This window comes from Oleomonas cavernae (genome assembly GCF_003590945.1).
Lineage (GTDB): Bacteria > Pseudomonadota > Alphaproteobacteria > Zavarziniales > Zavarziniaceae > Zavarzinia > Zavarzinia cavernae.
In genome coordinates this window covers 319127-549178 of the sequence record NZ_QYUK01000011.1, presented here as the reverse complement: position 1 = coordinate 549178, position 230052 = coordinate 319127, and the positions used below count along the sequence as shown (strand labels likewise).

The 230052-nt window shown below is 66.7% G+C and carries 205 protein-coding genes and 14 pseudogenes (1 of these 219 running past the window's edge); 90 read left to right on the top strand and 129 right to left on the bottom strand.

Annotated features, from left to right (window positions below; all coding sequences use genetic code 11):
* Window positions 1-477 precede the first annotated feature (477 nt).
* Both ahpC and ahpF read left to right on the top strand, forming a co-directional pair.
* A complete protein-coding gene (gene ahpC, locus D3874_RS06075; RefSeq protein ID WP_119777288.1) occupies window positions 478-1041 on the top strand; it encodes an alkyl hydroperoxide reductase subunit C in 564 nt (187 codons plus the stop codon).
* 88 nt (window positions 1042-1129) lie between these two features.
* On the top strand, window positions 1130-2704 hold the full coding sequence (gene ahpF / locus D3874_RS06070; RefSeq protein WP_119777287.1) for an alkyl hydroperoxide reductase subunit F: 1575 nt from the start codon (window positions 1130-1132) through the stop codon (window positions 2702-2704).
* 176 nt (window positions 2705-2880) lie between these two features.
* Here the strand turns inward: ahpF and D3874_RS06065 are convergent, their stop codons facing one another.
* The 6 genes and pseudogenes from D3874_RS06065 to miaA form a co-directional block, all read right to left on the bottom strand.
* Window positions 2881-4719 (bottom strand): beta strand repeat-containing protein, encoded by a 1839-nt coding sequence (locus D3874_RS06065; protein WP_408899982.1) that lies wholly within the window; start codon window positions 4717-4719, stop codon window positions 2881-2883.
* On the bottom strand, window positions 4686-4832 hold the full coding sequence (locus D3874_RS28425) for a hypothetical protein (protein ID WP_158595864.1): 147 nt from the start codon (window positions 4830-4832) through the stop codon (window positions 4686-4688). The genes D3874_RS06065 and D3874_RS28425 overlap by 34 nt, the downstream gene beginning before the upstream one ends.
* A 157-nt stretch (window positions 4833-4989) precedes the next feature.
* Window positions 4990-6008, bottom strand: a pseudogene (ilvC, locus tag D3874_RS06060) (ketol-acid reductoisomerase).
* Between the two features lie 30 nt (window positions 6009-6038).
* Window positions 6039-6533, bottom strand: coding sequence for an acetolactate synthase small subunit (ilvN, locus tag D3874_RS06055; protein WP_119782163.1), 495 nt, complete (start codon window positions 6531-6533; stop codon window positions 6039-6041).
* A gap of 194 nt (window positions 6534-6727) precedes the next feature.
* On the bottom strand, window positions 6728-8488 hold the full coding sequence (locus D3874_RS06050) for an acetolactate synthase 3 large subunit (RefSeq protein WP_119777285.1): 1761 nt from the start codon (window positions 8486-8488) through the stop codon (window positions 6728-6730).
* 117 nt (window positions 8489-8605) lie between these two features.
* Complete coding sequence (miaA, locus tag D3874_RS06045; protein ID WP_119777284.1) at window positions 8606-9529, bottom strand: tRNA (adenosine(37)-N6)-dimethylallyltransferase MiaA; 924 nt, start codon at window positions 9527-9529, stop codon at window positions 8606-8608.
* A 182-nt stretch (window positions 9530-9711) separates the two neighbouring features.
* Between miaA and D3874_RS06040 the strand changes: the two genes are divergently transcribed.
* A complete protein-coding gene (locus D3874_RS06040) occupies window positions 9712-10965 on the top strand; it encodes an SAM-dependent methyltransferase (RefSeq protein WP_119777283.1) in 1254 nt (417 codons plus the stop codon).
* 84 nt (window positions 10966-11049) lie between these two features.
* On the top strand, window positions 11050-11949 hold the full coding sequence (gene serB, locus D3874_RS06035) for a phosphoserine phosphatase SerB (RefSeq protein WP_119777282.1): 900 nt from the start codon (window positions 11050-11052) through the stop codon (window positions 11947-11949).
* Between the two features lie 13 nt (window positions 11950-11962).
* Here serB and D3874_RS06030 read toward each other — a convergent pair whose 3' ends face one another.
* The 13 genes and pseudogenes from D3874_RS06030 to dapA form a co-directional block, all read right to left on the bottom strand.
* Window positions 11963-13249 carry an alpha/beta hydrolase family protein gene (locus D3874_RS06030; protein ID WP_119777281.1) on the bottom strand — a complete coding sequence of 429 codons (1287 nt, stop codon included), beginning with the start codon at window positions 13247-13249 and terminating at the stop codon, window positions 11963-11965.
* On the bottom strand, window positions 13246-13902 hold the full coding sequence (locus D3874_RS06025) for a TetR/AcrR family transcriptional regulator (RefSeq protein WP_119777280.1): 657 nt from the start codon (window positions 13900-13902) through the stop codon (window positions 13246-13248). Before D3874_RS06025 ends, D3874_RS06030 begins: the two co-directional genes overlap by 4 nt.
* Before the next feature lie 152 nt (window positions 13903-14054).
* Window positions 14055-14837: a calcium-binding protein gene (locus tag D3874_RS06020; RefSeq protein WP_119777279.1), complete on the bottom strand. Its 783-nt coding sequence runs from the start codon at window positions 14835-14837 to the stop codon at window positions 14055-14057.
* Window positions 14838-14882: 45 nt separating this feature from the next.
* A pseudogene (locus D3874_RS31900) lies at window positions 14883-14933 on the bottom strand (hypothetical protein); the annotation flags it as partial.
* 254 nt (window positions 14934-15187) lie between these two features.
* A pseudogene (locus D3874_RS31895) lies at window positions 15188-16282 on the bottom strand (calcium-binding protein); the annotation flags it as partial.
* Window positions 16283-16485: 203 nt separating this feature from the next.
* Window positions 16486-17106: an integrin alpha gene (locus tag D3874_RS06010; protein ID WP_158595862.1), complete on the bottom strand. Its 621-nt coding sequence runs from the start codon at window positions 17104-17106 to the stop codon at window positions 16486-16488.
* 158 nt (window positions 17107-17264) lie between these two features.
* A complete protein-coding gene (locus tag D3874_RS06005; RefSeq protein ID WP_147385545.1) occupies window positions 17265-17495 on the bottom strand; it encodes a hypothetical protein in 231 nt (76 codons plus the stop codon).
* A gap of 122 nt (window positions 17496-17617) precedes the next feature.
* Window positions 17618-18550 (bottom strand): fatty acid desaturase, encoded by a 933-nt coding sequence (locus tag D3874_RS06000; RefSeq protein ID WP_158595861.1) that lies wholly within the window; start codon window positions 18548-18550, stop codon window positions 17618-17620.
* A gap of 171 nt (window positions 18551-18721) precedes the next feature.
* On the bottom strand, window positions 18722-19363 hold the full coding sequence (locus D3874_RS05995) for a TetR/AcrR family transcriptional regulator (protein WP_158595860.1): 642 nt from the start codon (window positions 19361-19363) through the stop codon (window positions 18722-18724).
* A gap of 276 nt (window positions 19364-19639) precedes the next feature.
* Window positions 19640-19993 carry a hypothetical protein gene (locus tag D3874_RS27865; RefSeq protein ID WP_147385544.1) on the bottom strand — a complete coding sequence of 118 codons (354 nt, stop codon included), beginning with the start codon at window positions 19991-19993 and terminating at the stop codon, window positions 19640-19642.
* Between the two features lie 17 nt (window positions 19994-20010).
* Window positions 20011-20679 carry a sulfite oxidase-like oxidoreductase gene (locus D3874_RS05990; RefSeq protein ID WP_119777273.1) on the bottom strand — a complete coding sequence of 223 codons (669 nt, stop codon included), beginning with the start codon at window positions 20677-20679 and terminating at the stop codon, window positions 20011-20013.
* Window positions 20676-21161: an SsrA-binding protein SmpB gene (gene smpB / locus D3874_RS05985; protein WP_119777272.1), complete on the bottom strand. Its 486-nt coding sequence runs from the start codon at window positions 21159-21161 to the stop codon at window positions 20676-20678. Before smpB ends, D3874_RS05990 begins: the two co-directional genes overlap by 4 nt.
* Window positions 21162-21168: 7 nt before the next feature.
* A complete protein-coding gene (dapA, locus tag D3874_RS05980; RefSeq protein ID WP_119777271.1) occupies window positions 21169-22062 on the bottom strand; it encodes a 4-hydroxy-tetrahydrodipicolinate synthase in 894 nt (297 codons plus the stop codon).
* Window positions 22063-22199: 137 nt separating this feature from the next.
* Between dapA and D3874_RS05975 the strand changes: the two genes are divergently transcribed.
* From D3874_RS05975 to D3874_RS05940, 8 genes are all read left to right on the top strand, one after another.
* Window positions 22200-22466: a hypothetical protein gene (locus D3874_RS05975; protein ID WP_119777270.1), complete on the top strand. Its 267-nt coding sequence runs from the start codon at window positions 22200-22202 to the stop codon at window positions 22464-22466.
* On the top strand, window positions 22463-22777 hold the full coding sequence (locus D3874_RS05970; protein WP_119777269.1) for a type II toxin-antitoxin system RelE/ParE family toxin: 315 nt from the start codon (window positions 22463-22465) through the stop codon (window positions 22775-22777). The genes D3874_RS05975 and D3874_RS05970 overlap by 4 nt, the downstream gene beginning before the upstream one ends.
* Before the next feature lie 103 nt (window positions 22778-22880).
* Window positions 22881-24083, top strand: coding sequence for an efflux RND transporter periplasmic adaptor subunit (locus D3874_RS05965; protein ID WP_119777268.1), 1203 nt, complete (start codon window positions 22881-22883; stop codon window positions 24081-24083).
* Entirely contained in the window at window positions 24080-27238 is a 3159-nt protein-coding gene (locus tag D3874_RS05960; protein WP_119777267.1) for an efflux RND transporter permease subunit, read from the top strand. The genes D3874_RS05965 and D3874_RS05960 overlap by 4 nt, the downstream gene beginning before the upstream one ends.
* Window positions 27239-27335: 97 nt before the next feature.
* The gene (locus D3874_RS05955; RefSeq protein WP_158595859.1) at window positions 27336-29387 is read left to right on the top strand and encodes a lytic transglycosylase domain-containing protein; all 2052 of its coding nucleotides are present in this window, start codon (window positions 27336-27338) and stop codon (window positions 29385-29387) included.
* 30 nt (window positions 29388-29417) lie between these two features.
* Complete coding sequence (locus tag D3874_RS05950) at window positions 29418-30278, top strand: alpha/beta fold hydrolase (RefSeq protein ID WP_158595858.1); 861 nt, start codon at window positions 29418-29420, stop codon at window positions 30276-30278.
* A gap of 3 nt (window positions 30279-30281) precedes the next feature.
* Window positions 30282-31085, top strand: coding sequence for a hypothetical protein (locus D3874_RS05945; protein WP_119777264.1), 804 nt, complete (start codon window positions 30282-30284; stop codon window positions 31083-31085).
* On the top strand, window positions 31082-31849 hold the full coding sequence (locus tag D3874_RS05940; RefSeq protein WP_119777263.1) for a hypothetical protein: 768 nt from the start codon (window positions 31082-31084) through the stop codon (window positions 31847-31849). The genes D3874_RS05945 and D3874_RS05940 overlap by 4 nt, the downstream gene beginning before the upstream one ends.
* 181 nt (window positions 31850-32030) lie before the next feature.
* On the opposite strand, the pseudogene metH reads toward D3874_RS05940, so the two are convergent.
* The 3 genes and pseudogenes from metH to D3874_RS05925 all read right to left on the bottom strand — a co-directional run bounded on the left by metH (window position 32031) and on the right by D3874_RS05925 (window position 37397).
* Window positions 32031-35519: pseudogene (gene metH, locus D3874_RS31890) on the bottom strand (methionine synthase).
* Between the two features lie 11 nt (window positions 35520-35530).
* Window positions 35531-36412, bottom strand: coding sequence for a methylenetetrahydrofolate reductase [NAD(P)H] (metF, locus tag D3874_RS05930; RefSeq protein ID WP_119777262.1), 882 nt, complete (start codon window positions 36410-36412; stop codon window positions 35531-35533).
* 13 nt (window positions 36413-36425) lie between these two features.
* Window positions 36426-37397, bottom strand: coding sequence for an ArsR/SmtB family transcription factor (locus D3874_RS05925; protein ID WP_119777261.1), 972 nt, complete (start codon window positions 37395-37397; stop codon window positions 36426-36428).
* Window positions 37398-37675: 278 nt separating this feature from the next.
* On the opposite strand from D3874_RS05925, the gene D3874_RS05920 reads away from it, so the two are divergent.
* The 3 genes and pseudogenes from D3874_RS05920 to D3874_RS31885 all read left to right on the top strand — a co-directional run bounded on the left by D3874_RS05920 (window position 37676) and on the right by D3874_RS31885 (window position 40814).
* Entirely contained in the window at window positions 37676-38500 is an 825-nt protein-coding gene (locus D3874_RS05920) for an MlaA family lipoprotein (protein WP_119777260.1), read from the top strand.
* Window positions 38501-38662: 162 nt separating this feature from the next.
* On the top strand, window positions 38663-39238 hold the full coding sequence (locus tag D3874_RS05915; protein WP_158595857.1) for an MlaC/ttg2D family ABC transporter substrate-binding protein: 576 nt from the start codon (window positions 38663-38665) through the stop codon (window positions 39236-39238).
* A 164-nt stretch (window positions 39239-39402) separates the two neighbouring features.
* Window positions 39403-40814, top strand: a pseudogene (locus D3874_RS31885) (MFS transporter).
* On the opposite strand, the gene D3874_RS05900 reads toward D3874_RS31885, so the two are convergent.
* Both D3874_RS05900 and rpsD read right to left on the bottom strand, forming a co-directional pair.
* Window positions 40735-41622 (bottom strand): protein-methionine-sulfoxide reductase heme-binding subunit MsrQ, encoded by an 888-nt coding sequence (locus tag D3874_RS05900; RefSeq protein ID WP_408899961.1) that lies wholly within the window; start codon window positions 41620-41622, stop codon window positions 40735-40737. The pseudogene D3874_RS31885 and the gene D3874_RS05900 sit on opposite strands and share 80 nt — an antisense overlap.
* 103 nt (window positions 41623-41725) lie before the next feature.
* A complete protein-coding gene (gene rpsD / locus D3874_RS05895; protein WP_119777256.1) occupies window positions 41726-42343 on the bottom strand; it encodes a 30S ribosomal protein S4 in 618 nt (205 codons plus the stop codon).
* A 201-nt stretch (window positions 42344-42544) separates the two neighbouring features.
* On the opposite strand from rpsD, the gene D3874_RS05890 reads away from it, so the two are divergent.
* Together D3874_RS05890 and D3874_RS05885 are read left to right on the top strand one after the other, a co-directional pair.
* Window positions 42545-43486, top strand: coding sequence for a Gfo/Idh/MocA family protein (locus D3874_RS05890; protein WP_119777255.1), 942 nt, complete (start codon window positions 42545-42547; stop codon window positions 43484-43486).
* Window positions 43487-43575: 89 nt separating this feature from the next.
* Complete coding sequence (locus D3874_RS05885; RefSeq protein WP_119777254.1) at window positions 43576-44049, top strand: L,D-transpeptidase family protein; 474 nt, start codon at window positions 43576-43578, stop codon at window positions 44047-44049.
* A gap of 182 nt (window positions 44050-44231) precedes the next feature.
* On the opposite strand, the gene D3874_RS05880 is transcribed toward D3874_RS05885, so the two are convergent.
* Window positions 44232-48110 (bottom strand): beta strand repeat-containing protein, encoded by a 3879-nt coding sequence (locus D3874_RS05880; protein ID WP_147385541.1) that lies wholly within the window; start codon window positions 48108-48110, stop codon window positions 44232-44234.
* 294 nt (window positions 48111-48404) lie between these two features.
* On the opposite strand from D3874_RS05880, the gene D3874_RS05875 reads away from it, so the two are divergent.
* The 3 genes from D3874_RS05875 (at window position 48405) to D3874_RS05865 (ending at window position 50111) form a co-directional block, all read left to right on the top strand.
* On the top strand, window positions 48405-48863 hold the full coding sequence (locus D3874_RS05875) for an Lrp/AsnC family transcriptional regulator (protein WP_119777252.1): 459 nt from the start codon (window positions 48405-48407) through the stop codon (window positions 48861-48863).
* Between the two features lie 85 nt (window positions 48864-48948).
* A complete protein-coding gene (locus D3874_RS05870; protein ID WP_119777251.1) occupies window positions 48949-49314 on the top strand; it encodes a DUF4345 family protein in 366 nt (121 codons plus the stop codon).
* Window positions 49311-50111: a helix-turn-helix domain-containing protein gene (locus tag D3874_RS05865; RefSeq protein ID WP_119777250.1), complete on the top strand. Its 801-nt coding sequence runs from the start codon at window positions 49311-49313 to the stop codon at window positions 50109-50111. The genes D3874_RS05870 and D3874_RS05865 overlap by 4 nt, the downstream gene beginning before the upstream one ends.
* Before the next feature lie 148 nt (window positions 50112-50259).
* Here the strand turns inward: D3874_RS05865 and D3874_RS05860 are convergent, their stop codons facing one another.
* The 7 genes from D3874_RS05860 to D3874_RS05835 all read right to left on the bottom strand — a co-directional run bounded on the left by D3874_RS05860 (window position 50260) and on the right by D3874_RS05835 (window position 58876).
* Window positions 50260-51114, bottom strand: a complete 855-nt coding sequence (locus tag D3874_RS05860; RefSeq protein WP_233559854.1) for an RNA methyltransferase — start codon at window positions 51112-51114, stop codon at window positions 50260-50262.
* On the bottom strand, window positions 51111-52778 hold the full coding sequence (gene cimA, locus D3874_RS05855) for a citramalate synthase (RefSeq protein WP_119782159.1): 1668 nt from the start codon (window positions 52776-52778) through the stop codon (window positions 51111-51113). Before cimA ends, D3874_RS05860 begins: the two co-directional genes overlap by 4 nt.
* A complete protein-coding gene (cysS, locus tag D3874_RS05850; RefSeq protein WP_456306440.1) occupies window positions 52775-54181 on the bottom strand; it encodes a cysteine--tRNA ligase in 1407 nt (468 codons plus the stop codon). Before cysS ends, cimA begins: the two co-directional genes overlap by 4 nt.
* A gap of 78 nt (window positions 54182-54259) precedes the next feature.
* Window positions 54260-55393 carry a GGDEF domain-containing protein gene (locus D3874_RS05845; protein ID WP_119777248.1) on the bottom strand — a complete coding sequence of 378 codons (1134 nt, stop codon included), beginning with the start codon at window positions 55391-55393 and terminating at the stop codon, window positions 54260-54262.
* A 111-nt stretch (window positions 55394-55504) separates the two neighbouring features.
* A complete protein-coding gene (gene gltX / locus D3874_RS05840) occupies window positions 55505-56836 on the bottom strand; it encodes a glutamate--tRNA ligase (protein ID WP_456306439.1) in 1332 nt (443 codons plus the stop codon).
* A 13-nt stretch (window positions 56837-56849) separates the two neighbouring features.
* On the bottom strand, window positions 56850-57026 hold the full coding sequence (locus tag D3874_RS28420; RefSeq protein WP_158595855.1) for a type II toxin-antitoxin system Phd/YefM family antitoxin: 177 nt from the start codon (window positions 57024-57026) through the stop codon (window positions 56850-56852).
* A 188-nt stretch (window positions 57027-57214) separates the two neighbouring features.
* Window positions 57215-58876 carry an NAD+ synthase gene (locus D3874_RS05835; RefSeq protein WP_119777246.1) on the bottom strand — a complete coding sequence of 554 codons (1662 nt, stop codon included), beginning with the start codon at window positions 58874-58876 and terminating at the stop codon, window positions 57215-57217.
* Between the two features lie 102 nt (window positions 58877-58978).
* Between D3874_RS05835 and D3874_RS05830 the strand changes: the two genes are divergently transcribed.
* The gene (locus D3874_RS05830; protein WP_119777245.1) at window positions 58979-59992 is read left to right on the top strand and encodes an NADP-dependent oxidoreductase; all 1014 of its coding nucleotides are present in this window, start codon (window positions 58979-58981) and stop codon (window positions 59990-59992) included.
* Between the two features lie 11 nt (window positions 59993-60003).
* Window positions 60004-61005, top strand: a complete 1002-nt coding sequence (locus D3874_RS05825) for an NADP-dependent oxidoreductase (protein ID WP_119777244.1) — start codon at window positions 60004-60006, stop codon at window positions 61003-61005.
* 138 nt (window positions 61006-61143) lie between these two features.
* Here the strand turns inward: D3874_RS05825 and D3874_RS05820 are convergent, their stop codons facing one another.
* Window positions 61144-62652, bottom strand: a complete 1509-nt coding sequence (locus D3874_RS05820) for an MDR family MFS transporter (RefSeq protein ID WP_119782157.1) — start codon at window positions 62650-62652, stop codon at window positions 61144-61146.
* Between D3874_RS05820 and D3874_RS28415 the strand changes: the two genes are divergently transcribed.
* From D3874_RS28415 to D3874_RS05810, 3 genes are read left to right on the top strand one after another with little or no spacing between them, the layout of a single operon-like run.
* Complete coding sequence (locus D3874_RS28415; protein ID WP_158595854.1) at window positions 62651-62821, top strand: hypothetical protein; 171 nt, start codon at window positions 62651-62653, stop codon at window positions 62819-62821. The two genes, D3874_RS05820 and D3874_RS28415, sit on opposite strands and share 2 nt — an antisense overlap.
* Window positions 62808-63581, top strand: coding sequence for an acetoacetate decarboxylase (locus D3874_RS05815; RefSeq protein WP_119777243.1), 774 nt, complete (start codon window positions 62808-62810; stop codon window positions 63579-63581). Before D3874_RS28415 ends, D3874_RS05815 begins: the two co-directional genes overlap by 14 nt.
* Window positions 63582-63586: 5 nt before the next feature.
* On the top strand, window positions 63587-64747 hold the full coding sequence (locus D3874_RS05810; RefSeq protein WP_119777242.1) for a patatin-like phospholipase family protein: 1161 nt from the start codon (window positions 63587-63589) through the stop codon (window positions 64745-64747).
* Between the two features lie 150 nt (window positions 64748-64897).
* Here D3874_RS05810 and D3874_RS05805 read toward each other — a convergent pair whose 3' ends face one another.
* Window positions 64898-66043 carry a beta/alpha barrel domain-containing protein gene (locus D3874_RS05805; protein WP_119777241.1) on the bottom strand — a complete coding sequence of 382 codons (1146 nt, stop codon included), beginning with the start codon at window positions 66041-66043 and terminating at the stop codon, window positions 64898-64900.
* Window positions 66044-66167: 124 nt separating this feature from the next.
* On the opposite strand from D3874_RS05805, the gene D3874_RS05800 reads away from it, so the two are divergent.
* Window positions 66168-66428 carry a CopG family ribbon-helix-helix protein gene (locus D3874_RS05800; protein WP_119777240.1) on the top strand — a complete coding sequence of 87 codons (261 nt, stop codon included), beginning with the start codon at window positions 66168-66170 and terminating at the stop codon, window positions 66426-66428.
* A complete protein-coding gene (locus D3874_RS05795; RefSeq protein WP_119777239.1) occupies window positions 66425-66736 on the top strand; it encodes a type II toxin-antitoxin system RelE/ParE family toxin in 312 nt (103 codons plus the stop codon). Before D3874_RS05800 ends, D3874_RS05795 begins: the two co-directional genes overlap by 4 nt.
* Window positions 66737-66778: 42 nt before the next feature.
* Here D3874_RS05795 and D3874_RS05790 read toward each other — a convergent pair whose 3' ends face one another.
* A complete protein-coding gene (locus D3874_RS05790) occupies window positions 66779-67906 on the bottom strand; it encodes an acyl-CoA dehydrogenase family protein (RefSeq protein ID WP_119777238.1) in 1128 nt (375 codons plus the stop codon).
* A 14-nt stretch (window positions 67907-67920) separates the two neighbouring features.
* On the bottom strand, window positions 67921-69114 hold the full coding sequence (locus D3874_RS05785; protein ID WP_119777237.1) for an acyl-CoA dehydrogenase family protein: 1194 nt from the start codon (window positions 69112-69114) through the stop codon (window positions 67921-67923).
* A 185-nt stretch (window positions 69115-69299) separates the two neighbouring features.
* On the opposite strand from D3874_RS05785, the gene D3874_RS05780 reads away from it, so the two are divergent.
* The gene (locus D3874_RS05780; protein ID WP_119777236.1) at window positions 69300-69509 is read left to right on the top strand and encodes a DUF1289 domain-containing protein; all 210 of its coding nucleotides are present in this window, start codon (window positions 69300-69302) and stop codon (window positions 69507-69509) included.
* 172 nt (window positions 69510-69681) lie between these two features.
* On the opposite strand, the gene cobA is transcribed toward D3874_RS05780, so the two are convergent.
* The 14 genes and pseudogenes from cobA to D3874_RS05720 all read right to left on the bottom strand — a co-directional run bounded on the left by cobA (window position 69682) and on the right by D3874_RS05720 (window position 80865).
* Entirely contained in the window at window positions 69682-70509 is an 828-nt protein-coding gene (cobA, locus tag D3874_RS05775) for a uroporphyrinogen-III C-methyltransferase (protein ID WP_119777235.1), read from the bottom strand.
* Window positions 70510-70601: 92 nt separating this feature from the next.
* Window positions 70602-71369 (bottom strand): SDR family NAD(P)-dependent oxidoreductase, encoded by a 768-nt coding sequence (locus tag D3874_RS05770; RefSeq protein ID WP_119777234.1) that lies wholly within the window; start codon window positions 71367-71369, stop codon window positions 70602-70604.
* Window positions 71370-71456: 87 nt separating this feature from the next.
* A complete protein-coding gene (locus tag D3874_RS30055) occupies window positions 71457-71780 on the bottom strand; it encodes a calcium-binding protein (protein ID WP_233559853.1) in 324 nt (107 codons plus the stop codon).
* 21 nt (window positions 71781-71801) lie between these two features.
* Window positions 71802-72110: pseudogene (locus D3874_RS31880) on the bottom strand (calcium-binding protein); the annotation flags it as partial.
* A gap of 233 nt (window positions 72111-72343) precedes the next feature.
* Window positions 72344-74014: pseudogene (locus D3874_RS31105) on the bottom strand (proprotein convertase P-domain-containing protein); the annotation flags it as partial.
* The gene (locus D3874_RS31100) at window positions 74011-74835 is read right to left on the bottom strand and encodes a S8 family serine peptidase (protein ID WP_158595852.1); all 825 of its coding nucleotides are present in this window, start codon (window positions 74833-74835) and stop codon (window positions 74011-74013) included. The pseudogene D3874_RS31105 and the gene D3874_RS31100, both read right to left, overlap by 4 nt.
* A gap of 131 nt (window positions 74836-74966) precedes the next feature.
* A complete protein-coding gene (locus D3874_RS05750) occupies window positions 74967-75443 on the bottom strand; it encodes a PhnE/PtxC family ABC transporter permease (RefSeq protein ID WP_233559852.1) in 477 nt (158 codons plus the stop codon).
* A 25-nt stretch (window positions 75444-75468) separates the two neighbouring features.
* Window positions 75469-75798 carry a hypothetical protein gene (locus D3874_RS29110; RefSeq protein WP_199699334.1) on the bottom strand — a complete coding sequence of 110 codons (330 nt, stop codon included), beginning with the start codon at window positions 75796-75798 and terminating at the stop codon, window positions 75469-75471.
* A 64-nt stretch (window positions 75799-75862) separates the two neighbouring features.
* Window positions 75863-76864, bottom strand: coding sequence for a phosphonate ABC transporter substrate-binding protein (phnD, locus tag D3874_RS05745; protein WP_119777231.1), 1002 nt, complete (start codon window positions 76862-76864; stop codon window positions 75863-75865).
* Window positions 76865-76911: 47 nt separating this feature from the next.
* Complete coding sequence (gene phnC / locus D3874_RS05740) at window positions 76912-77763, bottom strand: phosphonate ABC transporter ATP-binding protein (protein ID WP_119777230.1); 852 nt, start codon at window positions 77761-77763, stop codon at window positions 76912-76914.
* 80 nt (window positions 77764-77843) lie between these two features.
* On the bottom strand, window positions 77844-78770 hold the full coding sequence (locus D3874_RS05735) for a DMT family transporter (RefSeq protein ID WP_119777229.1): 927 nt from the start codon (window positions 78768-78770) through the stop codon (window positions 77844-77846).
* 101 nt (window positions 78771-78871) lie between these two features.
* Window positions 78872-79258: an alpha/beta hydrolase fold domain-containing protein gene (locus D3874_RS31095; protein WP_119777228.1), complete on the bottom strand. Its 387-nt coding sequence runs from the start codon at window positions 79256-79258 to the stop codon at window positions 78872-78874.
* Complete coding sequence (locus D3874_RS31090; RefSeq protein ID WP_119777227.1) at window positions 79237-79836, bottom strand: alpha/beta hydrolase fold domain-containing protein; 600 nt, start codon at window positions 79834-79836, stop codon at window positions 79237-79239. The genes D3874_RS31095 and D3874_RS31090 overlap by 22 nt, the downstream gene beginning before the upstream one ends.
* Window positions 79837-79920: 84 nt before the next feature.
* The gene (locus D3874_RS05720; protein WP_199698957.1) at window positions 79921-80865 is read right to left on the bottom strand and encodes an SDR family NAD(P)-dependent oxidoreductase; all 945 of its coding nucleotides are present in this window, start codon (window positions 80863-80865) and stop codon (window positions 79921-79923) included.
* Between the two features lie 112 nt (window positions 80866-80977).
* On the opposite strand from D3874_RS05720, the gene D3874_RS05715 reads away from it, so the two are divergent.
* A complete protein-coding gene (locus tag D3874_RS05715; RefSeq protein WP_119777225.1) occupies window positions 80978-81664 on the top strand; it encodes a TetR/AcrR family transcriptional regulator C-terminal domain-containing protein in 687 nt (228 codons plus the stop codon).
* Here the strand turns inward: D3874_RS05715 and D3874_RS05710 are convergent.
* From D3874_RS05710 to phnG, 8 genes and pseudogenes are all read right to left on the bottom strand, one after another.
* Window positions 81645-82334, bottom strand: coding sequence for a DUF1045 domain-containing protein (locus tag D3874_RS05710; protein ID WP_119777224.1), 690 nt, complete (start codon window positions 82332-82334; stop codon window positions 81645-81647). The two genes, D3874_RS05715 and D3874_RS05710, sit on opposite strands and share 20 nt — an antisense overlap.
* Window positions 82335-82341: 7 nt before the next feature.
* Window positions 82342-83478, bottom strand: a complete 1137-nt coding sequence (locus tag D3874_RS05705; protein ID WP_119777223.1) for an alpha-D-ribose 1-methylphosphonate 5-triphosphate diphosphatase — start codon at window positions 83476-83478, stop codon at window positions 82342-82344.
* Window positions 83475-84167, bottom strand: a complete 693-nt coding sequence (gene phnL / locus D3874_RS05700; RefSeq protein ID WP_119777222.1) for a phosphonate C-P lyase system protein PhnL — start codon at window positions 84165-84167, stop codon at window positions 83475-83477. Before phnL ends, D3874_RS05705 begins: the two co-directional genes overlap by 4 nt.
* 3 nt (window positions 84168-84170) lie before the next feature.
* A complete protein-coding gene (gene phnK, locus D3874_RS05695; RefSeq protein WP_119777221.1) occupies window positions 84171-84947 on the bottom strand; it encodes a phosphonate C-P lyase system protein PhnK in 777 nt (258 codons plus the stop codon).
* Entirely contained in the window at window positions 84944-85897 is a 954-nt protein-coding gene (locus D3874_RS29105) for an alpha-D-ribose 1-methylphosphonate 5-phosphate C-P-lyase PhnJ (RefSeq protein WP_199698956.1), read from the bottom strand. Before D3874_RS29105 ends, phnK begins: the two co-directional genes overlap by 4 nt.
* Before the next feature lie 91 nt (window positions 85898-85988).
* A pseudogene (locus D3874_RS29100) lies at window positions 85989-86990 on the bottom strand (carbon-phosphorus lyase complex subunit PhnI); the annotation flags it as partial.
* Between the two features lie 13 nt (window positions 86991-87003).
* The gene (gene phnH, locus D3874_RS05680; RefSeq protein WP_119777218.1) at window positions 87004-87609 is read right to left on the bottom strand and encodes a phosphonate C-P lyase system protein PhnH; all 606 of its coding nucleotides are present in this window, start codon (window positions 87607-87609) and stop codon (window positions 87004-87006) included.
* Window positions 87602-88063, bottom strand: a complete 462-nt coding sequence (gene phnG, locus D3874_RS05675; protein ID WP_119777217.1) for a phosphonate C-P lyase system protein PhnG — start codon at window positions 88061-88063, stop codon at window positions 87602-87604. The genes phnH and phnG overlap by 8 nt, the downstream gene beginning before the upstream one ends.
* 101 nt (window positions 88064-88164) lie before the next feature.
* On the opposite strand from phnG, the gene phnF reads away from it, so the two are divergent.
* Together phnF and D3874_RS05665 are read left to right on the top strand one after the other, a co-directional pair.
* On the top strand, window positions 88165-88896 hold the full coding sequence (phnF, locus tag D3874_RS05670; RefSeq protein ID WP_158595851.1) for a phosphonate metabolism transcriptional regulator PhnF: 732 nt from the start codon (window positions 88165-88167) through the stop codon (window positions 88894-88896).
* A 162-nt stretch (window positions 88897-89058) separates the two neighbouring features.
* The gene (locus D3874_RS05665; protein WP_119777215.1) at window positions 89059-90222 is read left to right on the top strand and encodes an alpha-D-ribose 1-methylphosphonate 5-triphosphate diphosphatase; all 1164 of its coding nucleotides are present in this window, start codon (window positions 89059-89061) and stop codon (window positions 90220-90222) included.
* 153 nt (window positions 90223-90375) lie between these two features.
* On the opposite strand, the gene D3874_RS05660 is transcribed toward D3874_RS05665, so the two are convergent.
* On the bottom strand, window positions 90376-91116 hold the full coding sequence (locus D3874_RS05660; RefSeq protein WP_119777214.1) for a PhoH family protein: 741 nt from the start codon (window positions 91114-91116) through the stop codon (window positions 90376-90378).
* A gap of 300 nt (window positions 91117-91416) precedes the next feature.
* Here D3874_RS05660 and D3874_RS31875 point away from each other — a divergent pair.
* From D3874_RS31875 to grxD, 4 genes and pseudogenes are all read left to right on the top strand, one after another.
* A pseudogene (locus D3874_RS31875) lies at window positions 91417-93851 on the top strand (penicillin acylase family protein).
* A 397-nt stretch (window positions 93852-94248) separates the two neighbouring features.
* Window positions 94249-94410 carry a hypothetical protein gene (locus D3874_RS28410; protein ID WP_158595849.1) on the top strand — a complete coding sequence of 54 codons (162 nt, stop codon included), beginning with the start codon at window positions 94249-94251 and terminating at the stop codon, window positions 94408-94410.
* A gap of 6 nt (window positions 94411-94416) precedes the next feature.
* Complete coding sequence (locus D3874_RS05650; RefSeq protein ID WP_119777212.1) at window positions 94417-94911, top strand: DinB family protein; 495 nt, start codon at window positions 94417-94419, stop codon at window positions 94909-94911.
* A 152-nt stretch (window positions 94912-95063) separates the two neighbouring features.
* Window positions 95064-95402, top strand: a complete 339-nt coding sequence (grxD, locus tag D3874_RS05645) for a Grx4 family monothiol glutaredoxin (RefSeq protein WP_119782153.1) — start codon at window positions 95064-95066, stop codon at window positions 95400-95402.
* Between the two features lie 180 nt (window positions 95403-95582).
* Here the strand turns inward: grxD and D3874_RS05640 are convergent.
* The 27 genes and pseudogenes from D3874_RS05640 to D3874_RS31505 all read right to left on the bottom strand — a co-directional run.
* Window positions 95583-96710: pseudogene (locus D3874_RS05640) on the bottom strand (acyl-CoA dehydrogenase family protein); the annotation flags it as partial.
* A 59-nt stretch (window positions 96711-96769) separates the two neighbouring features.
* A complete protein-coding gene (locus D3874_RS05635) occupies window positions 96770-98731 on the bottom strand; it encodes a putative nucleotide-diphospho-sugar transferase (RefSeq protein WP_119777211.1) in 1962 nt (653 codons plus the stop codon).
* A 195-nt stretch (window positions 98732-98926) separates the two neighbouring features.
* Window positions 98927-99397 carry a MarR family winged helix-turn-helix transcriptional regulator gene (locus D3874_RS05630; protein WP_119777210.1) on the bottom strand — a complete coding sequence of 157 codons (471 nt, stop codon included), beginning with the start codon at window positions 99395-99397 and terminating at the stop codon, window positions 98927-98929.
* A gap of 9 nt (window positions 99398-99406) precedes the next feature.
* Window positions 99407-101476, bottom strand: coding sequence for an NAD-dependent DNA ligase LigA (gene ligA / locus D3874_RS05625; protein WP_456306438.1), 2070 nt, complete (start codon window positions 101474-101476; stop codon window positions 99407-99409).
* 5 nt (window positions 101477-101481) lie between these two features.
* Window positions 101482-103149, bottom strand: a complete 1668-nt coding sequence (gene recN, locus D3874_RS05620; RefSeq protein WP_119777208.1) for a DNA repair protein RecN — start codon at window positions 103147-103149, stop codon at window positions 101482-101484.
* Between the two features lie 35 nt (window positions 103150-103184).
* Window positions 103185-104021, bottom strand: a complete 837-nt coding sequence (locus tag D3874_RS05615) for an outer membrane protein assembly factor BamD (protein WP_456306437.1) — start codon at window positions 104019-104021, stop codon at window positions 103185-103187.
* Between the two features lie 146 nt (window positions 104022-104167).
* Window positions 104168-106126, bottom strand: coding sequence for an autotransporter domain-containing protein (locus D3874_RS05610; RefSeq protein ID WP_158595848.1), 1959 nt, complete (start codon window positions 106124-106126; stop codon window positions 104168-104170).
* Window positions 106127-106295: 169 nt separating this feature from the next.
* Window positions 106296-107231: a UDP-3-O-acyl-N-acetylglucosamine deacetylase gene (lpxC, locus tag D3874_RS05605; RefSeq protein ID WP_233559851.1), complete on the bottom strand. Its 936-nt coding sequence runs from the start codon at window positions 107229-107231 to the stop codon at window positions 106296-106298.
* Window positions 107232-107412: 181 nt separating this feature from the next.
* Window positions 107413-109161 (bottom strand): cell division protein FtsZ, encoded by a 1749-nt coding sequence (gene ftsZ, locus D3874_RS05600; protein WP_119777205.1) that lies wholly within the window; start codon window positions 109159-109161, stop codon window positions 107413-107415.
* 47 nt (window positions 109162-109208) lie between these two features.
* Window positions 109209-110462, bottom strand: coding sequence for a cell division protein FtsA (ftsA, locus tag D3874_RS05595; protein WP_338016687.1), 1254 nt, complete (start codon window positions 110460-110462; stop codon window positions 109209-109211).
* A 22-nt stretch (window positions 110463-110484) separates the two neighbouring features.
* Window positions 110485-111222 (bottom strand): cell division protein FtsQ/DivIB, encoded by a 738-nt coding sequence (locus tag D3874_RS05590; protein WP_158595847.1) that lies wholly within the window; start codon window positions 111220-111222, stop codon window positions 110485-110487.
* Window positions 111219-111404, bottom strand: coding sequence for a hypothetical protein (locus D3874_RS28405; RefSeq protein WP_158595846.1), 186 nt, complete (start codon window positions 111402-111404; stop codon window positions 111219-111221). Before D3874_RS28405 ends, D3874_RS05590 begins: the two co-directional genes overlap by 4 nt.
* A complete protein-coding gene (locus D3874_RS05585) occupies window positions 111392-112315 on the bottom strand; it encodes a D-alanine--D-alanine ligase (RefSeq protein ID WP_119777203.1) in 924 nt (307 codons plus the stop codon). The genes D3874_RS28405 and D3874_RS05585 overlap by 13 nt, the downstream gene beginning before the upstream one ends.
* Window positions 112312-113256, bottom strand: coding sequence for a UDP-N-acetylmuramate dehydrogenase (gene murB, locus D3874_RS05580; protein WP_456306396.1), 945 nt, complete (start codon window positions 113254-113256; stop codon window positions 112312-112314). The genes D3874_RS05585 and murB overlap by 4 nt, the downstream gene beginning before the upstream one ends.
* Window positions 113253-114692 carry a UDP-N-acetylmuramate--L-alanine ligase gene (gene murC / locus D3874_RS05575; protein WP_119777202.1) on the bottom strand — a complete coding sequence of 480 codons (1440 nt, stop codon included), beginning with the start codon at window positions 114690-114692 and terminating at the stop codon, window positions 113253-113255. Before murC ends, murB begins: the two co-directional genes overlap by 4 nt.
* Window positions 114689-115828: an undecaprenyldiphospho-muramoylpentapeptide beta-N-acetylglucosaminyltransferase gene (murG, locus tag D3874_RS05570; protein WP_119777201.1), complete on the bottom strand. Its 1140-nt coding sequence runs from the start codon at window positions 115826-115828 to the stop codon at window positions 114689-114691. The genes murC and murG overlap by 4 nt, the downstream gene beginning before the upstream one ends.
* On the bottom strand, window positions 115825-116970 hold the full coding sequence (gene ftsW / locus D3874_RS05565; protein ID WP_119777200.1) for a putative lipid II flippase FtsW: 1146 nt from the start codon (window positions 116968-116970) through the stop codon (window positions 115825-115827). Before ftsW ends, murG begins: the two co-directional genes overlap by 4 nt.
* A complete protein-coding gene (gene murD, locus D3874_RS05560) occupies window positions 116967-118346 on the bottom strand; it encodes a UDP-N-acetylmuramoyl-L-alanine--D-glutamate ligase (protein ID WP_119777199.1) in 1380 nt (459 codons plus the stop codon). Before murD ends, ftsW begins: the two co-directional genes overlap by 4 nt.
* Before the next feature lie 7 nt (window positions 118347-118353).
* Window positions 118354-119442 (bottom strand): phospho-N-acetylmuramoyl-pentapeptide-transferase, encoded by a 1089-nt coding sequence (mraY, locus tag D3874_RS05555; RefSeq protein WP_119777198.1) that lies wholly within the window; start codon window positions 119440-119442, stop codon window positions 118354-118356.
* A 26-nt stretch (window positions 119443-119468) separates the two neighbouring features.
* The gene (locus D3874_RS05550; RefSeq protein WP_119777197.1) at window positions 119469-120878 is read right to left on the bottom strand and encodes a UDP-N-acetylmuramoylalanyl-D-glutamyl-2,6-diaminopimelate--D-alanyl-D-alanine ligase; all 1410 of its coding nucleotides are present in this window, start codon (window positions 120876-120878) and stop codon (window positions 119469-119471) included.
* Window positions 120875-122341, bottom strand: coding sequence for a UDP-N-acetylmuramoyl-L-alanyl-D-glutamate--2,6-diaminopimelate ligase (locus D3874_RS05545; RefSeq protein ID WP_119777196.1), 1467 nt, complete (start codon window positions 122339-122341; stop codon window positions 120875-120877). Before D3874_RS05545 ends, D3874_RS05550 begins: the two co-directional genes overlap by 4 nt.
* 9 nt (window positions 122342-122350) lie before the next feature.
* Window positions 122351-124120, bottom strand: coding sequence for a peptidoglycan D,D-transpeptidase FtsI family protein (locus D3874_RS05540; protein WP_119777195.1), 1770 nt, complete (start codon window positions 124118-124120; stop codon window positions 122351-122353).
* Window positions 124117-124815, bottom strand: a complete 699-nt coding sequence (gene ftsL, locus D3874_RS29095; RefSeq protein WP_199698955.1) for a cell division protein FtsL — start codon at window positions 124813-124815, stop codon at window positions 124117-124119. Before ftsL ends, D3874_RS05540 begins: the two co-directional genes overlap by 4 nt.
* The gene (rsmH, locus tag D3874_RS05530) at window positions 124812-125792 is read right to left on the bottom strand and encodes a 16S rRNA (cytosine(1402)-N(4))-methyltransferase RsmH (RefSeq protein WP_119777194.1); all 981 of its coding nucleotides are present in this window, start codon (window positions 125790-125792) and stop codon (window positions 124812-124814) included. Before rsmH ends, ftsL begins: the two co-directional genes overlap by 4 nt.
* On the bottom strand, window positions 125789-126268 hold the full coding sequence (locus D3874_RS05525) for a division/cell wall cluster transcriptional repressor MraZ (protein WP_119777193.1): 480 nt from the start codon (window positions 126266-126268) through the stop codon (window positions 125789-125791). The genes rsmH and D3874_RS05525 overlap by 4 nt, the downstream gene beginning before the upstream one ends.
* Window positions 126269-126545: 277 nt before the next feature.
* A complete protein-coding gene (locus D3874_RS31510; protein WP_338016686.1) occupies window positions 126546-126989 on the bottom strand; it encodes a beta/alpha barrel domain-containing protein in 444 nt (147 codons plus the stop codon).
* The gene (locus D3874_RS31505; protein WP_338016685.1) at window positions 126986-127651 is read right to left on the bottom strand and encodes an oxidoreductase; all 666 of its coding nucleotides are present in this window, start codon (window positions 127649-127651) and stop codon (window positions 126986-126988) included. The genes D3874_RS31510 and D3874_RS31505 overlap by 4 nt, the downstream gene beginning before the upstream one ends.
* 204 nt (window positions 127652-127855) lie before the next feature.
* Here D3874_RS31505 and D3874_RS05515 point away from each other — a divergent pair, with 204 nt between their 5' ends.
* Window positions 127856-128713 carry an alpha/beta fold hydrolase gene (locus D3874_RS05515; RefSeq protein ID WP_119777192.1) on the top strand — a complete coding sequence of 286 codons (858 nt, stop codon included), beginning with the start codon at window positions 127856-127858 and terminating at the stop codon, window positions 128711-128713.
* Between the two features lie 42 nt (window positions 128714-128755).
* Here the strand turns inward: D3874_RS05515 and D3874_RS05510 are convergent, their stop codons facing one another.
* From D3874_RS05510 to D3874_RS05480, 8 genes are all read right to left on the bottom strand, one after another.
* Window positions 128756-129658 (bottom strand): peptidylprolyl isomerase, encoded by a 903-nt coding sequence (locus D3874_RS05510; RefSeq protein ID WP_119777191.1) that lies wholly within the window; start codon window positions 129656-129658, stop codon window positions 128756-128758.
* A complete protein-coding gene (locus D3874_RS05505; protein WP_119777190.1) occupies window positions 129655-130275 on the bottom strand; it encodes a hypothetical protein in 621 nt (206 codons plus the stop codon). The genes D3874_RS05510 and D3874_RS05505 overlap by 4 nt, the downstream gene beginning before the upstream one ends.
* 2 nt (window positions 130276-130277) lie before the next feature.
* Entirely contained in the window at window positions 130278-132029 is a 1752-nt protein-coding gene (locus D3874_RS05500; RefSeq protein ID WP_119777189.1) for a putative porin, read from the bottom strand.
* Between the two features lie 70 nt (window positions 132030-132099).
* On the bottom strand, window positions 132100-132558 hold the full coding sequence (locus D3874_RS05495) for a hypothetical protein (RefSeq protein WP_119777188.1): 459 nt from the start codon (window positions 132556-132558) through the stop codon (window positions 132100-132102).
* Between the two features lie 246 nt (window positions 132559-132804).
* Window positions 132805-133212 carry an ExbD/TolR family protein gene (locus tag D3874_RS05490; RefSeq protein WP_119782147.1) on the bottom strand — a complete coding sequence of 136 codons (408 nt, stop codon included), beginning with the start codon at window positions 133210-133212 and terminating at the stop codon, window positions 132805-132807.
* Between the two features lie 5 nt (window positions 133213-133217).
* Window positions 133218-133490 carry a MotA/TolQ/ExbB proton channel family protein gene (locus D3874_RS29090; protein WP_199698954.1) on the bottom strand — a complete coding sequence of 91 codons (273 nt, stop codon included), beginning with the start codon at window positions 133488-133490 and terminating at the stop codon, window positions 133218-133220.
* Window positions 133487-135163, bottom strand: a complete 1677-nt coding sequence (locus D3874_RS05485; protein ID WP_199698953.1) for a DUF2341 domain-containing protein — start codon at window positions 135161-135163, stop codon at window positions 133487-133489. The genes D3874_RS29090 and D3874_RS05485 overlap by 4 nt, the downstream gene beginning before the upstream one ends.
* A gap of 56 nt (window positions 135164-135219) precedes the next feature.
* Window positions 135220-136863 carry a ShlB/FhaC/HecB family hemolysin secretion/activation protein gene (locus tag D3874_RS05480; protein ID WP_119777187.1) on the bottom strand — a complete coding sequence of 548 codons (1644 nt, stop codon included), beginning with the start codon at window positions 136861-136863 and terminating at the stop codon, window positions 135220-135222.
* A 740-nt stretch (window positions 136864-137603) separates the two neighbouring features.
* Between D3874_RS05480 and D3874_RS05475 the strand changes: the two genes are divergently transcribed.
* A complete protein-coding gene (locus D3874_RS05475) occupies window positions 137604-138977 on the top strand; it encodes a substrate-binding domain-containing protein (RefSeq protein ID WP_158595845.1) in 1374 nt (457 codons plus the stop codon).
* A gap of 71 nt (window positions 138978-139048) precedes the next feature.
* Here the strand turns inward: D3874_RS05475 and D3874_RS05470 are convergent, their stop codons facing one another.
* From D3874_RS05470 to D3874_RS05445, 7 genes and pseudogenes are all read right to left on the bottom strand, one after another.
* Window positions 139049-139606 (bottom strand): helix-turn-helix domain-containing protein, encoded by a 558-nt coding sequence (locus D3874_RS05470; RefSeq protein ID WP_147385538.1) that lies wholly within the window; start codon window positions 139604-139606, stop codon window positions 139049-139051.
* A gap of 80 nt (window positions 139607-139686) precedes the next feature.
* Window positions 139687-139989, bottom strand: a complete 303-nt coding sequence (locus tag D3874_RS05465) for a hypothetical protein (RefSeq protein ID WP_119777184.1) — start codon at window positions 139987-139989, stop codon at window positions 139687-139689.
* A 50-nt stretch (window positions 139990-140039) separates the two neighbouring features.
* The gene (locus D3874_RS30030) at window positions 140040-140291 is read right to left on the bottom strand and encodes a hypothetical protein (protein WP_119777183.1); all 252 of its coding nucleotides are present in this window, start codon (window positions 140289-140291) and stop codon (window positions 140040-140042) included.
* Window positions 140292-140326: 35 nt separating this feature from the next.
* Window positions 140327-140776: pseudogene (locus D3874_RS31870) on the bottom strand (filamentous haemagglutinin family protein); the annotation flags it as partial.
* Window positions 140727-147896, bottom strand: a complete 7170-nt coding sequence (locus D3874_RS05455) for a beta strand repeat-containing protein (RefSeq protein ID WP_119777182.1) — start codon at window positions 147894-147896, stop codon at window positions 140727-140729. The gene D3874_RS05455 and the pseudogene D3874_RS31870, both read right to left, overlap by 50 nt.
* On the bottom strand, window positions 147785-151543 hold the full coding sequence (locus D3874_RS05450) for a hypothetical protein (RefSeq protein WP_119777181.1): 3759 nt from the start codon (window positions 151541-151543) through the stop codon (window positions 147785-147787). The genes D3874_RS05455 and D3874_RS05450 overlap by 112 nt, the downstream gene beginning before the upstream one ends.
* Window positions 151540-153093, bottom strand: coding sequence for a two-partner secretion domain-containing protein (locus D3874_RS05445; RefSeq protein ID WP_147385537.1), 1554 nt, complete (start codon window positions 153091-153093; stop codon window positions 151540-151542). The genes D3874_RS05450 and D3874_RS05445 overlap by 4 nt, the downstream gene beginning before the upstream one ends.
* Window positions 153094-153396: 303 nt before the next feature.
* Between D3874_RS05445 and D3874_RS31500 the strand changes: the two are divergent.
* From D3874_RS31500 to D3874_RS05285, 36 genes and pseudogenes are all read left to right on the top strand, one after another.
* Window positions 153397-153918, top strand: a pseudogene (locus tag D3874_RS31500) (GAF domain-containing protein); the annotation flags it as partial.
* A 220-nt stretch (window positions 153919-154138) separates the two neighbouring features.
* The gene (nifA, locus tag D3874_RS30020; RefSeq protein WP_233559850.1) at window positions 154139-155176 is read left to right on the top strand and encodes a nif-specific transcriptional activator NifA; all 1038 of its coding nucleotides are present in this window, start codon (window positions 154139-154141) and stop codon (window positions 155174-155176) included.
* Window positions 155177-155349: 173 nt separating this feature from the next.
* On the top strand, window positions 155350-156087 hold the full coding sequence (gene nifB / locus D3874_RS32370; protein ID WP_456306395.1) for a nitrogenase cofactor biosynthesis protein NifB: 738 nt from the start codon (window positions 155350-155352) through the stop codon (window positions 156085-156087).
* A 5-nt stretch (window positions 156088-156092) separates the two neighbouring features.
* A complete protein-coding gene (locus D3874_RS32365) occupies window positions 156093-156827 on the top strand; it encodes a NifB/NifX family molybdenum-iron cluster-binding protein (RefSeq protein WP_456306394.1) in 735 nt (244 codons plus the stop codon).
* A 29-nt stretch (window positions 156828-156856) separates the two neighbouring features.
* A complete protein-coding gene (locus tag D3874_RS05430; protein WP_119777179.1) occupies window positions 156857-157051 on the top strand; it encodes a 4Fe-4S dicluster domain-containing protein in 195 nt (64 codons plus the stop codon).
* Between the two features lie 21 nt (window positions 157052-157072).
* Window positions 157073-157822, top strand: coding sequence for a 4Fe4S-binding leucine-rich repeat protein (locus D3874_RS05425; protein ID WP_233559849.1), 750 nt, complete (start codon window positions 157073-157075; stop codon window positions 157820-157822).
* Window positions 157823-157825: 3 nt separating this feature from the next.
* Entirely contained in the window at window positions 157826-158119 is a 294-nt protein-coding gene (locus tag D3874_RS05420) for a nitrogen fixation protein NifZ (RefSeq protein WP_119777177.1), read from the top strand.
* Window positions 158116-158328: a putative nitrogen fixation protein NifT gene (gene nifT, locus D3874_RS05415; RefSeq protein WP_119777176.1), complete on the top strand. Its 213-nt coding sequence runs from the start codon at window positions 158116-158118 to the stop codon at window positions 158326-158328. Before D3874_RS05420 ends, nifT begins: the two co-directional genes overlap by 4 nt.
* 3 nt (window positions 158329-158331) lie before the next feature.
* Window positions 158332-158673 carry a hypothetical protein gene (locus tag D3874_RS30015; RefSeq protein ID WP_233559848.1) on the top strand — a complete coding sequence of 114 codons (342 nt, stop codon included), beginning with the start codon at window positions 158332-158334 and terminating at the stop codon, window positions 158671-158673.
* A gap of 26 nt (window positions 158674-158699) precedes the next feature.
* The gene (locus tag D3874_RS30010) at window positions 158700-159185 is read left to right on the top strand and encodes an SIR2 family NAD-dependent protein deacylase (protein ID WP_233559847.1); all 486 of its coding nucleotides are present in this window, start codon (window positions 158700-158702) and stop codon (window positions 159183-159185) included.
* A 402-nt stretch (window positions 159186-159587) separates the two neighbouring features.
* The gene (gene nifH, locus D3874_RS05405) at window positions 159588-160487 is read left to right on the top strand and encodes a nitrogenase iron protein (protein WP_119777175.1); all 900 of its coding nucleotides are present in this window, start codon (window positions 159588-159590) and stop codon (window positions 160485-160487) included.
* A gap of 64 nt (window positions 160488-160551) precedes the next feature.
* Complete coding sequence (nifD, locus tag D3874_RS05400; protein WP_119777174.1) at window positions 160552-162024, top strand: nitrogenase molybdenum-iron protein alpha chain; 1473 nt, start codon at window positions 160552-160554, stop codon at window positions 162022-162024.
* Between the two features lie 68 nt (window positions 162025-162092).
* Window positions 162093-163631: a nitrogenase molybdenum-iron protein subunit beta gene (nifK, locus tag D3874_RS05395; protein WP_119782145.1), complete on the top strand. Its 1539-nt coding sequence runs from the start codon at window positions 162093-162095 to the stop codon at window positions 163629-163631.
* Window positions 163632-163707: 76 nt separating this feature from the next.
* Window positions 163708-165135, top strand: coding sequence for a nitrogenase iron-molybdenum cofactor biosynthesis protein NifE (nifE, locus tag D3874_RS05390; protein WP_119777173.1), 1428 nt, complete (start codon window positions 163708-163710; stop codon window positions 165133-165135).
* Window positions 165136-165146: 11 nt separating this feature from the next.
* Complete coding sequence (nifN, locus tag D3874_RS05385) at window positions 165147-166544, top strand: nitrogenase iron-molybdenum cofactor biosynthesis protein NifN (RefSeq protein WP_119777172.1); 1398 nt, start codon at window positions 165147-165149, stop codon at window positions 166542-166544.
* The gene (gene nifX / locus D3874_RS05380) at window positions 166522-167001 is read left to right on the top strand and encodes a nitrogen fixation protein NifX (RefSeq protein ID WP_119777171.1); all 480 of its coding nucleotides are present in this window, start codon (window positions 166522-166524) and stop codon (window positions 166999-167001) included. The genes nifN and nifX overlap by 23 nt, the downstream gene beginning before the upstream one ends.
* Before the next feature lie 2 nt (window positions 167002-167003).
* Window positions 167004-167471, top strand: a complete 468-nt coding sequence (locus D3874_RS05375) for a NifX-associated nitrogen fixation protein (protein ID WP_119777170.1) — start codon at window positions 167004-167006, stop codon at window positions 167469-167471.
* Window positions 167472-167482: 11 nt separating this feature from the next.
* Window positions 167483-167683, top strand: coding sequence for a CCE_0567 family metalloprotein (locus D3874_RS05370; RefSeq protein WP_119777169.1), 201 nt, complete (start codon window positions 167483-167485; stop codon window positions 167681-167683).
* 13 nt (window positions 167684-167696) lie between these two features.
* On the top strand, window positions 167697-167972 hold the full coding sequence (fdxB, locus tag D3874_RS05365) for a ferredoxin III, nif-specific (protein WP_119777168.1): 276 nt from the start codon (window positions 167697-167699) through the stop codon (window positions 167970-167972).
* Between the two features lie 10 nt (window positions 167973-167982).
* On the top strand, window positions 167983-168606 hold the full coding sequence (locus D3874_RS05360; protein WP_119777167.1) for a nitrogen fixation protein NifQ: 624 nt from the start codon (window positions 167983-167985) through the stop codon (window positions 168604-168606).
* A 157-nt stretch (window positions 168607-168763) separates the two neighbouring features.
* A complete protein-coding gene (locus D3874_RS05355) occupies window positions 168764-169084 on the top strand; it encodes a HesB/IscA family protein (RefSeq protein ID WP_119782143.1) in 321 nt (106 codons plus the stop codon).
* Between the two features lie 11 nt (window positions 169085-169095).
* Window positions 169096-170022 carry a Fe-S cluster assembly protein NifU gene (gene nifU / locus D3874_RS05350; protein WP_119777166.1) on the top strand — a complete coding sequence of 309 codons (927 nt, stop codon included), beginning with the start codon at window positions 169096-169098 and terminating at the stop codon, window positions 170020-170022.
* A 20-nt stretch (window positions 170023-170042) separates the two neighbouring features.
* Entirely contained in the window at window positions 170043-171257 is a 1215-nt protein-coding gene (nifS, locus tag D3874_RS05345) for a cysteine desulfurase NifS (RefSeq protein WP_119782142.1), read from the top strand.
* 115 nt (window positions 171258-171372) lie between these two features.
* The gene (locus D3874_RS05340) at window positions 171373-172434 is read left to right on the top strand and encodes a homocitrate synthase/isopropylmalate synthase family protein (RefSeq protein ID WP_338016747.1); all 1062 of its coding nucleotides are present in this window, start codon (window positions 171373-171375) and stop codon (window positions 172432-172434) included.
* Window positions 172434-173165 (top strand): serine O-acetyltransferase, encoded by a 732-nt coding sequence (gene cysE / locus D3874_RS05335; protein WP_119777165.1) that lies wholly within the window; start codon window positions 172434-172436, stop codon window positions 173163-173165. The genes D3874_RS05340 and cysE overlap by 1 nt, the downstream gene beginning before the upstream one ends.
* Window positions 173162-173419: a nitrogenase-stabilizing/protective protein NifW gene (locus tag D3874_RS05330; protein ID WP_233559846.1), complete on the top strand. Its 258-nt coding sequence runs from the start codon at window positions 173162-173164 to the stop codon at window positions 173417-173419. The genes cysE and D3874_RS05330 overlap by 4 nt, the downstream gene beginning before the upstream one ends.
* Window positions 173420-173608: 189 nt before the next feature.
* Complete coding sequence (locus D3874_RS05325) at window positions 173609-174463, top strand: electron transfer flavoprotein subunit beta/FixA family protein (RefSeq protein WP_119777164.1); 855 nt, start codon at window positions 173609-173611, stop codon at window positions 174461-174463.
* 13 nt (window positions 174464-174476) lie between these two features.
* Complete coding sequence (locus D3874_RS05320; protein WP_119777163.1) at window positions 174477-175574, top strand: electron transfer flavoprotein subunit alpha/FixB family protein; 1098 nt, start codon at window positions 174477-174479, stop codon at window positions 175572-175574.
* Between the two features lie 13 nt (window positions 175575-175587).
* A complete protein-coding gene (locus D3874_RS05315; protein ID WP_233559845.1) occupies window positions 175588-176490 on the top strand; it encodes an FAD-dependent oxidoreductase in 903 nt (300 codons plus the stop codon).
* A 23-nt stretch (window positions 176491-176513) separates the two neighbouring features.
* Window positions 176514-176894, top strand: a complete 381-nt coding sequence (locus D3874_RS30005) for a hypothetical protein (protein ID WP_233559844.1) — start codon at window positions 176514-176516, stop codon at window positions 176892-176894.
* Window positions 176891-177181, top strand: coding sequence for a ferredoxin family protein (locus tag D3874_RS05310; RefSeq protein ID WP_119777162.1), 291 nt, complete (start codon window positions 176891-176893; stop codon window positions 177179-177181). Before D3874_RS30005 ends, D3874_RS05310 begins: the two co-directional genes overlap by 4 nt.
* A gap of 102 nt (window positions 177182-177283) precedes the next feature.
* Entirely contained in the window at window positions 177284-178096 is an 813-nt protein-coding gene (locus tag D3874_RS05305) for an emopamil-binding family protein (RefSeq protein ID WP_119777161.1), read from the top strand.
* A gap of 121 nt (window positions 178097-178217) precedes the next feature.
* A complete protein-coding gene (locus D3874_RS05300; protein ID WP_119777160.1) occupies window positions 178218-179882 on the top strand; it encodes a cytochrome P450 in 1665 nt (554 codons plus the stop codon).
* On the top strand, window positions 179879-180898 hold the full coding sequence (locus D3874_RS05295) for an NAD-dependent epimerase/dehydratase family protein (RefSeq protein ID WP_119777159.1): 1020 nt from the start codon (window positions 179879-179881) through the stop codon (window positions 180896-180898). The genes D3874_RS05300 and D3874_RS05295 overlap by 4 nt, the downstream gene beginning before the upstream one ends.
* Window positions 180899-180923: 25 nt before the next feature.
* Entirely contained in the window at window positions 180924-181559 is a 636-nt protein-coding gene (locus D3874_RS05290; RefSeq protein WP_119777158.1) for a nuclear transport factor 2 family protein, read from the top strand.
* 3 nt (window positions 181560-181562) lie between these two features.
* The gene (locus D3874_RS05285; RefSeq protein ID WP_119777157.1) at window positions 181563-182351 is read left to right on the top strand and encodes a hypothetical protein; all 789 of its coding nucleotides are present in this window, start codon (window positions 181563-181565) and stop codon (window positions 182349-182351) included.
* A 14-nt stretch (window positions 182352-182365) separates the two neighbouring features.
* Here D3874_RS05285 and D3874_RS29080 read toward each other — a convergent pair whose 3' ends face one another.
* From D3874_RS29080 to D3874_RS05260, 6 genes and pseudogenes are all read right to left on the bottom strand, one after another.
* Window positions 182366-182509: a hypothetical protein gene (locus tag D3874_RS29080; protein WP_199698951.1), complete on the bottom strand. Its 144-nt coding sequence runs from the start codon at window positions 182507-182509 to the stop codon at window positions 182366-182368.
* Between the two features lie 38 nt (window positions 182510-182547).
* A pseudogene (locus tag D3874_RS05280) lies at window positions 182548-183360 on the bottom strand (NAD-dependent epimerase/dehydratase family protein); the annotation flags it as partial.
* 45 nt (window positions 183361-183405) lie between these two features.
* Window positions 183406-184080: a sterol desaturase family protein gene (locus D3874_RS05275; protein WP_119777155.1), complete on the bottom strand. Its 675-nt coding sequence runs from the start codon at window positions 184078-184080 to the stop codon at window positions 183406-183408.
* A gap of 23 nt (window positions 184081-184103) precedes the next feature.
* Window positions 184104-184298 carry a hypothetical protein gene (locus D3874_RS30000; protein WP_233559843.1) on the bottom strand — a complete coding sequence of 65 codons (195 nt, stop codon included), beginning with the start codon at window positions 184296-184298 and terminating at the stop codon, window positions 184104-184106.
* Window positions 184299-184310: 12 nt separating this feature from the next.
* Window positions 184311-185683 (bottom strand): annotated as a pseudogene (locus tag D3874_RS05265) (aldehyde dehydrogenase family protein); the annotation flags it as partial.
* Window positions 185680-187275: a GMC family oxidoreductase gene (locus D3874_RS05260; RefSeq protein ID WP_119777149.1), complete on the bottom strand. Its 1596-nt coding sequence runs from the start codon at window positions 187273-187275 to the stop codon at window positions 185680-185682. The pseudogene D3874_RS05265 and the gene D3874_RS05260, both read right to left, overlap by 4 nt.
* 149 nt (window positions 187276-187424) lie before the next feature.
* Here D3874_RS05260 and D3874_RS05255 point away from each other — a divergent pair, with 149 nt between their 5' ends.
* The 6 genes from D3874_RS05255 to D3874_RS05230 all read left to right on the top strand — a co-directional run bounded on the left by D3874_RS05255 (window position 187425) and on the right by D3874_RS05230 (window position 194770).
* Window positions 187425-188192 carry a TetR/AcrR family transcriptional regulator gene (locus D3874_RS05255; RefSeq protein WP_119777147.1) on the top strand — a complete coding sequence of 256 codons (768 nt, stop codon included), beginning with the start codon at window positions 187425-187427 and terminating at the stop codon, window positions 188190-188192.
* Entirely contained in the window at window positions 188192-188974 is a 783-nt protein-coding gene (locus D3874_RS05250; protein ID WP_119777140.1) for an SDR family NAD(P)-dependent oxidoreductase, read from the top strand. Before D3874_RS05255 ends, D3874_RS05250 begins: the two co-directional genes overlap by 1 nt.
* Before the next feature lie 14 nt (window positions 188975-188988).
* Complete coding sequence (locus D3874_RS05245; RefSeq protein WP_119777139.1) at window positions 188989-189765, top strand: ferredoxin--NADP reductase; 777 nt, start codon at window positions 188989-188991, stop codon at window positions 189763-189765.
* Between the two features lie 305 nt (window positions 189766-190070).
* Window positions 190071-191264, top strand: coding sequence for an acyl-CoA dehydrogenase family protein (locus tag D3874_RS05240; RefSeq protein WP_119782138.1), 1194 nt, complete (start codon window positions 190071-190073; stop codon window positions 191262-191264).
* Window positions 191265-191325: 61 nt separating this feature from the next.
* Window positions 191326-193359, top strand: a complete 2034-nt coding sequence (locus D3874_RS05235; protein ID WP_119777138.1) for a DUF1302 domain-containing protein — start codon at window positions 191326-191328, stop codon at window positions 193357-193359.
* A gap of 31 nt (window positions 193360-193390) precedes the next feature.
* Window positions 193391-194770, top strand: a complete 1380-nt coding sequence (locus tag D3874_RS05230; protein WP_119777137.1) for a DUF1329 domain-containing protein — start codon at window positions 193391-193393, stop codon at window positions 194768-194770.
* A gap of 13 nt (window positions 194771-194783) precedes the next feature.
* On the opposite strand, the gene D3874_RS05225 is transcribed toward D3874_RS05230, so the two are convergent.
* A complete protein-coding gene (locus D3874_RS05225) occupies window positions 194784-195386 on the bottom strand; it encodes a TetR/AcrR family transcriptional regulator (RefSeq protein WP_119777136.1) in 603 nt (200 codons plus the stop codon).
* 269 nt (window positions 195387-195655) lie between these two features.
* Between D3874_RS05225 and D3874_RS05220 the strand changes: the two genes are divergently transcribed.
* Complete coding sequence (locus D3874_RS05220; RefSeq protein ID WP_147385536.1) at window positions 195656-195955, top strand: glutathione S-transferase N-terminal domain-containing protein; 300 nt, start codon at window positions 195656-195658, stop codon at window positions 195953-195955.
* Window positions 195931-196644 carry a glutathione S-transferase family protein gene (locus D3874_RS31085; RefSeq protein WP_408899981.1) on the top strand — a complete coding sequence of 238 codons (714 nt, stop codon included), beginning with the start codon at window positions 195931-195933 and terminating at the stop codon, window positions 196642-196644. The genes D3874_RS05220 and D3874_RS31085 overlap by 25 nt, the downstream gene beginning before the upstream one ends.
* A 328-nt stretch (window positions 196645-196972) precedes the next feature.
* Here the strand turns inward: D3874_RS31085 and D3874_RS05210 are convergent, their stop codons facing one another.
* From D3874_RS05210 to D3874_RS05195, 4 genes are all read right to left on the bottom strand, one after another.
* Window positions 196973-198331, bottom strand: coding sequence for a DUF1329 domain-containing protein (locus D3874_RS05210; protein WP_199698949.1), 1359 nt, complete (start codon window positions 198329-198331; stop codon window positions 196973-196975).
* 18 nt (window positions 198332-198349) lie between these two features.
* A complete protein-coding gene (locus D3874_RS05205; RefSeq protein ID WP_119777133.1) occupies window positions 198350-200122 on the bottom strand; it encodes a DUF1302 domain-containing protein in 1773 nt (590 codons plus the stop codon).
* A 205-nt stretch (window positions 200123-200327) separates the two neighbouring features.
* Window positions 200328-200798 (bottom strand): helix-turn-helix domain-containing protein, encoded by a 471-nt coding sequence (locus tag D3874_RS05200; protein WP_158595844.1) that lies wholly within the window; start codon window positions 200796-200798, stop codon window positions 200328-200330.
* 8 nt (window positions 200799-200806) lie between these two features.
* On the bottom strand, window positions 200807-201373 hold the full coding sequence (locus tag D3874_RS05195) for an AraC family transcriptional regulator ligand-binding domain-containing protein (RefSeq protein WP_119777131.1): 567 nt from the start codon (window positions 201371-201373) through the stop codon (window positions 200807-200809).
* A 173-nt stretch (window positions 201374-201546) separates the two neighbouring features.
* Between D3874_RS05195 and D3874_RS05190 the strand changes: the two genes are divergently transcribed.
* Genes D3874_RS05190 through D3874_RS05180 form a run of 3 tightly spaced genes read left to right on the top strand, consistent with a single transcriptional unit; the run spans window position 201547 to window position 204174 of the window.
* A complete protein-coding gene (locus tag D3874_RS05190) occupies window positions 201547-203265 on the top strand; it encodes a MalT transcriptional regulator family protein (RefSeq protein WP_147385535.1) in 1719 nt (572 codons plus the stop codon).
* Window positions 203262-203753: a hypothetical protein gene (locus tag D3874_RS28400; RefSeq protein WP_119777129.1), complete on the top strand. Its 492-nt coding sequence runs from the start codon at window positions 203262-203264 to the stop codon at window positions 203751-203753. The genes D3874_RS05190 and D3874_RS28400 overlap by 4 nt, the downstream gene beginning before the upstream one ends.
* A 7-nt stretch (window positions 203754-203760) precedes the next feature.
* The gene (locus D3874_RS05180) at window positions 203761-204174 is read left to right on the top strand and encodes a helix-turn-helix transcriptional regulator (protein WP_147385534.1); all 414 of its coding nucleotides are present in this window, start codon (window positions 203761-203763) and stop codon (window positions 204172-204174) included.
* A gap of 3 nt (window positions 204175-204177) precedes the next feature.
* On the opposite strand, the gene D3874_RS05175 is transcribed toward D3874_RS05180, so the two are convergent.
* From D3874_RS05175 to D3874_RS05145, 8 genes are all read right to left on the bottom strand, one after another.
* Window positions 204178-204948, bottom strand: a complete 771-nt coding sequence (locus D3874_RS05175; protein ID WP_158595843.1) for an enoyl-CoA hydratase/isomerase family protein — start codon at window positions 204946-204948, stop codon at window positions 204178-204180.
* Window positions 204949-204988: 40 nt separating this feature from the next.
* Entirely contained in the window at window positions 204989-206518 is a 1530-nt protein-coding gene (locus D3874_RS05170) for an AMP-binding protein (RefSeq protein WP_119777126.1), read from the bottom strand.
* A gap of 32 nt (window positions 206519-206550) precedes the next feature.
* Window positions 206551-208704 carry a 3-hydroxyacyl-CoA dehydrogenase NAD-binding domain-containing protein gene (locus tag D3874_RS05165; protein WP_119777125.1) on the bottom strand — a complete coding sequence of 718 codons (2154 nt, stop codon included), beginning with the start codon at window positions 208702-208704 and terminating at the stop codon, window positions 206551-206553.
* Between the two features lie 16 nt (window positions 208705-208720).
* Window positions 208721-209929: an acetyl-CoA C-acetyltransferase gene (locus tag D3874_RS05160; RefSeq protein ID WP_119777124.1), complete on the bottom strand. Its 1209-nt coding sequence runs from the start codon at window positions 209927-209929 to the stop codon at window positions 208721-208723.
* 91 nt (window positions 209930-210020) lie between these two features.
* A complete protein-coding gene (locus D3874_RS29075; RefSeq protein WP_199698948.1) occupies window positions 210021-210452 on the bottom strand; it encodes an acyl-CoA dehydrogenase family protein in 432 nt (143 codons plus the stop codon).
* Window positions 210449-211168 (bottom strand): acyl-CoA dehydrogenase family protein, encoded by a 720-nt coding sequence (locus D3874_RS29070; RefSeq protein ID WP_199698947.1) that lies wholly within the window; start codon window positions 211166-211168, stop codon window positions 210449-210451. Before D3874_RS29070 ends, D3874_RS29075 begins: the two co-directional genes overlap by 4 nt.
* 127 nt (window positions 211169-211295) lie before the next feature.
* The gene (locus tag D3874_RS05150; RefSeq protein ID WP_199698946.1) at window positions 211296-211790 is read right to left on the bottom strand and encodes an aromatic-ring-hydroxylating dioxygenase subunit beta; all 495 of its coding nucleotides are present in this window, start codon (window positions 211788-211790) and stop codon (window positions 211296-211298) included.
* Window positions 211787-213073: an aromatic ring-hydroxylating oxygenase subunit alpha gene (locus D3874_RS05145; RefSeq protein WP_119777123.1), complete on the bottom strand. Its 1287-nt coding sequence runs from the start codon at window positions 213071-213073 to the stop codon at window positions 211787-211789. The genes D3874_RS05150 and D3874_RS05145 overlap by 4 nt, the downstream gene beginning before the upstream one ends.
* A gap of 247 nt (window positions 213074-213320) precedes the next feature.
* Between D3874_RS05145 and D3874_RS05140 the strand changes: the two genes are divergently transcribed.
* Window positions 213321-213914: a TetR/AcrR family transcriptional regulator gene (locus D3874_RS05140; RefSeq protein ID WP_119777122.1), complete on the top strand. Its 594-nt coding sequence runs from the start codon at window positions 213321-213323 to the stop codon at window positions 213912-213914.
* Window positions 213915-214003: 89 nt separating this feature from the next.
* A complete protein-coding gene (locus tag D3874_RS05135) occupies window positions 214004-214780 on the top strand; it encodes an enoyl-CoA hydratase-related protein (RefSeq protein ID WP_233559842.1) in 777 nt (258 codons plus the stop codon).
* 7 nt (window positions 214781-214787) lie between these two features.
* Here D3874_RS05135 and D3874_RS29990 read toward each other — a convergent pair whose 3' ends face one another.
* From D3874_RS29990 to D3874_RS05100, 8 genes are read right to left on the bottom strand one after another with little or no spacing between them, the layout of a single operon-like run.
* Entirely contained in the window at window positions 214788-215198 is a 411-nt protein-coding gene (locus D3874_RS29990; RefSeq protein WP_233559841.1) for a 3-hydroxyacyl-CoA dehydrogenase family protein, read from the bottom strand.
* Complete coding sequence (locus D3874_RS05130) at window positions 215162-216304, bottom strand: 3-hydroxyacyl-CoA dehydrogenase NAD-binding domain-containing protein (protein ID WP_233559840.1); 1143 nt, start codon at window positions 216302-216304, stop codon at window positions 215162-215164. The genes D3874_RS29990 and D3874_RS05130 overlap by 37 nt, the downstream gene beginning before the upstream one ends.
* Window positions 216305-216314: 10 nt before the next feature.
* On the bottom strand, window positions 216315-217094 hold the full coding sequence (locus tag D3874_RS05125; protein WP_119777120.1) for an enoyl-CoA hydratase/isomerase family protein: 780 nt from the start codon (window positions 217092-217094) through the stop codon (window positions 216315-216317).
* A 3-nt stretch (window positions 217095-217097) separates the two neighbouring features.
* Window positions 217098-218300, bottom strand: a complete 1203-nt coding sequence (locus tag D3874_RS05120; RefSeq protein WP_119777119.1) for an acetyl-CoA acetyltransferase — start codon at window positions 218298-218300, stop codon at window positions 217098-217100.
* A 3-nt stretch (window positions 218301-218303) separates the two neighbouring features.
* Window positions 218304-219791: a 3-oxoacyl-[acyl-carrier-protein] synthase III C-terminal domain-containing protein gene (locus tag D3874_RS05115; RefSeq protein ID WP_119777118.1), complete on the bottom strand. Its 1488-nt coding sequence runs from the start codon at window positions 219789-219791 to the stop codon at window positions 218304-218306.
* A 2-nt stretch (window positions 219792-219793) separates the two neighbouring features.
* Window positions 219794-220711, bottom strand: a complete 918-nt coding sequence (locus tag D3874_RS05110) for an alpha/beta hydrolase (RefSeq protein WP_119777117.1) — start codon at window positions 220709-220711, stop codon at window positions 219794-219796.
* 6 nt (window positions 220712-220717) lie between these two features.
* A complete protein-coding gene (locus D3874_RS05105) occupies window positions 220718-221452 on the bottom strand; it encodes an SDR family NAD(P)-dependent oxidoreductase (RefSeq protein ID WP_119777116.1) in 735 nt (244 codons plus the stop codon).
* Window position 221453: 1 nt separating this feature from the next.
* The gene (locus D3874_RS05100; protein ID WP_119777115.1) at window positions 221454-222284 is read right to left on the bottom strand and encodes an enoyl-CoA hydratase/isomerase family protein; all 831 of its coding nucleotides are present in this window, start codon (window positions 222282-222284) and stop codon (window positions 221454-221456) included.
* A 239-nt stretch (window positions 222285-222523) separates the two neighbouring features.
* Between D3874_RS05100 and D3874_RS05095 the strand changes: the two genes are divergently transcribed.
* Together D3874_RS05095 and D3874_RS05090 are read left to right on the top strand one after the other, a co-directional pair.
* A complete protein-coding gene (locus D3874_RS05095) occupies window positions 222524-223855 on the top strand; it encodes a phytoene desaturase family protein (protein WP_119777114.1) in 1332 nt (443 codons plus the stop codon).
* Between the two features lie 43 nt (window positions 223856-223898).
* On the top strand, window positions 223899-225455 hold the full coding sequence (locus D3874_RS05090) for an acyl-CoA dehydrogenase family protein (RefSeq protein ID WP_119777113.1): 1557 nt from the start codon (window positions 223899-223901) through the stop codon (window positions 225453-225455).
* A 453-nt stretch (window positions 225456-225908) separates the two neighbouring features.
* Here D3874_RS05090 and D3874_RS28395 read toward each other — a convergent pair whose 3' ends face one another.
* A complete protein-coding gene (locus D3874_RS28395) occupies window positions 225909-226052 on the bottom strand; it encodes a hypothetical protein (RefSeq protein WP_158595842.1) in 144 nt (47 codons plus the stop codon).
* Window positions 226053-226775: 723 nt separating this feature from the next.
* Between D3874_RS28395 and D3874_RS29985 the strand changes: the two genes are divergently transcribed.
* Both D3874_RS29985 and D3874_RS31080 read left to right on the top strand, forming a co-directional pair.
* Entirely contained in the window at window positions 226776-227525 is a 750-nt protein-coding gene (locus D3874_RS29985; RefSeq protein ID WP_158595841.1) for a hypothetical protein, read from the top strand.
* Window positions 227438-230052: the beginning of a cadherin domain-containing protein gene (locus D3874_RS31080; RefSeq protein ID WP_408899980.1), read on the top strand. The gene runs 8104 nt beyond the window's last position; the window shows 2615 of its 10719 coding nt (coding positions 1-2615); the start codon lies at window positions 227438-227440; the stop codon falls past the right edge of the window. The genes D3874_RS29985 and D3874_RS31080 overlap by 88 nt, the downstream gene beginning before the upstream one ends.

The window sequence follows — 230052 nt, the reverse complement described above, 5'->3', positions numbered from 1 at the left end:
CATGGGAGGCCACTTCCTTCGGATGGTTTTTCTTCCATCCTCACCACCCTAACTCGTCATGGCCGGGCGAAGTCCCGGCCATCCACGTCGCTAAGCTGCCTATGCCGTCAACAGATGTGGCTCGGCCCGACGTGGATGACCGGGACAAACCCGGTCATGACAATTGAGAGTGGTGCGCATATGCCTTGAAACAGCTCGATTTCCTTAACCGGATAGCCGTGCGAAGCAGGCGGGGATGACGGATCGATGTGTCGGCTTTTCGGAAAACTGATTCGGCGCGGCTGTGTCTTCAGCCTGCCGATGATCGTTTTCCCTGATCGCCCGATCGCAATTTAGTTTCTGCGATAACCTTGAATTATTCTAATGAGCATGTCATTTCCTTCAGGCAATCAGGCGGTTAGGGGCAGCGCGTAACGGGCTCTCCGGCCGGAACGCGATGGTTCGTCTGCGTTGCTTTAACTCGAGAAGGAAGTCGACATGTCGCTTATCAATACGCAAGTGAAGCCGTTCAAGGCCCAGGCCTATCACAACGGCAAGTTCGTCGAAGTGACCGAGGCTGCCCTGAAGGGAAAATGGTCGGTCTTCGTGTTCTACCCGGCCGATTTCACCTTCGTCTGCCCGACCGAGCTGGGCGACCTGGCCGACAACTACGCCGAATTCCAGAAGCTGGGCGTCGAGATCTATTCGGTTTCGACCGACACCCACTTCACCCACAAGGCCTGGCACGACACCTCGGACACGATCGGCAAGATCACCTACCCGATGCTGGCCGACCCGACGCTGGCGCTCTCGCGCGCCTTCGAAGTCCTGATCGAGGAAGAAGGCCTCGCCTACCGCGGCACCTTCGTCATCGATCCCGAGGGCAAGATCAAGATCGTCGAGGTCAATGACAACGGCATCGGCCGCGACGCCAAGGAACTGCTGCGCAAGGTGAAGGCCGCCCAGTATGTCGCCGCCCACCCGGGCGAAGTCTGCCCCGCCAAGTGGACCCCCGGCGAGGCCACGCTGCGGCCCTCGCTCTCCCTCGTCGGCAAGATCTGATCCACCGACTTGTGTCTCAAGGTGCCCGGGGTTCGCCCCGGGTGCCGCCCTGTAGCCGTGCGTAGCACAGAAAGCTTAAGGTGTTGTCATGTTGGACGCCGATCTCAAGGCCCAGTTGAAGGGCTATATGGAACGTGCCACGTCGCCGATCGAGATCGTGGCCGCCCTCGACGACACACAGACCTCCAAGCAGATCAAATCCCTGCTGGAAGACATTCTCGATGTATCGCCTTTGGTCTCGCTGCGCGAAGACAACGCGGCCTCCTCACGCCAGCCGTCGTTCTCGCTGAACCGCCCTGACGGGTCGGTCGGGATCCGCTTTGCCGGCCTGCCCATGGGCCATGAATTCACCTCGCTGGTCCTGGCCCTGCTCCAGGTCGGCGGCTATCCGCCCAAGGTGGATGCCGACACGACCTTGCAGATCAAGGCGCTGAACGGCGACTACAGCTTCCGCACCTATATCTCGCTGACCTGTCAGAACTGCCCCGAGGTGGTGCAGGCGCTGAACCTGATGGCGGTGTTGAACCCACGCATCCGCCACGAGATGGTCGACGGCGCCCTGTTCCAGGACGAGGTCGAACAGCTCAAGATCATGGCCGTGCCCACCGTCTACCTGAACGGCGAGGTCTTCGGCCAGGGCCGCATGGAAGTGGGCGATATCCTGGCCAAGCTGGACACGGGCGCCGGGACGCGCGCCGCCGCCCGGATCGACGCCAAGGCGCCGTTCGACGTGCTGATCGTCGGCGGCGGGCCGGCCGGCGCCTCGGCCGCGATCTATGCCGCGCGCAAGGGCATCCGCACCGGCGTCGTCTCGGAACGCTTCGGCGGCCAGGTGCTGGACACCATGGGCATCGAAAACTTCATCTCGGTCAAGGAGACCGAGGGCCCGCGCCTGGTCGCCGGGCTCGAGGAACATGTGAAGTCCTACGACGTCGACATCATGAATCTGCAGCGGGCCAAGTCGCTGACCCGCGGCGACCTGGTGGAGATCGAACTGGAGAGCGGCGCCAGGCTGCGCACCAAGACCGTGATCCTGGCGACCGGTGCGCGCTGGCGCGAGATGGGCGTGCCCGGCGAGGCCGAGTACCGGACCAAGGGCGTGGCCTATTGCCCGCATTGCGACGGCCCCCTGTTCAAGGGCAAGCGGGTGGCGGTGATCGGCGGCGGCAATTCGGGCGTCGAGGCGGCGATCGACCTGGCCGGCATCGTCTCCCACGTCACCTTGTTCGAGTTCCTGGACGTGCTGCGCGCCGATGCGGTGCTGGTCGCCAAGCTGAAAAGCCTGCCCAACGTCACCATCGTCATGGAGGCGCAGACGACGCAGGTGCTGGGCGACGGCAGCAAGGTCACCGGCCTCGCCTACAAGGACCGCAGGAGCGGCGAGAGCCACACCGTCGACCTGGAAGGCATCTTCGTGCAGATCGGCCTGGTGCCCAACACGGAATGGCTGAAGGGCGGCCCGGTGGCATTGACCCCGCGGGGCGAGATCGTGGTCGATGCCAAGGGCCAGACCTCCGTCCCCGGTGTCTTCGCCGCGGGCGACGTGACGACGGTACCCTACAAGCAGATCGTCATCGCCATGGGCGAAGGCTCCAAGGCGGCACTTTCCGCCTTCGACCACCTGATCCGCCTGCCGGTGTTCGAGGCCCAGGCGGCGGAATAGGTAAGTAACTGACGGCGGCTCCCCCAACAAGCTACCCCTAGTCGTCATGGCCGGGCGAAGTCCCACGGCTGTCCACGTCGGCAAGCTGCCCAATCCTTCAACGGACTTGACTCGTCCCGACGTGGATGACCGGGACAAGCCCGGTCATGACGAGGGTAGGGTTTTGAATCGACCTCTTACGCGAAGATGAAATCGCTGCTGTCGATCGTCGCGGCGGCGACACCGAGCAGGGCGACGATCGAATTCGAGCCCAGGTCGATAAGGGTATTGCCGTTGCCGTCGTTGGCAATCGAGAGAATATCGCCGATATCGTTGAAGCCGAAGGCACTGACATCGATCACGTCTTCGCCATTGGTGAAATCGGCGATCGCATCGGCACCGCTGCCGCCTTCCGAGCGCGGCGCAAAGACGAAGGTATCGTTGCCGGCGCCGCCGATCGCATAGTCGCCGATCTCGCCGCCGATGATGATGTCGTCACCGCCCCTGCCGTCGATCGTGTCGCTGCCCAGGCCCCCGGTGAGGATATTGGCGGCGCCATTGCCGTTCAGCGAATTGACGCCGTCGTTGCCGGTGCCGTTGATGGCATCGGCGCCCGCCAGCGAGAGGTTTTCGAAATTGGCGCCCAGGGTGAAGGTAATGCTGCTGAGCACATGGTCGTCGCCTTCGCCGGCAAGCTCCGTAACGACATCGCCCACGCTGTCGACAACATAGACGTCGTTGTTGGTGCCGCCGGTCATCTTGTCGGCGCCGGCCTGGCCGTCGAGGTAATCGCTGCCATCGCCGCCGGTGAGCGTATCGTTGCCGTCGCCGGCGAAGATCGTGTTCTGGCCGCTGTTGCCGGTGATCACATTGGCGAGGTTGTTGCCCGACCCGTTGAGGTCGGCATTGCCCGTGAAGGTCATGTTCTCGACGCCGGCGTTCAGGTTGTAGCCGACGCTGGTCAGCACGATGTCGGTGCCACTGCCGCCGGTCTCGTCGGCCACGTCGGCGTTGGTCTCGACGATGTAGGTGTCGTTGCCTGCACCACCCAGCATGGTGTCGGACCCGGCCCCGCCGTCCAGCGTGTCGTTACCGCCCAGCCCGCTCAACGTGTTGTTGCCGCCATTGCCGGTGATCAGGTTGGCAACGCTGTTACCCGTGCCGGCGCTGTTGCCCGCCCCCAGCAGGGTCAGGTTCTCGAGCCCGCTGCCCAGGGTAAAGGCGCCCAGCGTCGACTGCACCGTATCGGCCGTGCCGCTGCCGCCCGTCTCGTCCACCGCGTCGCCGGCATGGTCGACCAGATAGGTATCGTTGCCGGTTCCACCCTGCATGGTATCGGCGCCGGTGCCACCGTCCAGCGTGTCGGTACCAGCACCGCCGATCAGCGTGTCGTTGCCGCCCAGGCCGTAGAGCAGGTTGGCCCCCGCCCCGCCGGTCAAGCTGTTGGCCAGGGTATTGCCCGTGCCATTCACCGCCTGGCTGGTGGTGATCACCAGGTTCTCGAAACCGCCGGCCAAAGTGAAAGTGACCGAACTGCGTACCGTGTCGGTGCCATCGCCGCCCGCCTCGCTGATCGAGTCGGCGGTCGAATCGATGAAATAGGTGTCGTCGCCGGTACCGCCGCGCATATCGTCATCGCCGGTGCCGCCGTCCAGGCTGTCGTTGCCGGCCCCACCTAGCAGCGTGTCGTTGCCGCTGTCCCCCGACAGCGTGTCGCCGTCGTCGCCGCCATCCAGGGTATCGTCGCCGCCACCGCCCGACAGGGTGTCGATCCCGGCGAGGCCGTAGAGCCGATTGGCAACCGTGTTGCCCAGCATGTCGTTGGCAAGCGCGTTGCCGGTACCGGTCAGGGTACCGCTGCCGACCATGCGCAGGTTTTCAATCCCGGCCGAGAGCGCGAAGGTGGCCGAGGTTTCGACCACATCGAGGCCGTCGCCACCGGTCTCGTCGGCCACGTCGCCCAGATTGTCGACCTTGTACAGGTCGCTGCCCGCGCCGCCGGTCATGGTATCGGCGCCGCGGCCGCCGGTGAGGATGTCGTTCCCCCCAGGCCGGCCAGCGTGTCGTTGCCATTGAAGCCGAAGATGTCATCAGCCGACGCCGTTCCGTTGAGCGTGTCGGCCCCATTGGTGCCATTGATTGTCGCCATGTCGTCCCCCGTGCATCCCCGGTGCACGGCGGGACGATACGCCCATTTCCGCTAGGCGTATGTGGCCGCCGTCACCGATCCGACGGCATCGACGGGATTGCAAAAGAAAAACGGCCGCCCTTTCGGGGCGGCCGTTTAACCGGGAGGCCGGAAAGGCTCAGTTGCGGGCCTTGTCGACCAGCTTGTTCTTGGCGATCCAGGGCATCATGCCGCGCAGGGTGGCGCCGACCTCCTCGATCGGGTGCTTGGCCTGGTTGGCGCGCGTGGCCTTGAAGGACGGGGTGCCGGCCTGGTTTTCCAGCATCCAGTCGCGCACGAAGCGGCCCGACTGGATATCGTCGAGGACGCGCTTCATTTCCTTCTTGGTCTCGTCGGTCACGATGCGCGGGCCGACGGTGTAGTCGCCGTATTCCGCGGTGTTCGAGATCGAGTAGCGCATGTTGGCGATGCCGCCCTCGTAGATCAGGTCGACGATCAGCTTCACTTCGTGCAGGCACTCGAAATAGGCCATCTCGGGCGCGTAACCCGCCTCGACCAGGGTCTCGAAGCCGGCCTTGATCAGCGCGGTCAGGCCGCCGCACAGGACGGTCTGCTCGCCGAACAGGTCGGTCTCGCACTCTTCCTTGAAGCTGGTCTCGATGATGCCGGAACGCCCGCCGCCGATGGCCGAGGCATAGGACAGGGCGATTTCCAGGGCGTTACCCGAGGCGTTCTGGTGCACCGCCACCAGGCAGGGCACGCCGCCGCCCTTCTGGAACTCCGAGCGCACGGTGTGGCCGGGGCCCTTGGGGCGATCATGAAGACGTCGAGGTCGGGGCGCGCCTCGATCAGCTTGAAATGGATGTTCAGGCCATGGGCGAAGACGAGCGCCGCGCCCTGCTTCATGTTGGCTTCCAGGTCGTCCTTGTAGAGCTTGGCCTGCAGTTCGTCGGGGGTCAGGATCATGACCACGTCGGCCCAGGCGGCAGCTTCCGCCGGGGTCATGACCTTCAGGCCCTCGCCCTGCGCCTTCTTGGCGGTGGCGGAACCAGCCCGCAGGGCGACGGCCACGTCCTTCACGCCGCTGTCGCGCAGGTTCAGGGCATGGGCATGGCCCTGGCTGCCGTAGCCGACGATGACGACCTTCTTGCCCTTGATCAGGTTCACGTCGGCATCGCGATCGTAATAGACGCGCATGTTATTGTCCTTTTGGTCTGGATATCAGGATCAGAGAGAGCCGGTGCCGCGCTGGATCGCGACGACGCCGGTACGGGAGAGCTCGGCGAGGCCAAGCCCCCGCATGAGGTCGATGAAGGCATCGATCTTGGAGGTCGAACCGGTGACCTCGAAGACGAAGGACTGGGCCGTACTGTCAAGCACGCGGGCACGGAAGGCATCGGCCAGGCGCAGGGCCTCCACCCGCTTGTCGCCGGTCGAGACCACCTTGACCAGGGCCAGCTCGCGTTCCAGCGAGGGGCCGTCGACGGTCAGGTCGGCGACCTTGTGGATGGGCACCAGGCGGTCGAGCTGGGCCTTGATCTGCTCGATCACCATGGCGGTGCCCGAGGTCACGACCGTGATGCGCGAGAGATTGCGGCTGTCCTCGACCTTGGCGACGGTCAGGCTGTCGATGTTGTAGCCCCGGCCGGAGAACAGGCCGATGACGCGGGCGAGAACGCCGGCTTCATTGTCGACCAGAACGGCGATGGTATGGCTGCGGATCGGTTCCACTTCGCCCTCTTTTGCCCCGCGATGGCGGGGCTTATAGCTGGAAACTTGCGGGTTGGGAAATCTGTTTGCCACATAGCGTCATCCCGGCCGCAGCGTAAGCGGAGAGCCGGGATCTTTCGCCGGACGAAGCACAGAGGCCAACGCCGCCAAGATCCCGGCTCAAGGCCGGGATGACGATAAATGGGCTATACGAGCGCCATGCCCTCGACCGAGACATCCCGGTGGCTGTCGTCTTCCGGCCCCAGGATCATCTGGTTATGGGCGGCCCCCGACGGCACCATGGGGTAGCAGTTCTCGGTCTTGTCGACCCGGCAATCGACGATCACCGGGCGTTTGACCGCGATCATCTCCTTGATCGTGTCGTCCACCTCGCCCGGCTTCTCGCAGCGCAGGCCCACGGCGCCGAAGGCCTCGGCCAGCTTCACGAAATCGGGCAGCGAGTGCATGTAGGACTCGGAATAGCGGTTGCCGTGGAGCAGTTCCTGCCACTGGCGCACCATGCCCATGTACTCGTTGTTCAGGATGAAGATCTTCACCGGCAGGCGGTGCTGAACCGCCGTCGACATTTCCTGGATATTCATCAGGATCGAGGCTTCGCCGGCGATGTCGATGACCAGGGCTTCCGGGTGCGCCATCTGCACGCCGATCGCCGCCGGCAGGCCATAGCCCATGGTGCCCAGGCCGCCCGAGGTCATCCAGCGGTTGGGCTCCTCGAAGCCATAGAACTGGGCCGCCCACATCTGGTGCTGGCCGACCTCGGTCGTGATGTAGGTATTCGGGCTCTTGGTCAGGGCGTGCAGGCGCTGGATCGCGTATTGCGGCTTGATGATCTCGTTCGAGGGCTTGTAGCGCAGGCTGTCGCGCGCGCGCCATTCCGCGATTTGCTTCCACCAGCCGTCCAGGGCCTGCTTGTTGGGCCGCAGCACCTTGGACTTCCAGACCTTGATCATGTCTTCGAGGACATGGGCGCAGTCGCCGATGATCGGCAGGTCGACGCGCACGTTCTTGTTGATCGACGACGGGTCGATGTCGATGTGGATCTTCTTGGAATTGGGCGAGAAGGCGTTGATCCGGCCGGTGATGCGGTCGTCGAAGCGGGCACCGATGCAGACCATCAGGTCGCAGTCGTGCATCGCATTGTTCGCCTCGAAGGTGCCGTGCATGCCCAGCATGCCCAGCCACTGCTTATCCGACGAGGGATAGGCGCCCAGGCCCATCAGGGTCGAGGTGATGGGATAGCCGGTGATGCGGACCAGTTCGCGCAGCAATTGCGAGGCGACCGGGCCTGAATTGATGACGCCGCCGCCGGTATAGAAGATCGGCTTTTCCGCCGCCGCGATCATCTCGACCGCCTGGCGGATCTTGTTGAGGTCGCCCTTCACCTGCGGGCGATAGGATTTGTGCTGGACATGGGCGGGCGGGGTGTAGATGCCCGAGGTCAACTGGATGTCCTTGGGCAGGTCGATGACGACCGGACCGGGACGGCCAGAACGCGCGACATAGAACGCCTCGTGGACGACCCGGGCCAGGTCCTTGATGTCCTTCACCAGCCAGTTGTGCTTGGTGCAGGGCCGGGTGATGCCGACCGTGTCCGCTTCCTGGAAGGCGTCGTTGCCGATCAGGTGGGTGGCGACCTGGCCGGTGATGCAGACGATCGGAATCGAATCCATCAAGGCGTCGGTCAGGCCGGTGACGGCATTGGTGGCGCCGGGGCCCGACGTGACCAGCAGCACGCCGACCTTGCCGGTCGAGCGGGCATAGCCCTCGGCCGAATGGGCAGCACCACCTTCCTGGCGGACCAGGACGTGCTTGATGTCTTCCTGCTGGTACAGGGCGTCATAGATCGGCAGTACCGCGCCGCCCGGATAGCCGAAAATGGTGTCCACGCCCTGATCAACCAGCGCCTTGAGAAGAATCTCCGCTCCGGTCATCATGTTCTGCGACATCACACTCACCCTGTATCCGGGCCGCGCCGACGAGGGGCGACCGACAACAATAGAAAACCGCGCCAACGGGGGGCGCGGAGCCGGCAACCTAATCGTTCAAGATTGCGCCGTCAACCCTCATTGGCGCATTTTTTGTTCAAGCTCGGCAAAAATTCTTACCGTTTCTTGCGCGCCCCACGGCGGCCAATCGCCCATCCGGCCCCGCACCCAGGTCATCTGGCGCTTGGCATACTGCCGCGTTTCGATCTCGGCCCGCTCCAGCGCGGTGGCCAGGTCGATCTGGCCGGAACCCAGGGCGGCAAAGGCTTTGAGCCCGATCGCCTTGCTCGCCGGCAGGGTGGGGTCGAGGTCCAGGGCCATGAAGGCCTGCGCCTCCTCCACCGCCCCGGTCCGCGCCATGATCTCCAGCCGGCTGCGAATTCTGGGTAGCAGGGTTGCGCGCTCGGGCGCCACCACCAAACGGACGACCGTGCCGAGGTCGGCGGGCGGCGCCGTCGTCGGATCGGCCTGCCAGGCCGAGAGCGGCCGGCCGGTGCCCTGGATCACTTCCAGCCCGCGCAGGATGCGCTGGCCGTCGCCCGGCTCCAGCCGCGCCGCCAGGTCAGGGTCGAGGCGCGCCAGTTCGGCATGCAGGGCCGGCGCCCCGTCCCTGGCCAGCCAGGCCATCAGGTCGCCACGGATCTTGGGCGGAATTTGCGGGATATCGGCCAGGCCATCGGTCAGGGCATGGAAATAGAGCCCGGTGCCACCGACCACGATCGCCACCTGCCCGGCTGCATGGGCGGCCTTGATTTCGCCTTGCGCCAGCATTGCCCAGCGTGCCGCCGAACAGGGATCGTCGGGCGGCAGCACGCCGTAGAGGCGATGGCGCGCGCGCGCCTGCGCTGCCGCATCGGGGCGGGCGGTGATGATGTGCAGGCCTGAATAGACCTGCATCGAATCCGCGTTGATCACGGTGCCGCCCAGGCGCTCGGCCAGGTCCAGCGCGATCCCTGACTTGCCGCTTGCGGTCGGGCCGGCGATCAGAACGGTGACGCCCACGAAAATCCTCCAGAACCAGTAGCCGCGATGAACCACGCCCGGTGGTGCTCGGCAACCCCGCCGATTGACTGTGACCCGGCTTTGGCGGACCTTGGCCGGTGGTCGTCGGGGGGCGCTTGCGGGGGCGAGCGGCACAGGATTATGAACATCAAGGCGCCGTTACCGGCCAAGGCCGGTGCGATGTGAGTGCGGCGTTCGCGGCGATGCTGCGCCGGCTGATCGCGACGGGAAACCTCGATCTCGTCGATGCGACGGGAAAGAGGGAGCGTTTCGGCGACGGCCAGGGCGAGCCGATCTGTTTGAGACTCGTCGATGCGGCCGCCGGCCGGGCGATTGCCGCCGACCCGGCGCTGAAGCTGGGCGAGATGTATATGGAGGGGCGCCTGCTGGTCGAGGCGGGCAATATCTTCGACCTGCTGTCGCTGCTCAAGCGCAACGGCGTGCGCAACGCGGCGACCCCGATGCTGAAGGCGAAGGCCCTGCTACGGCTGGTTGCCTATCAGGTGAACGCCCGCCTGCCGCTCAATCGCAACCGGCGCAACGTCGCCCATCACTACGATCTCGATGCCCGGCTGTTCGACCTCTTCCTCGATCACGACTGGCAGTATTCCTGCGCCTATTTCGAGCCGCGCGGCATCAGCCTCGACGAGGCGCAGCTTGCCAAGAAGCGCCACATCACGGCCAAGCTTCTGCTCCAACCAGGACAGCGGGTGCTGGACGTCGGCTCCGGCTGGGGCGGGCTGGGCCTGTACCTGGCCGAGAGTTCAGGCGTCGACGTCACCGGCATCACGCTGAGCGAGGAGCAACTGGCGGTTTCGCGCGCCCGCGTCGCCGAGCGTGGGCTGGCCGACCGCGTGCGCTTCGCGCTGACCGACTACCTCGATCTCGACGGCAGCTATGACCGCATCGTCTCGGTCGGCATGTTCGAACATGTCGGCATCGCCAACTACGACAAGTTCTTCGGCAAGATGGCGAAGGTCCTGACCAAGGAAGGCGTCATGGTGCTGCACTACATAGGCCGGGTGAAGCCGGCCTATGCTGTCAGTCCCTGGATCGAGAAATACATTTTCCCGGGCGGCTATATGCCGGCGCTGTCCGAAGTGCTGCCGGCGGTGGAGAAGGCCGGGATGCTGGTCAAGGACATCGAAATCTGGCCGATGCACTACGCCTGGACGCTGCGCGCCTGGCGCGAACGTTTCATGGCGCGCCGGGACGAGGCGGTGCGCCTCTATGACGAGCGTTTCTGCCGCATGTGGGAATTCTATCTCGCCGCCAGCGAAGCCAGCTTCCGCCACGACCGGCTGCCGGTCGTCCAGTTGCAACTGGCCCGCCACCAGGATGCCGTCCCCTTTGCCCGCGACTATATCGCCGAGGCGGAGGCTAAGCTGAAGGCCTTCGAGGCGGGGCGCCCGCCGCTGGCACCGGTGCGCTTCTAGCCCGCGCCGACTTGCCGCTTGCGGTCGGGCGGGCGATCGGTACGGTGGCGCCCACGAAAATCCTCCGAGCAGCAAGTCCCCGCGATGACCAACGTCCTGACCGTGATCGGCAACCCCGCCGCCGCCCTGCTCCACCCCCAGGCGCTTGCCGATCTTGCCCTGGCCCTGGAACATGCCGGCGCGCAGGTCGACGAGCCGCAGTGGCTGTCGCCGGGCGAAGCGGCGGATATCCAGTTCGACGGCCTGGGATTTGCGGCGGCGGAAGGCATCACCGACATCTCGCTGGCCGGCCTCGCCGTCGACCGGCTGGCCCAGGCCGTGGACGACCGGGCCAAGCGCCTGCTGATCGCCGACATGGACTCGACCATGATCACGGTCGAATGCATCGACGAACTGGCCGATTTCGCCGGCCTGAAGGCGGAAATCTCGGCCGTGACCGAACGGGCGATGCGGGGCGAACTGGATTTCGAAACCGCCCTGCGCGAGCGGGTGGGCAAGCTCGCCGGCCTACCGGAAGCGACCCTCCAGACCTGTTATGACGAGCGGGTACGCTTCACCGCCGGTGCCCGGCAATTGGTACAGACGATGCGCGCCCATGGCGCCTACTGCGCCCTGGTCTCCGGCGGTTTCACCTTCTTCACCGGCCGCGTCGCCGCCCACCTGGGTTTCGACGAGAACCGCGCCAATGTGCTGGAGGTGGCAGGCGGCGGCCTGACCGGCAAGGTGGTGCCGCCGATCGTGGGGGCCGCCGCCAAGCTTGAATCGCTCCAGGCCCTGACCGCCCGGCTGAACCTGTCACCGCAGGAGACGCTCGCGGTGGGCGACGGCGCCAACGACCTGCCGATGATCGAGGCCGCGGGCCTGGGCGTCGCCTTTCACGCCAAGCCCAAGGTCGCGGCGGCGGCCCGTGCCCGCGTCAACCACGGTGACCTGACCGCCCTGCTGTTTTTCCAGGGCTACCGCCGCGACCAGTTCGTGGACTAGGCCTCCCCCGCGGTCAGCTCGCGACCACGGGGAACTTCTGCAGCAGCCAGTCGAAGAAGGTCGCGTGCCAGAGCGTTTGGGCGCCGAGTTGGCAATGCTCCGCCCCGCCCGAGTCCCGGTCGTAGATCACGCTGGTGACGCTGCGGGCCTGGGTGAGCGCCTTCTCGAACTGCCCGACCTGCGCGACGGGCACGAAGTGATCGTCGGCCCCGGCCAGGATCAGGACATCCGCCTTGATCCGCGATGCGACGGGTTCCAGCGTATAGGCGGCAAAAGCGTCGAGGGTCTCCAGCGGCCCTTTGGTGCCGAGCACCCACATCCCGTTTTCCACGGCCCATTTGAAGCCGGGGTTCATCGTCGTCTTCAGGTCGATCAGCGCTTCGACCGGTCCGTCGAAACCGTTGCGGCGCAACCACTGGGCAAAGCCCGGCAGCTTGGCACGGGCCGTCACACCCACATCAAAGAAGACGTCGAAGGCCACGACGCCGTCGAAGCGGTCGTCGAAGGCGGCGGCGCGCGGCGCCAGATAGCCGCCCAGGCTCACGCCGACCAACACCATCTTGGGCGGCCGGGGATGGGCGGCGAGGAAGGCGTCGATCACGGCGCCGGTCGGCTTTTCCCATTCATGGGTGAAGACGAGGCCCTGATCGCGCAGGACCGATCCCTGCCCCGGCCCCTCGTAGGCAAGCACCGAATAGCCGCGCTCGTAGGCCGCGGCGGCCAGCATGAAATAAAGCTCCTCGAGGGTCGAGTCGTAACCGCCGCCGATCACGATCAGGGGCCGCTGCTCGGCCCCCGCCGGGCCCGGGAAGTAAAGGGCGTTCAGGTGCTTGTCGCCGTAGGGTGCCTTGATCCGCTCGTAGGTGACGCCAAGGGTATCGATCCCTTCGTAGAAGGCGTCGACGTTCTTCTTCCAGGACGGCGGGCGGCGCGGGTCATCGGGGGCTAGCAGGAATTCCGCCGTCCGGTAGTAGTTGTGGGCGCGCAGCAAGGCACGGCCGCGGCTGACCGGGTCGCGGGTTGCCCGGCCCATGGCGGCGACCCGGTCGCCGGTGTGCTCCCAGGCGGCGAACCAGCTATCGGCGTCGCCCGCCGTGATGTGCTTCACCGTTTCCAGGACTTCCGCGGTATCCGCCCCGTCGAACGGAATGTCGCTCAAGGCCCGCAGGGTCTGGAAGTGGTAGGTCTGGTCGGCGAAGAAGCGGCCTTGGCCGATATCGGCCGGTCGCGTCAGGTACCAGCCGGCGCCCAGCGCCAGCACACCGGCCAGGCCGATCAGGATCTTGCGTCTGCGTGTCATGGGGTTTCCTCCTCGTTGTCGTTGTTGCGCATGGCGTTTGGCCCCTCGCCCAGCGCGGCCAGGGTCGCGGCGACCAACTGGCGCAGATGAGCTTCCGCCTCGTCGACCGAGACGGTGTGGCCGGCGATGAAGGTCTCGGCGATCCAGAAAGTGGCGAGCGAGCCGAAGAATTGCCCGGCGGCGAAGTCCGGTGTGACGGGTCGCGATGCCGGCGGCGCTCCCTGGGCGAACAGGCGGGCGAGCCGCCGTGCCCGGCTCTCGATCAGCGCCTGCAAACCCTTGCCCGGTTCCGACAGCGCCGGCGGATGGCGGATCGACTCCCGCAGGAGCACAGCGGTCAGGGGGGCGTTCTCCCGCAGGGCCTGCAAGAAATGCCGCCCGACCTGGCCCAGCATCTCGGCCAGGGACCGCGGACCCGGCCCCAGGTCGAGGTCCACCTGCGCAGCGCCATACCCCCGTTCGGCCAGGATCGCCGCGAAGATCGCCTCCTTGCCGGGGAAGTAGTGATAGAGCGTGCCCTCGTTCAGGCCCACCGCCCGGGCGATATCCCGGACGGACGTCCCATCGAAGCCGCGCTCGGCAAAGAGATGCAGCGCCGCCTGCAGGATTTCACCCCGGCGGTCGGAAGGAAGGGGGCCGGCTTTTCTTGCCATTCAATTCCCAATCAAACGTTTGTTTGATAACTAGACCTGAATATCCCCGCGGTCAATGGCAAAAGACCGCGGGGTCAAAAAGGCTTGGGCGATGGCCCCCGCCGAGGCCGGGCTATAGCCGCGATCAGTTCGTGGGCTGATGCGGCAGCCGGTCAGACGAAGTCGAAGTTCGCGACGACAAGGTCGGCCAGGATGACGTTCTGCAGGGTGATCTTATTCAGGCCGTCATAGGCGATCACGACATCGGCGTTCGCTTGCGTGGCATGAGCCATCGCATCGGCGAAATCGGCGAAGATGTCGGTGTCGAACTCGAGGACATCGTACAGATACTCGCCCGCCTTGAAGTCGGTGATCGTATCCTTGCCGAAGCCGAGCGCGCCGTAGACGAAAATGTCGCTGCTGCCGCTGCCGGCGACCGGATTGCCGGTCAGGATATCGGCGCCACCCCGACCCTCGAAAATATCGACGCCCGTGGTGCCGATCATCTCGTTGTTCAGGTCGTTGCCGATCGCCCAGCCGAAGGGCGCATTGGCCAGGATGATGTTCTCGATCGTGTCGGGCAGGGTGAAAGCGCCTGCCGCGGTCAGAATGATCGTATCATTGCCGCCGCCGTCGCTCTCGTCGATCACGTCAGTGAAACGGTCGACCACATAGGTGTCGTTGCCAAGCCCGCCCCGCATGGCATCGATGCCGGTGCCGCCATCCAGCGTGTCGTTGCCCTTGCCGCCGATCAGCAGGTCGTCACCGCCAAGGCCCGACAGCACATTGGCCCCGGTGCCCCCGGTCAGCGTGTTGGCCAGGGTATTGCCCGTGCCGTCCACCGCCTGGCCCGAAGTGATCGTCAGCTTTTCGAGCCCAGAGCCCAGGGTGAAAGAAACCGAGGTTCGCACCTCGTCGACGCCGCCGCCGTTGGCTTCGCTGGCGATATCGCCCACCGCATCGACGATGTAGATGTCGTTGCCCAGGCCACCGCGGAGACTGTCATCGCCGGTGCCGCCATCCAGCAGGTCCGCCCCGTCGGCGCCCAGCAACTTGTCCGCGCCGGCCTTGCCCAGCAGCGTGTCGTCGCCCCGAGGCCGAACAGGTTGTTGGCGGCGCCATTGCCGGCCAGCGTATTGGCGAGCGCATTGCCGGTTCCCGACAGCGCCGCCGTGCCGCGCAGCAGCAGCCCCTCGACCTGCGTGCCCAGGGTGTAGTTGAACGTGGTCTCCACCGTGTCGAAGCCGGCCCCCGCGGCTTCGTCGACGATATCGCCCGCATGGTCGACGACGTAGGTATCGTCGCCCAGGCCGCCTCGCAAGGTATCGGCACCGCGCCCGCCGTTGAGCCGGTCGTCCCCATCCCCGCCCGCAATGACATTGGCGAGCGTATTGCCGGTGGCCGCGAAATCGCCCGTGCCGGTGAAGCTGAGATCCTCCACGTCGGCGCCAAGGACAAAGCCGAGGAGCGACACCAGCACCGCGTCATGGCCGGCGTTCCGCGTCTCGACCACCGTATCGCCGGCATTATCCACGACATAGATATCGTCGCCCGCACGGCCCGCCATGTGGTCGGTGCCCAGGCCGCCATCGATGCGATTGCCGCCGTCGTTGCCGCTGAGGTCGTCGGCCCCAGCCCCGCCGATGATGTTCTCGATGCTGATGAGCGTATCGTTGCCGAGGGTGTGACCGGTGGAGGTTCCGGCCAGCAGATCGACCGTGGCACTGTTGGCGTTGGCACCGAAGCTGACCGTGTCGTTGCCATCGCCGCCGTCGAGGACATCGCCGCCGGCACCGCCGATCAGCAGGTCGTCGCCACCCACCCCCTCGAGGTGGTCCTTGCCGCCCGCGCCGTTCAGGATGTCCGCAAGCGCGCTGCCGACATGGAACTCGTCCGCCGCCGTGCCCAGCCAGTCCTGGGCGTCGCCCGCATGGCCGAAGACGACATGAGTGGCGCCGGTGAGATAGTCCGGATCATAGGGGCTGGCGGCATCGGGCGTGCCGATGGCCAGGTCATCGAAGCCGTCGCCATTGAGGTCGCCGGCGGCGTGGATGTTCCAGCCGTCGGTATCAAAGCCCGTGCCGCCGAGCCGGAACCCGTTGTTGCCATCGAGCGTGCCGACGTCGAGGCTGGCGGGCACGGAGCCGGCGCGACCGAAGACGACGTAATAGTCACCGATGATCAGGTCGCCCAGCGTATCGCCATTGATATCGCCCGCCGCGATGCCGGTGGTACCGCCGCCCGTGACGCGGAAGCCGTTGCTGCCGTCGACCGCGGTCGGATCGATCACCGACGGGCCGCCCGACGGGCCGAAGACGATGTAGACGCCGGCACTGCCGCCCGTCGTCACGCCGACGGCGATGTCGTCCAGCCCGTCCCCGTTGACGTCGCCGGCAGCCACAGCGCTCGATACGGCGACGCCTGCCGCATCCAGCTTGAAACCGCCGGTACCGTCCAGCGCGGTGACATCGACAGCACCATCGAAGCCATCCGCACGGCCGAATACGACATAGGCATTGCCCGCCCCGCTCCGCACCAGCAGATCGCCGATGCCGTCACCGTTGACGTCGCCCGCCACGGCAGTGGCGGCGAAGCTGTTCCCGGTCAACAGGACGCCGGCCGTCGTGTCGACGTCGGCGGGATTGAGATCGTTGGAAAGCCATCGGCGCTGCCGAAAAGCACAACAGCCGGCGCGACCACGACATCGTCAAAACCGTCGCCGTTCACGTCGCCCGCCGCGGAAAAGCCCGCGAAAGACGACGAGGCCTCGACCGCCCAGTAAGTCTCGTGGCCGAACACGATGTACGAGCGCGGGCTGGACTCCCAGTGGTAATCGCCGGCGGCCACATCGATGTAGTAGAAGCTGCCGCTTCCCTCGACGACCAGATCGGCGAAGCCGTCGCCGTTGATATCGCCCAGGCCCTCGATCCGCCTTCCGAAGTCTTCCTGATAGCGTCCTGCCAGCCCCGGGGTGCTGTACTGGAAGAGCGGGAAAGGGCCTGCGCTGCCCAGAAAATCGGTCACCGTGCCGATATCATACTGGCTCCACCCCTCCCCTCGGGGCGAGCCGATCGCCAGATCGTCGAATCCGTCGCCGTTGAGATCGCCCACCCCGGCGATGGTCGAGCCGCTGCCGCCGTTGTCGTAGGTCGTCCAGACAATCAGACGGGTGCCATTGCTGCCGTCGAGGCTGGAAAGTTCGAAGACGGCCGGGAAAGCTGGCATTTTCGCACCCCAATTCGCGGTGACACACCAGCTACGAATTGGCGCTCGATGTGTGGCAGACGCCAAAGTAGGATGCCCTGCCGCCATCACCTTTGCGTTGGATCAACGACCTCGCCGGCGTTGACCGCCCCGCTGTTCTTCCGGGGCTATAGCCGCGATCAGTTCGTGGCGTAACGCAGAAGCTCCGGCGCCCAGTGGGCGGCGGCGAAGGTGACGACCTCCTGCGGTTGGCCGTCCAGCGCATCGCCCGGCATCAGTTGATAGTGCCGCCGGCCCAGATATTCGTCGTGATCGGCCATCCGCAGGACGCGATCGATACGCACACGGATGGCACCCGCCGCCAGGATCCGCATCTCGCTGACCTGGGAGACAATCTTGCTGCTGCTCATCATGCACCCCTGTTTCAAGAACCGAGATGCATCATGGTTAACAGGCAAGGATTAAGGAATCCCTGCGCGTTTCTCTCGTCACCCGGCCATCTCGAGGGATCAAACAGGCAACGCCTGCCATCTCATTCCTTCGCCTTTCTCCAGGGGCCGACGCCAAGCCCCTCGATGCGACAGCCCTCCTCGATCAGGACGGGACGCAGGGCACGGTAGAGGCGGGCATAGTTATAGAACGGCACGCTGGGCCACAGGTGATGCATCAGGTGCAGGTTCTGCTGCAGGGTCAGGAACGTGCCGCCCGCCCACAGGCTGATGCGGGTATTGCCGTAACGGTCAGTGCGGTCGAACGGATGGTGCGGCAACCACTGGAAGAAAATGTTCAGAAACAGGATGCCGACCTTGGTCGGGATGAACCACAGGAACAGCCAGTAAAGGAAATGGCCCGTGGCCAGCGATGCCACAAGCAGCGCCAGCGTCACCGCCGTAACGGCCGAAATCTGGATGACGTCCCTTTGGCTGAACACCCCGCGCAGGCGATCATAGGGGCCTGGGTAGATCAGTCTCATCAGCCCCATGGGAACGAGGCCCAGGGTGCTCTGGACAACCCACTTTCCAAGCAGCTGGACCAGGGTGCCCTTGACGAAGATGTCCGGATCCCGCTCGGTGTTGGTGTAGGAATGATGCAGGACATGGGTGCGCAGCAGCGCCGGCCAGCCGACCCCCAAGCCCAGCGAGCCGACCCAACCCACCACCGTGTTGACCCACGCCCACTTCGGCACGCCGGCGACCACGTTGCCGTGGACACTCTCATGCACCAGCGTGTAGTGGGCGTATGAAACGACGGACAGGATCGCCGCGCAGGCCCACAGCGGCGCGCGGCCGCCCAGGCCCAAGGCGACGATCGTGGCAAAGGTCGCCGGCAGGATCAGTGCCAGCACAAGGGTCGGCCAAGCCACGATGGGCGAGAGCGCCTTGGCGATCTGTTTCTCCTTCGCCCGGGAGATGCCGGAGACGGAACGCGCAGATGCCGCGGGCGGAGATCCGGAATCCGGTGCCATGGGGATGTTTCCTCCTCGTTGGGCAATCATGTCGATGGTTGTTGCTCTGTCGCCCATAAACATACATATACGAATGTATCTTATAGGGTAAGGGCAAAATGCTTCCCGCGGAGCAGGCTTGCGATCGGCAAGGGCATGGCACACCGACGGGTCACGCGGCGGGTTGCCGGCTCAGGGCTTGTTGAGCATCTCCCCGGCCAGGCGGCCAAGAAGATCCACGACCCGCTCCTCATGGCCAAGCATACCGCCCCCTGGTGTGACAGCCCGGCCCAGGGCCATGCCGATCATGCTCTCGAGAATCAGCCGGTAAAGCGGCACGGCATCCGCCGATTGCCCCAGCGCCGCCGACAGGCGCGGATTGAAACGGGGGTCGGCAAGGTTGCTGATCTGAAGGATGGCGGGCGACAGCGATACGCCGAGTTCCGGCTCGTTGCGGGCGGCAAGCCACAACTCGATCACCGCCTTGTATTCGGGCTGCGAGAAGTGGTCCCAAAGGCTTTCCACAAGGTCCCGGCCGCCCGACCGTTCCGGTCCGCGCATCGACGATCTTGCCAGCAGGCGATCATAGATATGGGAAAGCGTCACAGCAAAGAGATCGGCGAGACTGTCGAAATGATGCAGCAGCGCACCCCGTGTGACGCCTGCACGCTGGCAGATCTCCACGCTCGTCGTCCGGGCATAGCCCCGCTCGATCAGGGCCGCGATCGTTGCCTCGACCAGTTGCATCCGCATCGAGGCCGAACGTTCCTCCTGCCGGCGGCGCAGCAACTTGGTACTGCGCACGGCATCCCGGCCGGGAGTGTCGGAATCCATGGTGTCTTGACCTCGCTTCACCAAGGCGAGCATGCCATGAAACATGCACGCGTGCATGTTTCATCGCCACGCGGGGCCAAGCCGCCGCCGATCGCAGCAGCCCGGCCGAACGCGTAGCGGCGGAACAGCTCGTCCGCGCCATCGCGGCTGACGAAGCGGGCAGGCTAGTCGTTGCTGAACCGCAACAGTCGCAGCGACCAAACTGGGGCTCTTCGAATTCGATCGTTCCATGCCCCCGCCTTTTGCGTTGGCCCTCAGTCCCCACCCAAGACAGGATCAGCGGGCGAAATAGCGATCGCCCGAGCGCTCAAGCAGCAATTTCATGACGCCATAGGCGAAACCGCCCTGTTCGTATTGAATGACCAAGCCGCCACCATATGGATAGGCACAGATGAGCCGCCGGAATGGCTCATCTTCCGTTCCAGGACTGATTACATCCGTCACATGAAACGGTTCGCCCGGATCGGCCATGGTGAATGGGATAGCCGCCCGAGCAGCCGAAGGAAGGTCGGCTTGGCGCGTGATCACCGTTGGGTCGGCAATATCACAGGCGGGTGGCGACTTGGCGCTTGCCGGTGCCGCCACGTGAAGCACGGACATGGCAAGTACCCAGGCAGGGGCATGGCGCATCGTCGCCTCCTATGACCTCAGCTATAGCGGTCTTCCAACCACGGATCGCCTTCGTTGTGATAGCCGCGGACTTCCCAGAAGCCGGGCTTGTCGTCGGCGCGGAATTCGATCCGCTTCAGCCATTTGGCCGACTTCCACAGATAGAACTGGGGCATGACCAGGCGCACCGGACCGCCGTGCTCGCGGCTCAGGGGCTGGCCTTCCCAGGCATGGGCGATGATCACGTCGGGCGCCGCGAAATGCTCCAGCGTCACGTTGGTGGTGTAGCCGTCGTACGAGTGCAGGATGACGTGGCGGGCTTCCGGCCGGGGCTGCACCTGGGCCAGCAGGAACTGCGCCGAGACGCCGGTCCAGCGGTTGTCATAGCGCGACCAGGCGGTGACGCAGTGGATGTCCGAGGTATCCTCGACCTGCGGCTGGGCCATGAAATCGGTCCAGTTCCAGGACAGCGGGTTGACCACGGCGCCGTCGACGTCGAGACGCCAGACGTCCTTGGGCACCGAGGGCTGGACGCCCAGGTCCAGCACCGGCCAATCCTTGACCAGGCGCTGGCCGGGCGGCAGGCGCACGGTATGCTCGGCCGTGGTGCCGGTCAGCAGGCGGCCTTCCTTGGCCCATTTCTGCTTTGAGCCGATGAGCTTTTCCTTGATCTGGCCGATCAGGGTGGGTTTGTCGTCGTCGCTCATCGCTTGTCACCCCGCAGGACACGCGATTTTTCGCGGTTCCAGTCGCGCTCCTTCTCGGAGGCGCGCTTGTCGTGCAGCTTCTTGCCCTTGGCCAGGCCGATCTCGACCTTGGCCATGCCGCGCTCGTTGAAATAGATCGAGAGCGGCACCAGGGTCATGCCGCCGCGCGTCACTTCCTGGGATAGCTTGGCGATCTCGCGGGCGTGGAGCAGCAATTGGCGCGGCCGGCGCGGCTCGTGGTTCTCGCGGTTGGCCTGCTTGTATTCCGGGATATAGGCATTGTAGAGCCACAGCCCGCCGCCCTGGGCATTGGCCCCGGCATAGGCTTCGGCAATGTTGCTCTGGCCGCCGCGCAGGGACTTGACCTCGGACCCCTTCAGGATCACGCCGGCCTCGTAGCGTGCCTCGATATGATAGTTGTGGCGCGCCTTGCGATTTTCCGTGAGGTATTTGCGCGCTTCCTCGCGCTTCTTGTCGGCCATCAGATGCTCAATTGAGGGCGCCCGCGCGCGTCATCGCCGCTTCCATGCGCTCGGCAGTGGCAGCGCCGATGGGCAGCAGCGGCAGGCGCAGGTCGGGCTGGCAACGGCCCAGCCGTGCGACACCCCACTTGGCGGGCGAGGGATTGGTTTCGAGGAACAGGGCTTCGTTCAGGGGCGCCAGCCTGTCCTGGATCGACAGGGCGCGGCCGAAGTCGCCCGCCAGGGCGGCCTCCTGCATGTCGGCATAGGCCCGGGGCACGACGTTGGAGCCCACCGAGATGCAGCCCCGGGCACCGGTCGCGACCGAGGCCAGGGCCAGGCCGTCGTCGCCTGAAAGCTGGATGAAATCGGGCCCGATCACTTCGCGGTGCTTGGCGATGCGCGAGACGTCGCCGGTGGCTTCCTTCACCCCGATGACGGTCGGCAGCCGGGCGATGCGGGCCATGGTGGCCACGGTGATGTCGACGACGCAGCGGCCGGGAATGTTGTAGACGACGATCGGCAGGTCCACCGCCTTCGAGATCGCCTCGAAATGCGCGAACAGTCCGTCCTGGCTGGGCTTGTTGTAATAGGGCGTGACGATCAGACAGGCATCGGCGCCGGCCCTCTTGGCATGGGCGGCGAGGTCGATCGCCTCGGCCGTCGAGTTCGAGCCGGCGCCGGCAACCACCGGCACCCGGCCGGCCGCCGCCTCGATCGCCAGTTCGACCACCTGGTGGTGTTCTTCATGGCTGAGCGTCGGGCTTTCGCCGGTGGTGCCGCAGGGCACGATGCCGTGGGTGCCCTCTTTGATCTGCCAGTCGACGAAGTCCTGAAAGGCACGCGCATCCACCTTGCCGTCCTTGAACGGGGTGATGAGTGCGGTGATCGACCCGCGCAGGCGGGTGCGGACGTCGGACATGACAGGCCTCCAATTGAGCCGCAGACCATAGCCAACCAGGGCCCTGCCTTCAACAGCGGGGAAGCGCGCACCCATCACGGGATTTCGCGAGCGACCGACATTGTGCTATATGACTAAGTCATACCCAGGAGGTTGCGATGACGGTGAAAACGACCCTGAGCTTCACGGACCGCCACCATCGCTTTATCGCCGAGAAGGTCGGCACAGGGGTCTTCGCGTCTCACAGCGCGGCCGTGTCCGCGGCGATTGAATTGATGATGCAGGACGAGGCAGAGCGGGAAGTGGCGTTGGCTGCCCTGGCTGATGAAATCCGCGATCGCATGCGGACGCCGCGTGACGAGTTCGTTGATGAGGACCAGGTGGTGGGCGCGGCCCGGGCGCGGATCGCCGCAAGCAACCCGTGATCTATCGCATCCGCTATCATCCTTCGGTCGGGCGCGATCTGGATGGGATTGCGCAACGGATCCTGGAATTTGCAGGGCCGAAGATCGCCGAGGCCAAGCTGGATGAGATCCTGCAAACGATCAGGCGTCTGTCCGTACAGCCCCACATCGGGTCGCTCCGTCAAGATATCGCCCCCGGGCTGAGGGCCATCCCGGCCGGCCGCAAGGGTGTCGTCGCCTTCGTGGTCGACGATGAGGCAGCGCAAGTCCTGATCTACGCGGTGACCTATGGCGGTGCCGATTGGGCCATGCGCACCAAGCTGCGCCGCTGATCGTGCGCGTGAATCCCTGGGGCGACGAATCCTTGGTATAGGTTGACGCATAGCACCCCCACCCTCACCATCGCGGCAAATCCAGGGCGTGGGGACCGATCGAATGACCAAGGCGAAACTTCTCGTGGGCCTGGCCTTCAGCGCCCTGTTGGCGCTCGCCGGTTGCGACAACGGCAGCGGCCAGCCGCAGGCCCGGCCCCCCGCGCCCGTGACCGTGGCCCCGCCCCTGGTGCGGGACATGGCCGACTACGACGAATTCACCGGCCGCTTCGCCGCGGTCGATTCCGTCGAAATCCGCGCCCGCGTCTCCGGCTACCTCGATTCGATCCATTTCAAGGACGGCCAGGAAGTCTCCAAGGGGCAATTGCTGTACGTCATCGACCCGCGCCCCTTCGAGGCCGAGGTGGCGCGGGCCAAGGCGGATGTCGATGCGGCCGATGCCCAGCTCGAACTGGCCGAACGGGAGGTTGCCCGCTATGGCGCCCTGCGCCAGGGCGGCAACGCCTCGCAGCAGACCCTGGACGAGAAACTGCAGGCCCGCCGGTCGGCCTCGGCCAGCGTGCAATCGGCCCAGGCCGCGCTGCGCCAGGCCGAGCTGAACCTCGAGTTCACCAGCATCACGGCGCCGGTCGCCGGCCGCATCAGCCGCACCAACGTGACGGTCGGCAACCTGGTCTCGGGCGCCGATGCCGGCGGCACGGCGCTGACCACCATCGTCTCGGTCGACCCGATCTATCTCTATTTCGACGGCGACGAGCAGGTCTATCTGCGCTCGCAGCGGCGCAACCTGCTGGGCGAATTGCCGGATCCGCGCATCACGGCGATTCCGATCGACCTTGCCCTGGCCGACGAGACCGGCTTTCCCCACGCCGGCTGGATGGATTTCGTCGACAATCAGCTCGACCAGGCGACCGGCACGATCCGGGTCCGCGGCATCTTCGCCAATCCCGGCCGGGTGTTCACCCCGGGCATGTTCGCCCGTGTCCGCGTCGCCGGATCGGAGCCCAAGCGCACCATCCTGATCCCCGACGCCGCCATCGGCACCGACCAGACCCGCCGCTTCGTCTGGGTCATCGGGGCGGAAAACAAGCCGCAGCTCACCATCGTCGAACTGGGCTCGGCCGTGGGCAGCCTGCGCGTTGTCCGCAGCGGCCTGACCCCAACCGACCAGGTCGTGGTCAACGGCATCATGCGGGTCCGGCCGGGCGTCCCGGTCAGCCCGATCCCGGCGCACCTCGACGACGACGGCAAGATCGTCAACGACCCCACCCCGGTGGCCGACGCCAAGCCGGAGGGCGCGAAGTGAAGATCCCGCACTTCTTCATCGACCGCCCGATCTTCGCGGCGGTCCTGTCGATCGTCATCATGATCGTCGGCGGCATCGCCTTCTTCGGCCTGCCCATCGCACAATACCCGGAAATCGCCCCGCCCACCGTGGTGGTGACCGCCAACTATCCCGGCGCCAACCCGGAAGCCATCGCCACCACCGTGGCCGCCCCGATCGAGGAGCAGGTCAACGGCATCGACAACATGATCTACATGCGCTCCTACTCGTCGGCCGACGGGCGCATGCAGTTAACCGTCACCTTCCAGCCGGGGACCGACCTCGACACCGCCCAGGTGCTGGTGCAGAACCGGGTCTCGATCGCCGAGCCGCTGCTGCCCGAGGAAGTGCGGCGCCAGGGCGTGACCACCGCCAAGTCGTCGCCCGACCTGATGATGGTGATCCACCTGCTGTCGCCCGACAGCACCTTCGACAATCTCTACATCTCCAATTACGTATCCCTGCAGATCAAGGACGTGCTCTCGCGCGTGGACGGCGTGGGCAGCATCACGGTGTTCGGCGCCCGCGACTATGCCATGCGCATCTGGCTCGATCCCGAGCGGATGGCCAACCTGAACCTGTCCGCCGAGGATGTCCTCTCGGCCGTGCAGTCGCAGAACAACGAGATCGCCGGCGGCAAGCTGGGCCAGCAGCCGCTGGAGCTGGCGACCCCGTTCGAGGTGCCGGTGCGCCTGCAAGGCCGCCTGCAAACGCCCGAACAATTCGGCGAGATCATCGTCAAGGCCGTCTCGGGCGGGCAGTTCGTGCGCCTGCGCGACGTCGCCCGGGTCGAGCTGGCGGCGCGCGACTACACCACCAATTCCTATCTCGACGGCAAGCCGGCGGCGGCCATGGGCGTGTTCCAGCGCCCGGGCTCCAACGCCGTCGCCACCGCCGCGGCGCTGAAGGCCAAGATGGCCGAACTGTCGCAGGCCTTTCCCAAGGGCCTCGAGTACCGGATCGTCTACAATCCCACCGACTTCGTCGAGGAATCGATCGCCGAGGTGGTGAAGACCCTGTTCGAGGCGATCGCCCTGGTCGTCATCGTGGTCTTCGTCTTCCTGCAAAGCTGGCGCGCCACGATCATCCCCATCGTCGCCATTCCGGTCGCCCTGATCGGCACCTTCGCGATCATGGCGGGCCTGGGCTTCTCGCTGAACACCCTGTCGATGTTCGGCCTGGTGCTGGCGATCGGCATCGTCGTCGACGACGCCATCGTGGTGGTCGAGGCGGTGGAACACCACATTGCCCAGGGCCTCAGTCCCCGCGATGCCGCGCGCAAGACCATGGACGAGGTTTCGGGCGCGCTGATCGCGATCGCCATCGTCCTGGGCGCGGTGTTCGTGCCGACCGCCTTCATCCCCGGCATCTCCGGCGCCTTCTACAAGCAGTTCGCGGTGACCGTCGCGGTTGCCACCGCCATCTCGGCCTTCAACTCCCTGACGCTGAGCCCGGCGCTGGCCGCCCTGCTGCTGCGGCCCCACCGCATCCACACGACCGACAGCCGCAATCCCCTGCGCTGGCTGTTCAGCGGCTTCAACCGGGGCTTCACCTGGCTGTCCGACCGCTATGGCCGGGTGGTGGGTGGCTTCACCCGCCGCGCCGCGCTGCTGCTGATCGTCTATGCCGGCCTGATCGGGGCGACCGTGTTCGGCTTCGCCCATGTCCCGACCGGCTTCATCCCGATGCAGGACCGCGGCTATCTCATCGCCGTCATCCAACTGCCGCCGGGCGCCTCGCTGGCGCGGACCGACGAGGTCCTGCACCGTGCCAGCGACATCGCCCGCGGCGTGCCGGGCGTTGCCCATACCGTGACCATTGCCGGCTTCTCGGGCGCCACCTTCACCAGCGCCTCCAACGCCGGCGCGATCTTCGTAACCCTGAAGGACGCCGCCGAGCGCGCGGCCGAGGGCCATTCGGTCGACGCCATCATGGCCGAACTGAATCAAAAGCTGTTCGTCATCGAGGAAGCTTTCGTGCTGATCGTGCCGCCGCCGCCCGTCTCGGGCATCGGCAATGCTGGCGGCTTCTCGCTGCAGATCCAGGATCGCCTGGGCCAGGGCATCGGCCCGCTGAAGACCGCGGTCGACGATTTCGTGACCAAGGCCAACCAGATTCCCGGCCTGTCCTCGGTCTACACCCCCTTCACCATCGGCACGCCGCAACTGTTCGTCGATGTCGACCGGGTGAAGGCGCAGATCCTGAACGTCTCGCCCCAGGCGATCTTCGACGCCGTGACCACTTTCCTGGGCTCGTCCTACGTCAACGACCTGACCCTGTTCGGCCGTTCGTATCGCGTCACCGCCCAGGCCGATTCCCAGTTCCGCATCGACCAGGCCGACATCGCCCACCTGCGGGCCCGTTCCAACGACGGCGCCATGGTGCCGCTGGGCTCGGTCGCCTCGTTCCGCAACATCTCGGGCCCCGACCTGGTGGTCCGCTACAACCAATACCTGGCCGCGCCGGTAACGGGATCGCTGCTGCCGGGCGTCAGCACCGGGCAGGCGCTGTCCAGCCTGGAAGCCCTGGCCACGGAGAGCCTGCCGGAAGGTATCGCCTTTGAATGGACCGAGTTGTCCTATCAGCAGAAGATTGCCGGCAATACGGCGCTGATCGTCTTCCCGCTGGCCGTGCTGTTCGTCTTCCTGGCCCTGTCGGCGCAATACGAGAGCTGGGCCCTGCCGCTGGCGATCATCCTGATCGTGCCCATGTGCCTGCTTTCGGCCCTGGGCGGCATCTATTTCCGCGGCATCGACAACAACATCCTGGTGCAGATCGGCTTTGTCGTGCTGGTGGGCCTTGCCTCGAAGAACGCGATCCTGATCATCGAATTCGCCAGGCAACAGGAAGACCTGGGCAAGGACCGCTTCGCCGCCGTGCTCGAAGCCTGCCGCCTGCGCCTGCGCCCGATCCTGATGACCTCCTTCGCCTTCACCTTAGGCGTCGTGCCGATGGCGATCGCGGCAGGCGCCGGCGCCGAAATGCGCCAGGCCCTGGGCACCGCGGTGGTCTTCGGCATGCTGGGCGTCACCATCTTCGGCCTGCTGTTCACGCCGGTTTTCTATACCGTGATCCGCGGCCTGGTCGGCCGGCGCGAAAAGCGCGGGAATATGGCGACAACAGCCCCGGCGGAATGACCGGCCGGGTGGCGCTATCGCCGGGTCGTCGCTATCCTGGGTGGCCAGGGATCTGCTGATTCGGGGACTGGGGTTCAAGATGCGGCTGGCCACGGGAATGGTGTTGTTAGCGCTCGCGGCGGGTGCGGCGGCGACGCTTGCACCGTTCGATCACCCGGCGCAGGCGCAAACGACGGCGGCGCGCTTCCCCTCGCTGCTCAGCGCTTCCGACCGGCAGATCTATACCCAGGCCTTTGCCGCGGCCGCCGATGGCGACTGGGACAACGCCGCGGCGATCGCCGCCCCGGCCCGCGACCGCACCCTGGCCAAGGTCATCGACTGGCAGCGCTTCCTGGCCAAGGAAAACTATGCCGGCTTCGACGAGATCGCCCAATTCGTCGACCGCAATCCCAATTGGCCGCGCCGCGCCACCCTCCTAGCCCGGGCCGAGGCGGCGATCGACCCGACCGCGACCACCCCGTCGCGCCTGATCACCTGGTTCGAACGCAACCCGCCGGCCACCGGGATCGGCAAGCTGCGCTTCGGCGCCGCCCTGCTGGCCGCCGGCGACAAGGCGCGCGGCCTGCTGCTGCTGCGCCAGGGCTGGATCGATGCCGACACCGACAGCCTGGCCGAGGGCCAGATCCTGGCCAGCTATGGCGGGCAATTGACCCAGGCCGACCATATCGCCCGGATGAACCGGCTGCTGATGGACGAGGATGTGGCCGAGGCGCGGCGCCTGCAGCCGCTGCTGCCGCCCGACTACCGCGCCATGTCGACGGCGGCGATCTCGTACATCCTGGCCGCCAAGACCGCGGCCAAGGATCTTGCCGCCGTTCCCGCCGCCCGCCGGGACGAGCCGGGCCTGCTGTTCGCGCGCGTGCGCTATCTGCGCTCGCTCGATTACGACGACCAGGCCGTCGACCTGATCGCCAGCCTGCCCGAGGGCACCACGGCACAGAATGCGCCTAAGTGGTGGCCGCACATCCGCTACGCTGCCCGCCGCCTGGTCACCGCCGGCCGCTACCAGGAAGCCTACCGGGTCGCCCGGATGCACAACCTGACCGACGGCACCGATTATTTCGAGGCGGAATGGACTGCCGGCTGGATCGCCCTGCGCTTCCTGCGCCAGCCCGATGTCGGCCTGCGCCATTTCACCGCCATGTCGACCAAGGTGAAGACGCCGATTTCGGTCTCGCGCGCCAGCTACTGGGCGGGGCGGGCCGCGGCCGCGGCGGGCAATGCCGCCGCCGCGCGCACCTGGTACGAAAAGGCGGCTGCCCAGTCGCAAACCTTCTACGGCCAGCTCGCCGCCTTCGAACTGGGCGAGACGGTGTCGCGCGCCCTGCCCGTCGATCCCCGGCCCGATGCCGGGGCACAGGCCACCCTCGACCGGGACGAGCTGGTCCGGGCCGCCCGCATGCTGATCGAAATCGGCGAGGTGAACCGGATCCGCCCCTTCCTCAAGCAGGTGATGGAGAACAATCCCTCGCCCGCGCTGCGCGCCCTGGTGGCCGACATGGCCGCGACCAACGGCGGCACCTATGCCGGCGTCATCGCCGCCAAGGAAGCCAGCCTGGCCGGCACCTTCCTGGGTGCCCGCGGCTATCCGATCATGAACATGCCCGAAGGCGCCCTGACCGAGCGCGCCCTGGCCCTGGCCCTGACCCGGCAGGAGAGCGAATTCCGCGCCGAGGCGGTCAGCCCGGCCGGCGCCCGCGGCCTGATGCAGTTGATGCCGGGGACCGCCAAGCTGGTGGCCAAGGACCTGGGCCTGACCTTCGATCAGGGACGGCTCACCTCCGACCCCTCCTACAACATGACCCTGGGCGTCGCGCACCTCGACGAGCTGCTGGAGGATTTCGGCGGCTCCTACGCCATGGTCGCCGGGGCCTACAATGCCGGCGGCGGGCGCATCGACCAATGGGTGGATCGTTTCGGCGATCCGCGCTCGTCCACCGTCGATGTCGTGGACTGGATCGAGATGGTCCCCTTCGAGGAGACCCGCAACTATATCCAGCGCGTGATCGAGAACACCCAGGTCTATCGCCAGCGCCTGGCCGGCAGCAAGCAGCCGGCCCTGGGCATCGCCCGGGACCTGTTGCGCGGCGCGGGCTCGCGCGCCTCGCCGATCGTCGACCGGCCCTACCGCGGCAGCACCGCCGGCTGAACTCGAGCCCATAAAAATTCCGGAGGAATGATGGCCGCCTATCGTGACCTGCGTTACACGTCCCATGACGGCCTCTCCCTCTATGCCCGCTACTACGGCAATTTCAGCGACAGCCGCCTGCCGGTCGTCTGCCTGCCCGGCCTGACCCGCAATTCCAAGGATTTCGAGAGCCTTGCCCTGCACCTGTCCCAAGGCGGACGGCGCGTGATCTCGCCCGATTTCCGCGGCCGGGGCCTGTCGGACTACGACCCGGTGATGATGAACTACGTGCCGCCGACCTATGCCCGGGACGTGATCGAACTGCTGGGCCTGACCGGGATCAATCGGGCGGTCTTCGTCGGCACCTCGCTGGGCGGCATCGTCACCCAGATCGTCTCGCTGCTGGCGCCGCACCTGCTGGCCGGCGCGGTGCTCAACGATATCGGCCCCGAACTGTCGCCCGAGGGCCTGGCCCGCATCGCCGCCTTTGCCGGTAACCAGTCGGATCCCGCCACCTGGGACGAGGCGGTGGCACAGATCAAGGGCCTGAACCTGTCGCAGTTCCCTGTCTTGCCCGACACGGCGTGGGAGCGTTTCGCCCATGCCGTCTTCGTCGAGAAGCCGGAAGGCGGCCTGCGGCCCAATTATGATGCCAAGATCGGCGAAGCGCTGCGCACAGGCGGGCCGGGCGGCGACCTGTGGGCGGTCTTCGGCGGCCTGGCGGCCGTCCCCACCGCCGTCCTGCGCGGCGCCCTGTCCGACCTGCTGTCGCCGGCGACGGTCGCCAAGATGGTGGCGGCCAAGCCCGACCTCGTCACCGTCGAAGTGCCCGAGCGCGGCCATGCCCCCCTGCTGGACGAGCCCGTCTCGGTTGCCGCCATCGAGGCCCTGATCGCCCGCGTCGAGGGGTGAGCGATGGGTTGGCGCAGCTTTGCCCTCGTCGCGATAATCGTGGCGATGAGCGGCCAGGCACTGGCCGACGTTGCCCTGCCGCCGCGGGAAATCATTGAACAGGTCCGCCTTGAGGATCCGACACTGATCAACCGCTTTCTCGATGCGGCGGTCGATCCCGACAGCGTTCCCAGGGTGGCCGGAATAAGCCTGGGCGTGGCACGGACGATCCACAGCCTGAAATCGCCCAGCGTCTGCTTCTCTGCGACCGACAATGCTTATCTTGCCGAATTGACGCCTATCGTCGCGGAAATCTCGACTCTGACCGACGAGCCGACAATATTGCGTCCCTGTGGCCAGGCGGACGATCCGCCCTACCTGCTGCTCATCATGGATTACGATCAGCGTCGCGAAAAAGTCGCCTCGTTGATGAACAGTTCCTCGTTCGTCCGCTTTGCTGTCAAGGATTTCATCAAGGTCACCGTTGGTGTCGACGGCATCGAGCGTCAGTGCGGCGAAGTACATTTCATGACCAACGGCATGCATCCTTCGCGCATCACCCTCGCCTTTGCGGTCATCGCCGCCGAGGCCCCGTCGTTGGCACGGAAACGCTGCTTCGCCCTCATGCTGCTGCGCTTCCAAGGCTTGTCGATGGGCGCGGCCTTCGACAACGGCAGCCCGCCCCCCGAGGCCGACTTGGCAACCGCCATGACGCCCGAGGAAAGGCTGTTTCTCTGGATGCTCTACCGGATGACACCGGGCCTTAGCCGGGCCGCCGCAAAGGCCCAGGCCACCGTCCTGATCGAGCAGATTCAACAGCAACCATGAGATATTCCCAGTATCTGGCGCCGTGTCTGGCCTTGTTGGCGTTCTCCGCCCATGCGGGGGCTTTGCCGCCGCCGGATGCGCCATCGCTTGCCCGCGATCCAGCCACCATCGACCGCTTCGTGGCGGCCGCGCTGGGTGGCGCGCCCTACTATAATTTCATGCAGCTGCCGATCGATGCCGAGCGCCTTGCCCGAGTGGCCGACGGTAAGCCGCTGCACTATTTCGACTGGTCGGACTTGACCGCGGCAGAACCGCCGGCGATCGAGCGCATCAGGGCACTGACCGGCCTCGCCCCTTCACCCGAGCCGGGGTCGCCGGACTATGACCAGGCGACGCTGATCGTCCGCGAGGAAAAGCCGGCGCTGGACACACCACGGCCCCAGGTCAGCCTTGATCCGCCCTTCTATGTCACGCCCGCTGCCGCCGCCCTGCCGGCGGCGGGCTGCGGCAGCTATGCGATGTCCATGCACCCGCTCAAGCCGCGAGAGGTGGGCTTCGTCACCATCCGTATCGTCGAGGGCACGCCTGCCCGGGCACAGCAGCGTTGCCTGGCGCTGATGCTGCTGCGCGCGCTGGGCCTGATGGGCATGGCGGAAGCGGCCTCGGGCGAGGCTGTCCCGGCCGATGCCGACCCGCAGACCATGTTGACCCCGCAGGAGGAATTGTTCCTGTGGCTGGCCTACCAGATCCCGGTCGGCAGCGACCGCGACACCGTCAGGAAGGTCGCCGCCGAGCGGCTGGAGTACCTCGCCGCCCAGCCCTGATCGTCATGCGCTGATGCGGTCAACCCGGCTACCCAATAGGACCCAACCTCGTAAATTCGTAGGTAAGATGCGAATTTGCAGCCATAGAGCGAGACTTGTCTGCCGACCACCTCACCCTTCCCATCGCTTCGCGACGGGCCCCTTCCCTCTCCCCCGCACGCGGCGGAGAGGGAGCTTGGGGTTACACCGAGAAATACTTGGCCTGGGGGTGGTGGACGACGATGGCGCTGGTCGACTGCTCGGGGTGGAGTTGGTCTTCGTCGGCCATGACGACGCCGATGCGCTCGGCCCCCAGCAGGGCGAGGAGCTTGTGCTGGTCGGCGAGGTTCGGGCAGGCGGGATAGCCGAAGGAATAGCGGCTGCCGCGGTAGCCCTGCTTCAGCATCTTGTCCATGTCGCGGTCGTCCTCGTGGCTGAAGCCCAACTCGCCGCGGATGCGCTTGTGGACATATTCCGCCATCGCCTCGGCCATCTCGACCGACAGGCCGTGCAGGTAGAGGTAATCCTGGTAGCGGTTCTCGGCGAACCAGGCGCGCGCGATCTCGGAGGCCTGCTGGCCCATGGTCACCACCTGCAGGCCGATCACGTCGCGCTCGCCACTCGTTACATCGCGGAAGAAATCGGCGATGCACAGGCCCCCGGCCCGCGCCTGGCGCGGGAAGGCGAAGCGGGAGACCTCTTTCTCGCCCGACTCGTCGAACAGCACGACATCATTGCCCTCGGCCGCGGCCTTCCAGTAGCCGTAGGCGGCCTGGGGCTTCAGGATGTGTTCGCGCTGGGCCTGCTCGACCAGGCGATTGAGGATCGGGCGCACTTCCTGGGCGGCCCAGGCGCGGTAGTCCTCCAGGCTGCGGCCCATCTTGTCGAAGCCCCACTGGAACTGGAACAGCATGGTCTCGTTCAGGAACGGGACGAGTGCCTTCAGCGGCATGTCCTCGATCACCTTCGCCCCCAGAACGGCGGCACCGGCACGCTGACGCCCTTCGCCAATTCCTCGCGGCGGACGCGGGTTTCCTCGAAATCGACCGGGCGGGCGATCGAGGCTTCCGTGGCCTGGCCGATGCGCTTGGCATTGGACGGCCGGCCGGCGCGCTTGGCCTGCGCCGCCTTCAGGTGGTCGTCGAAATTGTCGTTGACCACCTTGGCCATCAGGTCGAGGCCGTCGAAGGCATCGCGGGCATAGGCGACCCGGCCCGACGCATAGGCGCGAACGCAATCCTCCTCGACATACTTGCGGGTGAGCGCCGCACCGCCTAGGAACACCGGCACGTCCAGGCCCTGGCGGGTCATCTCCTCCAGGTTCTCGCGCATGATCACGGTCGACTTGACCAGCAGGCCGGACATGCCGACGGCATTGGCCTTGTGCGATACCGCCGCTTCCATGATCGCGCTCAACGGCTGCTTGATGCCGAGGTTGACGACCTTGTAGCCGTTGTTGGTCAGGATGATGTCGACCAGGTTCTTGCCGATGTCGTGGACGTCGCCCTTCACCGTCGCCAGCACGATGATGCCCTTCTCCTGGCCCTCCACCTTCTCCATGAAGGGTTCGAGATAGGCGACGGCGGCCTTCATGGTTTCGGCCGATTGCAGGACGAAGGGCAACTGCATTTTCCCAGAACCGAACAGCTCGCCCACCACCTTCATGCCGTCCAGCAGGAAGGTGTTGATGATGTCGAGCGGCGCATGCGCCCTCATCGCCTCCTCGAGGTCGTCCTCTAGCCCTAAGCGGTCGCCATCGACGATGCGCTGGGTCAGGCGTTCCTCCGCCGTCTCGGCCCGCGCCTTCTTCACCGTCTTGGCGGCGGTGCGGTCGGCGAACAGGGCGATGAAGGCGTGAAGCGGATCGTAGCCTTCCGTGCGCCGATCGAAGATCAGGTCCTCGGCGGCCTTGAGTTCATCGGGCGCGATCTTGTGCAGCGGCATGATCTTGGACAGGTGCACGATGGCCCCGGTCAGGCCGCGGCGCATGGCATGGTCGAGATAGACCGAGTTCAGGACATGGCGCGCCGCCGGGTTCAGGCCGAAGGAAATGTTGGAGAGGCCGAGGATGATCTGGCACTCGGGCATTTCCTTGGCGATGGTCTCGATCGCGTCCAGCGTCTCCAGGCCCAGCTTGCGGTCGTCCTCGTTGCCGGTGCAGATGGTGAAGGTCAGCGGGTCGAACAGAAGGTCGCTGGGCGGCAGGCCATGCTTGTTCACCGCGAAATCGTAGAGACGCTTGGCGATGCGCAGCTTCCCCGCCGCATCCTTGGCCATGCCGGCTTCCTCGATGGTCAGCGCCACCACGGCGGCGCCGAACTTCTTGGCGAGCAACAGGCGGCTTGAAGCCGGCTCCTCGCCGTCCTCGAAATTGATCGAGTTGATGATCGGCTTGCCGCCATAGAGCTTCAGCGCCGCCTCGATCACCGGCAGCTCGGTCGAGTCGATGACCAGCGGCGCATTCACCGAGCCGCGCATGCGGCTGATGACCTCGGTCATGTCGGAGACTTCGTTGCGGCCGACGAAGGCGGTGCAGACGTCGAGGGTGTGGCTGCCCTCCTTCACCTGCTCGCGGCCCATGGCCACGCACTTGTCCCAGTCATGCGCCGCCTGGGCCTCGCGGAAAGCCTTGGAGCCGTTGGCGTTGCAGCGCTCGCCGATCGAGAGGTAGGCATTCTCCTGGCGGAACGGCACCTGGGAATAGAGCGAGGCGACCGAGGGGATCCAGACGAAGCTGCGCTTGGACGGGCGCGGCCGGGGGGCAGCGCCGTCAATCGAACGCAGCATCTGGTCGAGCGCGCGGATATGGTCGGGGCCAGTGCCGCAGCACCCCCCCACCATGTTGATGCCGTCTTCCTGAACGAAGCGGCGCACCCACTTGGCCAGTTCGTCGGGCCGAGCGGATAATGGGTCTTGCCGTCCAGCAATTCGGGCAGGCCGGCATTGGGCTGCACGGCGATGCGGCCCGGCCAGTTTTCCGACAGGAACTTGACGTGTTCCGCCATTTCCTGGGGCCGGTGGCGCAGTTGAGGCCGATCAGGGGCACGTCCAGGGCATGGATCACGGTCGCCGCGGCGGCGATGTCGGGGCCGACCAGCAGGGTGCCGGTGGTCTCGACCGTCACCTGGACGGCGATCGGCGTGTTGGTGCCCAGCTTCGCCCGGGCGATCTTGGCGCCGTTGACGGCGGCCTTGATCTGCAGCGTGTCCTGGCAGGTTTCGATCAGGATGGCATCGACGCCGCCGGCGATCAGGCCCTCGGCCTGGGCGGTCAGGGCCAGTTCCAGCGGGTCATAGGCGATGTGACCCAGCGAGGGCAGGCGCGTGCCCGGCCCGATCGAGCCCAGCACGAAACGCTTGCGCCCGTCGTGGGCCAGTTGCTCGATCGCCTCGCGGGCGATTTCGCCGGCGCGCTTGTTCAGCTCGAAGGTTTCGTCCTGGAGGTCGAATTCGGCGAGCGTGATGGGCGAGCCGCCGAAGGAATTGGTCTGCACCATGTCCGAGCCGGCCAGCAGGTAGGACAGGTGGATATCGCGCACCACGTCGGGCCGGGTGCGGTTCAAGACCTCGGTGCAATTCTCGCGGCCGTCAAAATCCTTGTCGGTGTCGAGGTTCAGGGCCTGCACCCGGCTGCCCATGGCGCCGTCGCACAGCAGGATGCGGTCGTCGAGATGGTCGAGGAAATTGCTCATGACTCAGGTCCTCAGGCGGCGACGGCAGTCGGGGCGGCGCGCAGGCCCAACAGATGGCACAGGGCGAAGCAAAGGTCCGCCCGGTTCAAGGTGTAGAAGTGGAAATCCTTGATGCCCGCAGCGGCCAGGCCGCGTACCTGCTCGGCCGCGATGGTCGTGGCCACCAGCTTGCGGGTTTCGGGATCCTCGTCCAGGCCTTCAAAATGGCGCGCCATGGTGCCCGGAATCGCGGCGCCGCAGGCGGCGGCGAAACGCACGATCTGCTTGAAGTTCGAGACCGGGATGATGCCGGGAACCACCGGCACCGTGATCCCGGCCGCCAGCACGCGGTCGAGGAAGCGGAAGTAGACGTCGTTGTAGAAGAAGAACTGGGTGATCGCCCTGGTGGCGCCGGCGTCGATCTTGCGCTTGAGATTGTCGAGGTCGACGCCGGGCGACGGCGCCTCGGGATGGATTTCCGGGTAGGCCGCGACCGAGATCTCGAAATCGGCGACGCGCTTCAGCCCCGCCACCAGGTCGGCCGCGCGGGTATAGCCGCCGGGATGGGGTTCGTAGGGGCTGCCTGGCACCTGCGGGTCGCCGCGCAGGGCGACGATGTGGCGGACGCCGGCATCCCAATATTCCCGGGCGACCTCGTCGACCTCGCCCTTGGCGGCGGCGACGCAGGTCAGGTGCGCGGCCGGGTTCAGGCTGGTCTCGTCGACCAGGCGCTTGACCGTGGCATGGGTGCGCTCGCGCGTGGAGCCGCCGGCCCCATAGGTGACCGAGACGAAGGACGGCTGCAGCGGCTCCAGCCGGCGCACGGTGCGCCACAGGGCATCCTCCATTTCCGGGGTCTTGGGCGGAAAGAATTCGAACGAGACGTTCAGCGGGCCGAGGGGCGCGAGGATCATGGCAGGTTCCACTTCAGGAAACGGTATCGATGGCGGCGGCGCGCCCGAGCGCCGGCCGGCCGGGCTTGCGCCCCAGCCACAGGCCGACGGTCAGCGGATCCCCCGACAGGGTTTCGGCAAGGCCGATGTCGAGATGGGCATGCTGGCCCCATTGGGCGACCTCGCGCGGGGCAAAGCCGAGCCGCCGATGGGCATGATGCTCGCGCAATTCCTCATGGGCGTGGGGCAGGAAATCGACCAGGGCCACCCGCCCGCCGGGCGCCAGCACGCGCGCGGCCTCGTCGATCGCGGCCTGCGGATCGGCCGCGAAGTGCAGCACCTGGTGGAAAAGCACCAGATCGACCGTTTCGTCGCCGACCGGCAGCGCATTCATGTCGCCGTGGCGGACCTGGCAATGATAGAGCCCGGCGCCATCGAGTTTCGCCCGCGCGATGCCCAGCATTTCGTGGCTGAGATCGACGCCCAGCCCGCGTTCCGCCTTCGGGCCGAACAGTTCCAGCATGTGCCCGGTGCCGGTACCGATGTCGAGCAGCAAGCCGATCGGCGCCTCGCCCAGGATGCGGGTCAGGGCGGCGTCGACCTCGGCTTCCGAAACATGGAGGGCACGGATACGGTCCCATTGCGCGGCGTTGGCGGCGAAATAATCGGCCGCCACTTCGGTGCGGGCGCGCAGCACCCCGTCGAGCCGGGCCTGATCGCGCAGATAGGTCGAATCACCGCGGTTCAGCATCGCCCGCAGGTGGTTGGCCAGCGCGGCCCCCGTGCCGTCGGCCGCGGGGCGATGGAAGACCCAGGCCCCCTCGCGAAACCGGTCGACCAGCCCGGCTTCGGCCATCAACTTCAGATGACGCGAAAGGCGCGGCTGACTTTGCCCCAGAATCTGGGTCAATTCGGTCACGGTCAGCTCCGCCCGGTCGAGGAGGCCCAGGATGCGCAGCCGAGTAGGCTCGGCCGCGGCTTTGAGGGCAGCGAGCAGGTCGGTCATCGGGTCAGGCGTCAACGATTGCGCACATAACAAGACATAAACATATCTTTATATCTGTGCGCAACTCTCTTCGCTCAGCCCGGCGCATTCGCCTGCCAAGGGTGTTGCCCTGGTGGAATTGTTGCTGCAATGCGACGGTGCAGAGGTGCGATGCGTTCACCCCTGGGGATGGGCCAAATTCGCCTTTCTCGATAAGAGAGCCATATGTTAACCAATTGGTTCGTATAGGGACGCTCCCGCATTGGTGGGGAGTCTCACCAGGTGCGGAGGAGAGTTCGGTGGCACAGACGGGTGAGAAGGACCAGGCGATCGTGGTCTATCGCCGTGAGCGCACACGCTTTGGCCGCCTCATCGCCGCAGGGATGACGATTCTCCTGCTCGCCGGTGTCGTCGGCGGCTGTGCCAAGCGCCCGCCGGCCGATGATTCCGAGGCGATCGTCGAGTTCCAGAAGCGCAACGACCCCATCGAGCCCCTGAACCGCTACTTCTTCGAAGTGAACCGCTTCCTCGACTATATGTTCCTGAAGCCGGTCGCCACGATCTACCGCAGCCTGACGCCCGATCCGGTGCAGCGGGGCCTGCGCAACTTCCTCAACAACCTGCGCAGCCCGGTGATTCTCGCCAACGACCTGCTGCAGGGCGAGTGGGACCGGGCCGAGATCACCGCCGCGCGCTTCATCACCAATACCATCGCCGGTGTCGGCGGCTTCTACGATTATGCCAGCCACATCGGCTATCCCCGCCATGACGAGGATTTCGGCCAGACCCTGGCGGTCTGGGGGCTGGACGAAGGCCCCTATCTGGTGCTGCCGCTGCTGGGCCCCAAGCCGCCCCGCGATCTGGTCGGCCTGATCGTCGACCAGGGCTTCGACCCGCTAACCTATGTTCTGCCGGCCAATGACGCGGAATATGTCGGCTATGGCATCATGGGCGCCGACATCGTCGACAGCCGCGCCCGAAACATCGAAGCCTTCGACGATCTCGAGGCTTCCTCGATCGATCTCTATGCCACGCTGCGCAATCTCTATCGTCAGCAGCGCGCGGCAGCGATCGAGAACAAGGACAACAGCGAAGCCGATATGAGGTTCGCCGATCCCTTGTGAATTCGACGGGCCGGGCGCGAGGGAACCTCGACCGCGGCCAGCCCGTTTCTTCAGCGTCCGGCAGATATTCGGCCATGGTGGTCGGCGGCATGCCGGTTTGTGGCGTAACGACCTGAAAGGCACGAGATGACCCGCCGTTATCTTCTGCTCCGACTTGGTGCCATGGCTCTTGCCCTCGCCGGCTTCATGGCCGCCGGGCGCGGCGCCCATGCCGCCGACCCGGCCACGGACTTCATCCAGGATCTGGGCGGCAAGGCCATCGCGGTCCTGGCCGACAAGACCTTGGCGGCAGCCGACCGCGAGACCCGCTTCCGCGAGATCTTCCTCTCGGCCTTCGACGTGCCGGCGATCGGCCAGTTCGTGCTGGGCCGCTATCGCCGCAGCGCGACCCCCGACCAGCTCGCCGAATTCGACAGGCTCTATACCGACGACGTGGTGAAGACCTATTCCCGCCGCCTGTCGCAGTACAAGGGCGAGCAGCTCAAGACCCTGGGTTCCCAGGTTCAGGGCGACGAGACCGTGGTGCGCAGCCAGATCATCAGCCCCAACGGCGGCAAGCCCGTCAGCGTCGACTGGCGCCTGACGGGCTCGGCCGGCAGCTACAAGATCGTCGACGTGGTGATCGAAAACCTGTCGATGCGCAACGCCCAGCGCGAAGACTACGGCAGCGTGGTCAGCGCCGGGGGCATGGATGCCCTGCTCACCGGCCTGCGCAAGAAGGTCGGCACGTCGAGCTGACTCGCCCCGCCGGCAAGGCGTCGGTCCATGGCCGGCGCCTTTTTACCGTCAGGGCGATAGCCATCCCCCTTGACCTGCCGGCCATGCCCTTGCGAGTTTCCGGGTGACGGCTGCGTCATCAATAACAACCAGACAGCCGCGGCCAGGGAGAGGGACATTCGCCCATGACCACGACCGAGGTACCGGCGCCGGCACTTCCGGCCGCGGCCGGGGCTGACAAGGCTGCCGCCGCAGCCCGCATCCCGCGCGGGCAGCTTCTGGCCTATGCCGCCCCGGCCCTGGGCCTCTACGCCATCGGCCTGCCGGTCGCGGTGCAACTGCCCGCCTATTACGCCAAGGACCTGGGGCTGGGCCTGACCCTGGTCGGCCAGATCTTCATGCTGTGCCGCTTCTTCGACTTAGCCGCCGACCTGGCCCTGGGTGCAGTCAGTGACCGGGTGCGCAGCCGCTGGGGCCGACGCCGGCCCATGCTGGCCCTGGCCGTGCCGCTGATGTGCCTGGGCGCCTTCCAGATGTTTGCCCCGCCCGAGGCGGTCGGGCCGATCTACGTCCTGGGCTGGCTGATCGTGATGTACGCGGGCTATGCCCTGGGCGTGATCAGCCATATGTCCTGGGGGGCGAACTCTCGCCCGACTATCACCAACGCAGCCGTATCCAGGGCTGGCGCGAAATGGCCGGCATCACCGGCATGCTCTCGGTCCTGGCCGTTCCGGCCGTACTCGAGTCGATCGGCGGCGGGACCAGGGCCGACCAGATCGCCGCCATGGGCTGGTTCATCGTCGCGATCTTTCCCTTGGGCGTCCTGTTCGCCATCACCCGCGTGCCCGATCCCCCGTTTGTCGGCACCGGCGCCCCGCACCTGACCCTGCGCACGGCACTGGTCACGATCGCCCGCAACCGCCTGGTCCGCCGGGTGCTGCTGGTCGATCTGCTGGTCGGCGTGCCGCCGGCGATCACCGGCGCGCTCTATATTTTCATGGTCGAGTTCATCGTCGAGGCGCCGGAGCTGAGCTCGCGCCTGCTGCTGGGCTATTTCGTAGCCGGCATCGTCGGCATTCCCGCCTGGCTCGCCCTTTCCTACCGCATCGGCAAGCACCGCGCCTTTACCCTGGGCGCCTTGTGGCACTGCGTGACCGGCCTGCTTTTCCTGACCCTTGGACCCGGCGACAGCATGGGCCTGGCGGCCCTGACCATTCTCAACGGCTTCAGCTACGGCTCGGGGACGTTCCTGTTGCGCTCGGTCATGGCCGATGTCGCGGATACCGACGAGCTGGAGACCGGCCACAGCCGGACCGGCCTGTTCTATGGCCTGCTGGCCATGACCAACAAGGTCGGCTACGCGCTGGCGGTCGGCGTGGCCTATCCGGTGCTGGCCCTGTTCGGCTTCTCGCCCAGCCACGACATGGCGGCCGGCGACGGCCCGGTGCCGGGGGTCGATGCCTTGCTGGCGATCTATGTCTTCGTGCCGTTGGTCATGAACCTGTCGGCGGCGGCGGTCATGGTACGCTTTCCGCTGGACGCGAACCGTCTGGCCGCGGTGCATCGCGCCCTGGCCGAGCGGCGCGCCCGGGCTTGAGCGCACGGCGGATCAGGGCGGCGATCTCGACCGCGACGACGATCAGACCGGCGATCAGGGCCGGCCGGGGGCCGTAGCCGACATCGAGGTTGGACGCCAGGACCAGCAGCGGGTCGACCCCGCGCAGGGCCCAGAAGAAGCTTGCCTCGGCCAGCGCCGCCCCTAGCGCGGCGACGACCACCATCAGGGGCAGCCGTGTCAAGCCCAGCGAGGTCAGCCGGCGCCGCGCCATGGCCCACAGATAGAGGCCGGCCACGACCGTGGCCTGCCCGGGGTCGACCTTGGACTGCATGAAATAATGCACGATGCCCAGGATCGCGATGCCATAGACCAGGCGATGCAGGGCGCGCCAGCGCGCCGGGCCCAGGCGCCTGACCATGCCGTCGGTCGAGGTCGCGGCCAGGGCGCTGAGGCCCAGCAGGGCGATGAAGCCCAGCAGCAGGTAAAAGCGCTTGACGATCTCGGCCACGACCAACCCTAAGTCGAAGGCCTGGTCGCCGACAAAGAGCATGAAGTGGGTGGCGATATAGGCGAAGGCGGCCACACCCACCATGCGCCGCACCAGGATCAGCGACGGCCAGGCAAGGCCCTGGCGCAACGGGGTCAACACCAGCGAGATCATGAGGAAGCGGATGCCCCACAGGCCGGTGCCGTGAATGACCGCGTTCAGCGGCCGGGGCATCAGGTCGCCATTGGCCCATTGCACCGCCAGGACGCCGCCCGGCAGGAACAGGCCGATGAAAACCGCCAGCTTCAGGGCCGACAGGCGGCCGCGGCGGTCGTTCCAGGGCCAGGAAATGTTGGACACGATGGACATCACTGGTGAGGTTCGCCCCCTTGAGTGTCCAGGTTACAGCACAACAAAAAGGGCGGCCGAAGCCGCCCTTGAATGTTTCGACGAAAAGCGTCGATCAGCGCGAGTAGAACTCGACCACCAGGTTCGGCTCCATCTGCACCGGGTAGGGCACATCCGAGAGGCCGGGGACGCGGACGTAGGTCGCCTGGAACTTCTGCGCGTCGAGCGACAGATAGTCGGGCACTTCACGCTCGGACGACTGGGTCGCTTCCATCACCAGGGCCATTTCCTTGGCGCGGTTGGTCAGCTCGATCACGTCGCCGACTTTGACCTGGTAGGACGAGATGTTGACGCGGCGGCCGTTCACCTTGACGTGGCCATGGTTCACCAGCTGGCGGGCGGCGAACACGGTCGGCACGAACTTCAGGCGGTAGACCACGGCGTCCAGGCGCTGCTCCAGCAGGCCGATCAGGTTCTCGCCGGTGTCGCCCTTGCGACGCACCGCCTCGGCATAGAGGTTGCGGAACTGACGCTCATTGATGTTGCCGTAGTAGCCCTTGAGCTTCTGCTTGGCGACCATCTGGATGCCGAAGTCGGAGACCTTGCCCTTGCGGCGCTGGCCATGCTGGCCCGGGCCGTATTCGCGGCGATTCACCGGGCTCTTGGGGCGACCCCAGAGGTTTTCGCCGAGGCGGCGATTGATCTTGTACTTGGACTCAGCGCGCTTGGTCATGTTTCCAGTGCCGCCAGCTTTTCCGCATTACGCGTCCCGCACCGAGCGGGAAAGACTGTAAAAATGGTTGCGCCGGAACGAGTCCGCCCCGGCGTAGGTCGCGGACTATAGTCACCGCGATATAAATGTCAAACCCGTTTCGCCCGGTACGCGGCATAGGTCGCATTGCCTTTTTCGCAGGCGCGGTCTATCGAGGCGGCCATGAGCGACGACATTATGACCCCTCTCCGCGTGGCTGTCATCGGCTGTGGCCAGATGGGGCGCAATCACCTGCGCTGCTATGCCCGCCTGCCCGGCGTGCAGATCGTCGGCGCCGTCGACCCCCTGCCTGAGAATCGCACCGCTGCGGCCGATGCCTTCGGCGTGCCCGTGGCCGCAGAAATCAGCGATTTGCCGCCGGTCGACGCGGTCTCGATCGTCACCCCGTCGGTGACCCATGTCGAAATCGCCGAACACTTCATTGCCAGGGGCGTCCACTGCCTGATCGAGAAACCCCTGGCCCTGTCGGCCGCGGAAGGCCGGCGAATCGCCGAGCTGGGCCGTGCCGCCGGGGTCACCCTGGCGGTCGGGCACCTGGAACGCTTCAACCCGGCCGTCGTCGCCCTCAAGGATCACCTGGGCGCGCTGGGGCCGATCCACGGAGTCACCGCCCGCCGCCTCGCCTACGCCGCCCGCATCACCGATGTCGATGTGATCGACGATTTGATGGTGCACGATATCGACGTGGTGCTGGACCTGCTGGGCCGCCCCGCGGCCGCCCATGCCCAGGTCGACGGCCTGCGCGGCGCCGATGTTCCCGGCTTCAATTTCGCCACCGCCCTGGTGGGCTTTCCCGGCGGCATCCTGGCCGCCTTCGACGCCAGCCGCATGACCCCCATCCGCATCCGCACCCTCGAGGTGCTGGGGCGCGACGCGGTGGCGGTGGCCGACTATATCGCCCAAACCCTGGTCATCCGCCGGCCGGCCGACGGCGGCAAGGTGGCGGAGACTGCCATCGACATCGAACGGCGCGAGCCCCTGCTGGACGAACTGGCCGACTTCCTGGCCGCGATCCGCGGCGGCCAGGCGCCCCGGGTGACCCCGGACCAGGCGGTCGACACGCTGGCCATGGTGGAAACGATCAAGGCGGCGCGCCGCTTCTGACCCGGGCTGTGACCCGGGTCACCGCGCAAGACACTGAAATTCCATAGCATCGCCACCAACCCGCCACCCTGGTGCGGGAGCCTGGTGTCATGCGCCTCTCTCTTCTGTTGCTGCCTGTCCTGCTCGCCGCCCAGCCGGCCTTCGCCGCCGTCGACCTGATCCGGGTCGACAAATCCGAGCGCAAGCTGTGGTTGCTCGACGGGGCGACCGTGGTGCGCGAATACGACATCCAGCTCGGCACCAACCCGGAAGGCCCCAAGGAACGCGAAGGCGATGGGCGCACGCCCGAAGGCCGCTACCTGATCTCGGGCAAGAACCCGAATTCGCGCTTCACCCTGTCCCTGCGGGTATCGTACCCCGACGCCGACGACCGGGCAGCCGCGGCCCAATCGGGGGTGAGCCCCGGCGGCGACATCATGGTCCACGGCCAGCCCAACGCGGTGCCCGATTTCTTCGTCATTCCGACCGACTGGACGCTGGGCTGTATCGCCGTGTCCAACGCTGCGATCCGGGAGATCTACGACCTGGTCGACGTCGGCACGCCGATCGAGATTTTACCGTAAGCCCTTCCAAAATCGTCATCCCGGCCGCAGGGCGTAGCCCGGAGAGCCGGGATCTCGTGTCCAGCGGACGCTGTGAACACTGGTCATGAGATCCCGGATCTGCGCTTCGCTACGTCCGGGATGACGAATTGGTATGCAATGGGAATGTCGGCGGCCGCCCCCCGGCGGCCGCCGACACCGCGTCAGACGACCAGGAACTCACTGGCTGCCAGATCGTCCATGCCGCTTTCCAGGAAGGCGAACTGGACCGCGTCCAGGCCGCCTGCCTTGTTGCCGTCGGCGTCGTAGTACAGGGCACCGGTGATGGTGTCGTAGAGGATGCGGTCGTCCGCCTCCGTCGCCGCTGTCCCCATGGCGAAGGCACCGTCGGCAAGGGCGCCCAACGGGCCGGCCTTGGTGAAGATCGCATTGTCGAGCGCGATCTTGTCGATCGTCGTGGCGAAGTCGAGCAGGCTGTCGATGTTCGTCGCCCCCAGCGCGGTCGAGAACACGAACGTATCGTTGCCCAGGCCGCCCTTCAGGACGTTGTCGGCGCCGTTGCCCGTGATCGTGTTGGCGATCGCGTTGCCGTCGGCGTTCACCGCGTCCGTGCCGGTCAGGGTGATGTATTCGATCTCCTGCGCCGCGGCCGAGAAGCCGACCGACGAGAACACCTTGTCGATGCCGCCGCCCGCCTCCTCGATGACGAAGTCGGCCATGTCGTCGAGGTGGTAGGTGTCGTTGCCCAGGCCGCCCCACAGCTCGTCGGCCCCGGCACCGCCATCGAGGATGTTGTTCTTGTCGTTGCCGGTCAGCACGTTCATCGAGGCGTTGCCCGTGCCGTTGATGTTGCTGGCCCCGGTCAAGGTCAGGTTCTCGACATTGTCGGCCAGGGTGTAGGAGATCGAGGAGAAGACGGAATCCAGGCCGTCATCCGACTGGTCGCCCTCGACGATCGTGTCGCCTAGATTGTCGACATAATAGGTGTCGTCCTGGATGCCGCCGATCATGGTGTCGGCGCCGCCCTGGCCGTCCAGCACGTCATCACCTTCAAGGCCGGTCAGCACGTTGGCCTTGGCATTGCCGGTGATGGCGTTGAACTGCTCGTTGCCGGTGCCGTTGATGATGGCGTTGCCGGTCAGGATCAGGTTGTCGACGTCGGGCGAGATCGTATAGGTCACCGAGGATTGCGCCGTATCGGTGCCCGCGTTGGCCGCCTCGATCAACACGTCGCCGACATTGTCGACGACATAGGTATCGTCGCCCTTGCCGCCGATCATGGTGTCGACGCCGCCCAGGCCGTTCAGCACATTGGCCCAATCGTTGCCGGTCAAGGTGTTGCCCAGGGTATTGCCGGTGCCGTTGATCGCGGCCGTGCCGGTCAGGATCAGGTTCTCGACATTTGCGCTGAGCGTAAAGGTCACCGAGGACTCGACGGTGTCCACGCCCTGGTTGCCCAGCTCGGTCACCACGTCGCCCACATTGTCGACGACATAGGTATCGTCGCCCGTGCCGCCCACCATGATGTCGGCACCGCCCTGGCCGTCCAGCGTGTCGGCACCGCCAAGACCGGTCAGCGTATTCTTCTTGGCATTGCCGAAGAGCACGTTGTCGAGACCGTTGCCGGTGCCGTCGATGATGGCGTTGCCGGTCAGGGCCAGATTCTCGACCTCCGCCCCCAGCGCATAGGTTACGGAGGATTGAACCTGGTCGACGCCGCCGCTGGCCGCTTCCGCGACCACGTCGCCGGCATTGTCGACGATGTAGATGTCGTGGCCGTCACCGCCGGCCAGGGTGTCGGCGCCACCCTTGCCATCCAGGATGTTGTCTTGGCCATTGCCCGTGATGATGTTACCCAGCGTGTTGCCGGTACCGTTGATATCGAAGGCGCCGGTAAGGGTCAGGTTTTCGACGTTCGAGCCCAGCGTATAGGTGACCGAACTCTCGACCTTGTCGGTGCCCTTGCCGGCGCCCTCGGTAACGCTGTCGCCGCCATTGTCGACGATGTAGGTATCGTCGCCGGCGCCGCCGGCCATGGTGTCGGCGCCACCCAGCCCGTCGATCAGGTTGTTGCCCGCATTGCCGGTGATCGCGTTGTCCTGGCCGTTGCCGCCGCCGAAAATATCGGCGGTCCCCGTCAGGACCAGGTTCTCGAGAAGCCCGCCCAGGCCCCAGTTGGCCGACGACACCACCGTATCGATGCCGCCGCCCGCCACGTCAGTGACCTGATCGAGGGTTGTGTCGACAATGTAAGTATCGTCGCCCAGACCGCCGGAGAGAAAATCAAAGCCCAGGCCGCCGTCCAGCGTGTCGTTGCCTTCGTTACCGAACAGCGAGTTGTTCTGAGCATCGCCCGTGACCGTGTCGTTGCCCGCGCCGCCGCCCAGACCTTCGATGCTGTCGTAGGTATCGCCGGCCGCGGCCCCCGTGTTCTGCCCCGGGGCAGCCAGCGACAGGACCAGATCGCCGTAGTTGCCGTCGTTGTAGAGCGCGACGTCAAAGCCCGTCCCGCCGATCAGGGTATCGGCGCCCAAGCCGCCCCACAGCGTGTCGCCGCCATCACCGCCGTTCAGGACATTGGCGTCCGCGGTGCCGGTCAGATGGTCGTTGAAGCCCGACCCGGTCAGGTTTTCGATCGAGGCGAGCGTGTCGCCCGTCGCCTCGCCGGTTGCCCCCACGCCGGTGGCAAGGTTGACCACAACCCCGACCGCCGCCGCGGCGTAGGAGGCGGTGTCGATGCCGTCGCCGCCATCGAGGACATCGGCCCCCAGGCCGCCGTTCAGCAGGTCGTTGCCGCCGCCGCCATAGATGCGGTCGTTGCCCAGGCCACCCGACAGGTCGGCATCGTCGTTCACCGTGCCGGCGATCACATCGTCGCTTGCCGTGCCGACATTGGCCGTGTCGCGCGGATCGAAGATGGCGCTGACGACATCATGGTCGCCGGTGAAGGTGTTGGTGGTCCAGCTGATGCTGAAGCGGCCGTCGGCCAAGCCGGTCACCACCGGCGTATTGGGGCCGAAGAGCGCTCCGTCGGCGACGAGCAATTCCACGCCCACCTTGTTGCCGCCGGCATCGAAACGCTGGGCACGGATATCCTGCCCCTGGGCATCGACCCAGGCGATGACAAAGCCACCGTCGGCCAGCGCGCCGACCGAGGGTTCGTTCTGGTTGCCCGCCCCGGTCGTCGGCACCGTGATGTCGCTGCTGACGGACACGCCGGCCGCGTCATAGACCTTGGCCAGCACTGTGCTGTCGCTGCCGCCCGAGGCGTCCTGCGTCCAGGTGACGACGAAACCGCCGCCCGAGAGCGCGGTCACGTCCACATCGTCGTTGCGGATACTGCCAGAGACCACCGAGACATTCTTGATGAAGCCGCCGTTGCCGTTGTAGAGGCGCAGGTCGATGTCGCTGTCGGTCGCCGAATCCGCGTCGCTGAAGGCAATGACGAAATTACCGCCCTGAAGGGCCGCCACGGACAGGCTGTCGATCGCTGCCCCTGCGCCAGCCACGCCGTTGAAGGCAACGGTCGGCCCGAGGACGGTGCCACCCACCTGATTGCGCACCTGGAACAGGACATCCTGGTCGCCGCCGCCGAAATCGCGCATATAGGCGACCATCACCGTGCCCGTCGAGGAATAGGCGACATCGGGCATGCTGTAATGGGTGGTGCCGTTGTCGGCCGCGATCGAGGTCTGGATGATGCTGGTCCCGGCCGCGTTGTAAATCTCCAGCGTGACCGAGCTGTCGCCGCCGCCCTTGGTGGCGTCGTGTCGTTCGTAAACCGCGGCAAAGCCGCCGCTGCCGAGTGCGGCCAGCGCCGGCACGCCTTCGTTCCACTGCGCTGAGCTGTTGATCCGGAATTCCCCGCCGACCTTGTTGCCGGCAGGATCCAGGATCTGGCCGATCACGTCGGTGCCGATTGCCGCGCCGGCGCCGGCGTCGGTGTTCGACTGCCAGGTGACGAGCACATTGCCGTTCGCCAATTGAATGGCGGCGGGCAGTATCTGGTCGTCGCCATTGAGGCCGGAGTCGATGGTGTTTACTTGGCCAATATTACGCCAAAGCACGGGTGTCGTAGGCATGATCCCCTCCAAAAGGATCCGCCGGGCATAAGTGGACACGTTCCCGCCTCCCCTCGAGGCGGGTCACGGTTCCCGGCGGTCAATTCGACCATGGATGTTCTTGTGCCAACTCCCGGCGCTTGGCCGGCAAACCTGGGCGCCCACGAAAATCCTTGCTTCGCGGTGCCGACCAGATAATTATGTCAACCCTGCGGGGCCTGAACAAATTTCGGTCTGCGCGGCGTTATGCCGTATTTTATCCGGACACGCAACCGAAATTTCGGATGAGGATAACCTTTGGCTGAACTCGATCCAATGGACCGCCATTTGGTCGACCTGCTCCAGCGCAACGGCCAGACCTCCTATGCCGAGTTGTCGAAGGCGGTGGGCCTGGCGGTTTCCTCGGTCAACGACCGGGTGCGCAAGCTGGTCGAGCGCGGCGTCATCACCGGCTATCACGCCCATGTCTCGCCCGAGGCGGCCGGCCTGGACCTGCTCGCCTTTGTCTTCATCGGCTGGAGCGACCCGGAAGTGGCGGCCCCCTTCCTGGAGCGCATCGGCAGCGAGCCGGCGGTGCAGGAAGCCCACCACGTCACCGGCCAATGGAATTACCTGCTGAAGGTCAGGGTGCGGACCACCCGCATGCTGGAAGCCTTCCTGGCCAACGTCATCAAGGCCATTCCGGGCATCCAGCGCACCGAGACCCTGATCGTGCTGTCGTCGGCCAAGGAAACCATGGCGCTGCCGACCGCCCTGCCCGACTGGTTCAAGTAGGGGCCGATTACCGGCAGGGTAATTGCCGCCGTCGCGCCCGGCCTTAAGCTGAGCCTCATTGTCCATCGGGACCGGGGAGGCCAGCATGCCCATCGCCAACATCGTCGTCGCCGCGTTGATGATCCTCATGGGGCTCGCCGCCTTCGCGCGGCCACGCCAGTTCCTGGTCCCCCTGGGCCTGCCCGCGGAAACCCCTGACGCCCGCAACGAGGTGCAGGCGGTCTACGGCGGCTTTGGCGTTGCCATCGGCGCGGTGCTGCTGGCGCCGATCTGGCTGCCCGCGCTTGGCGACGGCCCGGCCCTGGTGGTGGCGGTCGCCCTGGGCGGCATGGCCTTCGGGCGCATGATCGGCGCCTTGCGCGAGCGTATCGGCAAGGTCCCGGCCCTGTTCCTGGTGCTGGAAGCCACCGGCGCCGCGATCCTGATCGCCAGCGCGGAGACCCTGCCATGACGCAGCTTTCCGGCGCCGGAAATTCGCCTAACATGCGGGGCATGGAACGCGTCGACAGCACGGCGGCCAAACGCAAGCCGCCGTTCGCCCTGCTGCTGAAAGAACTGCGCACGCAGCGCCGGCTCAGCCAACTGGGCCTGGCGCTGGAGAGCGAGGTCGCCCAGCGGCATATCAGCTTCCTCGAATCCGGCCGGGCCCGGCCGGGCCGGGACGTGATCCTGAAGCTCGCCACCGGCCTCGACCTGTCGCTGCGCGCGACCAACAGCCTGCTGACCGCGGCCGGCTTTGCCGGCGAGGTCGAGGAGACGCCCTTGGACGCGCCCGCCCTGACGATCGCCAAGGGTGCCATCGAATTCCTGTTGGAGCGGATCGAGCCGTGCCCGGCCATCCTGGTCGATGCCGACTGGAACGTGCACGGCAGCAACACGGGCGCCGCCCGCCTGCTGACCGCGATCGCCACGCCCGAAGGTGCCGCCCGGGCCACCGGGGCCCGGGGCCTGAACCTGGTCACCCTGCTGAAGGACGAGAAGGGCCTGGTGGTGCCGCTGAAGGAGCGCGAGCAGTTGGTCGCCCACATGCAGGGCGCCCGCACCGTGTTCACGCCGAGCGACCTGCCGGTCGCCCTGCCCTTCCTGCCCACCACGTTCCTGACCAGGGACCGCACCCTGTCGTTCCTGACCATCCTGGCCAGCCTGCAGGGCTCGCGCGACGTAACCCTCGAAGAGCTGCGCGTGGAAATCTTCTTCCCCGCCGACGAGGTGACCAAGGCCTGGCTCGACGAAGGCAAGGCGAATTGAGACGTATCACCCCTCTCCGCCGCTTGCGGGGGAGAGGGAGGGGCCCATTGCGGTAGCAATGGGAGGGTGAGGTGGTGGCGGGACCAGGGCTCGCTCTACGCCGACCACCCTCCTCACCCAACCCTCTCCTCCCAGGAGGAGAGGGCTTTCAGGCGCCGGGCTTTGGCGCATTGCGCTGGAAGCGCCGGGTCAGGGCGCGGATCACGCCGCGGAAGGTGCGGACGTCCTGGGTGGTGGGTTCGGCGCGCTGGATGAAACTGGTGATGTTGCGCACCATCGAGGGCTTCTTTTCCGGCGGGCGCAGGAAGCCGGCATCGTCCAGTTCCGCGACCAGGTGATCGACCAGGGCCTGGACCTCGCCCTGCGGGGCGGGCTCGGTCTGGCCGATGCGCAGGAAGCGATCGGGCGATTCGACACCCAGCATGTGCCATTCATAGGCCACCAGCAGCACCGCCTGGGCCAGGTTCAGCGACCAGAAGCGCGGCGAGGTCGGCACGTTCAGGATGGTGTGGGACAGGGCCACGTCGTCGTTTTCCAGGCCCGTGCGCTCGGGCCCGAACAGGATGCCCGGCTTGCGGCCGTCGTCGATGAAGGCCTTGAATTCCAGGGCGGCGCGCCTGGGCGTCACCACCGGCTTGACCATGTCGCGGTCGCGCGCCGTGGTGGCATAGACGCGGGTAAGATCGGCCACCGCCGCCGCCGTGGTCTCGAACACCCGGGCTTCCTGCAGGATCCAGTCGGCCCCCGAGGCGGCCGAGAAGGCACGCTCGTTGGGCCAGCCGTCGCGCGGGGCAACCAGGCGCAGTTCGCTCAGGCCGAAATTGGCCATGGCGCGCGCTGTCGTGCCGATGTTCTCGCCCATCTGCGGCGTGACCAGGATGACCACCGGGCCGGGCCCGTCCTTGGGCCCCTGGCCGACGCCCTTGGGCTTGGGCCGCGCCCCGATGCCGACCCCGAAGGGCATGGCGCCGGGGGCGCGTATGGTCTCTTCGTCGCTGGTCATTCGGCCGGGCCGGTGCCTGCCGGCGCACCGTCGCGATAGAGCTTGTAGACGATGGCGTCGGTCAGCGCCTGGAACGAGGCCTCGACGATATTGGGCGAGACACCGACGGTGAACCAGCGATTGCCCTGGCCATCGGCATTCTCGATCAGCACCCGGGTAACAGCGCCGGTACCAGCCTGCCAACGGTCGACCGAGGCCGGGCCGGACACCGCGGCGGCATTGCCCAGTTGCAGGATGCGGACCTTGAAATCGACCAGTTCCAGATCCTCGATATAGCGCTGGTACTTGCCCAGGTCCTGGCGCAACGCGGCGTCGAGGGCGTTGACCGGGCCGTTGCCTTCGCCCACCGACAGCAGCTTGTTGCCGTCGACCTGGGTGCGTACGATCGCCTCGGACACGGTGACCAGTTCGCGGCGTGCGTTGTAACGCCGCTCGACCAGGACCTTGAAACTCTCGACGAAGAAATAGTCGGGGATCTGGCCCAGCACGCGGCGCGCCATCAACTCGAACGAGGCATCGGCGCCATCATAGGAATAGCCCAGATATTCCCGCTCCTTCACCGTCTCGAGCAGACGGTCGACACGGGGGTCCTTGGGGTCGAGATCGATACCGACATCGTGCAGCCGGGCCAGGATGTTGGACTTGCCGGCCTGGTCGGAGATCAGCACATGGCGCTCGTTGCCGACGCTTTCCGGCGGCACGTGCTCGTAGGTGCGCGGGTCCTTCAGCACGGCCGAGACGTGAAGCCCGCCCTTGTGGGCAAAGGCCGCCTGGCCGACATAGGCGGCGTGGCGGTTGGGGCTGCGATTGAGGATCTCGTCCAGCAGGCGCGAGGTTTGCGTCAGATGGCGCAGGCCGTCCTGCGTGATGCCGGTCTCGAAACGCTCGGCGAAATCGGGCTTCAGGCACAGGGTGCCGATCAGGCTGACCAGGTTGGCATTGCCGCAACGCTCGCCCAGGCCGTTCAGGGTGCCCTGGACTTGGCGCGCGCCCGAACGGATCGCCGCCAGCGAATTGGCCACCGCATTCTCGGTGTCGTTATGGGCATGAATGCCAAGCCGGATGCCGGGCACCGCATCGGCCACATCGGCCACGATCCGCTCGACCTCGTGGGGCAGCGTGCCGCCATTGGTATCGCACAGCACCACCCACTTGGCGCCTGCGGCCCAGGCGGCGCGGATGCATTCCATCGCATAGGCCGGGTTGGCCTTGTAACCATCGAAGAAATGCTCGGCATCGAGCATCGCCTCGCGCCCCTTGGCGGCGAGGTGGGCGATCGAGTCCCCGATGATTTCGACATTCTCGTGCAGCGGGATGTCGAGGGCGACCTTGACCTGGAAATCCCACGACTTGCCGACGATGCAGATGGCCGGCGCCGCCGTGCCGGTCAGGCCGGCGAGGCCCGGATCGTTGTCGGCGCTGCGCCCGGGCCGCCTGGTCATGCCGAAGGCGGTGAAGGTGGCACGTTTCAGGGCCGGCGGATCGGCGAAGAAGGCGGTATCGGTCGGGTTGGCGCCGGGCCAGCCGCCCTCGACGTAGTCGACGCCGATCTTGTCCAGGGCAATGGCAATGGCACGCTTGTCCTCGACCGAGAAATCGACGCCGCGCGTCTGCGCGCCGTCCCTCAGGGTGGTGTCGAAGAGATAAAGGCGTTCCCGGCTCATGATACCCGTTTCCACTTGGTGCCCGCGGGGCCGTCCTCGAGAACGATCCCCCGGGCGACGAGGTCGTCGCGGATGCGATCGGCCTGCGCAAAATCCTTGGCCTTGCGCGCGGCCTTGCGCGCTTCGATCGCCGCCTCGATCGCGGCCTCGTCCAGGCCGTCCGCCCCCCGGGGCTGCCAGCGGAACCAGTGATGTGCCTCATCCTGCAGGATGCCCAGCACCAGGCCCGCGGCCTTCAGGGCGGCGGCGGCGGGCACCAGGGCATCCTCGGTGCCGCACTGGAAGGCGGCGTTGGCGATCTGGTGCATCTCCGCGATCGCCTGGGGCGTGTTCAGGTCGTCGTCCAGCGCCGCCTCGACCCCGGCCGGCAGGTGCGTATCGGGCGTGATCGACCGGCCCCAATGCACCTCGGCCTTCTCGATCAGGCCGTACCAGCGGTCGAGCGCCAGGCGGGCGCGGGCGATGCCGTCGTCGTTCCAGTCCATCGGCGCACGGTAATGGGTCGAGAGCATGTTGAGGCGCAGGGCCTCGCCCGGCGCCTGCTTCAGGGCGTCGCGGACGATGATGAAATTGCCCAGGCTCTTGGACATTTTCTCGCCGTTCACGGTCAGGAAGCCGTTATGCACCCAATAGCGCACGAAGGGCGCGCCATTGGCCGCTTCCGACTGGGCGACCTCGTTCTCGTGATGGGGAAAGACCAGGTCGCGGCCGCCGCCGTGAATGTCGAAGGTCTTGCCCAACTGCGCCAGGCTCATGGCGCTGCACTCGATGTGCCAGCCGGGCCGGCCGCGGCCCCAGGGGCTGTCCCAGCCCGGGGTCTCGGCGTCCGACGGCTTCCACAGGGTGAAGTCCGCCGCATCGCGCTTGTAGGGCGCCACGTCGATGCGGGCGCCGGCGATCAACTCGTCCCGGCTGCGGTTCGACAGCTTGCCGTAGTCCGCCTTGGCCGGCACGTTGAACAGGACGTGGCCCGCGGCGACATAGGCGAAGCCGCGCTCGATCAGCCGCTCGATCATGGCGATCATCTGCGGAATATGGCTGGTGGCCCGCGGCTCGGCATCGGGCGGCAGCGCCCCCAGGGCGGCCATGTCCTCGTGGAAGGCGGCAGTGGTGCGCGCGGTAATCGCCAAAATCGGCTCGCCCGAGGCCTTGGCCCGGGCGTTGATCTTGTCGTCGATGTCCGTGATGTTGCGGACATAGTGGACGGTCGCGTAGCGGCGCTTCAGCAGGCGGTAGAGCACGTCGAAGACGATGACGGGCCGCGCATTGCCGATATGGGCGAAGTCGTAGACGGTCGGCCCGCAGACATACATGCCGACCGAATCGTGCCGTAGGGGGACAAATTCTTCCCGCTTGCCCGTCGCGCCGTTATGCAGAACCAGTGCCACCCGTCGTCCTCCGATTGAGGGCACAGGGATTAGCAGATCGGATCAAGCCGGTCCATCCAGCCGACGGCCGGCCAGCAATGCGCCCGCGGGCACTCAATAGTCGAAATTGTCCTCGTCTTCCCAGACGACCCGGTTCCGGCCTGTCCGCTTGGCCTGGTAGAGCCGCCGATCGGCCCGCTCGGCCAGGGTTTGCAGGGTGTCCGCCTGCATCATGGACGAGACGCCGATGCTGACCGTGGCAAAGAAGGTTTCGTCGCCGAAGGCGAAGCCATGGGACTTGATGCGCTTGCGCAGGCGGTCCGCCACCTCGGCACCGATGAATTTGGGCAGATCGGGCAGCAGCACCATGAACTCCTCGCCGCCGATCCGGCCTACCAGGTCGCCGCCGCGCACCGTGGCGCTGATCAGGTTGCCGCAGATGCGGATCACCTCGTCGCCGGCGGCATGGCCGAACCGGTCGTTGACCGACTTGAAATGGTCGATGTCGAGTGCCAGCAGGCTGACGGCATGGCTGTTCAACCGTGCATCCCGGACCAGTTCCTCGGCGCCGGCGAAAAACTCCTCGCGCCGCAGCACGCCGGAAAGCCCGTCGGTCGCCGCGTTCTGCCGGGCGGCGAGATAAAGCCGATAGGGCTGCCGGCGCATGAAATAGGCGAAGATCCCGGCCAGCAGGGCGACGACGGCGGCGACCACCGGCAGGCGCGGATTCTGCACGACCAGATCCACCGCGCTCAAATCACTGCGCCGGACGGTGACCGCATCGACCATGATCTGGCCGGTGGGGCCGGCCCGGCGGATCAGCACATCCACCACCCCGAAGCGGCGGCCGTAGCCGACATTGGCCACCCTGCCCTGGCAGATCGGCCGGACGAAGGCGGCAATCCCGGTCTGGTCGCCATCGGGAAACTGGGCACTGTACCAGGCCGCCAGCCGTTCGGTGCAGGCCGTGGGCTCGCCGTCGGGCAAGGGCGCGGAGACCGAACTCAGGGCCAGAATTTTTCCGGTGGCGGGCTGGTCGTCGAGGTCCCTGGCGCCATCGGCGAGATGGGCGGCCAGGAATTGCCCGACGATGTCGGTTTCACGCTCGATCTGGTGGCGCAGAAACACCACCAGCAGCAGAAAAACCGCGTTGGTGATCAAGAACGCGAAGCCGGCCGCGGCAATGGCCGTTCGCATGGGCCTGACGGCACGCTCCTCAACCGACTTGCCCTGATCACGCAGGCTCATACAGGCACCATCCCCCACAGCCGCGACCATCTCGCCCCCCGAGAAAGCCACGGTTTCCTTGATTTTTCCTTATACCATCTGGGGCAGATCTTCCCTATCGATCAGCTATTCCTATTTACCCAGGGCCGTGTTCAACCGGCGACGAAGCTCGTTTTCGCCGATCAGGGGCAGCAGTACTCGCATTTCAGGGCCATGGTCCTGGCCGGTCAGCGCCAGGCGCAGGGGCAGGAACAGGGCCTTGCCCTTGACCCCGGTCGCGGCGCCGATGCTCTTGGTCCAGGTCGACCAGACCGTCTCGTCATGCGGGCCGGGAGGCAGCATCTGTGCGGCAGCGGCCAGCACCGCCGCGGCGTCGTCGATAGCCGGCACGGCGAGCGGCCCGGTCACCACCTGCCACCACACGGCAGCCTCGGCCAGCGTCGCCAGGTTGCCGCGCACGGCGTGCCAGAAGGCCTCGCTCGCCCCTTCGGGCAGGCGGTCCCGCACCGCCTCGAAGGACAGCAGGTGCAGGGTGCGGGCCGAGAGGGCCGCCAGTTCGGCCGGATCGAAGCGCGCCGGCGCCTTGCCGAAGCGGCCGATATCGAAGCCGTCGATCAGCGATTCCAGCGTGGCCACCGGCTCCACGGGGTCAGCCGTGCCCAGCCGGGCCAGCAGGCCGTTCACGGCCAAGGGCTCGATCCCCTGTTCGCGCAATGAGCCCAGCGAGAGCGAACCGGTGCGCTTGGACAGGCCGGCGCCACTGGCATCGACCAGCAGCGACAGGTGGCCGAAGCCCGGCACCGCCCCGCCCAGGGCCTCGAACAATTCGATCTGCACGCCGGTATTGGTGACGTGGTCCTCGCCCCGGATGACGTGGCTGATGGCGAAATCGATGTCATCGACCACCGAGGTCAGGGTATAGAGCGGCCGGCCGTCGGCGCGGATCAGCACCGGATCGGACAGCGACGCCGTATCCACCACGGTCTCGCCCTTTACCAGGTCGCTCCAGGTCACCCGGCGGCCGTCCAGCTTGAAGCGCCAATGCGGCGGGCCGCGCTCGGCGGTCAGCCGTTCATGGTCGGCTGCGCCGAGGTTCAACGCCGCCCGGTCATAGACCGGCGGGCGGTGCTGGGCGATCTGCAGCTTGCGCTTGAGGTCCAGTTCCTCCGCGGTTTCCCAGGCCGGGTAGAGCCGGCCGGCCGCCTTCAGATCCTCGACCGCCCGGGCATAGCGCGCCATGCGGTCGCTCTCGCGGGCAAAGCTGTCCCAGGCCAGGCCCAGCCAGCGCAGATCTTCCTCGATCCCCGCCGCGAACTCGGCGGTAGAGCGTTCGGTATCGGTATCATCGAGGCGGAACATGAACTGCCCGCCCTGCGCCCGGGCAAACAACCAGTTCACCAGGGCGATGCGGGCATTGCCGACATGCAGCCGGCCCGTCGGGCTGGGCGCGAAACGAACGTGAATGGTCAAGGAGGTGTTACTCGGCCTTGTTGGGCGAGGGCATCGCTTCAGCGACCTCCCCGGTGCTTTTCGTTATCCTATCCCATTCTTCAGGCGTCAGGATCACCCCGGCACCGCGGTTAAGTTCCGCAATAGCCTGATCCAGCCGGCGCCGGTTCGCCGGGTTGGACAAGAGATATTCTGTTTCATCCATTTCGAATCACACTGCCCGTAGAAAGCGTCCCGTCCCGCTCGTCATTCCGGCGAAAGCCGGAATCCATCGCAGAAACGCACGGAAGCCATTTAAAAAGCTGCGATAGTCAGCCTCGCACCACCATGGACCCCGGATCAAGTCCGGGGTGACGACAGTGTTTTAGGAGCAAGGCGCCGGGAAGCAAGCCTTCAATGGGCGTCGCGGAAGCCGTTGGTGATGGGGTAGCGGCGGTCGCGGCCGAACAGCTTGCGGCCGATCTTCACCCCCGGCGCGGCTTGCCGGCGCTTGTATTCGGCAACGTATAGCAGGTGCTCGATCCGGCGCACGGTGGCCGGGTCGTGGCCGCGGGCGACCACCTCCTCGAACGCCATCTCGTCCTCGACCAGGGCCTGGAGGATGTCGTCCAGCACCTCGTAGGGCGGCAGGCTGTCCTGGTCCTTCTGGTTTTCGCGCAATTCCGCCGTGGGCGGCTTGGTGATCACCCGCTGGGGCATCACCGGGCCATCAGGGCCGAGCGCGCCGTCGGGCTTGTGCTTGTTGCGCCACTCGGACAGGGCAAAGACCGTGGTCTTGTACAGGTCCTTCAAGACCGAATAGCCGCCGCACATGTCGCCATAGAGCGTGGCATAGCCGACCGACACTTCGGACTTGTTGCCCGTGGTCATGACCATGTGGCCGAACTTGTTGGACAGCGCCATCAAGGTGAGGCCGCGGGCGCGCGACTGGATGTTTTCTTCCGTAATGTCGGGTTTGCGCCCGTTGAACATGGGTCCCAGCATCTGGGTGAAGGCGCCTACCGCCGGCTCGATCCCGATCTCGTCCAGGCGGATGCCCAGCAGGCGCGCGCATTCGGCGGCGTCCTCCAGGCTCTCGCTGCCGGTATAGCGCGACGGCAGCATGACGCACCAGACCCGGTCGGCGCCCAGGGCATCGACCGCCACCGCCGCCGAAATCGCCGAATCGATACCGCCCGAGAGGCCCAGCACCACGCCGGGGAAGCGGTTCTTGGTCACGTAGTCGCGCAGGCCCAGGACCATGGCGCCATAGATCTGGCCGAGCCCCTCCGGCAGTTCGACATGGGGGCCGCCGGCGCAGGCCCAGCCGTTCTTCAGCCGATGCAGTTCGATGGTCGCCATCGCCTCGGCGAAGATCGGCATCTGGAACAGCTTTCCGCCATCGGCACCGACGCCAAAGCTCGCCCCGTCGAACACCAGTTCGTCCTGGCCACCGACCTGGTTCACATAGATCATGGGCACGCCGGTCTCGGCCACGCGGTCGCGCACCAGATCGATGCGGACGTCATCCTTGTCGGCCTCGAAGGGGCTGCCGTTGGGCACGATGAAGATCTCTGCCCCCTGTTCGGCCAAGGGTGCGCAGACCGCCGGGGTCCAGACATCCTCGCAAATCGGCAGGCCCAGGCGCACCCCGCGGAAGATGACCGGGGCCGGCATCCGGGCCGGCACGAAGACGCGCTTCTCGTCGAACACGCCGTAATTGGGCAGGTCGACCTTGAAGCGCAGGGCGGCGATCAGGCCGCCGTCGAGCAGCGCCACCGCATTGTGCAGATTGCCGTCCTCGACCCAGGGGGTGCCGACCAGCATCGCCGGGCCGCCGTCGGCGGTCTCCAGCGCCAGGGCCTCGACCGCGGCGCGGGCATCGGCCACGAAGGCCGGCTTCAGCACCAGATCCTCGGGCGGGTAGCCGGTGACCGACAATTCGGTGGTGACCAGCAGGTCGGCGCCTTGTGCCGCGGCATGGACGCGGGCGGCGCGGATCTTGGCGACATTGCCGGCGATGTCGCCGACGGTGAAGTCGATCTGGGCAAGGGTGAGGCACAGGCGGTCGGTCATGACATGAGCATTAGCGATCGAATGGCACCCTCGCAACGCACACATTTGTCGTCCCTGCTATTCGGTCTATCGTCTGCGCCAACGACAAGGAGGAGAGTGCCCATGAATCGCCAGTTCCGTTTGAAGCGCCGCCCGGTGGGCCGCGTGACCCGCGACGATTTCGACCTGGTGGAGGCCCCCGTCCCCACCCCCGGCCCGGGCCAGGCGGTGGCGCGCAACCTTTATCTGTCGCTGGATCCGACCAACCGCATCTGGATGTCCGACATGGACCAGTACCTGCCTCCCGTCGCCCTGGGCGAGGTCATGCGGGGCGGCGGGGTGGGTACCATCGTCGCCTCCAACAACCCCGACTACCAGGTGGGCGATACGGTCAACGGCCTGCTGGGCTGGCAGGATTACTGCCTGATCGGGGCGCCGGGCGAGTTGTTCCCGCCCACGGTCATCCCCCAGGGCCTGCCGATCCCGATGACCGCGCTGATGGGCGCTTGCGGCATGACCGGCCTCACCGCCTATTTCGGCCTGATCGAGCTGGGCCAGCCCAAGGCGGGCGATACCGTCGTCGTCTCGGCCGCGGCCGGCGCCGTGGGCACGGTTGTCGGCCAGATCGCCAAGATCAAGGGTTGCCGTGTGGTGGGCATCGCCGGCGGCAAGAAGAAATGCGATTTCCTGACCCGGGAACTGGGCTTCGACGCCGCCGTCGATTACAAGGCGGCCGACTGGCGCGAGCAGCTGAAGGCCGCCACGCCCGACGGCGTCGATGTCAATTTCGAGAATGTGGGCGGCGAGATCATGGAGGCGGTGGTCGAGCGCATGAACCTGTTCAGCCGCATGCCCCTGTGCGGCATGATCTCGACCTATAACGACGCCAACCCGCCGCGCTACGACCTGACCCCGTTCCTGATGAAACGCATCAAGTTGCAGGGCTTCATCGTCCTCGATTTCAAGGACCGCTATATCGAAGGCAGCATGCAACTGGCGCAGTGGCTGCTGGAGGGCAAGTTGAAAGCGCAGGAGACGGTGGTCGACGGCCTGGAGACGGCGCCCGAGACCCTGAACATGCTGTTCGACGGCGGCAATATCGGCAAGCTGATCGTCAAGATCGCCGACGCGGCCTGAGGGAGGGAACCATGAGCGAGAAGAGCCATCAGATCGTCCTGGCCAGCCGGCCCAAGGGCGCACCTGTCCCTGAGAATTTCCGCCTGGAAGCCGTCGCGATGCCGGCGCCCGGTGCCGGCGAGGTGCTGATCCGCAACCGCTTCCTGTCGGTCGACCCCTATATGCGGGGCCGCATGAACGATGCCAAGTCCTACGTCCCGCCCTTCCAGATCGGCCAGCCGCTGGAAGGCGGCGCCGTGGGCGAGGTAGTAACCGCCAACGACCCTTCGCTGAAGCCCGGCGACTGGGTGCTGCACAATGCCGGCTGGCGTGAATGGGCACTGCTGCCGGCGGCGGGCGCCCAGAAGATCGACGCCGCCATCGTCCCGCCGTCGGCCTATCTGGGCGTGCTGGGCATGCCCGGCCTCACCGCCTGGGCGGGGTTGAACAAGGTGGGCCTGGCCCAGCCGGGCGAGACCGTCTTCGTCTCGGGCGCCGCCGGCGCCGTGGGCTCGCTGGTCGGGCAGCTGGCCAAGGTCAAGGGCTGCACGGCCATCGGCTCGGCCGGCGGGCCGGACAAGGTGGCCTGGCTGACCGACGAACTGGGCTTCGACGGCGCCTTCGACTACCGCACGGAAGACCCGGTGCAGGCCCTGGGCCGCCTGGCGCCCAAGGGCATCGACGTCTATTTCGAGAATGTCGGCGGGCCGCAGTTCGATGCCGCCCTGATCAACATGAAGCTGCACGGCCGCGTGGCGGTGTGCGGGATGATCGCCCAGTACAATGCGACCGAACCGCCCGAAGGCTCGCGCGCGATCATGCTGGTGGTGCCCAAGCGCATCAACATCCGCGGCTTCATCGTCGTCGACTACTGGCAGCACCTGCCCGAGTTCTTGGCCGAAGTGGCGCCCCTGGTCGCCACGGGGAAGATCAAGTTCCGCGAGACCGTCTACGAGGGCATCGAAAACACCCCCGACGCCTTCCTGGCGCTCTTCAAGGGGGCGAACACGGGCAAGATGGTGGTGAAGCTGTAAGGAACCGTCATCGTCATTCCGGCGAAGGCCGGAATCCATCGACATGCAGGGGGAGACGGCAACCCAGCCTGGCGCCCCTGCTCTCGCCTGCCCCTGCCATGGATTCCGGCCTTCGCCGGAATGACGGCGGGGGGCGGTTCACTCCGCCGCGGCGGGTTCGGCTTTTACGCTGCTGCGCAAGGGGAGTTCTTCCATCCGGGCGAGAAAGCCCAGGCCGATCGCCATGCCCGCGGTGGCGGCGCCGAAGACCCAGCCGAAGATTTGGCCGAGGTCGCCGCCGCGGGTGGCGATTTCGGCGCCCAAGGTGTCGAGTTGCAGGCTGGCGCCGTGGCCGCCGATGCTGGTGAAGAAGATCGCGCCGAAGCCGGCCACGATCAGGGCACTGCCCAGCGAGCGGAAGAAGTTGGCCGCCCCCGTGGCCGTGCCCAACTGGTGCAGCGGCACGGCATTCTGGATCGCGACGGTGGTCACCGGCAGGGCCGTGCCCATGCCCATGCCGCCGATCGCCAGCAAGGCGATCAGGGTCCAGAGCGGCAGGGAGCCGGGAAACAGCGCGATCAGGCCGAACATCACCACGGTCATGCTGAGCCCCGCCAGCGGCAGGCGCTTGTAGTGGGTGATCCGGCCCATGATCTGGCCGGTGGACGACGCACCGACCACCACGCCGCCCATCAGGGCGATCAGGATCAGGCCGGAGGCCGAGGCGCTGAGGCGGTGCACCGATTCAAGATAGATCGGCACAAAGATCGACAGGCCGATCAGGGTGCCCATGACGAAGAAGGCGGCGATCACCGCGTCACGCACCACCGGGTTGAGCAGGATGGAGAGCGGCAGGAACGGTTCGCTGGCCGTCGCCACCCGCCAGACGAAACCCGCCCACAGCAGGGCAGAGGCCGCGAACAGGCCCAGGATGCGCGGCGAATCCCAGGGGAAATCGACCCCGCCCCAGGTCAGCGCCAGGAGCAAGGTGACCGTCGCCACAACCATCAGCACGCCGCCCAGGACGTCGAGCCTGTGGCGGCGGTCGTGGCGCGGCAGTTGCCGCAGCACCCGGTCGGTCATGAAGAAGGCGACGGCGCCCAGCGGCAGGTTCAGCCAGAAGATCACCGACCAATGCAGGTGTTCGGCGATGATGCCGCCCAGGACCGGCCCGCCGATCGAGGAGAAGGCGAAGACGCCGGCGATATAGCCCTGGTAACGGCCGCGCTCCTTGGGCGACACCACATCGGCGACGATGGTCTGTGCCAGCGAGATCAAGCCGCCGCCGCCCAGGCCCTGGAGGCCGCGCATGAGGATCAGGACCAGCATGTTGGGGGCGAGCGCGCAGGCGATCGAGCCCAGCACGAACAGGCTGATGGCGATCAGCATCATCGATCGCCGGCCGTGGATGTCGCTGAGCTTGCCGTAGAGCGGCACGGCGGCCGTCGAGGTCAGCAGATAGGCGGTGACCACCCAGGGCAGGTCGCCCACATCGGCCAGGTCGCGGCCGATGGTCGGCAGCGCCGTTGCCACGATGGTCTGATCGAGCGCACCCAGCAGCATCGCCAGCAGGATGCCGAGGATGATCATCCGGATGGTTTTGTGATCGAGCGGTGCGGGTGAAACCCGGTCGGCGCCCGCCGAGGGCGGCGTAAGATCGACAGCCATGATCGGCACCATCGCCGAGCGGCGCACACCTGAAAACCGCCCATGCGGCATGGCTGCCTTGCCGTCATGGCTGTGCAATGGCGGCCTGTCACTATATTCTGCACTGCACAACACGGCCGTTCGAGGGCGCGCGCCGCTGTTCAAGGAGCGTAGTGATGGATATTGCTGACGTCCGCCGGCAGGCTTTTGCGATGCCGCTGACCAACCCGTCGTTTCCGCCCGGCCCCTACCGTTTCATCAACCGGGAATATATGATCATCACCTACGAAACCGACATCGACGCGCTGCGTGCCGTGGTGCCGGAACCGTTGGAGGTGACCGAGCCCATCGTCAAATACGAGTTCATCCGCATGCCGGATTCGACGGGCTTCGGCGACTACACCGAGACCGGGCAGGTGATTCCGGTGACCTTCGAGGGCCGCAAGGGCGGCTATGTCCATTCCATGTACCTGGACGACGAGGCGCCGATCGCCGGCGGCCGCGAACTGTGGGGCTTCCCCAAGAAATACGCCAAGCCCAGCATGCGGGTGGAGAAGGATGTCTTCGTCGGCACCCTCAACTACGGCTCGATCCAATGCGCGGTGGCGACCATGGGCTACAAGCACCGGGCGCTGAACAACGACACGGTCATGGACAGCCTGCGCGAACCCAGCTTCCTCCTGAAGATCATCCCCCATGTCGACGGCTCGCACCGGATCTGCGAGCTGGTCGAGTATTACCTGGAGGATATCACCCTGAAGGGCGCCTGGACCGGGCCCGCCGCCCTGAGCCTGACCCCGCACGCCATCGCCAACGTCGCTGCCTTGCCGGTGAAGCGGGTGATCGGGGCCAGCCACATCCTGGCCGACCTGACCCTGGGCCTGGGCAAGATCGCCCATGACTACATGGCCGACAAGGTGCCGGTACTGGCCATCGCGGCCGGGGAGTGACGGTCATGCGCAGCAGAAAAGAGATTCCGCACGTCAAGGCGGCGCTTACGGAAATCGGCGGCTCCTATGATCGGGTCGCGCTGGTGTTCCAGGGCGGCGGTGCGCTTGGGGCCTATCAGGCGGGCGTCTATGAAGCCCTGGCCGAGGCCGACCTGCATCCCAACTGGCTGTCGGGGGTCTCGATCGGCGCCATCAATTCGGCGATCATCGCCGGCAACCCGCCCGAGAAGCGGGTGAAGCGCCTGCGCGAATTCTGGGAGCTGATCTCGGGCCGCAAGATCTGGCTCTATACCCCCGACGGCGACATGTTCCGGGCCTGGCGCAACCAGTGGAGTTCCATGATTACCATGGGCCAGGGCCAGCCCGGCTTCTTCGAGCCCCGGCCGGTCAATCCCTGGCTGCTGCCGCGCGGCGCCGAAGGCGCGACCAGTTTCTATGACACCAGCCCCCTGCGCGAGACCCTGTTGCGGGTGATCGATTTCGACCTGCTGAACAATGACGGCGTGTTCTTTTCCGTCGGGGCGGTCAATGTGAGGACCGGCAATTTCCTGTTCTTCGACAACCGCAAGGAAACCATCGGGCCCGAGCATATCATGGCTTCGGGCGCGCTGCCGCCGGCCTTCCCGCCGATCCTGATCGACGGCGACTACTACTGGGACGGCGGCATCGTCTCGAACACCCCCCTGCTCTACCTGCTGAGCCAGGAGAAGCGGTTGTCCACCCTGGCGTTCCAGGTCGACCTGTTCAACGCCAACGGCACGCTGCCGCGCGACATGCGCGATGTCATGGGCCGGCACAAGGATATCACCTATTCCAGCCGCACCCGGTTCACCACCGACAGCTACCGCCGTATTCACGACTTTCGCGTGCGCGTCGCCAAGTCGCTGGCCAAGATCCCGCCCGAGCTGCGCGACCCCGAAGACGAAGCGCTGATCGCCGAGGTCACCAACATGCCGCCGGTGAACATCGCCCACCTGATCTATCAGCAGAAGAGCTACGAGGGCAGCGCCAAGGATTACGAGTTCTCGCATACCTCGATGCTGGAGCATTGGAAATCCGGCTATGACGATACCAAGCGCACCCTGATGCGGCCCGACTGGCTGCAGAAGCCGGCCGACGGCTGCAGCGTGGTGGTCCACGACCTGCACCGCGATTTCGACCGCTAGGCCGGGGGAGATATCCTGCGTCCTTCGAGACGCGACCTTGCAGGTCGCTCCTCAGGATGAGGAAATCTGTTTTGCCAACAAGATTCTCCTCATCCTGAGGAGCCGCCAACGGCGGCGTCTCGAAGGACGCACTCCGCTGTTGCCAGCCCCTCAATCGCGCCTTCGCAGCAGGAACTCGCGGCCGATCTTCACCGAGTCACGATCGCCGTAGCGGATGATGTCCGAGGTGGCATAGGTCTCGCGCCAATCCTCGGGCAGGTAGGAGCCGGTGCCGACCAGGTCGATCGGGGCATGGACGCTGGCCATGACCTTGCACTTGGCCGGGCCGAAGCCCGACGAGGCGACGATCTTCACCTTGGGGAAGCCTGCCGCATCCAGGGCCTCGCGCGTGCGAAAGATCGCGGCGGCGGAGACGCCGGTGCCGACCAGCCATTTCAGCTCCTGCTCGGTCCGGTACTGGCGGAAGGAATTGGGCACGTGGCGGTCGAGCACGTCGTAGCTCGCCTGGGGGTCGAGGCCTTCGAGGAAGCGGCCGCCGTGGGTATCCAGGCGCACGGAGAGGTTGCCCGCTGCCGCCATTTCGGAGAAGCGCCGGCAGACCTCGATCGTGTCGGTGGTCTCGCGGCCGAAATAGTCGGACAGGATGGTCAGCGGCACGCCGGGATTGGCCTCGACGAACATCTCGGCCGCGCGCAGGGTCGAGCCGGCATAGCCGATCAGGGCATGGGGCATGGTGCCCAGACCATCCTTCTGGCCGAAGAAATGCGCGGTGGCGCCATTGGCGGAGCCGATGAAGCCGGTCGCGCCCACCGCCTTGCGCGCCGCGGCCGAGCCGACGGAAGCCGCATAGGCCATCAGCGCCATCATCTCCGGCCCCGTGGTGTGGCGGGCATCCATGGCCAGGAAGCCGACCTTGGGCAATTCGCAGCACATGGAATAGGCATTGTAGGCGGCGACACAGGCCGCCCCCAGCTTCTGGAGGTAGAGGGTTTCCAGTTCCACCAGGGCAACGAACGAGCCGGACAGATAGATCAGCGGCTCGCCCGCCCCGACCCAGTCACCCTCGGCATATTGCGGCTCGATCTGAAAACTTGTACCCCGCGTCGCGGCCACCGCCTCCAGCCAGTCGATCATCGGCTTGGCCGTGAAGATCACCGGCCGGCGCATGAACACGGCATAGGTGACCTGCGTGTCGCCGAATTTCTCCACCACCCGCCGGGTGCGACGGAAATAGGCGTCGGTCAGGGCGGCGATGTCTTCATCGGCAACGACAGGTTCAGGCGGGCTATAGGTCAAGGTCGACTCCGGTCCGGGCCGAGGGGGAGGGATCAACCATAGCCTTGGGGTAGCGAGGGCGCCAAGGGTGCTACAGCCACGCCCCATTTGTGATAGCTTGTGTACATATGCACAGGAGTTCGTCATGTCGGAGAGCACCACCCTGACGATTCGATTGCCGCAGTCGGTCAAAGACAAGCTCGATCAACTCGCCATCGACACGGATCGCTCCAAATCCTATTTGGCGGCGGAAGCCGTCGAACACTACGTCGATCGGGAATTGGCGATCGTCGCCAGCATCAAGCGCGGCCTCGAAGACATGGAGGCCGGACGCACGGTGCCGCACGAACAAGTCATGGCTGAAGTCAGGGAGATCATTGAAGCAGCCAAGAGGAAGCATGCTTGAGGCGGGCCATCTGGACCAAGGAGGCCCGCGCGGATTGGTATACGCAAATCGAGTATGTCGGCACCAAAGATCCATTCGCGGCTGAACTGATCGCCAATCGTGTCCTCGACGCTGTTCATCGCCTTGCCGAGATGCCGACAGGGCGCCGGGGACGTGTCGAAGGTACCTACGAAAAATCTGTCCGCGGCACCCGTCTCATCGTCGCCTACGCCCTGGTGGATGACCCGACGGAGGAGGACGGGGGCCTCGTCATCCTGCACATCATCCACACCGCCCGTGATTGGCCGGCCGGGCAATGGCCCAAATGACTAAGGCGTCACCCCGGACCGCCGGGGTGGCGCCTTGCTCATTCAAAGCGTCGCGTAACGCTTGAGGTGGTGATCGACATTGCCGAACAGGGTGTCGATCATGGTCAGGCGCTTGAAGTAGTGGCCGACGTTGAGCTCGTCGGTCATGCCCATGCCGCCGTGGATCTGCACCGCCTGCTGGCCGACCAGGCGGCCCGACTTGCCGATCTGGACCTTGGCGGCCGAGATCGCCTTGCGGCGCTCGTCGCGCGGGGCGGTCAGCTTCAGGTTGGCCATCAGGGCCATCGACTTGGCCTGCTCATAGGCCATGTACATGTCGACCAGGCGATGCTGGATGACCTGGAAGCGGCCGATCGGCTGGCCGAACTGCACGCGGGTGCGGGCGTACTCGATCGTGGTCTTGTAGAGCTTTTCCATGGCGCCCACCGCCTCGGCGCAGATCGCCGCGATGGCTTCGTCGACCACCTGCTCCAGCAGTTCGAAGCCGCCGTCGACGGGACCGACCACATCACTTTCCCCTACCTCGACGCCTTCGAGCGTCACTTCCGACGCGCGCAGGCCGTCGACGGTCGGATAGTCGCGGCGGGTGACGCCCTTGGCCCCGGCATCGACGATGAAGAGGGTGATGCCCTTCTCGTCGCGCTGGGTACCTGAGGTGCGGGCCGAGACGATGATCTTGTCGGCCATGGGGCCGTGCAGGACCACCGATTTATGACCTGACAGCTTCCACCCCTCGCCCGCCTTCTCGGCCTTGGTCGAGACGTCGCTCAAGTTGAAGCGCGAGGTGGGTTCGGCATAGCCGACCGCAGCCAGCAGGCTGCCGGCCATCAGTTCGGGCAGGATCGCCGCCTTCTGGTCGGGCGTGCCGCCAACCTTCAGCAGGCCGCCGGCCAGCACCACGGTGGACAGGTAGGGTTCCACCACCAGGCCCTTGCCGAAGGCTTCCATGATGATCATGGTCTCGACCGCCGAACCGCCCAGGCCGCCGTCCTCCTCCGCGAAGGGCACGGCCAGCCAGCCCAGGTCGCCGAACTGCTGCCACAGGTCGCGGCGGAAACCGTCCTCGGACTTCAAGATGGCCTTGCGGGTGTCGAAGTCGTAATCGTCCAGCACGAAGCGCTCGACACTGTCGATCAGCAGCTTCTGCTCGTCGCTGTAAGAAAAATCCATGGTGATTTCCGCCCTTAAAGCCCCAATACCATCTTGGCGATGATGTTTTTCTGGATTTCGTTCGACCCGCCATAGATCGACGTCTTGCGCATGTTGAAGTAGCTGGGCGCCACGAAGGCGGCATAGCTGGGGCCGACCGTCGGCTCGTTGGCACCGTCCATGGCCCGGCGATTGAACGGCATGGCGTAGTAGCCCGCCGCCTCGACCGCCAGTTCGGTGATCGCCTGCTGGATCTCGGTGCCCTTGATCTTGAGGATCGAGGATTCAGGGCCCGGGCCCTTGCCCTGGCTCTCGCGGGCCAGGGTGCGCAGCTCGGTGTATTCGAGCGCGGTGAGGTCGATCTCGAGCTCGTTCACCTTGCGCAGGAAGCTGTCGTCCTCGATCAGCGGCTGGCCATCGATGGTCTCGGCCTTGGCGATGGCGCGCAGGCGGGCGATGCCCTTCTTGGAGCGGCTGACCGCGGCGATGCCGGAGCGTTCATGACCAAGCAGGAACTTGGCATAGGTCCAGCCCTGGCCTTCCTGGCCGATCAGATTCTCGACCGGCACCTCGACGTTATCGAGGAAGACCTCGTTGACCTCGTGACCGCCGTCCATGGTGATGATCGGGCGCACGGTGATGCCGGGCGCCTTCATGTCGATCAGCAGGAACGAGATGCCTTCCTGCTGCTTCACCGTGCTGTCGGTGCGCACCAGGCAGAAGATCCAGTCGGCGAACTGGGCCATGGTGGTCCAGGTCTTGGAGCCGTTGACGATGTATTTGTCGCCCTGGCGCACGGCCTTGGTCTTGAGCGAGGCAAGGTCGGACCCCGAGCCGGGTTCGGAATAGCCCTGGCACCACCAGTCGTCGGACGAGAGGATGCGCGGCAGGAAGCGCTGCTTCTGGGCCTCGGTCGCGAAGGTGTAGATCACCGGCCCGACCATGGCGAGGCCGAAGGGAATGATGCCCGGCGTGTTCGCGGCGCCCAGTTCTTCCTGGAAGATGTAGCGCTGGGTCGAGGTCCAGCCGGTGCCGCCGTATTCCTTGGGCCAGGCGGGAGCGACCCAGCCCTTGGCGTGCAGGATCTTCTGCCAGCGGACGAAATCCTCCTTCAGCGGCTCCACCCCGGCGTCGAAACGCGCCTTGATGTCGGCCGGGTAATTCTCGGCGATGAACGCCCGTACCTCGTCGCGGAATGCGAGGTCGGCCGCACTGAATGACAGGTCCATGGATTACTCCTCACCTCTTGTGCCGGTTATCGCCGGCATCTGCTGACAGGGATGATAGCGGCGGAAAGCCTTGATTCAAGGCGGGTGACGTTTACGTCGCGTCCGCCCATGAAAAGAAGCCGTGATCGGGTGATCGGCCGTTCGGAATCGGCAGGCAAGACAAAAAATGATAGGTCTTGCCAATCATGGCCCGTACCGCGTTTTCCGATCCCGACGATCCCCCCTCCCCCTGCATCAAGGTGTGCAAGCTCGACCCGGTGACACGGCTGTGCACCGGCTGCCTGCGCTCGACCGACGAAATCGGGGCCTGGCTGTTCATGAGCCCGGACGAGAAACGCGACGTGATCGCGCAATTGGCAGGCCGGCGCGCCGGGCGGCGCGGCCGGCGGGGGTAATCCCTCCCATCAATCGTCATGGCCGGGCGAAGTCCCGGCCATCCACGTCGCCAAGCTGCCTCTTGCGTCAACAGATGTGGCTCGTCCCGACGCGGATGACCGGGACAAGCCCGGTCATGACGGGTTCTGGTTGTGCCTATATTTAGAAAATCGCCGTTGAGGCGATGCCCCGTCAGCCGACGATCTGGCGCTCAGCGGCGGCGGGCAGGACGAAGCGGCCCAGCCAGTCGAGTTCGGCGCGCAGGCGCACCACTTCGCCCACCACGATCATCGCCGGGGCGTGCAGGCCGGCGGCGGCGACCGCGGCGGCGGCGGCGCTCAGCGTGGTCTCGATGACCTGCTGGCTGGGCAGGGTCGCGTCCGAGATGACGGCGACCGGTTCGCTGCCGGGGCGGCCGCCGGCCATCAGCCGCGTGGCAATCGCGTCCAGGTGCTTGACCCCCATGTAGATCACCAGGACCGGCGCGCCCCGGGCGATCGCGCCCCAATCCAGCTTGTCGGGCACCGCACCGCCGGCATCATGGCCGGTCAGGAAGGTGATGGCGGAATTGACGTCGCGGTGGGTCGCCGGCACGCCGCCATAGGCAAGGCCCCCGATCCCCGCGGTCACGCCGGGCAGGACGCGGAAGGGAATGCCGGCACGGGCCAGTTCCTGCGCCTCCTCGCCGCCGCGGCCGAACATGAAGGGGTCGCCGCCTTTCAGGCGCAGCACCCGCTTGCCCGACCGGGCCAGGGCGATCATCCGTTCGGTGATGTCCGCCTGGCGGCAGGAGGGCCGCCCGCCCCGCTTGCCGACATATTCGAGCAGCACGCCGGCCCGCGCAAAACGCAGGATCTGGCCGCCCACCAGGGCATCGTGCACGATCACGTCCGCCTGGCCCAGCGCGTCATGGACGCCCAGGGTCAGCAGGGACGGATCCCCCGGCCCGGCCCCGGCGAGCCAGACCCAGCCGGGCAGGAACTCGGGCAGGAAGTCGAAACGCGGGGTGCTCTGGGACAACGGCAATCTCCACCGCCGGCGGCAAGCCGGGGTTTATGCCTCACACATAGCGTCCGCGCCTGTGGCTTTTCAATACCGAGGTTCAGATTCCTTCAGGCGGCGGTGAAGCCGTTGTCGACGAACAGGTGCGTGCCGTTGACGAAGCTCGACTCGTCGCTGGCCAGGAACAGGGCGGCCCTGGCCACTTCCTCGGGCTCGCCGATGCGGCCCTGAAGGAGCGCGATGCCAGCTTCGGAGACATCGACGCCCAGGCGCTGCAATTCCTCGATTTCGCGCAGGCCGTGCGGCGTGCGAACAAACCCGGGGCAGACGGCGTTGCAGCGGATGTTGCGGTCGCGGAATTCGACCGCGATCGCCCGGGCGAACATGTGGCAGGCCCCCTTGGTGGTGTCGTAGAGCACCTCCATCGGGGTCGCCGCCACCGCCGAGGTGGAGGAGGTACAGACGATCGAGCCGCCGCCGGCCGCGATCATCTGCGGCAGGACGGCGCGGGTCATCAGGAACATCGAGCGGACATTGATGGCATGCAGCCGATCCCATTCCTCGAGCGTGGTCTCCAGGAACGGCTTGATGACGATGCTGCCGGCGTGATTGAAGAGCACGGTGACGGCGCCGAAGTGAGCCCTTGCCCCCTCGACCGCGGCGATCACCTGCGTCTCGTCGGAAACATCGGCGGTCCAGGCCCGGGCGATGCCGCCCGCGGCCGCGATCGCCGCCACGGCTTCCTCGGCCGCCAGGGTGTTGCGATCGATGATCGCGATCTTGGCCCCTTCCGCGGCGAACAGCCGGGATGCGGCCCCGCCCATGCCGGTCGCCCCACCGGAGATGATCGCCACCTTGCCTTCAAGCCTGCCGGCCATTCGCCTGTCCTTCGTAAACGTAAGCCACAACGTTACCTGTGAAGGATCAGCGTGCGCCCTGCAATCAACGATGCCAAGCCTGCGCGCTCATGCGAAAGCCCAGTCCGACGATTGCAGGCTGGTGATGCCGGCGAGAACGAGCACGTCGCCATTGCCGAAGTCGAGGTGGAGGCCGTCGGCCGCGGCAAAGCCGATCTTGGTCGGATCGATCGCCGTCGAGAAGCCCGAGAACAGCAGCTTGTCGAGTTCCGCCCGGTTGAAATCCTGGATCGTGTCAAGACCATTGCCCAGGGCGAAGGTGAAGACATCGGCGCCGGTGCCGCCCAGGATCGTGTCGCTGCCCGCCCCGCCATCGACCTGGTCGCGACCGGCACCGCCGATCAGGCGATCGTTGCCGCCGTTGCCGGTCAAGACGTCGTTGCCGGCGCCGCCATCGAGGGTGTTGGCCGCCGTGTTGCCGCGCAGGCGATCGACCAGATCGGTACCGGTGAGATCGATCGCCGCGGTGCCCGAGGCCTGGACGATTTCGATCTCCGCCCCGGCGGTCGCGCGCCACGAGGCTGTGGCATAGACCCAATCGCTGCCGCCGCCGACGGCTTCCTGGACCAGATCGCCGGCATTGTCGACATAGAACACGTCGTTGCCGGCACCGCCCGACATGGTGTCGGCGCCCGTGCCGCCGTCGAGGCGGTCGCGGCCGTCACCACCGTAAAGCGTGTCGTTGCCGGCGAGGCCGAACACCAGGTCGTCGCCAAGCCCCCATCCAGCCGATTGCCGGCATCGTTGCCGTTGAGCTGGTTGGCCAGCTCATTGCCGGTCAGGGCAACGGCCGCGGTGCCGGCGGCCACGACGGCTTCCACCGCCTGGCCTGCGCCCAGGGTCCAGTCGGCATAGGCATAGGCGAGGTCGCGGCCTGCCGACAGCAACTCCGTCACCTTGTCGCCGGCATTGTCGATGTAATAGGTGTCGTCGCCGGCAGCGCCGGCCATGGTATCGGCCCCCGCCCCGCCATCGAGCCGATCGAGACCGTCACCGCCCAGCAGCGTATCCGCCCCGTCCAGGCCGAACAGGATGTCGTCGCCCGCGGCACCGCTCAACACGTTACCGGCCGCGTTACCCGCAAGCTGATTGGCCAGTTCGTTGCCGGTGAGCCGGACCGCCGATGCGCCCGTCGCCTGCATGGCTTCGATCGACAGGCCGGCCGCCAGGGCCCAGTCGGCGGCAGCATAGACGACGTCCGTGCCCTCGCCACCGGCCTCGGTCACCGTATCCTGAAGCACGTTGACATAGTAGATGTCGTTACCCAGCCCGCCCGCCATGGTGTCGATACCGGCACCGCCATCGAGGCGGTCGTTGCCGCTGCCCCCGGTCAGGCGATCGTCGCCGCCGGCGCCCTGGAGCACATCGTCGCCGCCGCCGCCATTCAAGGTGTTGGCGGCATCGTTGCCGACCAACTGATTGGCCATGGCATTGCCGGTCAGGGTAATCCCAGTTGTGCCTAATGCCACGACCTTCTCGACATACTGGCTGGCAGCAAGCACCCAGTCCACGCTGGTATTGATCGTATCGCTGCCCTCGCCCGAGGCTTCGGTGACCACGTCGTCGGCCCGGTCGACATAATACACGTCATTGCCGACACCCCCGGCCAGGGTGTCGATCCCGGCGCCACCGTCGAGCGTGTCATTGCCGGCACCGCCGCGCAGGCTGTCGCTGCCGCGCGCGCCGGCCAGCTTGTTGCCCAGCGCATTGCCGACGATCACGTCGTTGCCGTCGCCGCCCATGACATCGTCGATCAGGCTGGGATTGACGATGGTGAGGGCGCGGTCGCCGATGACCGCCGCCGCCGTGGCAAGGTCGATGGTCACGGCGGCGGTGACGGCCGCGGCATTGATGACATCGCGCGCCGTATCACGGCCTTCGATCCTGCCGTCGCCGCGATCGAGTGCCGCATATTCGTCGTTGAACACGTAGGTGGTCGCCGACGCCGTATCGTTGCCGTAGAGGCGCAGGTCCCAGGCGACCAGCGTGCCCGTGCCGCCGGTGCCCAGGTCTTCGACCTTCAGCGTCCAGGTGCCGTCGGGCGCCTCGCCCCAGGCGTGATTGGTGGTCAGTGTGAAGTTGAGGTCGTCGGTGGCCAGGGTGCCGGCGGCCGGCCGGTCCATCAGGATGCTGGCGGTGCCGTCGGGCGAGATCAGGGTGATGCGCAAATCGCCCAGGTGCGTGTGCGCGAGGTTGATGTCGACCTCGGCCCACTCGACCGTGACGCCCGGCACCGGGGCGATGTTGACGGACCGGCTGAGGCTGCCCTGGTCGGGGATCGCACCCGCCGGCGAGGCGCTGGTGTCGGCGTCGATCAGCACCTGCTGGCCGCCCGCCCCGAAACCCTGCCAGCTTTCGGCGAGGCGGACGGCGGCATGCGCATCGACCAGGCCGAAACCGAAATCATGGCTGACATGGAAGCCTGCGCCATTCAGGGTGATGGCACCGTTCTGGTCCCAGCCAGTGACGCTGTCCGCCAGGACCCGGGCGCTGGAGGCCAGGATCTGCTGGACGTCGCGATAGGTCAGCAGTGGGTTGGCCTCCAGCATCAAGGCGACGACGCCGGCGACGATCGGGGTGGCGAACGAAGTCCCCTCGACGGTCACATACAGAACCGGCAGCGAGAGATAGCCCCCAGGGTGCCGGTGTTGGTGGTCTGGATCTGGGTTCCCGGCGCGGTGATGAAGACGCTGGCGCCCGGCGTCGAAAACGGTGCGATGGCGCCGCTGGCGTCGCTCGCGGCGACGGTGATGATCCCGCGGTGGTTGGAGAGGTTGTGCGCATTGGTGTTGTCGCCGTCCAGGGCCGCGCTGGCCGGCGCATACTGGCGGTCGTTGCCCGCCGCGGCGACGAAGACGGTACCCAAGCCACCCCGGCTCGTGGCCAGGGCATCGTCGATGGCTTCGCCCATCTCGCTGAACCAGGGCAAATCGAAATTGTCCCCGAAGCTCTCGGCATAGCCCCAGGACATGTTGACCACGTCGAGCGCCTTGGCATGGCGCAGCAGGTCGGCGACTTCCAACTGCGTGGCACCGTCGGCGCCAAAGCGCATGTACAGGCCGGCCAGATCGGCCCCGGGCGCCACTCCGACCATGCCGCCGCCGTCAGCCCGATGGGCACCCAGGACACCCGCCACCCACGTGCCGTGCCGGCTGGTCTCGTTGTCGGGCAGGATGGAGATGAGGGTCGAGAGGTCTCGGGGATCGTAGCTGAGCGGGAGGTTGAAGCGGTCGATCAGATCGGGATGGGTAAGGTCGAAGCCCTCGTCGATGATGCCGACCGAAACGCCCCGTCCCTGATAATCCGTCCACACGGTCTCAAGACTGACGGCCCATTGATTGACCTGGCCGAAGGCATTGGGGGCGCCCAGATACCATTGAGAAGTGAAGCGCGCACCCAGTTCCGTCGAAATGCTCGCTGCGATCAAGTTGCCGCTCGACGCGATCGTTTTTGAGGCCACCGCCCGTTCTCCCCAATATGGAGAGAAAATACAACCAGAGTAGCGTTAAAATTTGCTGAACCCGTGCTGCAGTACCCGGGCCTGGTGACGCCGGCCCTTCAGGTCACGAGCTTGCGCAGGCGGGCCGAGAGAATGTCGAGCAGGCTGACGCCGAGGATGATGATCAGCATGATCGCGCCGGCCGTGGGATAGTTGAAGGAACGCAGTTCCTCGTACAGCGACATGCCGATGCCGCCGGCGCCGACGATGCCCAGCACGGCGGCCGAGCGGACATTGGATTCGAAGCGGTAGAGCGCGTAGGAGACCCACAGCGGCATGACCTGGGGAATCACGCCGTAGACGATCTCGTCGAGGGTGGAGGCGCCGGTGGCGCGAATACCTTCGACCGGCCGATGGTCGATCGCCTCGACCGCTTCCGAAAACAGCTTGGCCAGGATGCCGGTGGTGTGGACGAACAGGGCCAGCGCACCGGCGAACGGCCCAAGCCCACGGCGACCACGAACAGCAGGGCGAAGACGATCTCGTTGATCGCGCGCAAGGCATCCATCACACGGCGCGTGGGCTGCACGATCCACCAGGGCGCCACATTGTGCGAACACATCAGGCCCAGGGGCACGGCGGACACCACGGCAAGGAAGGTACCCCAGACCGCGATCTGGATGGTTTCCCACATGCCCTGGATATAGAACAGCCACTCGGTGCGCTGGACGAAACGCAGGAAATTCTCGGGCCAGAAGTCCCGGCCATCACCGCGATATTGTCACGGTTGGTCCACAGCTTGCCCAGATCGATGCCGGCGCCTTCATAGGACAGGACCAGCAGGACGAGGAAGGCAAGCCAACTGCCGATGGTGAAGAGACGGCGGCGGCCTTCCAGGCGGCGGCGCAGGTCGGCGTCGGGTGCGCCGGATGCGGTGGTCGTCAGGGTCATGGCCGCGCCTTCCAGATACAGAGAGGGCGGCGCCGGCCTTGCGCCGACGCCGCCCCCCGTTCAATCAGTTGGTCTTGGACTTGGTTTCGAGCGCCTTGAGCTGGGCGTCGATCTCGGCGATTGCCTTGGCCTTCTCTTCGGGCGCCAGCGAGGTGTCGGCCTCGAGCTTGCGCTTCTTCTTGAACATCTCGAGCTGACGGATCGGGATGAGCTGGTCATCGTTCGAGGGCTTGAAGTTCGACCACTGCAGGCCGGCCAGGACCTTCTTCTCGGCCGCGACCTGATCGGCGGTCACGCCCGCGCGCTCGGTGCCATAGCCCAGGAAGAAGCTCTTCAGCTTTTCCTTGTTGGCGTCGGACAGATCCTTGCGCCAGACGATCGGGTCGGAGGGGATCAGCGGCGAGGTCCAGATGATCTTGATCTTGTCCAGGGCTTCCGGCTTGGTCACCTTGAGACGCGACAGGTTCTCGCTGTTGTTGGTGGCGATGTCGACCTGGTGGTTGGCGACGGCCAGGGCGTTGGCCTCGTGACCGGCATTGAGGACCTGCTTGAAGTAGGTCTTCGGGTCGATATTGTTCAGCGCGAAGACGTAATAGCCGGGGACCAGGAAGCCCGAGGTGGAGTTCGGGTCGCCGTTACCGAAAATCAGGTCCTTGCCGCCGTGCTTGAGCAGGTCGTCCAGGCTGGTCAGCGGGCTGTCGCTGGGGACGATCAGGTGGCCGAAATAGCCGGCCGTGCCGTCGATCGCAACGGTCTGCACGAAGATCTCGCCGTTGGCGCGGTCGACGGCTTCCATGGCCGACTTGTTGCCGTACCAGGCAACGTCGACCTGCTTGAAGCGCATCGCCTCGATCACGCCGGCATAGTCGGAGGCGAAGAACGCCTTCACGTCAAAGCCGGTCTGCTTGGTCATGTCGGCCAGGAACGGGTCCCAGATGGTCTTGAGGTTGGCCGAGGATTCGGTCGAGATGATGCCGAAGTTCAGGGCTTCGGCGGCATCGGCCTTGGCGGCAAAGCCGAAGGCTGCCCCCATCATGGCCAACGCGGCGACGGTCTTCTTGAACATGAGCCTTGATCCTTGTTTCAGGCTGGGTGATGACGAAAACTTGTGCGTTACACCAGGCCGGCGGCCAGCTTCATCTCGAGGCTGTCGGCACCATCCTGCATGGCCGTGCCCCACAGGGCGGCGGCGGCTTCCTGATCGCCGGCATAGAGCTCGCCCAGCAACTGGGGCGTCAGCTCGGCCGAGGGGCCGTCGTAGACGATGCGGCCGCGGCGCAGGGCGACCGTGCGCGGGCAGTAGCGCACCGCGTAGTCGACCTGGTGCAGGGTGACGACGACGGTGATGCCGTCCTCGCGGTTGATCCGCTGCAGGATTTCCATGACGTTGCGCGAGGCGGTGGGATCGAGCGAGGCGATCGGCTCGTCGGCCATCACCACCGGCGCCTTCTGCACCAGGGTGCGGGCGATCGCCACGCGCTGCTGCTGGCCGCCGGAAAGCGTGCCCGCCCGTTCGTAGGCCCAGTCGGCGACGCCGACCCGGGCCAGGGCCGCCATGGCCAGATCGCGATCGGCACGGGGAAACAGCTTGAACAAGGTGCGCCACTGGGGCAGGCGGCCCAGGGCACCGGCCAGGGTGTTGGTCAGCACGCTCATGCGGTTGACCAGGCCGAACTGCTGGAAGACGAAGCCGATTTCGGACCGGATGTCGCGCACCTCGCGGCCGATCCGGCCCTTGTCCTGCACCGGCCGGCCGTTGACCAGGATCGAACCGTCATGGGTGCCCTTGCGGTCGGCGGCGACGAGGCCCGCGACGTGGCGCATCAAGGTCGACTTGCCCGAGCCCGAGGCGCCGATCAGGGCGACCATCTCGCCCTTTTCGATGGTCAGATCGACGGCGTCCAGGGCCTTGCGGCCGGCGCCGAAGGTCTTGGTCAGTTGACGCACCTCGATCGCGGCGACCATGCCGTTCCCCACACATTGCTACGGGGATCGGATAACAACCGCGCGTGACCAGTCGTTTGCGTTTTGATGAAGCTTTCGTGTCAGGCCGTGGCACGGGCCTTGCGGGCCAGGCTGGTCTCGCGCTGCAGGATGTAGAGGCCGCTGCCCACCACCAGGACAGCGCCGGCCCAGGTCCAGGTCGAGGGCAGATCGCCCCACACCCAATAGCCGATCAGGGTGGCCCAGATGACGGCACTATAGTCGAACGGCGCGATCGCCGAGACCGGCGCCAGGCGGAAAGCCTGGGTCATCGCCAGTTGCGCCACGCCGCCGATCAGCCCGATGAAGATCTGGCCGAGCCAGTCGCTGAGGTCGGCCGGGGTGACCCAGACGAAGGGCAGCGCCACCCCCGAGATGAGCGCGGCAAAGACGCTGAAGAAGAACACGATGGTCACCGATTCCTCGGTGCGCGAGAGGATCTTGATGGTTACGCCCACCAGGGCATAGGTGAAGGCGCCGAAGATCGGCAGCAGGGCCAGCAAGGTGAACAGGTCGCCGCCCGGCTGGACCATGACGATGACCCCGGCGAAGCCGACGCCGATCGCGGTCCAGCGCCGCCAGCCCACCGCCTCGCCCAGGATCGGCACCGACAGGGCGGTCATGAACAGCGGGCTGGCGAAGGACAGGACGATGGCGTCGGCCAGTTCGAGATAGCGATAGGCCAGGAAGAAGGTGATCAGCGACACGGTGCCGATCGCCCCGCGCAACAGGTGCAGGCCCAGGCGCCTGGTGTGGAGCAGCCGCCGGACACCGCCCCGCAAGAGCAGCGGCAACATCGGCACGATGCCAAAGGCGGAACGGAAGAAGACGATCTGCAGCACGTCGTAACGTTCGGCCTGCCATTTGGCCAAAGCGTCCATGCCGGTGAACATGGCAACGCCCAGGCACATCAGCAGCATGCCGTTCAGCACGCTACCGTCATGGGGCCTGGTCAGGAGGGGAGCGGCGGCGACAGGCTCGATCGACATTTTCTTTTGCGATTATGAAAGGCCGGGGCGAGCCTTGACCAGCCCGGGCCATTTCACAATCCACGCCAGCGCAATACCGCCATGCACCGGCGCCTGTCAGATCATGCGGCCGGGATGGTTTTCCGGATGAAGGCGCCGATCTTGGCAATGGCGAAGCGGCCTTCCGGCACATAGCGCGAGAAGGCGTGCCAGGCATGCGGCATCAGGTGCCAGACCTCCAACTCGGTCGCCACGCCGGCCGCCCTGAGGTTCTGGGCCATGCGCTCGCTGTCCGACCGCAGCACCTCGTCCGAGCCGCACTGGATCAGGGTGGGCGGCAGGCCGGCGGCATCGCCGTAGATGGGCGAGGCTTCCGGGTGCTTGGGATCGGCGCCCTGGAGATAGGTCCGGCCGCCGAAGACGACGCCGGCCAGCGGGATCATCGGGTCTTGCAGGGCATTCAGGTAGTGGCTCTCGCCGGTAAACGTCAGGTCCAGATAGGGCGACATGCCGACGGCCGCCCCGGCAAGGGCAGGCCCAGGGCCTTCAGGCGCATGAGCAGGCCGAAGGTGAGGCCGCCACCGGCGGAATCCCCCATCACCGTGATTCGCTCGGGCGCGATGCCCTGGTCCAGCATGAACTTGTAGGCGGTGAGGGAATCATCGATCTGGGCCGGGAAGGCGTGTTCCGGCGCCAGGCGGTAATCGATCAGCAGCAGGCGGGCGCGGGCTTCCTTGGCGATGCGCCAGGTAAAGCCCATGTGGGTGCGCGGCGAGCAAACGATATAGCCGCCGCCATGGAGATAGAGGATGTGCCGGCCTTCGGTGGCATTGTCGGGGGTCAGCCAGAAGCTGGGAATGCCGCCCGCATCGACCGCTTCCACCGCGACATCGGCCGGCGGCAGGGGCTGGCGCAGGGCCAGCCGCTCGATCTTGTCGCGGGTGACGTGGACCGGCAGGTCATAGCGCAGGCGGTTCTTCACGAACCGGCGCATGAAGCTGCGGATCAGGCGGGCCCCCATGCTGATCCGTTGGCGGCCGTCCGCCAGGACCACGGGGACCGACGCGCCCTGCTCTATCGACACCATGCCCGTACTCTCCCGGCAAATTGCATTTCTTGTGCAGCATACTGGCGAGAGCGGCCACGGCCCGCAAGGCCGATGACGCCACCGTCAGGCCGCGTCCAGCCCGGCCAGGGCCGCGCTGCCGGCCCACAGCAGGGCCGACTTCTCGCGGTCATAGGACAGATCCGAGGATGGAATATCCTTCTCGCCCTCGAAATAGCGGCCGGTGACGCCTGCGTAACGCTGGGCCGTGGCCAGATTGGCCAGGGCCTTGCCCGAAATCTGGGTGGTGTTGACGTTGCGGATGAACAGGCGGGCAGCAGGCAGGATGAATTTCCAGGCCAGGCGCATGACGAACCCGTAATCCCGCGCCAAGCCCGAGCCGGGCATGAGGCCCGGATCGAAGGCGTTGACCGTCACCTTGGCCGGGTCCAGCCGGCGGGCCAACTCATAGGCCGTCATGATGTTGCACAGTTTCGAGGTCGAATAGGCCCGCCGCCCCGCCTTGCCGGGATCGTCGCGGTCGAAGGCGGGGTCGGCCGGCGGGTTCGCCAGATACTCGACCGCGGTGAAGCGCGGTTCGGGCAGGCCGGTCTTCTGCCTGGGGTCGTGGGTGCCGCTGGCCACCAGCAGGATGCGGGCGGGGGCCGCCAGGTCGGGCAGGAGCAGGCGGGCGAGCAGGTAATGGCCCAGGTGGTTGGTCTGGAAGGTGCCTTCCACCCCGGCCTCGTTGAAGCGCATCTGCGCCACGAACTGGATGCCGGCATTGCAGATCAGCAGCCTAAGCGGCGGCAGACCGGCGCCGCGCAGGCCATCGGCGAAGGCGCGCACCGAGGCGTTGGCGAGCAGGTCCAGCGCGCGCGCCTCGATATTGGGATTGCCCGTGCTTTGCTTCAGGTCGGCAACGGCGGCAGCGGCCCTTCCCGGATCGCGGCAGGCGAGCACCAGGTGCCAACTGGGGTCGCGCCCGATGGCCCGCGCTGTTTCCAGCCCCAGCCCGTTGTTGCCGCCGGTGATGACTGCCGTCCGGCTCGGTGAGGATGAGGCTGTCACGGGGCGCTTCCGATCTTTGTCTTGGCTTGGCAAACGCACTTTGTTCATTTTTCGATGCATATTCAATAAATATTTTCGATGGCCATTCAAAAAATGATCTAGAATCCTTCCCATGAAGGAATCACGCGGCAAGGGCCGGCCGGCCCGCATCGACAAGGCCCAGGTGGTCGAGGCGGCCCTGGCCGTGGGGCTCGGCAACCTCACCATGAAGGCGGTGGCCGGGCGCCTGGGGGTGGGCACCGCCGCGCTCTACTACCACGTGAAGGACCGCGACGAGTTGATGTCGCTGGTCGCGGTGACGCTGATCGCCAAGGCCGACCTGCCCGACGCCATCGAGCCCGAGGCCTGGCGCGCTGCCCTGCACCGGACGGCCCATGGCCTGCGGGCCAAGTTTCGCGCCGCCGACGGCCTGGCCGAATACGCCTTTTGCGACCCGTCGATGCCGGGCGAAATCCTGAAACTGCACGAGGTCGGCACCGCCGGCCTGGTCGCGGCGGGTTTCACCCCGCGAACCGCGTGGCTGGCCCTGCGCAGCGTGGTCGATTTCGTCGAAGCCTCGGTCTTTCGCGAACAAAAGCACCCTGTCGCCACCGAGACGGCGCTGGCCGCCCGGATCGAGACGATGGGACCGCCCCTGTTCCCCACGCTGCGCCAAGCCTTCGCCCAGGCCGGCCCCGCCCCGATCGACGAGATGTTCGACTATGGCCTGGAGCGGCTGCTCGACGGATCGAGCGGGATCACCGATAGCCCTCTCCTCCTCGGAGGAGAGGGCATTTCGCCTATCCCAGCGGATATCTAGCCGTGATCAGGAATGGGGCGCCGGGCTGGGACTGCTCGAAAACGCAGACCTCCATTACCGGCACCGGCTGGCGTTCCAGGCCGGAGAAATGGGTGAGCGCGGCGGCTTCGATGCGCTCGGCCTCGGGCGATTTCAGCGCGGCGCTGAGGGTCATGTGGAAGCGCCAGTCGCCGAACACATAGGGATAGCCCCAGCGCAGCAGATTGGCATCTTGTGCCGGTGTCAGGCCATTGCCCCGGCGTTTGGCCAGTTCCAATTCGTCCGGCGGCGTGCGGAAGCCGTCGAGGGCCGTGACAAAATGGTTGCTGAGACGACGCCAGGGCGCCTGATCGCCATCCGGCACCAGCGCCAGGAAACCGCTGAGGCGTCCGACCTTCAGCGGCGGCGCCGTGAACCCTGGCGTATCTCGGGCGGCGGCCTCGACCGCTGCATGAAAGGCTTCCGCCGTCGCCTCGGGCACGAGCCGCAGCGGCGGCTTCAAGGTGGCGTGGAAGGCATAGCCGCGCGCATCCTGCGTCAGCGCCGCAAAGCGATCGGCACTGAGCGGCGAGAGCAAGGGCTGCGGCAGCAAGGTGCCGGCCTCGGCGTCGCGGCCCAGCCATTGGGACCCCAAGCGATGCAGGGGCGATGCCACCGGCGGCGCCCAGTAGACGGCGTAGCGGCTGCTCATGACAAGATCACATCACCCGCACGCCGTCGCGCCAGACCAGTTCCACCACCGGCAAATGGCCATGGCGGGCAACATGCAGCAGATCGGCCCGGTGCCCCACCGCGATGGCGCCCAGGTCGTCGAGGCCGATCGCCGCCGCGGGCGTGGCGCTGACCGTCGCCACCGCCGCCGCCAGGTCCAGGCCCAACTCGTCATGCAAGGCGAAGGCGGCCATCAGCATCGAGGCCGGCACATAGTCCGACGCCATGACATCGAGCACGCCGGCCCGCGCCAGGTCGGCGACCGAGACATTGCCGCTGTGCGAGCCGCCGCGCACGACGTTGGGCGCGCCGCCGATCACCCCCATGCCGTGGCCGTGTGCCGCCGTGGCCGCTTCGATGGTGGTCGGGAATTCGCTCAAGGTGATGCCTTCCGCCAGGGCCTCCTCGACTTCCTGCGGGGTGCGGTCGTCGTGGCTGGCGACCGGCACGTTGCGGGCCTTGGACAGGGCGATGATCTCGGCCCGGTGCGCGGGGCCCAGGCGATCGCGGATGGCCCGGCGCTTCTCGACATAGGCGTCGAATTCGGCGTCGGAAAGCTGCGGGTATTGCTGGCGGTATTTGCTGGCATCGACGAACTGGCGCTGGCCCGGCGTGTGGTCCATCACCGAGACCAGGCGCAGGTCCTCGTCGTCGACCAGGGTCGAGAACAGCCGCACCACGCCTTCATGGCCGATCTCGCAGCGCAGGTGCAGGGCATGGCGGGCCTTGAACACGGCGCCGCGGCGAGCATTGTCCCAGGCCTCGACGGCTTGGGAGAAGGTCTTCACCCGGTCGCCATCGGGCCAGACATCGCCCACCGCGAGGCTGTCGAGCACGGTGGTGATGCCGGCGGCCAGCACCTGGCGGTCGTGGGCGACGATGGCGGCGGTGGCCGGCCACGGCACCTTCACCCGCGGCATCATGTGTTTTTCCAGATTGTCGGTGTGCAGGTCGACCAGGCCCGGCAGCAGATAGTCGCCGTCGAGGTCGACCGCGCTGCTCAAGCCCGAAATGCCGGTCTCGACCGCGGTGATGCGGCCGTCGCGCACCACCACGGTGCCGGCCTCGATGACGCAAACCGGGGTGACCACCCTGGCATTGGTCAGGATCAGTTCGCCGCTCATGCTGCCTGCTCCAACGGTTTCATACGCAACAACCGGGTGGCGACGCGCGCCCGCATCGGCGCGTCATGGCAGATCGCCACCATGCCCGCGCCGCGCCCCCGCGCCTCCTCGATCAGGTCGGCAACCACGGCCGCATTGGCCGCGTCGAGCGAGGCGGTCGGCTCGTCGAGCAGCATCAGGGGCCAGTCTACGACAAAGCCCCGGGCGATGTTGACCCGCTGCTGCTCGCCGCCCGAAAAGGTCGCCGGTGGCAGGGACCATAATTTTTCGGGCAAATTGAGGCGGGCGAGCAATTCCCCTGCCCGCGCCCGCGCCGCCTCGGCGCTCAGCCCCCGGGCCCGTGCCGGTTCGGCGACCACGTCGAGGGCCGCGACACGGGGCACCACGCGCAGGAACTGGCTGACCTGGGCCACCGTGTGGCGGCGCAGGCCCATGATCTGGCGCGGCTCCGCCGTCGCCACGTCGATGCCGCCCAGCACGATCGAACCGCTGTCGACCCGGTAGGTGCCGTAGATCGCCTTGATCAGGGTCGACTTGCCCACCCCTGACGGGCCGTCCAGCACCACGCATTCGCCGGCGCAGACGTCGAGGTCGACACCGTCCAGCACATCCAGGCGCAGGCCGCCGCGCAGGTGCTGGATGAAGTGCTTGGTCACGCCGCGCAGCGACAGGATGGCTTGGGCTGTCATGGGTCAGGCCGCCAGGACGGAGGAGACGAGTAGCTGGGTATAGGGTTCGCGCGGATCGTCCAGCACCTGGTCGGTCAGGCCGCTTTCGATCACCCGGCCGCCCTGCATCACCATCAGCCGGTCGGCCAGCAGGCGGGCTACCCCTAAGTCATGGGTGACGATCACCACGGTCAGGCCCAGGTCGGCGACCAGGCCGCGCAGCAGGTCGAGCAGGCGCGCCTGGACCGAGACATCCAGGCCGCCGGTCGGCTCGTCCATCAGCACCAGGCGCGGCCCGGAGACGAGGTTGCGCGCGATCTGCAGGCGCTGCTGCATGCCGCCCGAGAAGGTGGTCGGCTTGTCGTCGATGCGGCCGTCCTCGATCTCGACCCGGCGCAGCCAGTCGGCCGCGGCACCGCGGATGCGGCCGTAGTGGCGCGCACCGGACGCCATCAGCCGCTCGCCGACATTGCCGCCGGCTGAGACGGCGAGACGCAGGCCATCGCGCGGGTTCTGATGCACGAAACCCAGTTCGGTGCGGGCCAGCAGGCGGCGCCGGCCCTCCGGCAGCGCGTTGAGATCGACCACCTCGCCGGACGCCAGGCGATAGGTGAGTTCACCCGAGGTGGGGCGGATTTGCCCGCCCAATAGTTTCAGCAGGGTGGTCTTGCCCGAGCCGGATTCGCCGACAATCCCTAAGACCTCGCCCGGCCACAGGGCGAAGGAGATGTCTTCGATACCGCGGCCGTTACCGTAATCGTAGGTCAGCGACGAGACGTCGAGGATGGGTTCGGTGGTCATGACGACGCTCCTCGCTCATCTCTGGCGTCATCCCGGCGAAGGCCGGGATCCATTGCGACATCGCGCGCTGCCCCAGAATGGATCCCGGCCTTCGCCGGAATGACGGCTGGGGGCTCTTTTTCCTGCCTCGAGGCACAATGGTCAGTGTCCGAGCAGACGAACAGGCGGCCGCCCTTGTCGTCCGTCACGATCTCGTCGAGGAAGCTCGCCTTGTCGCCGCACAGGGCGCAGGGCATGCCCGGATGATCGATGGAGAACGGATGATCGTCGAAATCCAGGCTGCGTACCGGGGTATAGGGCGGGATCGCGTAGATGCGCTTTTCCCGGCCGGCGCCGAACAATTGCAGGGCCGGGCAATCGCCCAGTTTCGGGTTGTCGAACTTGGGGATCGGGCTGGGACTGGTGAGATACCGGCCTGCGACCTCGGCCGGGTAATCGTAGGAGCGCTTGATCTTGCCGTGGGTGGCGATGTCCTCGTACAGCTCCACCTGCATCACGCCGTAGTCGCCCAGGGCGTGCAGGGTGCGGGTCTCGGCCTCGCGCGGCTCCAGCCAGCGCAGGGGTTCGGGGATCGGCACCTGGTAGACCAGGATCTGGTCTTCGGCCAGGGGCACCTCGGGAATGCGGTGGCGGGTCTGGATCACGCTCGCCTCGGCCGTCTTCGTCGTGGTGGCGACGCCGGCGGTGCGGGCGAAGAAGCGGCGGATCGAGACCGCGTTGGTGGTGTCGTCGGCGCCCTGGTCGATCACCTTCAGCGTGTCGTCGGCGCCCAGGATCGCGGCCGTCACCTGGATGCCGCCGGTGCCCCAGCCATAGGGCAGCGGCATTTCCCGGCTGGCGAAGGGCACCTGATAGCCGGGCACCGCCACCGCTTTCAGGATCGCCCGGCGGATCATGCGCTTGGTCTGTTCGTCCAGATAGGCGAAGTTGTAACCGGTCGCGTCGGTCATTCCGCCGCCTCCTGCAGGGGGTGGCGACACGGGCCTGGCGCAGGGCGCGGACCAGTTGCAGCTCGGCCTGGAAATCGACGTAGTGCGGCAGCTTCAGGTGCTGCACGAAGCCCGACGCCTCGACATTGTCGGCGTGGGACAGGACGAATTCCTCGTCCTGGGCCGGGCCCTGGACGGCCTCGCCGAATTCCTGCGCCCGCAACGCCCGGTCGACCAGCGCCATGGCCATGGCCTTGCGCTCGCCCCGGCCGAAGATCAGGCCATAGCCGCGGGTGAACTGGGCCGGGCGGGTGGCGTCGCCCTTGAACTGGTTGACCAGTTGGCATTCGGTCAGGCGGATGTCGCCGATATCGACGGCAAAGCCCAGTTCCGGAATTTCGACCTCCACGCCCACGAAGCCCTGGCGGATCTCGCCGGCGAAGGGATGGTTGCGGCCATAGCCGCGCTGGGTGGAATAGCCCAGCGAGAGCACGAAGCCCTCGTCGCCCCGCGCCAGCGATTGCAGCCGCAGGGGCCGGCCAGCAGGGAAAGTCAGCGGTTCTCGGGTCAGGTCAGGCACCGGACCGCTCTCGTCGTCAGGGGCGACTTCCCGCTCCATCAGGCCCTCGTCGGCCAGGAGGTCGAGAACGCGAGGCATCTCGCTGTCGAGCGGGCTATCGGCCTGGACGGCCGGCGGCACCTCGCCGTTCGCCGCCAGGACAAAATCGAGCAGGCGGTGGGTGTAATCATAGGTGGGGCCCAGCACCTGGCCGCCGGGCAGATCCTTGAAGGTGGCCGAGATGCGCCGGTCGATGCGCATCTGCGCCGTGTCCACGGGAAGGCTGGCGCCCAGGCGCGACAGGGTGGTGCGATAGGCACGCAGCAGGAACACCGCCTCGATCACGTCGCCCTGCGCCTGTTTCAGGGCCAGGGCCGCCAGGTCGGGATCGTAGAGCGAGGCTTCCGCCATCACCCGGTCGACGCCGTGACCCAATTGTTCCCGGATCTGATCGGGGCTCAGCGCCGCCACGGCCGGGTCGCCGCGCCGTTCCTCGCCCAGCCAGGCATGGGCGGCATCGATCGCCGCCTCGCCGCCCTTGACCGCGACATACATGGCAAGCCTCCGTTCAGCGAATGTCGACCGACCGCGGCAGCGCCGCCAGCCGGTCCCCGGTGCAAAGGACAAGATCGACGCCCAGCGGAAAGGCCGCGCGTTGCTGGCGCCAGGCCTCGACGAAGCCGGCGGGCAGGCCGCCGACGCCCAGGCCGTGGCTGCCCTTGATGCCGGGCCCGGACAGGGTCAATGCCGGCCCCTCGCCCAGCGCCGCGCCCTCGACGATCACGGTGGTGGAACGATCGGGATAGGCCTCGTCACCTGCTCCGAAACGATCGAGCGGCAGCAGGTCGGCGGCCTGCACCAGGGCGAACGCCGCCGCGGCGGGCCGCGCCGCCAGCGGTGCGTCGCATTGGCCGGTGACGAAGGCGGCAATGCCCTGGCCGTCCAGCCCCGCCCCCAGCCACACCGCGGTATCGAGATCCGCCAGCGTGGCCATGACGCTGGCCGCCGCCTGCGACAGGCCGGCAGGGGCTGTTGCCGGCACGCCAAGCTCGACGATCCGGCCCGGCCGGCTCATGGCATCCAGCACGGCACGGAAGCAGCCCTGCGCTGCCCCCACGGGATCGGTGAAGCCGGCCAGCAGGCCGGCGAGTTGGTCGCTCGCCACCTCAGTCATCGCCGCGCACCATGGTGAAGAAGTCGACCTTGGTCGCCGCCGCCTTGGCCGCGCGGGCAGCGTTCGCCGCCGCGATCTCCAGCGCCAGCGGCTCGATCAACGTGGTCTTCAGGCGCTGGTAACGTACCGGGTCTTGCAGCAGCGCGTCGGCGCGGGCGATCAGCTCGGCCTTGCGCCGGTCGCGCCCGGCAACCCAGCCCACGCCGATGCGGCCCGCGGCATCGGCCACGGTACAGCGGCTGACCGTCATTTCGCCCAGGTTGAAGCGCTCGCCCGTGCCGCCGGCCCTCCCCCGCACCATCACCAGGCCCGTCTGCGCCGGTTTCACGGTGCGGAAGGCGGGAAGCCCATCCTCGCCGTCCAGTGCCGCCGCCAGCCGCTCGACCGGCGCCCGGGCCAGGACCGCCAGCCAGTGCCGGCGGGTACCGGCAGGATCGTGGGAAACGCTGTTCATCGCGGCTCTTCCTGACGACTGGACCAATTCTGCATCTTGTCTATTCGTCTATACCTCTGTAGGGTGCCTGCAACGGCCTGGGACGGCAAGGGGGATCAATCGTGACATTGGTGGAGTCGACGCGGGCCCGGGGCCAGGCGATCTGGGCCCAGATCGCCCAGACCCTGCAGGACGAAATCACCAGCGGCGTGGTCAAGCCGGGCGAGCAATTGCCGCCGGAGGCCGATCTGGCCGCCCGTTTCCGCGTCAACCGCCACACCTTGCGCCGGGCCGTCGCCGCCCTGGCCGAGGCCGGCGCCGTGCGGGTCGAACAGGGCCGCGGCACCTTCGTGGCCGAGGATGTCATCGACTACGCCCTGGGCCAGCGCACGCGGATGAGCGAGAATTTGAGGAAGCTGGACCGCACCCCGGGCTCCACCTTCCTGCGGGCGGCGGAAATGCCGGCCCCCGTGCGCATCGCCCGCAGCCTGAACATCCGGGCGGGCCGGCCGGTGATCCAGCTCGAGACCCTGAGCCACGCCGACGGCCGGCCCCTGTGCCTGGGCAGCAATTATTTCCCCAAGGCCCGCTTCGACGGGATCATCGAAGACTATCGCCGCCTGGGCTCGATCACCAAGGCGCTGGCCAGCCGCGGCATCGACGATTATTTCAGAAAAGTGACACGGATCATGGCCCAGATGCCCGATGCCGGCGACGCCCGCCTGCTGCAGCAGCCGCGCAACCAGCCGGTGCTGGTGACCGAGTCGATCGATGTCGACCCGGCCGGCACGCCGATCGGCTTCGGCATCGCCCGCTTTGCCGCCGCGCGCATCCAGCTTGTGGTCGAAAACTGATCGGTACACAGACCCGTTCCCTTGTTGACCGCGTTGTCCATAACATCTAGACGACTAGAGTGATCATTTGATGACAAAGGCGAGAGCCCTCTCATTTGTCATGGGCATGAAATCGAACGGGGTTACGCTCGGCGGATAGATTGCTCAAGGAGTGACACGCCGATGCGCGTCGAGATCAGAGGGGGGCGTATCCTGTGGCCTGACGGGACGATCGAAGAGGGATCCCTCGCGATCGAAGGCGGGCGCATTGCCGGCCCCACCCGCGCCACCGGTTTCAGCGCCTTCCACGTGATCGACGCCCGCGGCCTGCTGGTCCTGCCGGGTATCATCGACCTGCACGGCGACGCTTTCGAGCGCCAGATCATGCCGCGCCCCGGCGTCGAGGTATCGCTGGCCGTGGCATTGCAGGAAACCGACCTGCAAATGGTGGGCAACGGCATCACCACCGCCTTCCATGCCATCACCTATTCCTGGGAGCCGGGCCTGCGCGGTGGCCTGATGACCAGGCGCCTGAAGGAGGCGATTGCCAGCCAGCGCGGGCGCCTCGCTGCTGACACTCATGTCCATTTGCGTCACGAAACCTTCAATCTCGACGCGGTGGACGAGGTCGCCGGCTGGCTCGACGACGGCAGCATCCGCCTGCTGGCCTTCAACGATCACACGCCCGATATCCACCGCCTGATCGACCAGCCGACCAAGCTGCAGAAATATGCCGAGCGGGCCCACCTGTCGGTCGGCGATTTCCGCGCCCTGGTCTCGCGCGTGTGGGCCCGGCGCGACGAAGTGCCGGCGACGATCTCGCGCCTGGCCAAGGCCGCGGCCACCGCCCGGGTGGCAAGCGCCAGCCACGACGACGACAGCCCGGAGATGCGGCGCCAGTTCCATGCCCTGGGCTGCACCATCTGCGAGTTCCCCAAGACCGAAACCGCCGCCCTGGCCGCGCGCGATCTGGGCGATCCCATCGTGCTGGGGGCGCCCAACGTCATGCGCGGCGGCAGCCACACGAACGCGATCGGCGCCAGCACCATGCTGGCCCGGGGGATCGGCGATGTGCTGGCCTCGGATTACTATTATCCCTCGCTGCTGCATGCCGCCTTCCGCCTGGCACGGGAAGGCGTGCTGCCGTTCGCCAAGGCCTGGGACCTGGTCTCGGCCAACCCCGCGGCCGCGGCCGGCATGACCGATCGCGGCAGCATCCGCGCCGGCGCGCGGGCCGATTTCGTGCTGGTCGATGACGAGCAACCCGCCCTGCCCCGCGTCGCCGCCACCCTGGTCGCCGGGCGCCCGGTGTTCCAGGCCGACCGGCAACTGGCCGCGGGATTCTGATAGTTCAGGACGCCTCACTCCCTCGCCCCGCTTGCGGGGAGAGGGCCGGGGTGAGGGGTCGACAGGCGATTTCAAACCTGACAATGCCTTGATCGGCCCCAACACCCCTCACCCTACCCCTCTCCCCGCAAGCGGGGAGAGGGAACTATTGCATTACAGCACGCCCAGCATGCTGGCGACCAGCGGGTGACGGACGATGTCACGGTCGTTCAGGCGCACCACCGCGATGCCCGGCACGGCTTCGAGGCGCTGGGCGATGTTGGAGAGGCCGGACAGGCCTTCGAGCAGGTCGCTCTGGTCCGGGTCGCCGGTCAGCACCATGGTGGAGTGCCAGCCCAGGCGGGTGAGCAGCATCTTGATCTGGGCATAGGTACAGTTTTGCGCCTCGTCGATCACGACGAAGGCGCCGTTCAGGGTGCGGCCGCGCATGAAGGCGACGGGCGCGATTTCGATCGAGCCGTTGGCCAGATAGGCCTTCAGCCGCTTGGCGCCCAGGCGTTCGTTCAAGGCGTCGTACAGCGGCTGGAGATAGGGCGCCAGCTTCTCGTGCATGTCACCGGGCAGGTAACCCAGGCTTTCGCCCGCCTCCACCGCGGGACGCGACAGCACGATGCGGTTCACGGCGCCGTGCTCGAGCGCTTCCACCGCCTGGGCGATGGCGAGATAGGTCTTGCCGGTGCCCGCCGGGCCCAGCGCCAAGGTCAGGTTGTGGGCGCCGATCGCCTCGATCAAGGCACGCTGATTGTCACTCTGCGGCCGCACCTTGCGGACGTAACGCTGCTCGCGATCATCCTCGTCCGCTGGATCCCAGGTGGCGACTTCCTGAAACAGGGTACGTACCTTGCTCTCATGGGGTTCGTTCTGGGACTTGGCGCGGGCGGCTCGTTTGGTCATGCGACGCTCCTCAGAAAATTAGAGAGGTAGTCCGACAGGCGACGATCGCATCGCGAACCCCGCCATCGCCGGCAGACGCGCAACAAAAAAGCCGCCAACAAAGGGCGGCTGCTTGCGGCACGTCGACGGCGGTGCGACGCGGGGGCGGGGTGCGATATGTGGGCGCGACGGGATCAGGGGCTGATTACCTTTTCACCACGAACACAACGACACTATGTTAAGCGCAAGGTTGAAGCTTTGTCGTCAAGATTTTGACCCGTCACGGAAAAATAACACAAGGACTTGCGCGTGCGCCGCACCATGACCCGGATCTTGAAATGGGGTGGCATCGCCCTGGCGGCACTTGCCGCGACCGTCATTATCACAGGCGTCGGCGTTGGCCTGTGGCTGGCGAGATCGGTGCCCGAGGCGAGCGGTACGGCAGTGTTGCCGGGTTTGAACGCCCCTGTGGAGATTGTGCGTGATTCGCACGCCATCCCGCACATTCTTTCTGCCAACCGCCACGATGCCTTCTTCGCCCTGGGCTATGCCCACGCCCAGGACCGGCTGTTTCAGATGGAGTTATTCCGCCGCTTCGGCCGCGGGCGCTTGAGCGAAATCGCCGGCAGCCAGGCCGTCGATGCCGACATCTATGCCCGCACCATCGGCGCGGCGCGGGCCGCCGAGGCCGATTACGCCGCCGCCTCGCCCGAATTGAAGGCCGTGCTGGCGGCCTATGCCGACGGGGTCAATGCCTGGCTCGCCACCCGCGACCGGCCGCTGGCACCGGAATTCACCCTGCTGCTGTTCGAGCCGGAGCCCTGGCAGCCGAGCGACAGCCTGGTCCTGGGCAAGCTGCTGGGCCTGATGCTGACCGGCAACTGGTTCGGCGAGGCGCAACGGACCCGGATGGCCGAACACCTGGACGGCGAGACCCTGGAATTCTTCACCCCGCCGGTGGGCGGCGGGCCGGCCGCCGACGGCAGCGGCACCCTGCCCGATTTCGCCCAGGCCGACGGCCCCGGCCAGGCGGGGGCTCGCGCGGCCATCGCACGGGTGCTGGCCTTCGCCGCGCCGGGGCAGGACCTGGTGGGGCCTGGCGCCTCCAACGCCTGGGCCGTGGCCGGCAACCGAACGGCCACGGGCAAGCCGATCCTGGCCAACGATCCGCACCTGGGGCTGATGGCGCCGGGCCTGTGGCATCTGGCCCATCTCTCGGCGCCCGGCCTCGAGGTGGTGGGTGCCACCCTGCCCGGCATTCCTATGCCCATCCTGGGCCACAACAGCCACGTCGCCTGGGGCCTGACCACCACCGGCGGCGATGCCGCGGATCTGTTCGTCGAGACGGTGGACCCGGCCGATGCCACGCGCTACCTGACCCCGACGGCCCGCGACCCTTCGTCACCCGGCAAGAGACCATCGAGGTCCGCTTCGGGATACCGGTCACGGTCACCCTGCGCGAGACCCGCCATGGCCCGGTGGTATCCGATGTCCTGGCCGGTGACCTGCCGCGAGCCGCCGGGACGGTGATCGCCCTGTCCCACGAAGCCCTGACGCCCGGCGACCGCACCGCCGAGGCGATGCTGGGCTTCGTCGACGCCCAGGACGCCGACCAGTTCCTGGCCGCAGCCCGCAATTTCCACAACCCGCAGCAGAACCTGACCTATGCCGACCGGGCGGGGAACATTGGCATGATCGCGGCCGGGCGCATCCCGGTGCGCAAATCGGGCGACGGCCGCATGCCCGCCGACGGTGCCAGCGGTGCCGGCGACTGGGTCGGCGAAGTCCCCTTCGACGGCCTGCCGCAATTCCGCAACCCGCCCAGCGGCTTCGTCTTCAACGCCAACAACGCGGTAACCTCACCCGCCTCGCCCTGGTTCATCGGCAAGGAATACGACGTGCCCTACCGGGCCCAGCGCCTCCACGACCTGCTGGCCGCCAGGACCGGCTACACCTTGGACGACGCCGCAAGCGCCCAAGGCGACACGCTGTCGCCCTTCTCGGTCGAATTCATGGCCACGCTGATCGAGCAGCACGGCGAGATGAAAGGCGGGCGTATCGGCCAGGCCCTGGATCTGCTGGCCAAATGGGATCGCCATATGGCGGGCGACCGGCCCGAACCCTTGATCGCCATGGCCTGGGCCCGCGCCTTGAACCGCCGGCTGTTCGCCGACGACCTGGGCGACGACTATCGCGGCTGGGCCGGCCTGCGCCCCATCCAGTTGCGCGCCGTCCTCGGCGGCCAGGCGCAATGGTGCGACGATCGCTCGACCACGCCGGCGGTCGAGACCTGTCGCGACCAGATCCGTGCCGCCCTGAGCGAGGCGCTGGACGAACTCGCCGCCCAGCAAGGCGACGACATGACAGGCTGGCGCTGGAACCGCGCGCATATCGCCCTGATGCGCCATCCGATCCTGCGCTATGTGCCCGGCATGGCCGCGCTCACCTCGATCGAGCCGCCGACCGCGGGCGGCGAGGATACCCTGCTGCGCGGGGCGATGCGCCTGGGCGCCGGCGAGGCCCCCTTCGCCAATGTCCATGCCGCCGGCTTTCGCGCGATCTACGATCTCGACGACCTCGACCGCTCGCGCTTCAGCATTTCGACGGGACAATCGGGCAATCCCTACTCGCCGCACTGGGACGACCTGTCAGGCCCCTGGGCGAGGGGCGAATACCTGACGATCCCGACCGATCGCGCGGCGATTGCGGGGCGCGCCGCCGGCCGTCTGTCGTTGCAGCCCGCCAGCCATCAGTGACAGCGATCACAGCATTCCAACGGCGCGACAATTAAGGTAAATGATGTCGACGCTTGGACAGGATCGCTGCTTTGATGGATCTTGAACACGCCATGGCGTGGGTCGGCTTTCGCCGGCGATCAATCTCGTTTGCCGCCGTTGCTGCGTCATGTGCCGCCGCTACGCTGGCAAGCGGTGTCGCCGCCGCCGAAAACCTCGACGCGATTGCCGTGGAAAACGGCAACCTGGTCGGGCAGGTGAACGGCCGGACGCTCAACGCCCGCGACCTGGCCGGCACCAGCTTCAGCGACGGCGCGCTGATCTATTCGATCGTGGATGTGGCCAGCGACCCCTTCCTGCCGGGGTCTGGCGCTATCGCATCACCTGGAAGGCCCAGGATGCCCGCGACTGGAATGCCATGTGTCGCAATTCCCGCGGCACCACGGGCTGGGCCTATGTCGCGCCGTCGGCGGACGATGGCCCGCGCTTCGTGTGCGAAGATACCGACCTTGCCCTGTGTTTCGCCGGGGCCAACGGCTTGACCGCGCAGAAGGCGATCAGCCGCTGCCTGGGCGACTGAGCGACCATGAAAGCCCATTTCGACATGTTCGCCCGCTACAACGCCTGGGCCAACGGCCGGCTCTACGAGGCGGCGGCGAGCCTGACCGATGCCCAGTACCGGGCCGATCGCGGCGCCGCGTTCAAGTCCCTGCACGGCACGCTCAACCACCTGCTGGTCGCCGACCGGATCTGGCTCAAGCGCTTCACCGGCGAGGGCGAGGCACCGGACCAGTTGGATGCGATCCTGTTCGACCATCTGGCCGACCTGGCCGTGGCCCGCGCGGCCGAGGATCGCCGCCTCATCGCCTTTGTCGACAGCCTGGACGAGACGCGCCTGGCCGGCACCATCCGCTATCGCCGGGTCTCGGGCCCTGAGGAATTCGTGCAGCTCCTGCCCCTCGCCCTGGCCCATCTGTTCAACCACCAGACCCATCATCGCGGCCAGGCCCACGCCATCTTGACCGGCTTGACCGGCGAGGCCCCGCCGCTGGACCTGCTCTATTTCCAGCGCCTGCACTGACCTCCCTGCACTGACCACCGCGCATGGCCGCCCCACGGGGCTGCGACGGTCGCGCGCTTGCGGGCGGGCTGGCGGCGCATTACCTTTCTGTGATCGGTTTCTGGGCGATCTGCCCCGGCCTCCCCCATGCCGGCGGATCACGGAGTGATGATATGAGCGATGAAGTCTTCGAGCGGATCCGCCGCGACGTCGAGGAAAACCCGGTTGTCCTGTTCATGAAGGGCACGCCGATCTTCCCGCAGTGCGGCTTCTCGGCCGCCGTGGTGCAGGTGTTGAGCCGGCTGGGCGTGAAGTTCAAGGGCTTCGACGTCCTGTCGGACCCCTCGCTGCGCGACGGCATCAAGCGCTTTTCCGACTGGCCGACGATCCCCCAGCTTTACGTGAAGGGCGAATTCATCGGCGGCTGCGATATCGTCCGCGAGATGTACCAGACCGGCGAGTTGCAGACCCTGCTGGCTGAAAAAGGCATCGCCTACAACGAAGCGGCCTGAACTGGTCCTGCCGACGGGCGCTCCCCTCCTCACCCCGGCCCTCTCCTCTCGAGAGGAGAGGGAGAACAGAGCCCTCTCCTCCTGGGAGGAGAGGGTTGGGTGAGGAGGGAAACACCGGCGGCCGGTGGTTTGCGGCAGCTCAGTTCTTGCCGGGCAACAGGCCTTGAACTTGGCGATGATGCCGATCATCACCTCGTCGGCGCCGCCGCCGATCGAGCTCAGGCGGCTGTCGCGATAGCGGCGCGAGACCTGCGTCTCATCCATGAAGCCCATGCCGCCCCAATACTGCAGGCAGGCATCGTTCACCTCGCGGACCAGGCGGGCACCCTTCAGCTTGGCCATTGAGGCAAGCACCGTGCAATCGCCGCCCGCGACATGGGTGGCGACCGCGTTCCAGGTCAGGGCGCGCAGGGCCTCGACCTCGGTCATCAACTCGATCAGGCGATAGTGGACCACCTGATTGTCCAGGATCGACTTGCCGAAGGCCTTGCGGTTGCGGGTGTATTCGATCGTCTCCTCGAGCGTGCGTTCGCAGCCGCCGATGGCGCCCAGCGCGGCGTATAGCCGTTCCTCCTGGAACTGCATCATCTGGTAGACGAAGCCCATGCCCGGCTCGCCGATGACGTTACGCTTGGGCACCCGTACCTCGTCGAAGAACAACTCGGCGGTGTCGGAGGCGTGCATGCCCATCTTCTTGAGCTTACGCGCGACGGTCACGCCCTTGGCCCGCTTGCCGTTTTCTTTCAGGGGCACGCAGATCAGCGACTTGTTGCGGTGGCGGTCGCCCTCGCCCGTGTTGGCCAGCATGCACATCCAGTCGGCCTGGGTGCCGCTGGTGATCCACATCTTGGAGCCGGTGATGATCAGGTCGTCGCCGTCGGGCACCGCCTTGGTGCGGATCGCCGCCACGTCGGACCCGGCATGAGGCTCGGAGACGCCGATGCAGGCGACGTAATCGCCGGCGATCGACGGCGCCAGGAATTCCTGGCGCAACTCGTCCGAACCGAAGCGGGCCAGCGCCGGCGTCGCCATGTCGGTCTGCACGCCGATGGCCATGGCGACACCGCCGGAGTTGATCCGGCTCAGTTCCTGCGACATCACCGCGCTGTAGGAATAGTCGAGGCCCAAGCCGCCATAGGCCTCCGGCTTGGCGATGCCCAGTAGCCCGAGGTCGCCCATCTTCTTGAAGACTTCATGCGCCGGAAAAATCGTCTCCGCTTCCCAGGCGTCGACATGCGGGTTTATCTCCGCCTCGATGAAGCGACGCACGGTGCGGCGCAGTTCCTCGTGCTGGGGCGTCAGTTCCATCAGGCGCTTCCTCGGGCTTTTAGTTCGTGGCACGAACTATTGGCGAGACTCCCGGGGTGTCAAGCCTGCAGCAAGGCCAATGCCGGATGGGTGCCGGCCGACCGGCCCAGATCTCCCTCGACCGGGACGTAGCCGCCGAAGGGGATGCCGGTGTTTTCCAGGCTGAATACCTTGGCCGACCCCTGCCGCATGGTCGCAACGAAGACCGCATAGAGAATGTTCTGGTCGATCCACCAGTTCGAACCGCGATTGTCGGCAAAGCGTGCCATGGCTTCCGAGGTATGGTTGGCCAGCACATCGAGAAACGATTTGGCCTGCGTGTTCGCCTTCAGGTAAACGCAGCCGGCGTTGAGCATGCGCCAAGGCTCGAACTTGGGATACCGGTACAGGAGGCGCTTGCGGGAGACCGACCAGCGCGCCCGCACCGCGTCGAAGAATCGGACGCCCACATCACCGGCCTCGATCCAGCGCGGCACGTATCGCGCCGGATCGTCGCGAAAGACGATGTCGATATCGGTCAGTATCAAGGGCCGCTTGAACAGCCGCATGAATTCCGCGGCGCGCAGGAAGCGGGCAGTGGCATAGTAATACGGCTTGGAGACTGCGGGGGTCTCGGTCGAGATGGAGAAGGCGCCGCCGGCCTCCCCCAGGGCAACCAGGGTGTTCTCGACATTGCCAAGATCGCCCAGCACGTGAAAGTGAATGGGCATCCGGGGCGCCAATGCCCACAGGCTGGTGGCATAGGGCACGGCATAGCGGCGGAAATAGATCGGATCGGCACTGGTTACAGCCACCGGCCCGTCGCCGTCCGCCTCGTCGGCGAATTTGAGCTCGAACTTGCAGGCGTCGGCCGAAAACGGGCTGTTGTCGATGCCGAAATCCCGCAGTTTCACCCGGTCGGGCGAAATGAAGGTCGAATGGCCCGACCCGGTCAGGCCCTGCCTGGTGTCGCGCTCCTCGGCCGTCATGAAGAGTTGTTCGGCACGGTCGTGCTCGTTGCGAACGACGGCGATCTGGCCGCGCACGACGAAGGCGCGTGGGGTATCGATGCCCGACCAAGCCTCCTCCAGCCGGCCGAGCAGATCCTCCCGCAAATCGGCTTGCTGCCAGAAGCCCTGCAGGCAGGTGGCGCAGCGCGCGATCTTCAGGCGCAGGTCTTCGGTCACCTCGGCGTCCTGCGCGCGCCCTTTGGTGAAGGCCGCGTTGAAGAGCGCGTCGGTGATCAGCCGCTTCGTTTCCTCGGCGCCGTCGTAGACATCGCTCCAGATCGTCTCCTCGCCGATCAGCGGCACCAGTCGGCTCAGCCTGGGGCGGCCGAAGATCGAGGCCTTGGCGATATAGGTCTGCGTCACCTGGGCCATGGTCCCGGTGCGCAGATCGGCGGGCCGCAGGCCCTTTGCCGTCTCCCGCGTGAAATAGGCGTGCAGGATCGCATTGCCGAGCAGCCAGGTCTCGCTCAGCGGCTTGGCCCGCAAGGACCACCACTTGGCTTGGCGCTTGCGGTTCAGGCGCCCCGCGATGCTTTCGTAGAGGCTGCCGTGGGGGTCGGAGATGAATTGCTCGATGGCGAGCTTGAGGGCCTCCATCGCCGCTTCGTCGCCAAAGGGGCCCTTGGCCTGCGCATCGAGAAAATTGATCGTATGGTCGCGCCCCATGCCGAGCTTCATGAAGCCGACGCGCAGGCGCATTTCCTCGAGCGACTTGGAGACCACCGGCAGGTTCGCCTGCACGACGCCCAGCAATTGCTGCTTGACCGCGGCGCGCTGGCTGCGTTCGCCGGCGCGCAGGATCGTTTCGAAGATGTTCAGCAGGCGGGCGAGATAGACCAGTTTCTTCTTTGCCGCCTTGACGCGCTTGCGCCGGGGCTTGCGCGGCAGCTTGGCCAGCAGGTCGTTGAACACGGCGATGGCATCGTCATTCTGCCCCAGGGCGACCAGAAGCGATGCCTCGCATTCCTTCACCTTGGCAATCTTGGGATGCTCGTCGCCCAATTTGGCGGCCTCGGCCCTGATGCTGTCCAAGCATTCGAGAAGCCTTGCTGCCTTGTTGTTCCGGCGGGAATGCTGGGAGAGAGCGAATTGGGCGTCGGCAATTGCCTTCTGATAAGTCGTCATGCCAGTCCCCGTTCGCCCAACGCCGACAGTCGTGCCTTCCGCGTCCCGCCCAACCAAAGCCCAGAAGGCGATAGCGGCGGCGGCGCGTCAAGAGACCGCCGATCAATCACGCTCGTCGCCGATCAGATTGCCCACTGATTCGACTGACGCGCGGTCGCGCATGGCATCGATCAGATAGGCCAGTTCGGTGGTAGCCTCCAGGATGCGGTCGGCGTCGCCCCCTGACAGCACGCCTTGCAGGTGCCGCGCCAGGGCCGTCTCGAAGGCGGCATGGCGGTCGAGGCCCAGGTCGGTCAGGCGCAGGCGGATGCTGCGCGCATCGTCGGGATCGGCCTCGCGGGTGATCAGGCCGCGCTTTTCCATCTCGACGATCAGGGCCGACGCGGTCGGCTTGCCGATCGCCGCCTCGAAGGCCAGTTCCCCCGCCCGCTTGGGCCCCCGCTTGAGGAACAGCAGGAAGCGGTACTGCGGCACGGTGATTTCCGCCTCGCGGGCGACCAGCTCGAAATCCCGAAACAGCACGACCACCGCCCGGGCGAGCAGAATGGCGCGGCGGTCGATCTCACCCGTCATGAAAACCTCTCAGCCGCCGATCAGGCTCAGCCACTCGTCCTCGGTCATGACCTGCACGCCGAATTCGGTCGCCTTGGCCAGCTTGGACCCGGCGCCCGGGCCGGCAACCACGATATCGGTCTTCTTGGAGACCGAGCCCGAAACCTTGGCGCCCAGGGATTCGGCGCGGGCCTTGGCCTCGTCGCGCGTCATGCGTTCCAGGGTGCCGGTGAAGACGACGGTCTTGCCGGCGACCGGGCTGTCGGCGGCGCGCGCCTCGGGCGGCTGGACATCGAGCAGCCCGACCAGGTCGCGCAAGGTATCGGCATTGTGCGGCTCGGCCAGGAACTGGTCGAAGGCCTCGACCACGATCGGCCCCAGGCCGTCGACGGTGAGCAACTCCGCCATCGCCTCGGCCCGGCGTTCGTCGGTGGTCAGGCAGGCCTCGGCCAGGGTTTCGACCGAGCCGAAATGGCGGGCGATCAGGCTGGCGTTGCGCTCGCCGACATGGCGCATGCCCAGGGCGAAGAGCAGGCGGGCCAGCGGCACCTTGCGCCGCTGCTCGATCGCCTCGAACAGTTTCCTGGCCGATTGCGCGCCCCAGCCGTCGCGATTGCGCAAGGGCGTCAACGATTGCCGGTCGCGCTCCTCCAGGCGGAAGATATCGCCGGGGCCGTGGACCAGGCCCCAGTCCCACAGTGCCTTCACCTGCTTCTCGCCCAGGCCCTCGATGTCGAAGGCCTGGCGGCTGACGAAATGGCGCAACCGCTCGACCGCCTGGGCCTCGCAGGTCAGGCCGCCGGTGCAGCGCCGCACCACCTCGCCCTCCTCGCGCGTCGCGGTCGAGCCGCACACCGGGCAATGATCGGGGAAGACGAAGGGCATGGCGTCGGCCGGGCGCTTGTCCAGCACCACGGCGACGATCTGGGGGATGACGTCGCCCGCCCGCTGGACCACCACCGTGTCGCCGACGCGCACATCCTTGCGCGCGATCTCGTCCTCGTTGTGCAGGGTGGCGTTGGTCACCACCACGCCGCCCACGGTCACCGCCTGCAAGCGCGCGACCGGGGTCAGGGAACCGGTGCGGCCGACCTGGATGTCGATGCCCTGGAGCAGGGTCGTGGCCTGTTCGGCCGCGAACTTGTGGGCGACGGCCCAGCGCGGCGCCCGGCTGACCAGCCCTAAGCGGTCCTGCCAATCCAGCCGGTCGATCTTGTAGACGACACCGTCGATGTCGTAGGGGATCTGCGCCCGTTCGGCTTCGAGGCCGGCGAAGACCGCGAGCGTCTCGTCGAGGTCGCGGGCCAGGCAGGCACGGGGGTTGAGTGGCAGGCCGAAGGCGCCGAGCCAGGCCATCGCCTCGCCCTGCGTGGTCGGCATGCTTCCGGTTACCTCGCCCCAGCCGTGGAGGAAGAAGCGCAAGGGCCTTGCGGCGGTGATCGCCGCATCGAGCTGGCGCAGCGAGCCTGCGGCGCTGTTGCGCGGATTGGCAAAGATCTTCTCGCCCGCCGCGACCTGGCGCTCGTTCAGGGCCAGGAAATCCGTGCGCGTCATATAGACCTCGCCGCGCACTTCCAAGACGTCGGGCGCCTTGCCCGTCAGGCGCTCGGGGATCTGCGCGATGGTGCGGACATTGGCGGTTACATTCTCGCCCACCCGGCCGTCGCCGCGTGTCGCCCCCAGGACCAGGCGGCCCTTTTCATAGCGCAGGGCCAGCGAGAGGCCGTCGATCTTGGGTTCGGCGTAGAGTGCGACCTGCTCGCCCTCGGGCAGGTTCAAGAACCGCCGGACGGAAGTGACGAAGGCCCCCACGTCGTCGGGCGTGAAAACTTTCTCCAGGCTCAGCATCGGCCGGGAATGCACGACCTTCTCGAACTTGGCCGCGGCCTGGCCCGCCACGGTCGCCGTCGGGCTGCCCTCCTTCAGGGCGGGAAAGCGCGCCTCGATCGCCTGAATCCGCGCCAGCAGGGCATCGTAGTCGGCGTCCGAGACGGTGGGCGCGTCTTCTTCGTAATAGCGCCGGTCGTGCTCGACGATTTCGGCAGCGAGACGGGCATGCTCCTGCGTCGCTGCCGGCAGATCCAGCGCTTCGACCGGGATCGTCGTCATCGTGCAGCTCTCAGCAAGGCATCCGCCGCGGCCCTGGCCGCCGGGGTGATCTCGGCGCCGGCCAGCATGCGCGCGATCTCCTCGCGCCGGGCCTTGGGCTCGAGCGTGACCACATCGGTCCGGGTCGAGGCCGCATCCGATTCCTTGGCGATGCGGAAGTGATGACGGCCCCGCGCCGCGACCTGGGGGCTGTGAGTAACGACCAGTACCTGGGCATCGGTCGCCAGGCGGGACAGACGATCGCCCACCGCATCGGCGACGGCGCCGCCAATGCCGCGGTCGACCTCATCGAACACCAGGGTGGGGGCCGTCCCGGCGCCGGCCAGCACGACCTTCAGGGCCAGGATGAAGCGTGCCAGCTCGCCGCCGGAGGCGATCTTGATCAGGGGGCCGAACGGGGCACCGGGATTGGTCGCCACCTCGAAGGTGACGCGGTCGGCCCCCTCCGGCCCCCACTGGCCGTCATTCAAGGGATCGACCCTGGTGCGGAACTTGGCCTTGCCCAGCTTGAGCGCGTCGAGCTCCGCATTCACCCCGTCGTCGAGCCGCGCCGCCGCCAGCGTGCGCGAGGCCGACAGGGCGGCGCAGGCGGACCGCAATTGGCCCAGGGCCTGCGCATGGGCCGTCTTCAGGGCGGTGACACGGCCTTCGCCGGCATCGAGCGCGGCAATCCGCCCCTCCAGCTCCACCGCAAGGCCGGCCAGGGCATCGGGCTGGACCTGATGCTTGCGGGCGGCGGCGCGCAGGGCGAACAGCCGCTCCTCGGTCGCTTCCAGGCGCCGTTCGTCATAGGCAATGGTGGCGCGCGCCTGGGCCAGGGCGGAAACCGCTTCCTCGGCCTCCAGCGCGGCGCGGTCCAGCGCGTGCAGGACCGTGTCGAGCACCCCGCCCAACTTGGCGCCGGTGCGCTCCAGCCGGCGCTGGGCACCGCGCAGCCGTGCCTCCACGCCGCCGTCGGCCGCCAGCAGGCCGGCCACCTCGTCCAGTTCGCCCGCCGCGCGCTCGCCCTCGTGCATGGTGTGGCGTTCGGCCGCCAGGCGCTGTTCCTCACCCGCTTGCGGCGCCAGGACGCGCAGTTCGGCGACCACATGGCGCAGGTATTCCTCGTCGCGGCGGGCGTTCGTCAACACCGCCTCCGCCTGCGCCAGGGCGGCGGCGCTGGCACCGAAGGCCGTGTGGGCGGTCCTGGCGGCGTCCAGCAAAGCGTCATGGCCGGCAAAGGCATCGAGCAGGGAACGGTGGCCGGCGGGATTGAGCAGGCCGCGGTCGTCGTGCTGGCCATGGGCCTCGATCAGCAGGGCGCCGATCTGGGCCAGCAGGCCGACGCTGGCCGGCTGGTCGTCGACGAAGGCCCGGCTGCGCCCGTCCTTGGTCACGATCCGGCGCAGCACCAGCGTGTCGCCCGATTGCCAGCCCTGATCGTCGAGCAGGGCCGCGACGGCATGGGCCGGCGGCAGGGCGAATTCGGCGGTGACCACGGCCTGATCGGCCCCTGTCCGCACCAGACCGGAATCGGCCCGGGCCCCCAGGGCCAACCCCAGCGAGTCGAGCAGGATCGACTTGCCGGCACCGGTCTCGCCGGTCAGCACGGTGAGGCCGGCGGCGAAATCGAGATCGAGCCGCTCGATCAGCACCACGTCACGGATGGCGAGCCTGAGCAGCATGGGCTATCGGCGGGCCTGTCCTGCCCGCCGCCTAATCAAAACAGGGTGTCGAGGGTCGAGTCGAAGGCACGGGTGATCCAGGACCGGTCGTCGCGCAGCGGCCGAAGCTCGGCCTCCGTCAGCAGGGCATAGCTGTCCTGGTACCAGGTGCTGCCCGGATAATTGTAGCCGAGCACCGCGCCGGCCGCCTGGGCCTCGCGGGCGAGGCCCAGCGCCAGATAGGTTTCGACCAGGCGGTGCAGCGCCTCGGGCACATGGGTCGTGGTCTGATACTTCTCGATCACCGTGCGGTAGCGGTTGATGGCGGCCAGGTATTGCTTCTTCTTCTGGTAGTAGCGGCCGACTTCCATCTCCTTGCCCGCCAGGTGGTCGCGGGTGAGGTCCAGCTTCAGGCGGGCATCGCGGGCATAGTCGGTGTCGGGGAAGCGGCGCACCACCTCGCTCAGGGACTGCAGGGCCAGTTCGGTATTCTTCTGGTCGCGGCCGACATCGACGATCTGCTCGTAATAGCACAGCGCTACGAGGTAGTAGGCGTAGGCGGCATCCTTGTTGCCGGGGTGCAGCGAGATGAAGCGCTGCGCCGTATCGATGGCGTCAGGGTACTTCTCCGCCTCGTAATAGGCGAAGGCCGCCATCAACTGGGCCTTGGTCGCCCAGATCGAATAGGGGTGCTGGCGCTCGACCTCGAGGAAGAGGTCGGCGGCCGTATTGTATTTTTCGCGGGCAAGGGCGTCGGCCGCTTCGTTGTAGAGCGGTTCGACCGGCTTTTCCACATAGGGCTCGGGCTCACTATTGGAGGAGCAGGCGCCTAGGGCAATGACGGCGGCCAGGGCAGCAAAGCGTAGGCGCGCAAGAAAACCAATGGGCGACACGTCGGTCACTGCCTCCGGCGATCGAACTTTAAAGAATCGGGCAAACGGCCGATCGCGGCGCTTACCCTCGAAACGGCGCCACGCTACACCAGCCATCGCAAGACGCCAACCTTCTCGGAAACGATCGGCTGGGGGCCGCGCCGCATTCAATTCAACGGCAGGCGGACGGCCACGGTGAAGAGCTGGTCGTTGCCGTCGTCGCCGAAGCGGCCGTCATAGGCGATCCGGGCCGTGGTGCCGGGCTTCAACTGGTCGAAGGCGAAGGACAGGGCCAGCCCCACCAGCACGGCATCGGGCGTACCGAAATCGCTCTGGACGAATTGCTCGCTGCCGTTGGGGAAGACCCCCAGCACTTCACGCCCGCCATCCTCGAACTCATGTTCCCAGCCCAGCGACAGCCGCACGGTGCTGGCGCCAAACCCCGGCAGGTCGACCGGCCGTTCCGCCGCGACGCCGATCTGCGAGCGCAGCGAGTCGACCTCCTGCTCGGCCACCCGAAAATCGAACAGCACCGAGCCTTCCTCCTGAAAGGCATCGACCGTGGTGCGGGCATAGACCAGGGCCAGGCGTGGGATCAGCTTCAGATCGTCGAGGATAAGGTCGAGCGTCGCCGCGAGGGCGGCGAACAGGGTGTCGCCGTCCGGGCTGCCGGTCGCGACCGGCCGTTGGGGAAAGCCGGTGGCCCGCGCCACGTCGCGATACTGGTTGAAGGCATAGCCGGCCTGGGCAGCCAGGCCGAGGCGGCCCAGCCTCCAGCCGCCGTAAGCGGTGAGCCCGTAGGCGTAGAGGTCGCTCTCCCCGCCCACGCCGCCATATTCCGCCGACAGGCCCGAGAACGAGGCGGCAAGGCCCAGGGTCGCCCGATTGTCGAAGCTACGATCGATGCCGGCGACGAGATGGGCGCCGGTATAATTGAAATCCTGGGCCACGGGGTTGTCGCTGCGGCTGCCAAAGCCGAAGCCTACCTGCAGCCACAGGTCCAGGCCGTCGGCACCGGTCGAACCGGCCGCCGTCCCTGCCGCCGCCTGGCCGACGCTCGCGCCGGCCAGCGACCGCTCGAGACGCGCGGTGATCTCGCTTTGCGGCCCGAGTGCCGCCAGGCGTCCCATCTCGGGCAGTTGGGCGAACTGGCGCGGCCCCTGATAGCCCGAGGCGATGGTCGCATAGTAGAGGTTGGCGATCGCCTCGTGCCCGGTGCGGGTGGGATGCACGCTGTCGTAGTACAGGCGGTCGTCGGGGCAGGCATCGAGATAGAGACCATCGGCGAAACAGGGGGTGAAATTGTCGCTGAAGCCGTAACGTCCAGGATCGCGCCTGATTTCCGCCAGGCCGCCGTCGAAATCGACGACATAGACCTTCGAGCCCGGGTGTTCGCGCTGGAAACGGTTGGAACGTTCGACGATCTCGGCGGAGTATTCGTGGCCGAAATCGCTGTCGCCGCCATAGGCGAAAATGGCGAAATCGCGGGCGCCGGCATCGTAGAGCCGCGCCATCATCTGTTCCTGGTTCTGTGCCGGAACGGCGGGGTCGCGCTGGTGATAGGCGTAATAGTCGTTATAGGCCGGCCCGATCATGTAGAGCCGGTCTGACGGCGTGGTCGGATTTTCGGCCAGGTACTCGTCGACCTGGGTCGACATGCTGTGCTGGCCGGGCACGAGTTGGAAGACCAGGGCGACCGGTACCAGCGTGGGATCCTCGCCCAGTTCGGGAACCTCGGTCACGATGGTCTCGACCAGGGCGGCCAGCTTGTCGGCGCTCGGCGCGGCCAGGAAATCCTCGATCGCGGCCAGATTGTTGTCGTTGGCCACCGGCAGGGTCAGGGCATAGGGGCCGGTGGCGGCCCCGCCCCAGGCGAAATTGGTTTCCGGCTCGTAGGGGTAGCCGAGCTTGCCCGGCAGGATCTCGGCGTAGGTGATGCCGTTCGAGAAGCGGCCCTCGTAGTATTTCGACGAGTCGAAGGCCTCCATGCCGGTATAGCGGTTGAGGCCCAGGCTGAGGCTGTCGAGCGCGCCCTGGGTCTTGCCGACATCGGCGTCGGACGCTGAAAAGATGATCTGGCCGGCATATTGCTGCGCCTGGACCAGGGCGATGGTGGTTGCCGACAAGGTCCCGACCAAAACCCCCAAGCCGATCCATGTGCGGACGCGCTTTTCCCCCACCACAGGCCCCTCCCCCGGTCGCCTTTGCGGCGATCATTGGTTAAAGGGTGCGGCGCAGGGTTGTCAGGGGCAATGGTGGACGCTGCCGTTTTGGGGACAGCAGCGCCGCAGACAATCAGACGGCGGGGGACGCGACCACCGAGTCAGGCCAGGCGGCCGCGGCGCCGCCTTCGATCTCTTCGACCGCCGCGACATAGGTCCAGGCGGTACGATCGGCGAACAGGGCGTGCAGCAGCCGGTTGTTCAGGGCATGGCCCGACTTGTAGCCATGGAAGCGGCCGATGATGGGCGCGCCGGCAAGATAGAGGTCGCCCAGGGCGTCCAGCGCCTTGTGGCGGACGAACTCGTCGTCGAAGCGCAGGCCTTCGGGGTTCATCAGCGCGTCGCCGTCGACCACCACCGCATTGTCCAGGCTGCCGCCCAGGGCCAGGCCCTTGGAGCGCAGATACTCGACCTCGTGACGGAAACCGAAGGTGCGGGCGCCCGACAGCAGCGCGCCGAAACCTTCGCGCGTCACCTCGTAGGAGCCGACCCGGCGCTCGATCGCCTTGGAAGGGAAATCGATCTCGAAATCGATGCCGAAGCCCTCGCCCGGCTCGAGCGCCGCGAACTTGTCCTCGAACCGCACCTCGACCCGCTTCAGGATCTTGATGGCACGGCGCGGCGGGCGCTGGTCCAGCGTGCCGACCCGCTCGATCATCTCGACGAAGGGGGCCGACGAACCGTCCAGGATCGGCAGTTCGGGGCCATCGATCTCGACCACCACATTGTCGATATGCAGACCCGACAGGGCCGCCATCAGGTGTTCGACCGTGCGCACGGAAACGCCGGCGCCGTTCACCAGCGTGGTGCACAGGGTGGCATCCCGGACATGATCGAAATGGGCCGGGATCAGACTATCGCGGTCGGTGACGTCGACGCGGCGGAAAATGATGCCGTGGTCGCTCGACGCCGGCACCAGGCAGACGCGGACAGCCGAGCCGGTATGCAGCCCGATACCATCGAGAGCAACCCGCCGTGCCACCGTCTTCTGTGCTTCGAGAACGATCACGGGATAATCCCTTGTTAACCACACTGCTCAAACTGGTGTGCAGCGCAAAAAAGAACCGGTGCCAGATGTATGCCCTGGCACCGGTCCCGACAAATCACTCTTTGTTACGGAAGATTACAAGCCTAAGTCATTGATTTTAAAAGACTTATAACCTTCCACACAGACCTGTGCAACAGCCCCGTCAGTTCGCCTGGCGGCGCAGGAAAGCCGGAATCTCCAACTGGTCGTCGACGCTGCGCGCCGCGGCCGGCCGATCACCGGTTTCCATCCGCCCCAGCAGCGAGGGGTTTTGCTGCGGCTGCACCGGCGCGCCGGGCGCCGGCTGGGTGACCTGCTGCAGCATCGGCTGCGGGGCCGCCTGCGGCGGCAGCGGCTGGGCCTGGCCGACCGCCATGGCCGAGGAGCCGTAGCTCTGCGGCTGCGGCTGCGCGGCATAGGCCGGGCGCTGGGCATACTGGCCATAGCCCGCCGCCGGCGCCTGCTGGACCGGGGTCTGCTGGCCATAGTCTGGCCCGGCCGCGCGCGGGGCGGTCCCGGTCATGCGGTCGAGCAGCGAGCGGAAGCCGCTGCGCTTGGGCGCCGCCACTTCCGGCTCGCGGATCTGCTGGGCACCGCCCAGCGACACCCGCGGCCCGCCGTAGGTTTCAGCGGCAGGCTGCTGATAGCTCGGCTGGGGCGCATAGCTCGGCGCCTGAGCCGCCGCGGCAGGCGGAACCTCGGCCACCGCCTGCTGGACCGGCAGGGGTGCCGGGGCTTCCACGGGCTGCGGCGGGGCAAAGGCCGCGGTCTGCTGCTGCGGGGCTGGCGCCTGGACCATCGGGGCCGCGCCGGTGGCCGCGGCGGTGGCGGCCGCCACCGCCGCCGGCCGCAGGACCGGCGAGGCCGGCATGGGCTGCACGGCGCTGCCGTTGGGGCGGGCGAAGGTGGTCAGGTTGGGCTGCGCCGGGCGGGGCAGCATCGAGGCTTCCGCCTCGATGCCGGTCGCAACCACGGACACCCGCATGCGGCCGTCCATTTCCAGGTCGAAGGTCGAGCCGACGATGATGTTGGCGTCGGGATCGACTTCCGAACGGATCCGGTTCGCGGCCTCATCGACCTCGAACAGGGTCATGTCCATGCCGCCGGTGATGTTGATGAGGACGCCGCGCGCGCCCTTCATCGAGACATCGTCGAGCAGCGGGTTGGAGATCGCCGCTTCCGCCGCCTCGATGGCACGCTTGTCGCCCGAGGCCTCGCCCGTGCCCATCATGGCCTTGCCCATCTCGGACATCACCGTGCGCACGTCGGCGAAGTCGAGGTTGATCAGGCCCGGCATGATCATCAGGTCGGTGACGCCGCGCACGCCCGAATGCAGCACGTTGTCGGCCATGGCGAAGGCCTGGGCGAAGGTGGTCTTCTCGTTGGCCAGCCGGAACAGGTTCTGGTTCGGGATGATGATCAGCGTGTCGACATACTGATGCATTTCCGCGATGCCCTGATCGGCGATCTTCATGCGGTGGCTGCCTTCGAACTGGAACGGCTTGGTTACCACGCCGACCGTCAGCATGCCCTTCTCGCGCGCCGCCCGGGCGATCACCGGGGCTGCACCGGTACCGGTGCCGCCGCCCATGCCGGCGGTGATGAAGACCATGTTCGAACCGGCCAGGGCATCGACGATCTGGTCGATCGTCTCCTCGGCCGACATGCGCCCGACTTCCGGCTTGGAGCCGGCGCCAAGGCCCTGGGTGACGGTGCCGCCAAGCTGGATGCGCCGCGCCGCCTTGTTGTTGTGCAGGGCCTGCGCGTCGGTATTGGCGACGACGAATTCAACCCCTTCGAGCTTGGCGTCGATCATGTTGTTGACGGCATTGCCGCCAGCACCGCCCACGCCGAACACGGTGATGCGCGGCTTGAGCTCAGTCTGCTCGGGCACGCCCAGCGATATCGTCATGTTGCTCTCCTTTACCTGTGGCCCACGGGCCGGTGATTCCGATGATGTTACAGCGCTTTAGAAATTCTGCTTGAGCCAGCGCCCGATGCGCCGGATGCGTCCACTGCCCGCCTCGTCGCCCGCCGCCCCCAGCACGGCTTCGATGGGCGCCTTGGCGGCATAGGACAGAAGGCCGGCCGCGGTCGCGAACGACGGCCCCCCGTTGCTTCCGCAAGGCCCGACAGGCGGATCGGCCGGCCCATGCGTACTTGTTTGTCGAGCACCCCTGCCGCCAGCTCACGCACGCCCTGCAATTGCGAGGCGCCGCCGGTCAACACCACCTTGCGCCCGCCGACGCGGTCGAAGCCGCTTTCGCGCAAGTGATTACGAACCATCTCGAAAGTCTCTTCGATGCGCGGACGGATGATGCCGTTCAGCACCGAACGCGGCACGTGGTTGGCCGCACCGTGGTCGCTCTCGCCCATCTGCGGCACGTCGATCACTTCCCGGTCGTCATTGGCGCCGGGCACGGCACTGCCGTAGAGGGTCTTCATGCGTTCCGCATGGGCGGTGGGGGTGAGCAGGCCGCGGGCGATGTCATTGGTGACATGAGCGCCGCCCACCGGGATCACCGCCGTGTGCACCAGGCTGCCATCATAGAACACCGCGATCGAGGTGGCGCCGCCGCCCATGTCGATCATGGTGATCCCTAAGTCCATCTCGTCCTCGACCAGGCAGGCGAGTGCCGAGGCGTAAGGCGAAATGACAATGCCGGCGACACCCAGATGGGCGCGGGAAATGCAGACCGAGAGGTTGCGCACCGGGCCCGACTGGGCGGTGACCACGTGGATGTTCACACCGAGGCGCTCGCCGAACATGCCGCGCGGATCGCGGATGCCGCGCGAACCATCGATCGTGTAACCCACCGGGATGGCGTGGATCAGTTCACGGTCCGCGGCTTCGGCCCGCACGCGGTTGCCCTGTTCCAGCACCTTGCGGATATCGGCATCACCGACCTCGTGGCCGGCGATCGAGACCTCTACCCCCAAGGTGTGGGACTGCGGCAGGCCGCCCGAGAGCGAGACGAAGACGTCGCGGATCTGCTCGCCCGCCATGCGCTCGGCCGCCTCGACGGCGGCGCGGATCGCGTGTTCGGTCGCCTCCATGTCGGTCACCGTGCCGGCGCGCATGCCACGGCTGGCGTGGTGGCCGATGCCGATCACCCGCACCTGTCCGGTCGCGTCGATACGACCGATGAAGCAGGCCACCTTGGTGGTCCCGACATCGAGGGCGGCGATCAGGGCGTTGCGGGCTGCGGCCATGGCGTTACGGGTTCTCCTACCCTCAGGTATTCTTGGCCGGCGGCACAGCCATCTGCTGTACCGCGCCATCGGACAGGCGCACCACCATGCGGTCGGGCTGACGCAGGTCGACCACCACGATATCGCGCGACAGCAGCCGTTCCGTCCGCTCCATCGTCGCCAGCCGATCCCAGGCCGCGGCGACGCCCTGTTCGGGCAGGCGGATCTCAACACCGTTGTCGAGCTTCAGGTTCCACCGCCGCTTGGAAACGCGGATCGCCGCCTGAACCCGGTTGCCGATCGAAGGCTCGCGCGCCAGCAACTCGATCAGTTCCGCGGCATATTTCGGCGCGTCGTCGCCGACGATCAGCGGCAGCTTGGCATAGAGCGCCAGCTGCGCGCCCTCGCCCTCGATGGCGATGCCGTTCTGGTCGACCAGGTGCATGCGCCCGCCGGTCTGCCACAGGGCCATCGGCCGGCGCTCGACCAGGGTCACATGGATGGCGTCGGGCAGGCGACGCTCGACCGAGGCCGCCTGCACCCAGGACAGCGCCATCAGGCGTTCGCGCGCCGCCTCCAGATCGACCTCGAGGATGGCATCGCCGCGTTCGATATCAAGCGCGGCCAGGACATCGCCGGCCTTGACCACGCTGCGCCCCGAGACCGTCACGCTCTGCACCACGAAGCCTTCGTCGCGCGCGAAATGCGAGAGCGAGGCCGACAGATCGGCGCCCATCTCGCCCATGATCCCGGTGACCGACAGCAGGGCGGCGACCGTCACCACTGCCGCACCGGCACCCGCATAGATCCTGCCCCGGGACTGAGATGGGCCCAGCCGGGCAGGCCGCGCGCCACCGCCTCGCCCAGCGGCCGGGGCTGGCGCGTGACCTTGACCCCGCCGTTCTTCTTGCGCTTGGGCGCCGACTTCTGTTTTGCGCCGGTAAGCCAGCTCAACGCTCGCATGACGCATCCTCCACCATCCAGGTGACCAGCGCCTCGAAGCTCAGGCCCACGTGGGCGGCCTGTTCGGGAACCAGCGAGGTCGAGGTCATCCCGGGCTGGGTGTTCACTTCGAGCACGATCAATTCGCCCGAGCCTTCAGGCGTATCGTCATAGCGCAAATCGGTGCGGCTGACGCCGCGGCAACCCAGGGCCTGGTGCGCCTTGACCGCCAGTTCCTTGGCCCGCGCCGTCACGGCATCGGGGATCCGGGCCGGGATGACGTGACGCGAACCGCCCTGGGCGTATTTCGCCTCGTAGTCATAGAACTCGGTGGTCGACAGGATCTCCGTCACCGCCAGGGCCTTGTCGCCCATCACGGCGACGGTCAGCTCGCGGCCGGGCACGAAGCGCTCGATCAGCACCTGCTTGCCGTAGTGCCAGCCCTCGGTGAGACCCTGCGGATAACGATTGTCGCCCGGACGCACGATATGCACGCCGACCGACGAGCCTTCGTTGGTCGGCTTAACCACGTAAGGCGGCTTCAGCAGGTGTTCGGCCGCCGCTTCGCCCACGGTCGCGACCACGCCCTCGACCACCGGGATGCCGGCAGCGGCAAACAGGGTCTTGGCGTGGGGCTTGTCCATGGCGATGGCCGAGGCCAGCACGCCCGAATGGGTATAGGGCAGTTCCATCAGCTCCAGCACGCCCTGGACACAGCCGTCCTCGCCGAAGCGGCCATGCAGGGCGTTGAAGACCACGTCGGGCTTCACCTCGGCCAGGCGCAGGGCGACATCGTGGCCGGCATCGATCTCGGTCACCTTGAAGCCGGCATTGGCCAGCGCCCGGGCGCAGGCGGCGCCGGAATTCAAGGAAACCTCGCGCTCGGCGGACAGGCCGCCCTTCAGCACGGCGACGTGGCGGGGCGCGGTCATGGCGCCACCTCCATAGGCCCTTGCAGGTGACGGCCAAGACGCATGATTTCCCACTCGAGCGACACGCCGCATACCTCGAAGACACGGCGACGCACATCCTCGCCCAGGCCTTCGATATCGGCCGCGCTGGCATCGCCCTCGTTGATCAGGAAATTGCAGTGCTGGACCGAGACCACGGCCCCGCCCCGGCGCAAGCCCCGGCAACCGGCGACATCGACCAGCTCCCAGGCGCGCTTGCCGGCCGGATTCTTGAAGGTGGAACCGCCGGTGCGCGAACGCACGGGCTGTGCCTCTTCCCGCGCCCTGGCGATTTCTTCCATCCGCGCCGCGATTGCGGCCATATCGCCGGCCCGGCCCTGAAGCACCGCCTGGGTCACGATCCAGTCGGCCGGAAATTCGCTGTGGCGATAGGCGAAGTGGAAGGCATCGGGTTCCAGTGTCAGGACATTGCCCTGGCCGTCGACCACGGTCGCCTCGACCAGCACATCGGCCAGTTCGGCGCCATAGGCACCGGCATTGGTGCGGAAGGCGCCGCCGATCGTGCCTGGAATGCCGCGCAGGAATTCAAGGCCGGCGATACCGGCATCACGGGCGGCAAGGCTCACATTGAGGTCCAGCGCCGAGGCCCCGACCCGCAGGCGGCAGCCGGCCTCGACCGCGACGCCGGCAAAGCCGCGCCCCAGGCGCAGGACGATCCCATCGAGGCCGCCGTCGCGCACCAGCAGGTTCGAGCCGACGCCCAGCACCAGCAGGGAGACATCGGCCGGCCGCGCCTTGACCACGGCGACGAGGTCTTCGATATCCTGGGCGCGCACCATCACTTCCGCCGGGCCGCCGACACGGAACCAGGTCACGGGGCCAATGGGCGCGCCGGGGGTGACCCGGCCCTTGATCGCGGGCAGGCGCTGGGCGAGCGTCGGGGTAACGGCTGCGGTCATCATCGCGCCCCCTCCGCCGGCCGGGGATTGGCCGAAATCAGGGCCTGAAGCTGGCCGGGCAGCACCGCCGCCCATTGGGTGATATTGCCGGCGCCCAGGCACACCACCAGGTCGCCCGGCCGCGCCACGTCGCCCACCACGGCCGCCAGGTGATCGGGGCCTTCCAGGGCCAGGACATGGCGATGGCCATGGGCGCGCAGGCCATTGACCAGGCCGTCGCGGTCGGCGCCTTCGATCGGCTGTTCGCCGGCGGCATAGACATCGGCCACGATCACCGTGTCGGCATCGTTGAAGCAGGTACAGAAGTCCAGGAACAGGCTGTGCAGCCGGCTGTAGCGGTGCGGTTGCACGACCGCGACGACCCGGCCCGAATAGGCGGTGCGCGCGGCTTTCAGCACGGCGGCGATCTCCACCGGGTGGTGGCCGTAGTCGTCGATCACCGTGATGCCGTAAGCCTCGCCGGTCTTGGTGAAGCGCCGCTTCACCCCGGCGAAGGTGGCCAAGGCCTTGCGCACCACCTCGTCGTCCAGGCCCATCTCGCGGGCGATCGCCACGGTGGTCAGGCTGTTGAGGACATTGTGCGCGCCAGGCATCGGCAGCTTCAATTCGCGGATGATGCGCTTGGCACCGCTGGCGCGGTCGGTGATCTGGACGTCGAAGCTGGCCCCGCCGGCAGCGAAGCGCACGTTGATCGCCCGGACATCGGCCTGGGGGCTCATGCCGTAGGTAGTGATGCGGCGGTCGGGCACATGGCTGATCAGGGCCTGGACTTCCGGATGATCAACGCACAGCACCGCGCAGCCGTAGAAGGGCACATTGTCGACGAAGCGCAGGAAGGCGGCCTTGACGCCGTCGAAGGTGCCGTAGAAATCCAGGTGCTCGGGATCGATGTTGGTGACCACGCCGATGGTCGCCGGCAGGCGCGTGAAGGTGCCGTCGGATTCGTCCGCCTCCACCACCATCCAGTCGCCGGCGCCCAGCCGCGCATTGGTGCCATAGGCATTGATGATGCCGCCATTGATCACCGTGGGATCGAGGTGCGCCGCATCGAGCAGGGCCGCGATCATCGAGGTCGTGGTGGTCTTGCCATGGGTCCCGGCGACCGCCACGCACCAGCGCAGGCGCATCAGCTCCGCCAGCATTTCCGCCCGCTTGACCACGGGCAGGAAGCGGGCGCGGGCCGCGTCCAGTTCCGGGTTGCCGGGCTTCACCGCCGAGGAGATCACCACGATCTGCGCCTGCCCTAAGTTTTCCGGGCGATGGCCGACCGAGACGGCGATGCCGGCCTCGCGCAGGCGCTTCACATTGGCGCTGTCGGCGAGGTCGGAACCCTGGACCTTGTAACCCAGCGTGTGCATCACCTCGGCAATGCCGGACATGCCGATGCCGCCGATGCCGACGAAGTGAATGGGTCCGATGTCGAGCGGAAGCGCCCTCATGCGGCAGCCCTTTCCGAATTGTCGTTGGTCTTGTGCCCGTTGCCCTGCGGCAGCCCCTCGACCAGATCGGCGAGGCGCGCCGCGGCATCGACCCGCGCCACGCCGCGGGCGGCAAGCGCCGCGTCCGCCAGGCGCGAGGGCACCATGACCAGCTTCTGTAAACGCTTGGCGAGTTCCGCCGGGGTGAATTCAGGCTGCGGCACCGCCCAGGCGGCGCCGGCATCGACCAGGGCCGCGGCGTTCACCGTCTGGTGATCGTCGGCCGCGATGGGCAGCGGCACCAGGATCGACGGCCGCCCGGCCGCCGCCAGTTCGGCCACGGTCGAGGCGCCGGCCCGGGCGATCACCAGGTGCGCCCAGCTCAAACGCTCGGGCACATCGGCGAAGAAGGGGGCGAGTTCGGCCGCGATGCCTTCGCGGGCATAGAGCTGCGTCACCGCCGCGGTTTCATCCTCGCGGGTCTGCTGGGTGACCTGCAGGCGGGACTTGAGCGCCGGCGGCAACAGCGACAGGGCCGCCGGCACCACCTCGCTCATCACCTTGGCACCCAGGCTGCCGCCCAGCACCAGCAGGCGGACGATGCCGTTTTCCGCCGGCGGGGCATAGGGGATGGCGGTCACCGCCACGATTTCGGGGCGCACCGGGTTGCCGGTGAAGACGGCACGCCCCTGGTCGCGAGGCCCAAGCCCGCGGGTAACGGCAAAGGAAATCGCCAGCGCCCCCAGGCGGGGCGCGATCAGCCGGTTGACCCGGCCCATCACGGCATTCTGCTCGTGCAGGCAGGTCGGCACGCCGCGAGTGATCGCCGCGATCATCGGCGGCAGCGAGGGATAGCCGCCAAAGCCCACCACCGCCGCAGCACCCCAGGATTTCAGCAGCCGGCGCGCCTTGAGCGTGCCGCGCACGATGTCGAGGGCGGCCTTCATCTTGGCCAGCGGGCCGCGACCGGCAAAGGTGCCGGCCGGCAGCACGACGAAAGGCACATCGCCAAAGCCCGCGCGAAACCGCTCGCCCCGGGCATCGGTCATCACCGCCACGGCCCGGCCGCGCCGCTTCAATTCCGCCGCCAGGGCCTGGGCGGGCATGATGTGGCCACCGGTGCCGCCGGCGGCGAGGACGATCACGCCCGCGCTCATCGGTAGCCCCCGCCCATGACGCTGCCAACCCCCGGCCGGGTGCGCGACAGGGCCAGCAGCATGCCCATGCCGAAGGCCAGGGCCAGCATCGACGAGCCGCCGTAGGAGATGAACGGCAGGGTCATGCCCTTGGCCGGCAGCAGGTGCAGGTTAACGCCCATGTTGATGAAGGCCTGCAGGCCGAACTGCACGGTCAGGCCGACCCCGGCATAGAGCACGAAGGGATCGTTTTCCTGCAGCAGGCGCGAGAGGATGCGCAGCACGATGAAGGCGAAGATCAGCACCACGGCCAGGCAGGCGACCATGCCGAATTCTTCGCCCGCGACGGCGAAGATGAAGTCGGTATGGGCGTCGGGCAGGATGCGCTTCACCGTGCCCTCGCCCGGGCCCCGGCCCCAGACGCCGCCCGACATGAAGGCATCCATGGCGCGTTCGATCTGGTAGTTGTCGCCCGCCTCCGGGTTGAGGAAGCGGTCGATGCGCGAGGCGACATGGGGCAGCAGGAAATAGGCGCCGACCGCGCCCACGGTGCCGATCGCGCCCAGCACCAGGACGATCACCATGGGCAGCCCGGCCACGAAAAGCTGGATGCCCCACATGGCCGAAATCAGGATGGTCTGGCCGAAGTCGGGCTGCATCAGCAAGATCGCGACCACGAACAGATAGACCATCGCCGAGAGCAGGTTGCCAGGAAACCGCGGGTTACGCTGGCGCTCGGCCAGGAGCCAGCCCGAGACGACGATGAAGGCCGGCTTGACGAATTCCGACGGCTGCACCGACAAGGGGCCCAGGCCGATCCAGCGCCGGGAGCCCTTGATCTCGGCACCGATCACCAGGGTCGCGACCAGGGCCGCCAGGGTGCCCAGGAAAGCCAGGGTGGCGAAGCGGCGCACCTGCTCGGGGCTCATCAGCGAGATCGCGAACATCGCCGCGACCGACGGCACCAGGAAGGCGATCTGCCGGCGCACGAAGTGGAACGGGTCGACGCCGATGCGCTCGGCCACCGCCGGGCTGGCGGCGAGGGTCAGCACCATGCCCATGACGATCAGCATGGTCAGCGCGATGATGGCCCAGCGGTCCACCGTCCACCACCAGCGGCTGACGATCGAATTGTCGGTACGGGTGAAGGTGAAGGTGGTCATGCCGCCGCCTCCACCAGGGCCTGAACCAGCGCCCGGAAGCGATCGCCGCGTTCCTCGAAATCCGCGAACTGGTCGAACGAGGCGCAGGCGGGGGAAAGCAGCACCACCGGCCGCTCGGTCGCAACCTGCGCGGCGTCGCGGGCGGCGGACTGAACGGCATGCGCCAGTTCGCCCACGATCACCGCGTCGACATGGCCGGCCAGGGTCGAGGCGAAATCATTGGCCGCCTCGCCGATCAGATAGGCCCGGCGAATGCGCGGCCAGAACGCGTCGAGGCCCTCGATGCCGCCGGCCTTGGGTTTGCCCCCGGCGATCCAGAAGATGTGCTCGTAGGCGCCCAGCGCTTTGGCCGCGGCATCGGCATTGGTCGCCTTGGAATCGTTGACGTAGCGGACACCGTGATGGGTGGCCACCAGTTCCATGCGGTGCGCGAGGCCGGGAAAATCGGCCAGGCCGCGCAGGGCCGCGTCGCGCGCAAGCCCCAAGCCCTTCAACGTGGCATAGGCCGCCGCCGCATTCTGCCAGTTGTGGGCACCCGGCAGGCGCAGCAGGGTCTTGAGGTCGTAGACCGCCTCGCCATCATCCAGCAGGACGCCGTCGACGACGCTGACGCCATGCGCCAACGTCTGGCCCACGGTGATCGGCGTCACCGCCCGGCCCAGCCCTTCCAGGTGAGCGGCAATGCCGGCGCTATACTCGTCGTCGATGCCCACCACCGCGGTCTGCGCCGCACCCTGGCCGCGGAACAGCCGCGCCTTGGTCGCGACATAGCCGGCCATGCCGCCGTGGCGGTCGAGGTGGTCGGGCGTGATGTTCAGCAGGACGCCGACATCGGGCACCAGCGTGTCGATCAGGTCGATCTGGTAGGACGAAATCTCGAAGACATAGACGCCGCCCGCGGGCACCGGCGCCAGGTCCAGCACGGCTGTGCCTAAGTTCCCGCCGACCGCGACGGGCAGGCCGGCGGCGCGGATCAGGTGCGCGATCAGGGCGGTGGTGGTGGACTTGCCGTTGGTACCGGTGATCAGCACCACCTGGGTGCCGGCCACCCGCTGGCTGGAGCGGGCGAACAGTTCCATGTCGCCGATCACGGGCACGCCCGCCGCCTGCGCCAGCTTCACCACGTCATGGGGCACGGGATGGGTCAAGGGCACGCCCGGCGCCAGGACCAGGGCCGCGATGCCGGACCAGTCGGCCGTGCGCAGGTCGCCCAGGGGCACGCCTTCGGCCGCCGCCGCATCGCGCGAGGCCGCCTTGTCGTCCCAGGCAACCACGGTCGCGCCGCCGGCCAGCAAGGCCTTGGCCGCTGAAAGACCGGTGCGCGCCAGGCCGAAAACGGCGACGCGCTGGTTGCGGAAGCTGTCGGCGACGATCATCGGCCCGTCACCTCAACTTCAAGGTGGACAGGCCGATCAGCGCCAGGACCACGGCGATGATCCAGAAGCGGATCACCACGGTCGGCTCGGACCAGCCCTTGTGTTCATAGTGATGATGCAGGGGCGCCATGCGGAAGACCCGCTTGCCCGTCATCTTGAACGAGACCACCTGCACGATCACCGACACGGTTTCGAGCACGAACAGCCCGCCGATGATGGCCAGCACGATCTCATGCTTCACCACCACGGCGATGGCGCCCAGCGCACCGCCCAAGGCCAGGCTGCCGGTGTCGCCCATGAAGATCATGGCCGGCGGCGCATTGAACCACAGGAAGCCCAGGCCCGCCCCGACCAGGGCACCGCAAAGCACCGCCAACTCGCCGGCACCGGCGACATGGTGAATTTGCAGGTAATCGGCAAATTTGATGTTGCCCACCAGATAGACGATCACGCCGAAGGCAGCGGCGGCGATCATCACCGGCACGATGGCGAGGCCGTCGAGGCCATCTGTCAGGTTGACGGCATTGCCGGCGCCGACGATCACGAACACCGCCACGGGCACGAAGAACCAGCCGAGTTGAACCAGCAGATCCTTGAAGAAGGGGATGGCCAGCGCCGTCGCATGTTCGGGCGTGGTCAGCCAGACGATCCAGACCACCGCGCCGGTGGCGAAGATGATCTCGACCAGCAGCTTCAGCTTGCCCGGCACGCCCTTGGGATTGACCTTGGTGACCTTGAGGTAGTCGTCGGCAAAGCCGATCAAGCCGAAGCCCAGGGTCACCACCAGAACCGCCCAGACATAGCCCGACGACAGGTCGGCCCACAGCAGCACGGATACGGCCAGGGCGATCAGGATCAGGAAGCCGCCCATGGTCGGCGTGCCCTGCTTGGTGATGAGATGGCTCTGCGGCCCGTCGGCGCGGATGGGCTGGCCCTTCTTCTGCTTGGTCTTCAGCCAGGCGATCAGGCGCGGCCCGATCACGAAGGCGACCAGGAGCGCAGTCAAGGTCGCGCCGCCGGTCCTGAAGGTCAGGTACCGGAAGAGATTGAAGAACGCGAACTCGTCGGCCAGGGGGGCCAAGAGATTAAAGAGCATGTTGCTTCCCGAGTGCCGAAATCGCCTCAGACAGGCGAATCAGCCGAATCAAGCTGTAGTAGTGTATCGATGATCGAGGCCATATAACTGCCCAAAGATCCCTTCACCATCACAACATCTCCTTGACGAACGGCGTCGCGCACGATCGGCGCCAGCGTCTTCGAGTCGGTTGTGTGGGCCCCCTGGAGACCCGTCGGCAGGGCTTGGTAAAGGGCCTGCATATGCGGCCCGCAGGCAAAGACCAGGTCGACGCCGCTGGCCACCAGATCGGGGGCCAGACCGGCATGGAGGGCGTCGGCGTCGGCGCCCAGTTCGCGCATGTCGCCCAGGACGGCGATGCGCCGGCCGCGCGGCCCCGGCTGCGCGGTTTTCAGGTTGGCGAAGGCCGCCCGCATAGAGGCGGGGCTGGCATTATAGCTCTCGTCGACCAGCAGCATCGTGCCGCCGCCCTTGAGGCGCAGTTCGCTGCGACGGCCGCGGCCGGCCGGCGGGGTCAGGTCGGCCAGGGCCAGGGAGGCCAGGGTGATGTCGGCGCCGGCCAGCTCGACCGCCGCCATGACGGCCAGCGAATTCATCGCCCAGTGGCGGCCGGGCGCGCCGATCTTGTAGGTGATGCGGCGGCTGCCGACCATCGCATCGACCACGGTGACATCGGGCTTCAGCACCATGTCGAGCAATTGCACATGGGCGCCGTGGCCGGTGCCGAAGCCCACCACATGGACACCCCGCGCGCGTGCCGCCGCGGCCAGGCGCTCGAAATGGGCGTTGTCGCAGTTGAGGATCGCGGCACCGCCGGCCGGCACGCCGGCGAAGATTTCCGCCTTGGCGTCGGCGATCGCCTCGACCGTATCGAAGAAGGCCATGTGCGCCGGCTCGACCGTGGTCACCACCGCGATGTGGGGGCGCACCAGGCGCGACAGCGGGGTCAGTTCGCCGGCATGGTTCATGCCCATCTCGAACACGCCGAAGCGGGTATCGGCGGGCATGCGCGCCAGGCTGAGCGGCACGCCGACGTGATTGTTGAAGCTGCCGACGCTGGCATGGGTGGCGCCGGACGGGCCCAGCGCCACCTTCAGCGCTTCCTTGGTGCCGGTCTTGCCGACGCTGCCGGTGACGCCGATCGCCACCACATCCGCCCGGGTGCGGGCGGCGCGGGCCAGCGCTTCGAGGCCGGCCATGGTCTCGGGCACCTGCACCAGCGGGGCATCGGGCGCGACGCCGGCCGGCACCTGCGCGACCAGGGCCCCCGCCGCGCCGGCCGCCAGCGCGCCGGCAACGAAGCCATGGCCGTCGGCCTGGCTGCCGGCCAGGGCCACGAACAGGTCGCCGGGGGTGACCCGGCGGGAATCGAAGACGACGCCACTGGCGCGAAAATCAGCCAGCACGGCGCCGCCGGTCGCGGCCGCGATTTCCCGGGCGGTCCACAGCACGCTCATGTCCCGCTGCCTTTGAGGATCCGCAGGGCGGCGCGCACCACCGCGCGGTCGTCGAAGGGGCGAACCTCGTCCTTCACGATCTGGCCCTGCTCGTGGCCCTTGCCGGCGATCACCACGACATCGCCGTAGCTCAGGTCCGACAGGGCCGCCGCGATCGCCGCGGTACGGTCGCCGATCTCGACGGCACCGGGGCTGGCGGCCAGGATCTGGGCGCGGATGGCCTTGGCATCCTCGCTGCGCGGGTTGTCGTCGGTGACGATCACGCGGTCGGCGGTATCGGCCGCGATGCGGCCCATTTCCGGCCGCTTGCCGGGATCGCGGTCGCCGCCGCAGCCAAAGACCACGATCAGGCGCCGCTCGACATGCGGGCGCAGGGCCCCCAGGACACGGGCCAGGGCATCGGGCGTGTGGGCGTAATCGACGAAGACCGGCGCCCCCGACAGGTGAATGCCGGCCAGTTCCATCCGCCCCGGCACGCCTTCGAGCCCGGCCAGGGCGGCCACCGCTGCCGCGATGTCCCCGCCCGTCGCGACGACCAGGCCCAGCGCGACCAGGGCGTTCGACGCCTGGAAGTCGCCGGCCAGGGGCAATTCGACCTCGAACCGCCGGCCGAAGACCGAGAGCGCCAGCGACTGCCCGGCCAGCGTCGGCTGGCGCCGCAGCAGGGCGATGTCCGCCCCCTCGCCGCCCACGGTGATCAGGCGCAATCCCGCGCGTTGCGCGGTCAAGGCGACGGTATTGGCGGCCTCGCCGCCCAGGTTGACGATGGCCGGCGCGCCCAGCGGCAGCAGCGTGTCGAACAGCCGCAGCTTGGCCGCCAGGTAGGCGTGAAGATCGTGGTGATAGTCGAGGTGATCGCGGGTCAGGTTGGTGAAGGCCCCGGCCTTCAGGACCACCCCGTCCAGCCGGCGCTGGTCGAGGCCGTGGCTCGAGGCCTCCATCGCGGCATGATCGATGCCGCTGCCGGCCAGGCCGGCCAGGGCTTCGTGCAGGACCACCGGGTCGGGCGTGGTATGGCCCAGGGGAACGGTGCCGGCTGCCGTCGTAATCCCCAGCGTGCCCAGGGCGGCGGCAGCGTGGCCGGTCGCCTGCCAGAGCTGGCGGGTGAAATGGGCGACCGAGGTCTTGCCGTTGGTGCCGGTCACCGCGACGATGGTGCCGGGCTGGGCGGGATGGAGCTGCGCGGCGGCGAGCGCCAGCGCCCGGCGCGGGTCGTCGACGATGACGACCGGGGCGCCGGCATTCTCGACCCCCGACGGGTCGGCGACGATGGCGACCGCCCCCTTGGCCACCGCGTCGGCGACATAGCGGCGGCCGTCATCCTTGGCGCCGCTCAGCGCGAAGAACAGGGCGCCGGGCACGACCTTGCGGCTGTCGGCGGTCACGGCGGAGACGTCGATCGCGCCGAGCGCCGGCGCCACCGTGGTTTCCGTGATCAGCTCGGCGAGGCGCCTGTTGGGCATGTCGCGGCCTCACTCCTTGTCCGCGGCAACGGTGATGAGCGCACCACCGGCCGTCGCGGGGTCGGGGCCATCGGACGGCAGCACGCCCAGCATGGGGGCGATACGTTCCACGATCCGCGCGACCGTGGGCGCCGCGGTCCAGCCGCCGGTGGCATAGCCGTAGGTTTCCTTGGTGCCCTTGGGCTCGTCGATCATGACCAGCACGACATAGCGCGGCTCGGTCATCGGGAAGGCCGAGACGAAGGACGACAGCAGCGCCTTGCGGGCATAGCCGCCGCCCGAGGCCTTCTCCGCGGTACCGGTCTTGCCGCCGACCCAGTAACCCGGGACGTCCGCCTTGCGCCCCGTGCCGTTGGTCACCACCAGGCGCAGCAGGCGCCGCATGGAGGCCGAGGTCTGCGACGAGATCACCCGCTCGCCCACCGGCGGCCGGGCGTCGTCGGCATGGAGCAGCGTCGGCTGGAAGAAGATGCCGCCGTTGATCAGCGACGAGACGCCGGTCGACAGGTGCAGGGGCGTGACCGAAAGGCCGTGGCCGAAGGCGATGGTCATGGTGTTGATCTCGCGCCACGGGTTGGGCACCAGCGGCGTGCCGGCCTCGGGCAGTTCGATCGACAGGCGGCGGGTCATGCCCATGCGGGACATGAAGTCCTTCTGGCGCTCGATGCCGACATCCAGCGCCATCTTCACCGAGCCGATGTTGGACGAGTAGATGAAGATCTCGGGCACCGACAGCCAGCGGTACTTGGGGTGGTCGTCGTTGATGGTGAAGCGCGCGACCTTGATGGGATGGGTGGCGTCATAGCCGCCGCGCAGGGTGGTGACGCCGTAATCGAGCGCCATCGCCGTGTTCAGCGTCTTGAAGGTCGAGCCCATTTCGTAGGTGCCCAGGGTCGCCCGGTTGAAGCGGGTTTCCTGGTTGGCCCCGCCGGGATTGTTGGGGTCGAAATCGGGCAGCGAGACCATGGCGATCATCTCGCCCGTGCGCACGTCCTGCACCACCGCGGCGCCGCCGATGGCGCGGAAGGTCTGGATGGCGCGCGCCAACTCGTCGGTCACGGCATGCTGGACCCGGATATCGAGCGAGAGCTGCAACGGCTTGCCGCCGCGCGCGGGATCGCGCAGGACTTCGTCGAAACGCGCCTCGATCCCCGAGATGCCCTTGCTGTCGATATCGACGAAGCCCAGGACATGGGAGGCCAGGCGCCCGAACGGATAGACCCGGCGTTCTTCCCGCTGGAACGAGAAGCCGGGAATGCCGAGGCTGTTGACCTCGTATTCCTGGCGGGGCGTCAGGTTGCGCTTGATCCAGACGAAGGTCTTGCCCGAGCGCAGCTTGGTATCGAGTTCGGCGCGCGACAGGTCGGGCAGGACATGCATCAGCTTGGCCACCGCCTCGTCCACGTCGATCAGCCTGGCGGTATCGGCATAAAGCGATGCGGTCGACAGGTTGGTGGCCAGGACCGTGCCGTTGCGGTCGGTGATCGCCGCGCGTTCCACGATCGGCTCGGCCGAGGTCACCCGCGCGTCGTCGGGCTGGCGCAGCACGGCAAGATCGACCAGGCGGCCGGCCAGCATCAGGAAGCAGAAGCAGAACACCGCGCCGAGCACGATCAGGCGGTTGCGGCCGATTTCGATCGCCTGCTTGGTCAGGCCGTCGAGCACCACGGTCGGGCGCGGCCGGTTACCCGCGAAGACGGGGGCGCCTTCGGGGATATGGACCGGCGACAGCCGTGGCAGCGGCGCGCGCGGGATCGGATCGTAATCCCCGCCGTTCATCGCCGTTCCGTCGGGTAGCTGGGCTCGCCGCTCGCGAAGATGCGCGAGACGCCGTCGAGCAGCGGATCCGCCGGGGCACTGGCTACGGCGCTGGGCACCGGGGCGGGCCTGGGGGCGGGCTGCGCCGGCCTGGCAGGGGCCGCCGGCACCGAGGCCGTGCGCGTGGGCGCCGCCGGGGCGGGCGGCTTGGTGGTCGCGGGCTTGGCCGGTGCCGGCTTGGGCGCGGCCGGCTTCGCCGGGGCGGCGACGGGCTTGGTGATCGCCGGGGCGGCGACGGGCTTGGTCGCCGCCGGGGCCGCCGGCTTGGCGGCGGCAGGCTTGCCCGCTGCGGGCTTCGTCGTGACCACGGCCACCGGGCCGGCGCCGGGCGTCGCATCCGCGACCAGGCCGTCAGCCCCCGGAGCGGCCGGCGGCGCCACCGGGCGCAGCGGCAGGCGTTCGACCGTGCCGATCTGCGCGGCCTTGATCGGCTTGAGGTCGAGGTAGCGCTCGGCGAGTTCCTGAATCCGGGCGGGCTGGTTCAGATAGGCCCATTCGGCGCTCAGCACCTGAATCGCCTGCTGTTCGCGGGCAACACCTTGATGCAACTGGCGCGCCTCCTGCTCCAGCAGGCGGACTTCGTACTTCACCTGATAGAGCGTGGCGGCGGCGCCGATCGCCAGGGCGACGGCGGCAATGGTCAGGATCCGGCTCATGCGTGGCCCTCCTCGAGACCCCAGGCGGGTGCCGCCGTCCGGCGCGCCGCGCGCAGCCGGGCCGAACGCGCCCGCGGGTTGATGCGGATTTCCTCGTCCCCGGGCTTGGCCGCACCGCGGAACAGGAGTTCGAAACTGGGCGCCCGTCCGCCGGCACGGACGGGCGCGTGACGCGAGGGGCCACCCTCGACCCCGGCGCGCTGTGTGAGGAAGCGCTTCACGGCGCGATCTTCGAGACTGTGGAAGGAGACGACGGCCAGGCGGCCGCCGGGCGCCAGCAGGCGCTCGGCCGCGACCAGGCCGCGGTCGAGTTCGCCCAATTCGTCGTTCACCGCGATGCGCAAGGCCTGGAAGGTCTTGGTCGCCGGGTGGATGCGGTCACGCTCGGCACCATGGCGGCCGATGGCCCGGGCGACGATGTCGGCCAGCACGCGGGTGCGGGTGATCGGGGCCTGCGACCGCGCCTCGACGATGAAGCGGGCGACGCGGCGCGAGGCGCGTTCCTCGCCATAGGCATAGATCAGGTCGGCGAGATCGGCTTCCGGCGTCTCGTTGACGATGTCGGCGGCGGTACGGCTGCTGCCGCCCATGCGCATGTCGAGGGGGCCGTCCTCGCGGAAGGAAAAGCCGCGGTCGGCCTCGTCGAACTGCATCGAGGAGACGCCCAGGTCCAGAGCGATCCCGTCCACCGCCGCCAGGCCGTGGGCGGCCAGCAGGCCGACCATGTCGCCGAAGCAGCCCTCGACCATGGTGAAGCGGCCGGGCGCCTGGGCCTCGAGCGCGCGGCCGCGGGCAACCGCCGTGGGATCGCGGTCGATGCCGAAGACGCGGCAGTCGCCAGCGCCCAGGAAGGCGCGGGAATAGCCGCCGGCACCGAAGGTGCCGTCGACCACCACGTCGCCCGGCTGCGGGCCGATCGCCTGCACGGCCTCGTCGCGCAGGACGGAGATGTGGGGGGCGTCCTGGTCGGGGATCATGCCGCCCCTCCCCCGTTGGCGCCACGGCCCGGCCAGTTCAGGCGGCCGCGGCTTTCGCGGGTGATCTGGGCCGCCTGGGCGTTCATCTGGGCAAAGGCCGCCGGTTCCCAGATGCGGAACTGCTGGCCCAGGCCGACGAAGACCAGGCTCTCGGTGATGCCGGCATGGGCCATCAGCCCCTCGGGCAGGCTGATGCGGCCTTCCGGATCGAAGGCGAGCTGGTGCGAGGCACCGAAAATGGCGGTCGAGAAGGCCTCACGCTCGGCCGAGAAGGGGGCGAGATCGTCGACCGCGGCGGCAAGCCGCTCGAAATAGGTGAGGCCGGCGCCGTCGATCGCCGGGAAATCGAGCGAGGGATAGACGTAGATGCCCTGGAATCCCTGGGCCGCGGCCAGCGTGCGGAAGGGCGCCGGGACGGAGACCCGACCCTTCTTGTCCACCTTGTTGGTGTATGTGGACGTGAACAACGCCAGCATCAAAGCCCCCGAACCACCCCGCAAAGGCGACGGGTCGAGGGCATCGACGCGCCCGCAGGATGGGATAGATTGGGATACCATGGGAAATTATGGGGGTCAATGGGCAGGACTGGTAAATAGCTGGGAAATCACGCCATTTCGTCTGGCATCCCGCTTGCCTATGACTCCGCCGATCGGCAAGACGCCCGGAGGCGCCGCCGCGATCAATAGTTCATGATTTGTTCCGAATTACTTTGCCCCCGGCGCGCTAAGCGCCGGGGGCGGCAGGCGGTTGGCCTTAAGAGAGGGTGGCCAATGCTTCGGGCTTGAACGGCTGCAGCTCGTCCAGTTGGCCCAGGCGGATCTTGCGCGCCCAGGCCGGGTCGACCAGCAGCGCGCGGCCCACGGCCACCAGGTCGAATTCACCGGCATCGAGCCGACCGAGCAGGTCGTCGATACCGGCCGCCTGGGCGCTCTCGCCCTTGAACGATGCCAGGAATTCGCCTGACAACCCGACGCTGCCGACCGTGATCGTCGGCTTGCCCGTCAGCTTCTTGGTCCAGCCCGCCAGGTTCAGGGACGCCCCCTCGAATTCCGGCTCCCAGAAGCGGCGGGTCGAGCAATGGAAGACGTCGACCCCGGCCTGGGACAGCGGCTGCAGGAAGGCTTCCAGCGCCTCGGGCGTGGTGGCCAGGCGGGCGGTGTAGTCCTGCTGCTTCCATTGGGAAAAACGCAGGATCACCGGATAGTCGGGCCGACGGCGTGGCGGATCGCCTCGATGATATCGATGGCCATCTGCTGGCGCCGGCGGGCATCGCCGCCGTAGTTGTCTGCCCGCTCGTTGAGGCCGGCCCAGAAGAACTGATCGATCAGGTAACCATGGGCACCGTGGATTTCGACCCCGTCGAAGCCCAGATCCCGGGCATCGGCGGCGCCACGGGCGAAACCGTCGACCACCGCGCGGATTTCCTCAGGCCTCATCGGCTCGGCGACCTTCTTGCCCGGCACGACGAGACCCGACGGGCCGACGCTGGGCTGGCCCGGCAGCGGGGCATTGGGCGATTTGGGATTGCGCGCCATGCCGACATGCCAGAGCTGGGGCATGATGCGGCCGCCGGCCTCGTGCACTTCGGCCACCACGCGGCGCCAGCCCTCACGGGCCGGGCCGTAGAAATTGGGCACGTTCACATCCATCGACGACACCGCATGGTCGATGGTGGTGCCCTCGGTGATGATCAGGCCGACATCGTTTTCGGCCCGGCGCCGGTAATAGGCGGCAACATCGGCCCCGGGAATGCCACCCGGCGACCGCGACCGCGTCATCGGCGCCATGACGATACGGTTGGCCAGGGTCAGGCCATTGATCGTAAACGGCGAAAACAGTGTCGAAAGTCCGCTTTTCATGATCTTGGTTCCCTGCGCATTTCCGGCTCGCTGGCCCCCGGTTACATCATTCTGTTTGGACTGGATAGTGGCCAGGAACCGCGAGGCGGGCCCGAGCATGCGGCGGCCGATACGCTGCCCTGCGGCTGGCGCGGCTTCTCGCCTGCCCCGGATATCCCGATGATCGAGGGCGCAAGTGCCCCATAAACATCAGCGCGGTGCGATATGAAGACGATCCTGGGATGGATGCTGGCCCTGGCGGTCGGCCTGATCGGCGGCCATGCGATCCCGGCCCGGGCGGCGGAGGTATGGGAACAGCTTCCAGCCCCTGCCCCGCTGCCCAAGGCGACGGAGAGCGGCTATGCCGCGGTCAACGGGATCGAGCTTTGGTACGCCGTCTATGGCGAGGGCCAGCCGGTCGTCTTCCTGCATGGCGGCCTGGCCAACGGCGAGTACTGGGGCAACCAGGTCCAGGTCTTCGCCAAGCAGTACAAGGTGATCCTGGTCGACAGCCGCGGCCACGGCCGCAGCACGCGGGACGACAAGCCCTATACCTACGGCCTGATGGCGTCGGACGTGGTGGCGCTGCTGGACAAGCTCGAGATCGAGAAGGCCGCGGTCGTCGGCTGGAGCGACGGCGGCATCATCGGCCTGGACCTCGCCATTCATCATCCCGAGCGGCTGACCCGGGTGTTCGCCTTCGGCGCCAATTCCGACCCTTCGGGCCTGCGCGAAGGCCTCGACACCAACGCGACCTTCAACCGCTTCATCGAGGAAGCGGGTCAGGCCTATGCCCGGCTGTCGAAGACGCCCAAGGACTACGACGGTTTCCTGGCCGCGATTGCCAAGATGTGGGCGACCGAGCCCAACTATACCCAGGCCCAGTTGAACGGCATCAAGGTGCCGGTCGCCATCGCCGACGGCGAATATGACGAGGCGATCAAGCGTGAACACACCGAGTGGCTGGCGCAGCAGATCCCCGGCGCCAAACTCGTCATCCTGCCCAAGGTCAGCCATTTCGCCATGCTGCAGAACCCGGCGGTATTCGATGCCGCCGTGCTCGCCTTCCTCGCGGGCGAGTAACGCGGCGCGAGAACCGTGCCGCCGTCAGCCTCGACGCAGGGGTCAGCGGCCGGGGCCGACCAGCAGGCGCGACAGGGCCAATTCGTTGATCGCCGCGGGGTTGGCTTGCAGCAGCCGGGCCAGATAGGCCTGGGCGTCGGCCGCCGCGCGCTCGCGCCGCAGCGCGGCGACCAGTTCGGCGCGCACCTCGGCGATCGGCCGCGTATAGGCCGCCTTGGTGTCCAGCAGCTTGACGATGTGCCAGCCGTCGTCGAGACGGACGGGTTCGCTGATGCCGTCCTTGGGCAGGCCCGCCACCTGGTCGCGGATTTCCGGCCGGATCGCATCATCGCGCACCCAGCCGATTTCGCCCCGGGCCGCATCCTCGTCCGAGAGCTTGGCCGCCACGACAGCAAAATCCGCGCCCTTCTCTTTCAGCCTGGCCTGCACCGCGTCGAGTTTCTTGCGCGCGGCCTCCTCGGCCGGCTTGTCCGCCCCCTTGGGCAGGGCGATGAAGATCTGCGCCAGGCGGTACTGGCGCGGCACCAGGAAGCTCGTCTTGTTCGCCTCATAGGCGCTGGCGATATCGGCGTCACCCGGGAAATCGGCCGGCGGCTCGGCGACGGAACGCAGGTAGTTCTCGATCACCACGCCCTGGCGGGCCCGCTCGATCGCCGCCGCCACCTCGGGTTTCTGGTCCCACTTGCGGGCCAGCGCCTCGGCATAGAGCAGGCGCGTGGCCAGCAATTGCCGCAGGGTCTGTCCCAGCAGGGCGGGATCCTTGGCCAGCGCTTCGCGTTGCTGCGCGGGCAGCCCCTCCAGCATCGCCTGGACTTCGGCGGCCGTAATGTCGACAGAGCCGACGCGGGCCACCACCTCGGCGCCGGCATCCTGGGCCCGCAGCGGCAGCGCGGCGACCATCAGCACAGCCAGGGTGGCGATGCGCAGCATGGCGACGCCCGTCATGGCGCCACCTTCCCGTCCAGCAGCTTGTCCTTGTAGTCCTGCACCAGGGTTTCGAGTTCCACCCGCTTCAAGCCCAGGAACGGCTCGCGCCCGCCCACGACATCAGCCAAATCGGTATCGGCATAGGCCTCCAGGATCTCGCTGCCGACCTTGTAGAGCTGGACATTCTTCACCTCGCAGGCCTCGGCCCGCTTGGTCTGCGCGTCGAGTTCGCCGACGAGTTGCTTGCGCGCCTCCTCCAGGATCTGCCCCTCGCCCATCGCCTTCTGGTAGGAGGCCCGGCATTGGCCGAGAACGCCCTGCACCTTGTCGATCGATGCGTTCTGGTCGGCCACCTGGGTTTCCAGCCGGGCCACCGCGCTCGCCTGTTCGACCGACTCCTTCTTGGCAGCGCCCAGTTGCGTGTTCAGGCCGGCGATCTGCGCCTTCAACGCATCGCGTTCCTTCTCCGCCACGCTCAGCTTGGCTTGCAGCACGGTGCGCTCGTCTTCGAGGGCGCGCTGCTGCGCGGTCGCCGTGCGCAGGGCCTCGCGCAGGCGCGCCTCGGTATCGTCGGCCAGGGCCGGGGTAATCAGGGAGATGGCGATCATCAAAGCCGGAACGGCGACGCGGCGCATGATCAGAACCTCGCGTTCAGATCGGCCTGGAAGACATCGACCGCGTAGGGCGCACCGGCGATGCTGTCGGCCGACTGCCAGCGCATGCCGGCAAACACGTTCTCGTTCAGCGCCAGGTTGCCGCCGATCAGGAAACCTTCGAGATTGGTGCCGCCCAGACCGAAGTCGGAGTCGTTGAACCCGTCCACGATGGCGTCCGACTCGATGTACTTGTAGGCGAAGCGCAGGTTCCAGTCCCAGCGCTGCTTCAGCGACTCGGTCCCGACGGTGAGACGGGCCATGTAGCCGGTGTCGCCGCCTTCGAATTCGCCCGGCGTGGTTCCGTCCGGCGTCGGCGCACGATTGTTGATACCCAGGGTGCGGGCACGGCTCTCGTCGAAGGCGAGATTCTTCACGTATTCGCCGTCGAGCGTGACGCGGATGGGATCAAACTGGGCCAGGTCCAGCCGGGCCGTCAGCGCCAGCTCGCGGAACCCGGTGGCCAGGCCGAAATACTGGAACTGATCGGTGGTGCCATTGCCGTTGTCCGCCGTCGGCGAAATCGAGCGCAGCGCCATGTAGGTATTGCCCTTCTGGGCAAAGGAAGGACGCGTCAGGTCGGTATCGCAGGCATCCGCCGCACTGAGCACCAAGCAGGGGCTCGACCGTTCGCCCCTGATGTTTTCGTAGTGGTAATAGCTCAAGCCCGCCTTCAGCCGATAGTCCTCGGCAAACTTCCAGTCGACACCGGCCTGGGCGCCATAGAGCCATTTATCGTGGCTTTCGAATTTCGCCGGCTGATTGCTGGCGAAATTGAAGTCGGTGTTGTAGACGGGAAAGGCGCCGAGCACGGCAAACGGCTGCAATTCCTTGTCCACGGCATAGGTTGCCGACAGGGCCAGGCCATCGAAGCCCAGGTCGTCATCCCACAGCAGGTCCGTCCCGAAGAACGGGTTGTCGAAGCGGCCGCCGTCCACGGTCACGTCGAGTGCATCCGTCATCTTGGCCCGATAGCGGACATAGCCGCGGTCGAGCCAGATGGCATATTTGCTGAAATCGCCACCGCTGCCGCCCAGGCTTTGATTCGTCGAGACGGGCGAGTTGCTGTCGCCCGTCGCCACGCGCACACCTGCACTGAAGCCGTTGCCGAGCTGGGCAACGACGCCCAACCGTGCCCGCAACCGAAGCCGTTCCCGATCCTGATCGACATTGAGCTGCGGCGCGAAATTGGGATTGGTATCCGACACGTCATACGGGTTGCCGGTGTTGATGGCATTGAAGTTCGGGAACTCGCCGGTGTTGGCGTTCTCGTTGCCGAAGTAATCGCCTTCATACCGCAGCCGGATATCACCCGAGAACTTCAGCCGCTGGGTCCAGTCGGGGATGGCGTTGGGGGTGGCCCAGCCTTCGCGCTTGGCCTGGGCCATCACCTCGGTGCGGACTTCGTCGCGGATCTGCTTGCGCACCATCTCGGGCACATACTGCACCCGTACCGTGCCGTCGGGGCTGGGGACCGCCACCGCGGTGCCCGCGCCGGCCGGCGTCGCGACCGCGGTGCGCGCCGCCGCCGCCTCAGCTTCCGCCTGGGCAATCAGGCCATCGGCATCGGCACGGGTGATCAGGCCGCGCTTCACCATCAGGTTGATCAGGTTGACCGTGGCATTGGACGACGGCGCCGCATCCTGCGCCCAAGCGGGCGCGCCGGCCGCGAGGCCGGCCAAGCACAACAGCGCAGGCCCGAGGTGGCGATAGCCGGTTTTCACTCGATACGACATGGGATCCCCACATTCATCCTCTGGCGCGTCGCCGCGCCTAGCATCCTCTGGCGCGTCGCCGCGCCCAGCTCTACCGCTGCGCCTTGACGCGCAGAATGATTGGTTGCGGCATGTCGGGCGGCGGCGGGCCGGCCGAGGGCGCGCTCAGCATCAGTTCCTTGATCGCCCGGTCGATCTCGGCATTTCCGGTCGAACCGCCGAGTTCCACGCGCGTAATCCTTCCTGTTCCATCCAGCCAGATCCGGGGCTTCAAGGCCAGGGTCGACGCCTTCTTGAGCCGGGGATCGCGATTCAGCAGCGCCGAAATGGCCGTGGAGTAGCGGTTCGAGTAGCCGGCCCATTTGGTGCCTCCACCGCCGCCGCCACTGCCGACCAGGCCATTGCCCCCGGGGCGGCCGGCGAGGCCGAAGCTGTCGCCGGGGCCGGTACCCTCCTGGTCCAGGCCGAGCGGCGCCGGCGGCGGCTCGTCGGGCTTGGCTTCCTCGGGCTTGGCCTCGGGAATTTCTTCCTTGATCTCGGGTTCCGCCACCTCGGGTTCGGGCGGCGGCTCGTCGGGCGGCGGGGTGGCGGGGGTGGCGGCGGCGGGGGCGGCACGATCTGCACCACCTGCAGTTCCTGGACCTTGCGGGTCGGCTTGCTGTCGCCCCCGTCGAACACGAGGACGATGGCGGCGATCACCCCGACGGCGACGACGCCGGCGGCAATGGCCGGGCCATTCCGCGTGACGAAGCCCTGCCGGTGCGGTGCGCGCTTGGCCATGACGCCGTCCCGCCCGCTACTTGACGAGCGGCTTGGTAGCCAAGCCGACCTGGGTGATACCGACCTGGCCCAGCATGTCGAGGATGTCCATCACCCCTTGATACTGCGTGAGGCCGTCCCCCTTCACGACCACCGGGAAATCCGGGGTCAGCGCCTTCTGCGACAGCAGGCGCTGCTTGAGATCGTCCAGCGAGGCAACCGGTGTCGTGTTGAGGAACATGCGCCCCTCGGCGTTCACGGTGATCGCCTGGGTCTTGTTCTCGGCCAGGCTGGGCTGGGCGCTGGCACGCGGCAGGTTCACCTTCATGCCCTGCACGCTGGCCGTCGTCATGATGATGAAGATGACCAGCAGCACATAGGCGAGATCCAGCATCGGCGTGATGTTGATATCGTCATAGGGTTTGTTGTCGCCCTGGACCTGCATCGCCGTCACTCCGCCGCATAGGCGTCGTCGGGCCTGGGCTTGTGGGCATCGGGCCGCCAGGCATAGAACTCGGCCATGCGCGTGACGAATTCGTCGACGAAGATGTGCATGTCGCTGGTCGCATCCTTGATGCGCGTATTGAGGTAGTTGTAGGCAAACAGCGCCGGGATCGCGACGGCGAGGCCGGCCACGGTCGCGAGCAGGGCCGCGGCGATGCCCGGGGCGATCGCGTTCACATTGACGTCGCCCGAGGCCGCGATGGCAGCGAAGGTGATCATGACGCCGACCACCGTGCCCAGCAGGCCGAGGAACGGCCCCCGGAAATCGCGATGGTCAGCACCACCACCTGGGAATTGAGCTTCTGGGTCTCGCGCACCAGGGCACTGTCGAGGCTGGCGCGGATCGCCGCGATCGATTCCGCCGGCAGGAATTTCGGCCCCTGTTCATTGCCCGCGAAGCGGCGCCGGATCTCGTGCGCGCCGGCATGATAGACCCGGTAGAGCGAGGAACTGCGCATCATCCGGGCATCGCTCTCGGTGATCAGCCCGCCCATGGACGAGACGTGATCGGCATCGCCCCGGTCGAGGATGGTGAGGTCGCTCGCCACCTCGTCGAAGTGCTCGAGGAACTGGCGGTTGGCCTTGCCCTGACGATTCACATAGGACAGCTTGCCCGCGACCACGATCCACGAGACCACGGCCATGAGCGCCAGGATGCCGATGACCACCCAGGCGTCGAGCGTCACCGATTTCACGATCACCGCGAAATAGCCGGTCAGCCAGCTCGCGGTTTCTTCGTCGACGCTGAACGTCAGGAATTTGGCGTTTTCGGCCCCCTGCCCGAACGCCGCCGCCTTGATGAAGCCGGCCGGGCGCGCGACCTTGGCGATTTCGAGCTCGTCGAGTTCGCCGACGAAGCCGACGTAGGTCGGCGCAGCCGGCACGGCTTCGACCGGCGGGGCCGCCGGCACGGCGCCGGCGTCGGGCGTCAGCGCGGGTTCGACGACGGCAGGCGCCGCTGGCGCCACCACCGGTGCCGGCGGCGCCACCTCGGCGCCGATGACCGCGGGCGTGGCCATGGCGGCGAGGACGGCGTTCACCTGGGCGTAGGAGACGCCATCGACATAGACGGTCACCTGCTGGCCATCGGCCGCCACGGCGAGGTGATGCCAGGTGCCGGCCGCGAGCGGTCTGCCGAGCGCACTGCGCTGGGTGCCGAAGGCATTGCTCACTTCGACGAAGGGCGCGCCGTTGTCTGCGCCGATGGTCAGGCCGGCCACGCCGTCGCGCCGGCTGAAGATCACGGCATTGGGCTGGGCCGCGTTCATCTTGACCCAGGCGGACCAGGTCATGGCCGCGCCGTTGTCCCAGGCGAGCGAGGCCGAGGCCGGCAGCGTCACCGTCAACTGGCCGTCCAGGCGCAGGCCCGACCCGATCATCGCGCCGTCGCCGGTCAACCCGGCGGTCTGCGCGCTGTTGCCCCAGGTGGTGTAATCGCGCACGGGCACGCCGCGCTCGGTGAAATGATAGGCGAGGACGGTGTTAGGGTCGTAGGTCCCCTTGGCATCCTCGGCCGCCGAGGCCTTGGTATTGCCGTAGTAGAGCCACAGCTTTGCCTGGGCGCCGGGCTTGAGATCCGGCACCGAGACCCAGACGAAAGCCTCGCCCAGCAGGGTGTCGTATTTCTCGATGTGATGCTTCAGCGGCGTCACGTCGTCCTCGGCGACGAAGCGCAGGTCCGCGCCGTCCTCCTTCGCCACCTCGAACTGGAAGTTGCCCGAATGCAGCCGGATCAGCACGGGCGTGGTGCCGATCGGCTCGGTGATGGCGGCCCCGGTGGCGCTGGTATCGATGGTCAGTTGCTTGCGCAGCGTCCACTCATCGTTCCACCAGGCCTGCGCCGCACTGGGCAGCAGCATCAGGCCGGCCAGAAGGCCCAGCATCGTGGCCATGATCGGCCCAGCAAACCGGCGTCGCATCGCTCCAAACCCTTCGACTGCGTAAGGTGTCAAAACTCACCCCATACACGGAAATGCACCCTGGGATCGCCGGCACTGGACGACGCCTGGGTAACCAGCGGAATACCGACATCGACCGACCCGTTCAGGTAGTCGATCAGGCGGATCGAGGTGCCGACGCCGACACTGGCCAGGTCGAACCGGTCATCCTGCTCGGCGGGCGGGCGCAGCACGGCCAGGACGGCGCCATCGACGAAGGCGTAGACACGCCAGTCGTTCACGATGCCGTCGCTCCAATCCTCGCCGCCGACCTCGGTCAGCGAGGGGCTGCGCAATTCCACGGAGCCGACGATGCCGTTGTCGCCCAGCGCCTCGGATTCGAGGTAGCCGCGCACGGTATCGGCGCCGCCGGCGCTGATCTCCTCGCTGGACGGCAGCGGCTTGCTCGACAACTGGCCCTGAAGCCTGGCGACGAGCTGCATCGCGGCGTAGATTTCCTGGGTGCGCGAGACGTTGCCGCGCAGATAGAAGAAGTCACCGGCACTGTTGAAGCGCTTGTCGCGGAAGCGGGTATCGGTACTGCCCAGGCCGCGCAGGTTGAAGGTCAGGCCCAGGCCGGCGTCGGTCTGCGACTCTTCCGCCGTCCAACTCGCGGTGTAATCGACCGAGACCGGATAGTAGGTAATGGGCGTCGACTGGTTGGTGTCGCCGCCCAGGCCCACCAGCTCGTCGAAATGCTTGTAGTCGAGCCCGCCGCTCACCTGGTGGAAGAGGTCGTCGGTCTTGCTGGGCAGGGTCGCCATGCCGCGCAGGCCGATGGTCTCACCCCGGCCCACGACGTTGGTGCCGCCCAGGGTCGAAATGTCCGAATTGTTCTTGGTGGCGTAGCCCAGCAGGCTGAACCAGGGGGTGCGCGGAAAGCGTGCCAGGTACGAGCCCGAATAGACCTCGCCGTCATCGCGGTTCTCGGGCGCCACCTGATAGCCGAGCGTCAGCGAATGGCCGAGCTGCCACAGATTGTCGTAGCGCAGCGACGCATTGAGGCGCAGCGGCGTGGTGTCCTGGCTCTGGCGATTGTTCAGCTCGAGACTGCCGTGAAGCGGAAAGGTGTCCTCGACATTCAGGTCCACGTCGACCGTGCCGGGAGTGACGCCCGCCCGCAGCGCCGGCGTCACCCGCCGGTCCGGCTGCTGGTTCAGGCCGACGATGTCCCGGGTCACGGCATTGAAGTTCGGCACGGCGCCTTCGGCCAGCGAGGGTGCCTCGGCCTTGATCTGGTCGAGCGAGAAATAGCGCGACCCGCGCACCCGCAGCCGCCCCACGGCGCCCTCGGTGACCTGCAGGATCACAACGCCGTCCTGTACCTGCTGCTGCGGAATTTCGACCGCGACCGTCTGAAAGCCCTTGTCGGCATAAGCCTTTTCCAGCGCCGCACGCGCCCGCTCGACCTCGCCGATCGTGCGGTTGGGGCCCAGAAAGGGATAGACCGCCCGCTCCACCTCGCCCTGGGCCAGGGTGCGGGCGCCTTCGACCCGATACTCCCAGATATCGATGCGGCGTTCGGCTGCCGCGTCCTGTGCCCGCGCGGGTGCCGCAACGCCCGACAGGCCCAGGAAGATCACGAGTGCCGTGGCAAGGCCCGCGGCAGGCGTGCCACGCAGCCTCGAGCAGCAATCGGGAACAACAGCGAGCATAGCCTTCGACACCCTGCACCAGTCCGGCCGGGGAGCGGACGCGCAAACGCGGCAGCGTCAAGGCGCGGATTTCCGCTGCATTGAACGCCGGCCGTCAATTGTCGTAAGAGCGCGGTTGAGCGCGGTCCCCGCTCAGGGGATAGCAGCGGCGAATTACAAGCCGGTGACACTTTTGCGATCAAACAACGAATCCCGGCCCGACCCGTCATCTCAGTGCCATAAAGCGCGGGATTGGCGGCCCACGTGTCGCCTCGATCACAGTCATCGCCGCCGGCTTCTCGCGCGCAGCGTGCGCACCGTCACTTTCCACGGCCCCCGGGGTTACTTCACCATTACGCCGCGCAATGACTTGGCTATTCAGGCGACCGATACCCATGGTTAATGCCACCTGTTTGGCGGCAACCTGAAACCAAATATTCCCGCTAATTAAACAAATCCGTCACAATTGTTATTCATTACACTTGGGCGCTTTCACGACAGTAAAATTTGGTTTATCGAAATTTGGCAATATATCGATTAGTGCCAATTAACACGGCGCGCTGCCTCGGCCTCCTGGAATCACATTGATCGTCTAGTGGCAGGCTCTAAATTCAGGCCGCGTTCGAATCGACCGGCAAATTCCCTTTAGCGCAGACTGAAAAAAGTCAGCGATGAAATATCAATCAGGAAATTTGCCGGCCATTTCGGGTGTCGACAGAAGAGATGAAGAATTTATGACATCTCAACCCATGAGGCCCAACATGACTTCTCTCAAGATGAAGCTCCTCGGTGGAGCTTTCTTCATGGCGGCGGCCGGCTTTGCCGGCACCGCTTCGGCCACCGACATCTTCGGCGGCGGCGCCACCCTGCCGGCGCCGGCGATGACCCAGGCGTTCAAGTGCTACAGCGGTGCCACCACCGGTGTCGACTACCGCGTCCGCGATTCAGCCAACAACCTGAACGACACCGCGGAAGCCGCCTGCCCGTCCTACATCACCACCCCGGTCAACGCCGCGCACCTCTACCACTATGCGGCGTCGGGTTCGGGCCGCGGCATCGCCGGCTTCTACAGCCATGATGCGTCGCGCTTCGGCACCTACCTGTCGACCCCCTTCACCTCGGTCGAATATGCGCTTTCGGACAATGCCCTGAAGCAGGCCGACCTGGACGCCTACAACAACGGCGGCACGATCCAGGGCGTCACCGTGGTGGCCCCGGGCGTCACGCCGACCCCCGGCACCAACTATGCCAACCCCTTCGAGAAATACGGCGCCCTGATCCAGGTCCCGAACGTCATCGGCGCGGTTGCGGTCGCCTACAAGGTGCCGACCGGCGTGACCATCGGCACCGCGAGCGGCAAGCTCGAGCTGACCAAGGCCGACTATTGCAAGATCTTCAACGGCGCCGTCTCCTACTGGGATCAGCTGCCGAACGTGACCGGCCACGTGCGCATCTACCGCACCGGCCGTTCCGACAGCTCGGGCACGACCTCGCTGTTCACCCGCCACATGGCGGCGGTCTGCAGCTTCCTGTCGACCAACAAGTTCAAGGACCCCGCCGGCACCGGCACCCTGCCCAGCACCACCGGCTGGCGTCTGGGCGCTGGTAACAGCGGCGTCGCGACGATCCTGAGCAGCACCAACGGCGCGATCGGCTACCTCGGCTCGGAATTCCTGGTCGGCAGCAGCCTGGTCGCCGCTTCGCTCCAGGAAGGCACCTCTGCCACCTTCCTGCAGCCGACGGCCGCCAACGCCACCGCCGCCTACAACAGCCTGGCCTTCCCGACCCCGGCCGGCGCTGACCAGTTCAACCCGCTGAAGTGGGTTCCGACCAACCTCAACAGCTCGGTCGCCAATCCGACGGCCGGCTACCCGATCATGGGCACCAGCAACACCCTGCTGTACTCGTGCTACAGCTCCGCCGCCAAGGTCAACGCGCTGCTCGCGCCGAACACCGGGGCGCTGGGCTTCTTCCGCTGGTACTACACCAACGCGGCCGTGAACGCTTCCAACGGCGTGCTCGCCGCCAACGGCGTCGCGGCGCTGCCCTCGGCTCTGCGCACCTCGATCTACAACTTCCTGCGGGCCAACATCAAGGCCACGGGCGGGACCGGCTGCGTCGGCAAGGGCGCCTGATTACAACACCTAGTCTCGACGGCCCCGGCGCAAGCCGGGGCCGTTTTCTTTTGTACGGTGCTCGAAACTGGTTACGCGAGGGATTGGTTGAGGGGCAGGCCGGCGTCGCCGTTGAAGCGACGGGTGGAGGATGGTGCCCGGCCGTACTTGCGCACATAGGCGCGCCAGAACGGGGCGTAGCTGCCAAAGCCGACCTCGGTTGCCACCTGCCGTAGGTCGAGGAAGCAATCGCTCGAGGTCAACAGGCGGTGGGCCGCCTCGATGCGCAGATTCTGCAGGTAGCGCGCCGGCGTCACGCCGCGGAAATCGAGAAAGCCGCGGTGGAGGGAGCGCACGCTGACCCCCACCCTCGCCGCGAGTTCCACAACCGTCAGTGGCTCGGCCAGGTGACGCACCAGGTAGTCTTCGGCCCGCTTGACATGGCGTGGCACCGGCGGGGAGACACCGCCGTCAGCCCTTGCCGCAGGCGCTTCGACCGGATCCAGGTCGAGTTGCAGGGCCAGCGCGAGGAGCTGGATGAAGCCGCCGAAAGCGCGAAACGGTCCCTGCAGCAGGCTGAGCACCATGATGCCGTCTGCGCCGAAACCAAGGCTCGACGCGCCGGCGACGATATTGCCGTAGCGGGCCATGTCGGCCCCCGAAATCGCGCAGCCCAGCAGGACCGCACCGGGCGGCCAATAGAACCGATGACGACGGCCGGGAGCGACGATCACGGCATTGTACCGGTCGGCCGGGGCTGGCCGTCGATTTCAAAGGCCCGGCGCGGGCCGATGCAGCCCAGATAGCGGCGGCCGCTGCTGACCAGTTCCAGGCCGGAGCCGCAATGCACGGCAAAGGCCGGGATACCGTTGAGACGAAAGCGGTGAAGGGTGAGGACCAGGCCGTCGCTTTCCTGACAGACGAGCTCGAACTGTTCGCCGTCGAAAAGGTCGCGCAACAACACCTCCGCCTGTGCGACATCGCAGAGGCGGAACCGTTCATGTGCCTCAACCATCGAGCCCGGCACGGTCATCAGGTGTCAATTCTCTCCCGGATAGGCCGGCCGATGACAGGGGCCGCGCATCATTTGCAGGTCCCGTCGGGATTCGTGCCATTGGGGCAGTCGGCGCCGCCATAGCCCACCACTTCGACGGTGATGATCGAGGGCATGTTGCTGGCGGCACCGCCGGAGTCCCGGGCGCCGGCATCGGCCGCCGCCTGGGTCGCGGCCGCCGTGGCCGAGGAGGCGGCAGCCAGGCCGCCGACATCGGTCGCCGGCACGCTCGGCGTGCCGACCGAGCTGCCCGAGACCTGGAAGTTGTCGGCATTGACCACGCGCAGCGCCGCGACGAACAGGTTGCCCCCGCCCGCACGCCCGCGTCGCCGGCGTCAACCGTGCCACGCGGCGCCATCAAGATCACGTCGGGGTCCGCCACCGACGCATCGGACGGCGAATAGGCGGCAATGCCGGCGCCGCTGGTCGAGCTTGCCTGGTCCTCTTCGGCGAACAGGTCCTGACTGATCTTGATCACCACCGGCGGCAGGTTTGCCGTGGTCTTCGGGCCCTGGCCGGCATTGAGGTCGCCGTTGGACGACCACATGGTGATGTCGCCGCCGTCGCGGGTATAGAGGCGGCTCTGGTTCAGCAAGAAATCGCCGTCGGTGAAGGTCGAGATCGTCCCCCGCGCAGGGTCAGCACGCCTTCGAGGCCTGTCGGAATGCTGTTGATCGCGGCACTGACGGGGGCCACAAAATCGGTCGTGCCTGGGTCTAGCGGATTGTAGGGGGGGTGTTGCCCGCAAACAGGCGACCACCGTCATAAGCGCGCCGCGCCGCCTGTTCGCTGGTCCGCACGGTCGAACCGGCGATGACCCGGCCGCCCGGCCCCAGGATCGATATATCGCCGCCGCGCGCGGTCTGGATGGTGGCGAGGCGCAAGTCGAGGCTACCGGTTTGCGCGCGCGCGGTGATGAAATCGATCCCGCCCGCGGCCAGGAGAGCGCCGGCGACCATATCGTCAAAGGCCGAAAGCGCATCGCCCGTCAACGCGGTCACGACGTCGTCCTCGACCGGCTGGAACCGGCCGTCGACCAGCCGGGCGGTGAAGCCCGTACCGCCGACCGTTACCGTGTAGCCTTGGGTATCGAGGAACTTCAGGCCCTCGGCCAGTTGCACGGCACCGTAGCCGAATTCGGACAGGACCGACCGGACCGCCCCGAAGTCATTCTCGGATTCGCCGTTGAGCGTGTAACCCAGCGAGCCAGGGAACAACCGATTGACGGCGAAATAGCCCCGCGCGCTCTGGCCGAACGACGGGCTGTCGGGGTCGGCGAACTGCCTGAGCTCGTTGAAATAGACCTGGGTCAGGAACGGCCGCTGGCGCAGCGCCGACAAGCTCTTGAACACCACATAGGCTTCTGCGTAGGTGACTTCAGTGCCGCCATAGGCGGTGATCAATGCATCGGAAGCGTTTTGTTTCATCCAGTCGACGAGCATGGTGCCGTAGATCGGCTTGGACCGGTCAACGGTGCCGCTGTCCGACCGCTCGAAAAATTCATCGGGCAGGTAGTGGGGATCCGCAGGATCGGTGATCGCCACATTGGTCGGATCGACATAGTAGTCTCGCAGGGCATTGAAATCCGCCCCCTTGGCCACACCGAACAAGACCGAAATATTGGCGCCTTCGTCTTTGAGAGAGGGATTCCATTCGTTGCCGACTGTCAGGATGCCACCGGCAAAATCTTCGGTCGTCGAGACCAGTTCGTTCAGGCTTGAGCCAGCTTTTTTGCGGATTGCCTCAATCTGCACCGAATTGAGGAAGGGCCCGATATCGCGCCCGGCCTCGACGATCAGGTTGCCTGGACCGCCGAGGACAAAAGTGTTGCCGAGCACGGCGGGGCGCGGCTCGGCAAGAACGACTTGGTAATTTTGGTCGACGATTTCGAAGCCGGTCGCGGGCGATACCAGCCTGGTCGTCGCCGTGATATCGCGACCGGCGACGATGCGCGTTATATCTCCGGCGGCGACATTCTGCCCGAAGAACATCATGTTGACGATGTCGCGCCCGGCACTGATGCGGGCCTGCTCGGCCAGCGAGAGGATCAGGCCGCCGTTGCCGTCGCCGATATCGATCCCGGCATGGATGCGCGCCGGTTCGTCGTCGCCGGCGTGGGTGACGGCGGTATTGTGCTGTTGCGCGCGCGTGCTGTCGCTGGTGCTCGAGAAGACGGCCGGGAAGCGGAAGGCGAGGCCCGCCGCCAGCGCATCTCCCCGCAGCAGGAACTGAGAGAAATAACCCGGCAACTGGCCCGGATCGGCGTCGAGCATGGCGAGCGTCGCCGCCGTGATCGAGCCGCCGGCCAGAAGGCCGAGATTGCCGTCAGGCCCGGGCATCATCAAGGTCGCCGCGGCACCACCGCCGATGTCGAGATCGCCCAGCAGGCTGGCAACGATCACGCTGGCCGGCCAGATGGTGTTGAAGGTGGGTGTTGGCTGGATGTCGCTAACCAGGACGCTGGACGCGGTGTTGACGAAGCTCACATCGCCGTTGGCCACCAGGTCGACGCGCGCCCGTTCACTGTAGAAGCCGTAGCTGTTCACATTGGCCTGGAAATAGATACCGTTCTGGTCCGAGCCGGTCGAAGCGATCGAGGCAATGCCCTGAAGCCCGATGGTGTCCTGGGCCGAAAGCGATACCGAGGCATCGAACAGGCGCAGGGCCAGCCCGTTGTCCAGCGACCCGATCGCATGGTTGGGGGTGGTGGGTGCGGCGATGATCCCCGCCGACGTCACGCTGCCGCCGGCGTCGAGCGCCGCCGTACCCGACCAGACATCGATGCGCCCGCCGACCAGGTCGCGGCCGGCCGACACCGTGACATCGCCGCCGCCGAAGACCAGCAGGGCGCTGCCCGCCCCGGCGTCGGTCGTCGCCGTCGCGGCGCTGCCGGCCGAGGTGACCGTGAGATCGACCACGTCCCGCCCGGCGATGACGCTGACATCGCCACCGCCCAGCGCGCCGATGCCCTCGGCGAAGCCCTTGGGCGTCTCGCCGCCGACGGTGGCGACCGGCGCCACGCGCAGATCGGTCACGGAGTCGACGCTGCCCAGGAGCCAGGCCTGGTCGGCCTTGGGCCCGGTCGCCCGGCTGCTGTTCACATTGCCGCCGGCGGTCACGCGGATGTCGCCGCCATCGGTCAGGTAGTAGCCCCCGTCCGACGCCGACAGCGCCGGTGGGACGACCGATACCGGGGCGCCGGTGACCGGATCGGCCAAGGTCCGCGCCGAGGCACCGGCCAGACGGCCGGCGGTATAGATCGCCGTCGCGCCCTCGCTGTAGGCGACCCCGCCGATGCTATAGGTCGGCAAGGCCTGCGCCGGATCGTAGAGATTGACATCGTCCGCGGCGGCAAGCGTGATCGACCCCGTCCCGGTCCGCACCACGTTGCGGGCGAGACCCGGCGCGATGCTCTCACCGCCGCCGCCGCCGCCACTCCCAAAGGGTGAGGACAGTCCGAAAGCCTCGAAATAGCCGGGAAGGTCGGCGGCTACAGCCGGCGCCATATAGTTGGCAACCCAGTATTCGAGGACTGCCGCGGCACCCGAAAGATAACCGTCGCCGAAGATATCGGGCACGCCATACTGGTCGACCAGCGCCGCCAGCTCCGCGTCCGAGCCACTGTCGAGCGCTTCAAGGAACGTCGCCCAAGCCGCCCTCGAGTTCACGCCCGATTGATCGTCGGCCGTATCCCAGCCCAGGTCGATCTCGATGATATTCTCGGCGCCCAGTTCGTCGGCCAGTTCCGACGCGCGCACAAAGCGGGAGTTCTCGTCAGGAAATTCGCTGCCCAGGAACAGATCGTTCTCGCCGACGTCAAAGTAGAGGTCGATGCTGACCGGGCCGGAAGACGACGATCCGGACATGCCTTCGAACGACTTGTAGGGGTTGAAGGTGATGGAAGCCCGCCGAGACGGCTGCACCGCCTCCGGATCGACGCTGTCCAGCGCAGCGCCCGCCACCAGCCGGTAGGAGGACGTCGCCGCTGGCGTGGTCTCGCCGCAAGCGTCATCCAGGCAGACAACGGGGAACGGCACCATCGTGGCCAGGGTGTCGACCGGCGTCAGCGCGGCCGGCGAATTGGCAGACGCCGAGTATCCCTGCCCGATCGAGCCACCGCCGCCACCACCGCCACCGCCGCCTAGAATGGTGTAGGGCGCCCCGTTAGCCAGCGCATTGAAACCGTAGACGTAATAGTAGAGGCCCAGGCTTTCGAGGCCGCCAAAGCGCTGGAACGCGAACTGGAACGGTTCGCCGCTGCCATCGCCGCCATCGCCGCCACCACTGATCTGGATCGGCCCCTGGAACTGGAAGAAGCCATCGGTCAGGCTGCCTTCAAGGCGCAGGTCGCCCCCGGCGCGCAAGGCCAGGACCGGCGCCTCGCCCAGCACGCTGCCGTTGCCGGTGCGGTAGGTCAGGCGTGTGAAGCGGCTGAACACGTCCGCTTCCTCGCCCGCCACCACCGCGCTGGCACCGCCGCCCAGATTGGTCATGGCGCCGGCCGCGATCGCCGCGGTGACATTGACCACGCCGGCGCCGAGGTTCCAGTTGGAGGCCAGGGTGATATTGCCGTCGTAGGCCAGTTCGATGCCCGGCAGGGCATGGAAATTGTCCTGTTCGGCCAAGCCGCCGAGCTGGGCGTCGCTGCCGGAGAGGTCGAAATCCTGGACGAATTCGACCAGCGTGCCCGGCGCATCGTCGCCCAGGAAATTGACCCCGCTGACCGTGGTCATGGTGCCGTCGGGCTTTGCCGTGTCGAGGCCGGCCGATACGTCCAGGGTGATGGTGCCGGTGGCCTCGTCCAGGGTGACGCCCTTGAAGGCGCCGCCGGCGGCAACCTGGGCCAGGTCCCAGCGCTTGAAGGCTTCCAGCGCGATCGTGCGCGCGCCGACGATCGAAGCGGCGTCGGCCACGGCAACATTGACCGTGTCGGCGCCCGCCTGTTCGATCACCGGGGCCCGGAAGCGGACCGTCCCGCCCAGGTCGCCCTGGACATACTGATAGTAAAGCTCGCCGTTGCGCCACAGGCGCACCAGCCGGTCGACGGGGCGACGGGCGGAAACGTCGACGACCGCGCCCTCTTCGAGCGTGATGACGCCGGCAGCGTCCGTACCGACGGTCACGTCGCCGGCGCTGGCCTGGCGGCTGTCATCCTCGCCATAGCCATCGGCCGAGGCATCGATCCTGGCCGTCGCGGCCAGGGTGACGCCATCAGTGCCATAGAGCACGATGTCGCCGCCCGTTACCCCGGAAGTATCGAGCGTGCCGGCCACGGTCAGGAGGCCGCCATCGGCGGTCAGTTTAAGCGAGTCGGCGACCAGGCGCTGGCCGGCGGCCAGGGTGAGGTCGCCAGTGCGGGTGCGGATGTCGAGGGCGTGGGTAAAGCCCTGGGCATTGGCCGCGGCCCCCAGCAGCGCCAGGTCGAAGGCACCTTGGGTATCCAGGCTGAAGCTGCCGCCCTGCGTGCGGCCCAGGCCGTCGAGATCACCATTGAAGTTTACCGTGCCCGCGGCGGCGGAAAGCGCCAGCGTGCCCGCGGCACCGGCACCGCCGCCCACCGAGACCAGGGAACCGGCGCCCAGGTCGATGTCGCCCGCCGCCGTCGACAGCGTGACCTTGCCGGCCGGCGCTGCGGTCGTGGCGGGATCCACCGCATCACCGAAGACCTTGTCGTAACCGGGCGCGGCGACGACGGCACCAGCGCCCAGCGAAATGCCGTCTTGCGCGCGCAGGGCCAGGATGCCCGCCGTGGCGCGCAGTTCCGTGCCGATAACGCTGATCGAGCCGCCTTCGATCGTCAGGCCCGCCCCCGGCGTTCCCGCCAGCGGTGCAATCCGGCCCGCACCCGTCGGATCGGTGATCGTCACCGCGCCGGTGGACGCCAGGGTCATCTTGGGCGCGACCGGCTTCTGGCCGGCGGGCAGCACCGCCGCCCGGTCGCCGATGAAAGGCGTCTTGATATCGAGCGCGGCACTGCCGACATCGAGGCGGCCCTGGCCCAGGCCGAAGATGCCGCCCGTCGCCGTCAAGGCGACACCGCCGCCCTCGAAGCCCAGCGTGCGGATCGATCCCGGGCCGACGGTGAGGTCACCGGCCGTGATCGCCAGGTGGCCATCGCCGCAGGCAACCGATCCCGCGCCGCCGCAGGCCGCCAGCGTGCTGCCGGTCTGGTTCGACAGGGTCAAGGTCTCGGCCTGGAGGGTGACCGTGCCGCCCTGGCGGGCGATCAGGGCCGGCGCATCGATGCGCATCGTGCCCAGGCTGTAGAGGCCGTCGTCGAAGGCGATGCCGTTGGTCGAGCGGATGGTGAAACGCTCGGCCGCGGCGAAGCGGTCGCGCAGGGCCGGGGTGACGACCAGGCCGTCGAGGCCCTGGGGCTTGTCGGTGAAGGTAACCTTGCCGGCCCCGATGGCGATCGCGTCGGCGGCCACGGTCGCCGCACTGGCGAGCGAGAGATCGCCCGTCGAATCGAGCAGCACGGACTGCCCATCAAGGCGCGCCGCCCCGGCGCTCAGCGTGGCTGCCGGTGCCGCCTGGGTGGTGCCGTCGCGCAGGCGCGATACCAGGCGCTCGGGCCCGTTGGCGATGCGCAGGATCGCCCCTTCGCCGGTCATGGCCGAGGGCGTGGTGGTGACCGTGCCATCGTCGGCGGTGACCGTGCTCGCGCGCGCATCGATGACATAGTCGCCGGTGCGGCCGTCGTTCAGGGTGCCGGCGGCGACGATCACGGCGTCGCCGGCGATGGTGATCGAGGAGGCTTGCGGGTCCTGGGCGCCGGCATCGACCACCAGCACGATTTCGGGCGCGGTCAGCGGGTGGGCGGCATCGTTGGCAACCGAAATATGCCGGGCCACCACATCGATATCGGTGGTGCCGTCGTCATTGTCGGTGCGGATGCCGCCGATCAGCAGGCTGCCGGCGTTGAGATTGGTCAGGCTGCCCGCGGTCAGGCGCACGACACCGTCGGCCGGTTGCCGCGCCGACAGGGTGGAGACGATCTCGATCGACGCGCCGCCGATATCGACCTGGGCGGCACGGCCGCCCGCCGCCGCATTGGCCTTCACCGCCGCCTCGACGATGAGACGCGCCGTGGGATCCAGGATCAGGCGCCCGGCGTCGATGCCAAGGCGCGGCACGGCGGCGCCGTCGCGATTCGCCGCGTCGGTGAAATAGCCATTGCCCGTGGTGATCTGGATCCTGGAGTGGGCCAGGACGGTGTCACGGGGCATGACGTCGAACAGGTGCACGGTCGACGATTCGGCCCCCGACGCGGCATCGCCATAGCGGCCGGAGACGTAGAGCGTGCCATCGGGCGACTGTGCGCCGATGCCGGGCCGGACGCTGTCCGCCTCGGTCCGCTCGACGATGCGCATGCCGCCCGGCAGCAGGGCATAGCGGGCAGGCAGCAGGGTGTACCACCCGGCGGCAAGGCCGGGTGCCGCATCCAGCCACACCCGCTTGCCCACGCCATCGGCCGAATTGATGTCGCCGGCGCCCGCATAGTCGGCCGAATAGATCGGGTCGAAGGCCGCCACCGTGGCCGCCGAGAGGCCCGGCACAATCGCATAGACCTGCCGGCCATCGGCATATTGCAGCCCGTCGTTGCCGGTGGAGGCATCGCCGTTGAGGCGCGACAGCACATCGTAGGAACCGCCCGTGCCGGGCACGAATTCATAGGCGAAGACATCGCCGCCACCCGACAGGTCGATGGTCGCCCCTGCCGCCATGACGATATCCTGGCCGCCGATGCGCAGGGTTCCGCCCGGCGGTTTGGTCAGCGGATCGGCGCTGGTCGGTGCGAAGAACCATTCGGTCCCGTCGGTCGTGATGCCGTAGGGGATCGATTGGCCGCCGGCGGTGATCGATGTCGTACTGCCGGCCTGCAAGGTAACCGTCTTGGTGGCCGGGCGAAGAAGCGGACCGGATCGGTGCTGCTGTCCTGCCGGGTGAGGGCCTCGTTGCCGCCCAGGGTGATGGTCCCCAGCGGGGCATAGAGCGCGCCGCCCTGGACGATGGTCGCCGCCTGCACCACCAGGCTGGCGCCCGCCGACAGCGGCACCGGGCCGGTCGAGGTGCCGGCCCTGGCGAAGGTGATCTGGCCGGTCGCCGCGGTCGAGGAGATCTGGAAGGCCGAACCGGTCGTGGGATAGACCCGCGACGCGGCGAAGGTCAGGTTGCCGTTGGCGGCGACCTGGCCGTTCAGCGTCGTCGGCAGCGCTGCCGTCGTCGGCAGCAGGGATTGCCAGGGCCGCGCACCGATCAGGCGCAGGTCGCCCGTCGCCTCGAACCGGGCATCGGCCACCGAGCGGTCGATCAGCAGGGCGCCGACGATATCGATCGCCTTGGCCTCGAAGCTCACCTTGCCGCTGCCCGCGACGCCGGCCGCGGGATCGGACACCGTGTCGAACAGGCCCGAGCCGAAACGGATGTAGCCGGCATCGACGCGCAAGGTCCCGCCCAACGAGCGGATCGTCGGCAGATAGCCGTCGCGGACGCTGCCGTCGGCCAGGTCGAAGCGCGGATCGAGGGCGAAAGGCTTGCTCTCCAGCAGGAATGCCCGGCCCAGCGACAGGCTCACATCGCCCTTGCCGGTGATGCTGCCGAAGACCCGCAGTGTGTCGAAGCCCGCCGCCTCGATCTGATCAGCCGAGAGGGTGTCGACGACCGCAGCCTTGCCATCGTGCTGGACCAGGGTGAGGTCCGACACCTCCAGCTTGCCACCCAGGGCCAGCGGCGCACCGCCCTCAGCCCTGACGGTAGCGCCGGCGGCCATGAGCACGCCGTTGGGCGCCGACAAGGTGCCGCCGTCGCTCCAGACCGGGGCGGCGGCATAGCCAAGGCCATTGAGCGAGCCCGTCAGCCGGGTCGGCAGGTCGAGCCGATCGGCGACGCCCGAGAGATCGAGGACCGAGCCCTTGTCCAGCGTGATGCGCTGCGCCGCCCGGATCAGGCCGTAGCGCTGCCCGTCGTCGAGGCTGAGTTCGCTCAGCAAGTCCTCGTTGGCCCTGAACGGCAGGCCCGCCAGCACATGCGACGGAACCGCTTCCAGCGTGCCGCCGGCAATGACGCGGCCGTCGCGGATCATCAAACCGATGCCGTTCAGGGCCGCGCGCGGATTGACGATGACGGTGCCCGACAGGTCGGTGAGGCTGCCGGCGGCAAGCCTCACCCCCTCGCCCTCGTCCAGCAGGCCGAGGAGATAGAGCGCGTGGCTGTCGGCGACTTCGGCATTGGTCAGCAGGTCGCCGTCTTCGTTGCGAAGGCCCAGCCGGTTGGGGCCGTCTTCGGTGAAGCGCCCGGCGGCATCGGTCGAGAAGGCCTGGGCCAGATCGGTCACGCCGTGGCGCAGCCCGTCGGCACCATAGATCAGCGGCAGCACCTCGTTCTGGGTGATCTTGCCGCCGGGCAGGCGAATGGTGCCCTCGTTGAACAGCTTGGCGACCGTCAGGTGAGTGCCGGCCTCGCCCTCGATCCGCCCGCCCTGGGCCACATGCAGTTCCAGAAGCCCGCCCAGGGTCAGGTCGACCGCCCGGCGGTCCCAGGCGTCGGCCGGCACTGCCGGCGTCAGCACCGAATAGAGATCGCCGCCGGTGCCAAGGGCGTGCAGGGCATCGGCCTGCTTGACATCGAGCAGGCTGGGCAACAGCGACTGGCTGAGCCTGAGGACCTGGCCGGCGCCCACGGTCAAGGTCTGGGTCGCCAGGAGCGCGTTGCTGCCGCCCAGGCTATTGGCAAACTGGTTGGCCAGCAGGGCCGTCTTGTAGGAGGTGATGTCATAGGCGCCGAAACCGGCATCGGCAAAGAACTCGAGCGGCAGCACCGTCGCCCGCCCGCCCGCCTGCGCGGCGAAGGCGACCTGCGGCGCCGTCAGCGCGAAGGTCCCGCCGCCGGCAAAGCCATGCGCCAGGATCGAGCCGGGGTCGAACGAGACATGGGCATTGATCCGGTCGGGATTCAGCGAGACGTAAGGTGTCTCGCTGCCGGAACTGTCGGTGAACAGCAGGCCGCCGACACGCAGGCCGCTCAAGCCGCCGGTCCGGCCCGAGGTGGTGGTGCTGAGCTGGAAGTAGGTGGTTTCGCTGACCAGGGCCAGATCGCCGCCCCGGGCAGAGAAATCGAAGCTGCCGTCGGGCCGGATCCGGCCGCCGCCCGAAACGTCGAGCCGGGCGCCCGCGTCCACCAGGATGCTGCCGCTGATGTCCTGGGCCGAACGAGGCGCCGCCGCATCGTCGGGATCGGCATAGGTGCTGTTGGCCAGGCGTTGGCCATCGCGGTCGAAGGCCGCCGCCAGGTTCGGGGCGGCATAAAGGGAAATGGCACCGCCATCGAGATAGCCGCCGCCATCGCCGCCGCTGGCGAACTGGCCGTAGTCGTTCACCCACAGGCCACGGGTCGACAGCGAACCGGTGACCACCACGTCGTAGTCGCCCAGCCGATCCGCGACCGCCTTGTCGCCAAAGGCGGAGCCGCCGTAGGTGTGGTCGCTGAGGCCCCTTGAATCGAACGTCTCGAGCGAGATGCGGCCGCTGGGCACGGTGATGCTGCCCGCGACCGTCAGGGTGCGGCCGGCCAGCACGTCGAAGACGCCGCCCGGGCCCAGCTCGACATCGGCGCCCTGCTCGATGGTGACCTTGCCCGAGGTATGGACCGAGACCTGCCCCAGGCCGCTGTCGGAAAGCAGGCCATCGGACAGGACGATGGTGTCCAGCCCGGCTGCCGGCCGGTCGGCCGCGCCGTCGACGATGACGACGTCGGCGCCGCCCGTGGTTTCGGTCAGCGCCTGGATGTAGAGGAAGCCGCCGGCCGGGCGCTGGCCGCTGCTGGCCTGGAGGCCGCGTGAATCGCCGAAGATCTTGCTCGCCGCCGTGCCGACACTGCCGCCCAGGCGCTGCCGGTCGCCGGCGAAGGCATCGGCGAACAGGTCGCCCTCAAAGGCGATGGCCGAGGCCTTGACGGTCAGGGCGCCGGCATCGCGGCCTTCGGTATATTCGGCAACATAGCGGCCATTGCCGGTCAGCGGCGAGACCCAGCTCTCGGTCACGCCCCAGCGGCCGTGGTTGAGCGTGTAGCCGGTGAAGAGCCCGGCATAGGCGATATTGGGATCGGCGTGGGCGATATCGACGATGTGGCCGTCGCTCGTCACCAGTTGGGTGGTGCGAACCTGGCCCGCCTGGTAGCGCACCCAGCCGCCCGAAATGTCGATGGCAGCCCCCGCCCCGACCGTGACATCGGGCGCCAGCGCCGCGGTGCCGGTACCGGCAAAGCCCTGGGCGCCCAGGGTTACCGTGCCGCCCTTGGTCATCAATTCGGCCACGCCGACGCCGACCTGGGCGTAATAGCTGGCGGCGTCGAGCAGCGGCGAGCCGATCCAGGCGACGCCGTCGGCGCGCACGCCCGACTGGCGCGGATCGATATAGACGGTCGCGCCGTTCAGGAAGCTGTTGCGATAGAGCGGCGAATTCGCCAGCTCGTTGCCCTTCAGCGGCCCCAGTTGCAGAACATTGCGCGAGGCCGGGATCAGCACGTCCTTCAACCGGCGACATCGATGACCGCGCCTGAATCGACGACGACATGCGAATTGCCTTGGCCCTGCTGGTCGCTGGCGCCGGCGGCACCGGCGCGCGCACCGATTTCGACCGTGGCGCCCGGCGCCCGTATCAGCGCATCCCGCCCGATCTCGATCCGGGCCGACGCATCGTATACGGTGGCGCCCAGGCCGTTGCGGTTGCCGATCACGATGCTGGACGGCTTGAAGGCGGCGATCGAGGCGGCGTCCTGGGGGATGACGTCAGGGCCTTCGTCGGCCCCGATCGACAAGATGCCGCCCGGCGCCAGCTTGATATCGGCCGCGGAGAGGACGATCGAGCCGTTGCGCGATACGCTGGTGGTCGACGACAGCAGGCCCTGGTTGGTCACCGTGCTGAAGCCGCCCAGGGTGATGTTGCCGCGATTAGCCTCGATCAGGCCGGTCGCGGTGTTGACGACGGAATCATCGGGATCGCCCAGGTTGCGCACGCTGGCGGCGACGACGCCGCGGATATTGGGATCGATGCTGGTGGCCTTGCCTTCCGACCGGCGCAGCAAGATCTCGCGGCCCGATTGCAGCACCACCTGGCCATCGGTTGCCGACAGGTGGCCGGCGTTGATCACCTGGGGGCCGGTCAGCAGGATCAAGCCGTCTTTGCCGGCAGTGATCCGCGCCCCGGCGGCGACTGTCACGCTGCCCTCGGGCAGCGGGTCGTTCTGGGTCCCCGTGCCGACCTGAATGCGCTGGGCCGAGAAGGTCGCGCCGGCTTGCACGCTGGTGTCGTTGAAGCCGAGGAGGCCCGAGGCCAGGAATTCCGCATTGCGCTGGGCGATGGTGCGGGCGGCCGTGCCGGTCGCGACAAAATCGAAGGCGCGCCCGACCTCCAGCGTGCTGGCAAGCAGGCTGTGGACGTCGATCTGCGCGGTGCCGGTGAACAGGACGTCGTTGTGATTGATGATCAGGACCGTGCCATCGGCCTTGATGCTGCCGCGAATCTCGCTGGGCTTGGCATCGTTGCCGACCACCCGGTTGAGGGCGATCCAATCCGTGTTGCCCTGCTGATCGAAGGTCAGCGTGGTCTCGCGGCCGACGTTGAACGTCTCCCACGACAGCACGGCCCGGCTCTCGGTCTGGTGGATGTTGACGTCGATGGTCCCAGGACCGGTGCCGGGTTTCTGCGTCGGGCTGTCGGCACCGATCCAGGCGGCCAGGCCGTCGGTGGTCGAATTGGGATTGCGCACCGGCTGCAAGCCGCCGGTACCCAAGCCGTTGGGAATCGGGCTGGGCGCCGCTATGGCCAAGTCGCGCGCGGCCGCCTGGGCCGAGCGCATGGCCTGCAGGGCCCGGGTGGTCCGGGCCAGGCTGTCGCGGCCGCGCCGGGCCGCCAGTTGCGCAGCCTGGGCCGCCTGGGCCTGCTGCGGCGTGATCGTCGCCACCGGGGCGGCGGTCGGGCCGCTCAGGATATTGCGGGCCGAGGCCGCCGGCCCGCCGACGATCAAGGCAACAACGCTGGCCCCGGCCAGGAGCAACGCCCGGCGATGGCCACGGGTCGTCACCCGAAGCCCCGAAAGGTCCGTCACCCTACGCCCTTGAACACGCATCAGCCGCCCCGACCCCACAGTCCTCAAGTCTCTAGATAAGGCATAAGGAACCGCCGGAATCCGGCTCATTTTTGTGAATTTTGCGCGTCAAAACGATGGCACTGCAATGAGCCCGCCCGCCGCGGTATCGGCCTACCGGCGGCCTCGAAACGGCGCGTGAACTCAATTTGATCAAAATCAATTCCGCACTGCAAAAATGCGTTCAGAGTTTCTGATCGCCTGTCGGTCGTTGCGTCTCTGTCTACGAAGGGGTGGCTCATGGTCGGTCCATCGTCGCTGTCCTCACCACACCAGTCGCAAACTGGTGCCGCGGCGACGCAGTTTCGGCGCCATCGCCCGTCCGAGGGCGCCGACCGGCCCGAGATGGCGCTATACGGCATCTACGAGATTTCCAAGCTCCTGGCGATGCCGGCCCGCCTCGAAGTCAATCTGGCCGGCGTGCTTTCCCTGCTCTCCTCGTTCCTCGACATGCGCAACGGGCTGATCGCCCTGCTGGATGAGGCGGGTGCGCCCGAGGTCGTGGTCGGCTCCGGCTGGTCGGAGGCGACGGCCAAGCGCTATTTCGCCCGCCTGCCCGAACGTGCGATCGGCCGCATCGTCGTCACCCAGACGGCGCTGGTGGTCGAGAATGTCGCCAATGATCCCCTGTTCTCCGAGGTGGATTTCTCCTCCTGGGGGCCCCGCGGCGTCTCCTATTCCTTCATCGGCGTGCCGATCAAGATCGAGGACCGGGTGATCGGCACCCTGACGATCGACCGGAACTGGAGCGACCAGCCGCATTTCCGCTACGACCAGGATGTCCGTTTCCTGACCATGGTGGCCAATCTGGTCGGGCAGTCCGTGCGCCTGCAGCGCCTGATCGCCCAGGATCGCCAGCGCCTGATCTCCGAGCAGCATCGCCTGGCCAAGGCTGTCGAGGACCAGGTGCGGCCGCTCCGCCCCGCCCCCGCCGCGGGGCGAGGCACACGGCATCGTCGGCGACAGCCCGGCGATCAAGTCGGTGCTCGACAAGGTGCGGATCGTCGCCCGCTCGCAGACGACTGTCCTGCTGCGCGGCGAGTCCGGCACCGGCAAGGAATTGTTCGCCCAGGCCCTGCACGAGATGTCGCCCCGCAAGCATGCGCCCTTCGTGAAGCTGAATTGCGCCGCCTTGTCCGAAAGCGTGCTCGAGTCGGAACTTTTCGGCCACGAGAAGGGCGCCTTCACCGGCGCCCACGCTCTGCGCAAGGGCCGGTTCGAGCTGGCTGACGGCGGCACCCTGTTCCTGGATGAGATCGGGGAGATCTCGCCCATGTTCCAGGCCAAGCTGCTGCGCGTCATCCAGGAGGGCGAATTCGAGCGGGTGGGCGGGGCCAAGACGATCAAGACCGATGTCCGCCTGATCGCCGCCACCAACCGCAACCTCGAAGAGGCCGTGGCCAGAGGCGAGTTCCGCGCCGACCTCTATTACCGGATCAGCGTCGTTCCCCTGTTCCTGCCGCCACTGCGCGACCGGCCGAGCGATATCCCGAAACTCGCCCGCGAGTTCCTGCATCGCTACAACGACGAGAACGGCACCCGCCTGTCCATGACCGACGAGGCGCTGCAGGTGCTGACGGGGTGCTATTTCCCGGGCAACGTCCGCGAACTGGAGAACTGCGTGCGCCGCACGGCCACCCTCGCCCACGGGCCGGCCCTAACCGGGCGCGACTTCGCCTGCCGCAACGACGGCTGCCTTTCCGCCATGCTATGGAAGGCGCCGATGCGCGAGGCGGCGCCCGCCGGCTTCCAGCCGCTGCCGATCGCGCCGCAGCAGGCCTCCCGCCCGGTCGCGGCCGCCCCCTCCGGCGAGACCGCCGGCGACCGGCCTGCCGGCTGCCCCGCACCCGGCCATTGCCCGGCGACCGCCGCCGACGGCAAGACCGAGAAGGAGCGCCTGGTCGAGGCGATGGAGACTGCCGGCTGGGTTCAGGCCAAGGCGGCTCGGCTGATGGGCCTGACCCCCCGGCAGATGGGCTATGCCCTGCGCAAGCACGACATTCCGATCAAGAAATTCTGAACACCGCCCCGACGTTTTGTCGGGGGTGCGACAAGGGCAGGCCGACAAAACGTCGGCCCCCTGACAGCAGCGGCCCGCCGCTTCCAGTGATCACCCAAACAAATCAATAACTTGTCCCTTTGGCACGGTGCTTGCCAATGACAGGTGGGGATCTCTAGCGACGGAGGATGAGCGTGGCACAGTTGATATCGCTCGGCAGCCTGAAGTCTTCCACATCGGCCGAAAGCATGCGCGAAGCCTTGCAAGAGGGCGGTTGTTCCGCCTCGTCCTGCGGCTCGTCCGAAGGGGCCGGCGACCTGGCGCCCGAGATCTGGGACCGCATCAAGGATCATCCCTGCTACTCGGAGGAGGCGCACCACTACTTCGCGCGGATGCACGTCGCGGTCGCGCCCGCCTGCAACATCCAGTGCAACTACTGCAATCGCAAATACGATTGCGCCAACGAAAGCCGCCCCGGCGTCGTCTCCGAGAAACTGACGCCCGAACAGGCCCTGCGCAAGGTGGTCGCGGTCGCCAACGAGGTACCCCAATTCTCGGTGCTGGGCATCGCCGGCCCGGGCGATTCCGCCTACGACTGGCGCAAGACCAGGGCGACCTTCGAGCTGGTCTCCCGGGTGATCCCGGACGTGAAGCTGTGCCTGTCGACCAACGGGCTCGCCCTGCCCGACCATGTCGACGAGATCGCCGGCATGAACATCGACCATGTGACGCTGACGATCAACATGGTCGACCCCGAGGTCGGCACCGGGATCTACCCCTGGATCTTCTACCGCAGCCGGCGCTGGACCGGGCTCGACGCCGCCAAGATCCTGCACGAGCGCCAGATGGAGAGCCTCGAGCTGCTGAAATCCCGCGACATCCTGGTCAAGGTCAATTCGGTCATGATCCCGGGATCAACGACGAGCACCTGATCGAGGTGAACAAGGTGGTGAAGGGCAAGGGCGCCTTTCTCCACAACATCATGCCGCTCATTTCCGATCCCGCCCACGGCACCCATTTCGGCCTGACCGGCCAGCGCGGGCCGACGGCGATGGAATTGAAGGCATTGCAGGACAGGCTGGAAGACGGCACCAAGCTGATGCGCCATTGCCGCCAGTGCCGGGCCGATGCCGTCGGTCTTCTGGGCGAGGACCGGGGCCAGGAGTTCACCCTGGACCAATTGCCGGAGGCGGTCGCCTACGATCCCAGCCAGCGGGAGACCTACCGTGAGATCGTTGCCGTCGAACGGGGCGAGCATGTCGCCGTGCGCAAGGCGGCCAGCGCGGAGATCGCCGCCCTGGAGGCCGGCGCTTGCGTGCTCGTCGCCGTCGCGACCAAGGGCGGCGGCCGCATCAACCAGCATTTCGGCCACGCCACCGAATTCCAGATCTACGAGGCGTCGGCGAAGGGCGTCGCCTTCATCGGCCACCGCAAGGTCGAGCAATATTGCGAGGGCGGCTGGGGCGAGGACGCGACACTGGACGGCGTGATCGCGGCCCTTGCCGGCGTCGATGTCGTGCTCTGCGCCAAGATCGGCGACTGCCCCAAGGATGCCCTCTCCGCCGCGGGCATCGAGGCGCTCGACGCCCATGCCTACGACTGGATCGAGGCCGGCATCGCCGCCTGGTACGCGGGCCATTACGGCACGCACGAACAGCTTCTCACCGCCTGACCCCAATCCCCAACCGGAAGGACCCCGCCATGGCCTACAAGATCATCGCTTCCCAATGCACCGGCTGTTCCGCCTGCGAATTCGAATGCCCCAACGCGGCCATCTCGATGAAGGGCGACATCTTTGTGATCAGCGCCAGCAAATGCACCGAATGCGACGGCCAGTTCGACAGCCCGCAATGCGCCGCCGTCTGCCCGGTGCCCAAGACCTGCGTGCCGGCCTGACCGCCTGTCCGGGTGGGGCCGGTGGACCTGACGGGGGAAGCCCTCGACTGGCTGGGCCGGCCGGTGTCGTGCCGGTCGTGCCCGCACGAGGCCATGCACCGCGACGGCCGCTGCCGCAAGGGCCAGGCCTGCGTGCGCGACCGCCGCGCGCGAAGGGTGGAGCGCTTCTTCATCGATCACCCGGAACTGGCCGGCCAATACCTCGACCATCCCTATTTCGAGGTGCGGGCGATTGCGGCGAAATATGCCGATCTGTTCAGCCTGCCGCCGCTGCTCGCCGATCCCGAGCCTGAGGTGCGGGCCATGGCGGCACTGCGCCTGCCGGCCGTCCGTGTCGCACCCCTCGCCAGCGATCCCGACCGGCGCGTGCGCATCGCCGTCGCCAGCCGGCTGGCCGGCAAGGCCCTGCTCGACATGCTGGCCGACGAGGACTACTACGTCCGCCTCGTCGCCGTACGCCGCCTGCCGCCCGAGTTGCTGCCCGCCGCCATGGCGGACGAGGAGCCGGAAGTGCGCCGCTGGGTCGCCCGCCGGCTGGCCGAGCCGCGCCTCGTCGAGATGGCCTTCGATTCCGATCCCCTGGTCCGCCAGGAAGTGGCGGAGCGGATGGAGCCCAAGCGCCTGGTCCTGTTCGCACGGGATGCGGATCTCCGGGTCCGCTTCACCGCCGCGGAACGCATTCCGGCAAAAGACCTGGACAGCTTCGCCAACGACGAAGATCCCCTCATTCGCGAAACCGTCACCCGGCGACTCGCCGCCAGGGAGGAATAGACCATGGGCCTGGGCCGTGAAGAAGAGATCGAGACCCGCGGGCCGCCCGCCTTCCGGCCCGGGACCAAGGTCCGGGCGACGAAATACGTCAAGAACGACGGCACCTTCGCCGGCCGCGACGTCGGCGACATTCTGGTACGCAAGGGCGATGAAGGTTACATCCGCGACATCGGCATGTTCCTGCAGCGCTACTACATCTATGCGGTCGAGTTCATCGACCGGGGCATCGTCGTCGGCATGCGCCGGCGCGAGCTGATCTCCCTCGACGATCTGCCAAAGGAAGGCCACGGCCGATGAAAGTGATGATCCGCAGGGCCGCCACGGGCCTGTCCGTCTATGTCCCCAAGAAGGACCTCGAGGAAGCGGTGACGGCGACCGAGCGCGAGGCCCTGTGGGGCGGCTGGGTGCGGCTGTCCAACGGCTGGGTGCTGGACCTGCCCGAGATGGCTGCCGACACGCGCCTGCCGGTCACCGTCAATGCGAAAAAGCGCGGCGGGGAGGTGTGAGCGATGAATGCCATTACTCCCACCCTGCAGTTGGCCGATCCGGCCACCGTGCTGCCTACCATCCGCCGCGGCCTGGCCGAGGAACGGCTGGTGCCCTTCCTCGGCATGGGCGTGGCGGCGCTCTCCGCCCCCGCCGTCCCGACCGACTACGATGCCCTTGCCGCCGCCCTGGGCAAGCGGGTGGCCCTGCCCCGGCGCGCCCGCGGCAACCCCTGGGCCGCCGCTCAATACATCGAGAGCAGCCGCCACCGCTCGACCCTCGACGCGCTGTTGCGCGAGATCTTCGCCAGCCCGGTCGAACCGGGACCGCTGCACCGTTTCCTCGCCGGCCTGCACCTCCCCTGATCGTCGACGCCTGGTACGACGGCGCCATGCGCACGGCATTGGCCGAGGTGTTCGACTGGGGCGAGATCCAGGGTATCACGCGCGCCGCCATCGGCGAGGACCGCTGGTTCCGCGCCTATGACCGCAAGGGGGCAGAGGCCCCGATCACCGACGCGGGCGGCTGGGCCACCGTGCTCTACAAACCCCATGGCGCGGTTGCGCCGGCCGGCAATTTCCTGCTGGCCGACAGCGACTATGTCGAAGTGCTGACCGAGATCGACATTCAAGGGCCGATCCCGGGCGCGGTGCGCCTGCGGCGCCAGGGCCGGGGCTTCCTCTTCCTCGGCTGCCGCTTCCACGACCAGTTGCTGCGCACCTACGCCCGCCAGATCATGAAGCGCAGCCGCGGGCCGCATTTCGCCGTCATGGGCGACGATGTTCCGACCCGAAACGAGATCCGCTTCCTGCGCGGCCAGGGCATCATTCCCGTGGCAGGCGGCCTGGCCGATTTCGTGACCGAACTCGTCGCCTGACCTCATCTTCCGGCGCAGCGGATATCCCGGTGGCAACGCCGGGATTTTCTGTTTCGGGGACAGCGCTGTCCCTCACCCCATCCCTCTCCCCCCAGGGGGCGAGGGGGCCTGCCTCGCCTCGGTCTGCTCCCTCGCCCCCTGGGGAGAGGGATGGGGTGAGGGGATAGGCTCGCAGAAATCAAATAGATTACACCGCGCTTCCCCGGCCAACCAACAGGCCTGTCGGATTTTGTCGGGGTTGCAACAGCGGTGTCGGGCCCGACAAAGAACCGCCATATTCAATTAACTTATTGTTATCACTTGAATTTCCTGCCCGCGCGGCGTTTGGCACGGCCTTTGCGAAGAAGGACATGCGAGGCGAGATGCCCGCGTGATCATTTCCGAACGAGACAGGATACGAACATGAGCGCACTTCGTCAGATCGCGTTCTACGGGAAGGGGGGCATCGGCAAGTCCACCACTTCCCAGAACACCCTCGCCGCGCTGGTCGAGATGGGGCAGAAGATCCTCATCGTCGGCTGCGACCCCAAGGCGGACTCGACCCGCCTCATCCTGAACGCCAAGGCGCAGGACACCGTGCTATCGCTCGCCGCCGAAGCCGGCTCGGTCGAGGATCTCGAGCTCGAGGACGTGCTCAAGATGGGCTACAAGGGCATCAAATGCGTCGAATCCGGCGGCCCGGAGCCGGGCGTCGGCTGCGCCGGCCGCGGCGTCATCACCTCGATCAACTTCCTCGAGGAAAACGGCGCCTATGACGATGTCGATTACGTCTCCTACGACGTGCTCGGCGACGTCGTCTGCGGCGGCTTCGCCATGCCGATCCGCGAGAACAAGGCCCAGGAAATCTACATCGTCATGTCGGGCGAGATGATGGCGCTCTATGCCGCCAACAACATCGCCAAGGGCATTCTGAAATACGCCCACTCGGGCGGCGTGCGCCTCGGCGGGCTGATCTGCAACGAGCGCCAGACCGACCGCGAGCTCGACCTGGCCGAAGCCCTGGCCAAGCGCCTGAACTCCAAGCTGATCCACTTCGTGCCGCGCGACAATATCGTGCAGCACGCGGAACTCCGTCGCCAGACGGTGATCCAGTACGCCCCGGACAGCCAGCAGGCCGCCGAATACCGCCAGCTCGCCCAGAAGATCCATGTCAACTCGGGCCAGGGCACCGTCCCCACCCCGATCACCATGGAAGAGCTGGAAGACATGCTCCTCGACTTCGGCATCATGAAGACCGAGGAGCAGGCGCTCGCCGAACTCGCGGCCAGGGAAGCGGCCAAGGCCGCGGCCGCCGCCCAGTAACCATCTGCATCCCCGGCCGTGCCTGCACGGCCGGGGTGCGCGACCCGGCACCAAGGAGGGCATCATGAGCCTCGACTATGAAAACGATTCGGAATTCCATGCCCGCCTCATCGAGGAGGTGCTGGAGGCCTACCCCGACAAGTCGCGCAAGCGCCGCGCCAAGCACCTCTCGGTCGCCAAGACCGTCGAGGGCGAGGAAGCCGCCGAGCCGCTGACCGAATGCGACGTCAAGTCGAACATCAAGTCGGTCCCCGGCGTGATGACCATCCGCGGCTGCGCCTATGCAGGTTCCAAGGGCGTGGTCTGGGGCCCGGTCAAGGACATGGTGCACATCAGCCACGGACCCGTCGGCTGCGGCCAGTACTCCTGGTCCCAGCGCCGCAATTACTACATCGGCAAGACGGGGGTGGATACCTTCGTCACCATGCAGTTCACCAGCGATTTCCAGGAAAAGGACATCGTCTTCGGCGGCGACAAGAAGCTCGAGAAGATCATCGACGAGATCGACGGCCTGTTCCCGCTGGCCAAGGGCATCTCGATCCAGTCGGAATGCCCGATCGGCCTGATCGGCGACGACATCGAGGCGGTCTCGCGCAAGAAGATCAAGGAAACCGGCAAGACCATCGTGCCGGTGCGCTGCGAAGGCTTCCGCGGCGTCTCCCAGTCCCTCGGCCACCACATCGCCAACGACGCGATCCGCGACTGGGTCTTCGACAAGAAGGAAATCGAGTTCGAGACCAGCCCCTATGACGTCAACGTCATCGGCGACTACAACATCGGCGGCGACGCCTGGGCTTCCCGCATCCTGCTCGAGGAAATGGGCCTGCGCGTGGTCGGCAACTGGTCGGGCGATGCCACGCTCGCCGAGATGGAGCGCGCGCCCAAGGCAAAGCTGAACCTCATCCACTGCTACCGGTCGATGAACTACATCTGCCGGCACATGGAAGAGAAGTACAACATTCCGTGGGTCGAATATAACTTCTTCGGTCCCTCGCAGATCGCCCAGTCGCTGCGCACCATCGCCGCCCAGTTCGACGACACGATCAAGGAAAACGCCGAGAAGGTCATCGCCAAGTACCGACCCCTGGTCGATGCGGTGATCGCCAAGCACCGCCCGCGCCTCGAAGGCAAGTCGGTCATGCTCTATGTCGGCGGCCTGCGCCCCCGCCATGTCATCACGGCCTATGAGGACCTGGGCATGGAGATCGCCGGCACGGGCTACGAGTTCGGCCACGGCGACGACTACAAACGCACCGGCCACTATGTCAAGGACGGTACCCTGATCTATGACGACGTGACCGGCTACGAGCTCGAGAAATTCATCGAGAACATCCGGCCCGATCTCGTCGGCTCCGGCATCAAGGAAAAGTATCCGGTGCAGAAGATGGGCATCCCGTTCCGCCAGATGCACTCGTGGGATTACTCGGGTCCCTATCACGGCTACGACGGCTTCGCCATCTTCGCCCGCGACATGGACCTTGCCATCAACAACCCGGTCTGGGGCCTGTTCAAGGCGCCTTGGACCAAGGCTGCCTGAACAGGAAGACGCGGGGCGCGCGCGCCACAACGCCGCCCCGCCCCCCCGACTAGACAAGGATGCTGAAGATGCCCCAGTCCGCTGAAAAGGTGCTCGACCACGCACCGCTGTTCCGTGAGCCCGAATATCGTGAAATGCTCGCGAAGAAGAAGGCCCTGTTCGAGGGCATGCCGGCGGACGACGTCGTGCAGAAGACCTCGGACTGGACGAAATCGTGGGAATACCGCGAGAAGAACTTCGCCCGCGAAGCCTTGACGGTAAATCCGGCTAAGGCCTGCCAGCCGCTGGGCGCCGTCTTCGTCGCCGCCGGCTTCGAGAAGACCATGAGCTTCGTCCATGGCTCGCAGGGCTGCGTCGCCTACTACCGCTCGCACCTGTCGCGTCACTTCAAGGAGCCGTGCTCGGCCGTCTCCTCGTCGATGACGGAAGACGCGGCGGTGTTCGGCGGCCTCAACAACATGATCGACGGCCTGGCCAATACCTATGCGCTCTATGCGCCCAAGATGATCGCGGTCTCGACCACCTGCATGGCGGAAGTGATCGGCGACGACCTGCAGTCCTTCATCCTGAACGCCAAGGCCAAGGGTTCGGTGCCGCAGGACTACGACGTGCCCTTCGCCCATACCCCGGCCTTCGTCGGCAGCCATGTCACGGGCTATGACAACATGCTGAAAGGTATCGTGGAACACTTCTGGAAGGGCCAGGAGCGGACCGCCGGCACGGCGATCAACATCATCCCCGGCTTCGACGGTTTCGCCGTCGGCAACAACCGCGAACTGAAGCGCATGCTGGACCTGATGGAGGTCGAGTACACGATCCTGTCCGACGTCGCCGACCAGTTCGACACGCCGTCCGACGGCGAATACCGCATGTACGACGGCGGCACCACGATCGAGGCGGCAAAGGCGGCACTGAACGCCAAGGCCACCCTGTCGATGCAGGAATACTGCACCACCAAGACGCTGGACTATGCCGCGGGCTTCGGCCAGGAGACCGCCTCGTTCCACTACCCCATGGGCATCGGCGGCACCGACGACTTCCTGATGAAGGTGGCGGAAGTCACCGGCAAGGAAATCCCGGATGCCCTGACCAAGGAGCGCGGGCGGCTGATCGACGCCATGGCCGACAGCCAGGCCTGGCTACACGGCAAGACCTATGCGATCTATGGCGATCCCGACTTCGTCTATGCCATGGCCCGCTTCATCCTCGAGACGGGCGGCGAGCCGAAGCACTGCCTCGCCACCAACGGCAACAAGGCCTGGGAAGCCCAGATGCAGGCCCTGTTCGAGAGCAGCCCCTACGGCGCCAGCTGCAAGGCCTGGGGCGGCAAGGATCTGTGGCACCTGCGTTCCCTGATGGCGACGGAACCGGTCGATCTGCTGATCGGCAATTCCTACGGCAAATATCTGGAGCGCGACCTGGATACGCCGCTGATCCGCCTCACCTTCCCGATCTTCGACCGGCATCACCACCACCGCTTCCCGCTCTGGGGCTATCAGGGCGGCCTGCGCCTCCTGGTCACCCTGCTCGACAAGATCTTCGACAAGCTCGACGGCGAGACCATCGAGGCGGGGGTTACCGACTACTCCTACGACCTGACGCGCTGAGCGGCGACCGGCGCCGCCCCGGCCTTGCCCGGGGCGGCGCACTCTTCCTTCCGATGAAGACCAGGGGAGCGACGGCATGAGCGAGGCATTGAAAACGAAGATCGCCGACGTCTTCAACGAACCCGGCTGCGACAAGAATCAGGCCAAGGACGAGAAGGCGAAAAAGAAGGGCTGCTCCAAACCGCTCACCCCTGGCGCGGCCGCCGGCGGCTGCGCCTTCGACGGCGCCAAGATCGCCCTGCAGCCCATCACCGACGTCGTCCACCTCATCCACGGCCCCCTCGCTTGCGAAGGCAATTCCTGGGACAACCGCAATGCGGCGAGTTCCGGCGCGAAGACCTATCGCGTCTCGTTCACCACCGATCTTTCGGAACTCGACATCGTCATGGGCAATGGCGAGAAGCGGCTCTACCGCGCGATCAAGGACGCGGTCGCGGCCTATGCCCCGCCCGCCGTCTTCGTCTATCAGACCTGCGTGACCGCCACGATCGGCGACGACGTCGAGGCGGTATGCCGCCACGCCACGGAAAAGCTGGGCATCCCTTGCGTGCCGGTGAATGCCCCCGGGTTCGCCGGGTCCAAGAACCTCGGCAACAAGCTGGCGGGAGAGGCGCTGCTCGACCATGTCATCGGCACGCGCGAACCCGAATTCACCACGCCCTGCGACATCAACATCATCGGCGAATACAATCTTTCGGGCGAACTGTGGCAGATCAAGCCGCTGTTCGAGGCGTTGGGCATCCGCATCCTCTCCTGCCTGTCGGGCGACGGGCGCTACGAGGAGATCGCCACCGCCCATCGCGCCCGGGTCAACCTGATGGTCTGCTCCACCGCGCTGATCAATGTCGCGCGCAAGATGGAGGAACGCTGGGGCATTCCCTATTTCGAGTGTTCCTTCTACGGCCTCTCCGACATGAGCGCGACGCTGCGCACCACGGCGCGCCTCCTCGTGGAGCGGGGTGCCCCCGAAGACCTGATCGCGCGGACCGAAGCCCTGATCGCCCGCGAGGAAGCCCATGCCTGGAGCCGGATCGCGCCTTACCGCGAGGCGCTGAAGGCCAAGCGCGTGATGCTCTATACCGGCGGCGTCAAGTCCTGGTCGATCGTCGCCGCGCTGCAGGAAATCGGCATGGAGATCGTCTACACCTCGGTCCGCAAATCGACGGAGGAAGACAAGGACCGCATCAAGGCCATCATGGAAGACCCCCATATGGTCGAAAGCGTGCCGCCTCGGGAGATGTACGCGCAGCTCAAGCGGGGCGATGCCGACATCCTGCTCTCCGGCGGCAAGAGCCAGTTCGTCGCCCTCAAGGCCAAGGTACCCTGGCTGGACATCAACCAGGAACGGCACCATGCCTTCGGCGGCTACGACGGCATGGTCACACTGGTGCGGGAACTGGCCAAGTCGCTGCGCAACCCGATCTGGCAGGACATCCGGCGCCCGGCGCCCTGGGACCTGCCCAATGCCGGCTTCCCCTTCGCCCAAATCGAAGCGCGCGCGTGAGGGAGTGCGACATGGCTGCCATCCGCACCCCGAAGAAGAACCTGTCGGTCAATCCGGTGAAGTCCTCCGCGCCCATGGGCGCGGCGCTCGCCTACCTGGGCATCGACGGCGCGGTGCCCCTGTTCCACGGCAGCCAGGGCTGTACCTCCTTCGCCCTGACCCTGGCGGTTCGCCACTTCAAGGAAGACATGCCGTTGCAGACGACGGCGATCGACGAGGTGGCGACGGTGCTGGGCGGCGCCGACAACCTCGAAGAGGCGCTGATCAACCTGACCACGCGCATGAAGCCCCAATTCGTCGGCATCGCGACCACGGCGCTGGTCGAAACCCGAGGCGAGGATTTCGTCGGCGATCTGCGGAATATCCTCGCCCGGCGCGACGAACTCGCCGAAACCAAGATCGTCCTCGCATCCACCCCGGATTTCTCGGGCGCGCTGGAGGACGGCTGGGCCGCGGCGGTGACCGCGATCATCGAGGGCCTGGTGATCCCGGGCGAGCGGCGCGACGTGCCGCTTCGCCAGATCAACGTGCTGCCTGGCGTTCATCTCACCTCGGGCGATATCGAGGAATTACGTGACTTGATCGCCGCTTTCGGCTTTACCGCGGCGGTGCTGCCCGATGTTTCGGGGTCCCTCGACGGCCATGTGAACGAGCAGTACTCGGGCCCGACCAGCGGCGGGACCAAGGTGGGCGATATCGCCGAGATGGGCCGGGCACTGCACACGATCGCCATCGGCCATCATATGCGCCCGCCCGCCGAGGCCTTGCAGGGCCTGACCGGCGTGCCGACCACGCTGTTTGCCAGCCTGACCGGCCTCGCCCCGGTCGACAGCCTGGTCACCCTGCTGTCCCATCTCTCGGGCCAGCCGGTGCCGGCCAGCGTGAAACGGCGGCGATCGCAATTGGTCGACATGATGCTGGACGGCCATTTCCACTTCGGCGACCGGCGCATCGCCATCGCCGCCGACCCGGATCTGCTGCGCAGCCTGAGCCTGTTCTTCGGTGGCCTGGGGGCGGCGGTCGTGGTCGCCGTCGCCAGCACCGGCAATTCGCCGGCGCTGGGCGACATCCCCGCGGACGAGGTGATCATCGGCGACCTCGGCGATTTCGAGGCCGCCGCGGCGGCACGGGGGGCGGAATTGCTGGTCACCCATGCCCATGGCCGCCAGGCGGCAGAGCGGCTGGGCGTGCCGCTCCTGCGTGTCGGCTTCCCGATCTTCGACCGGCTGGGTGCGCAGCATCGCTGCCGCATCCTCTATCGCGGTACCCGCGACCTGATCGCCGACATCGCCAATCTCTTCATCGCCGTGCGCCCCGAGAAGGGGCCGGCCGACTTCGCCGACGTGCTGGCGCCCATGCCCGCACCGCCCCTGGAGGACATGCGCCATGCGCCGATTGCAACTTGTTGAGACCGCGCCCGAGTCGGCGCCGGAAACCGTGCCGCGCCTGCGCATCGCCATCGCGACGCAAGACATGAAGGCGCTGAACGCCCATTTCGGCTCGGCACGGAAATTCGCCGTCTATGACGTAACGCCGCAGGATTCTCGCTTCGTCGAGGCGGTGGAGTTCGGCACGGTCTCGGACGAATCCGGCAAGCACCGAAACGAGGGCGACGACCGGATCGGCCCCAAGGTCGACGCCTTGCGCGGCTGCAACCTGCTGTTCTGCCTCGCCATCGGCGGGCCGTCGGCGGTGAAGGTCGTGAATGCCCGCATCCACCCGGTGAAACTGCCGGCGCCCGAGCCGATCGAAGCGATTATCGCCAAGGTGCAGACCATGATGACCGGCAATCCGCCGCCCTGGCTGCGCAAGGTGATGTCGGCGCAGCCGGAACGCTCCATGGCCTATCTCGACGAGGAGGATTGAACATGACCGCCCTTGCCCCAATCGCCGTGCCCGCGGCCCTGGACAGCCCCTTTGTGCAGAGCCTGGTGAGCCTGATCCGCGCCGAGGACAGTTACGGCGCCTGGGAAAATCGCGGCGACGCCCGCCTGCTCGAGGACTACATCGTCACCAAGGCGGAAAAGCGGGCGATGCCCATCATGGGCGACCCCGACCCAGACACGATCGACCGGGTGGAGAAATTCTACAAGGCAGTGGGCCTCACCATCGAAAAGCAGTGCGGCCTGATGGCCAGCCCGATGATGAAGATGAGCCACGAGGGTTTTGGCCGCGTCGTCCTGCTCGTCGGCCGGCTGGTCGCCTTCTCGAAAAGCTTGCGGGACGTCCATCGTTTCGGCTTCGAGGATGTCGAGATGCTGGCCGCCGAAGGCATGAAGGCGACCGGTCAGGCCGCCGCCGTGATCGCGCAGTTCCCCGACGTCGCCCGCGCCTGACGGAGGCCGCCATGACCGATATCGACCTGCTGAAGGCGGAGCTGAGGAAGCTCTCGGCCAAGGCGACCCAGGCCAAGATGGACCTGCACGACCTTTCCGAAGATCTGCCGGTGAACTGGCAGCAGATCCCGGAAATCGCCGCCCGCGCCCTCGAGGCCTTCGCCACGCTCGAAGCAAAGCGGGCCGAATTGAAGCGCCTCGAGGCCGCCTAGAAGGAGCCCGCAGATGCAAACGCAGACACGCGACGGCCGCGCCTGGACGCCGGACTATCTTCTCGCCATCGATGCCAGGGTCTGCATCGGCTGCGGCCGCTGCTACAAGGTCTGCGGCCGGGGCGTGATGACCCTGATGGGCGTGACCGACGAGGACGAGCTGGTCGATCCGGACGAGGACGATATCGAGCGCAAGGTCATGGCCCTGGTCGATGCCGGCGCCTGCATCGGCTGCGGCGCCTGTGCCCGGGTCTGCCCCACCAACTGCCAGCGCCACGGCGCGGCCTGAGGAGGCGGCGATGAAGGCCCGAGATCTCTACGACTGGCTGATGGGCGCCGGCGGCCGGCCGGCCTGCGAGGCTTTCGATGCCCATGTCGTCGCCTCGATCCTGTCGCTGTCTCTCGAGGAGGCGCTGCGCGACAAGGTCTCGCCGGGCGAGCGCATCGGCCTTGGCGCGGCCGAGCTCCTCGGCCTTGTCGACGCGGTCTTTCCCGCCGCCCGCCCGCAATTCGAGCGCTTCCCCCTTGCCGAGGTGACGCTGGCGGATGACGAGGCCTGCCTGCGCGATTTTCTGTTTCGCCACGCTTGCGAGGGCGATCCGCTCGAAGCCGCCCTTGCCGCGATGATCGCCCGCCGGGCCCAGCGGCCCAATCACCTGTGGCAGGATCTCGGCCTGCGCAACCGGCGGGAACTGTCCTGGCTGATGGAGCGGCATTTCGAACCGTTGTCGCGCAAGAATGCGCAAGACATGAAGTGGAAGAAATTCCTCTACCGCATGATCTGTCGCGACGAGGGCTATCGCCTGTGTACCGCACCCAGTTGCAGCGAATGCGACGACTTCGAGACCTGCTTCGGCACCGAGGACGGCGAAAGCCTGATGGCCCGTAGCCGGCGCGGCATGGACCTCCGCGCCACCGCCTGACGAGGCCCGCGGCCGGCCCGGGTCCGTCCCTGTCGCAAACCCGACAAAGGCGCAAAGCCGACAATCGCGCGATCCGAAAAACCTATGCAAAATCAAGGGCCCGTTGCTTGGCACGGGCCTTGCGATGTGTCTTTCGACCAATCTTGGGAACATCGCCATGATCCATCTGACCCAGAGTGCCGTGAATGCCGTCAGGACTGCGATCTCGGGCTCGGCCGAGCCGGTCGAAGGCCTGCGCGTGATGGTGGAGGCGGGCGGCTGCGCCGGCTTCAAATATATGATGGGCCTCGTCGCCGCCGCCGAGCCGGGCGACATCGTCGCCGAACAGGACGGCGTGAAAGTCTTCATCGACGAAAAGAGCAAGCCGGTCATCGAGGGCACGACGATCGATTTCGTCGTGGCGCTCGAAGGCTCGGGCTTCACCTTCGACAATCCGCAAGCATCCTCGCAGTGCTCCTGCGGCAAGTCTTTCGGCTGAGGAGACGCGCCATGTGGGAATACAGCGAAAAGGTCCAGGAGTACTTCTACAACCCGAAGAATGCGGGTGTGATGGAGAACGCCAGCGGTATCGGCGACGTCGGCGCCATTTCCTGCGGTGACGCGCTGCGCCTGATGATCAAGGTCGATCCCGCCACCGACACGATCACCGACGCCCGGTTCCAGACTTTCGGCTGCGGCTCGGCCATCGCCTCGTCCTCGGCGCTGACCGAACTCATCATCGGCAAGACCATCGCCGAAGCGCTGACCCTGACCAACCAGGACATCGCCGATTTCCTCGGCGGCCTGCCGCCCGAGAAGATGCACTGCTCCGTCATGGGTTACGAGGCGCTGCGCGCCGCCGTCGCCAATTACCGCGGCGAGGCCTGGGAGGACGACCACGAGGAAGGCGCCCTGGTCTGCAAGTGCTTCGGCGTCGACGAAGGCATGATCGAGCGGGCCGTGCGCATGAACGGCCTGACCACGCTGGAACAGGTCACCCATTTCACCAAGGCGGGCGGCTCCTGCGCCACCTGCATCGAGGGGATCGAGGAGGTCCTGGTCAAGACCAATGCCGCCATGGTCGCGGAAGGCCTGCTCGACGCGGCCGAAGCCTTCGACCCCGACCAGGCTGCGCGCCCGGTGCGCCGGCCCAAGGCGGGCAAGTCGCCCCTCGCGATCAAGCTGGAGCCGGTATCGAAGCCGAAGCTGACCAACCTCCAGCGCATCCGCCTGATCGAGGAAGCGATCGAGGGCCTGCGCCCCTTCCTGCGCCAGGACGGCGGCGACTGCGAACTGATCGATGTCGAAGGCGACCGGGTGATGGTGAAACTGTCGGGCGCCTGCGTCGGCTGCCAGATGGCCAGCATCACCGTGAACGGCGTGCAGGAGCGGCTGATCGAAAAACTCGGCCAGCCCTTGCGCGTCATCCCCGTCTGATCCCGGTCATGGAGGTCGCCATGCGTCCCGTCTATCTCGACAACAACGCCACCACCCGGGTCGACCCGGCGGCCGTCGCCGCCATGCTGCCCTTCTTCACCGAGCAGTTCGGCAATGCCTCGTCCATGCACGCCTTCGGCGCCTCGGTCGGCGGGGCGCTGAAGACGGCGCGGCGCCAGTTGCAGGCGCTGCTCGGGGCCGAGCACGACCACGAGATCATCTATACCTCGGGCGGTACCGAATCCGACAATACCGCCATCCTCTCGGCCCTGGAAACGCAAGGCCAGCGCACCGAGGTGATCACCTCGGTGGTGGAACATCCCGCGATTCTGGCGCTGTGCGACTGGCTGGAGAAGCACAAGGGCACCACCGTCCACCGCATCCCGGTCGATGCCAAGGGCAGGCTCGATGTCGAGGCCTATCGCAAGGCGCTGGGGCCGAAGACGGCGATCGCCTCGATCATGTGGGCGAACAACGAGACAGGCACCCTGTTCCCGGTCGCGAGGCTGGCGGAGATGGCCCATGAGGCCGGCGCCCTGTTCCATACCGACGCGGTTCAGGCGGTGGGCAAGCTGCCGATCGACCTGAAATCGACCGAGATCGACATGCTGTCGCTATCCGGCCACAAGCTGCATGGGCCGAAGGGCATCGGCGCGCTCTACGTCCGCAAGGGCGTGCGCCTGCGCCCGCTGATCCGCGGCGGCCACCAGGAACGCGGGCGGCGGGCGGGCACCGAGAATGCGCCGGCCATCATCGGCCTGGGCAAGGCGGCGGAGCTGGCGCTTGCCCACATGCTCGACGAGCAGACCAGGGTGAAGGCCCTGCGCGACCGGCTGGAACAAGGCCTGTTGCAGCGAATCGGCAACAGCTTCGTGACCGGCGATCCCGAGCACCGCCTGCCCAACACCGCCAACATCGCCTTCGAGTTCATCGAGGGCGAGGCCATCCTCCTCCTCCTCAACCGGGCGGGCATTGCCGCCTCTTCCGGCTCCGCCTGCACCTCGGGCTCGCTCGAACCCTCCCATGTCCTTCGCGCCATGAAGGTGCCCTATACGGCGGCCCACGGCGCCATCCGCTTCTCCTTCTCGCGGGAAAACGGGGACGAGGATGTCGACCGCGTGCTCGAGGCGATGCCCGGCATCATCGCCAACCTGCGCTCCCTCTCCCCCTTCTGGAAGGAGAGAGGGCAGGACCGACCGGCGCCCGCCGCCGCCTTCAACCCGACCTATGCCTGACCACGAAAGGACAGCGTGCCATGACCCCCGTGCATCTTCCCGCCGTCGTCATCAACGACACCACGCTGCGTGACGGCGAACAGGCCCCGGCGTCGCCTTCACCCTCGACGAGAAACTGGCGATCGCCCGTGCCCTCGACGAGGCCGGCGTCGACGAGATCGAGGCCGGCACCCCCGCCATGGGACCGGCTGAAATCGACTCGATCGCCGCCGTCGCCGAAAGCCTGACCCATGCCGAGGCGATCGCCTGGTGCCGCATGACCGAGGCGGATGTCGAGGCCGCCCTGCGCACCGGCCTGGCCCGCGTGAACCTGTCGGTTCCCCTGTCCGACCTGCAGATCAGGGCGAAGTACCATAGCGACCGGGCCGACGTGCTGCGCCGGATCGACCGGGTGATCCGCCATGCCCGCGATCTCGGCCTCGAGGTCGCCATGGGCGGGGAGGATGCCAGCCGGGCCGATCTCGGCTTCGTCTGCACCGCGATGCAGGTGGCGGAAGCGGCCGGCGCCCACCGCTTCCGCTTCGCCGATACGCTCGGCATTCTCGATCCCTTCGCGACCTATGCGATCACGCGGCGCCTGTGTGCCGAAACCGATCTGGAGATCGAGTTCCACGGCCACGACGATCTGGGGCTCGCCACCGCCAACACGCTGGCGGCGGTGCAGGGCGGGGCCAATCACGCCTCGGTCTGCGTGCTCGGCCTGGGCGAGCGGGCGGGCAATGCCGCGTTGGAGGAAGTCGTCGCCGCACTGGCCCAGACGCAGGGGCGGCGCACCGGCGTCGATCTCGCCCGGCTGCAGGGCCTCGCCGATATCGTCGCCGCCGCGTCGTGCCGGCCGATCCCCATGGCGAAATCGATCGTCGGCGCGGGCGTCTTCACTCATGAATCCGGCATCCATGTCCATGGCCTGTTGCAGGACCCGGCGACCTATGAGGCGTTGTCGCCGGCGCGCTTCGGCCGGCGGCGGGAAATCGTCCTGGGCAAGCATTCCGGCCTGTCCGCCGTCTTCGCCGCCCTGAAGGGGCTTGGCCTTGCCGCTGACGAATGCCGCGCCCGCGCCGTGCTGGCCAAGGTGCGGGAAAAAGCCAGCCGCACCAAGCGCACCGTGGGCAACAGCGACCTTCTCGAAATCTATGCCCATTGCGCCCAGCCGGGTGTCCTGATGGGGGCGGAGTGATGGTGGACATCACCGCCGCCCCCGACGATGCGCCACCGCGCGCGCCCGGCCTCCTCGCCACCTGGCGGCAGGATGTCGCCTGCGTGAAGGCACGAGACCCGGCCGCCCGCTTCAGCCTCGAAATTCTTTGCACCTACCCCGGTGTCCATGCCGTCATGATCCACCGCCTGTCCCATCGGCTGTGGCGGACGGGGGTGCGCTTTCCCGCCCGGCTGCTGTCGTGGTTCGGCCGCTTCCTGACCAATGTCGACATTCATCCCGGTGCGGCCATCGGCCAGCGCCTGTTCATCGACCATGGCGCCGGCGTTGTCATCGGCGAGACGGCGGTGATCGGCGACGACGTGACGCTCTATCACGGTGTCACCCTGGGCGGCACGAGCTGGTCGCCGGGCCGGCGCCATCCGACGGTCGAGGACGGCGTGCTGATCGGCGCCGGGGCCAAGATCCTGTCGCCCATCACCGTGGGCCGTGGCGCGCGCATCGGTGCCAATGCGGTGGTGATGGAGGACGTGCCGCCGGGCATGACCGTCGTCGGCATTCCCGGCCGCATCGTCCGCCCGGCGGATCAGCGCCGCCGCGTCGACGGCCGCATCGACCTCGAGCATCACCTGATGCCCGACCCGGTGGGCGAAGCGATCGCCGCTCTGATCGACCGCATCGATTTCCTCGAAACCCGCCTCGCCCACTACCAGACCCGCGACCGCCAGCCGGCGCAGGAGGACTTGCCATGAGCCTGATCGACACCCTGACACGCATGTCGGCCGCCGAGGAATTCTTCGCCTTCCTCGACGTCGGCTACGATCCCGCGGTGCTGAACGTCGCCCGGTTGCACATCCTGCGCCGCATGGGCGATTACCTGCGGCGCGAGGATCTGAATGGCCTTTCGGACGACGCCGTCTACCTGCGCGCCCGGGCCGATCTCGAAAACGCCTATGCCGATTTCGCCGCCTCCTCCCCCTCGACCAGCGCGTGTTCAAGGTGCTGAAGGACGCCGTGCGTCCCAAGGGCCGTAGCTTCGTGCCGCTTTCCGCCCTCGGCGTACGAAAGGGTTGAGGCTTGTCGCGAAGCCGACATGGCTGTCGGCCTGCAAGCCCCTGAAATGGCGAGGAACAGTCTCTGGCACGAGTCTTGCGAAACATCATTTGCGGCCGTCGGCCGGCAGCAGGAGGAGCGGATGCACACCGTCGTTTGTATCAAGCAAGTGCCCGACAGCGCACAGATCCGCGTCCATCCCGTCCACAACACGATCATGCGCCAGGGCGTGCCGACCATCATCAACCCCTATGATCTCTTCGCCCTGGAGGCGGCACTGACCCTGCGCGACAAGCTGGGCGGCACGGTCACGGTGCTGTGCATGGGCCCGCCCATGGCGGAAGATTCGCTGCGGAAGGCGCTGACGTTCGGGGCAGACCGGGCAGTGCTGTTGACCGATCGCTACTTCGCGGGTTCCGACACGCTGGCGACCAGTTTCGCCCTGTCGTCGGCGATCGCGAAAATCGGCGAGACTTTCGGTCCGGTCGACATCGTCTTCACCGGCAAGCAGACGATCGACGGCGACACCGCGCAGGTCGGCCCGGGCATCGCCAAGCGTCTCGACCTCAACCAGCTCACCTATGTCTCGCGCATCGCCGGCATCGACGCGGACACGCGTGAGATCACGGTGGAGCGCCGAGCCGAAGGCGGGGTGCAGGTGCTGAAGACCGTACTGCCTGTGCTGATCACCATGCTGGAAGGCACCAACGAGATCCGCCGCGGCTCGCTTGCGGACGCGCTGCGTGCGGCGCGGGCCGGAGTCACCACCTGGAACGCGGCCGATGCCGGGATTACCGAGCTCCTGAAATGCGGCCTGCGCGGCTCGCCCACGGTGGTGAAGAAAGTCTTCGCCCCCAGCGCGCGGACGGAAAAGGCGGTACTGATCGAGACCGACGGCAGGAACGGCGCCCAGATGGCCGATGCCCTGATCGCCGCGATCCTCGATCGCAACCCCGCGCTGGACGCCGATCTTCGGCGCCTGTCGGCCGGCTTCTGAGGAGGATGGAAGGATGAGCGACGCCCCCCGCCAACAGGCCCCGGCCGCCGGTCGCGCCGGCATGAAGAAGGAGTTGCCCGACCGCTTCAAGTCCTACAAGCACGTCTGGGTCTTCATCGAATACGAGCACGGTCACATCCACCCGGTTTCCCTGGAACTGCTGGGCGAAGGCCGGAAACTGGCCGACAAGCTGCAAGTGGAACTCGCCGGCGTGCTGATCGGGGGCGACGTCGACGAGCTGGGCGAAGCCGCGCGGGCCTGTTTCGAGCACGGTGCCGACCTGGTCTACCGCGTTGCCGACCCCGTGCTGGCGCACTACCGGAACGAGCCCTATACCAAGGCCCTGACCGATCTTGTCAACACCTACAAGCCCGAGATCGTGCTGTTGGGCGCAACCACGCTCGGCCGGGATCTTGCGGGTTCCGTCGCCACCACGTTGCTGACCGGCCTCACCGCCGACTGCACCGAGCTTGCGATCGATGACGAACGCTCGCTGGCCGCGACGCGGCCGACCTTTGGCGGCTCCCTGCTGTGCACCATCCACACGCTGAATTTCCGGCCGCAGATGGCGACCATTCGCCCGCGCGTGATGGCCATGCCGCCGGCGGTACCGGGGCGGTCGGGCCGGATCGTCGACCACGGCCTCGACATGACCGAACTCGACATCATCACCAAGGTGCTGCAGTTCATTCCCGACCGCGATACCGACAAGGCCCAGCTCGCCTATGCCGACGTCGTGGTCGCCGGCGGCCTCGGCCTCAAGTCGGCCGAGAATTTCCAACTGGTGAAGGATCTGGCCGGCGTGCTCGGTGCCGACTACGGCGGCTCGCGCCCGCTGGTGCAGAAAGGGTGGATCACCGCCGACCGCCAGATCGGCCAGACCGGCAAGACCATTCGCCCCAAGCTCTATATCGCGGCCGGCATCTCCGGCGCGATCCAGCACCGGGTGGGGGTCGAGGGCGCGGACCTGATCGTTGCCATCAATACGGACCCGAAGGCGCCGATCTTCGATTTCGCCCAGATCGGGATCGTCGCCAACGCCGTCGAACTGCTGCCGGCGCTGACCGCCGCATTCCGTCAGCGCCTGTCCGTCCACCGTCTCGCCAGTTGAAGGAGGCCCAAGCATGAGCGAGGAACGCTTCGACGCCATCGTGGTCGGTGCCGGCCCGTCAGGCAACGCCGCCGCCTATACCATGGCCAAGGCGGGGCTGAAGGTACTGCAACTGGAACGCGGTGAATACCCGGGCTCCAAGAACGTCCAGGGTGCCATCCTCTATGCCGACGCGCTGGAGAAGGTGATCCCCGATTTCCGCGAGGACGCGCCCCTCGAGCGCCACGTCATCGAACAGCGACTGTGGATGCTGGACGATACTTCCTATGTCGGTATGCACTACCGTTCGGAAGACTTCAACGAAGAGAAGCCCAACCGCTACACGATCATCCGCGCCCAGTTCGACAAATGGTTCAATCGCCGGGTGCGCGAGGCCGGCGCGACGGTGCTGTGCGAGACGACGGTGACCGACCTCGTCCGCGATATCAGGGGCAAGGTCATCGGCGTGCGCACCGACCGGGGCGGCGCCATCATCCATGCCGACGTCGTCGTGCTGGCGGAGGGCGTGAACGGCCTCGTCGGCAACCGGGCCGGCCTCCGCCCCGAGTTGAAGCCCGAAGCGGTGGCCCTGGCGGTCAAGGAGATGCACTTCCTGCCACAGGAGGTGATCGAGCAGCGCTTCAACCTCAAAGGCGACGAAGGCGTCGTGATCGAGGTGATGGGCACGGTTACCAACGGCATGACCGGCACCGCCTTCATCTACACCAACAAGGAATCCCTGTCGGTCGGCATCGGCTGTATGGTTTCGGATTTCGCGCAGAACCAGACGACGCCCTATGCCCTGCTCGAAGCCTTCAAGAACCATCCCAGCGTGAAGCCGCTGCTGGAAGGATCGGAAGTGAAAGAATATGCCGCCCATCTGATCCCGAGGGCGGCTATCGCCACATCCCGGAGATCCACGGCGACGGCTGGCTGATCGTCGGCGACGCCGGCCACTTCGTGAACGCGGTACACCGGGAAGGTTCCAACCTGGCCATGACCACGGGGCGGGTCGCGGCCGAGACCATCATCCGCCTGCGCCAGATCCGTTCGGACTTCTCGAAGGCGGATCTGGCACTCTACCGCAAGACGCTCGACGACTCCTTCGTCATGAAGGACCTGAAGAAATACAAGGACATCCCCAATTTCCTTCACGGCAATGCGGCCAATGTCTTCGGCACCTATCCGCGCCTGATCAACGAAGCGGCACAACGCTGGTTCCGGGTCGACGGCGTGGCAAAACGTGAGAAGGAGCGCCAGATCGTCACCTCCTTCCGCAAGAACCGGGGCCTGCTCGGCCTTATCGGCGATGCTTTCAAACTGGCGAGGGCCTGGCGATGACGGCGGTGGTGAAGGTCGAGGAAAAGCTCTACGTCAACCGCTACCTGGTCGATGCCGGGCGGCCCCACATCAAGGTGCGCCCGCACGAGACGCCCTCGGCGGCACTGGTGGCGCTGACCCATGTCTGCCCTGCCGGCTGCTATTCCACCAACGATCGCGGCCAGGTCGAGGTCGTGCCCGACGGCTGCATGGAATGCGGCACCTGCCGGGTGCTCACCGCCGACGGCGGCGAGATCGAATGGAACTATCCCCGCGGCGGCTACGGCGTCCTGTTCAAGTTCGGTTGAGCAGGCCGCGACAGGGATTGGAGGGCCGCGACTATACATATTGACTAATATTGTATATTTGTATATTTCAGTTCGCGCTTGGCCAATCAACGGGGGGCCTCAATGCGTGACCTGCATCCGAATTTGGGGCGGGGCGCCAGCGGCGCCAGGAAATGGATCTACCGGCTGTCGCTGCTGCTGACGCTGATGTTTGCCGGCGGCGCCTATGCGCTGGTGGCGCTAGGCGTCATCCCGGGAACCCCGATCGACGTCTATTCCTCGTGGGTGATCCTCGCCATCCTGTTCGTGCCGTTCATCGCGCTGGTGGATGGTTCGGGGGAGAAGCGCACGCGTCTCGAGAAATGGTCCGAGTTCGGCTTTGTCTGGCTGCTCGTCTCCGGCATTGCCCAGACCTTCTGGGAACTCCCCTGGTTCTTCCTGGACCTGACCGGAGTCGTCCACGACATCGGTGTCGAGGACAGGTATCTCTGGGCCTGGTGGGTCTATGGCGGCGCCGACACGCGTTATCTCACCTCGAGCCCCACCATCGCCGGCCTTGAATTCATGGCCGGGTTCTCAGGGCCTTTCGAGCTGCTGGCCTGGTACCTGTATAAATTCGGCAAGACTTTCAAGAACAGGATTGCCGCCTGCTGGATGGCGCTGATCATCGGCATCGGCCTGACCTATATGACGGGCGTGTTCTTTGTCGCCGAATGGCATGTGGGCTGGGTCAACATTCAGCAGGGCGCCGTGGGCTTCTGGCTGAAATTCGTCGGCCTCAACGTGCCCTGGATCGTTGCGCCGTTCATTGCCATTCCGGCGGCGATCGACGAATTGGCGCACCTGTACCGCGTCGAGGGTTACGAGGCAGCCATGCGGGAGTCCGCCGGCCGCGCGGAACCTCCCGTCCGCCGGAAAGCGCTGCGATCGGCCTAGTTGCAACCTTGTCCCGCGCCGGGTCGCCGCTCAATTTACAACTTTACACTTTACGTTAATATGTATATGTTCGCTGGCAGGACAGGGAGAACACTGCCCGTGCGGAAGAATATGGGGCGGCATGAGCATCCAGGCATCGGTGCAGGGCGGCGGCGCGGCGCCGCCGGCGGCAAAGGGAGGGTTTCCCTGGTTCGGCCACATGCTGTCTTTCGCCAGCAACCCCTTCAAATTCGTCGAGAAGGTGGCCCGGCAAGGCGGCGAGATCACCTCGTTCAAGCTGCTGGGCCAAAGAATCGTCCTGCTGACCGGGGACGAGGCCAGCGAACTCTTCTACCGCTCCTCCGACGAGCAGTTGGACCAGTCGGCTGCCTACAAGCTGATGACGCCGATCTTCGGCCAGGGCCTGGTGTTCGATGCGCCCATCGCGCGCAAGAACGAACAGTTGCGCATGCTGATGCCCTCGCTGCGCGTCGAGGCGATGCGCGACCATTCCCACAAGATCGTGGGCGAGGTCGAACACATCATCGCCGACTGGGGCGATTCAGGCGAGATCGGCCTCGTCGCGTTCATGAAGCAGCTCACCATCAATACCGCCAGCCACTGCCTGCTGGGCCGCGAGTTCCGCTATGAGCTGAGCGAGGAGTTCGCCAGCATCTATCACGACCTGGAACAGGGCGTACACCCCCTCGCCTACCACTTCCCCCATCTGCCGATCCCCAAGTTCCGCAAGCGCGACAGGGCACGCAAGCGGTTGCAGGAACTGGTCGGCGCCATCGTGCGCAAGCGGGCGAACCAGGCCGAAAAGCCCAGTGACATGTTCCAGACCCTGATCGACATGCGCTATGACGACGGCACCAAGCTCGACGAGAACGAGATCACCGGCCTGCTGGTCGGTGCGATCTTCGCCGGCCATCACACCAGTTCCGGCACCGCCGCCTGGGTGCTGCTGGAACTGCTCAAGCATCCCCATATCCTGAAACGCACGCGGGACGAGCTGGACGGCCTGCTGGGCCGCAAGGGTGAGGTCAGCTTCCACAGCATGCGCGACATGCCCATGCTGGAGAATGTGGTGAAGGAGGTGCTGCGCCTGCATCCGCCCCTGATCATCCTGATGCGCAAGGTCGCGGAAGACCTGCGCTTCAAGAATTACACGATCAAGGCGGGCGAGATGGTCTGGGCCTGCCCGCCGGTGACCCACCGCCTGTCGCACCTGTTCTCGAACCCCTATGCCTTCGATCCCGACCGCTTTGCGCCCGAGCGGCGCGAGGACAAGAACCTGATGGCCTACCAGCCCTTCGGCGGGGGCAAGCACAAATGCTCGGGCAATGCCTTCGCCCTGTTCCAGATCAAGGCGATCTTCGCCGTGCTGCTGCGCCGCTACGAGTTCGAACTGGTCGATGCCCCGGAGACCTATGTCGACAACTATGCCGACATGATCGTGCAGCCGAAGGAACCGTGTCGGGTGCGCTATCGCCGGCGCGATCCCGCCGGCATCGCCAGCGATTACGGCGCATCGGGGGCACCGGCCAAGGCCTCGGGCTGCCCGGCCCCGGCGCACCAGCCGGCGGCGGTACAAATGCCGGCCATCACCGTGATGGTCGACCGCCAGCTCTGCCAGGGCCATGCGGTGTGCACGGGGGAGTCGCCCGCGCATTTCCAGGTCGGCGACGACGGCATCCTGAAACTGCTGAAGGAAGAGGTCAGCGAGGCGGAACTGGAGAAGGTGCAACTCGCCGCACTGCACTGCCCCAATGCGGCCCTGCGCATCGTGCGCCACGGACCATGAAAGTCTTCGTCACCGGCGCGACCGGCTTCGTCGGCGCCCATACGGCAAGGGCCCTGATAGAGGCCGGCCACGAGGTGCGCCTGCTGGTTCGTTCGGCCGCGGAGGTGCGCGCCTATTTCGCCAGAGCAGGTCACCGGGTGGATGATCTGGTGATCGGCGACATGCGCGACCAGCCCCTGGTCGAGGCGAACATGACGGGATGCGACGCGGTGTTTCATGCCGCCGCCCTGGTCAGCGTCGACCCCAAGCGCGGGGCCGAGATCTATCGCAACAACGTCGCCGGCATCGAATCCGTGCTGGGTACCGCCTGCCGCTTAGGGGTAGGGCGCATCGTCTATGTCTCCAGCCTCTCGGTGCTGTTCCAGCCCGGTGTCTCGCGGATCGACGAGGCGACCCCGCTGGGCAACCCGGTGCAGGCCTATGCCCGATCGAAGCGCGATTGCGACGCCCATGTGCGCGGGATGCAGGCGGCCGGCATGCCGATCCAGATGACCTATCCGGCCGGCATCTTCGGCCCGGACGACCCCAAGCTGAGCGAGGCGAACCATGGCGTCGCCTCCTTCGTCCGGGTGGTGCCGCGCACCTCCACCGGGCTTCAGGGCATCGACGTGCGCGACCTGGCGCTGGCCCATGTTCATTTGCTGGAACATCCGGCCGCCAATGATTTCGAGGCCAGCCGCTACATCGTGGGCGGCAATTACTATCCCTGGGCGGACTTCCACCGCCTGCTGCAACAATTGACCGGCCGCCGCATCGCCGGTCCCCGCATGCCGGGATCGGTGCTGCGCGCCATGGGCAGCGTGACCGACCTGGTCCGCAAGGTGGTGCCGTTCGACACCCAGGTCTCGCGCGAGGCCATGGGTTACGTGACCGAATGGGCGGTCGCCAGTTCGGACCGCATCCTGAAGCGCACGGGGATGCACTTCCGCAGCGGCGAGGAGACCTTCGGCGATACGATACGCTGGCTGGTCAGGGCCGGCCATCTGGACAAGAAATTCGCGGGCCGCCTGGCTTGAAGCGATACGAGAGGGGAGAAGCACAATGGGCGACAAGCGCGTGGTGTCGATCACACCGCCGAACCGGTCCTGGCCGCGGGCCGAGCTTGAGGAAATGGTCGAACGCTGGCTGCAGGGCAATATCGACTGCGAGAAGGCGGGCGACTGGACCGGCCTGGCCCAGTTCTATACCGAGAACGCGGTCTATTCCTGGAACATCGGGCCGAACGAGGAATTCGTGGCGAGCGGCCGCGCCGAGATCCGCGATGTCGCCATCGGCTATCAGATGAAGGGGTTCGAGGCGTGGGAATACCCCTACCACGACATCATCATCGACGAGAAGCGCGGCACGGTCGTCGGCTTCTGGAAGCAGCGGGCGCCCTACCAGCGGCCTGACGGCAGCTATTACGAGATCGCGGGCATCGGCGGTTCCTGGTTCGAATACGGCGGCAACTGGCAATGGCAGTGGCAGCGCGACTTCTTCGACTTAGGAAATGCCAAGGATTGCTTCTTCCAGCTTGCCGGCGCCGGCGTGCTGAGCCCGGTGGTGAAGGAGAAGATCCATCAGCAGGCCAAGGGCAGGCTGCTGCCCGGCCATCGCCGCCTGCACCCCGAACCCTCGCGCCTGCAGAAGCTGCGCAACACGATCGCGATCGCCCGCATCGCGCTGACGGGACGCTGATCGATGGGCGGCACCTGGTTCTCCGGCAACCCGGACAAGGCCTGGGTCGAGAAATTCTTCCTGCTCTACTCGCCCGTCTGGATGGCCTCCATGGCCATGATGATGCTGACCGGCTGGGACCAGGCGTTCGACGACACCGGCCTGCTGCTCCATGCCTTCGGCACCACCCTGCCGGCCCTGATCATCCCGGCCCTGATCGCATGCCGTTACACCACGCAACCCTGGTACGACGCCTATTGGTTCAAGGCCAACCTCTACCTCATCGTCTTCGGCTTTTTCGGCAATTATTTCGGCTCGGAATACTTTTTCGACGTGCTGGGCATGGTCTATGTCTATCCCAATGTGACCACCAACCTGGATGCGACGCTGGTCGGCACCGGCACCCGGCAGGTGCCCTTGATCATGTATGCCTATACCCACGTCTACTTCATGACCTATCACGCGACGGCCAACATCGTGCTGCGCCGGCTGCGCGCCCTGCCCCTGGGGACCGTACTGTTCCCGCTGCTGGTCTTCGCCATCGGCTATTTCTGGGCCTGGGCTGAGACCAAGGCCATGGCCAACCCGCTGATCGCGCAGAGCTTCTACTACCAGAAGATGGACGTGATGCTGGCCTGGGGTTCGGCGATCTATGCCACCTATTTCATCGCCAGCTTCCCCGTCTACTACTTCCTCGACGAGATGCGGGAACGACGCTGGTCCTTGGTGCAGACCGTCGCCGGCGGCCTGTCGGCCAGCATGCTGACCTTCTACATGCTGGACCTCGCCGCCCGCTGGGTGGGATCGCTGTAGCGACCACCAAGTCGTCACCTGGCCGGCCCGAGGATCGACGGCTGCCGGGCCACCAGTTCCTTCGCGGTCAGGCGGATGCCCTCGGCCAGCGTGACCTTGGGCGTCCAGCCGAAGTCGCGCTTGGCCTTCTCGATGCTGAAGTAATGGTGCGTAACCATGTAGCGGACCGAGAAGCGGGTCAGGCCGTTTTCGGCGTTCAGCGTGCCCCCCGCAAGGTGTCGATCGCCTCCGCCACCGCGGCCACGCCATAGGCGAGCCAATAGGGCACCTTGCCCTTGATCGGCGGATAGCGCAGCTCGACGATCACCTTCTCGATGAAGTCGAAGAAGGCCATGGGTTCGCCGTTGGTGATGAAATAGGCTTGGGCACACAGGCGCGAGCCGGGTTCGAGTGCCGCTTCCGCCTCGACCACCGCATCGACCAAGTTGGCGATATAGGTGAAGTCGGACAACTTGTCCCGGTTGCCCACGGCCCGGCCGAGCCTGCCGGCCTTGGCCTTGTCCAGGATCGCCGGGATGAAGCGGTTGTCGCCGGCGCCGAAGATGACATGGGGCCGGATCGCGCAGGTGACGGTCGGCCCCGTGCCGCTGAAGGCCAGGACCTTCTTCTCGGCCGCGATCTTGCTGTCGGCATAGGGCGCCTGGGAGATGCTGGAATAGGGCAGCGTCTCGTCGCCCAGTTCGATGTCCGCGCCCTCGTAGACCGCGCTGGCCGAGCTGATGTAGACCAGCTTGGGGATCTTGTGGGCGGTGCAGGCGGCCAGGATGTTCTCCGTGCCCCCTAAGTTCACCGCCCAGACGTCCTCGACCCGGTTGTGCTTGGTGTGGACCAGCGAGGCATTGTGGATGACGCTGTCCATGCCGGCGAGCGCAGCATGAACTGCGGCCGCATCGCGGATGTCCAGCTTCACGAAGCGGACATCGCCGCGGAACGGCCGGTCGTTCACGTCGGCGCAGGTGACCTCGTCGCCGAGGTCGGCGAAGCGGTCCACCAGGGCACGCCCGACAAAGCCCTGCCCCCCGTGATGAGAATTTTCTTGGTCATTGCCGGTCCCTTACTTGTCGGTGCCGAAGGCCTGGTCCCAGAAGGGGAAGATCGAGGCGTAGTTGTAGGTCATGCGGAAGTGATGGGTGTCGTGCTTGGTGGTCCAGAAGTTGAACAGCCGGAACGCCGGGTGCGGGAACACGAAATTGGTGTGCACCAGCACGTTGATCACCGAATAGATGAAGAACACGAGCAGGAAGGAAGCGGCCGAAACCGGCCCCAGGATCCACATGGCGAGGAGCAGCAGGGCAAGGCCGGCGAAATTCTCGGCCGGGTGGAGATAGATGCTCTCGGGCGCGGTCGGGAAGCGGATCAGGTGATGGGTGCGATGCACGTATTTCAGCACCGGCTTGTAGTGCATGAAGCGATGCAGGAAGTAGTACATGAAATCATAGAGCAGCAGGACCCCCAGCGTCTCACCGATGAAGCCGGCGGGACCGGGCAGGCCCTTGTAGATCACCCCGTCGCCGAAGAGGTAGAAGAAGCCGATCATCAGCACGGTCGAGAAAAGCCCATTCAGGCTGACGTTGACCCATTTGCGTAAGGGCGGGATCTGCGGGCTCTTGGGGATACGGATGCGGTACTTGTCGAAGCGGCGGTTGTTCGACATCCAGTTGAAGAACGCCATGATCGAGCCGTTCACGGCGAGCGTCACGCCCCAGATGATGAAGAAATCGGTGTCCATGACTGTGCCTCGTCGTCGAAGGGTCAGCGCATCAGGCCGAGGAGGGCGCGGAGCTTGGCGCCCAGGCCCCGGCCGAACATCAGGCGGATGGTGTGGCGGGCCTTGGCATAGTCGCGCGGTCCCACGGGATAGAGTCTCGGCACGATGGGAAACGGCAGGCGGTCGCTGAGCACCGCCTTGGCGTTGGTATAGGCACGCAGGCCGTCCCGCCCGTTCATGCGGCCGAAGCCTGAATATTTCACCCCGCCGAAGGGCAGGTCCTGGTTCAGGTAGCACAGGCCGAAATCGTTGATGCAGGTGGCGCCCGCCTCGAGTGCCGCGGCAATGCGCTCCCCCTTGCCTTGTCGCGGGTGAAGACCGAGGAGTGCAGGCCGAAATCCGTGCCGTTGGCCAGCGCGATCGCTTGCGCATCGTCCTTCACCCGCATGATCAGGGCGACGGGGCCGAACACTTCCTCGCGCGCGATACGCATGTCGGGCGTCACATCGACCAGCACGGTGGGCGGATAGAATTGCCCCGGCCCCTCGGGCAGGCGGCCGCCGACCAGGGCGCGGGCGCCGTTGGCCAGCGCATCCGTCACCAACTCGTCGATCACGCGCATCTGCTGGCGCGTGTTGATGGCGCCCACGTCCAGGATGCCGGGGCCGATGGGCACACCCTGGCGCAAGGCCCCTGCCCGCTTGCCGAATGCCGCGACGAAGCGGTCGTAAATACCCTCCATCACGATCAGCCGTTCCGAGGCGATGCAGTTTTGCCCCAGGTTGATGAAGCAGCCGCCCAAGGCAGAGTGAACCGCATGCTCGAGATCCGCATCGTCGCAGATGATCATCGGATCCTTGCCGCCCAGTTCCATCACCGTGGGGGTGAGGTGTTCCGCGCTGCCTTCGATGATACGGCGGCCGTTGCCGACCGAGCCGATGAACAGGATCTTCTGCACCCGGGCGCGCACCAGGGCGGCCCCGGTCTCGCCGAAGCCGTTGATGATCTGCACCGTGTCGGCGGAGAAGCCCTCGCGGCGCAGGGCCTCGTCGATGAGGGTCTGGAAGAAGCGGGTCGACCAGGCGACCGCTTCCGACGCCTTGATCACCACCGCATTGCCCGCCATCAGGGGCGCCACGAAGGAACCGAAGATGTTCTGGAAGGGATAATTCCAGGGCACGATGCAGGCGACGACGCCCAGCGGCCGGTACTCGATGCGGCCCTTCTTGTGCAGCAGGATGCCGGTGCCGACCTTCTCGGGCCGCAGGTGCCGCTCGCCGTGCTTCATCACCCAGCGGATCTTGTTGCACACGGGCATGACCTCGCCCAGCAAGGCATTCTCGAACGTCTTGCCGCTGTCCTCGACCACCGCCCCGCAGATGTCGTCCATCCTGCTCACGACCAGGTCCAGCAGATGGCCCAGCACCCGGCGCCGCTGGGCGAAGCTGCTGCTGCCCCAGGCCTTCTGGGCGAGGCGGGCACGCTCCACTGCGGCGCTCACGTCGTCTGGCGTCGCCACCAGCACGTCGCCCAGGGATTCGCCGGTCGCCGGGTTGATACAGTGGATGACCGCGGGCGAAGAGCGGGGTCCCACATTGGCGGCGGCAACATTCGGCAGGCTCATGCCGCGTCTCCTTGCAGGATGAAGTCCGCCGCGCGCCAGCCGATCATCATGGCCGGCGCGTTCAGGGCGGAAACCGGGATTTCCGGGATGACGGAGGCATCGGCCACGCGCACGTTGCGCAGGCCCTTGACCCGCAGCCTGGTGTCGACCGGGCTGTCGGCGTCGTCGCCCATGCGGCAACTGCCGCAGAAGTGGAAGGTGGTCATGGTCGCCGCGGTCAGCCATTTCCACAGCGCCTTGTCCGAAACCGGCTTGGCGCCGGCCGACAGCGGCGTGGCGCCGGCGGCACGCAAGGTGGCGCGGGCGGCGATGTCGCGCGCCTTGGCGATGCCGGCGCGCATCGTCTCGCGATCCTGCGGCGTCGCGTAGTAACCAAGGTCGATCTTCGCCGGCACGTCCGGGCTCGAAGAGGCGAGCGTGATGCGCCCGCGCGAGGTCGGCTTGCCCAGGATGACGACGATGCCGAAGACTTGGGCCACGAACCGGCGCAAGGGCGGCAGCAGGAAGGCCAGGTCGATCAGCCCGCGCAGCAGCTTGCGCAGGAAGGCGAGGCGATAGAGCCGGCCGGGCAGCGCCAGGATCGGCACCATGCGCGCCATCGACTGTTTCAGCGAGGCGGGTGCTGCATAGCAGACAAAGCAGGTATCGGGCGCCTGCCCCTTGGGCGCATCGGCCGGGCGGCGGGCGGCGTCGAAGCCGTAGACCTGCGGATACTGGAAATCGATCGGCGCCCGGGCACGGTAGAACATGCAGACATTGGGGTGATCCTGCAGGTGGCGGCCCACCCCCGGCGCATCCTGCACCGGGCGGATGCCGACCCGTTCCAGGTCGCCCACCGGGCCGACGCCGGACAACATCAACAGGCGGGGCGTTTCCAGCGCCCCCGCGCACAAAACCAGTTCCCGGCCGACGCGCGCCTGGTGGACCGCGCCATCGGCCGCGAATTCCACCGCGACCGCCGCCTTCGACCCGTCGAACAGGATGCGGCGGACGGCGGCGCCGGTGCGCACGGTCAGGCCCGGCAGGTCCCGCCGGTGCAGGAAGGCGCGATAGGAGGAACGGCGGGTGTCGCCCTCGTAGTTCATGTCGTTGGCGCCGACGACACCGCCCAGATCGCCGTCGTTCAGGCCGTCCTTGCGGGCCAGGCCGGCCTCGACCGCCGCATCGATGAAGGCCAGGGCAAAGGGCGTCGCCGGGCGCGGCCTCACCCCCAGGCGCGCCTCCACGGCGGCGAAGGCGGGGCCGATATCCTGCCACCGCCAGCCCGCGGGCCAGTTTTCGAAGTCGCGGCGGTCGCCCCTGGTATAGACCATGCCGTTGACCGAACCACTGCCCCCCATCACCCGGCCGGTACCGACATAGAGCGAGCGGCCGCCGCAATCAGCCTGCGGGGCCGACATCCGGTGCCACATCAGCGCGTCCTTGCTGAAGGCATCCTTGAAGCCGTCGGCGGACTGAGTCTCCGGGTGCGCGGTTGCCGCGTCGCCGGCTTCCAGCAGCAGCACGCGCGCGCCCGCCGCCAGCCGCGCCGCCACGATGCAGCCCGCCGATCCGCCCCCGACGACAACGAAATCATAGGCCTCGCCCTGCATTGCCGCCCCTGTTCCGCCTTCCCTTCGCTTTGACCGGGCCGGTAACGGCCCTTGCAAAGTAGGTAATTTCAATTACTATCTTGGAAAGAACAGTTCTGTTTGTCAATGATGGCCTGCACCCGATCTGCACGAATGGCCCGACGGAAGACATGAGCGTTGAACCAAAGACCGCCGAACCGGCGGAAAGCGAGGCGGGCCGCCGCCGTGCCCAGGCGGCGCAGGCGCTGCGCGCCGCCAAGGACGCCCTGTCGCGCGAGCACATCCTGGACGCGGCCGAGCGGGTCTTTGCCGACGGCGGCTTCGCCAGTGCGCGGATGCAGGACGTGGCACGGGAAGCGGGCATCTCGCTCGCCACGCTCTACCAGTTCTATCCGGGCAAACGGGAACTGCACCGGGCCATCCTGATCGCGCGGGACAACGAGATGCTGGAGGCGGTGCTGCAGAAGGTGCAGGCCTCGCTGGAGCGGCCGCAGTCCATGGTGCAGATGCTGTGGGTGCAGCGCGCCCATATGCAGTTCCTGCTGGGACACACCGATTACCTGCGCCTGATCCTGCAGGAAGGCTATGCCTGGTATCACGCCGCCGCCCAGCCCACGAGCGACGAGCAGCAGATCTGGGAACGCGGCATCGCCGCGATCGAGCAGGTGCTGGCCTGGGGCATCGCGGCAGGTCACATGGTCGGCGGCAAGGGCCCCGACCAGGCGCGCATGGTGCTGGCCCTGCAGCAGACAAGGCTCGCCAACTGGGTGGCCGACGGCATGCACGAAGCGCACGACGCCGTGATCGAGCGGGTGCAGACCGATTTCGTGCGCTTCTTTTGTCGGCCGGCCGTCGCCCTCGACCTGCTGACCGAGGATGGCGCCGGCCTCAAGCCGGCCGTTCTCGCGCAGATCGAACAGCTCGACGAGGCCGCCTGATGGCCGACCAGGCAACCCGGCAGTTCCCGGCCGGCGCCACCCTGGTGGTGGGCGGCAGCGGCGGCATCGGCCGCGCGGTCGCGAAGTGTTTCGCGCTCGCGGGCAGCGACATCGCCGTCACCTATCGCCGCAAGGCCGACGTGGCGGAGGCGCTGGCCGGCGAATGCCGCGACCTGGGCCTCAAAGCCAGCACCCATTCGACCGATCTCACCGATGCGGCCAATGTGCGGGCCATGGTGGCCGCTGCCGTCGCCGACCATGGCCGGATCCACACCGTGGTCTTCGCCGCCGGCCCGGTGGTGGAGCAGTTGCCCATCGCCGATGTGAGCCCGGACCTGTGGCGCCGATCGATCGAGACCGAGACCTTCGGCTTCTTCAACACCGTCTCGGCCGCCGTGCCGCATATGCGGGAAAAGGGTGGCGGCTCCTTCGTCCATCTGGGCTCGGCCGGGCATGTGCGGTGGCCCCGCAAGGATGGCCTCTCGGTTGCGCCCAAGGCGGCGAACGAGGCGTTGGTCAAGGGCATCGCCCGCGAGGAGGGCGTCAACGGCATCCGCGCCAATTCGGTCCTGATCGGCGTCATCGAGGCGGGCATGTTCCTGGAGCTGAAGGAACGCGGCGTGTTCAACGAGCACTGGATCAAGGAGACGCTGAAGATGCTGTCGGTGAAGCGCTTCGGCCGGCCCGAGGAGATCGGCCATGCCGCCGTGTTCCTGGCCTCGGACCAGGCCGCCTATATCACCGGCCAGCAGATCAACGTCTCCGGCGGCTTCGGCCTCTGAGGAGTGGGAACGCCATGTCGACCATCGGCACCGAACGCGTCCTCGACGTGCACCACTGGAACGAGACCCTATTCAGCTTCCGCACCACGCGCAGCGCCGGCCTTCGCTTCGAGAACGGCCAGTTCATCATGATCGGCCTGCCCGTCGACGGCCGCCCGCTGCTGCGCGCCTACAGCGTCGCCAGCGCCAATCACGAAGAACACCTGGAATTCCTCAGCATCAAGGTCCAGGACGGCAAGCTGACCTCGCGGCTTCAGCACCTCGAGCCCGGCCAGGAAATCCTGGTCAGCCGCAAGCCGACCGGCACCCTGCTGCTCGACGACCTGCGCCCGGGCCGGCACCTCTACCTGATGGGGACCGGCACGGGCCTCGCCCCCTTCCTGTCGCTGGCCAAGGACCCGGCGATGTACGAGCGCTTCGAGAAGATCGTGCTCATGCACGGCGTGCGCTACACGAGCGAGCTCGCCTATCGTGATTTCTTTCGCCACGAACTGCCCGGTGACGAGATCTTCGGCGAGATGGTGCGGGGCAAGCTGATCTACTACCCGCTGGTGACGCGCGAACCCTATGACAACCAGGGCCGCATCACCGAGGTTCTCGAATCGGGGCGGGTCTTCGCCGATGTCGGCCTGCCGCCGCTCGACCCGGCGACCGACCGCGTCATGATCTGCGGCAGCCCGGCCATGCTGAAGGATCTTCAGGCCCTGCTGGACGCCCGGGGTTTCAAGATGTCGCCCCAGTTGGGCGTTCCCGGCGACTATGTGTTCGAACGGGCCTTCGTCGAGAGGTAACGCGATGTTGCACACTTGCGTAAGGAATATCCGCGCCCCCTGAAGCCAGACTTCGCGCGGGACAGACAAGAGCAAATCCGGCGGATTCCAAATCCGCTCCAATATCTATGCAGTAATGGATGGATTTCTCGCCATCCAACGGGTTGGTATTTGCGATTTCACCAAGGCGATACGCGTCTTATTCAACCCAATAACTGAGCCAATAGTCCGGTTAGACGATGCCGGTCCGAGCCGGGGCGCTGAAGATCGCTTTACTGGAAAGAGGCCGGCGGCAGACCGGCAAGGACAAGCACGGGGGATCGATCATGGATGGCGCCGTCGAATTCGACACCAGCATTCCCAGCGAGGATGAAATCCGCGCCCGCGCGCGGGCCCTTGTCCCCTTCCTGCGCGAACAGGCGGCCGAGGCGGAACGCGCCCGCCGGCTGCCCGCGGCCACCATCGCCGCCCTGCAGGCGGCCGGGCTGTTTCGCGTCCTCCAGCCCCGGCGCTGGGGCGGTTACGAGATGCATCCCAATGTCTTCTACGACGTGCTGATGACGCTTGGCGAAGGCGACATGTCCGCCGCCTGGTGCTACGGCGTCATCGGCTGCCACCCCTGGCAGCTCGCCCTGTTCGACGACAAGGCGGCACAGGACGTGTGGGGCGAGGATACCTCGGTCCTGGTCTCCTCCACCTACATGCTCCAGGGCAACGCCCAGCCGGTCGATGGCGGTTACATCTTCAACGGGCGCTGGCGCTTCTCGTCGGGCTGCGAGCACTGCCAGTGGATCTTCCTGGGCGGCGAGGTCGAGCCCGGCTCGGGCAACATGGACATGCGCACCTTCCTGCTGCCCCGCGCCGACTATCAGATCGTCGACACCTGGGACACGCTGGGCCTCAAGGGGACGGGCAGCCACGACATCGTGGTGAAGGACGCTTTCGTGCCGGAGCACCGCACGCACAAGTTCATGGACGGCATGATGTGCGACAGCCCGGGCAACGCGGTGAACACCCATCCGCTGTTCCGCATGCCCCACCCGCAGGTCTTCATCCGGGCTGTCTCGACCGCGTCGATCGGCGCGCTGCAGGCCATGCTGAACGCCTTCCTCGACTATGGCGCCAAGCGTACCACGGTCACCGGTTCCCGCACGGCGGAGGATGCCAGCGCCCAGCTCGCCTGCGCCGAGGCGGCGTCGGCGATCGACACGATGAAGCTGGTCCTGCACCGGAACATGGACACCATGTACCGCCAGGCCTGTGCCGGCGAATTCGTCCTGCTGCCCGACCGCCTGCGCTATCGCTTTCAGTCGGCCGATGTGCCGGAACGCTGTGCCAACCTGGCCCTGCGCCTGTTCAAGGCGGGCGGCGGCGCGGCCGTGTTCAACAGGCTGCCCTTCGCCCGGATCCTGGCGGACATCCATACCGGCAAGGCCCACGCCGCCAACCAGGTCGACTCGATCGGCCGGAACTGGGGCGGTGTGATGCTGGGCCTGGAAAACACCGACCTGTGGATCTGAGCGGCGGAACCAGCGGCAAACGCAACAGGCGCCGCGCAAACATCGGCAGGGGGCCGCGGGGATGGCGAAGAACAGGGCAGCGGTCGGGCAGCGGGGCGGCCTGACGGAAGCTGGGCGACTGGCGCTGCGGGCGGCGCTCGCCGGCAGCATCCTGGGGGCCGCCACCTCGGCGCTATCGGAGGTTTATGAATTCGACAATGGCGCCACCCTGTCGGTCGGCCTGACCACGACCTATCAGGTCGGCATCCGCGCGGAAGATCCCAACCCGCGGTCCTTCTCGCCCGAAACCGACCAGATCACGGTCAGGCTCCTCGAGCCGGTGCCGCTGCTGCCCGCCGTCACGACCTCCATCCTGGTTCCCCGCACCTATAATTTCGACGATCCGAACCTGAATTTCGAGAAGGGCGACCTGATCACCAATGCGGCCAGCGCCCTGCTCGAGGCCGAGTTCAAGTATCAGGACTACGGCCTCAGTTTCAGCGGCAACGGCTTCTACGATCTGGTCTACCACCAGTCGAATTCCAACGACACCGTGTTCCCCGACGGCATCAACAAGAAGAGCGGGGAGCCGGATGAATTCATGGGCGGCACGCGCTATGCCAACGGCGGGCGCTTCCGCCTGCTCAATCTCTTCGCCTATGGCAATTTCGAAGTGTTCGACACCGATCTTTCGGTTCGCGTGGGCAATCAGGTGGTGGCCTGGGGCGAAAGCCTGTTCTTCGGCAATATAGCGATCTCGCAAGGCGTGGTCGACGTCACCCGCGCCAATACGCCGGGGGCGGAGGTGAAGGACATCCTCCTGCCCCAGCCGCAGATCTCGATGAACTGGGGCGTGACGCCGCGCCTGTCCGTCGTGGGCTATTACCAGCCCATGTATGAATTCAATCAGTTGGATGGCCCGGGCGCCTATTTCAGCCGTTCCGACATTGTCGGGCCGGGCGCTGAATTCGCCTATGGCGCCAAGAATCCCTTCCCCGACATCATCGCCCAGCTTGCCTCCGCCTGTACCTTGAGTGCCGCGATCCCGAGCTGCGACCAGCTCGGCCTGCCGATCCAGGCGGCGCAGATCCTGTCGGACATCCTGAGTTACAACGCGCTGGGGATCGCCGATGCCGACTACCACCGCTTCGACGTCGACTACGCCGGTGAGATCAAGCCCAACAGCGGCCAGTGGGGCGCCGGGCTGATGTACGACCTGACCGACAATCTGACCACCGGCCTCTATGTCCTCAACTACCACGACAAGAACCCGTCGCCGCTCTTCAATGTCTCGACGATCAGGTCGAACCCCTTCCGCGAGGGCACGGTGCTCGGCGTGGTGTCGGGCCTGTGCGGTACGCTCGGGCTCGACTGTTCGGCGGTCGAGAACGTGGTGACGGACGTGGTCGACGAGGTCATCGCCTCCGTGGCGTCGGTCTATCTGCCCTACAGCTACAACATCCGCTATTTCGACGACATCAAGCTCTATGGCGCCAGCGCGACCACGACGCTCGGGCCCGTCAATGTCGGCTTCGAATTCGCCTATCGCCAGGGCGTGCCCATGCTGGTCGACGGCGACCTGGCCGGGATCACCGCGCCACAGCCGGTCCGCGGCGATACCTGGCAGGTCAATCTCAGCGGCCTCTATGTCGGCGGAACGACAGCCTATTGGGATTCGCTCAACCTGGTGGTCGAGGCCAGCCTCAACCATGTCGTCCGCCACGATACCCTCTATCTCTACGATGTTGACGGCCAGCCCCTGCAGGACGGCAACGGCAACAACATCAACGCATTCCGCGAACTGACCGGCGACAAGACCTCCTGGGGCATCCAGGGGCTTGCCGAATTCGGCTATACGGATGTCTTCCCGGGCGGCTGGGACATGTCCGTGCCCGTCGTCTTCGGCATTGCCTTTGGCACGCCGGCCGTTGCGGGTTCGCTCGGCGCCCTGTCTGGATCGGGCGACGTGCGGGTCGCGGCCGGGGTCAAGTTCCGGCACCTGAACAATCTCGAGATCGGCGTGATGTACAACGCCTTCTTCGGCTCCTACCACCGGATCGAGCGGCCGCTGGTCGACCGCGACTATGTCGTCGCCACGGTCAAGTACACCTTCTGAGCGCAACGACAAGAACAGCGGGAGAAAGCTCATGGATCGCAGGACATTCATCAAGGGCGCCGGTGCCTCGGCCCTGCTGGCCGGCATGGCGCCCCGCTATCTTCGGGCGGCGGCATCGGCCGACGACATCGCGAAACTCGGCACGTCCCTGACGCCGGTCGGCGCGGTGAAGGAAGGCAGTGCCGACGGCCTGCTGGCTCCCTGGTCCGGCCAATGGCAGGGCGCGCCGCCGGGCATCGCCTTCGCCGGCACGGGCAAGCCGCTGGCCGACCCCTATGCCGCCGAGAAGCCCCTGTTCTCGATCACCGGGCAGAATTTCCAGCAGTATGCGAGCCGGCTGGGCGACGGCCAGAAGGCCATGCTGCAGAAATACCCCAAGACGTTCCGCATGGATGTCTATCCCTGCCACCGCGACTTCCGCCTGACGGACTGGGTCACCGCCAATCTCAAGCTGAATGCCGCCTCGGCCCAGGTGACGCCGGACAGCGAAGGGGTGACGGGCGTGTTCGGGGCCCCGGCCTTCCCGTTCCCCAAGAACGGGCTGGAGACGATCTGGAACATCATCACCATCCCGCGCGGCTTTACCCAGCGCGGCACCATGGACGAGGCGGTGGCCTATCCCGACGGCAATATCGCCTGGGGCGCCCAGCTGTGGGACATCTATTGCGCGGCCTACGACCCGTCGGTGCAACGCGAGGCGTTCGGCGGCGAGTCGGCTTTCGTGTTCCGCAGCACGCTCAAGCCCGAGCGCGAGCGCGGCAGCATCACGCTGGTCCGGGAATTCTGGGATTACGGCGCAAGGCCCAGCCAGGCCTGGCAGTACATCCCCGGCACAAGGCGGGTGAAGCAGGTACCGGAGATCGCCGGCGACTATCCGCTCGGGCCCGGCGGGTTCCACACCGTGGACGACACCGGCCTGTGGACCCAGTCGCCCAAGCGCTACGACTGGGAATTGGCCGGCAAGCGAGAGGTCTTCGTTCCCTACAACAACTACCGGGTCGAGGATCCGGGGGTGAAGTACAAGGACCTGCTGGGGGCGTCCCACCTCAACCCCGACCATGTGCGCTGGGAGTTGCACCGCGTCTGGATCCTGAAGGCCAAGCTGAAGCCCGGCCTGCGCCACATCTATGCGGCGCGGACGCTTTATGTCGACGAGGATTCCTTCAATCCGGTGCTGGCCGACATGTACGACGCGCGGGGCATGCTCTACCGCGCGGCGATGAACACGACATCCTATGACTATGGCTCACAGTTCTTCCAGCAGCGGGTGACCGTCTACCACGACCTGATCTCGGGCGCGTACATGGCCGACCGGCTGTCGAACGAGGTCAGCGATCGCATGCGTTACAACGAGGGCGGCCGGAAACTGACCGACTACACGCCGCAGGAACTCAAGCGCAAGGGAGTCTGAACGGGCGACCGCATCAGGCGCCGCGGCGGGGATAGTGCTCGAGCCCGAGCATGGGCAGGAGGCGGCGGGTCAAAAATCCGCGCATCTCCTCCACCGATCGCTGCCTGGGCCCGGCCATGATGAGCAGGGACAGGATCATTCGCACCGACACCTCGGTGATTTCCTCCAGGTCGGATTCGGGGATGACCAAGTCATGCAGGATCCGGCGCGTCAGGTCCAGCGACAAGGCCCAGCCTTCCGCATTGTTGAGCGCATCCCCGCTGACATAGGAGGTGAGGTCGCCTCGCGTGATCACGGCGAGATAGGGCTCGTTGGGGAATTCACCCAGGGCAAACAGAACCGCCTCGACAAACCGCTCGCCCGGCTCGGGATAGCGGTCGATCTGGTTCAGCATGCGCTGCGCCAGGGCAAAGCCCGATTGCAGCAGTGCCGCCGTCAGCACTTCGTCGCGGCTGGCGAAGTAGCGGTAGACCGTCGGCCGCGTCACCCCCGCCTGCTTGGCGATGTCGTTGAGGTTGGTCTTGTCGATTCCCCACTGCTTCACGCAGTCGATCGCGGCATCAAGAATCCGTTGCTGCGTTTCGTTGAATTGCCTGGTCGACGGGACGGAGTTCATGAGCACCTTGGGCAGACACGAGCAGACGGAAGCCTAGTCCATATCCCGATTCAAGGGAATTTTGCGCTGGGGCAGCGTGCCTGCTGTTGTGGCTTGGTTGGTTGCGGTGCAGGCAACCGACGAGACCGTAAATTCCAAAAGCTTGACACTGCGCAAGCATGACTGATATTGAACAAATCTGTTCATTTATGAACCGAGATGCAAATTAACGACTCCCGGCAGGGAGCGAGTCGTGCCGCGGCCGGCGGCCGGAACCCTGGGGGACGCTCATGAGCGTGTGGTTGGCAGCGGCGCTGATCCCCGTGGCTGGGGCCGCACTCGTCTTCGCCCGTGAAAAGCGGCGACGGCGCACCCATCCGGTCAGCGGTGGCCTCAAAGCGGACATTACGCTGCCCCACAGCGAGGAGTTCGAGCTTTACGGCAACGCCTTTTCCCACTGCTCGCGCAAGGCGCGGCTGGTCCTGGCGGAACTTGGCATTCCCTATCGCCACCGGCACATCGACCTCATCGAGACCGGCGCCTACGGCACCATCTCCCCCAATATCTGCAGATCAACCCGTCTGGCCTGATTCCTGTCCTGGTGCACAACGGGCATCCCATTTACGAATCCGACGAGATCCTCGCCTATGCCTCCCGCGCGGCGGGGCCCGGGGCGCCGTCGCTCGTGCCCGCCGCTGCCGCGGCGCAGGCCGAAATGGCCTGGTGGATCGATTATTGCTCCCTGTCCAGCAGCGACCCGACGGGGCGCGCGGCAGACCGTCTCGGGGCCTGCATTCCGGGGCTGACGCTGCCGCTCTTCGCCGCCATGATCCGCTTTGTGCCGCTGCGCCGGATCGCCGTCGGCCTGCTGTTCCATTTCGATCGCAAGCGCCCCGCCTTCTTCTTCATGGCCAAGCTGCTGGGGCTCCGCCGAGCGATGCGCCTGCCGGCCGTGGCGGCCTTGATCGACGCCAGCCGGCGGCCCATGCGCGGCCATCTGGCGAGGGTGGAGGCGGCACTTGGCAACAGTGCCGGCCCCTGGCTGCTCGGCGCCGAATTCACCCTCGCCGACATCTCGCTGGCCTGCGCCCTCCTGCGCCTGGACGAGACCGGATGGCTCCCCCGGTTTGCTGCCGCAGGCGGGCTTCCCGCGACCCTGACCTATTACGACCGGGTCCGCGCCCGTCCCTCCTGGCAGGCGGCGATCGAGGACATGCGCCATCCGATTGTCGACCGCGGTGTAGCAACCCTTCGCTCGACCGCCCTGTTTGCCCCGTGAAGACGCCCGCCTCGAGCTGATCACCCGGCGGGCGGCAACACTCGACCAGCTCTCGCGCCGCTACCAAGGTAAATAAGACCCCTCTCCATCGGGCCATTGGCTCCGGGCTGATCTAGTACCTTCGCACCACCTCATCAATCATCCTCCTATCCATTGCAATATGTCGCCCGCACCACATTTCCGTCAGGGCCTCCACCGGCTTCGCGGACCTAAAAAAACCCCGGATATCAGGACGGCGCCTGAGATTCCGGGGCAAAGTTGGCGTGCCTGCGGTTTGGAGGAGACATGCACGCGGAGAGTGGACAATGCTATTGGGGCAGCTATGGCCTCAATTGGCGAAGCGCCGCAAACTGCTCGGGGTGTAGAAACCTTCTTCGGCGCGCCAGTCGAAATTGAGTTCGTAGGGCTCCTCGTTGTTCATGCCGAAGGCGAGATAGCGCTCGCCGTTGAGATCGTACAGGGTCTCGACCGCATAGAACGGCACCGATGCTTCGGTGTACTCCATGATGTGACCTTCGGAGGTGCGCCACAACTCGCCCCGCCCGTCGTAGTGGTCGATCAGCAGGGCAGACCACGAATCTTCATCGAGATAGAAGACGCGCTTGGCATAGATGTGGCGCATCCCTTCCCTCAGAGTCGCCTCGACCACCCACACGCGGTGCAGTTCGTAGCGCAGATGCTCGGGATTCAGATGGGCCGGTTGAATGATGTCCGCGTATTTGAGGCCACGCGAGTCGAGCCTGTTGGCGTTGTAGGGAACGTAGACTTCACGCTTTCCCAAGAGCTTCCAGTCGTAGCGGTTAATGGCGCCGTTATACATGTCGTAGTTGTCGGTCGTGCGGGCACCGTCCGCGGCTGTGCCCGGGTTGTCATAGGCCACCTCGGGCGCGCGAAGAACGCGGCGCGTGCCGGCATTGTAGACCCAGGCCTGCCGGGCCTCGGTCACCTGGTTGACCGAATCGATGGCAAGCAGCGCCGTGCCGGCGAGGCGCTGCGGGGCCAACACCTTCTGCACATCCATGAACAGGGTATTGTCGTACTCGGGCTTGCCGGCGAACGATGGACGGAAGGAAATCAGGTCGCGGATGATGACCGGCGCGAAAGACCCGTCACGTTGCACCACCGCCTGCAGCACGCGGCGGTCGATCGCCTCGCCTCGGTACCGCACCAGATGGTTCCAGATCGCCTCCTGGCCGTCCTTGGGCTGCGGGAACGGCACGGTCGACTGTCCAAGGTCGTTGATGCCGTTGCCGCCATCGGCGAGTTCGGCCTTCGTCGCCTGTTCCTTGATCGCGGCATAGATCGCGGGCGGCAGGGCGGCGCTGCGCCGTGTTGGATAGACATTGAGATAGTAAGTGTCGGCGTAGCGTTTCAGCATCGCGACCTGGCCATCGGAAAGCTGGCCGCGATACTGCTCGACATTGGCGGCCGTGATGCGGAAAAGCGGCTTGTCGTCCGGGTAGGGATCGGGACGTGAGACACCCGGAACGATGCCCGGCAACGGGGTCTTGAGGCCGCCGTCCCAGGCCGGGATCGTGCCGGCGGCATTGCCGGCCCGCTCGGCCCCGGTGGGGGTCAGGTCCGCACCCAAACGGGCCGCCTCACCTTGCGTCATCTTGGCATGGGCCGCGAAGGTCAGACCAACACAGGCCGCGCCGACCAGAAAATATGCGCCTATCTTATGCACCTTGTCCTCCCGCCGATCTCAGAATCTGGCCGTCGCGTTGAGCGCGAAGAAATCTCGGTCCTGGCCGTAGTTGTATTCGCCGCCCGAGAAAGTGGTGTAGGAGGCGCCGACGCTGTAACCTTGATAGTCAAGGTCCAGGCCAACCCCGAGACCGACGCGGCCTTCGATGAAGGTGCCATCGGCCGAATAACCACTCACATCGTGCGACCAGCTGAGGAACGGCTTGGCATTGATGCCGGCATAGATGTCCGGGTAGTCAAAGACCGCCCGGGCCCTGTAGCCCCAGGAAAAGTTGGTCACATAGCCGTCGTTCTCGCATTTCTTGGCCGTGCTTTCGCGGCACACGCCACCGTGGGCGGCGATGCCGAAGACCGAACTGCGGCCGAAACGGATGTCATCCGGCATGTTGCCGAGGAACTCGACGCCCGCCTCGCCAATCACGGTGATGCCGGCCGCCCCCAGAACAGGCGGCAGCGTCTTGAAGGCTGTAACCTGGGCGCGGGTCTGACGCAGCTCGGCATAGCCGTGAAGCAGTTCCCCGGGCCCCAGCCGAGACCACGGACCCGACAGCGGCGTATCGACCGCGACACCACCAGAGACCGCCGCCGCCAGGATGTCGCTGGCATTGAACTGCACCGGCTGTTCCGGGCGGTAGCTGAGCTCGCCCGAGACAGAAAGGCCGGCAATTACCGTGGCGAAGCTGGCGCCATAGAGCTGGATATCCTCAGGGTACTCGATGACGTAGCGCGGATTGCCACCTCGGGGATCGCCCGGGATAAAGGGAAAGCTGCCGTTTGCCGTCGTCGTCTTGTACGCGCCGATGAAGGGCGTGCGGCTGTGATAGTTGAAGAAATAGGCGCCAAGCTCGACGTCGAGATCCTGCCAGAAATAGCGAAGGGCAAAGCCGTACTGCCCGCCATCCTCGGGCTTCAGGTCGCTGGCCCGCTGCGTGACAATGCCTGCAGCCACGGCGGTCGCATCGGCACTGGTCCCCAGGGTGAAGGTGTTGCACCCCCGGGCGACGGCATCCACCGTCGAGAAGAAGGTACCGCAGCCATCGATCTCGGTCGGCAACCACTCGAATTGATAGAGCGCCTCGAGGCTCAGCGCCGGTGTCAGGCCCAGGTTGCCATAGGCCATGCCGACGGGCAGCAGGCCCTCCTTCAATTCGGCGCCGGGCCGGCGGAAGGCGTTCACGTCGATCGGATTGATGACGTTGATGCCGCCGCCGATGAAGGTGCTTTCGCCCCAGCTCACCACCTGGCGGCCGAGGCGCAGCTCGAGCGGCAGGTCGCCGATGTCGACACTGCCGCGGACATAGGCGTCGAGCAGCGCCACGCCCTGGAAGCGTGCCAGGTTGGCAAAATCGGAATCGTCGAGTTGGCGCGGCGATCCGTAACCGCTGGTGATGCTGCCGTGGTCCTGCGTGCCTTGGGCCAGCTCATAGTCGTACCAGGCCTTGCCGCTGATGACCGCGCCGAAATCGCCGAAGTCCACCTTCAGTTCGCTGAACAGCTTCACGGTACTGGAGACCACATCCCCCTTGGCGAAGTTCAACGAACCGTCGTCAAAGGCGTTCGACGAGGCATAGCCCCCTAGGAGATTTCCAGGCGCGGCAAATTCCGGATCCGGCTTTTCCGCCCTGATCAGCATGCCGGCGCTGACCACGTTGCTGAAGGTGATGTCCGCGTCGCCGACCCGGAATTCCGCCGCCCGAGCCGGCGCGCAGATCCCAAAAGCCGCAGTCGTCAGCGCCGCGAGCGCGACGACCTGCCCCTTTCCCTTTCCCATGAGCACAAGCCCCCCGTTGCCCGCCGGTACGCGCCGGCGGATATTTCTGGTCTGTAACCGACTGTTGATCTCGTTATGCGAGCAACTCTCGGCGCCCCGCGAGGTGGGCGCTGGAGCGATCAGGCCAGAACGCCTGGGACCGATCCCATACCAAGGACGGGCATCGGCGCTTTTTCGCTTTTTCTTGTTGGCTGAGGAGGGTTCGTCAGGAGAACCGGTCGATCCGCATCAAGGCCGTCGTGCGGCGGTATGCGCTGGGTGCCACCCCCGTGCCGCGCTTGAAGAGGCGGTTGAAGCTGGCCGCCTCGGCAAAGCCGAGTTGCCGCGCGATTTCGGCAATCGGCAGGCTGCTCTGCCCCAGCAGACGTGCAGCGGCCTCGCAAATCATGTCCGTACGCAGGTCGGTGAACGTGGTGCCTTCCGCCGCCAGATGGCGGGTCAGGCTGCGCGGGCTGGTACGCAGAAGATTGCTTGCCGCTTTCAAGGAAACGATTTCGCCGGGCCTGGTGAGCAGAACGCGGCGGACCCGTTCCGTCAGGCTGGGCTCGTCGTCCACATAGAGCAAATACTCAGCCGGACGACCGGCAAGTTCGGCCAAGGCGCGATGGTCGCGGATGTTGGGGAGTTCCCCCTGCTCCCGCGGCAGGGAAAAGCCGAAAAATTCGGAACGCTCCACACGGCCGCTCAGGATCGCCGCCCAGTCGGCGACGTGGGGGGCGCCATGGCGTGGACATGGAGAATGCCCTCGAGCGATTTTCGGCCGGTCAACCAAACGGTCAGGCGCTGGAAGAAGAGCAGTTGAACAAAGGGAAACAGCGGATGGACGCGGGCCGGATCGAATGCTCCCCAGGCCAGGGCAATGCGATCATCGGCATGGCGTACGGAAAAGGGTGGCGCCGATGTGACCGTATTATTAAACCGCGCACATTTGCGCCAGATGTCCAGCAGGGTCGGCTCCCCGACAACGGCATCTGCCAAGAGGTGAAAGGTGCCGAGCGAAATCGGCTCGGCCAGCAATCCCAATCCTTCATCGCCGATCTGAACGGCGTGGCTGGTCACGCAGCGGGCAAACTCGCGGTAGCCTGAAATCTCGCCGACGGAAGCCTCGTGCCGGGGCGCTCCGTCACCCTGCCGGGATCCCCCGAGGCCAAGCTGGAACGCCCTGGATGCCCCCAGCAGGTCCTCGAAGGTTCGCCCCAGCGCCAGGCCGGTGCTCTTGGGGTCGAGCGGCTGTCCCGTGGTCTTCCCCATGCGGCCGTGTTCTTTCCGGGGTGAGGGAAACACCCATAGACCATACGCTCGTGGCGTAAACGATCAAGAAAATTGGCCCGATCAGACATTCTGCACAGCCCATCTCTCCCCTAGAATATGACAAACAATAATGCGGCACGGCCATGTGACCCGTGCCCTCCAGGGGAGGAACCATGTCCGAAGGAGTCTTCCAGACCCATTCGATATGCCCGGCAGGCAACGAATTCTACCCGCCACCCAACGAGAGGCGCGCGCGTCTTTCCGAGCGGATCATGGAAAGCCTGTCGCGCAACATCGTCACGGCAGTTTTCGCACCGCCGGGCAGTGGAAAATCTCGTGTGCTCGGCGATGCCCGGGCCGCCCTTGAAATGCAAGGAGTGCCGCTCGCCTTCCTGGCCTGCGAACCCGATTGCGCGGACCCCGAAATTTTCGCCGAACGCCTGCGCCTGGCCACCGGCGCGGCCCCCGTCCCGATCACGCCGGAAAGCGTCATCGCCGGCTTGTGCGGCACGGGACCGAACCGGCAGACGGCCTATCTCCTGATCGACGATTTTCACCACGCCGATCATAAGTCGCAACGCCAACTCATCGTTGAGAGTTTTCATCGGGCGAATGGCTCCATCCGGGTTCTCGCCACGGCCAGGCACCGTTTCCGCTGTGGCATGGGCAGCCTGCTTATCGATGGCAAGATGGAAGAGATCGGCCTGGCCGAACTGGCCTTTACCCCGTCCGAGGCACGCGCCCAGTTCCCGGCAACGCTGCGGCCGGACGAGGAGAAAGCACTCGACAGCATCATCCGGCGCGCCGATGGCTGGGGCGCGGCGCTCGCCGTCGTCAAGCGGCGACTGGCCCGCGGTGAACGCCTGAGCGAAATCGCCGGCGCCTATTCGAGCACGATGCGCGAGTTCACCGCCTATTTCGAGGATGCACTCGCGCTGGTTCCACCCGAGATGGCGGAACTGCTGTTGACCATCGCGCCCCTTGAAATCCTCGCGCCCGACCTCGTCGAGGCGGTGACTGGCCGGCAAGCCGAATTCTCGCTGATGCGCGCGGTCGACGCCTGCCCCTTCGTCACTTTTGACAAAGGCATCTTCAGCATCCACCCGCTCTTCAGAACCTATCTGGCAGCGGTTGCCCGTCACCGCGATCCCCAAATGGTCGACCTTGTCCTCCTGACCGCGGCCGATTGGCACGAGTCGCGGCACGACTGGATCGCGGCCGCGTCCTGTCGCTTGAGGGCCGGCCATGGCGAGGCGGCAGCGCGCCTGCTGTGCAGGCACGCCGATGAAATTTTTGCGCGAGAGGGGAAATCGGAATCGCTGATTTCCATGATCCAGCAACTGGCCCCGATCATCAGCCGGTCCCCCGAGAACCTGTTCTGGATCAGCCGCAGTGTCGTCTTCCATGGTGACTTCGGCCGTGCCGCAAGGCTGATCGATGACCCGGACACGGTATCGGGCGGCGCCAGCCCCCTCAGGATGCAGCTTATCAACATACTGCTGGCCTTCGGCTTCGAGGAATTCGACCGGGTCCGCCAGGAGGGTGCGCGCTGGCTCGTCGAGGCCGAAGACGCTGCCCCATCGATCGGGCCACGATTGCGATCGCACTGGCGATGTCGAGCATGGCCGTCCTTGATCCGATCAGGGCGGCAGCGGCGCTCGATATCGCACGCGCCGAGACGGCGAAGAACGACAGCCAATATCTCCGCGCCTGGGTCGCCGTCGTCGCCGCCCTGCAATCGCTGGAAGCCGGCATGCCGCTGGATGCCCTGCGCAAGCTCGAGCACATTCTGTCGGAAATCGATCCAGGCGCCGCCATCCGGCCGACCATCGAACTCCTGCGGGCGGCCTGTCTCTACGACAACGGTGCTTTCGATCGGGCGGCAAGGTTGATCGACCGATATCTTCTGGCCGGGTTGCGCCACGGTGTGGCCGACACGGCCATTGCCGGCATCCGTGTCGCCGTCTTGATCAGATCGAAGCGCGCGGGCGCGGAGGCGGCGCTGGCACTCGCCGATTCACTCGAGGAAACCGTCGAGAAGCGCTTCGGTCCGCGCGCCCGCAACCGCCTGCGCCTGCTGCGCATCGAGATCATACTAGGTTACAGGGAGGAGCTGCTGGGCCGTGCCGCCAACGCCCGCCTGGCCGACCTCGATGCCCTTGCCCAAGGCGGCATGCGGCACTGCCCCGCCGTCGCCGAACAGATCCGCCTTGCCCAGGCCGCCCACTGTCTGGCGCGGGGCGAGACACGCCAGGCCATCGCCATCACCAGCACGATCATGACCCCGCGGCAACGAACCGGCGCTTCCGGGTCCATACCGAGGCCTCGATCCTGCGGGCGGCGGCCCATCTGGCGGAGGGCGATAGTGGCGCGGCGATAAAATCGCTGTGGAACGCGATCGAACGGGCGGCCCCGAAGGCATGCGCCAGTGCTTCATCGACAATGCGGTGGTCCTGCGGCCGCTGGCACCCGCCCTGATCGATCATGCCCAGCGCCTTCAAGGCAGTATCGATCCCGCCTGCATCGCCGTGGTGGAAGCCATGTCTACCGTCTGGGGCGTATCCTTTGCGGTTGCCGAACCTGCCAGGGAGGAAGATGGCCCGGTCGACCCGCTCACGCCGGTGGAGATCAGGGTTCTTACCTTCGCGGCTAGCGGGCTGAAGAATGCCGATATCGCGGCACAGATGCTGATCGCCGTGCCGACCATCAAATGGCACCTGCATAATATCTTCAACAAATGGGAGGTGAAGACGCGCACGGCCGCCATTGCCAAGGCTCGGGCGAACGGCATGCTGGCCTGATGCTCAGGTGCCCGTGAACACAGGGCGCCGCTTTTCGAACAAGGCACTCACGCCTTCCCTGAAGTCGGCGCTGGCGGCGGCGCGGTCCTGAAGCTTGGCCTCCTGCGCGATCCCGGCGCGAAGCGTGTTCAGGTGGGCGGCGCGGAAGGTCTGCTTGGTCAGGCTCAGGGCCAGCGGGGCCCGTTCGGCCAGGCGGCCGGCCCATTCGATGGCTTCCGCCGCCACGCCATCCGGCGCGGCGAGCCTGTTGGCCAGGCCCAGTTCGACACAGCGCGCCGCCGGAATGCGTTCCGCCTCGATCGCGAGCTGATAGGCCCGGTGGTAGCCGAGCTGGCGGACAAGAAGCACCGAGAGCCCGCCATCCGGCAGCAGGCCGATGGTCGAGAACACCGAGCAGAGATAGGCGTCCGCGCCCATGACGACCAGGTCGCAAGCAAGCGCGAAGGCGACGCCGACACCAGTCGCCAGGCCGTTGACGGCAGCGATGACCGGCTTGTTCATCGTCGTGATCATCTCGATCAGGCCGCCGTATTCGACATTCACCAGGTCTTCGATCGTCTTGTGCTCGTGGGCCTCGCGCAGATCTGTGCCGGAACAGAAGGCCCGGCCCGCGCCGGTGAGAACCACGACCCGGACATCCTTGTCATGGGAGGCGCGCATCAGGGCGGTGGTCAGTTCCCGGCGCAGGGCCTGATCCATCGAATTGAGCGCGTCCGGCCGGTTCAGCGTGATGACGGCGACGCCTTCGGGCCGCTGGTCATAGAGGACGTTCATCGGGCAACTCCAGTTTGTGGTGGCCGGCATGGCCCGCGGGCTAGGTGCCGGTCGCAAGGCCGGCGTTCTGCCATTCCTCGCGCAGGCGGAACTTCAGCACCTTGCCCGACGCATTGCGCGGCAGGGCGCCCAGGATGGTGATGGACTTGGGCTGCTTGTAGCGGGCAATCCGCCCCGCCACGAAGGCGAGCAATTCCGCCTCGGTCACGCTTTCCCCGGCCCGCGGCACCACCGCGGCCCGCACGGATTCGCCCCAGCGCGCATCCGGCACGCCGAAGACGGCGACCTCCACCAGTGCCGGGTGTTCGATCAGCACCCGCTCGACCTCGGCCGGATAGACGTTTTCGCCGCCGGTGATGATCAGGTCCTTGATGCGGTCGCGGATGAACAGGAAGCCCCGTTCGTCGACCGAGCCGGCATCGCCTGTGCGCAGCCAGCCGTCGCGGAATGTCTCCCTGGTCGCCTCGGGCCGCTTCCAGTAGCGGGGCATCAGCCAGGGTGCCTTCACGGTTACCTCGCCCAGTTCGCCCGCCGGCACTTCGCGCCCGTCGGCATCGGCGATGCGCACGGCGCAACCGGGCAGCGGCCGACCGCACGAGGCCAGCAACGCGCTGTCGGCGTGATCCGCCGGGCGCAGCGCCGTGATGATATTGGTCTCGCTCATGCCATAGCATTGGGTGAAGCCGACGCCGCCCGTCATCTTAAGCGCGCGCACCAGCAGGGGCTCGGGGATGGACGATGCCCCGTAGTAGATCCGCTCCAGGCTGCCAAGGTCCGCGCCGGCCCGCCCCTGGGCATCGACCAGCATCTGTATGACGGTGGGCACGACCATCAAGGCGGCGATCCGCCGGGCCTCGATTGTTTTGAGCGCGGCCGCCGCATCGACATCCCGCTGCAGAACGATGCCGATGCCATGGGCCAGGGCAAAGGTCGCGAGATCGAAGCCGGCCAGGTGGAACAGCGGGACGAGGACCAGCATCTCCTTGCCCGCCGCCGGCAGGCCGACGTGCCGCCCGAAGGCTTCGGTGATGGCACAATAGGCGATATCCGTGTGGCAGACGCCCTTGGGCCTTCCCGTCGTCCCGCTGGTGTAAAGCTGGACGATTTCGGCCTCGCCGCCCCGCCGAATGTCCGGGTCGCCCTCGCCGACGTCGCCGAGCCAGGCCTCCAACCCGTCAGCCACATCGACCAAAACCAAGTGCGGCAGACGCTCGACGAGCCCGGCCGCCAAGGCGAGGTGGTCGGGCCCGACGAAGACGATGCCGGCATCGCCGTCCTCCAGGGTGAAGGCAACCTCGTCCATCACAAGCCGGAAATTGATGGGCAGCGCCACGCCGCCTGCCTTCAGGATACCGCCGATCAGCGCCGGGTAGACCAGGCTGTTCTTGTCCAGGATCGCGACCCGGGCACCGGGCACGACACCATCCCGGATCAAGGCCCGGGCGATGCGGTTGGACAGGCGATCCAATGCCCCGAAAGTCAGGACCGCGTCACCCATGGTGACAGCCGGCCGATCGGCCCAGGACGGATCCTGCAAGCGATAGACGTCGGACAGACTCGACAATGTCATCGGCAACGCTCCCTGTACCTTCTTGCCGTTGTTCAGGCGACGCGGCGTGTCATCTCCGCCGATTGCAGCCTGGCTTCGATGCCGGCAGGCGGCAGGAAGCGGTCGCCATACTGGTCCGCAAGTTGACGGGCGCGGGCGAGGAAAGCCTCGATGCCATAGGAGGTTACGTACTGGAACACGCCGCCAGTGTGGACCGGGAAACCGAAAGCCAGGATCGAGCCGATGTTGCCGTCGCGCAGGCTGGTGACCACGCCCTCGTCCAGGCATTTCAGCGCCTCGATCACCATGCGGAACATCAGGCGGTCCTGGATGTCGGCATGGGGCATCGGCTTGTCGCCGCCGAACAGTTCGCGCAGGCCCGGCCAGATCCGCTTGGTGCCATCGGGCAGATAGTCGTAGAACCCCGCCCCGTCCAGCCGCCCGGGGCGGCCCTTGTCGCACATCAGGGCGCAAAGCTCGCCGCAGACGCCAAAGCTTTTGGCATAGTCGTCGCCCAGTTGGGCATCCAATTCCTGGTTCGTGCGCTGCGCCCGCAGCAGCATGCTCATCATCACCTCGTCCTGGACCGAGAGCGGGCCGACCGGCATGCCGGCCTGCTTTGCCAGGTTCTCGATCAGGATCGGGGCAACACCTTCCTTCAAGAGGATATCACCCTCGTCGGCAAAGACGCTGAAGACCCGGGAGGTATAAAAGCCCCGGCTGTCGCGGACGACGATCGGTGTCTTGCGGATCTGCTGCACCAGGTCGTAGGCGCGGGCAAGGCAGGCATCGCTGGTCGCCTTGCCGCTGATGATCTCGACGATGTTCATCTTGTCGACGGGCGAGAAGAAGTGCAGGCCGATGAAATTCTCCGGCCGGGCGACACCTTGCGCCAGCAGGGCGATCGGCAGGGTGGAGGTATTGGTGGCGACCACCGCATCGGCCCCCAGCACCGCCTCGGCCTCGCGCAGGACCGACTGCTTCAGCGCGACATCCTCGAACACCGCCTCGATGACCATGTCGCAGCCGGCCATGTCGGCAATGTCGGTGGTGGTCTGGATCAGGGCCAGGGTCTCGTCCAGGGCGGCCTGGGTCATCGCGCCCTTGGCGACACGCTTGCCCAGGATCTCGGCGGTATAGGCCTTGCCCTTCTCCACCGCTTCCAGGGTTACGTCCCGCAGCACGACCCCGATGCCGACGCTTGCGGCGGCAAAGGCGATGCCGCGCCCCATCATGCCGGCCCCCAGCACGCCGATGCGGGCAACCTTCGACTTGGCGGGACCCTGGGGCCGGCTGGCGCCGCCGTTGATCTCGTTCATCTGGAAGAACATGCTGGTGATCAGGTTCTCGGTCACCGGGTTCATCAGCAGGTCCAGGAAGTTCCGCGTCTCCACCGCCATGGCAGCGTCGAAACCGATCTGCGTCGATTCCGCCGCGGTCGCCAGGATCCGCTCGGCCGCCGGCAGCAGGCCGCGGGTCTTCTTGAAGACCATGGACGGAAAGACCGAAAGCATGGGCGCGTTGTCGCCCGAGAACATCGAGCCGCCGGGAATGGCGTAACCCTTACGCTCCCAGGGCTGGACCGCCTCCGGCCCGGCCGCGATCCAGGCGCGGGCCCGGGCGATCAGCTCCGCCTGGTCGCCGGCCAGTTCGTCGAGCAGGCCCTGCTTCAGGGCTTCGCGCGGATCGATGCGGCGCCCCTCGGTCAGCAGCGGCAGGGCCTTCATCAGGCCCAGCAGGCGCACGCTGCGCACGACACCGCCCGCCCCCGGCAGGATGCCGAGGGTGACTTCGGGGAAGGCGAACTGGATCTTGCGATCGTCGATGGCAATCCGGTGGTGACAGGCGAGCGCCAGTTCCAACCCGCCGCCCAGCGCGGAACCGTTGATCGCCGCGACCACCGGCCGCCCAAAACTCTCCAGCCGGCGCAGCCGGGCCTTCAGGCCATCGAAGAACTGCCTGGCGGGCTGATAGCCTTCGTGGCGCAGTGCCAGCAACCGCTCGACATCGCCGCCGGCGACGAAGCTCGACTTCGCCGAGGTGACGATGATCCCCTTGAGCTTCTCCTTGTCGGCCTCGAGGCGGGCCAGGATCTCGTCCATCGCCGCGGAGAAGTCGTCGTTCATGACATTGACCGGCCGGCCGGCCATGTCGAAGGTCACCGTGACGATACCGTCGTCGCCGAGGTCATAGAGTGCATCGCGCATGATCGATCCTTATCCTTCAGACGCGCTCGACGATGGCGGCAATACCCATGCCGCCGCCGACACAAAGGGTGCACAGGCCGCGTTTCAGCTTGCGGCGCTCCAACTCGTCGAGGACGGTGCCGATCAGCATGCCGCCGGTCGCCGCGATCGGATGGCCAAGGGCGATGGCGCCGCCGTTCACGTTCACCTTGTCTTCCGGCACCTTCAGGTCGGCCATGAAACGCAGCACGACCGAGGCGAAGGCTTCGTTCACCTCGAACAGGTCGATGTCGTCCAGGGTGAGGCCGGCCTTGGCCAGCACCTTGCGGGTGGCCGGCGCCGGCCCGGTCAGCATGATGGTCCGCTCGGTCGAGACCACGGCGGTCGCGATGATGCGGCCGCGCGGATCCTTGCCCATCGCCTTGCCCGCCGCCGCGGAGCCGATCAGCACCACGCTTGCACCATCCACCACGCCCGAGGAATTGCCGGCGGTATGCACATGGTCGATCCGGTCTATTTCGGGGTAGCGGGCGATGGCGACCGCATCCATGCCCATCTCGCCCATGCGCGCGAACGAGGGCTTGAGCGCCGCCAAGCCTGCCATGGTGGTGTTCGGCTTGATGAATTCATCGCGGGCCAGGATGGCGTCGCCGAAGCGGTCGCGCACCGCGACCACGCTGCGGTCGAAGCGGCCGGCCTGCTGCGCCGCCGTCGCCCGCTGCTGGGACCGCAGGGCAAAGGCATCGATCGCCTCGCGATCATAGCCGCCCAGGGTGGCGATCAAGTCCGCCGCGACACCTTGCGAGACATAGCCGGTCGCCCCCATCAGTTCGGGGTCCAGGGCATAGGCGCCGCCGGCGGCCCCCATGGGGACGCGCGACATGGATTCGACACCGCCCGCAACCACCAGATCCTCCATGCCGCTCGCCACCTTGGCGAAGCCGACATTCACCGCCTCGAGGCCCGAGGCGCAGAAGCGGTCGAGCTGGAAACCGGGAACGCTGTCGTTCCAGCCGGCCATCAGCGCCGCGGCCTTGCCGATGGCCGCGCCTTGTTCACCGGTCGCCGAAGCACAGCCCATCACCACATCCTCGACCAGCGCGGTGTCCAGGTCGTGGCGTTCGCGCAGCACGTTCAGGAGATCCGCCAGCAGGCGGACAGGCTTCACCGAATGCAGCCCGCCATCCTGCTTGCCCTTGCCGCGCGGCGTTCGTATCGCGTCATAGATATAGGCTGTCGATGCCATGTCGCTGTTCCTTGCCAATCCATACCCGCACTGTGCCGGCCCTTGCGCACGCCATCCCCGACTTTGGTCGGGCCTGCGGGTGCCGGCCCGGTCAAAGCGAGCGGCTGATCAGTTCCTTCATGATCTCGTTGGTGCCGCCGTAGATGCGTTCGATGCGGCCGTCGGCATACAGGCGCCCGATGGGGTAATCCATCATGTAGCCATAGCCGCCGAAGAGCTGGAGGCAGCGGTCCACCACTTCGCCCTGCTTGTCGGTCAGCCAGTACTTGGCCATCGACAGCAGTTCGGTATCGGCCGTGCCGGCCAGCGCGCGCTGGAGCACATGGTCGGCGAGAAGCCGGCTCACCAGGGCATCCGTCTTGATTTCGGCAAGCTCGAAGCGCGTGTTCTGGAACTCGACGAGTTTCTTGCCGAAAGCTTCCCGTTCCCTGGTGTAGTCCAGCGTCAGGTCGTAGGCGTATTCGATGTTGGCGGCGCTGGCGAGGGCGACCATGGCCCGTTCGTAGGGCAACTGGTCCATCATCTGATAGAAACCTCGCCCCTCGACCCCGCCGAGCAGAGCCTCCTCCGGCACCTCGCAATCGTCGAAGAACAGTTCGCAGGTGTCGGAATAGTGCAGGCCCACCTTGTCCAGCCGCTGCCCCACGCGAAAGCCCGGCGTCTTGGTGTCGAAGAGGAAAAGCGACATCCCCGGGCCTTTTCCTTGGGATCGGTCTTCAGCGCGACCACGAGAAGATCGGCGGTCGAGCCGTTGGTGATGAAGGTCTTGGAACCGTTGATGAGATAGCCGCCCTGGCAGCGGACCGCCTTGGTGCGGGCATTCTGCAGGTCGGAACCGCCGCCCGGTTCCGTCATCGCCATGCCGGCGACCAGTTCGCCGGAGCAAAGCCCGGGCAGCCAGCGCGCTTTCTGCGCGGGCGTGCCATAGGCTTCGAGATAATGGGCGGCAATCACGTGGATCGAGCGGCACGCGCGAAAGCAATTGCCGCCGCCGCGGACCAGGTCCATCGAAATGACCGCCTCGTGCGAGATGTCGCCGCCGATGCCGCCCTCGTCCGCCGAGACATCGGTGCACAGAAGGCCCAGTTCACCAGCCTTCAGCCACAGCCGGCGATCGATATATCCCTGTGCGGACCAGGATTTGATGTTGGGCGTGATCTCGTCCGCGATGAAGCGCGCCACCGTCGCACTGAGGGACTCAAGTTCGGCGTTTATCCAGGGGCGGGGCGGAAAGGGCATCGAAGTCTCCGGGTTCCGGGGCATCGCGGCCCCTCTCCCCCTTGCTCGTAGACCAAGGGCGCCGCGCCGCCCCAAACCTAAGACGGGGGCCGGGCCGCAACCTCATTCGCCCCTTCGATCGAGACCGTCAGACAAGGAAAGCCATGTTGTAGAGCGGTGTCGCGTTATTCACGAAGACGACCTTCTTCAAGGCCATCCTGAAATCTCCCGCGACACGGCGCAGCACGTACTGGTTTCGCGACGCCCACAGCGTCTCGCCCTTGTAGTTCGACTCATAGATCAGGGCGTTGCAGCCCACGGTCACGCTATCGCTGCCGGTCTCCAGGATCTCGATGTTGGAAACCAGGCGCCGCAATTCCGACTTCGGCATCTGGCTGTAACGCCGCCCGGTCATGAGCTGGCGCACGCGCAGGCCGATGCGGGAGCGATTGTCGTAGAGGATCGACATCTCGAGATCCGGGTCGGTGCCCTCGCCATTGGCCGGCACCCAATAGACGCCGTCGTCCGCCCACAGCGCCTCCCAGTCTTCGTAACGATGCTCGTCCTGCAACCGGGCTTCGCGATAGATGAACTGGGTCACGTCCTGCAGCAGGGCGACATCGGTCGCGGCCGTCGCCATCATGCCGCCTCCACCAGGGAGCGATAGTGGCGCCAGATGCCGCGCGTCGTCGTCTCGTCGGTTGCATTGCCCACCAGGAAGCCCTGCTCGTCCAGCCGCTCGCGGTGGCGCCCGCGGCCGATGAAGAGCCATTCCGGGTTGGAGAGGCCGACGCCGATCTGCGTGCCTTCGTACATGACCGCATCATCGGCCAGGAGGAAGCCCGCCGGGCCGACCGAGCCCATGGTCTGCTGGCGCAGGCGGCGGTTGATCTCGGGCGCGCCCTTGAACTGCAGCGCGGTCACATGCTGCACGGTTTCGTCCACCGCCAGGGGCTGGATCGAGAAGACCTGGATCTCCGCGATGAAAAGATTGGGGTAGATCATGATGTGCGGCACGCCGTCGATCATGATTTCGCGTGCCTTTTCCTCGCCGTAAGCCTCGTTCATCTGGCTCACGTACTGGGGCAGGCGTGCGGCCGTGGTGCCGAACCAGCTCAGCGGCTCCCCGCGCTTGCGGAATTCGGGCCGCAGGTCGATTTCGGTGTGGCCGTTGCCGAGGTAGCGGGCAAGCGATTGGGAAGCATCGCCGTAAAGCTCGGTGATGCGGCTGCCCGAGACCTGGAAGATCGAGGAATGCACGAAGCCGGGGTGATAGCCGTCGGTTTCGTTTTCGACCACGAATTTCCAGTTGGCCTTCACCTTGTGCTTGAGGAAGCCGCAGGTCAGTTCCACCTCCCCGCTGGGGGAATTGGCACAGACCGCGTCGAGCGCGTCCTTGGCGGCGCCCAGATGCTCGTCAAGGCTCGGCCCCGCCGCCGCCAGCGAGGCGAACACGAAGCCCTTGTACGAGGCGACGCGCGCCACCCGGCCCAGGCCGAGGGTCGAGCGGTCGACCTTGTCGTAGCCCGCCGGGAAAGGCATGCCGCGCATCCCGCCGTCGGCGTTGAAGGTCCAGCCATGGTAGGGGCAGGTGAAGCTGCGCGCAGTGCCCTTCTGGGACACGCAGACGTGATTGCCCCGGTGCGGGCAGCGGTTGTGCAGCAGGATGATTTCGCCATCCCGCCCCCGGCTCATGATCACGGGTTCTGGCCCGATCGACTTCATCACATAGTCGAAGGGCTTCGGTACCTCGCTCTCGTGCCCGACATAGACCCAGGTGCGGCGCCAGATCCGCTCCAGCTCGATCTCGAAGATCGCCGGATCGGTATAGAGCGCGCCATGGACCCGGTCCTCGCGGATCAGGTCGCCCCAGTCGATGCCCTTGTCCGCTGACACCGATCGACGGGCTGAAACGTGGCTTTGCATCTGCTCCTCCGGTTGGATGCGACGCGCGCACCGGTTCTTCTCGCAAGAGGATTTTTTAATAGACCGACGGGTCGGTCTATGTCAATGGAGTCAATCAAGACGGTCGCGCCTGCACCCTCAAGGGCTTGGCAGGCCTTTACAAATCGGCCCGGTTCATGCGAGAGGCTTGGCTATGGGAACAGGGTCAAAACCCACGCCGGACCATGATGCTTCGGCCCCGCGCAGCGGAGGACGCCCGAGGTAAGTCATGCCGCGCATTCGAGCCGACGACTACGACGCCAAATACAAGACCATCCTCGACAACGCGGCCGCGCTGTTTGCCGATGTCGGCTATCCCAATGCCAAGATGCTCGACATCGCCAGGGTCTGCGGCGCGACCAAATCGATGCTCTACCATTACTTCGCGACCAAGGACGACCTGCTGTTCGCCTTGTTGAGCGAGCACTTGGAACGCCTGATCGCCGACATCGAAAACGCCCTGGAAGCGGCGGAACCGGCCGGGGACCGCTTCACCCACTTCGTCGAACTCTATGTGCAGAAGTCGGCACAGTCGCGCCAGCGCCACGTCAGCGCCATGAACGACGTGAAGTTCCTGCCGCCTGAAATGCAGCAGCAGATCCGCGCCCTCGAGGCGCAGGCGGTCGGCCTGGTCGCCGCGATCCTGCGCGGCGTGAAGCCGGGCCTCGCGGACAATCTCTACAAGCCCTATGCCCTGCTGCTGCTCGGCATGCTGAACTGGACCGACCTCTGGTATGATCCAAACGGTTACATGCCGCCGGCGGAACTGCGCGACCGCATAGCCAGGCTGTTCCTCGACGGTTTCCTGGCCCAGCCGGGCTGACGGGCTTGCACCCCTGGGGCACGCGGTCTATTCATATTTAATAGACCGACACGTCAGTCTATTAAATGCCCCTAGCGATGGACCCGATCATGCTTATCGTCAAGACCGCGCCGGAAGAAGGCGTCGCCCTCCTGCGTCTGAACCGGCCGGAAGCGCGCAACGCGCTGAACCTGGAACTGAGGCGGGCGCTGGCGGCCGCCTTCGACGACCTGGCCGAGGATCCCGCCGTGCGCGTGGTGGTGGTCACCGGCAATGCGGAAGCCTTCGCGGCCGGGGCGGACATCGCCATGCTGGCATCCCTCTCCCCGCGCGGTGTCGAGCAATTGGGCCTGCACCGCCTGTGGCGCAGCATCGCCGATTTCCCCAAGCCGGTCGTCGCGGCCGTCAACGGTTTCGCCCTGGGCGGAGGCTGTGAACTTGCCATGCACGCCGACCTGATCGTGGCGGGCGAGGGGGCGAAATTCGGCCAGCCGGAATTGAAGGTCGGCATCATTCCGGGCGCCGGCGGGACCCAGCGCCTGGTCCGCCTCATCGGCCGGACCAAGGCGATGCGGCTTTTGCTGTCAGGCGAGATGATCTCGGGCCGGGAAGCCTTCGACTGGGGCCTGGCCAGCGATCTGGTCGAGGACGAGGCCGTGGTGCCCACGGCGCTGCAAATCGCCGGGCGCATCGCCGCCCTACCGGCATCGGCCTGCGCCTTGGTCAAGGAACTGGTCCAGACCGCCGCGGACCTGCCGATGGAGGCGGCCCTGGCCCTGGAGCGCAAGAGTTTCTGGCTGACCTTCGACACGCCCGACCAGCGCGAAGGCATGACCGCCTTCCTGGAGAAGCGGCGGCCCCGCTTCAACGGCGGCGAGACCGCCTGAGGAATCGTTACCGCCCGGCCTCGGGCGTCAGCAGGGACAGGCCCAGGCCCGCCCGCCGGACCAGCCAGGGGCTGGGGCGGTAGCGCGGGTCCCCCGTTGCCGCCTGCATCGCCCGCAGGATGGCCAGGATCCGCGCGCCACCGATCCTGTCGCCCCAGGACAGGGGGCCGTGGGGATAGCCCAGCCCCAGCTTCACCGCATCCTCGATATCGGGAACCGAGGCGATGCCGCGCTGGGCGATGCCGGCGGCGATATTGACGATCGTCGCCAGCACCCGCTGGACGACAAAGCCGGGGCTGTCGCCGATCACGCTGACGCCGGCGCCGTCCGCGGCCAGCAGGGCATGGGCGGCATCGCGGGCCGGCGCGCCGGTCACCGCCGTCAGCATGAGGGTGCGGTGCCGGTCGAGCCCCGGCAACGGATCCACCGCGACACAGCGGGCGGCATCCAGCCCCCGGCCAGCGCCGCGCCGGTCGCATCCAGGCCCCAGGGCTGAATCAGTAGCAGCGCCGCATCCCGCGGCCTAGCCACCAGTTCGCAACCAGCGCCGGCCACCAGGGTAGCCAACGCTTCCCGGTCATCGGCGTCGGGGTCGATCCAGACAGTGATCCCCGTGGGCACGACCGGTACCACCGGCCGGGATGGTAGCAGCGGCTTGCCATCCTCGTAGCGATACCAGCCCTCGCCGGTCTTGCGGCCGTAGAGACCGCCTGCGATGCGCGGCGGCACCAGGGAGGACGGGCGATAGCGCGGCTCCTGCTGGAATTGTTCATAGATCGAGGCCATGACCTTGCCCGACACATCGAGGCCGGTCAGGTCCATCAATTCGAACGGTCCCATGCGGAAGCCCGCCGCCTCCCGCAGGATCAGGTCGACCGTTGCCGGGCTTGCCGCCTGCTCCTCGACGATGCGCAAGCCCTCGGTGTAGAGGCCGCGCCCGGCATGATTGACCAGGAAGCCCGGCTGGTCGGCCGCCACCACTGCCCGGTGGCCGGTGCCGGCGACCAGGTCGCAAAGCCGCGTCACCACCGCTGGCGCGGTGCGCACGGCGGCAATGACCTCGACCACCTTCATCAGGGGCACGGGATTGAAGAAATGCAGCCCGGCCACGCGGGCCGGCACGGCACAGCCGGCGGCGATTTCCGAAACGGTCAGGGACGATGTGTTGCTCGCCAGGACGGCATCGGGCGAGACCACGGCCTCGAGCGCGTGGAACAGCGCGCGCTTGGCCCCCAGATCCTCGACGATCGCCTCGATCACGACATCGCAGGCCCCAAGCGCCGCCAGCGCCGGCGCCGCCATCATGCGCGCGACCGCGTCGCGCCGGGCATCCTCGCTCAGCCGCCCCTTGCGCACCAGAAGGTCCAGCGTATCGGCGACACCCGCCACCGCCGCCTCGGCCGCACCCGCGACGGCATCGACGGCGATCACCCGATGGCCGGCCTGGGCGAAGAGCTGAACGATGCCGCGCCCCATGGTGCCGGCGCCGACCACACCGATGGTCAGGGAAGACGGAATGGTCATGATCTCTCACTCACAGATGGGAAAAATCGGGCGTTCGCCTGGCCAGGAACGCCTCGTAGCCTTCATTGAATTCGGCCCCGGTCAAGCAGCGGGCCTGGTCGTCCGCCTCGCGCGCCAGTTCGTCGGACAGGGTGGCGCTCGGCATCTCCAGCCGCCGGTTCATGCGCAGCAGGGCATCCCGTGGCAACTGGGCAAGGGCCGAGGCCCGCTCGATCGCCCGCGTCATCACTTGGCCGTCCGCCGTCACTTCATCGGCCAGGCCGATGCGGAAGGCCTCGGCGCCATCAACCGGCCCGCCCCCGATCAGCAGGCGCCGCGCGGCCGGCAGGCCCACCCGCCGCGGCAGGGTCAAAAGCTGGCCCCAGTCCGGGGTCAGGCCCAGCCGCAGGAAGGGGAAGAGAATGCGCGTCCCCTCCCCCACGACGATCTCGTCGCCTAGCAGCGCCAAGCCGATGGCGCCGCCGGCGCCAATCCCCTCGACGGCGCTGACGATCGCCAGCGATGCCTCGGCGATCTGCCGGCACAGGCCATGAATATGCGCCATCCGCGCCCGCGCGCCGGCCTCGTCCAGCCCCTTCATGCTGGGCAGGTCGCCGCCCGCCGAAAAGACCCCCGCGACCCCGCCCAGCACCAGCGCCCGGATGTCCGGGTCGCCGGCCAAGGCCGAAAGGGCGGCCGCCATCTGCTGGCGGACGGCATGGTCGATGGCGTTCCTCTTGTCCGGCCGGTTGATCAGCAGCCGGGCGACATGAGCCGCCGGCCGGTCCACCAGAATGACGGGGTCAGCCAAGGCTCAGACCCCCTCGAGCCCGACGATCGAGACCGAGCAGATGTTCTGCGACGGCTGGCCGCCCAGATTGTGGGTCAGCCCGATGCGCGGATCGACCAATTGCCGCGTACCTGCCCGGCCCAGAAGCTGGAGATACATCTCATAGAGCATGCGGATGCCGCTGGCCCCGATCGGATGGCCGAAGCACTTGAGACCGCCGTCGATCTGGCAGGGCACCGCGCCATCGGCGTCGAACACGCCGTCCAGCACGTCGCGCACCGCCTGACCCGGCTCGGACAGGCCGAGATCCTCCATGGTTACCAGTTCGGTGATCGAGAAGCAGTCGTGCACCTCGGTCATGCTGATGTCCTTGCGCGGGTTGGCGATCCCCGCCTCGGCATAGGCCCGGCGGGCCGCCACGCGCGCCGTGTGGACATAGCTGCCGTCCCATTCGTTGGCCTGCATCTCCCAGCCGTTGGAGGCGACGACCTGCAAGGCCTTGAAGGTGACGAGATCGCTCTTGCCGAGCGCCCGCGCCAGATCGGGCCGGGTGACGATCACCGCCGCCGCCCCGTCCGAGACGCCGCAGCAATCGAACAGGCCCAGCGGTTCGGCGACGATCGGCGCCTTCAGCACCTGGTCCTCGGTGATCGTGTTGCGCAGATGGGCCTTGGGGTTGCGGGCGCCGTTGGCGTGGCTCTTGACCGAAACATGGGCGATTGCACGCTTCAGCAGCGCCGCGTCGACGCCGTGCCTGGTTCGATAGGCGCTGGCCAGTTGCGCGAAATTCGCCGGCGCCACCGCGTTGGGATACCATTGCGGGATATAGGTGCCCACGGTCGCCACCGGCAGGCCGCCATAGCCCGTGTCCTTCAGCTTCTCGACCCCGACCGCCAGCGCGATGTCGCAGGCCCCGGCGGCGACGGCATAGACCGCGGCCCGGATCGCCTCGGACCCGCCGGCGCAGAAATTCTCGACCCGGGTCACGCCGATGTCCGGCAGGCGCAGCGCGATCGACAGCGGCGTGCCGCCGCGCCCGGTCCCCACATCGTCCATGTGGGTCGAGAACCAGGCGGCGTCGATCTGTTCCGCAGCGATGCCGGCATCGGCCAGGGCCTCGACATAGGCCTCGACCATCAGGTCCTCGGGGCTCGCGTCCCAGCGCTCGCCGAACTTGCTGCACCCCATGCCGAGGATGGCGACACGGTCCTTGATGCCTTTAGCCATGATTCACTCCGCCGCCTGCTGTTCCAGGGCCTGGCCGGGGCGCACCGGCACCGCCTTCCAGAAATACCGGGTGTAACCCCGAAGATCGTCGATGTCCTTGATGCGGAAAACCATCTCCACCTTGGTGCCCGCCTCGATATCGCCTTTGGCGACATCGGTGAATTCCATGAGGATGCGGCCGCCGCCGTCGAAATCGACCTGGCCATAGGTGTGCGGCGGGGCGCGGTGGAAGGAGAGGTACTCCGCCGACCAGCTCAGCACCGTGCCCTGGCGTTCCGCCATCTTGTAGGGCACCTGGGTGTCCTGCAGGGGCTGGCCCTGGCCCTGGCCATGAGCGAAGCGGGACGGCGGGAAGTGAACCCGCCCCGTCTCCTGGCAGCGCCCGCCGACCAGGCCCAGGATGGCCGCGCGGTGGCGATAGGCCGTGGTCAGCGCGGTCTTGCGGTCCTGTTCGCCGCGCATGCCGCGTTCCAGCGCCAGTTGCCCCTTGAAGGACAGGAACTTGGTATAGTTCCGCTCGGCCACCCCGCGCGCCAGCCAGGCCGAAACCCCCTTGGCCGGCCGGAACGACGCGATCTCTTCGGTCACGCGGAACACCACGGCCTGGGCCCCGCTGCCGAACTGCGCAGCGACGATCACCTGCCCCGGCTTCGCACTTTCAAGGACATGGGCCAGCAGCAGCAGGGCATGGCCGGTTCCGGTATCCCCGATCCGGTCCAGCAGGGCATCCACCACCGCCTCGGTCGGGATGCCGCAGCGGTTCGCCACCTGCTCGTCCATCTTCTTGAAGCTGGAGGGAAAGATGAAATGGTCGACATCGCCGGCGGCGACGCCCGCCTGGGCCAGCGCCGCGGCGACAGCCTGCGGCACCAGCTTCGAGATGCCCTCGTCGCGGATCCAGCGCTCCTCCCAGGCATAGTCGGTCTCCCGCCCGGCCTGGCGGAAATGATCGACGAAATCGACCGTCACCGTGCCGGCGCCCAGGAACGATGCCAGCACCTTGTCGCCGCCGACCAGCAGGGCGCCGGCACCATCGCCATAGTCCAGTTCCTGCCCGCTGGCGGCCTGGGCCTTGCGGTTGTCGGCACCGATGACCAGGACCTTGCCGCCATCCGCCCTGGCCCGCACCAGGCCCTGGATGAGGGCGGAGAGGCCGGCCCGCTGCGAACCGCCGAATTCGAGGGCATCGGTTGCCGGGGCCAGGGTCAGGGCCTCGCAGAGCACGCCCGCATTCAATCTTTCGGTGAAAGGCAGGGTGCAGGAGGCCAGGAACACGGCCGCGACATGGCCGCGATCCTCCGCCGTGCCCAGGCAGTCGCGCGCCGCCGCCACGGCCATGGTGAGACTGTCCTCATCCCAATTGGCCATGGCCCGGCTGCCCCTGGCCTTGCCCGAGAGATTGGGGGCATACCAGGCATTCGCCTCCGCGACCGCGCGGCGGTCGAGCCTCAGGCGCGGGATGTAACCGCCGTATTCAACGATGCCAACCATGCTCAATCCTCATCAAGGGAACGCCGGGCAAAACGCGGCGCCAGGAAATCGCCGATCGCCGCGATGGCGGCGCGGGCCTGGGCAAGATCGCGGGGAAACTGCTGAAAGACGTGGATCATGTCGGGATAGACCTGGAGTTCCACCGCCACGCCCGCATCGCGTGCCCTGGCCGCGAAATCTTCCGAGTCGCTGAGCACGGTTTCCCGGTCGCCGACCTGGATCAGCAGGGGCGGCAGGCCGCGAAGATCGCCGAACAGGGGCGAGGCCAGGGGATCCGTCGGGTCTCCCCCCGTCCCCAGGTAGTTCGCCGCCATCGCCAGGATCATCGGTTGCTGGTGGATGGGATCCGCCTCGCGGCGGGTCTCGTAGCTGGCGCCGGCGGCGGTCAGGTCGGTCCAGACCGACATCACCGCCGCGGCCGCAGGCAGCGGGCGGCCGGCATCGCGCAGGCGCAGCAGCGTTGAAAGCACCAGACCGCCCCCGGCGGAATCCCCCGCCAGCGCCACCTGGGCCGGTGAAAAGCCCTGCGCCAACAGCCAGTCGTAAGCCGCCGCCGCGTCGAGCAGCGGTGCTGGAAAGCGGTGCTCCGGGGCGAGGCGGTAGTTCACGCCGAGCACGCGGCAACCAGCCGCCGCCGAAATAGACGCCATCAATTCCAGGTGCGAGCGGATTGACCCGACCTGAAATCCCCCGCCATGGAAATAGAGAATGGCGCGGTCGGCGTGCGCGCCGGGGGCGCCGATCCAGGCTGCCTCCAGCGTGCCGATCCGCACCGGCTCGACCGATACGCCGTCCGGCATGTAGCCGAACAATTCGTCCCAGTCCGCCCGCATCTGGGCAATGGGCGTCGACCGGCGCCAACGGCTGTAGACGGCTTTCACCCTCGCCGTCACCACATCGATGGGTCGCTGTTCAGACATTCCGCCTCACCCGCAGCCCATGCCGCCGGAAACGCCGATGGCCTCGCCGGTAATGAAACCCGCCTCCTCGCTCGCCAGGAACCCGACCGCCGCCGCGATCTCCGCCGGCGTGCCCAGGCGGCCGAGCAGGGTGGCCCCGGTCATCGCCCCCAGCAGTTTCTCGCCCCCCGCCGCAACGGCCGCGCGCAGCAGGGGCGTATCCACCGGCCCGGGCAGCACGACATTCGCCGTAATTCCCTTGGGTCCATTTTCCCGCGCGATCGAACGGGTGAAGGCGATCACGCCGCCCTTCGCGGCGGCATAGACCGCGCCGCCCTTGGAGCCGAGGCGCCCGGCCTCCGAGGCGATGTTGACGATGCGGCCGAAGCCCCTCTCCTGCATGGCCGGCAGGGCTGCGTGGGTGGTTGCGAAGACCGAGAGCAGATTGACCGCCACCAGGGCCTGCCATTCGGCCGGCGTCGTCTTCGTGAAGAAGGCATGCTGGTCCCTGCCCGCATTGTTGACCAGGATGTCGAAGGGCCCGGTTTCGGCGATGACCGCAGCCACCCGTTCGATGTCGGTCACGTCAAGCGGCGCTGCGAGGCCGCCGATCGCCCCGGCAACGGCGCGGGCCGCCGCCTCGTCGATGTCGGCGACGACCACATCCACGCCAAGGGCCGCGAGGTGGTGGCAGATCGCCTCGCCGATCCCCTTGCCGCCGCCGGTCACGAAGGCCCGGCGCCCCTTGGCGTACCGCGTCATGTCACTGCCCCAGGAAGCGCGGCGCACGCTTCTCGATGACGGCGCGCAGGCCCTCGCGCGCGTCCGCGAGGCCGGACAGATAGGCCTGGGTGGCATTTTCGATCGGCATCACCGCCTCCACCCCCTGGCCGATGCCGCTCCACATCAGGCGTTTCGTCGCCGCCTGGGCCGCCGGTGCGCCGCGGGCCAGGCGCCGGGCAAGCGCCAGCGCCTCGTCAAGCAGCCGGTCATCGGCGACCACGCGGTTGATCAGGCCCATCTGCCGGGCCTCTTCGGCGGTCAAAGGCTCGTTCAGCAGCACGATTTCCATCGCCCGGCGAAAGCCGACGATCTGGCTCAGGCTGGCGGTGACACCGGCATCGGGCACCATGGCGACGCGGGTGGCACCCGCCATGAACCTGGCGCTTTCCGCCGCCACCACGAGATCGGCCGAACAGACAAGCCCCATGCCGCCGCCACCCGCCGCATAGCCATGAACCGCGGCAACCACCGGCACCTCGAGGTGGATCAGCAGGCCCGCCACGCTCTGCAGCAGGGCGGTCGCCACCCGGATGAAGGCGGGCAAACCCTCCCCCTGTTCCAGGAAGACGTGAACATCCCCGCCGGCACAGAAATTCCGCCCCTCGCCCGTCACCAGCAGGGCTCGGATGCGGCTGTCGCCGTGGACCTGCAGGAGGACCGCTTCGAGCGCCCTCAGCATGTCGATGTTCAGGCCATTGGCGGCATCGGGCCGGTTCAGCGTCATATGGGCGACGCCATCGGCATCGAGGCGCAGCAGAACCAGGCCACGGTCCACGATCGAAACAGATTGAGCGTCGGTCTTGCCGTCCATGGCGCCTCTCCCTGGCCTATTTCCTCTGGTCGACATATTAATAGACCGTCGCGTCGGTTTATGTCAAACCATGCTCACCTTGCTTAGAGGCTCCAGGCGCCCCAGGGCAGCCCCCGACCAAAGTTCGGCCTGGGCGATCAGGGAACTGCGAGGAAGAGACGCGAAGACACAAGCATGGGCGGCAAGGTCTTTATCCGCGCCGTCCCTGCTTTCCCATCCTTAAGCCGCGCGAGGACGACATGATCAACCCTGAATGCCCTCCCTACGATGCCATGGTGATCGGCGCAGGCGCAGGGGGCCTGAGCGCGGCAGCCCGCCTGGTCGCAGCCGGGCGCAGGACACTCCTGATCGAGGGCCTGAACCGCCTGGGCGGCCGCGCGGCCAGCGAGAGTATCGAGGGCTTCACCGTCAACCTCGGCGCAATCGCAATCGAGAAGGGCAGCACCTTCGAGGAAACCTTCAATCTCGTGGGTGTCCCGCTCGACATCCGCGAGCCCAGCCCCGCCACCGTCTTCAGCATCGACGGCAAGATCGTCAACGTCGCCAAGGGCGGCTGGGGCATGCTGCTGGGCGGCCTGACCAGGCAGGCGGCGAAGATCGGCGCGAAATTCGCCGATGCCCGCGCGGGCGACCTGCCGGAAGCCAAGCTCAGCACCAAGGAATGGCTGTCGAAGTACACGAAGAATCCGACGGTACACGGGCTGTTCCGCAATCTTTGTGCCGCGATTTTCGCGGCCAACGCCGACGAACTGCCGGCCCGCGCCTTCCTCGTCTATTTCGCCCAGAAAGGAGCCTTCAAGCGCTTCGGCTTCTGCCCGCGCGGCACCATGGGCCTTTGGAACGACCTGGGCGACGGCATCCGGCGCCATGGCGGCGAGATCTGGCTGGAAACCCGGGCCAAGGGCCTGCGGATCGAAGGCGGCCAGGTGACCGCGGTCGAGGTCGAACGCGGCGGCGAAACCCTGGTGGTTCCGACCCGCAGCGTGATCTGCAACATGGGGCCCCGCGCCTCGCTCGAGCTTGACGGAATCGAGGCTTTCGGCCCGGCCTATGCCCGGCAGGCGCGCGATCTGCCCCGGCCGGCCGCCAACATCGTCATCAATTTCGCTACCCGCGAGCCTATCGTCGATGTTCCCGGCCTCGTTACGTTCAGCAGCACCCGCCGCCTCTGCAACATCGCCGAGATGACCGCCATGTGCCCCGAGATGGCACCGCCCGGCTGGCACCTCCATGTCGCCTATGCCGTGCCCATTCCAGCACTCGGCGATTTCGACGAGAAGGCCGAAATCGAGGCCTCGCTGCAGGAGCTGTGCGAACAGTTCCCTGGCTTCGCCCAGGCCCGGCTGCTCTCCATCCGCGTGATGCGCGACGGCTGGCCGGCCCAGCGCTCCTGCGCCGGCTACGACCTGCCGCAGGAGACCCCTATCCCCAACTTCTGGCACGTCGGGGATGCGGTGAAGAGCTATGGCGATGGTGGCACGCAGGCCTGCGCCGAAACCGGCAAGATCGCTGCGGCCCTTGCCGGCCACTGGCTCGACGGTGCCGCGGTGCGGTCGCGCGCCGCCCTCTAACACAGTCGCCAGGACCCGACGGCTATCCAAGAAAGCCCAGGCCATGCACAATCAACCTGCCCCTCTTCCTGATCACAATGTCTTCGAGATCAATCTGCCGCTGCGCGAGGCGGTGGCGCGCGAAGGGGCCTCCTGGGCGGCCGATCGCCTTGCCGGGATCGGTGCGGTCGCCGGCGGCCGGGAGGCTCGCGACCATGCCGCCCGCAGCGACCGCCACCCGCCGGTGCTGCATCGCTACGACGGCCAGGGAAACCGCATCGACCGCGTCGAACGGGACCCCTCATGGCATTGGCTGGTCGACCAGACCGTGGCTTTCGACCTTCACGGGATCACCACCCGCCCCGGCCTGCCGCCCGCCCATGCCGCACGCGCCGCCATGGTCCTCGCCTGGGGCGAACTCAGCCTGCCGACGATCTGCCCCGTCTCCGCCAATTACGCGATGGTGCCGGCGCTTGCCCCTTCGCCGGCGCTGCAGCAGGCCTGGATCGGCCCGCTCACCGCGACTACGCCCCAACTCCGGTTCGCCGCCGCCTCGATGACGGAGCGCCAGGGCGGCTCGGATATCCGGGGCACCGAAACCCGGGCCGAGCGGCAGTTGGACGGCACCTATCTGCTGACCGGCCGCAAGTGGTTCGTCACCTGCCCCTGGGCGGATGTCCTGCTGGTTCTCGCCAGGGCACCGGAAGGGCTTACCTGCTTTCTCGCGGAGTCCCGCCACCCCGGCTACAGGATCGAGCGGCTGAAGCACAAGCTGGGCTGGCATGGCCTGGGCGTGGGCGAAGTGGAGCTTCAGGCCCTTCCCGCCGTTCGCGTCGGCGACGAGGGCCGGGGCGTGGGCACCATCATGCGCATGATTTCCTTCACGCGCCTCGACGTGATGCTGGAGAATGCCGCCGTGCTCAGGGCCGGCGTCGTCACGGCTGTGCACCATGCCCGCCAGCGCCTGGTGCTGGGAAAAAAGCTCACCGATCATTCCCTGATGCGCAATGTCCTGGCCGATCTCGCGCTCGAGTCCGAGGCGGCGACAATGGCGGCCATGCGCATCGCCCGCAGTTACGACCAGCCCGGCTCGAAATTCGCGCGGGTGGCGCTTACCCTGATGAAATACTGGTTGTCCAAGCGCGCCGCCCCGCATGCGGCCGAGGCGCTGGAATGTCTGGGCGGCAATGGCTATGTCGAGGCATCAGGCATGCCCAGGCTGCTGCGCGATTCGGTCGTCGGCTCGGTCTGGGAGGGCTCCGGCAACGTGGCGGCGCTGGATGTGCTGCGCGCGGTACGGACGGAACCCGAAGCGCTCGACGAGCTTGTCAGCGAATGCCGTACCGCCCAAGGCGGCAACCGCCGCCTGGATCACTGGATGGATACTACCCTGGCCCATCTCGCGGCCTGGACCGCCAGCGAAGATCCCGAATGGGACGCCCGCATCATGGTGGAACGCCTGGCCCTGATGCTGGAAGGCGCCCTGATGGTAAAGTTCAGCCCCAACACCGTCGCGGACGCCTTTTGCGCCGCACGGCTCGGCGATCGCTCTCTGGCATATGGCGGCCTGCCGCGCGGTGCTTCCTGCGGCGAGATACTGGAACGGGCTTTGCCAAGCTGACCACCGAGTAGTGGTGCGGACGCAAAAAAGCCGCAGCACCGGCGTTACGCCTGATGTTGCGGCTTGTTTGGTTGCGGGGGCCTGCAACCAACGAGACTGCAACTTATCGCGCGGTGTCCGGCTCTCTTTTACATGAGTTAAGCCTCTGGCTCCGAATGAGGGCCACGAAGGCGATATATACTTTTTAAATCAATGCGTTGACCGCCACACCCTCAACGGACTCGTCACACGGGTTCCCGACACAGCCCAAAAACTCCCGCGTCGATGCCCGCTCGGATTTCAGTTGATTGACAGGCGCCACGGGGTCGGCCTTGCCGATCGCCAGTCCGCAAAATAAGCAGGTGCTCGGCAGGACTTTCGACGTGCTGTGAATCGGCGTCGGCATTTTCCCCTATCGGCGTCGGATTGCCCCCATGGCAACGAAGAAAAGTCAACGAAACAAAGGCCTTGCGGTCAATACCACCACCGATAAGGGGTCATTCCAGGGCGCCAATTCACAATCAGGCGTTCGGCGGCGAAGCCGATCATGTCGCGCATGAAGTTCACACCAGAGCCCCCCTCCAAAGGCGTGCGAAGGGCGATGGTGTCGTCGGTCATCGTGGTGGTCCTCGGGTCAGTGTTGCGTCTCGCAACCCAACCCACAGCCGCCACGGTGACCACCGCTATGGATAAGTAGCCCGCCGCCGCCAGGGTCGTGATAGTCGCGCTGGCGGGCTACTCACCCTCAGCTCCTACACCATTCAGCGGGACAAGATCACTAAGGACCACTGAAGCCAGCCGAAAGGCGTGCGCGCCGTGCTTGACGGGCACCGCCTCGTCAACGATGCCAGCAGCCTAGCGATGATCTCCGGAGGAAAGCCGCATTTGGTTCAGCATCTATCCGTTTAAATATTGGCTGCGTAGTGATTTGGACTGCCGAATTGACATATTTATTTTATCGATTGCTGCTGCAAGAGCGCGAATTAGATGCCCCAATACTTTATTGATACTAATGTGATTTTGGATTTTTGCCTTGATCGCGGGCGCCTGCATCCGACGAGGCGGCTCCTCAACGCGGGAGTGTCCGGCCGTCGTTCGCCTGACTTAAGCCCCCGCCTCCAAACGGCGGCAGATGAAGGCGACATGTATTAATAAAATCAATGTCTTGAGATCCGATCCCATCCCGTGGACACGCTCTTTCCGTTGATTGCCTCATGCGCCCAATTTGGTTCGATTAGAGTAATTGCGATCACCCGAACGGGGGTCGTGCGAGGACCGATCTCCCCAGAGGATTTGCGCGGGGAGGCGACCGCACACTCGCCGCGAGGGGGATTTGGGACGATGAATATCAATTTCGCAGATATCACTGGCCAGACGATCCCATTCGACGCGGCTAATGACACGATCTATGTCGATGGCTTTTCAGCAGCCCACCTATCCTTCTCAAGCAATGGGGCAGATCTTACGATCTATCTCGGTGGCCAATGGGCGACACTATTGGCGACTGATTTCGCCGCCCTCGGCGCAACCTCATTCAGCTTCGAAAACGGCTCGATCGCGGATTTTGGTACTGCAGCAGACGATGTGGTCATTGGCAGCGAGGAGGCGGACCGGCTCGACCTATCCCGGGGCGGGGCCGATCAGGTCGATGCCGGCTTTGGCACCGATCTAATTGTTGTCGGAGCAGCCCTTTCGGCCGACGACGAGATCCGGGGCGGCCCCAGCCGCTATGAATGGTCCTATGAGGAAGACGTCCTCGTTGTCAGCGGCGCCTACGATAGCCCCGTCGCCCTTGCAGCAACAACAGTCACAGGTGTTGAGAAATTCTTCTTCGAGAGCGGAACCTCTATCGATTTGGCCCTGGCCGACGAGACAGTGGGCACGACGGGGCTGGGCCATCTGCTCCTGGATGGTAGCGCTCTGGGGCAATCTGACCGTCTGCAGATCGATGGCAGCGCCGTATCGAGCGGCTGGATCACTGCCTTGGGGGCCTTGGATCCGACATCTTTGTCGGTACCCAGCTGGGAGACCATCTTGATGGTGGTGATGGCGAAGATACGCTCTTCGGCGGCGACGGCGACGATACGCTGATAGGTGGTCTTGATGCCGATGTAATGGATGGCGGGACAGGAGAAGACGTCTTCCGCTTCGGCTTCGGCATTCCCCGTAGCGAAAGCTCGCCGACCACCGTCGATACGATATTGAACTTCGACGGAGCCGGCGTGGAAGGCGGTGACCGTATCGAGTTGCCGTCGTTTTCCGGTAACCTTCCGCTTTATTTTGGCGGCAATTGGGACTTCAAGTTTGAAGGGGCCCCAGATGATGGCGTCGTACCTGAAACCTTTTGGGTGGGCGACGGCCTCGTCGATGTGATCTGGAAACAAGACGGCAGCGATGTGCTCGTTTGGGTCGACGCCAACGACGATGGTCAACTCAGCGAAGTAGATATCGTTATCCGGATTGCAGCAATCGATAACCTCTCGGTGGCTGATTTCATTGACAATTTCCCGGCTTGGCGCGGGACAGACGCAGCCGACATCATATCCCTCAATGATTTCAGCAATCTTGCCTACGCGCTTGGCGGTGATGACGACATCGATGCCGCGGGTGGCGACGACACTGTATATGGCGATTCTGGTGACGATGTTCTGTCTGGCGGGGATGGCGGGGACCAGCTCTATGGCGGCTCTGGCGATGACACGCTGAGCGGCGGGAACGATGGGGACACGCTCTATGCTGGCACGGCGGAGTACTGGGGCGGCGACGACGCTGGCTCGCAGAACACGCTGAACGGCGAGGCGGGGAATGACAGCCTCAATGGTGGCGGGGGCCGGGACACGCTGAACGGCGGAGCGGATGACGACTACCTCACGGGCCGCGACAACGACGACACGCTGCGGGGCGAATCCGGCAATGACACGCTTTACGGCGACAATGGCGAAGACCGGCTTGACGGCGGCGTGGGCGACGACGGCCTGGATGGCGGGGATCAGAACGACATCCTGGTCGGTGGCAGCGGCAATGACGGGCTGACGGGTGACGATGGCGACGACGTGATCTCCGGCGGTGATGGTGACGATTACATCATCGGCGATATCTCGTATGGCGGTAGTGGCCAGGATCAATTGACCGGCGGGGCGGGCGGCGATGTCTTCCGGTTCGTGGGATCGGCCTCGGTAGCGGCGGCGCCGGATGTGATCACGGACTTCCGGCGGGGTGACGGCGACAAGCTTTTCCTGTGGGGCGACTATTATTGGAGCGATACCGACGGCCGCCTGGACAACAAGCCGCTGGTGTTCCGGGGCGAGATCACAGGGGTTTCGTCGCTGGCGCTGGGCGACGCGCTGCCGGGCGAAGATATTGGTGCCGGCTTCTCGCAGGTCTGGTGGTGGCGCGACCCGTCGGAGGCTGGCCGCATTCTGGTGGTGATCGACCGCAACGACGACTTCGTGCTGTCGGGCGACGACTTCATGCTGGAGCTGCGGACCGATCCCGCGGACCTGCCGTCACTGGAGCTCACCGACTTCGTCGATGGCAACTTCCGTGTGCTGTTTGGGACGCCTGGCGCGGATACGGTGATCGGCCTGCCGCCGACGGAATACAACGACACGATCTATGGTGTCGGTGGTGACGATGTGTTGTCGGGCCTTGGCGGCGACGACACGCTGCACGGCGGTGATGGCAACGACAATCTCGATGGCGGCGAAGGCAACGACACGGCTCGCGGCGATTCTGGTGACGATGTTCTGTCTGGCGGGGATGGTGGGGACCAGCTCTATGGCGGCTCTGGCGATGACACGCTGAGCGGCGGGAACGATGGGGACACGCTCTATGCTGGCACGGCGGAGTACTGGGGCGGCGACGACGCTGGCTCGCAGAACACGCTGAACGGCGAGGCGGGGAATGACAGCCTCAATGGTGGCGGGGGCCGGGACACGCTGAACGGCGGAGCGGATGACGACTACCTCACGGGCCGCGACAACGACGACACGCTGCGGGGCGAATCCGGCAATGACACGCTTTACGGCGACAATGGCGAAGACCGGCTTGACGGCGGCGTGGGCGACGACGGCCTGGATGGCGGGGATCAGAACGACATCCTGGTCGGTGGCAGCGGCAATGACGGGCTGACGGGTGACGATGGCGACGACGTGATCTCCGGCGGTGATGGTGACGATTACATCATCGGCGATATCTCGTATGGCGGTAGTGGCCAGGATCAATTGACCGGCGGGGCGGGCGGCGATGTCTTCCGGTTCGTGGGATCGGCCTCGGTAGCGGCGGCGCCGGATGTGATCACGGACTTCCGGCGGGGTGACGGCGACAAGCTTTTCCTGTGGGGCGACTATTATTGGAGCGATACCGACGGCCGCCTGGACAACAAGCCGCTGGTGTTCCGGGGCGAGATCACAGGGGTTTCGTCGCTGGCGCTGGGCGACGCGCTGCCGGGCGAAGATATTGGTGCCGGCTTCTCGCAGGTCTGGTGGTGGCGCGACCCGTCGGAGGCTGGCCGCATTCTGGTGGTGATCGACCGCAACGACGACTTCGTGCTGTCGGGCGACGACTTCATGCTGGAGCTGCGGACCGATCCCGCGGACCTGCCGTCACTGGAGCTCAC

Bases quoted from the DNA above. Each gene is read 5' to 3' on its own strand.
- D3874_RS29985 (WP_158595841.1), top strand. From the start codon at position 226,776: ATGAATATCAATTTCGCAGATATCACTGGCCAGACGATCCCATTCGAC.
- rsmH (WP_119777194.1), bottom strand. From the start codon at position 125,792: ATGATCCCCGACCAGGACGCCCCCCACATCTCCGTCCTGCGCGACGAG.
- D3874_RS06050 (WP_119777285.1), bottom strand. From the start codon at position 8,488: ATGTCGCAGAACATGATGACCGGAGCGGAGATTCTTCTCAAGGCGCTG.
- D3874_RS05120 (WP_119777119.1), bottom strand. From the start codon at position 218,300: ATGGCTAAAGGCATCAAGGACCGTGTCGCCATCCTCGGCATGGGGTGC.
- nifU (WP_119777166.1), top strand. From the start codon at position 169,096: ATGTGGGAATACAGCGAAAAGGTCCAGGAGTACTTCTACAACCCGAAG.
- D3874_RS05235 (WP_119777138.1), top strand. From the start codon at position 191,326: ATGGCGAAGAACAGGGCAGCGGTCGGGCAGCGGGGCGGCCTGACGGAA.
- D3874_RS05360 (WP_119777167.1), top strand. From the start codon at position 167,983: ATGAAGGCCCGAGATCTCTACGACTGGCTGATGGGCGCCGGCGGCCGG.
- D3874_RS05715 (WP_119777225.1), top strand. From the start codon at position 80,978: ATGAAGGAATCACGCGGCAAGGGCCGGCCGGCCCGCATCGACAAGGCC.
- D3874_RS05790 (WP_119777238.1), bottom strand. From the start codon at position 67,906: ATGGATTTTTCTTACAGCGACGAGCAGAAGCTGCTGATCGACAGTGTC.
- D3874_RS05485 (WP_199698953.1), bottom strand. From the start codon at position 135,163: ATGGCCACGATGCTGGGCCTTCTGGCCGGCCTGATGCTGCTGCCCAGT.
- D3874_RS05225 (WP_119777136.1), bottom strand. From the start codon at position 195,386: ATGAACTCCGTCCCGTCGACCAGGCAATTCAACGAAACGCAGCAACGG.
- D3874_RS06005 (WP_147385545.1), bottom strand. From the start codon at position 17,495: ATGAGCAGCAGCAAGATTGTCTCCCAGGTCAGCGAGATGCGGATCCTG.
- D3874_RS06025 (WP_119777280.1), bottom strand. From the start codon at position 13,902: ATGGCAAGAAAAGCCGGCCCCCTTCCTTCCGACCGCCGGGGTGAAATC.
- D3874_RS05665 (WP_119777215.1), top strand. From the start codon at position 89,059: ATGCGCGTCGAGATCAGAGGGGGGCGTATCCTGTGGCCTGACGGGACG.
- D3874_RS05505 (WP_119777190.1), bottom strand. From the start codon at position 130,275: ATGCGCCGCGTCGCCGTTCCGGCTTTGATGATCGCCATCTCCCTGATT.
- D3874_RS05260 (WP_119777149.1), bottom strand. From the start codon at position 187,275: ATGCAGGGCGAGGCCTATGATTTCGTTGTCGTCGGGGGCGGATCGGCG.
- D3874_RS05940 (WP_119777263.1), top strand. From the start codon at position 31,082: ATGAGATATTCCCAGTATCTGGCGCCGTGTCTGGCCTTGTTGGCGTTC.
- D3874_RS05105 (WP_119777116.1), bottom strand. From the start codon at position 221,452: ATGACGCGGTACGCCAAGGGGCGCCGGGCCTTCGTGACCGGCGGCGGC.
- nifN (WP_119777172.1), top strand. From the start codon at position 165,147: ATGGCTGCCATCCGCACCCCGAAGAAGAACCTGTCGGTCAATCCGGTG.
- D3874_RS28395 (WP_158595842.1), bottom strand. From the start codon at position 226,052: ATGACCGACGACACCATCGCCCTTCGCACGCCTTTGGAGGGGGGCTCT.
- D3874_RS05470 (WP_147385538.1), bottom strand. From the start codon at position 139,606: ATGGCCCGCTACGGCAATATCGTCGCCGGCGCGTCGAGCCTTGGTTTC.
- mraY (WP_119777198.1), bottom strand. From the start codon at position 119,442: ATGCTCTTTAATCTCTTGGCCCCCCTGGCCGACGAGTTCGCGTTCTTC.
- D3874_RS05870 (WP_119777251.1), top strand. From the start codon at position 48,949: ATGCCCATCGCCAACATCGTCGTCGCCGCGTTGATGATCCTCATGGGG.
- D3874_RS05875 (WP_119777252.1), top strand. From the start codon at position 48,405: ATGGACCGCCATTTGGTCGACCTGCTCCAGCGCAACGGCCAGACCTCC.
- D3874_RS29090 (WP_199698954.1), bottom strand. From the start codon at position 133,490: ATGATCACCTTCGCTGCCATCGCGGCCTCGGGCGACGTCAATGTGAAC.
- nifH (WP_119777175.1), top strand. From the start codon at position 159,588: ATGAGCGCACTTCGTCAGATCGCGTTCTACGGGAAGGGGGGCATCGGC.
- murD (WP_119777199.1), bottom strand. From the start codon at position 118,346: ATGATCGTCGCCGACAGCTTCCGCAACCAGCGCGTCGCCGTTTTCGGC.
- ahpC (WP_119777288.1), top strand. From the start codon at position 478: ATGTCGCTTATCAATACGCAAGTGAAGCCGTTCAAGGCCCAGGCCTAT.
- D3874_RS05475 (WP_158595845.1), top strand. From the start codon at position 137,604: ATGACTTCTCTCAAGATGAAGCTCCTCGGTGGAGCTTTCTTCATGGCG.
- phnK (WP_119777221.1), bottom strand. From the start codon at position 84,947: ATGACCACCGAACCCATCCTCGACGTCTCGTCGCTGACCTACGATTAC.
- D3874_RS05865 (WP_119777250.1), top strand. From the start codon at position 49,311: ATGACGCAGCTTTCCGGCGCCGGAAATTCGCCTAACATGCGGGGCATG.
- D3874_RS05100 (WP_119777115.1), bottom strand. From the start codon at position 222,284: ATGGACGGCAAGACCGACGCTCAATCTGTTTCGATCGTGGACCGTGGC.
- D3874_RS29080 (WP_199698951.1), bottom strand. From the start codon at position 182,509: ATGGTTACGCACCATTACTTCAGCATCGAGAAGGCCAAGCGCGACTTC.
- D3874_RS05310 (WP_119777162.1), top strand. From the start codon at position 176,891: ATGACGGCGGTGGTGAAGGTCGAGGAAAAGCTCTACGTCAACCGCTAC.
- fdxB (WP_119777168.1), top strand. From the start codon at position 167,697: ATGCAAACGCAGACACGCGACGGCCGCGCCTGGACGCCGGACTATCTT.
- D3874_RS05630 (WP_119777210.1), bottom strand. From the start codon at position 99,397: ATGACGGGTGAGATCGACCGCCGCGCCATTCTGCTCGCCCGGGCGGTG.
- D3874_RS05955 (WP_158595859.1), top strand. From the start codon at position 27,336: ATGGTGTTGTTAGCGCTCGCGGCGGGTGCGGCGGCGACGCTTGCACCG.
- D3874_RS05540 (WP_119777195.1), bottom strand. From the start codon at position 124,120: ATGAACGGCGGGGATTACGATCCGATCCCGCGCGCGCCGCTGCCACGG.
- D3874_RS05285 (WP_119777157.1), top strand. From the start codon at position 181,563: ATGGGCGGCACCTGGTTCTCCGGCAACCCGGACAAGGCCTGGGTCGAG.
- D3874_RS05880 (WP_147385541.1), bottom strand. From the start codon at position 48,110: ATGCCTACGACACCCGTGCTTTGGCGTAATATTGGCCAAGTAAACACC.
- D3874_RS05885 (WP_119777254.1), top strand. From the start codon at position 43,576: ATGCGCCTCTCTCTTCTGTTGCTGCCTGTCCTGCTCGCCGCCCAGCCG.
- D3874_RS05735 (WP_119777229.1), bottom strand. From the start codon at position 78,770: ATGTCGATCGAGCCTGTCGCCGCCGCTCCCCTCCTGACCAGGCCCCAT.
- D3874_RS05205 (WP_119777133.1), bottom strand. From the start codon at position 200,122: ATGGGAAAGGGAAAGGGGCAGGTCGTCGCGCTCGCGGCGCTGACGACT.
- nifK (WP_119782145.1), top strand. From the start codon at position 162,093: ATGCCCCAGTCCGCTGAAAAGGTGCTCGACCACGCACCGCTGTTCCGT.
- D3874_RS05160 (WP_119777124.1), bottom strand. From the start codon at position 209,929: ATGGCATCGACAGCCTATATCTATGACGCGATACGAACGCCGCGCGGC.
- D3874_RS28410 (WP_158595849.1), top strand. From the start codon at position 94,249: ATGTGTCGCAATTCCCGCGGCACCACGGGCTGGGCCTATGTCGCGCCG.
- D3874_RS31090 (WP_119777227.1), bottom strand. From the start codon at position 79,836: ATGGTGTCGATAGAGCAGGGCGCGTCGGTCCCCGTGGTCCTGGCGGAC.
- nifS (WP_119782142.1), top strand. From the start codon at position 170,043: ATGCGTCCCGTCTATCTCGACAACAACGCCACCACCCGGGTCGACCCG.
- D3874_RS05430 (WP_119777179.1), top strand. From the start codon at position 156,857: ATGGCCTACAAGATCATCGCTTCCCAATGCACCGGCTGTTCCGCCTGC.
- D3874_RS05375 (WP_119777170.1), top strand. From the start codon at position 167,004: ATGACCGCCCTTGCCCCAATCGCCGTGCCCGCGGCCCTGGACAGCCCC.
- D3874_RS27865 (WP_147385544.1), bottom strand. From the start codon at position 19,993: ATGCGCCATGCCCCTGCCTGGGTACTTGCCATGTCCGTGCTTCACGTG.
- D3874_RS05710 (WP_119777224.1), bottom strand. From the start codon at position 82,334: ATGAGCAGCCGCTACGCCGTCTACTGGGCGCCGCCGGTGGCATCGCCC.
- D3874_RS05800 (WP_119777240.1), top strand. From the start codon at position 66,168: ATGTCGGAGAGCACCACCCTGACGATTCGATTGCCGCAGTCGGTCAAA.
- D3874_RS05090 (WP_119777113.1), top strand. From the start codon at position 223,899: ATGCACAATCAACCTGCCCCTCTTCCTGATCACAATGTCTTCGAGATC.
- D3874_RS05255 (WP_119777147.1), top strand. From the start codon at position 187,425: ATGAGCGTTGAACCAAAGACCGCCGAACCGGCGGAAAGCGAGGCGGGC.
- D3874_RS29070 (WP_199698947.1), bottom strand. From the start codon at position 211,168: ATGCCCTTTCCGCCCCGCCCCTGGATAAACGCCGAACTTGAGTCCCTC.
- D3874_RS05995 (WP_158595860.1), bottom strand. From the start codon at position 19,363: ATGGATTCCGACACTCCCGGCCGGGATGCCGTGCGCAGTACCAAGTTG.
- D3874_RS05325 (WP_119777164.1), top strand. From the start codon at position 173,609: ATGCACACCGTCGTTTGTATCAAGCAAGTGCCCGACAGCGCACAGATC.
- nifT (WP_119777176.1), top strand. From the start codon at position 158,116: ATGAAAGTGATGATCCGCAGGGCCGCCACGGGCCTGTCCGTCTATGTC.
- D3874_RS05140 (WP_119777122.1), top strand. From the start codon at position 213,321: ATGCCGCGCATTCGAGCCGACGACTACGACGCCAAATACAAGACCATC.
- D3874_RS05650 (WP_119777212.1), top strand. From the start codon at position 94,417: ATGAAAGCCCATTTCGACATGTTCGCCCGCTACAACGCCTGGGCCAAC.
- D3874_RS05820 (WP_119782157.1), bottom strand. From the start codon at position 62,652: ATGGCTGTCGATCTTACGCCGCCCTCGGCGGGCGCCGACCGGGTTTCA.
- D3874_RS30015 (WP_233559848.1), top strand. From the start codon at position 158,332: ATGAATGCCATTACTCCCACCCTGCAGTTGGCCGATCCGGCCACCGTG.
- D3874_RS05290 (WP_119777158.1), top strand. From the start codon at position 180,924: ATGGGCGACAAGCGCGTGGTGTCGATCACACCGCCGAACCGGTCCTGG.
- D3874_RS06030 (WP_119777281.1), bottom strand. From the start codon at position 13,249: ATGACACGCAGACGCAAGATCCTGATCGGCCTGGCCGGTGTGCTGGCG.
- D3874_RS05275 (WP_119777155.1), bottom strand. From the start codon at position 184,080: ATGGACACCGATTTCTTCATCATCTGGGGCGTGACGCTCGCCGTGAAC.
- ftsW (WP_119777200.1), bottom strand. From the start codon at position 116,970: ATGACCACCTTCACCTTCACCCGTACCGACAATTCGATCGTCAGCCGC.
- D3874_RS05330 (WP_233559846.1), top strand. From the start codon at position 173,162: ATGAGCCTGATCGACACCCTGACACGCATGTCGGCCGCCGAGGAATTC.
- D3874_RS05190 (WP_147385535.1), top strand. From the start codon at position 201,547: ATGTCCGAAGGAGTCTTCCAGACCCATTCGATATGCCCGGCAGGCAAC.
- D3874_RS05545 (WP_119777196.1), bottom strand. From the start codon at position 122,341: ATGCCCAACAGGCGCCTCGCCGAGCTGATCACGGAAACCACGGTGGCG.
- D3874_RS05950 (WP_158595858.1), top strand. From the start codon at position 29,418: ATGGCCGCCTATCGTGACCTGCGTTACACGTCCCATGACGGCCTCTCC.
- phnC (WP_119777230.1), bottom strand. From the start codon at position 77,763: ATGGTCGCCGCGATCGAGGTGCGTCAACTGACCAAGACCTTCGGCGCC.
- metF (WP_119777262.1), bottom strand. From the start codon at position 36,412: ATGATCCTCGCGCCCCTCGGCCCGCTGAACGTCTCGTTCGAATTCTTT.
- D3874_RS05890 (WP_119777255.1), top strand. From the start codon at position 42,545: ATGAGCGACGACATTATGACCCCTCTCCGCGTGGCTGTCATCGGCTGT.
- D3874_RS05785 (WP_119777237.1), bottom strand. From the start codon at position 69,114: ATGGACCTGTCATTCAGTGCGGCCGACCTCGCATTCCGCGACGAGGTA.
- D3874_RS05770 (WP_119777234.1), bottom strand. From the start codon at position 71,369: ATGGCCGGCAGGCTTGAAGGCAAGGTGGCGATCATCTCCGGTGGGGCG.
- ftsL (WP_199698955.1), bottom strand. From the start codon at position 124,815: ATGAGCCGGATCCTGACCATTGCCGCCGTCGCCCTGGCGATCGGCGCC.
- D3874_RS06000 (WP_158595861.1), bottom strand. From the start codon at position 18,550: ATGGCACCGGATTCCGGATCTCCGCCCGCGGCATCTGCGCGTTCCGTC.
- D3874_RS05320 (WP_119777163.1), top strand. From the start codon at position 174,477: ATGAGCGACGCCCCCCGCCAACAGGCCCCGGCCGCCGGTCGCGCCGGC.
- D3874_RS31095 (WP_119777228.1), bottom strand. From the start codon at position 79,258: ATGTCGCCCTATCTGGACCTGACGTTTACCGGCGAGAGCCACTACCTG.
- D3874_RS05170 (WP_119777126.1), bottom strand. From the start codon at position 206,518: ATGACATTGTCGAGTCTGTCCGACGTCTATCGCTTGCAGGATCCGTCC.
- D3874_RS05845 (WP_119777248.1), bottom strand. From the start codon at position 55,393: ATGAGCCTGCGTGATCAGGGCAAGTCGGTTGAGGAGCGTGCCGTCAGG.
- nifE (WP_119777173.1), top strand. From the start codon at position 163,708: ATGAGCGAGGCATTGAAAACGAAGATCGCCGACGTCTTCAACGAACCC.
- murC (WP_119777202.1), bottom strand. From the start codon at position 114,692: ATGAGGGCGCTTCCGCTCGACATCGGACCCATTCACTTCGTCGGCATC.
- D3874_RS05465 (WP_119777184.1), bottom strand. From the start codon at position 139,989: ATGACCGTGCCGGGCTCGATGGTTGAGGCACATGAACGGTTCCGCCTC.
- smpB (WP_119777272.1), bottom strand. From the start codon at position 21,161: ATGGCCGACAAGAAGCGCGAGGAAGCGCGCAAATACCTCACGGAAAAT.
- phnD (WP_119777231.1), bottom strand. From the start codon at position 76,864: ATGTTCAAGAAGACCGTCGCCGCGTTGGCCATGATGGGGGCAGCCTTC.
- rpsD (WP_119777256.1), bottom strand. From the start codon at position 42,343: ATGACCAAGCGCGCTGAGTCCAAGTACAAGATCAATCGCCGCCTCGGC.
- D3874_RS05130 (WP_233559840.1), bottom strand. From the start codon at position 216,304: ATGACCATTCCGTCTTCCCTGACCATCGGTGTGGTCGGCGCCGGCACC.
- D3874_RS05480 (WP_119777187.1), bottom strand. From the start codon at position 136,863: ATGCTCGCTGTTGTTCCCGATTGCTGCTCGAGGCTGCGTGGCACGCCT.
- phnL (WP_119777222.1), bottom strand. From the start codon at position 84,167: ATGACAGCCCAAGCCATCCTGTCGCTGCGCGGCGTGACCAAGCACTTC.
- D3874_RS05220 (WP_147385536.1), top strand. From the start codon at position 195,656: ATGAGCGTGTGGTTGGCAGCGGCGCTGATCCCCGTGGCTGGGGCCGCA.
- D3874_RS05370 (WP_119777169.1), top strand. From the start codon at position 167,483: ATGACCGATATCGACCTGCTGAAGGCGGAGCTGAGGAAGCTCTCGGCC.
- D3874_RS05525 (WP_119777193.1), bottom strand. From the start codon at position 126,268: ATGCTGGCGTTGTTCACGTCCACATACACCAACAAGGTGGACAAGAAG.
- nifX (WP_119777171.1), top strand. From the start codon at position 166,522: ATGCGCCGATTGCAACTTGTTGAGACCGCGCCCGAGTCGGCGCCGGAA.
- D3874_RS30000 (WP_233559843.1), bottom strand. From the start codon at position 184,298: ATGAACGGGCGGGACGGCCTGCGTGCCTATACCAACGCCAAGGCGGTG.
- D3874_RS05095 (WP_119777114.1), top strand. From the start codon at position 222,524: ATGATCAACCCTGAATGCCCTCCCTACGATGCCATGGTGATCGGCGCA.
- D3874_RS05915 (WP_158595857.1), top strand. From the start codon at position 38,663: ATGGCTCTTGCCCTCGCCGGCTTCATGGCCGCCGGGCGCGGCGCCCAT.
- D3874_RS05230 (WP_119777137.1), top strand. From the start codon at position 193,391: ATGGATCGCAGGACATTCATCAAGGGCGCCGGTGCCTCGGCCCTGCTG.
- D3874_RS05150 (WP_199698946.1), bottom strand. From the start codon at position 211,790: ATGATGGCGACGGCCGCGACCGATGTCGCCCTGCTGCAGGACGTGACC.
- D3874_RS05515 (WP_119777192.1), top strand. From the start codon at position 127,856: ATGAAGACGATCCTGGGATGGATGCTGGCCCTGGCGGTCGGCCTGATC.
- grxD (WP_119782153.1), top strand. From the start codon at position 95,064: ATGAGCGATGAAGTCTTCGAGCGGATCCGCCGCGACGTCGAGGAAAAC.
- D3874_RS05860 (WP_233559854.1), bottom strand. From the start codon at position 51,114: ATGACCAGCGACGAAGAGACCATACGCGCCCCCGGCGCCATGCCCTTC.
- D3874_RS05115 (WP_119777118.1), bottom strand. From the start codon at position 219,791: ATGGTTGGCATCGTTGAATACGGCGGTTACATCCCGCGCCTGAGGCTC.
- D3874_RS31505 (WP_338016685.1), bottom strand. From the start codon at position 127,651: ATGAAAAGCGGACTTTCGACACTGTTTTCGCCGTTTACGATCAATGGC.
- D3874_RS05315 (WP_233559845.1), top strand. From the start codon at position 175,588: ATGAGCGAGGAACGCTTCGACGCCATCGTGGTCGGTGCCGGCCCGTCA.
- cysE (WP_119777165.1), top strand. From the start codon at position 172,434: ATGGTGGACATCACCGCCGCCCCCGACGATGCGCCACCGCGCGCGCCC.
- D3874_RS05245 (WP_119777139.1), top strand. From the start codon at position 188,989: ATGTCGACCATCGGCACCGAACGCGTCCTCGACGTGCACCACTGGAAC.
- D3874_RS05500 (WP_119777189.1), bottom strand. From the start codon at position 132,029: ATGTCGTATCGAGTGAAAACCGGCTATCGCCACCTCGGGCCTGCGCTG.
- D3874_RS05490 (WP_119782147.1), bottom strand. From the start codon at position 133,212: ATGCAGGTCCAGGGCGACAACAAACCCTATGACGATATCAACATCACG.
- D3874_RS05135 (WP_233559842.1), top strand. From the start codon at position 214,004: ATGCTTATCGTCAAGACCGCGCCGGAAGAAGGCGTCGCCCTCCTGCGT.
- ahpF (WP_119777287.1), top strand. From the start codon at position 1,130: ATGTTGGACGCCGATCTCAAGGCCCAGTTGAAGGGCTATATGGAACGT.
- D3874_RS05300 (WP_119777160.1), top strand. From the start codon at position 178,218: ATGAGCATCCAGGCATCGGTGCAGGGCGGCGGCGCGGCGCCGCCGGCG.
- D3874_RS05550 (WP_119777197.1), bottom strand. From the start codon at position 120,878: ATGAGCGTGCTGTGGACCGCCCGGGAAATCGCGGCCGCGACCGGCGGC.
- D3874_RS05705 (WP_119777223.1), bottom strand. From the start codon at position 83,478: ATGAGCGGCGAACTGATCCTGACCAATGCCAGGGTGGTCACCCCGGTT.
- D3874_RS05295 (WP_119777159.1), top strand. From the start codon at position 179,879: ATGAAAGTCTTCGTCACCGGCGCGACCGGCTTCGTCGGCGCCCATACG.
- D3874_RS05110 (WP_119777117.1), bottom strand. From the start codon at position 220,711: ATGTCTGAACAGCGACCCATCGATGTGGTGACGGCGAGGGTGAAAGCC.
- D3874_RS05925 (WP_119777261.1), bottom strand. From the start codon at position 37,397: ATGACCGACCTGCTCGCTGCCCTCAAAGCCGCGGCCGAGCCTACTCGG.
- D3874_RS05830 (WP_119777245.1), top strand. From the start codon at position 58,979: ATGAATCGCCAGTTCCGTTTGAAGCGCCGCCCGGTGGGCCGCGTGACC.
- D3874_RS05145 (WP_119777123.1), bottom strand. From the start codon at position 213,073: ATGCAAAGCCACGTTTCAGCCCGTCGATCGGTGTCAGCGGACAAGGGC.
- D3874_RS05660 (WP_119777214.1), bottom strand. From the start codon at position 91,116: ATGACCAAACGAGCCGCCCGCGCCAAGTCCCAGAACGAACCCCATGAG.
- D3874_RS05165 (WP_119777125.1), bottom strand. From the start codon at position 208,704: ATGCGCGATGCACTCTATGACCTCGGCGACGACGGTATCGTCACGGTG.
- D3874_RS05240 (WP_119782138.1), top strand. From the start codon at position 190,071: ATGGATGGCGCCGTCGAATTCGACACCAGCATTCCCAGCGAGGATGAA.
- phnG (WP_119777217.1), bottom strand. From the start codon at position 88,063: ATGAACAGCGTTTCCCACGATCCTGCCGGTACCCGCCGGCACTGGCTG.
- D3874_RS05780 (WP_119777236.1), top strand. From the start codon at position 69,300: ATGGCCCGTACCGCGTTTTCCGATCCCGACGATCCCCCCTCCCCCTGC.
- D3874_RS06010 (WP_158595862.1), bottom strand. From the start codon at position 17,106: ATGCCAGCTTTCCCGGCCGTCTTCGAACTTTCCAGCCTCGACGGCAGC.
- D3874_RS28420 (WP_158595855.1), bottom strand. From the start codon at position 57,026: ATGGATGAAACAGAATATCTCTTGTCCAACCCGGCGAACCGGCGCCGG.
- D3874_RS28425 (WP_158595864.1), bottom strand. From the start codon at position 4,832: ATGGCGACAATCAATGGCACCAATGGGGCCGACACGCTCAACGGAACG.
- cimA (WP_119782159.1), bottom strand. From the start codon at position 52,778: ATGAGCCGGGAACGCCTTTATCTCTTCGACACCACCCTGAGGGACGGC.
- serB (WP_119777282.1), top strand. From the start codon at position 11,050: ATGACCAACGTCCTGACCGTGATCGGCAACCCCGCCGCCGCCCTGCTC.
- D3874_RS05815 (WP_119777243.1), top strand. From the start codon at position 62,808: ATGGATATTGCTGACGTCCGCCGGCAGGCTTTTGCGATGCCGCTGACC.
- D3874_RS29075 (WP_199698948.1), bottom strand. From the start codon at position 210,452: ATGATGGACCAGTTGCCCTACGAACGGGCCATGGTCGCCCTCGCCAGC.
- D3874_RS05195 (WP_119777131.1), bottom strand. From the start codon at position 201,373: ATGGGGAAGACCACGGGACAGCCGCTCGACCCCAAGAGCACCGGCCTG.
- murG (WP_119777201.1), bottom strand. From the start codon at position 115,828: ATGAGCGCGGGCGTGATCGTCCTCGCCGCCGGCGGCACCGGTGGCCAC.
- D3874_RS05305 (WP_119777161.1), top strand. From the start codon at position 177,284: ATGCGTGACCTGCATCCGAATTTGGGGCGGGGCGCCAGCGGCGCCAGG.
- murB (WP_456306396.1), bottom strand. From the start codon at position 113,256: ATGATGACCGCAGCCGTTACCCCGACGCTCGCCCAGCGCCTGCCCGCG.
- D3874_RS05585 (WP_119777203.1), bottom strand. From the start codon at position 112,315: ATGACCGCGCCCCGCCACGTCGCCGTGCTGAAGGGCGGCCTGTCCGCC.
- D3874_RS29105 (WP_199698956.1), bottom strand. From the start codon at position 85,897: ATGACCGACGCGACCGGTTACAACTTCGCCTATCTGGACGAACAGACC.
- D3874_RS05965 (WP_119777268.1), top strand. From the start codon at position 22,881: ATGACCAAGGCGAAACTTCTCGTGGGCCTGGCCTTCAGCGCCCTGTTG.
- D3874_RS29110 (WP_199699334.1), bottom strand. From the start codon at position 75,798: ATGACCCTGACGACCACCGCATCCGGCGCACCCGACGCCGACCTGCGC.
- ftsA (WP_338016687.1), bottom strand. From the start codon at position 110,462: ATGGCCGCAGCCCGCAACGCCCTGATCGCCGCCCTCGATGTCGGGACC.
- D3874_RS28405 (WP_158595846.1), bottom strand. From the start codon at position 111,404: ATGCGAGCGTTGAGCTGGCTTACCGGCGCAAAACAGAAGTCGGCGCCC.
- recN (WP_119777208.1), bottom strand. From the start codon at position 103,149: ATGCTGCTCAGGCTCGCCATCCGTGACGTGGTGCTGATCGAGCGGCTC.
- D3874_RS05510 (WP_119777191.1), bottom strand. From the start codon at position 129,658: ATGACGGGCGTCGCCATGCTGCGCATCGCCACCCTGGCTGTGCTGATG.
- D3874_RS05250 (WP_119777140.1), top strand. From the start codon at position 188,192: ATGGCCGACCAGGCAACCCGGCAGTTCCCGGCCGGCGCCACCCTGGTG.
- D3874_RS05990 (WP_119777273.1), bottom strand. From the start codon at position 20,679: ATGAGCGACGACGACAAACCCACCCTGATCGGCCAGATCAAGGAAAAG.
- D3874_RS05810 (WP_119777242.1), top strand. From the start codon at position 63,587: ATGCGCAGCAGAAAAGAGATTCCGCACGTCAAGGCGGCGCTTACGGAA.
- phnH (WP_119777218.1), bottom strand. From the start codon at position 87,609: ATGACTGAGGTGGCGAGCGACCAACTCGCCGGCCTGCTGGCCGGCTTC.
- D3874_RS05825 (WP_119777244.1), top strand. From the start codon at position 60,004: ATGAGCGAGAAGAGCCATCAGATCGTCCTGGCCAGCCGGCCCAAGGGC.
- D3874_RS05420 (WP_119777177.1), top strand. From the start codon at position 157,826: ATGGGCCTGGGCCGTGAAGAAGAGATCGAGACCCGCGGGCCGCCCGCC.
- D3874_RS05945 (WP_119777264.1), top strand. From the start codon at position 30,282: ATGGGTTGGCGCAGCTTTGCCCTCGTCGCGATAATCGTGGCGATGAGC.
- D3874_RS30010 (WP_233559847.1), top strand. From the start codon at position 158,700: ATGCGCACGGCATTGGCCGAGGTGTTCGACTGGGGCGAGATCCAGGGT.
- D3874_RS05975 (WP_119777270.1), top strand. From the start codon at position 22,200: ATGACGGTGAAAACGACCCTGAGCTTCACGGACCGCCACCATCGCTTT.
- nifD (WP_119777174.1), top strand. From the start codon at position 160,552: ATGAGCCTCGACTATGAAAACGATTCGGAATTCCATGCCCGCCTCATC.
- ftsZ (WP_119777205.1), bottom strand. From the start codon at position 109,161: ATGACGATATCGCTGGGCGTGCCCGAGCAGACTGAGCTCAAGCCGCGC.
- D3874_RS05835 (WP_119777246.1), bottom strand. From the start codon at position 58,876: ATGACCGACCGCCTGTGCCTCACCCTTGCCCAGATCGACTTCACCGTC.
- dapA (WP_119777271.1), bottom strand. From the start codon at position 22,062: ATGTCCGACGTCCGCACCCGCCTGCGCGGGTCGATCACCGCACTCATC.
- D3874_RS28415 (WP_158595854.1), top strand. From the start codon at position 62,651: ATGATCGGCACCATCGCCGAGCGGCGCACACCTGAAAACCGCCCATGC.
- D3874_RS05355 (WP_119782143.1), top strand. From the start codon at position 168,764: ATGATCCATCTGACCCAGAGTGCCGTGAATGCCGTCAGGACTGCGATC.
- D3874_RS05175 (WP_158595843.1), bottom strand. From the start codon at position 204,948: ATGAACGTCCTCTATGACCAGCGGCCCGAAGGCGTCGCCGTCATCACG.